Origin of the sequence: Bradyrhizobium yuanmingense (genome assembly GCF_025200905.1) — a bacterium.
GTDB classification, from domain to species: Bacteria; Pseudomonadota; Alphaproteobacteria; order Rhizobiales; family Xanthobacteraceae; genus Bradyrhizobium; species Bradyrhizobium yuanmingense.
This window is the reverse complement of sequence record NZ_CP104173.1, coordinates 340,294-563,990: the sequence shown is the minus strand read 5'-3', so window position 1 is coordinate 563,990 and position 223,697 is coordinate 340,294. Positions and strand designations below refer to the sequence as shown.

223 protein-coding genes, 2 tRNA genes, 2 pseudogenes and 1 riboswitch (1 of these 228 running past the window's edge) are annotated in these 223,697 nt (G+C 64.8%); of the genes and pseudogenes, 98 read left to right on the top strand and 129 right to left on the bottom strand.

Annotated elements, in window-relative coordinates:
• Positions 1-122 precede the first annotated feature (122 nt).
• The gene (locus N2605_RS02695; protein WP_036009398.1) at positions 123-1,076 is read left to right on the top strand and encodes a ribose-phosphate pyrophosphokinase; all 954 of its coding nucleotides are present in this window, start codon (positions 123-125) and stop codon (positions 1,074-1,076) included.
• Positions 1,077-1,200: 124 nt separating this feature from the next.
• Here N2605_RS02695 and N2605_RS02690 read toward each other — a convergent pair whose 3' ends face one another.
• A complete protein-coding gene (locus tag N2605_RS02690) occupies positions 1,201-1,758 on the bottom strand; it encodes a 6,7-dimethyl-8-ribityllumazine synthase (protein WP_036009395.1) in 558 nt (185 codons plus the stop codon).
• 77 nt (positions 1,759-1,835) lie between these two features.
• A riboswitch (FMN riboswitch) is annotated at positions 1,836-1,994 on the bottom strand.
• 432 nt (positions 1,995-2,426) lie between these two features.
• On the opposite strand from N2605_RS02690, the gene N2605_RS02685 reads away from it, so the two are divergent.
• From N2605_RS02685 to N2605_RS02675, 3 genes are all read left to right on the top strand, one after another.
• The gene (locus N2605_RS02685; RefSeq protein ID WP_036009392.1) at positions 2,427-2,927 is read left to right on the top strand and encodes a type III secretion system chaperone family protein; all 501 of its coding nucleotides are present in this window, start codon (positions 2,427-2,429) and stop codon (positions 2,925-2,927) included.
• Between the two features lie 247 nt (positions 2,928-3,174).
• Positions 3,175-3,999 (top strand): pyrroline-5-carboxylate reductase, encoded by an 825-nt coding sequence (proC, locus tag N2605_RS02680; RefSeq protein WP_109145982.1) that lies wholly within the window; start codon positions 3,175-3,177, stop codon positions 3,997-3,999.
• Between the two features lie 67 nt (positions 4,000-4,066).
• A complete protein-coding gene (locus N2605_RS02675; protein ID WP_225174221.1) occupies positions 4,067-5,428 on the top strand; it encodes an NAD(P)H-dependent oxidoreductase in 1,362 nt (453 codons plus the stop codon).
• An 18-nt stretch (positions 5,429-5,446) separates the two neighbouring features.
• Here the strand turns inward: N2605_RS02675 and N2605_RS02670 are convergent, their stop codons facing one another.
• The 5 genes from N2605_RS02670 to N2605_RS02650 form a co-directional block, all read right to left on the bottom strand.
• The gene (locus N2605_RS02670) at positions 5,447-5,839 is read right to left on the bottom strand and encodes a thioesterase family protein (RefSeq protein ID WP_036009365.1); all 393 of its coding nucleotides are present in this window, start codon (positions 5,837-5,839) and stop codon (positions 5,447-5,449) included.
• Between the two features lie 185 nt (positions 5,840-6,024).
• Positions 6,025-6,228 carry a tautomerase family protein gene (locus N2605_RS02665; RefSeq protein ID WP_025033847.1) on the bottom strand — a complete coding sequence of 68 codons (204 nt, stop codon included), beginning with the start codon at positions 6,226-6,228 and terminating at the stop codon, positions 6,025-6,027.
• A gap of 118 nt (positions 6,229-6,346) precedes the next feature.
• On the bottom strand, positions 6,347-7,867 hold the full coding sequence (gene hisS, locus N2605_RS02660) for a histidine--tRNA ligase (RefSeq protein WP_260345724.1): 1,521 nt from the start codon (positions 7,865-7,867) through the stop codon (positions 6,347-6,349).
• Positions 7,868-7,906: 39 nt separating this feature from the next.
• Positions 7,907-8,431, bottom strand: a complete 525-nt coding sequence (locus N2605_RS02655) for a YegJ family protein (RefSeq protein WP_036009354.1) — start codon at positions 8,429-8,431, stop codon at positions 7,907-7,909.
• 305 nt (positions 8,432-8,736) lie between these two features.
• Positions 8,737-9,819 (bottom strand): branched-chain amino acid aminotransferase, encoded by a 1,083-nt coding sequence (locus N2605_RS02650; RefSeq protein ID WP_260345723.1) that lies wholly within the window; start codon positions 9,817-9,819, stop codon positions 8,737-8,739.
• Positions 9,820-10,156: 337 nt separating this feature from the next.
• Here N2605_RS02650 and N2605_RS02645 point away from each other — a divergent pair, with 337 nt between their 5' ends.
• The 3 genes from N2605_RS02645 to N2605_RS02635 are packed head-to-tail and all read left to right on the top strand — an operon-like array spanning position 10,157 to position 12,836.
• Positions 10,157-10,699 (top strand): MarR family winged helix-turn-helix transcriptional regulator, encoded by a 543-nt coding sequence (locus tag N2605_RS02645; protein WP_050991840.1) that lies wholly within the window; start codon positions 10,157-10,159, stop codon positions 10,697-10,699.
• Positions 10,696-11,427 carry a response regulator gene (locus tag N2605_RS02640; RefSeq protein WP_036009315.1) on the top strand — a complete coding sequence of 244 codons (732 nt, stop codon included), beginning with the start codon at positions 10,696-10,698 and terminating at the stop codon, positions 11,425-11,427. Before N2605_RS02645 ends, N2605_RS02640 begins: the two co-directional genes overlap by 4 nt.
• Positions 11,428-11,447: 20 nt before the next feature.
• Entirely contained in the window at positions 11,448-12,836 is a 1,389-nt protein-coding gene (locus N2605_RS02635) for an ATP-binding protein (protein WP_036009312.1), read from the top strand.
• Positions 12,837-13,006: 170 nt separating this feature from the next.
• On the opposite strand, the gene N2605_RS02630 is transcribed toward N2605_RS02635, so the two are convergent.
• Together N2605_RS02630 and N2605_RS02625 are read right to left on the bottom strand one after the other, a co-directional pair.
• On the bottom strand, positions 13,007-13,537 hold the full coding sequence (locus N2605_RS02630) for a DUF3617 domain-containing protein (protein WP_260345722.1): 531 nt from the start codon (positions 13,535-13,537) through the stop codon (positions 13,007-13,009).
• Positions 13,538-13,582: 45 nt separating this feature from the next.
• Positions 13,583-13,882, bottom strand: a complete 300-nt coding sequence (locus N2605_RS02625) for a hypothetical protein (protein ID WP_036027125.1) — start codon at positions 13,880-13,882, stop codon at positions 13,583-13,585.
• Positions 13,883-14,066: 184 nt separating this feature from the next.
• Between N2605_RS02625 and N2605_RS02620 the strand changes: the two genes are divergently transcribed.
• From N2605_RS02620 to N2605_RS02605, 4 genes are all read left to right on the top strand, one after another.
• On the top strand, positions 14,067-14,528 hold the full coding sequence (locus N2605_RS02620; RefSeq protein WP_036027123.1) for a hypothetical protein: 462 nt from the start codon (positions 14,067-14,069) through the stop codon (positions 14,526-14,528).
• 119 nt (positions 14,529-14,647) lie between these two features.
• Entirely contained in the window at positions 14,648-15,340 is a 693-nt protein-coding gene (locus tag N2605_RS02615; RefSeq protein ID WP_225157356.1) for a ribonuclease T2 family protein, read from the top strand.
• A gap of 159 nt (positions 15,341-15,499) precedes the next feature.
• A complete protein-coding gene (locus N2605_RS02610) occupies positions 15,500-16,360 on the top strand; it encodes a 23S rRNA (adenine(2030)-N(6))-methyltransferase RlmJ (RefSeq protein WP_225157355.1) in 861 nt (286 codons plus the stop codon).
• 278 nt (positions 16,361-16,638) lie between these two features.
• The gene (locus N2605_RS02605; protein ID WP_008544396.1) at positions 16,639-16,854 is read left to right on the top strand and encodes a cold-shock protein; all 216 of its coding nucleotides are present in this window, start codon (positions 16,639-16,641) and stop codon (positions 16,852-16,854) included.
• Between the two features lie 70 nt (positions 16,855-16,924).
• Here the strand turns inward: N2605_RS02605 and N2605_RS02600 are convergent, their stop codons facing one another.
• Entirely contained in the window at positions 16,925-17,548 is a 624-nt protein-coding gene (locus N2605_RS02600; protein WP_260345721.1) for an outer membrane protein, read from the bottom strand.
• 250 nt (positions 17,549-17,798) lie between these two features.
• Between N2605_RS02600 and uvrC the strand changes: the two genes are divergently transcribed.
• The 7 genes from uvrC (at position 17,799) to N2605_RS02565 (ending at position 24,065) form a co-directional block, all read left to right on the top strand.
• Positions 17,799-19,865 carry an excinuclease ABC subunit UvrC gene (uvrC, locus tag N2605_RS02595; RefSeq protein WP_260345720.1) on the top strand — a complete coding sequence of 689 codons (2,067 nt, stop codon included), beginning with the start codon at positions 17,799-17,801 and terminating at the stop codon, positions 19,863-19,865.
• 97 nt (positions 19,866-19,962) lie between these two features.
• On the top strand, positions 19,963-20,580 hold the full coding sequence (gene pgsA, locus N2605_RS02590) for a CDP-diacylglycerol--glycerol-3-phosphate 3-phosphatidyltransferase (RefSeq protein WP_036009286.1): 618 nt from the start codon (positions 19,963-19,965) through the stop codon (positions 20,578-20,580).
• Positions 20,577-20,828 carry a molybdopterin converting factor subunit 1 gene (gene moaD / locus N2605_RS02585; RefSeq protein ID WP_036009285.1) on the top strand — a complete coding sequence of 84 codons (252 nt, stop codon included), beginning with the start codon at positions 20,577-20,579 and terminating at the stop codon, positions 20,826-20,828. Before pgsA ends, moaD begins: the two co-directional genes overlap by 4 nt.
• 4 nt (positions 20,829-20,832) lie before the next feature.
• Positions 20,833-21,300 (top strand): molybdenum cofactor biosynthesis protein MoaE, encoded by a 468-nt coding sequence (locus N2605_RS02580; protein WP_260345719.1) that lies wholly within the window; start codon positions 20,833-20,835, stop codon positions 21,298-21,300.
• Positions 21,300-22,259 (top strand): 50S ribosomal protein L3 N(5)-glutamine methyltransferase, encoded by a 960-nt coding sequence (gene prmB / locus N2605_RS02575; RefSeq protein WP_260345718.1) that lies wholly within the window; start codon positions 21,300-21,302, stop codon positions 22,257-22,259. Before N2605_RS02580 ends, prmB begins: the two co-directional genes overlap by 1 nt.
• A gap of 91 nt (positions 22,260-22,350) precedes the next feature.
• On the top strand, positions 22,351-22,935 hold the full coding sequence (locus N2605_RS02570; RefSeq protein ID WP_036009277.1) for a phage holin family protein: 585 nt from the start codon (positions 22,351-22,353) through the stop codon (positions 22,933-22,935).
• Positions 22,935-24,065, top strand: a complete 1,131-nt coding sequence (locus N2605_RS02565) for a YihY/virulence factor BrkB family protein (protein ID WP_036027106.1) — start codon at positions 22,935-22,937, stop codon at positions 24,063-24,065. The genes N2605_RS02570 and N2605_RS02565 overlap by 1 nt, the downstream gene beginning before the upstream one ends.
• A gap of 47 nt (positions 24,066-24,112) precedes the next feature.
• Here N2605_RS02565 and N2605_RS02560 read toward each other — a convergent pair whose 3' ends face one another.
• Positions 24,113-24,952 (bottom strand): class I SAM-dependent methyltransferase, encoded by an 840-nt coding sequence (locus N2605_RS02560; RefSeq protein WP_225114838.1) that lies wholly within the window; start codon positions 24,950-24,952, stop codon positions 24,113-24,115.
• Between the two features lie 295 nt (positions 24,953-25,247).
• Here N2605_RS02560 and N2605_RS02555 point away from each other — a divergent pair, with 295 nt between their 5' ends.
• From N2605_RS02555 to N2605_RS02545, 3 genes are all read left to right on the top strand, one after another.
• A complete protein-coding gene (locus N2605_RS02555; protein WP_109145327.1) occupies positions 25,248-26,726 on the top strand; it encodes an EAL domain-containing protein in 1,479 nt (492 codons plus the stop codon).
• A 15-nt stretch (positions 26,727-26,741) separates the two neighbouring features.
• Positions 26,742-27,596 (top strand): TIGR01459 family HAD-type hydrolase, encoded by an 855-nt coding sequence (locus N2605_RS02550; RefSeq protein ID WP_057027662.1) that lies wholly within the window; start codon positions 26,742-26,744, stop codon positions 27,594-27,596.
• A 280-nt stretch (positions 27,597-27,876) separates the two neighbouring features.
• Positions 27,877-29,031 (top strand): IS4 family transposase, encoded by a 1,155-nt coding sequence (locus N2605_RS02545; RefSeq protein WP_036046927.1) that lies wholly within the window; start codon positions 27,877-27,879, stop codon positions 29,029-29,031.
• Between the two features lie 71 nt (positions 29,032-29,102).
• On the opposite strand, the gene N2605_RS02540 is transcribed toward N2605_RS02545, so the two are convergent.
• Positions 29,103-29,498: a response regulator gene (locus tag N2605_RS02540; RefSeq protein ID WP_008567674.1), complete on the bottom strand. Its 396-nt coding sequence runs from the start codon at positions 29,496-29,498 to the stop codon at positions 29,103-29,105.
• A 230-nt stretch (positions 29,499-29,728) separates the two neighbouring features.
• On the opposite strand from N2605_RS02540, the gene N2605_RS02535 reads away from it, so the two are divergent.
• From N2605_RS02535 to arfB, 7 genes are all read left to right on the top strand, one after another.
• Positions 29,729-30,712: a bifunctional riboflavin kinase/FAD synthetase gene (locus N2605_RS02535; protein ID WP_057027661.1), complete on the top strand. Its 984-nt coding sequence runs from the start codon at positions 29,729-29,731 to the stop codon at positions 30,710-30,712.
• 202 nt (positions 30,713-30,914) lie between these two features.
• Entirely contained in the window at positions 30,915-33,923 is a 3,009-nt protein-coding gene (gene ileS, locus N2605_RS02530) for an isoleucine--tRNA ligase (RefSeq protein ID WP_260345717.1), read from the top strand.
• A 10-nt stretch (positions 33,924-33,933) separates the two neighbouring features.
• Complete coding sequence (lspA, locus tag N2605_RS02525; protein ID WP_036027098.1) at positions 33,934-34,428, top strand: signal peptidase II; 495 nt, start codon at positions 33,934-33,936, stop codon at positions 34,426-34,428.
• Between the two features lie 96 nt (positions 34,429-34,524).
• The gene (locus N2605_RS02520; protein ID WP_057027658.1) at positions 34,525-35,253 is read left to right on the top strand and encodes a hypothetical protein; all 729 of its coding nucleotides are present in this window, start codon (positions 34,525-34,527) and stop codon (positions 35,251-35,253) included.
• A gap of 205 nt (positions 35,254-35,458) precedes the next feature.
• Complete coding sequence (locus tag N2605_RS02515) at positions 35,459-36,853, top strand: M16 family metallopeptidase (RefSeq protein ID WP_370057809.1); 1,395 nt, start codon at positions 35,459-35,461, stop codon at positions 36,851-36,853.
• Entirely contained in the window at positions 36,850-38,217 is a 1,368-nt protein-coding gene (locus N2605_RS02510; protein WP_036009252.1) for a M16 family metallopeptidase, read from the top strand. Before N2605_RS02515 ends, N2605_RS02510 begins: the two co-directional genes overlap by 4 nt.
• Positions 38,218-38,316: 99 nt before the next feature.
• Positions 38,317-38,733, top strand: a complete 417-nt coding sequence (gene arfB / locus N2605_RS02505) for an alternative ribosome rescue aminoacyl-tRNA hydrolase ArfB (RefSeq protein WP_027575820.1) — start codon at positions 38,317-38,319, stop codon at positions 38,731-38,733.
• Positions 38,734-38,789: 56 nt separating this feature from the next.
• Here the strand turns inward: arfB and N2605_RS02500 are convergent, their stop codons facing one another.
• Positions 38,790-39,098, bottom strand: coding sequence for a hypothetical protein (locus N2605_RS02500; protein ID WP_036027161.1), 309 nt, complete (start codon positions 39,096-39,098; stop codon positions 38,790-38,792).
• A gap of 317 nt (positions 39,099-39,415) precedes the next feature.
• On the opposite strand from N2605_RS02500, the gene mutL reads away from it, so the two are divergent.
• Positions 39,416-41,230 carry a DNA mismatch repair endonuclease MutL gene (gene mutL, locus N2605_RS02495; RefSeq protein WP_225147361.1) on the top strand — a complete coding sequence of 605 codons (1,815 nt, stop codon included), beginning with the start codon at positions 39,416-39,418 and terminating at the stop codon, positions 41,228-41,230.
• Between the two features lie 82 nt (positions 41,231-41,312).
• On the opposite strand, the gene rsmD is transcribed toward mutL, so the two are convergent.
• Complete coding sequence (gene rsmD / locus N2605_RS02490) at positions 41,313-41,870, bottom strand: 16S rRNA (guanine(966)-N(2))-methyltransferase RsmD (protein ID WP_225147360.1); 558 nt, start codon at positions 41,868-41,870, stop codon at positions 41,313-41,315.
• Between the two features lie 2 nt (positions 41,871-41,872).
• Entirely contained in the window at positions 41,873-43,867 is a 1,995-nt protein-coding gene (locus tag N2605_RS02485) for a pseudouridine synthase (RefSeq protein ID WP_260345716.1), read from the bottom strand.
• A 117-nt stretch (positions 43,868-43,984) separates the two neighbouring features.
• Here N2605_RS02485 and tadA point away from each other — a divergent pair, with 117 nt between their 5' ends.
• Positions 43,985-44,443, top strand: coding sequence for a tRNA adenosine(34) deaminase TadA (gene tadA, locus N2605_RS02480; protein ID WP_036009245.1), 459 nt, complete (start codon positions 43,985-43,987; stop codon positions 44,441-44,443).
• Between the two features lie 104 nt (positions 44,444-44,547).
• On the opposite strand, the gene N2605_RS02475 is transcribed toward tadA, so the two are convergent.
• The gene (locus N2605_RS02475) at positions 44,548-45,450 is read right to left on the bottom strand and encodes an alpha/beta fold hydrolase (RefSeq protein ID WP_225172178.1); all 903 of its coding nucleotides are present in this window, start codon (positions 45,448-45,450) and stop codon (positions 44,548-44,550) included.
• A gap of 203 nt (positions 45,451-45,653) precedes the next feature.
• Complete coding sequence (gene purD, locus N2605_RS02470; RefSeq protein WP_260345715.1) at positions 45,654-46,937, bottom strand: phosphoribosylamine--glycine ligase; 1,284 nt, start codon at positions 46,935-46,937, stop codon at positions 45,654-45,656.
• 507 nt (positions 46,938-47,444) lie between these two features.
• Between purD and N2605_RS02465 the strand changes: the two genes are divergently transcribed.
• Positions 47,445-48,212: a hypothetical protein gene (locus N2605_RS02465; RefSeq protein WP_260345714.1), complete on the top strand. Its 768-nt coding sequence runs from the start codon at positions 47,445-47,447 to the stop codon at positions 48,210-48,212.
• Positions 48,213-48,441: 229 nt separating this feature from the next.
• Here N2605_RS02465 and N2605_RS02460 read toward each other — a convergent pair whose 3' ends face one another.
• Entirely contained in the window at positions 48,442-48,933 is a 492-nt protein-coding gene (locus tag N2605_RS02460) for a hypothetical protein (protein ID WP_260345713.1), read from the bottom strand.
• A 436-nt stretch (positions 48,934-49,369) separates the two neighbouring features.
• Between N2605_RS02460 and N2605_RS02455 the strand changes: the two genes are divergently transcribed.
• Positions 49,370-49,918 carry a hypothetical protein gene (locus N2605_RS02455; RefSeq protein ID WP_260345712.1) on the top strand — a complete coding sequence of 183 codons (549 nt, stop codon included), beginning with the start codon at positions 49,370-49,372 and terminating at the stop codon, positions 49,916-49,918.
• Positions 49,919-50,105: 187 nt separating this feature from the next.
• On the opposite strand, the gene N2605_RS02450 is transcribed toward N2605_RS02455, so the two are convergent.
• Genes N2605_RS02450 through N2605_RS02435 form a run of 4 tightly spaced genes read right to left on the bottom strand, consistent with a single transcriptional unit; the run spans position 50,106 to position 52,487 of the window.
• Positions 50,106-50,405, bottom strand: coding sequence for a winged helix-turn-helix domain-containing protein (locus N2605_RS02450; protein WP_260345711.1), 300 nt, complete (start codon positions 50,403-50,405; stop codon positions 50,106-50,108).
• 2 nt (positions 50,406-50,407) lie between these two features.
• Entirely contained in the window at positions 50,408-50,959 is a 552-nt protein-coding gene (locus N2605_RS02445) for a hypothetical protein (RefSeq protein ID WP_260345710.1), read from the bottom strand.
• Positions 50,956-51,474: a DUF2306 domain-containing protein gene (locus tag N2605_RS02440; RefSeq protein WP_260345709.1), complete on the bottom strand. Its 519-nt coding sequence runs from the start codon at positions 51,472-51,474 to the stop codon at positions 50,956-50,958. Before N2605_RS02440 ends, N2605_RS02445 begins: the two co-directional genes overlap by 4 nt.
• 2 nt (positions 51,475-51,476) lie before the next feature.
• A complete protein-coding gene (locus N2605_RS02435; RefSeq protein WP_260345708.1) occupies positions 51,477-52,487 on the bottom strand; it encodes an alpha/beta hydrolase in 1,011 nt (336 codons plus the stop codon).
• A 421-nt stretch (positions 52,488-52,908) separates the two neighbouring features.
• On the opposite strand from N2605_RS02435, the gene N2605_RS02430 reads away from it, so the two are divergent.
• The 4 genes from N2605_RS02430 to N2605_RS02415 all read left to right on the top strand — a co-directional run bounded on the left by N2605_RS02430 (position 52,909) and on the right by N2605_RS02415 (position 56,895).
• Positions 52,909-53,673, top strand: coding sequence for an IclR family transcriptional regulator (locus N2605_RS02430; RefSeq protein WP_260345707.1), 765 nt, complete (start codon positions 52,909-52,911; stop codon positions 53,671-53,673).
• Positions 53,674-54,098: 425 nt separating this feature from the next.
• Positions 54,099-55,037: a PhnA-like protein gene (locus N2605_RS02425; RefSeq protein ID WP_260345706.1), complete on the top strand. Its 939-nt coding sequence runs from the start codon at positions 54,099-54,101 to the stop codon at positions 55,035-55,037.
• Positions 55,038-55,472: 435 nt separating this feature from the next.
• Positions 55,473-56,267, top strand: coding sequence for a YsnF/AvaK domain-containing protein (locus N2605_RS02420; protein ID WP_081492964.1), 795 nt, complete (start codon positions 55,473-55,475; stop codon positions 56,265-56,267).
• Between the two features lie 379 nt (positions 56,268-56,646).
• The gene (locus N2605_RS02415) at positions 56,647-56,895 is read left to right on the top strand and encodes a nuclear transport factor 2 family protein (RefSeq protein WP_260345705.1); all 249 of its coding nucleotides are present in this window, start codon (positions 56,647-56,649) and stop codon (positions 56,893-56,895) included.
• Between the two features lie 17 nt (positions 56,896-56,912).
• Here the strand turns inward: N2605_RS02415 and N2605_RS02410 are convergent, their stop codons facing one another.
• From N2605_RS02410 to N2605_RS02400, 3 genes are all read right to left on the bottom strand, one after another.
• Positions 56,913-57,668 (bottom strand): SDR family NAD(P)-dependent oxidoreductase, encoded by a 756-nt coding sequence (locus N2605_RS02410; RefSeq protein WP_260345704.1) that lies wholly within the window; start codon positions 57,666-57,668, stop codon positions 56,913-56,915.
• On the bottom strand, positions 57,665-58,906 hold the full coding sequence (locus N2605_RS02405) for an ABC transporter substrate-binding protein (protein ID WP_425248832.1): 1,242 nt from the start codon (positions 58,904-58,906) through the stop codon (positions 57,665-57,667). Before N2605_RS02405 ends, N2605_RS02410 begins: the two co-directional genes overlap by 4 nt.
• An 84-nt stretch (positions 58,907-58,990) precedes the next feature.
• A complete protein-coding gene (locus tag N2605_RS02400) occupies positions 58,991-59,794 on the bottom strand; it encodes an acetoacetate decarboxylase family protein (RefSeq protein WP_199751045.1) in 804 nt (267 codons plus the stop codon).
• A gap of 169 nt (positions 59,795-59,963) precedes the next feature.
• Here N2605_RS02400 and xseA point away from each other — a divergent pair, with 169 nt between their 5' ends.
• Complete coding sequence (gene xseA / locus N2605_RS02395; RefSeq protein WP_260345703.1) at positions 59,964-61,583, top strand: exodeoxyribonuclease VII large subunit; 1,620 nt, start codon at positions 59,964-59,966, stop codon at positions 61,581-61,583.
• A gap of 130 nt (positions 61,584-61,713) precedes the next feature.
• Here the strand turns inward: xseA and N2605_RS02390 are convergent, their stop codons facing one another.
• Both N2605_RS02390 and N2605_RS02385 read right to left on the bottom strand, forming a co-directional pair.
• The gene (locus N2605_RS02390) at positions 61,714-61,860 is read right to left on the bottom strand and encodes a hypothetical protein (protein WP_197424412.1); all 147 of its coding nucleotides are present in this window, start codon (positions 61,858-61,860) and stop codon (positions 61,714-61,716) included.
• A 64-nt stretch (positions 61,861-61,924) separates the two neighbouring features.
• Entirely contained in the window at positions 61,925-62,719 is a 795-nt protein-coding gene (locus N2605_RS02385; protein ID WP_260345702.1) for a dienelactone hydrolase family protein, read from the bottom strand.
• A gap of 192 nt (positions 62,720-62,911) precedes the next feature.
• Between N2605_RS02385 and N2605_RS02380 the strand changes: the two genes are divergently transcribed.
• From N2605_RS02380 to N2605_RS02360, 5 genes are all read left to right on the top strand, one after another.
• Complete coding sequence (locus tag N2605_RS02380) at positions 62,912-63,136, top strand: DUF2093 domain-containing protein (RefSeq protein ID WP_036009228.1); 225 nt, start codon at positions 62,912-62,914, stop codon at positions 63,134-63,136.
• Between the two features lie 304 nt (positions 63,137-63,440).
• The gene (locus tag N2605_RS02375; RefSeq protein WP_225186179.1) at positions 63,441-64,676 is read left to right on the top strand and encodes a TadE/TadG family type IV pilus assembly protein; all 1,236 of its coding nucleotides are present in this window, start codon (positions 63,441-63,443) and stop codon (positions 64,674-64,676) included.
• A gap of 11 nt (positions 64,677-64,687) precedes the next feature.
• Positions 64,688-65,191 carry a TadE/TadG family type IV pilus assembly protein gene (locus N2605_RS02370; RefSeq protein ID WP_081494560.1) on the top strand — a complete coding sequence of 168 codons (504 nt, stop codon included), beginning with the start codon at positions 64,688-64,690 and terminating at the stop codon, positions 65,189-65,191.
• Positions 65,188-65,565, top strand: coding sequence for a TadE/TadG family type IV pilus assembly protein (locus N2605_RS02365; RefSeq protein WP_036009226.1), 378 nt, complete (start codon positions 65,188-65,190; stop codon positions 65,563-65,565). Before N2605_RS02370 ends, N2605_RS02365 begins: the two co-directional genes overlap by 4 nt.
• A 309-nt stretch (positions 65,566-65,874) precedes the next feature.
• Positions 65,875-66,102, top strand: coding sequence for a hypothetical protein (locus N2605_RS02360; protein ID WP_225113340.1), 228 nt, complete (start codon positions 65,875-65,877; stop codon positions 66,100-66,102).
• Positions 66,103-66,419: 317 nt separating this feature from the next.
• On the opposite strand, the gene lpxK is transcribed toward N2605_RS02360, so the two are convergent.
• The 6 genes from lpxK to N2605_RS02330 form a co-directional block, all read right to left on the bottom strand.
• Complete coding sequence (lpxK, locus tag N2605_RS02355) at positions 66,420-67,436, bottom strand: tetraacyldisaccharide 4'-kinase (RefSeq protein ID WP_260345701.1); 1,017 nt, start codon at positions 67,434-67,436, stop codon at positions 66,420-66,422.
• The gene (locus N2605_RS02350) at positions 67,429-68,745 is read right to left on the bottom strand and encodes a 3-deoxy-D-manno-octulosonic acid transferase (RefSeq protein ID WP_260345700.1); all 1,317 of its coding nucleotides are present in this window, start codon (positions 68,743-68,745) and stop codon (positions 67,429-67,431) included. The genes lpxK and N2605_RS02350 overlap by 8 nt, the downstream gene beginning before the upstream one ends.
• Positions 68,738-69,457, bottom strand: a complete 720-nt coding sequence (locus tag N2605_RS02345; protein ID WP_036039958.1) for a lysophospholipid acyltransferase family protein — start codon at positions 69,455-69,457, stop codon at positions 68,738-68,740. The genes N2605_RS02350 and N2605_RS02345 overlap by 8 nt, the downstream gene beginning before the upstream one ends.
• Entirely contained in the window at positions 69,454-69,696 is a 243-nt protein-coding gene (locus tag N2605_RS02340) for a DUF4170 domain-containing protein (RefSeq protein WP_036039955.1), read from the bottom strand. The genes N2605_RS02345 and N2605_RS02340 overlap by 4 nt, the downstream gene beginning before the upstream one ends.
• 61 nt (positions 69,697-69,757) lie before the next feature.
• Positions 69,758-70,576 carry an inositol monophosphatase family protein gene (locus N2605_RS02335; protein WP_036009209.1) on the bottom strand — a complete coding sequence of 273 codons (819 nt, stop codon included), beginning with the start codon at positions 70,574-70,576 and terminating at the stop codon, positions 69,758-69,760.
• Positions 70,563-71,954 carry a TldD/PmbA family protein gene (locus N2605_RS02330; protein ID WP_036027073.1) on the bottom strand — a complete coding sequence of 464 codons (1,392 nt, stop codon included), beginning with the start codon at positions 71,952-71,954 and terminating at the stop codon, positions 70,563-70,565. The genes N2605_RS02335 and N2605_RS02330 overlap by 14 nt, the downstream gene beginning before the upstream one ends.
• 264 nt (positions 71,955-72,218) lie before the next feature.
• On the opposite strand from N2605_RS02330, the gene N2605_RS02325 reads away from it, so the two are divergent.
• Positions 72,219-72,737 carry a DUF6101 family protein gene (locus N2605_RS02325; protein ID WP_225113345.1) on the top strand — a complete coding sequence of 173 codons (519 nt, stop codon included), beginning with the start codon at positions 72,219-72,221 and terminating at the stop codon, positions 72,735-72,737.
• 108 nt (positions 72,738-72,845) lie between these two features.
• Here the strand turns inward: N2605_RS02325 and ubiA are convergent, their stop codons facing one another.
• Both ubiA and N2605_RS02315 read right to left on the bottom strand, forming a co-directional pair.
• Positions 72,846-73,778 (bottom strand): 4-hydroxybenzoate octaprenyltransferase, encoded by a 933-nt coding sequence (gene ubiA / locus N2605_RS02320; RefSeq protein ID WP_260345699.1) that lies wholly within the window; start codon positions 73,776-73,778, stop codon positions 72,846-72,848.
• Positions 73,775-74,437 carry a hypothetical protein gene (locus N2605_RS02315; RefSeq protein ID WP_225126873.1) on the bottom strand — a complete coding sequence of 221 codons (663 nt, stop codon included), beginning with the start codon at positions 74,435-74,437 and terminating at the stop codon, positions 73,775-73,777. The genes ubiA and N2605_RS02315 overlap by 4 nt, the downstream gene beginning before the upstream one ends.
• A gap of 208 nt (positions 74,438-74,645) precedes the next feature.
• Between N2605_RS02315 and N2605_RS02310 the strand changes: the two genes are divergently transcribed.
• The 6 genes from N2605_RS02310 to N2605_RS02285 all read left to right on the top strand — a co-directional run bounded on the left by N2605_RS02310 (position 74,646) and on the right by N2605_RS02285 (position 80,858).
• The gene (locus N2605_RS02310) at positions 74,646-75,401 is read left to right on the top strand and encodes a 16S rRNA (uracil(1498)-N(3))-methyltransferase (RefSeq protein WP_036014268.1); all 756 of its coding nucleotides are present in this window, start codon (positions 74,646-74,648) and stop codon (positions 75,399-75,401) included.
• Positions 75,402-75,637: 236 nt separating this feature from the next.
• Positions 75,638-76,789, top strand: a complete 1,152-nt coding sequence (locus tag N2605_RS02305) for an ATP phosphoribosyltransferase regulatory subunit (RefSeq protein ID WP_036027068.1) — start codon at positions 75,638-75,640, stop codon at positions 76,787-76,789.
• A 4-nt stretch (positions 76,790-76,793) separates the two neighbouring features.
• The gene (gene hisG / locus N2605_RS02300; protein ID WP_036014272.1) at positions 76,794-77,771 is read left to right on the top strand and encodes an ATP phosphoribosyltransferase; all 978 of its coding nucleotides are present in this window, start codon (positions 76,794-76,796) and stop codon (positions 77,769-77,771) included.
• A gap of 86 nt (positions 77,772-77,857) precedes the next feature.
• On the top strand, positions 77,858-78,895 hold the full coding sequence (locus tag N2605_RS02295) for a glycosyltransferase family 2 protein (RefSeq protein ID WP_036014274.1): 1,038 nt from the start codon (positions 77,858-77,860) through the stop codon (positions 78,893-78,895).
• On the top strand, positions 78,892-79,737 hold the full coding sequence (locus tag N2605_RS02290; RefSeq protein WP_036027067.1) for a ChbG/HpnK family deacetylase: 846 nt from the start codon (positions 78,892-78,894) through the stop codon (positions 79,735-79,737). The genes N2605_RS02295 and N2605_RS02290 overlap by 4 nt, the downstream gene beginning before the upstream one ends.
• Positions 79,738-80,042: 305 nt before the next feature.
• Complete coding sequence (locus N2605_RS02285) at positions 80,043-80,858, top strand: DUF2076 domain-containing protein (protein ID WP_260345698.1); 816 nt, start codon at positions 80,043-80,045, stop codon at positions 80,856-80,858.
• Positions 80,859-81,507: 649 nt separating this feature from the next.
• On the opposite strand, the gene N2605_RS02280 is transcribed toward N2605_RS02285, so the two are convergent.
• Entirely contained in the window at positions 81,508-82,338 is an 831-nt protein-coding gene (locus N2605_RS02280) for a L,D-transpeptidase (protein WP_036027057.1), read from the bottom strand.
• Positions 82,339-82,654: 316 nt separating this feature from the next.
• On the opposite strand from N2605_RS02280, the gene N2605_RS02275 reads away from it, so the two are divergent.
• The gene (locus tag N2605_RS02275; protein ID WP_036014285.1) at positions 82,655-83,440 is read left to right on the top strand and encodes a protein phosphatase CheZ; all 786 of its coding nucleotides are present in this window, start codon (positions 82,655-82,657) and stop codon (positions 83,438-83,440) included.
• 232 nt (positions 83,441-83,672) lie between these two features.
• Here the strand turns inward: N2605_RS02275 and N2605_RS02270 are convergent.
• Positions 83,673-84,193 (bottom strand): annotated as a pseudogene (locus tag N2605_RS02270) (hypothetical protein).
• A 313-nt stretch (positions 84,194-84,506) separates the two neighbouring features.
• Here N2605_RS02270 and N2605_RS02265 point away from each other — a divergent pair.
• From N2605_RS02265 to N2605_RS02255, 3 genes and pseudogenes are all read left to right on the top strand, one after another.
• Entirely contained in the window at positions 84,507-84,803 is a 297-nt protein-coding gene (locus N2605_RS02265) for a co-chaperone GroES (protein WP_008544107.1), read from the top strand.
• A 118-nt stretch (positions 84,804-84,921) separates the two neighbouring features.
• A complete protein-coding gene (gene groL / locus N2605_RS02260) occupies positions 84,922-86,553 on the top strand; it encodes a chaperonin GroEL (RefSeq protein WP_036014289.1) in 1,632 nt (543 codons plus the stop codon).
• 196 nt (positions 86,554-86,749) lie between these two features.
• Positions 86,750-87,954: pseudogene (locus N2605_RS02255) on the top strand (hypothetical protein).
• 125 nt (positions 87,955-88,079) lie between these two features.
• Here the strand turns inward: N2605_RS02255 and N2605_RS02250 are convergent.
• Positions 88,080-88,478: an META domain-containing protein gene (locus N2605_RS02250; RefSeq protein WP_036014293.1), complete on the bottom strand. Its 399-nt coding sequence runs from the start codon at positions 88,476-88,478 to the stop codon at positions 88,080-88,082.
• Positions 88,479-88,865: 387 nt separating this feature from the next.
• Between N2605_RS02250 and N2605_RS02245 the strand changes: the two genes are divergently transcribed.
• Positions 88,866-90,617, top strand: a complete 1,752-nt coding sequence (locus N2605_RS02245; RefSeq protein ID WP_225186172.1) for an ABC transporter ATP-binding protein/permease — start codon at positions 88,866-88,868, stop codon at positions 90,615-90,617.
• Between the two features lie 141 nt (positions 90,618-90,758).
• Here the strand turns inward: N2605_RS02245 and N2605_RS02240 are convergent, their stop codons facing one another.
• From N2605_RS02240 to N2605_RS02225, 4 genes are all read right to left on the bottom strand, one after another.
• Positions 90,759-91,772, bottom strand: coding sequence for a TorF family putative porin (locus N2605_RS02240; protein ID WP_036027050.1), 1,014 nt, complete (start codon positions 91,770-91,772; stop codon positions 90,759-90,761).
• Between the two features lie 437 nt (positions 91,773-92,209).
• A complete protein-coding gene (locus tag N2605_RS02235; protein ID WP_225113355.1) occupies positions 92,210-92,581 on the bottom strand; it encodes a histone in 372 nt (123 codons plus the stop codon).
• Positions 92,582-92,666: 85 nt separating this feature from the next.
• Positions 92,667-93,989, bottom strand: a complete 1,323-nt coding sequence (gene glcF / locus N2605_RS02230) for a glycolate oxidase subunit GlcF (RefSeq protein ID WP_225186171.1) — start codon at positions 93,987-93,989, stop codon at positions 92,667-92,669.
• A complete protein-coding gene (locus tag N2605_RS02225; protein ID WP_225186170.1) occupies positions 93,989-95,230 on the bottom strand; it encodes an FAD-binding protein in 1,242 nt (413 codons plus the stop codon). Before N2605_RS02225 ends, glcF begins: the two co-directional genes overlap by 1 nt.
• A gap of 149 nt (positions 95,231-95,379) precedes the next feature.
• On the opposite strand from N2605_RS02225, the gene N2605_RS02220 reads away from it, so the two are divergent.
• Positions 95,380-95,715, top strand: coding sequence for a putative quinol monooxygenase (locus N2605_RS02220; protein WP_225151899.1), 336 nt, complete (start codon positions 95,380-95,382; stop codon positions 95,713-95,715).
• 78 nt (positions 95,716-95,793) lie between these two features.
• Here the strand turns inward: N2605_RS02220 and N2605_RS02215 are convergent, their stop codons facing one another.
• From N2605_RS02215 to N2605_RS02195, 5 genes are all read right to left on the bottom strand, one after another.
• The gene (locus N2605_RS02215; RefSeq protein WP_260345692.1) at positions 95,794-96,600 is read right to left on the bottom strand and encodes an SDR family NAD(P)-dependent oxidoreductase; all 807 of its coding nucleotides are present in this window, start codon (positions 96,598-96,600) and stop codon (positions 95,794-95,796) included.
• Between the two features lie 93 nt (positions 96,601-96,693).
• On the bottom strand, positions 96,694-97,107 hold the full coding sequence (locus N2605_RS02210) for a DUF1850 domain-containing protein (protein ID WP_225151903.1): 414 nt from the start codon (positions 97,105-97,107) through the stop codon (positions 96,694-96,696).
• Positions 97,068-99,188, bottom strand: a complete 2,121-nt coding sequence (locus N2605_RS02205; RefSeq protein ID WP_260345690.1) for a TRAP transporter permease — start codon at positions 99,186-99,188, stop codon at positions 97,068-97,070. Before N2605_RS02205 ends, N2605_RS02210 begins: the two co-directional genes overlap by 40 nt.
• A 162-nt stretch (positions 99,189-99,350) precedes the next feature.
• The gene (locus tag N2605_RS02200) at positions 99,351-100,298 is read right to left on the bottom strand and encodes a TAXI family TRAP transporter solute-binding subunit (RefSeq protein ID WP_225172157.1); all 948 of its coding nucleotides are present in this window, start codon (positions 100,296-100,298) and stop codon (positions 99,351-99,353) included.
• A gap of 344 nt (positions 100,299-100,642) precedes the next feature.
• Positions 100,643-101,122 carry a hypothetical protein gene (locus N2605_RS02195; protein ID WP_225172156.1) on the bottom strand — a complete coding sequence of 160 codons (480 nt, stop codon included), beginning with the start codon at positions 101,120-101,122 and terminating at the stop codon, positions 100,643-100,645.
• A gap of 193 nt (positions 101,123-101,315) precedes the next feature.
• Between N2605_RS02195 and N2605_RS02190 the strand changes: the two genes are divergently transcribed.
• Positions 101,316-101,621 carry a hypothetical protein gene (locus N2605_RS02190; protein ID WP_036014324.1) on the top strand — a complete coding sequence of 102 codons (306 nt, stop codon included), beginning with the start codon at positions 101,316-101,318 and terminating at the stop codon, positions 101,619-101,621.
• Positions 101,622-101,823: 202 nt separating this feature from the next.
• On the opposite strand, the gene N2605_RS02185 is transcribed toward N2605_RS02190, so the two are convergent.
• Together N2605_RS02185 and N2605_RS02180 are read right to left on the bottom strand one after the other, a co-directional pair.
• Positions 101,824-103,041: a hypothetical protein gene (locus N2605_RS02185; RefSeq protein ID WP_225147328.1), complete on the bottom strand. Its 1,218-nt coding sequence runs from the start codon at positions 103,039-103,041 to the stop codon at positions 101,824-101,826.
• Between the two features lie 56 nt (positions 103,042-103,097).
• Complete coding sequence (locus N2605_RS02180) at positions 103,098-103,724, bottom strand: NUDIX hydrolase (RefSeq protein WP_225172155.1); 627 nt, start codon at positions 103,722-103,724, stop codon at positions 103,098-103,100.
• 70 nt (positions 103,725-103,794) lie between these two features.
• Between N2605_RS02180 and N2605_RS02175 the strand changes: the two genes are divergently transcribed.
• The 5 genes from N2605_RS02175 (at position 103,795) to N2605_RS02155 (ending at position 108,406) form a co-directional block, all read left to right on the top strand.
• Entirely contained in the window at positions 103,795-104,220 is a 426-nt protein-coding gene (locus N2605_RS02175; RefSeq protein WP_036014328.1) for a PaaI family thioesterase, read from the top strand.
• Between the two features lie 297 nt (positions 104,221-104,517).
• Entirely contained in the window at positions 104,518-105,528 is a 1,011-nt protein-coding gene (locus N2605_RS02170) for an aldo/keto reductase (RefSeq protein WP_036027041.1), read from the top strand.
• A 12-nt stretch (positions 105,529-105,540) separates the two neighbouring features.
• Positions 105,541-106,854, top strand: a complete 1,314-nt coding sequence (locus tag N2605_RS02165) for a tetratricopeptide repeat protein (RefSeq protein ID WP_225186166.1) — start codon at positions 105,541-105,543, stop codon at positions 106,852-106,854.
• 229 nt (positions 106,855-107,083) lie between these two features.
• The gene (locus N2605_RS02160) at positions 107,084-107,689 is read left to right on the top strand and encodes a hypothetical protein (protein WP_225140509.1); all 606 of its coding nucleotides are present in this window, start codon (positions 107,084-107,086) and stop codon (positions 107,687-107,689) included.
• Between the two features lie 414 nt (positions 107,690-108,103).
• Positions 108,104-108,406, top strand: a complete 303-nt coding sequence (locus N2605_RS02155; protein WP_193760572.1) for a hypothetical protein — start codon at positions 108,104-108,106, stop codon at positions 108,404-108,406.
• 50 nt (positions 108,407-108,456) lie between these two features.
• Here N2605_RS02155 and N2605_RS02150 read toward each other — a convergent pair whose 3' ends face one another.
• From N2605_RS02150 to N2605_RS02060, 19 genes are all read right to left on the bottom strand, one after another.
• Complete coding sequence (locus tag N2605_RS02150; protein WP_260345687.1) at positions 108,457-109,731, bottom strand: flavin monoamine oxidase family protein; 1,275 nt, start codon at positions 109,729-109,731, stop codon at positions 108,457-108,459.
• 9 nt (positions 109,732-109,740) lie between these two features.
• Positions 109,741-110,448 carry a RibD family protein gene (locus N2605_RS02145; RefSeq protein ID WP_225186164.1) on the bottom strand — a complete coding sequence of 236 codons (708 nt, stop codon included), beginning with the start codon at positions 110,446-110,448 and terminating at the stop codon, positions 109,741-109,743.
• A 19-nt stretch (positions 110,449-110,467) separates the two neighbouring features.
• On the bottom strand, positions 110,468-111,130 hold the full coding sequence (locus tag N2605_RS02140; protein ID WP_036027012.1) for an FABP family protein: 663 nt from the start codon (positions 111,128-111,130) through the stop codon (positions 110,468-110,470).
• 186 nt (positions 111,131-111,316) lie between these two features.
• Positions 111,317-111,565: a hypothetical protein gene (locus N2605_RS02135; RefSeq protein ID WP_225186163.1), complete on the bottom strand. Its 249-nt coding sequence runs from the start codon at positions 111,563-111,565 to the stop codon at positions 111,317-111,319.
• A gap of 173 nt (positions 111,566-111,738) precedes the next feature.
• Complete coding sequence (locus N2605_RS02130) at positions 111,739-114,306, bottom strand: bifunctional diguanylate cyclase/phosphodiesterase (protein WP_260345686.1); 2,568 nt, start codon at positions 114,304-114,306, stop codon at positions 111,739-111,741.
• A gap of 333 nt (positions 114,307-114,639) precedes the next feature.
• Positions 114,640-115,419, bottom strand: a complete 780-nt coding sequence (locus N2605_RS02125) for a DUF2182 domain-containing protein (protein ID WP_036014354.1) — start codon at positions 115,417-115,419, stop codon at positions 114,640-114,642.
• A gap of 60 nt (positions 115,420-115,479) precedes the next feature.
• A complete protein-coding gene (locus tag N2605_RS02120) occupies positions 115,480-116,112 on the bottom strand; it encodes a DUF1326 domain-containing protein (RefSeq protein WP_057027610.1) in 633 nt (210 codons plus the stop codon).
• 249 nt (positions 116,113-116,361) lie between these two features.
• Positions 116,362-116,437 (bottom strand) — tRNA-Phe (locus N2605_RS02115).
• Positions 116,438-116,623: 186 nt separating this feature from the next.
• Positions 116,624-116,806: a DNA gyrase inhibitor YacG gene (gene yacG / locus N2605_RS02110; RefSeq protein WP_036014351.1), complete on the bottom strand. Its 183-nt coding sequence runs from the start codon at positions 116,804-116,806 to the stop codon at positions 116,624-116,626.
• A 166-nt stretch (positions 116,807-116,972) separates the two neighbouring features.
• Complete coding sequence (locus N2605_RS02105; protein ID WP_025032373.1) at positions 116,973-117,602, bottom strand: Maf-like protein; 630 nt, start codon at positions 117,600-117,602, stop codon at positions 116,973-116,975.
• 154 nt (positions 117,603-117,756) lie between these two features.
• Positions 117,757-118,224 carry an arsenate-mycothiol transferase ArsC gene (locus N2605_RS02100; protein WP_036026992.1) on the bottom strand — a complete coding sequence of 156 codons (468 nt, stop codon included), beginning with the start codon at positions 118,222-118,224 and terminating at the stop codon, positions 117,757-117,759.
• A gap of 5 nt (positions 118,225-118,229) precedes the next feature.
• Positions 118,230-118,727: a UPF0262 family protein gene (locus tag N2605_RS02095; protein ID WP_225113371.1), complete on the bottom strand. Its 498-nt coding sequence runs from the start codon at positions 118,725-118,727 to the stop codon at positions 118,230-118,232.
• Entirely contained in the window at positions 118,724-120,019 is a 1,296-nt protein-coding gene (gene hisD, locus N2605_RS02090; protein WP_225113372.1) for a histidinol dehydrogenase, read from the bottom strand. Before hisD ends, N2605_RS02095 begins: the two co-directional genes overlap by 4 nt.
• A gap of 139 nt (positions 120,020-120,158) precedes the next feature.
• Positions 120,159-120,602 (bottom strand): DUF2948 family protein, encoded by a 444-nt coding sequence (locus N2605_RS02085; RefSeq protein ID WP_036014359.1) that lies wholly within the window; start codon positions 120,600-120,602, stop codon positions 120,159-120,161.
• Between the two features lie 142 nt (positions 120,603-120,744).
• The gene (locus N2605_RS02080; RefSeq protein ID WP_128264893.1) at positions 120,745-121,569 is read right to left on the bottom strand and encodes an alpha/beta fold hydrolase; all 825 of its coding nucleotides are present in this window, start codon (positions 121,567-121,569) and stop codon (positions 120,745-120,747) included.
• A 150-nt stretch (positions 121,570-121,719) separates the two neighbouring features.
• Positions 121,720-122,229: a hypothetical protein gene (locus N2605_RS02075; protein ID WP_036014365.1), complete on the bottom strand. Its 510-nt coding sequence runs from the start codon at positions 122,227-122,229 to the stop codon at positions 121,720-121,722.
• Positions 122,230-122,420: 191 nt separating this feature from the next.
• Positions 122,421-122,729, bottom strand: a complete 309-nt coding sequence (locus N2605_RS02070) for an EthD family reductase (protein WP_036014366.1) — start codon at positions 122,727-122,729, stop codon at positions 122,421-122,423.
• Between the two features lie 125 nt (positions 122,730-122,854).
• Positions 122,855-124,561: an FAD-dependent oxidoreductase gene (locus N2605_RS02065; RefSeq protein ID WP_225124446.1), complete on the bottom strand. Its 1,707-nt coding sequence runs from the start codon at positions 124,559-124,561 to the stop codon at positions 122,855-122,857.
• Between the two features lie 39 nt (positions 124,562-124,600).
• Entirely contained in the window at positions 124,601-124,789 is a 189-nt protein-coding gene (locus tag N2605_RS02060) for a hypothetical protein (protein ID WP_036039820.1), read from the bottom strand.
• 317 nt (positions 124,790-125,106) lie between these two features.
• Between N2605_RS02060 and N2605_RS02055 the strand changes: the two genes are divergently transcribed.
• The 3 genes from N2605_RS02055 (at position 125,107) to N2605_RS02045 (ending at position 126,632) form a co-directional block, all read left to right on the top strand.
• Positions 125,107-125,181, top strand: a tRNA-Thr gene (locus N2605_RS02055).
• A gap of 94 nt (positions 125,182-125,275) precedes the next feature.
• Positions 125,276-125,626 carry a RidA family protein gene (locus N2605_RS02050; RefSeq protein ID WP_156446945.1) on the top strand — a complete coding sequence of 117 codons (351 nt, stop codon included), beginning with the start codon at positions 125,276-125,278 and terminating at the stop codon, positions 125,624-125,626.
• An 802-nt stretch (positions 125,627-126,428) separates the two neighbouring features.
• On the top strand, positions 126,429-126,632 hold the full coding sequence (locus N2605_RS02045) for a hypothetical protein (protein ID WP_036026980.1): 204 nt from the start codon (positions 126,429-126,431) through the stop codon (positions 126,630-126,632).
• 126 nt (positions 126,633-126,758) lie between these two features.
• Here the strand turns inward: N2605_RS02045 and N2605_RS02040 are convergent, their stop codons facing one another.
• The 4 genes from N2605_RS02040 to N2605_RS02025 form a co-directional block, all read right to left on the bottom strand.
• Positions 126,759-127,235, bottom strand: a complete 477-nt coding sequence (locus N2605_RS02040) for a cyclic nucleotide-binding domain-containing protein (protein ID WP_225172149.1) — start codon at positions 127,233-127,235, stop codon at positions 126,759-126,761.
• A 273-nt stretch (positions 127,236-127,508) separates the two neighbouring features.
• Positions 127,509-128,297, bottom strand: coding sequence for a class I SAM-dependent methyltransferase (locus N2605_RS02035; protein ID WP_225113375.1), 789 nt, complete (start codon positions 128,295-128,297; stop codon positions 127,509-127,511).
• A 98-nt stretch (positions 128,298-128,395) separates the two neighbouring features.
• The gene (locus N2605_RS02030; RefSeq protein ID WP_225113376.1) at positions 128,396-129,034 is read right to left on the bottom strand and encodes a ferric reductase-like transmembrane domain-containing protein; all 639 of its coding nucleotides are present in this window, start codon (positions 129,032-129,034) and stop codon (positions 128,396-128,398) included.
• Between the two features lie 13 nt (positions 129,035-129,047).
• On the bottom strand, positions 129,048-129,551 hold the full coding sequence (locus N2605_RS02025) for a peptidase associated/transthyretin-like domain-containing protein (RefSeq protein WP_225140537.1): 504 nt from the start codon (positions 129,549-129,551) through the stop codon (positions 129,048-129,050).
• 252 nt (positions 129,552-129,803) lie between these two features.
• On the opposite strand from N2605_RS02025, the gene N2605_RS02020 reads away from it, so the two are divergent.
• Positions 129,804-130,811: an LLM class flavin-dependent oxidoreductase gene (locus N2605_RS02020; protein ID WP_260345683.1), complete on the top strand. Its 1,008-nt coding sequence runs from the start codon at positions 129,804-129,806 to the stop codon at positions 130,809-130,811.
• Between the two features lie 185 nt (positions 130,812-130,996).
• On the opposite strand, the gene N2605_RS02015 is transcribed toward N2605_RS02020, so the two are convergent.
• The 6 genes from N2605_RS02015 to N2605_RS01990 are packed head-to-tail and all read right to left on the bottom strand — an operon-like array spanning position 130,997 to position 135,612.
• Positions 130,997-131,872 (bottom strand): amidohydrolase family protein, encoded by an 876-nt coding sequence (locus N2605_RS02015; RefSeq protein WP_225189549.1) that lies wholly within the window; start codon positions 131,870-131,872, stop codon positions 130,997-130,999.
• A gap of 12 nt (positions 131,873-131,884) precedes the next feature.
• Entirely contained in the window at positions 131,885-132,280 is a 396-nt protein-coding gene (locus N2605_RS02010; RefSeq protein WP_225126910.1) for a RidA family protein, read from the bottom strand.
• 25 nt (positions 132,281-132,305) lie between these two features.
• Positions 132,306-133,109: a 2-oxo-hept-4-ene-1,7-dioate hydratase gene (gene hpaH, locus N2605_RS02005; RefSeq protein ID WP_225126912.1), complete on the bottom strand. Its 804-nt coding sequence runs from the start codon at positions 133,107-133,109 to the stop codon at positions 132,306-132,308.
• A 3-nt stretch (positions 133,110-133,112) separates the two neighbouring features.
• Positions 133,113-133,973, bottom strand: a complete 861-nt coding sequence (locus N2605_RS02000) for a fumarylacetoacetate hydrolase family protein (protein ID WP_260345681.1) — start codon at positions 133,971-133,973, stop codon at positions 133,113-133,115.
• A 52-nt stretch (positions 133,974-134,025) separates the two neighbouring features.
• Positions 134,026-134,643 (bottom strand): flavin reductase family protein, encoded by a 618-nt coding sequence (locus tag N2605_RS01995; protein WP_225144929.1) that lies wholly within the window; start codon positions 134,641-134,643, stop codon positions 134,026-134,028.
• A 3-nt stretch (positions 134,644-134,646) separates the two neighbouring features.
• A complete protein-coding gene (locus N2605_RS01990; protein ID WP_260345680.1) occupies positions 134,647-135,612 on the bottom strand; it encodes a Bug family tripartite tricarboxylate transporter substrate binding protein in 966 nt (321 codons plus the stop codon).
• A 129-nt stretch (positions 135,613-135,741) separates the two neighbouring features.
• Between N2605_RS01990 and N2605_RS01985 the strand changes: the two genes are divergently transcribed.
• The 4 genes from N2605_RS01985 to N2605_RS01970 all read left to right on the top strand — a co-directional run bounded on the left by N2605_RS01985 (position 135,742) and on the right by N2605_RS01970 (position 139,532).
• The gene (locus N2605_RS01985) at positions 135,742-136,542 is read left to right on the top strand and encodes an IclR family transcriptional regulator (RefSeq protein ID WP_036014389.1); all 801 of its coding nucleotides are present in this window, start codon (positions 135,742-135,744) and stop codon (positions 136,540-136,542) included.
• A 276-nt stretch (positions 136,543-136,818) separates the two neighbouring features.
• Entirely contained in the window at positions 136,819-138,114 is a 1,296-nt protein-coding gene (locus N2605_RS01980) for an O-acetylhomoserine aminocarboxypropyltransferase (RefSeq protein ID WP_225113382.1), read from the top strand.
• 4 nt (positions 138,115-138,118) lie between these two features.
• On the top strand, positions 138,119-138,901 hold the full coding sequence (locus tag N2605_RS01975; RefSeq protein WP_036026951.1) for an alpha/beta fold hydrolase: 783 nt from the start codon (positions 138,119-138,121) through the stop codon (positions 138,899-138,901).
• Between the two features lie 127 nt (positions 138,902-139,028).
• Positions 139,029-139,532, top strand: coding sequence for a DUF6496 domain-containing protein (locus N2605_RS01970; RefSeq protein WP_036026948.1), 504 nt, complete (start codon positions 139,029-139,031; stop codon positions 139,530-139,532).
• 194 nt (positions 139,533-139,726) lie between these two features.
• On the opposite strand, the gene N2605_RS01965 is transcribed toward N2605_RS01970, so the two are convergent.
• Genes N2605_RS01965 through phnG form a run of 9 tightly spaced genes read right to left on the bottom strand, consistent with a single transcriptional unit; the run spans position 139,727 to position 146,710 of the window.
• A complete protein-coding gene (locus N2605_RS01965) occupies positions 139,727-140,338 on the bottom strand; it encodes a pyridoxamine 5'-phosphate oxidase family protein (RefSeq protein WP_036014393.1) in 612 nt (203 codons plus the stop codon).
• Positions 140,339-140,366: 28 nt separating this feature from the next.
• A complete protein-coding gene (gene phnN, locus N2605_RS01960) occupies positions 140,367-140,963 on the bottom strand; it encodes a phosphonate metabolism protein/1,5-bisphosphokinase (PRPP-forming) PhnN (RefSeq protein ID WP_225151937.1) in 597 nt (198 codons plus the stop codon).
• Positions 140,960-142,108, bottom strand: a complete 1,149-nt coding sequence (locus N2605_RS01955) for an alpha-D-ribose 1-methylphosphonate 5-triphosphate diphosphatase (RefSeq protein WP_128264913.1) — start codon at positions 142,106-142,108, stop codon at positions 140,960-140,962. The genes phnN and N2605_RS01955 overlap by 4 nt, the downstream gene beginning before the upstream one ends.
• A 12-nt stretch (positions 142,109-142,120) precedes the next feature.
• Positions 142,121-142,819 (bottom strand): phosphonate C-P lyase system protein PhnL, encoded by a 699-nt coding sequence (gene phnL / locus N2605_RS01950; protein ID WP_193760573.1) that lies wholly within the window; start codon positions 142,817-142,819, stop codon positions 142,121-142,123.
• Positions 142,820-142,841: 22 nt separating this feature from the next.
• Positions 142,842-143,639 (bottom strand): phosphonate C-P lyase system protein PhnK, encoded by a 798-nt coding sequence (gene phnK / locus N2605_RS01945; protein ID WP_036014398.1) that lies wholly within the window; start codon positions 143,637-143,639, stop codon positions 142,842-142,844.
• Positions 143,632-144,528 carry an alpha-D-ribose 1-methylphosphonate 5-phosphate C-P-lyase PhnJ gene (locus N2605_RS01940; protein ID WP_260345675.1) on the bottom strand — a complete coding sequence of 299 codons (897 nt, stop codon included), beginning with the start codon at positions 144,526-144,528 and terminating at the stop codon, positions 143,632-143,634. The genes phnK and N2605_RS01940 overlap by 8 nt, the downstream gene beginning before the upstream one ends.
• The gene (locus tag N2605_RS01935) at positions 144,525-145,628 is read right to left on the bottom strand and encodes a carbon-phosphorus lyase complex subunit (RefSeq protein WP_225151939.1); all 1,104 of its coding nucleotides are present in this window, start codon (positions 145,626-145,628) and stop codon (positions 144,525-144,527) included. Before N2605_RS01935 ends, N2605_RS01940 begins: the two co-directional genes overlap by 4 nt.
• 4 nt (positions 145,629-145,632) lie before the next feature.
• On the bottom strand, positions 145,633-146,241 hold the full coding sequence (gene phnH / locus N2605_RS01930) for a phosphonate C-P lyase system protein PhnH (protein WP_260345674.1): 609 nt from the start codon (positions 146,239-146,241) through the stop codon (positions 145,633-145,635).
• 4 nt (positions 146,242-146,245) lie between these two features.
• Positions 146,246-146,710: a phosphonate C-P lyase system protein PhnG gene (gene phnG / locus N2605_RS01925; RefSeq protein WP_225144936.1), complete on the bottom strand. Its 465-nt coding sequence runs from the start codon at positions 146,708-146,710 to the stop codon at positions 146,246-146,248.
• A 119-nt stretch (positions 146,711-146,829) separates the two neighbouring features.
• Here phnG and phnF point away from each other — a divergent pair, with 119 nt between their 5' ends.
• Entirely contained in the window at positions 146,830-147,561 is a 732-nt protein-coding gene (phnF, locus tag N2605_RS01920) for a phosphonate metabolism transcriptional regulator PhnF (RefSeq protein ID WP_225189536.1), read from the top strand.
• A 136-nt stretch (positions 147,562-147,697) separates the two neighbouring features.
• On the opposite strand, the gene phnE (N2605_RS01915) is transcribed toward phnF, so the two are convergent.
• From phnE (N2605_RS01915) to phnC, 4 genes are all read right to left on the bottom strand, one after another.
• Positions 147,698-148,552, bottom strand: a complete 855-nt coding sequence (gene phnE / locus N2605_RS01915; RefSeq protein ID WP_109145403.1) for a phosphonate ABC transporter, permease protein PhnE — start codon at positions 148,550-148,552, stop codon at positions 147,698-147,700.
• Positions 148,549-149,436, bottom strand: a complete 888-nt coding sequence (gene phnE / locus N2605_RS01910) for a phosphonate ABC transporter, permease protein PhnE (RefSeq protein WP_225127160.1) — start codon at positions 149,434-149,436, stop codon at positions 148,549-148,551. Before phnE (N2605_RS01910) ends, phnE (N2605_RS01915) begins: the two co-directional genes overlap by 4 nt.
• A gap of 67 nt (positions 149,437-149,503) precedes the next feature.
• Entirely contained in the window at positions 149,504-150,412 is a 909-nt protein-coding gene (gene phnD, locus N2605_RS01905) for a phosphonate ABC transporter substrate-binding protein (RefSeq protein WP_109145405.1), read from the bottom strand.
• Between the two features lie 74 nt (positions 150,413-150,486).
• Entirely contained in the window at positions 150,487-151,302 is an 816-nt protein-coding gene (gene phnC, locus N2605_RS01900; RefSeq protein WP_225144940.1) for a phosphonate ABC transporter ATP-binding protein, read from the bottom strand.
• 174 nt (positions 151,303-151,476) lie between these two features.
• Here phnC and N2605_RS01895 point away from each other — a divergent pair, with 174 nt between their 5' ends.
• Genes N2605_RS01895 through N2605_RS01885 form a run of 3 tightly spaced genes read left to right on the top strand, consistent with a single transcriptional unit; the run spans position 151,477 to position 154,055 of the window.
• Positions 151,477-152,148 carry an LbetaH domain-containing protein gene (locus N2605_RS01895; protein WP_036014415.1) on the top strand — a complete coding sequence of 224 codons (672 nt, stop codon included), beginning with the start codon at positions 151,477-151,479 and terminating at the stop codon, positions 152,146-152,148.
• Complete coding sequence (locus tag N2605_RS01890) at positions 152,145-153,338, top strand: alpha-D-ribose 1-methylphosphonate 5-triphosphate diphosphatase (RefSeq protein ID WP_260345673.1); 1,194 nt, start codon at positions 152,145-152,147, stop codon at positions 153,336-153,338. Before N2605_RS01895 ends, N2605_RS01890 begins: the two co-directional genes overlap by 4 nt.
• Positions 153,339-153,356: 18 nt before the next feature.
• Entirely contained in the window at positions 153,357-154,055 is a 699-nt protein-coding gene (locus N2605_RS01885) for a DUF1045 domain-containing protein (RefSeq protein WP_225189535.1), read from the top strand.
• A gap of 3 nt (positions 154,056-154,058) precedes the next feature.
• Here N2605_RS01885 and N2605_RS01880 read toward each other — a convergent pair whose 3' ends face one another.
• The 14 genes from N2605_RS01880 to N2605_RS01815 all read right to left on the bottom strand — a co-directional run bounded on the left by N2605_RS01880 (position 154,059) and on the right by N2605_RS01815 (position 172,707).
• Positions 154,059-154,652 carry a hypothetical protein gene (locus tag N2605_RS01880; protein ID WP_260345672.1) on the bottom strand — a complete coding sequence of 198 codons (594 nt, stop codon included), beginning with the start codon at positions 154,650-154,652 and terminating at the stop codon, positions 154,059-154,061.
• Positions 154,653-154,735: 83 nt separating this feature from the next.
• On the bottom strand, positions 154,736-156,136 hold the full coding sequence (locus N2605_RS01875) for a selenium-binding family protein (RefSeq protein ID WP_260345671.1): 1,401 nt from the start codon (positions 156,134-156,136) through the stop codon (positions 154,736-154,738).
• Positions 156,137-156,492: 356 nt separating this feature from the next.
• Positions 156,493-157,431, bottom strand: coding sequence for a dihydrodipicolinate synthase family protein (locus N2605_RS01870; RefSeq protein WP_260345670.1), 939 nt, complete (start codon positions 157,429-157,431; stop codon positions 156,493-156,495).
• 127 nt (positions 157,432-157,558) lie between these two features.
• Positions 157,559-159,640 (bottom strand): methyl-accepting chemotaxis protein, encoded by a 2,082-nt coding sequence (locus N2605_RS01865; RefSeq protein ID WP_260345669.1) that lies wholly within the window; start codon positions 159,638-159,640, stop codon positions 157,559-157,561.
• Positions 159,641-159,750: 110 nt separating this feature from the next.
• A complete protein-coding gene (locus tag N2605_RS01860; protein ID WP_260345668.1) occupies positions 159,751-160,521 on the bottom strand; it encodes an enoyl-CoA hydratase in 771 nt (256 codons plus the stop codon).
• Between the two features lie 14 nt (positions 160,522-160,535).
• The gene (locus N2605_RS01855; protein WP_225147301.1) at positions 160,536-160,985 is read right to left on the bottom strand and encodes a MarR family winged helix-turn-helix transcriptional regulator; all 450 of its coding nucleotides are present in this window, start codon (positions 160,983-160,985) and stop codon (positions 160,536-160,538) included.
• A 49-nt stretch (positions 160,986-161,034) separates the two neighbouring features.
• Complete coding sequence (locus N2605_RS01850) at positions 161,035-162,696, bottom strand: tannase/feruloyl esterase family alpha/beta hydrolase (RefSeq protein ID WP_225147300.1); 1,662 nt, start codon at positions 162,694-162,696, stop codon at positions 161,035-161,037.
• Positions 162,697-162,788: 92 nt separating this feature from the next.
• The gene (locus tag N2605_RS01845) at positions 162,789-164,243 is read right to left on the bottom strand and encodes a GntP family permease (RefSeq protein ID WP_128264933.1); all 1,455 of its coding nucleotides are present in this window, start codon (positions 164,241-164,243) and stop codon (positions 162,789-162,791) included.
• Positions 164,244-164,246: 3 nt separating this feature from the next.
• Positions 164,247-165,266: a patatin-like phospholipase family protein gene (locus N2605_RS01840; protein ID WP_260345667.1), complete on the bottom strand. Its 1,020-nt coding sequence runs from the start codon at positions 165,264-165,266 to the stop codon at positions 164,247-164,249.
• Positions 165,267-165,374: 108 nt separating this feature from the next.
• Complete coding sequence (serA, locus tag N2605_RS01835) at positions 165,375-166,619, bottom strand: phosphoglycerate dehydrogenase (RefSeq protein ID WP_260345666.1); 1,245 nt, start codon at positions 166,617-166,619, stop codon at positions 165,375-165,377.
• Positions 166,620-166,787: 168 nt separating this feature from the next.
• On the bottom strand, positions 166,788-168,020 hold the full coding sequence (locus tag N2605_RS01830) for a rhodanese-like domain-containing protein (RefSeq protein WP_260345665.1): 1,233 nt from the start codon (positions 168,018-168,020) through the stop codon (positions 166,788-166,790).
• 77 nt (positions 168,021-168,097) lie between these two features.
• Positions 168,098-169,294, bottom strand: coding sequence for a PepSY-associated TM helix domain-containing protein (locus tag N2605_RS01825; protein WP_260345664.1), 1,197 nt, complete (start codon positions 169,292-169,294; stop codon positions 168,098-168,100).
• A 2-nt stretch (positions 169,295-169,296) separates the two neighbouring features.
• Entirely contained in the window at positions 169,297-171,630 is a 2,334-nt protein-coding gene (locus N2605_RS01820; RefSeq protein WP_260345663.1) for a TonB-dependent siderophore receptor, read from the bottom strand.
• A 192-nt stretch (positions 171,631-171,822) separates the two neighbouring features.
• Positions 171,823-172,707, bottom strand: coding sequence for a dihydrodipicolinate synthase family protein (locus N2605_RS01815; protein ID WP_225140562.1), 885 nt, complete (start codon positions 172,705-172,707; stop codon positions 171,823-171,825).
• Between the two features lie 165 nt (positions 172,708-172,872).
• Here N2605_RS01815 and N2605_RS01810 point away from each other — a divergent pair, with 165 nt between their 5' ends.
• Together N2605_RS01810 and N2605_RS01805 are read left to right on the top strand one after the other, a co-directional pair.
• Positions 172,873-174,285, top strand: a complete 1,413-nt coding sequence (locus N2605_RS01810; RefSeq protein WP_260345662.1) for an FAD-binding oxidoreductase — start codon at positions 172,873-172,875, stop codon at positions 174,283-174,285.
• 7 nt (positions 174,286-174,292) lie between these two features.
• Positions 174,293-174,958: a GntR family transcriptional regulator gene (locus N2605_RS01805; protein WP_036014455.1), complete on the top strand. Its 666-nt coding sequence runs from the start codon at positions 174,293-174,295 to the stop codon at positions 174,956-174,958.
• Positions 174,959-174,964: 6 nt separating this feature from the next.
• Here N2605_RS01805 and N2605_RS01800 read toward each other — a convergent pair whose 3' ends face one another.
• From N2605_RS01800 to N2605_RS01775, 6 genes are all read right to left on the bottom strand, one after another.
• Positions 174,965-175,102, bottom strand: a complete 138-nt coding sequence (locus N2605_RS01800) for a hypothetical protein (RefSeq protein ID WP_162130853.1) — start codon at positions 175,100-175,102, stop codon at positions 174,965-174,967.
• 160 nt (positions 175,103-175,262) lie between these two features.
• The gene (locus N2605_RS01795) at positions 175,263-176,828 is read right to left on the bottom strand and encodes an ABC transporter substrate-binding protein (RefSeq protein ID WP_225151977.1); all 1,566 of its coding nucleotides are present in this window, start codon (positions 176,826-176,828) and stop codon (positions 175,263-175,265) included.
• A gap of 25 nt (positions 176,829-176,853) precedes the next feature.
• Positions 176,854-177,882: an ABC transporter ATP-binding protein gene (locus N2605_RS01790; RefSeq protein ID WP_225151979.1), complete on the bottom strand. Its 1,029-nt coding sequence runs from the start codon at positions 177,880-177,882 to the stop codon at positions 176,854-176,856.
• The gene (locus N2605_RS01785; protein ID WP_260345659.1) at positions 177,879-178,868 is read right to left on the bottom strand and encodes an ABC transporter ATP-binding protein; all 990 of its coding nucleotides are present in this window, start codon (positions 178,866-178,868) and stop codon (positions 177,879-177,881) included. The genes N2605_RS01790 and N2605_RS01785 overlap by 4 nt, the downstream gene beginning before the upstream one ends.
• The gene (locus N2605_RS01780) at positions 178,865-179,773 is read right to left on the bottom strand and encodes an ABC transporter permease (protein WP_225144957.1); all 909 of its coding nucleotides are present in this window, start codon (positions 179,771-179,773) and stop codon (positions 178,865-178,867) included. Before N2605_RS01780 ends, N2605_RS01785 begins: the two co-directional genes overlap by 4 nt.
• Positions 179,773-180,714: an ABC transporter permease gene (locus tag N2605_RS01775; protein ID WP_036014490.1), complete on the bottom strand. Its 942-nt coding sequence runs from the start codon at positions 180,712-180,714 to the stop codon at positions 179,773-179,775. The genes N2605_RS01780 and N2605_RS01775 overlap by 1 nt, the downstream gene beginning before the upstream one ends.
• A gap of 202 nt (positions 180,715-180,916) precedes the next feature.
• Between N2605_RS01775 and N2605_RS01770 the strand changes: the two genes are divergently transcribed.
• From N2605_RS01770 to N2605_RS01760, 3 genes are all read left to right on the top strand, one after another.
• A complete protein-coding gene (locus N2605_RS01770; RefSeq protein ID WP_162131184.1) occupies positions 180,917-181,951 on the top strand; it encodes a LacI family DNA-binding transcriptional regulator in 1,035 nt (344 codons plus the stop codon).
• A gap of 2 nt (positions 181,952-181,953) precedes the next feature.
• On the top strand, positions 181,954-183,366 hold the full coding sequence (locus tag N2605_RS01765; protein WP_225144958.1) for an amidase: 1,413 nt from the start codon (positions 181,954-181,956) through the stop codon (positions 183,364-183,366).
• Between the two features lie 84 nt (positions 183,367-183,450).
• Positions 183,451-185,472 carry a YgiQ family radical SAM protein gene (locus N2605_RS01760; protein ID WP_260345658.1) on the top strand — a complete coding sequence of 674 codons (2,022 nt, stop codon included), beginning with the start codon at positions 183,451-183,453 and terminating at the stop codon, positions 185,470-185,472.
• Positions 185,473-185,573: 101 nt separating this feature from the next.
• On the opposite strand, the gene N2605_RS01755 is transcribed toward N2605_RS01760, so the two are convergent.
• Positions 185,574-186,047 (bottom strand): hypothetical protein, encoded by a 474-nt coding sequence (locus tag N2605_RS01755; RefSeq protein WP_225144960.1) that lies wholly within the window; start codon positions 186,045-186,047, stop codon positions 185,574-185,576.
• Here N2605_RS01755 and N2605_RS01750 point away from each other — a divergent pair.
• Both N2605_RS01750 and N2605_RS01745 read left to right on the top strand, forming a co-directional pair.
• Positions 186,039-186,371 (top strand): DUF3325 family protein, encoded by a 333-nt coding sequence (locus N2605_RS01750; protein ID WP_051057169.1) that lies wholly within the window; start codon positions 186,039-186,041, stop codon positions 186,369-186,371. The two genes, N2605_RS01755 and N2605_RS01750, sit on opposite strands and share 9 nt — an antisense overlap.
• 304 nt (positions 186,372-186,675) lie before the next feature.
• Positions 186,676-187,629 carry a tetratricopeptide repeat protein gene (locus tag N2605_RS01745; protein ID WP_260345656.1) on the top strand — a complete coding sequence of 318 codons (954 nt, stop codon included), beginning with the start codon at positions 186,676-186,678 and terminating at the stop codon, positions 187,627-187,629.
• Positions 187,630-188,670: 1,041 nt separating this feature from the next.
• Here N2605_RS01745 and N2605_RS01740 read toward each other — a convergent pair.
• Both N2605_RS01740 and N2605_RS01735 read right to left on the bottom strand, forming a co-directional pair.
• On the bottom strand, positions 188,671-189,000 hold the full coding sequence (locus tag N2605_RS01740) for a hypothetical protein (RefSeq protein WP_225174133.1): 330 nt from the start codon (positions 188,998-189,000) through the stop codon (positions 188,671-188,673).
• Positions 189,001-189,481: 481 nt separating this feature from the next.
• Positions 189,482-190,261: a hypothetical protein gene (locus tag N2605_RS01735; protein WP_260345655.1), complete on the bottom strand. Its 780-nt coding sequence runs from the start codon at positions 190,259-190,261 to the stop codon at positions 189,482-189,484.
• Between the two features lie 1,084 nt (positions 190,262-191,345).
• On the opposite strand from N2605_RS01735, the gene N2605_RS01730 reads away from it, so the two are divergent.
• From N2605_RS01730 to N2605_RS01720, 4 genes are all read left to right on the top strand, one after another.
• Entirely contained in the window at positions 191,346-192,341 is a 996-nt protein-coding gene (locus N2605_RS01730) for a methyltransferase (RefSeq protein WP_057028272.1), read from the top strand.
• 320 nt (positions 192,342-192,661) lie between these two features.
• Positions 192,662-193,156 carry a glycosyltransferase family 2 protein gene (locus N2605_RS36345; protein ID WP_311735352.1) on the top strand — a complete coding sequence of 165 codons (495 nt, stop codon included), beginning with the start codon at positions 192,662-192,664 and terminating at the stop codon, positions 193,154-193,156.
• Positions 193,138-193,650, top strand: a complete 513-nt coding sequence (locus N2605_RS36340) for a glycosyltransferase family protein (RefSeq protein WP_311735351.1) — start codon at positions 193,138-193,140, stop codon at positions 193,648-193,650. Before N2605_RS36345 ends, N2605_RS36340 begins: the two co-directional genes overlap by 19 nt.
• Positions 193,651-194,003: 353 nt before the next feature.
• Positions 194,004-195,050 (top strand): lytic transglycosylase domain-containing protein, encoded by a 1,047-nt coding sequence (locus tag N2605_RS01720; RefSeq protein ID WP_260345654.1) that lies wholly within the window; start codon positions 194,004-194,006, stop codon positions 195,048-195,050.
• A 98-nt stretch (positions 195,051-195,148) separates the two neighbouring features.
• Here N2605_RS01720 and N2605_RS01715 read toward each other — a convergent pair whose 3' ends face one another.
• Entirely contained in the window at positions 195,149-195,850 is a 702-nt protein-coding gene (locus N2605_RS01715) for a formylglycine-generating enzyme family protein (protein WP_260345653.1), read from the bottom strand.
• 72 nt (positions 195,851-195,922) lie between these two features.
• Positions 195,923-196,972 (bottom strand): aldo/keto reductase, encoded by a 1,050-nt coding sequence (locus tag N2605_RS01710; protein WP_260345652.1) that lies wholly within the window; start codon positions 196,970-196,972, stop codon positions 195,923-195,925.
• Positions 196,973-197,235: 263 nt separating this feature from the next.
• Here N2605_RS01710 and N2605_RS01705 point away from each other — a divergent pair, with 263 nt between their 5' ends.
• A complete protein-coding gene (locus N2605_RS01705; protein ID WP_260345651.1) occupies positions 197,236-198,111 on the top strand; it encodes an AraC family transcriptional regulator in 876 nt (291 codons plus the stop codon).
• 170 nt (positions 198,112-198,281) lie between these two features.
• Here N2605_RS01705 and N2605_RS01700 read toward each other — a convergent pair whose 3' ends face one another.
• Positions 198,282-198,575, bottom strand: coding sequence for an antibiotic biosynthesis monooxygenase family protein (locus tag N2605_RS01700; RefSeq protein WP_036014479.1), 294 nt, complete (start codon positions 198,573-198,575; stop codon positions 198,282-198,284).
• A 361-nt stretch (positions 198,576-198,936) separates the two neighbouring features.
• Here N2605_RS01700 and N2605_RS01695 point away from each other — a divergent pair, with 361 nt between their 5' ends.
• From N2605_RS01695 to N2605_RS01665, 7 genes are all read left to right on the top strand, one after another.
• Complete coding sequence (locus tag N2605_RS01695) at positions 198,937-201,129, top strand: LuxR C-terminal-related transcriptional regulator (protein WP_260345650.1); 2,193 nt, start codon at positions 198,937-198,939, stop codon at positions 201,127-201,129.
• 188 nt (positions 201,130-201,317) lie between these two features.
• Entirely contained in the window at positions 201,318-202,181 is an 864-nt protein-coding gene (locus N2605_RS01690; protein WP_225126976.1) for a L,D-transpeptidase, read from the top strand.
• Positions 202,182-202,467: 286 nt separating this feature from the next.
• Entirely contained in the window at positions 202,468-202,884 is a 417-nt protein-coding gene (locus N2605_RS01685) for a hypothetical protein (protein WP_225140580.1), read from the top strand.
• Between the two features lie 54 nt (positions 202,885-202,938).
• Complete coding sequence (locus N2605_RS01680; RefSeq protein ID WP_225147283.1) at positions 202,939-203,961, top strand: LLM class flavin-dependent oxidoreductase; 1,023 nt, start codon at positions 202,939-202,941, stop codon at positions 203,959-203,961.
• Positions 203,962-204,136: 175 nt separating this feature from the next.
• Positions 204,137-204,520 carry a DUF2846 domain-containing protein gene (locus tag N2605_RS01675; RefSeq protein WP_260345649.1) on the top strand — a complete coding sequence of 128 codons (384 nt, stop codon included), beginning with the start codon at positions 204,137-204,139 and terminating at the stop codon, positions 204,518-204,520.
• Positions 204,521-204,548: 28 nt separating this feature from the next.
• Positions 204,549-205,622, top strand: coding sequence for a M48 family metallopeptidase (locus N2605_RS01670; protein WP_260345648.1), 1,074 nt, complete (start codon positions 204,549-204,551; stop codon positions 205,620-205,622).
• Between the two features lie 153 nt (positions 205,623-205,775).
• Positions 205,776-206,174, top strand: coding sequence for a VOC family protein (locus tag N2605_RS01665; RefSeq protein ID WP_225147281.1), 399 nt, complete (start codon positions 205,776-205,778; stop codon positions 206,172-206,174).
• A 93-nt stretch (positions 206,175-206,267) separates the two neighbouring features.
• On the opposite strand, the gene N2605_RS01660 is transcribed toward N2605_RS01665, so the two are convergent.
• The 3 genes from N2605_RS01660 to N2605_RS01650 form a co-directional block, all read right to left on the bottom strand.
• Positions 206,268-206,618, bottom strand: coding sequence for a hypothetical protein (locus N2605_RS01660; protein WP_260345647.1), 351 nt, complete (start codon positions 206,616-206,618; stop codon positions 206,268-206,270).
• Positions 206,582-207,106, bottom strand: a complete 525-nt coding sequence (locus tag N2605_RS01655) for a hypothetical protein (RefSeq protein ID WP_260345646.1) — start codon at positions 207,104-207,106, stop codon at positions 206,582-206,584. The genes N2605_RS01660 and N2605_RS01655 overlap by 37 nt, the downstream gene beginning before the upstream one ends.
• A gap of 174 nt (positions 207,107-207,280) precedes the next feature.
• Positions 207,281-208,600, bottom strand: a complete 1,320-nt coding sequence (locus N2605_RS01650; RefSeq protein ID WP_225172107.1) for an aminotransferase class V-fold PLP-dependent enzyme — start codon at positions 208,598-208,600, stop codon at positions 207,281-207,283.
• Positions 208,601-209,091: 491 nt separating this feature from the next.
• Between N2605_RS01650 and N2605_RS01645 the strand changes: the two genes are divergently transcribed.
• The 3 genes from N2605_RS01645 (at position 209,092) to N2605_RS01635 (ending at position 210,608) form a co-directional block, all read left to right on the top strand.
• Positions 209,092-209,436 (top strand): DUF1236 domain-containing protein, encoded by a 345-nt coding sequence (locus N2605_RS01645; protein WP_036026829.1) that lies wholly within the window; start codon positions 209,092-209,094, stop codon positions 209,434-209,436.
• 72 nt (positions 209,437-209,508) lie between these two features.
• Entirely contained in the window at positions 209,509-209,901 is a 393-nt protein-coding gene (locus N2605_RS01640) for a hypothetical protein (RefSeq protein ID WP_225140585.1), read from the top strand.
• A gap of 206 nt (positions 209,902-210,107) precedes the next feature.
• Entirely contained in the window at positions 210,108-210,608 is a 501-nt protein-coding gene (locus N2605_RS01635; RefSeq protein ID WP_225140587.1) for a hypothetical protein, read from the top strand.
• A gap of 112 nt (positions 210,609-210,720) precedes the next feature.
• Here the strand turns inward: N2605_RS01635 and N2605_RS01630 are convergent, their stop codons facing one another.
• Positions 210,721-210,999: a hypothetical protein gene (locus N2605_RS01630; RefSeq protein WP_192893365.1), complete on the bottom strand. Its 279-nt coding sequence runs from the start codon at positions 210,997-210,999 to the stop codon at positions 210,721-210,723.
• 42 nt (positions 211,000-211,041) lie between these two features.
• Between N2605_RS01630 and N2605_RS01625 the strand changes: the two genes are divergently transcribed.
• A complete protein-coding gene (locus N2605_RS01625) occupies positions 211,042-211,470 on the top strand; it encodes a hypothetical protein (RefSeq protein WP_036026530.1) in 429 nt (142 codons plus the stop codon).
• Between the two features lie 87 nt (positions 211,471-211,557).
• Here the strand turns inward: N2605_RS01625 and N2605_RS01620 are convergent, their stop codons facing one another.
• From N2605_RS01620 to N2605_RS01590, 7 genes are all read right to left on the bottom strand, one after another.
• Positions 211,558-212,016, bottom strand: a complete 459-nt coding sequence (locus N2605_RS01620; RefSeq protein WP_225114321.1) for a hypothetical protein — start codon at positions 212,014-212,016, stop codon at positions 211,558-211,560.
• Between the two features lie 10 nt (positions 212,017-212,026).
• A complete protein-coding gene (locus tag N2605_RS01615; protein ID WP_036026528.1) occupies positions 212,027-212,245 on the bottom strand; it encodes a hypothetical protein in 219 nt (72 codons plus the stop codon).
• Between the two features lie 105 nt (positions 212,246-212,350).
• Entirely contained in the window at positions 212,351-213,910 is a 1,560-nt protein-coding gene (locus tag N2605_RS01610) for a hypothetical protein (RefSeq protein WP_225140589.1), read from the bottom strand.
• Positions 213,911-213,966: 56 nt separating this feature from the next.
• The gene (locus N2605_RS01605) at positions 213,967-215,130 is read right to left on the bottom strand and encodes a glycoside hydrolase family 5 protein (RefSeq protein WP_225140591.1); all 1,164 of its coding nucleotides are present in this window, start codon (positions 215,128-215,130) and stop codon (positions 213,967-213,969) included.
• Between the two features lie 2 nt (positions 215,131-215,132).
• Entirely contained in the window at positions 215,133-217,277 is a 2,145-nt protein-coding gene (locus N2605_RS01600) for a GumC family protein (protein WP_260345644.1), read from the bottom strand.
• A gap of 201 nt (positions 217,278-217,478) precedes the next feature.
• The gene (locus N2605_RS01595; RefSeq protein ID WP_260345643.1) at positions 217,479-219,089 is read right to left on the bottom strand and encodes a gamma-glutamyltransferase family protein; all 1,611 of its coding nucleotides are present in this window, start codon (positions 219,087-219,089) and stop codon (positions 217,479-217,481) included.
• 20 nt (positions 219,090-219,109) lie between these two features.
• Positions 219,110-220,420 carry an aspartate aminotransferase family protein gene (locus N2605_RS01590; RefSeq protein ID WP_225140594.1) on the bottom strand — a complete coding sequence of 437 codons (1,311 nt, stop codon included), beginning with the start codon at positions 220,418-220,420 and terminating at the stop codon, positions 219,110-219,112.
• A 101-nt stretch (positions 220,421-220,521) separates the two neighbouring features.
• Between N2605_RS01590 and N2605_RS01585 the strand changes: the two genes are divergently transcribed.
• Positions 220,522-221,385, top strand: coding sequence for a LysR family transcriptional regulator (locus N2605_RS01585; RefSeq protein ID WP_225140655.1), 864 nt, complete (start codon positions 220,522-220,524; stop codon positions 221,383-221,385).
• A gap of 46 nt (positions 221,386-221,431) precedes the next feature.
• Here N2605_RS01585 and N2605_RS01580 read toward each other — a convergent pair whose 3' ends face one another.
• Together N2605_RS01580 and N2605_RS01575 are read right to left on the bottom strand one after the other, a co-directional pair.
• A complete protein-coding gene (locus tag N2605_RS01580) occupies positions 221,432-222,475 on the bottom strand; it encodes a zinc-binding dehydrogenase (protein WP_036014035.1) in 1,044 nt (347 codons plus the stop codon).
• Between the two features lie 15 nt (positions 222,476-222,490).
• The gene (locus N2605_RS01575; protein ID WP_260345640.1) at positions 222,491-223,177 is read right to left on the bottom strand and encodes a class I SAM-dependent methyltransferase; all 687 of its coding nucleotides are present in this window, start codon (positions 223,175-223,177) and stop codon (positions 222,491-222,493) included.
• A 253-nt stretch (positions 223,178-223,430) separates the two neighbouring features.
• Between N2605_RS01575 and N2605_RS01570 the strand changes: the two genes are divergently transcribed.
• On the top strand, positions 223,431-223,697 hold the 5' portion of the coding sequence (locus N2605_RS01570; RefSeq protein WP_036014049.1) for a hypothetical protein. Its footprint extends 60 nt past the window's final position; only the first 267 of its 327 coding nucleotides appear in the window; the start codon lies at positions 223,431-223,433; its stop codon lies beyond the right edge, outside the window.

Sequence of the window (223,697 nt, the reverse complement as noted above, 5' to 3'; positions counted from 1 at the left end):
AGCATCCCGGGTTGCCATCGCGGCCTTCCGCCTGATATTTCCTCGCCCGTCGTAACCGTGCTGCCAGCGGGTATTTTCTGATGTTGAAGGTCGTATCCAGCAAAGCGCGGGAGGAAGCGTCCATGTCGGCCAAAAACGGCTCCATCAAGCTCGTCGCCGGCAACTCCAATCCGGCCCTCGCCCAGGCGATCGCGCAAGGGCTCGACCTGCCGCTGACCAAGGCGGTGGTGCGGCGCTTCGCCGACATGGAGATCTTCGTCGAGATCCAGGAGAACGTCCGCGGCTCGGATGCCTTCGTCATCCAGTCGACCTCGTTCCCCGCCAACGACCATCTGATGGAATTGCTCATCATCACCGACGCGCTGCGCCGCTCCTCGGCGCGCCGCATCACCGCAGTGCTGCCCTATTTTGGCTACGCCAGGCAGGACCGTAAGTCAGGCTCGCGCACGCCGATCTCGGCCAAGCTCGTCGCCAACATGATCACGCAGGCCGGCGTCGACCGCGTCATGACGCTCGACCTGCATGCCGGCCAGATCCAGGGCTTCTTCGACATCCCGACCGACAACCTGTTCGCCGCGCCGCTGATGGTGCGCGACATCAAGGACAAGTTCGACCTGACCAAGACGATGGTGGTCTCGCCCGACGTTGGCGGCGTCGCCCGCGCGCGCGGCCTCGCCAAGCGCATCAACACCCCGCTCGCGATCGTCGACAAGCGCCGCGAGCGGCCGGGCGAGTCCGAGGTCATGAACGTGATCGGCGACGTCTCCGGCCACACCTGCATCCTCGTCGACGACATCGTCGATTCCGGCGGCACACTGGTGAACGCGGCCGATGCGCTGCTCGCCAAGGGTGCCAAGGACGTCTACGCCTACATCACCCACGGCGTGCTCTCCGGCGGCGCCGCCGCCCGCATCGCCGGCTCCAGGCTGAAGGAGCTGGTGATTACCGATTCGATCCTGCCGACCGACGCGGTGACCAAGGCGCCGAACATCCGCACCCTGCCGATCGCCAGCCTGATCTCGGATGCGATCGCGCGCACGGCGGCGGAAGAATCGGTGTCGAGCCTGTTCGACTGATTTGATCTAGCACCGTCATTCCGGGGCGGCGCGTCAGCGCCGAACCCGGAATCCATCTTGCAGCAATCCGTGTCGATCAATGGATTCCGGGCTCGCGCTGCGCGCGCCCCGGAATGACCATTGCCTACCCCACGATCCCCGCCGCGACCTGGCCGCGCAGGCGCTCCAGGCCGTGCAACGTCTCCGCGCAGGCGGTCGCGACTTCGACGCCCTTGATCGCAAAGTGCTTGCGGAAGAAATCGTAGTGCACCTCGGTCTCGTGGAATTGCTGCGGCGTCAGCACGGCCGAGAACACCGGCACCTCCGTCCGCAGCTGCACGTCCATCAGCGCCTTGATCACGGTGTCGGCGACGAATTCGTGGCGGTAGATGCCGCCGTCGACGACGAGACCGGCCGCGACGATCGCGGTGTAGCGCCGCGTCTTGGCGAGGACCTGCGCGTGCAGCGGGATCTCGAACGAGCCCGGCACCTCGAACACGTCGACATGGGTGAGGTGGCGGGCTTCCGCCTCCTTCATGAAGGCGATGCGGGCTTCCGCGACCACGTCGCGGTGCCAACAGGCCTGCACGAAGGCCACCCGCTGCGGCTTGGCGAAACGCGGATGCGCAGGGGCCGGATCCACGGGAACCGGCGGCGGCGTTTGGGACGTTTCGTTTTGGGGGTCTTGCAGCATCTGATTCATGGCTTTCCTCGGTTTAAGGACCAGAATCAGGGCACACGGAACGACAAACAGCCGCACCTTGCGATGCGTCTGCCAGCGACCGTTCTCTTTCATCCGGACTTTAACCGTCGGCTTCGGAGTTGCACCGAATCTGCTGACCCTTCCGTTCGGGATAGCCCTCGCGGAAGGCGCTCGCGGGCTTGGGCTTGTCGGCCCTTACCGCCGGTGGGGACTTTCACCCCGCCCTGAGAACATCGGCCGTCCGGGATGAACGGCCTATCAGGAAATATGCCGCCGCCGGGCAGTCGCGGCAAGCGTGTTCCGCATGGGCCAAGCGCATGGTCCCATGCCCGCACGGCGGTCCGGCCCTCGCCCCACGGAATTTGCGGCGAGCTTTTTTGCCGAATCCGATTCCGGTTTGTTCTCGTCCGTTAAGAATTGTGGCGGAGATGAGCTGTGGACGAACGAGTCCTGGCTTGTGGACGGACTCGCGACCCCGTTGCGCAGATTCCGCAAATCACATCACTTGATCCGCGACAGGCCCGCGCTGATCCGAGGATCGCAACAGCGACTCCGAGGGGATTGCAAAGGCTGATCCGAGGGACGCCGCAGCGACGTTTTAGGGAGTGCGCGCCGGGCCCAACCGCGTGCGTATCAAAGACAACAAGAAGGCAAGAGGTCGAGACGGCATGTCCCTGCTCGAAGGCACTATCGATTCCAGAAACCATCCGCTCGCGGTGGTCGAGGACATCGCCGCCAGCAACAACTGGCCGTTCGAACGCTCCGGCGAGGACGAGCTCACGATTGTCTCCAAGGGACAATGGACCGACTACCAGCTCTCCTTTACCTGGATGGGCGAGATCGAGGCGCTGCATCTGGCCTGCGCCTTCGACATGAAGATTCCGCCCGCGCGCCGCGGCGAGGTGCAGCGGCTCGTCGCCGCCGTCAACGAGCAGCTGTGGGTCGGCCATTTCGACCTGTGGACCACCACCGGCATGGTGATGCACCGCCAGGCCCTGGTGCTGCCGGGCGGCCTTACCGCCTCGCCCGCGCAATGCGAGGTCATGCTCGCCGGCGCCATTCATGCCTGCGAGCGCTACTTCCCGGCGTTCCAGTTCGTGGTGTGGGCCGGCAAGAGCACGGCGGAGGCGATGGACGCGGCGATGTTCGATACGGTGGGGGAGGCGTAGGGCCTTCCCAAGGCGCAAGGGCGGCAGCTCGCTCCCTACGTCATCCCGGACAAGCGCGCCCAAAGCGCGCACGATCCGGGATCCATACCGCGTGATGGCCACTTGTGGCACGCGGCTTGTTGCCGACACCTCGATCCACTAGAACCGCCTGTGGTTATGTGACGAGCAATCGCTCGCGCAGGGATCCCCGCCCCCCGTGCGCAATTGCGCACTAGGCGGGGATGACAGCAAACACGTGGCAACGGCGATGGCAAACAACCCTCTTCAAAACATCACCGGCACCATCCTGCTCGCCGGCGCCGGCAAGATGGGCGGCGCGATGCTGACCGGATGGCTTTCGGGCGGGCTCGATCCGCGCCGCGTCGCGGTGATCGAGCCGCACATTGCGCCCGAGATCTCCGCGCTGGCCGCCAAGGGCGTCGTGCTCAATCCTGATGTGAAGACCGCAGGCGCTGTCGAGACGCTGGTCGTGGCGGTGAAGCCGCAGATGTTCCGCGAGGCCGGCGCCAAGCTGAAGCCGTTCGTCTCGGACAAGACGTCGGTGGTCTCGATCATGGCAGGCACCACGATCGCCTTGCTCCAAGAGGTCTGTGGCGGCGCCGTGGTGCGCGCGATGCCGAACACGCCGGCAGCGATCGGCCGCGGCATCACCGTCGCTGTTGCCGCGAACAACGTCAGCGCCGCGCAGCGCGCGGTGGCGGATGCGCTGCTGCGCGCCACCGGCTCGGTCGAATGGGTCGAGGATGAAGGATTGATGGACGCGGTCACCGCCGTGTCCGGCTCGGGCCCGGCCTATGTGTTCCTGCTCGCCGAAGAGCTCGCCCGCGCCGGCGTCGAAGCGGGATTGCCGGAGGCGCTGGCGACCAAGCTCGCCCGCGAGACCGTCGCCGGCTCCGGCGAGCTGCTGCACCAGTCGGAGCTGCCGTCCAGCGCCCTGCGCCAGAACGTCACCTCGCCCGGCGGCACCACGGCCGCCGCGCTCAGTGTGCTGATGGGCGAGCCGGGCCTGCGCGAACTCATGATCCGCGCCATCGCCGCGGCCACGCAGCGGTCGAAGGAATTGGCGAAGTAGACGGATCAGAGCGCTTCGGCGGCCGAATGCGCGGCGATCCCGGTCGTTGCCGATAGGGAGAGCAATCGTGAACCTCTACGCGAAACTTCTCGAACGACAGGCCGAGCGGCGCCCCATCAAAATCGGACTGATCGGGGCGGGCAAGTTCGGCGCAATGTATCTCCATCAAGTCCTGCGTACGCCGGGCGTCCATCTCGTTGGAATTGCTGACCTGTCCCCATCGCGTGCCCGCGAAAACCTGTACCGGGTGGGGTGGCGCCCGGAGCAGTTCGCCGCGACCTCACTCGGGGATGCTCTCAAGTACGGCACGACCTTCCTGACCGACGACTGGGAAGCGCTTGTGAAGTGCGAAGGCATCGAGGTGATCGCAGAGTGCACCGGCAATCCTGTCGCGGCGGTCGAGCACTGCCTCGGCGCCTTTTCTGCAGGCAAGGCCGTCATCAACGTGACCGTCGAAGCCGACGCCTTCTGCGGACCGATCCTCGCGCAGAGAGCCAGGCAGGCCGGCGTGATCTACAGCCTGGCCTATGGCGATCAGCCGGCTCTCGCTTGCGACCTCGTAGATTGGGCGAGGGCCTGCGGTTTTCCCGTCGTGGCAGCGGGCCGTGGCCACAAATGGCTGCCGCATTACCGGGAATCGACGCCCGAAACGGTCTGGGATCACTGGGGATTGTCTGCAGAGCAAGCTGCGCGCGGGGGCATGAATCCAAAAATGTTCAACGCGTTCCTCGACGGCTCCAAGCCTGCGATTGAATCTGCCGCGATCGCGAACGCAACCGGCCTGGAGGCGCCCTCGCATGGCCTTGCATTCCCACCGGGATCGGTCGACGACATCCCCACGCTGATGCGCCCCAGTTCGGAGGGCGGCATCCTGGAATCCAAGGGCCAGGTCGAGGTCGTATCCTGCCTGACGGCCGAAGGCAGGCCCATCCCCAACGACATCCGCAAGGGCGTGTGGGTCTGTTTCGAAGGCGACAGCGATTACATCCGCAACTGTTTCCAGGAATACAGCGTCGTCACCGATCCGAGCGGTCGTTACATGAGCTCCTACAAGAAGTGGCATCTCATAGGGCTGGAGCTTGGAATTTCAGTTGCCTCGATCGCTCTGCGCAATGAGGCGACAGGCGTCGCCACGACGTTCAACGCCGATGTTGCTGCCACAGCCAAGAAGGACTTGCGCGAGGGAGACATGCTCGACGGAGAAGGCGGCTACACCGTCTTCGGCAAACTGACGCCCGCCAGCACCTCCCTTGAAAAGCGCTATCTGCCACTCGGGCTTGCGCACAATGTGCGATTGACCAAGGCGGTAGCCAAAGACACCTGCATCACCTGGGCGGATGTGGCGATTGACGAGAGGCTGTCTGCCGTGCGTCTCCGCAGGGAGCAGGAAACGTCGTATTCGTCTCCAAAAGCGCGGAAGGTGGATTAGGCGAAATCCACAGCCGCGTTAAGCCCCGAGCCGCTTGTTGAACATCTCGACATTGACGAGCCCGCGGGCGTGGCGGCCTTCGCCGAGCTTGCGCGGGCCCTCGAATGCCTCAACCTCGAAGCGAATGACGCGGCGCTCGACCGCGACCACCTTTGCAGTGGTCCGCACGGTCGCACCGACGAGCGCGGCGGCAAGATGGCGGATGTCGACCTCGGTACCGACAGTGACCCAGCCCGGCTGAAGCGCTGAGCGGATCGCATCACCCGATGCCATCTCCATCTCCAGGATCATCATCGGCGTCGCGTAGACAAAAGGCATGCCTGACACGAAATGCCCGACGGTGCGCTCCACCGGGACCACCAGCGTGCGCTCGGCGCTCATGCCTGTTGTGATGAAGTCGCGTGCGTCCATGGACCCCTTACACTCAGTGTCGTCCCGGACAAGCGCGCCTTAAGCGCGCGCAGATCCGGGACCCATAACCACAGGATCAAGTTTGGCGAAGGCTCGGAGTTACCAGCTGGCCCAATACCACTCCCTGTGGTTATGGGTCCCCGCCTTCGCGGGGACGACAGCGGTGAATGCAGAACCGTCGACCGCTACTTCTTCGCCGCCGCCGCACGCTCCACGAAGGTCTTGCCGCCCTTCATCTTGTGACGGAGCGGGGCTTCGTTGATCTGGATGACGACGGCATCGGCATCGACGCCGAGATTCTTCACCAGCGCCTGGGTGATGTCGCGCATCATGCCGGCCTTCTGCTCGTCGGTACGGCCTTCGGCCATGCTGATGGTGATCTCAGGCATTGTTCTCTCCCTGCTGCTGTCGTCATGGCCGGGCTTGTCCCGGCCATCCACGTTCTCTTCTATCAAACAAGACGTGGATGCCCGGGACAAGCCCGGGCATGACGCGGCCTGCGAATAGCTAGCCCCACTTCACGTCATGGCGGCCCAGGACCTCGCGCACTTTTGCGACGAGATCGGCTTCGCTGCACGAGAACTGCGCCGGCCGGGTCTCGCGCCATTCCTGGTTGGAGGCGATCGCAGCGGCCGCCTTGGCGCCCTCGATCAGGTCCTTGACCTGCACTTCGCCGCGCGCCTTTTCATCCGAGCCCTGGATGATGACGCAAGGTGAGTTGCGGCGATCGGCATATTTGAGCTGGTTGCCCATGTTCTTCGGGTTGCCCAGATAGAGCTCGGCGCGGATGCCCGCGGTACGCAAGCTCGCGACCATCTTCTGGTAGTCGGCCACGCGGTCGCGGTCGAACACGGTGACGACGACCGGGCCGAATTCGGGCCGCGTGTCGAGCTTGCCGAGCAGCGTCAGCGCGGCCTGCAGCCGCGATACGCCAATCGAGAAGCCGGTTGCCGGCACCGGCTCGCCGCGGAAGCGCGAGACGAGGCCGTCATAACGCCCGCCGCCACCGACCGAGCCGAAGCGCACCGGGCGGCCCTTCTCGTCCTTGGTATCGAGCAGGAGTTCGACCTCGTAGACGGGACCGGTGTAATATTCGAGGCCGCGCACGACCGAGGGATCGATCTTGATACGATCCGCACCATAGCCCGAGGCCGTGACCAGTTTTGCAATCTCTTCCAGCTCGCTGACGCCGGCCTGACCGACTTCGCTCTTGGCGAGATAGGTTTCTGCCGCGGCAATTGCTTCTCTCCAATCCTCGCGCGGCTTGGTGATGGCGAGAACAACATCGGCTTCCGCCGCACTCAAATTGGCGCCTTTGGTGAAGTCGCCCTTGCCTTCCTCCCCGCCATCCCAGCGTCCGGGACCGAGCAGCTTGCGCACTTCATCCGCGGAAAACTTGTCGAGCTTGTCGATCGCACGCAGCACGGTCAGTCGGCGCGCCGCATTCTCTTCACCCGCGAGGCCAATGGCTTCCAGAACGCCGTCGAGCACCTTGCGATTGTTCACCTTCACCAGGTACTGGCCGCGCGCGATCCCGAGCGCCTCCATCGTGTCCGCCGCCATCATGCAGATCTCGGCATCCGCCGCCGGCGTCGCCGAGCCGACCGTGTCGGCATCGAACTGCATGAACTGGCGGAAGCGGCCGGGGCCGGGCTTCTCGTTGCGGAAGACGTAGCCAACGCGGTAGCTGCGATAGGGCAGCACCAGACCGTCGGTGCCGTAGCGCTCACCGACGTAGCGGGCCAGCGGCGCAGTGAGATCGTAGCGCAAGCTGATCCATTGCTCGTCGTCGTCCTGGAACGAGAACACGCCCTCGTTCGGACGATCTTGGTCCGGCAGGAATTTGCCGAGCGCGTCGGTATATTCCATCGCCGGCGTCTCCACCGGCTCGAAACCGTAGAGCTCGTAGACGGCGCGGATCTTCTCGACCATCTCGCGCGTCGCCCGGATCGCGGCAGGGTCGCGATCCTCGAGCCCGCGCGGCAGGCGCGCCTTCAGTTTCTGGGGTTTTTTGGGTTTCTCGGCCATGCGGGCGTTTACCAGCCGCGGCGCGGGGCGGCAACTGCCCTACGGCTGCTCCATTCGCGCCCGGAGCGCGTCCGCGTCGGCCTTCGGCAGCGATTTCAGCGTCGGCTTGATGGTCTCGCCGCCGACGATCTTGCCGTTGCGCATGAACATCCAGTCCGAGATGTCGGCCTCCGCGAACTTGACCTTATCGCCGGCTCGCTTGCCCGGCAGATCGCGCGGCTCGTTGGCGAAGACGCCGGTCAAGGTCCCGTCGGGCAGCTTCTTCACCTCACCGATCCAGATGTGCTCCCCGCCCTTGCGGGTCGTAAAGCGCACCTTCAAAGCGTGACCAGACTCGGACGGCTTGGGCGATTCATAGGAGGCCCAGAAGGTCGGCAGCGAGCCGCGGGCGCGAGCGATCGCGGTGTTCATCTCGGGATCGCCGGTGCGCACATCGACGATCGGCGAGCGGTCTTGCGCAGCAACCTCGTGCGTCGGGCCGACGGTCAGGATGCCGAAAACGCAAACGCCGGTGATGGCGGCGAGAACGACCCATTTCATGGGTTGGGAGAGCTTTGTTGCCATGATCGCGATGTCCGGGACGCTTGTTGTGTCCTGGCTTTGTCGCACGTCGGCAGCAGCACGTTCAGTGCGCAATAAGCCACAAACGTTGCGCTTTTTACCCTCCCCTGGAGGGGGCCCGGGACGAGCGTAGCTCGCCCGTGGTCGGCTCGCATCTGGGCGTAGCGAAGATGAGAGACGGGGTGGGGTGAGGGTCTCTCCACATCGAACACTGCCCGTGTTGAGAGATCACCCCACCCCGCTCGCGCTGCGCGCGATCGACCCACGGGCGAGCTACGCTCGTCCCGGACCCCTTCAGGGGAGGGTGATCAAAACACCTTGCGGATCCAGTTGTGGGGATCGTTGGTGCGGCCGTACTGGATGTCGACGAGCTGCTTGCGCAGGCCCATGGCGACGGGGCCGGCGGCGCCGCCCGAGATGTCGAAATCGCCGCTGACCGAGCGCACCTTGCCGATCGGCGAGATCACCGCGGCGGTGCCGCAGGCGAAGGCTTCCTTCAGCCTGCCTGAGGCCGCGTCCTTGCGCCACTGCTCGAGCGTATAGGGTTCTTCGCGCACCGTCTTGCCGGCGTCGCGGGCGAGCGTGATGATGGAGTCGCGGGTGATGCCGGGCAGGATCGTGCCGAGCGGCGGCGTCGACAGCGAGCCGTCCTCAAACACGAAGAATACGTTCATGCCGCCGAGCTCCTCGATGTAGCGGCGCTCGACCGCGTCGAGGAAGACGACCTGGTCGCAGCCGTGCTGGATCGCTTCGGCCTGGGCGCGCAGGCTCGCGGCATAATTGCCGCCGCATTTGACCGCGCCGGTACCGCCGATCGCGGCGCGCGTGTAGTTCTCCGACACCCAGATCGAGACCGGCGCGGGCCCGCCCTTGAAGTAGGAGCCGACCGGCGAGGCGATCACCGCAAAGATGTATTCGGACGATGGCTTGACGCCGAGGAAGGTCTCGCTCGCGATCATGAACGGCCGCAGGTAAAGGCTGCCCTCGCCGCCCGGCATCCAGGCGCGGTCGATGCCCACGACCTGCTCGACCGCCTCGATGAAGACGTCTTCGGGCAGCTGCGCCATCGCCATGCGATCGGCCGAGTCCTTGAAGCGGCGCGCATTGGCGTCGGGACGGAACAGGTTCACCCCGCCGTCGTCGCGCTTGTAGGCCTTCAGGCCTTCGAAGATCTCCTGGGCGTAGTGCAGGACCGCGCCGGCGGGATCGAGCTGGAAGTTGGCGCGCGCCTCGATTTTCGCCTCGTACCAGCCGCCCTTGGCCTGGTTGTAGCGGACGATTGCCATGTGATCGGTGAAGACCCGCCCGAAGCCGGGATCCACCAGCTTGGCGACGCGGTCCTTCTCGGGCGTCGGATTGGATGCGGGCTGGATGTCGAATATCATGCTCATGTCCTTGCCTCCCGCTGCCGGTGGCGGCGCTGTTTCTCGCGCCCGCCTGCCCGTTCGGGCCCGGCTGGCTTGATTGGTTTCTGGCCGGACCGCCGCCAGCCATGTTACGGCCGGTTTCCGCAGCCAGCATGTCATCGAGGACATGCTTTTGCGGAAGGCGGAAGTCCAGTATGTTTTGCCGAAATGCCGCTCGACAATCGCACGGTAGATCTGCTTCGGCCGTCGCCGCCTGTCCGGCTCTCTCCGGCCGTCCTGCTCCGACGCCACCCGGCGCGAAACGATCTAAAATTTCGTGCGGGTCGATCGTTTTGTAACATTGAACCCAAGATACGTCAATATGCCTGACATAAATTTCGCGACTCCTTCTCAAGACGCTGCCGCGCCCCGGCCGGCCGCAGGCGATGGAGGCAATTTGCGCTGGGATATCATCGAGCTGCTGTTCTTCGCCTATCGCGATTTCGTCGGCGATCCCGACCAGGAGCTGGAGGCGTTCGGCTTCGGCCGGGCCCATCACCGGGTCATGCATTTCGTCTACCGCTATCCCGGGCTCAAGGTCGCCGACCTGCTCGACGTCCTGCGCATCACCAAACAGTCGCTCGGCCGGGTGCTGAAGCAGCTCCTGGACGAGGGTTATATCGTGCAGAAGACCGGCGACAACGATCGTCGCCAGCGCCTGCTCTACGCGACGCCGAAGGGCGAGGCGCTGGTGCAGAAGCTCGCCGGGCTGCAGACCACGCGGATCACCAGGGCGCTCGCGGAGATGGGTCCGCAGGACGCCGAGACGGTCAAGCGCTTCCTGCGCGCGATGATCGACCGCGACGATCCGGACAAGGTGCTGGAGACGATCTTCGCTGCCGTCAAACAAGACGCCAAGGAGTGACCGTGCCGCTCGCAGCCACGCTCGCGCGCCCGCCGGTGCAACCGGCCGACGATGCCCCGCATCTCTTGCTGGTCGACGACGACCGCCGCATCCGCGACCTGCTCTCGCGCTTTCTTGCAAGTGAAGGCTACCGCGTCACCACCGCGGCGAGCGCCGGTGATGCGCGCTCGAAGCTGATGGGCCTGCATTTCGATCTCCTGATCCTCGACGTCATGATGCCCGGCGAGACCGGCTTCGACCTCGCCCGCTTCATCCGCACCTCGTCGTCGGTGCCGATCGTGATGCTGACGGCGCGCCACGAGGCGGAAGCCCGCATCGAGGGCCTGCAGATCGGCGCCGACGATTACGTCGCAAAACCGTTCGAGCCGCGCGAGCTGGCGCTGCGCATCAACAACATCCTCAAGCGCGCCGCGCCGCCGCCGCAGGCCACGACGATCGAGAAGATCGCCTTCGGCCCCTATGTCTACCATCTCGAACGCGGCGAATTGCGCCAGGGCGAGGAGGTCATCCACCTCACCGACCGCGAGCGCGAGATGCTGCGGATTCTCGCGGAGACGCCGGGCGAGACCGTGCCGCGCAGCGCACTGACCGGCAATGGCAGCGTCAACGAGCGCGCCGTCGACGTGCAGATCAACCGCCTCCGGCGCAAGATCGAGACCGATCCCGCCAATCCGCTGTTCCTGCAGGCGGTGCGCGGCATCGGCTACCGCCTGGTGGCCTCGCCCTGAACCGCAGTGAAGCGCGCCAGATGAGCACGATCGATACCGGCCTGACGCTTCTGAAGAGCGCCGCCGGCCGCGTCTCCGCCGCGAACGGCTGGATGGGCAACGCGTTCAAGGGCTGGATGCCGACCGGCCTCTACGCCCGCGCGCTCCTCATCATGATCGTACCGATGGTGGTGCTGCAATCGGTCGTCGCTTTCGTGTTCATGGAGCGGCACTGGAACACGGTGACGCGCCGCCTGTCGGCCGCGGTGGTGCAGGACATCGCCGCGCTGATCGACGTCTACAAGGGCTATCCGCAGGACAAGGACCGCACCGAGATCCGCCGCATCGCGCAGCAGCGACTCGGCCTCGTCGTCGATTTCCTGCCTGCCGGTGACATGCCGCCGCCGGGACCAAAACCGTTCTTCTCGCTGCTCGACCAGACGCTGTCGGTGCAGCTCGGCCGCCAGATCGGCCGCTCGTTCTGGATCGACACGGTCGGCCGCTCCAACCTGGTCGAGATCCGCATCCAGCTCGACGACGCCGTGATGCGCGTGTTCGCGCAGCGCAGCGCCGCCTATGCCTCGAACTCGGAGATCTTCCTGTTCTGGATGGTCGGCACGTCCTCGATCCTGTTGATCGTCGCGGTGCTGTTCCTGCGCAACCAGATCAAGCCGATCCTGCGCCTCGCCGATGCCGCCGAGAGTTTCGGCAAGGGCCGCGAGGCCCCGAATTTCCGGCCGCGCGGCGCGCGCGAGGTGCGGCGCGCGGCGGTCGCCTTCCTGGAGATGAAGTCGCGCATCGAGCGCACGATGGAGCAGCGCACCGCGATGCTCGCCGGCGTCAGCCACGATCTGCGCACCATCCTGACCCGCTTCAAGCTCGAGCTGGCACTGATCGGAGACAGTCCCGAGCTCGAAGGCATGCGCAAGGACGTCGACGAAATGTCGATGATGCTGGAGGATTACCTTGCGTTCGCCCGCGGCGATTCCGGCGAGCAGTCGCAGCCGACCGACATGGCGCAGGCGCTCGAGGAGCTGCGCAGCGATGCCGAGCGTCACGGCCATACCGCGACCGTCGCCTTCAACGGCCTGCCCGTGGTGACGGTGAAGCCGGCTTCGTTCAAGCGCTGCCTCGCCAACCTCGTCACCAACGCAGCGCGCTACGGCAAGAACATCGCCATCACCGGCCAACGCGATCACCGTTATTTGACCGTCACCGTCGACGATGACGGCCCCGGCATTCCCGCCCACTTGCGCGAAGAGGTGTTCAAGCCGTTCCTGCGGCTGGACAACGCCCGCAACCAGGACGAAGGCGGCACCGGCCTGGGGCTCGCGATTGCCCGCGACATCGCCCGCTCCCATGGCGGTGACATCACGCTGGGCGACAGCCCGATGGGGGGATTGAGGGCGAGCGTGCGGATACCGGTGTAGGTGCGGTTTTCCCTTCTCCTCTTGCGGGAGAAGGTGGCGCGAAGCGCCGGATGAGGGGTATCTCTCCGCGCGTCCAAGTCTCATTGAATTCGCGGAGAGAAACCCCTCACCCGTCTCGCCGCTTTGCGGCGATCCACCCTCTCCCACAAGGGGAGAGGGAAAGAGCACACCTACTTCGGCAGCAGCGCCTTCAGCTTGTCCATGTCGCGCGTGTTCATCTTGAAGCCGCCGGGCATGACGATGTCACCGGGCTTCTGATCCGGCTTGCAGGCCCCGAGCCACTTGGCTTGCAGCGTCGTGGTGCTGTCGCGCCCCGCCGCACCGGCAACGCCGCCTTTTGCGTGCGAAGTGGTCTTCACCGTGTAGGCCGAGTTGAAGTCGCCGGTGATCTCGGCATGCGAGGTCGTGCTGACGCCGGCGACGCTGCACTCGGAATCGCTGACATAGCCGGTCGCCGTCTTCTTGATCTCCTGCTTGGCGCAGACCTGCTTGGCCATCGGGGAGACGTTGTTGCTCATCTCCTTGTCGACGGTCTCGTCGGTGCAGTGCTGCATGATCATCTCGGGCACGGGCGAGCCTGATGTGACCAGCTTCATCTCCCAAAGACCTGCCTTGCGCAGCGGCAGGTCGTCGGCGCGGGCATTGCCTGCCGACAATGCGAGGCAAAGCATTGAGCCGAGCAAAGCAAGTTTGCGCGTCATGAGGGAAGCTCCCGGCTATAGAGAAGTACGGCCTTGCGACAGCGCTCAGTACAGCGTGCGGATCGGCCGGTCGGCGGCGCCATAAGGCACCCAGCGGCACGAGAACGAGATGTAGCCGCCCTCATAGCCCTGCACGGCCAGGAATTTCGCCACCTTGCCGTAGCGGGCGCAATGATCGACCGCGACCTGGCGCGCATCGACCCGGGTCGCCATCGAATAGGCGATGATGCCGCCGGTGTCGTTGCCCTTGAACGGCGGCACGTAATCGGCGCGCGCCGACTGGCTCGCCATCATGCCTGAGACAACCAGGCTGGCAAGAAGGCCCGCGGCCGCAATGATTCGCATTCCCGTCACTCCAATTGGCTGGCGCCAGTTTACGGTGCCGCGACGCATGTGAAAAGAACCGAACCCCTGTTGGCCGCGACACTTGGTCAAGTCCTTGCGAAGTGTTGCCGCGCTGCACTTGACCTCCTCCAACCTTCGCGGCACCGTCCGGCCTTCGCAAGACCCTTAGCTGCCCGGATTGATCATGCGCGCCCCCTTCGAGAAATCGCTCCGTTTCGCCGCCGTGCTCGGCCTCATGTTCGGAGCATTGTCACTCGGCGAGGCCAGGGCCGCCAATCCGCTGGAGCTGAATTTCTGGCTGAGCGGGCCGCGCTATGACGGCGCCGTCGCCCCTTGCGACTGGGCTCTGCCGAGGATCGTGCACGAATTCGCCGAAAAGGAATCCAAGTTCTGGAATTCTTCGTTGCAGATCACCGGCTTCTCCGCCGTTCGCGAAACCGCGTTCCGGCCCTGGCAGTCCGACAACATTCCGCGCCGCTATTGCACCGGCGAGGCCATGCTCAATGACGGCAAGCCGCGCAAGGTGCATTTCTCGATCATCGAGGATGGCGGCTTCGCCTCCTACGGCAACGGTGTCGAATGGTGCGTCGTCGGCGTCGACCGCAACTGGGCCTACAATCCGGCCTGCCGCGCCGCCAAGCCCTGATCCCAACAGCGGCGGATCCGGGCTGATCAGCCAGCCGACGACTGCCGCCCCAATTTTGTTCTTGAAATGTTCCCATCGCCTGCTAGGCTGTTTGCACAGTCTAGTTGAGGGGCGTCGCCATGTTTTACTCCAGATTGCGTTCGTTGTCCCGTTTGATGATCTCGCTCACTCTTGCTGCGGGGTTGGCTAGCCTCGCCGGCGGTGCGAAGGCACAGGACAAGCGGCAGAACGCCCCGGGCGAGTTCGATTTCTATGTGCTGGCGCTGTCGTGGTCGCCCTCGTTCTGCGAGGAAGCAGCCGAACGCGGCGGCCGGTCCCAGATGCAATGCGGCGGACGGCCCTACGCCTTCGTGGTACATGGGCTGTGGCCGCAATACGAGAACGGTTTTCCGGAGTATTGCCAGCGCCCGGCGCCGCGGCTGAACCGCAACATCGTCTCCTCGATGCTCGATTTGATGCCGGCGCCGGGCCTGATCTTCAACGAATGGAACAAGCACGGCACCTGCTCCGGGCTGGAGGGCCGCGGCTATTTCGAGATGATCCGCAAGGCGCGCGCTGCGATCAAGATCCCGCCCGAATATCTCGATCTGGCGCAGGCCAAGACCGTCGCGCCGGCGGAGGTCGAGGAGGCCTTCATCAAGGCCAATCCGGGTCTCAGCAATGCCGCCGTCTCGGTCACCTGCAACCGGACACGGCTGTCCGAGGTCCGCATCTGCCTCAGCAAGGACCTGCAATTTCGCGCCTGCGACGAGATCGAGCGCCGCGCCTGCCGCCGCGACCAGGTGACGATGCCGCCGATCAGGGGCGGTTGAGGCCGACGTCTCAGATCGTCATTCCGGGACGCGCAAAGCGCGAACCCGGAATCCATCGACCAGCATAGCCCGCGGCGCAATGGATTCCGGGTTCGGTGCTGCGCACCGCCCCGGAATGACAGCAGTTACTTTCGGCGCGCGATGTCGTAACTCTCCGCCATGAACTACCGCCACGCCTTCCACGCCGGCAGCTTCGCCGATGTCATCAAGCACATCGTGCTGGCGCGCATCCTCACTTATCTGCAGGACAAGCCGGCAGCGTTCCGCGTCATCGACACCCACGCCGGCGCCGGCCTCTACGATCTCAACAGCGACGAGGCGCGCCGCGGCGGCGAATGGCTGACCGGCATCGCGCGGCTGCTGCAGGCGCGCCTGTCGAACGAGAGCGCAGCGCTGACGAAGCCTTATCTCGACATCGTCCGCGCCTTCAACCCAAAGGGGGAGCTCAAGGCCTATCCGGGCTCGCCGTTGATCGCGCGCGGCCTGCTCAGGCCGCAGGACCGGCTCGTCGCCTGCGAGCTCGAGCCGAAGGCCCGCAAAGCGCTGATCGATGCGCTGCGCCGCGACGAGCAGGCCCGCGTGGTCGATCTCGACGGCTGGGTGGCGCTGCCGGCCTTCGTGCCGCCGAAGGAGCGGCGTGGCCTCGTGCTGATCGATCCGCCCTTCGAGGCCAAGGACGAGTTCGAGCGGCTCGGCGAAGCCTTCTCGGCAGCGTTCGCGAAATGGCCGACCGGTATCTACGTAATCTGGTATCCCGCCAAGAACCGGCGCGCCACCGACACGCTGGCACAAGCCGTGGCGCGGCTCGCAGCTGCAGCAAAGCCGCCTGGAAAATGCCTGCGCCTCGAATTCAGCGTCGCGCCGCAAGCCGACAGCGCCGCCCTCACCTCCACCGGTCTCCTGATCGTCAACCCGCCCTACACGCTGCACGGCGAGCTCAAGACCATTCTGCCGGAGCTGGAAATACCGCTCGGCCAGGGCGGTGCTGCCAGATTCCGGCTGGAGGTGCCCAAGCCTTAGCGCCAAGCATTGACGCCAAGCCGTAACACTCCGGCATTCTTGGGAAAAATATGCAGGACCGGTAGTCAATCTGCAAAGAACCGTATTATGCTATTTCCGTGACTGGCTTTACGTTCCGCTTCCGCGAATGGTTGCGGCGGAGTGAAGGCCCTAAGAAAGATCCCGCCGGACCGATCAGGTCCGTCCAAGGATGGCCAGCTCCCGGGCTCCGTAAGGCCCGGTCATGTCGCGACGTGAGTCTGCGTCGCGACGGAGGAGCAATGAGGGGGAGTTTCCCGATGGCCATGACGGGAACGGTCAAGTTCTTCAACGGCGAGCGCGGCTACGGCTTCATCAAGCCTGACGACGGCGGTCGCGATGTCTTCGTTCACATCACTGCTGTGGAGCGGGCGGGACTGAAGGACCTTGCCGAAGGACAGCGTATTACTTTCGAAGTCGAACCGGACAAGAAGGGGAAGGGACCGAAGGCGGTCAATCTGGTGATCCTCTCCTAGCAAGCCTGGCGAAAAAAAATCCCGGCCGCGAGCGGCCGGGAGGCTGGTCCGGTATTTTCTTCTTTGAATGTCAGAAGCGATAGTTCACGCCTGCGCGGACAACGTTGGCGCTATAGCCGTTTGACACGCCCGTGATTGCGAACTGGCTGGTCGACAGATCGATGTAGAGATATTCGAGCTTGGCGCTCCAGTTCGGCGCGAGGCCGACTTCTGCACCGGCGCCGATGGTCCAGCCCGCGGTGGTGTGCGACTCCGACCAGCCGAAGGTCTGCGCGCGCAGCTCGCCGAAGGCGAGACCGGCGGTGCCGTAGAACAGCACGTTGTTGAACGCATAGCCGGCGCGGCCGCGCAGGGTGCCGAACCACGGATTGGAGAACTTCCACGGCGCGAACGTGTCGTCGGCGCCGGCGGCTTGGATGTCGCCCTCGACGCCGAACACCCACGGGCCGTTCTGGAAATTGTAGCCGGCCTGCACACCGCCGACGAAGCCGGACGGCTTGGTGGGGTTGTTGTCGACCGAGCCCCATTCATAGCCGATATAGCCGCCGAGATAGGGACCCGCCCAGCTATAGGCATTGAGCGGCTGATTGACGGTATAGGGCGCGCGCTGCCCGTATTGGAGATCGGCGGCCTCTGCCGAAGCTGTCCAGCCGGCCGCAACGAACGCGGCTGCGCCCACAACGAGCCTCTTCATCACTCACTCCAACGCCACTGTCGCAACCCGAGCGATGCCCGCGCCGCCGCGCGAGCAAAACCGCATGGTTACGGAACCAAGAGCTTTTCGCGTAGGATTTATCGAGAGTTTTAAGTTAAAGGGCTGTTAAGCCGGGTTACCGCCCGCTTAACAGACTTAAGGAAGCGTTACCGGGAGCTGCCCGCCATCCTCTGTGCGTGCCGCATGGCCGGAACTTCAAATCAGTCCCCCCAGCGCCTAAATTCGTCCCATGGTTCACGATTCCCCCGACAATCCGGACGACCGCGCGCGCAAGGCGCCGCCGGCTGCGAGCGACACGCCGCCCGAGCGGCTGGCCGGGCCGGACGTAGATCCCGCGGCGGCAGGGGGCGATGACGAGGACGATGTCCTGCTGCCGGACATCCTGGAAGAGAGCGGCGCCGTCGGCGAAGGCCCGCTCGCGACCGGTCACGAGGCGATCGAGCGCGCGGTCCGCCTCGCACCGACCTCGCCTGGCGTCTATCGTATGCTCAATGCGAACGCCGACGTGCTCTATGTCGGCAAGGCCAAGAACGTCAAAAAGCGCCTGTCCAGTTATGCGCGCCAGAGTGCGCCGCTGCCGGCCCGCATCCTGCGCATGATCGCGGCCACCGTCACGGTGGAGATCGTCTCGACCACGACCGAGACCGAGGCGCTGCTGCTGGAAGCCAACCTAATCAAGCAGCTGCGGCCGCGCTTCAACGTGCAGCTTCGCGACGACAAGTCGTTCCCCTACATCCTGATCACCGGCGACCATTGGGCGCCGCAGATCCTGAAACATCGCGGTGCGCAGACCCGGCCCGGGCGCTATTTCGGCCCGTTTGCCTCCGCCGGCGCGGTCAACCGCACCATCACGGCGCTGCAGCGCGCGTTCTTGATCCGCTCCTGCACCGATTCCTTCTTCGAGAGCCGCACCCGGCCCTGCCTGCTCCACCAGATCCGCCGCTGCGCCGGACCCTGCACCCGGGAGATCGATTTCGGCGGCTATTCGACGCTGGTGCGCGAGGCCAGCGACTTCCTCTCCGGCAAGAGCCATGCGGTGAAGCAGGAGCTCGCCGGCGAAATGGAGAAGGCCTCGAACGAGCTCGAATTCGAGCGCGCCGCACTGTACCGCGATCGCCTCGCCGCGCTGTCGGCGATCCAGTCGCAGCAGGGCATCAATCCGCGCACGGTGGAGGAAGCCGACGTGTTCGCCATCCACCAGGAGGGCGGCTTCTCCTGCGTCGAGGTGTTCTTCTTTCGCACCGGACAGAACTGGGGCAACCGCGCCTATTTTCCGCGCGCGGAGAAGAGCTTTACGCCCGAGGAGGTGCTGGGGTCCTTCCTGGCGCAGTTCTACGACGACAAGCCGCCGCCGAGGAACATCCTGCTCTCGCACGATATCGAGGAGAGCGAGCTGCTCGCCAACGCGCTATCGATCAAGGCTGGCCACAAGGTCGAGGTCACCGCGCCCAAGCGCGGCGAGAAGAAGGAGCTGGTCACCCACGCGCTGACCAATGCGCGCGAGGCGCTCGGCCGCAAGCTCGCGGACACCGCGACGCAAAGCCGGTTGCTCGAGGCCATGGCCGCGACGCTGAGCCTGCCGCACGTGCCCAAGCGCATCGAGGTCTACGACAACAGCCACATCCAGGGCACCAACGCGGTCGGCGCCATGATCGTCGCGGGCCCAGATGGCTTCGTGAAGAACCAGTACCGCAAGTTCAACATCAAGTCGGAAGGGATCACGCCCGGCGACGACTTCGCCATGATGCGCGAAGTGCTGGAGCGCCGCTTCAAGCGCCTGATCAATCCGCCCGAGGATGCCGCCAAGGAAGGCAACAAGGCCAAGGACGACGATTTCCCGCAATGGCCCGACCTCGTGATCATCGACGGCGGCCGCGGCCAGCTCAACGCCGTGCGCGAGATCTTCGCCAATCTCGGCCTGACCCAGGTGTCGCTGATGTCGGTCGCCAAGGGACCGGACCGGGATGCCGGCCGCGAGACCCTGTTCATGCCGGAGCGCGAGGCGATCAAGCTGGAGCCGCGCGATCCCGTGCTCTATTTCATCCAGCGCCTGCGTGACGAAGCCCACCGCTTCGTCATCGGCTCGCACCGCAAGCTGCGCAAGAAGGACATCCGCGAGGCTGGTTTGCAGGAGATTCCGGGCATCGGCCCGTCACGCAAACGTGCCTTGCTGCACCATTTCGGAACCCTGAAGGAGATCGAACGGGCCTCGATCGCCGATCTCGGCAAGGTTCCGGGGGTGAGCGCCGAGAGCGCGCGCAGGATTTTCGAGTATTTCCATCCCCAACCGGGATGAACTAAAGGGGGACCGCAGTCATATGATCGTCGTGTCCGCACCTCATTTGGGGCGCGGGACGGTTGACGTTCAGGCAGCAGCGGTATTGGTAGGACGGATGAACATCGCCACCACACGAGGGACGACCAGCCGCGCGATGTCCCTCCCCAACATCCTGACCTATGGCCGGATCGCCGCGATCCCGGTCGTGGTCGGATGCATCTATGCGCAGTCGATTCTGGATCAGCCGCTCTGGCTGCGCTGGCTCGCGGTCGCCCTTTTCATCGCCGCAGGGGTGACGGATTACCTCGACGGCTACTACGCGCGGATCTGGAATCAGCAATCGGCTTTCGGCCGCATGCTCGATCCGATCGCCGACAAGCTGCTGGTCGCCTCCTGCCTGTTGATGCTGGCCGCGGACGGCATCATTCACGGCTGGTCGCTATGGGCCGCCATCGTGATCCTGTGCCGCGAGATCCTGGTCTCGGGCCTGCGCGAATATCTGGCTGCGCTCCGTGTCAGCGTGCCCGTGACCAAGCTTGCGAAGTGGAAAACCACGGTCCAGCTGGTTGCGATCGGCTTCCTGATCGCCGGCCCAGCCGGCGATCAGGTGGTGCCGGTGGTCTCGATGATTGGGCTCGCACTGCTGTGGGCTTCGGCGATCCTCACCATGTACACCGGCTACGACTATTTCCGCGCCGGCATCCATCACCTCATCAAGGAGGACGAGGGATGAAGGTGAAATATTTCGCCTGGGTACGCGAGCGCGTCGGCAAGGCCGAAGAGACGATCGAGCCTCCCGCGAGCGTGCGCACCGTCGAGGAGCTGATCGCCTGGCTCTCCGGTCAAAGCGAAGCCTATGCGTACGCGTTCGAGAAGCCGAAGGTGATCCGCGCCGCGATCGACCGCGCTCACGTCAAGCAGGACGCCGCCATCGCAGGCGCCCGCGAGATCGCGTTCTTCCCGCCCATGACCGGCGGCTAGCCTCATGACCTGCCCCGTCACCATCCGTATCCAGGAAGACGATTTCGACATCGCGCGCGAGATCTCGGTCCTGACGAGCAGCCGGACCGATATCGGCGCTGTGGTGACATTTTCCGGCATCTGCCGCGCCGACGAGGACAGCGCCACGGTCGCCGCGCTGACGCTCGAACATTACCCCGGCATGGCTGAGGAAGAGATCAGGCGCCACGCCGACGAGGCCGTCTCGCGCTGGCCGCTCAACGGCATCACGGTGATTCACCGCGTCGGCCGCTTGATGCCGGGCCAGAACATCGTGCTGGTGGTGACCGTCTCGCAGCACCGACAGGCGGCGTTCCAGGCCGCCGAGTTCCTGATGGACTATCTCAAGACCAGCGCGCCGTTCTGGAAGAAGGAAGAGAGCGCCACCGGCACCGGCTGGGTCGAGGCCCATGTCCGTGACGACGAAGCCGCCGCACGCTGGACCAAATCCTGATGGCCAAGCCAACGAAAAAGACCGCGCGCGGCCGCGCCGCGCCTGACCTCGCGAAGGTGGGACCCGGCGAGCTTCTCACGCTGCTCGACTTCGTCCGCTATGCCGTGAGCCGCTTCGTCGAGGCCAAGCTTTCCTTTGCTCATGGCACGACCGATCCCGTCGCGGAAGCCGCGTTCCTGGTCTGCGAGGCGCTGCATCTCAATCCCGACCAGTTCGAGATCTTCGCCAACGCGCGCGTCAACGCCGCGGAAGGCAAGACCCTCCTTGACCTCATCCATCAGCGCGTCACGACGCGCAAACCGGCCGCCTATCTCGTCAACAAGATCTACATGCGCGGCCTGCCCTTCTATGTCGACGAGCGCGTCATCGTTCCGCGCTCCTTCATCGGCGAGCTCCTGGAGTCGCATTTCGGCGCCCACGGCGAGGCCGGATCGCTGATCGACGACCCGACGGCGGTCGAGCGCGTGCTCGATCTCTGCACGGGCTCGGGATGCCTTGCGATCCTCGCCGCGCATCATTTCCCGAACGCCACCATCGACGCCGTCGACATCTCCAAGGGCGCGCTCGAGGTCGCTGCGCGCAATGTCGGCGAATACGGGCTCGAGGACCGCATCAGCCTGTATCGCGGCGATCTGTTCGCCCCTCTCGGCGGCAATAGATACGACCTGATCATCACCAACCCGCCCTACGTCGACGCCGAGGGCATGGCGGCATTGCCGCCGGAGTGCCGGGCCGAGCCGAAGCTCGCCTTCGATGGTGGCGCCGACGGTCTCGACGTGGTGCGCCGGATCCTGCGCGATGCGCCCGACCACCTGACGGCGGATGGCGGGCTGATTTGCGAGATCGGCCGCGGCCGCGAGCTGGTCGACGAGGCCTTTCCGGAACTGCCGCTGCTCTGGCTGGACACCGAAGATTCCGAGGGCGAGGTGTTCTGGATCGCGGCCGCCGATCTCGGCTGATTCATCGCGGCCGATCACGCTCCGTCGGAACAAGTCAAATATCGCCACGTTCATCCCCCGATGAATTTTCTCGTCTTGGGAGGATGTCCGCATGCTCGCGCCATCGGGCGAATTGCTGCGCGCCGGGATGGCGCTCAAGCTCAATCACGTCAAACGCGCTGCTCAATCCTATCTGCGTGACCAGACCAGCCAGGCCACAGGCAAGGTGACATCCTACGCGGTGGCCGGCGGGCTGTTCGCGGTCGCCGGCCTGTTCGTTGTCGCGGCATTCTTCGTCGGCCTGATCGCCTTGTACCGTTGGGTCGGGATCACCTACGGGCAGTTCTGGGGATTTGGCGCCGTCGCCGCAGTGCTGCTGGTGCTGGCTGCGGTCTGTGCCGGGGTGGCCATGGCCCAGATGAAACGCAAGGCCAAGCCGGTCGTGCCGCTCGCGAGCCGTCTGCGCGTGGCGATCGCCACGCCCCGGATCCCGCGTGGAACGGTCAAGGAGGCGGTGAAGGAGGTCGCAACGACGATTCCCCTCGCGCCGCTCGCACCGGGCGAGCGCGGTGGCATCAAGACCTGGCCGGCTCGCGCCAACCGTCCCGTGCAGCTCGGCCTGATGCTCGCGGCGGTCGGCCTGGTCGGGCTGACGGCCGCCCGGCGGCGACGCAACAGGCATAGTCTGGAGGCGTGATGCTGGCGCGGCGCCCCGAACAGATCGACTCCTGGCTGCTGGTGGCGGCGACGGCCGTGTTCGTGCTGACCGCGGAGCGCTACTTTCAGGATTCCGGCCTGGCGAGGCCCGGGCCTCCGCAACACCACCGCAAGGGCGAAGCGAATTCCCCGGAAACGCACCCGGCCGGTGCGGCGATGCAGCCGGGCCGCGGCCGCCGGGCGAAAAGCCCGTTCGAGATCCCCTGGGCTGGCTGGAAGGACATTTTCTGGCGGACCTATCAACGCATCGACGAGGATCGCCTGCTCGCGACGGCGGGCGGCGTCGTCTTCTTCGGGCTGCTCGCGCTCTTCCCCGCAGTCACCGCGCTCGTCTCCTCTTATGCCCTGTTCGCCGATCCCGCCACGATCAGCGCCAATCTGCACACGCTTGCGACCATGCTGCCGGAGGGCTCGTTCCAGATCGTCGAGGACCAGGTCGCGCGCGTGGTGTCGAACGGCAATGCGACGCTCGGCGTCACCTTCCTGGTCGGCCTGCTGCTTGCGATCTGGAGCGCCAATGCCGGCGTCAAGGCGATCTTCGACGCCCTCAACGTCGCCTATGAGGAACGCGAGAAGCGCAGCTTCATCCGGCTGAACATGGTCTCGCTGGCCTTCACCGTCGGCGGCATCGTGGCGCTGCTGTTGATGGTGGGAGCCGTCGTCGCCTTCCCGCTTGCGCTCAATCATCTCGGCATGGCGCCGGAAAGCAAGCTGATCGTGGCGCTGGCACGATGGCCGCTGCTGTTCATCATCCTGCTGGTCGCACTCGCCATCCTCTATCGCTTCGCGCCGAGCCGCGATGCGCCGCGCTGGCAATGGCTGAGCCTCGGCGCCGTGATTGCCGCGATTCTCTGGATCGCGGGCTCTGCCCTGCTGTCCTGGTATCTCTCGGAATTCGCCAATTACAACGCAACCTACGGCTCGCTGGGCGCGGCGATCGGCCTGATGACGTGGATGTGGATGTCGGCGATCGTCATCATGTTCGGCGCCGAGCTGAATTCGGAGATCGAGCGGCAGACGCTGCGCGATACCACCACCGGGCGGGCGAAGCCGCTCGGCACCCGGGACGCCGTCTCCGCCGACACCGTCGGCGCCACCGCGCCATTTTGATCGGTGGCGGTCGGGCCGAAGCTGGCCCGACCGCATCCCAGGCGCGATCAGCGCTTGGTTATCACGGCTTCCAGATATTCGCTGTGCACCACGATCGTGCCGTCATCGGCGTGGTTGAACTCTTCTAGCAGCGCCAGGAGATCGCGCGCCAGCGCGGCCTGCCCGTTCGCGTCGAGCGCGGCAAACGCCTTCAGCGTGGGGCCATAGAAGGTCTTGAAGATCTCGAGCCAATGGTCCGGCGAACGATAGCGGAACACGAACATGCGCGGCTCGGCGGCGATCTCCGCGGCCACGCCGCCGAACATCTCCTCGAGCCGTGCCGGTGTGCCCCACATGGCGGGCGATTTCACGCCCGCCGGGGGCGGCAAATGCTTGCCGATGGTCTTGAACAGCTGGCCGATGAAGCCTTGCGGCGTCCAGTTGGCAAGGCCGATCTTGCCGCCGGATCTGCAGACCCGCGCGAGCTCGGAGGCCGCCCTGTCCTGATCCGGCGTGAACATCACGCCGAAAGTGGAGAGCACGACGTCGAATGCGGCATCCGCAAACGGCAGCGCCTCGGCATCCGCCTCGCGGAACTCGACGGCGAGGTGTTCGGCCATAGCGCGCTCGCGCCCGCGCTTGAGCAGCGCCGGCACGTAGTCGGTGGATGTGACGTCACACCAGCGCCGCGCCGCCGCCAGCGTCGCATTGCCGTTGCCGGCTGCGACGTCCAGCACCTTGCTGCCGGCGCGCAGGTCGATGGCCTCGCAGAGCTGTTCCCCGACGATCTGCAAGGTGGTGCCGACCACGGCATAATCGCCGGACGACCAGGCGCCGTGCTGGCGCTGCTTGACGGCGGCAAGATCAGGTTGGGGGGCGGCTGGCTTGAGCGCGGCGGATGTCGACATGGCAATCTCCTGCGGTTGAAAACGCCGGGACGATAGGGCGCATGCGGCGCGCTGGCCTTGAGGGCGGCATGATTTTCCGCTGAGAGCGTCTTGATTTCCGCACCTGAGCCGGCAGACGTGTGACGAAACGCTTTGGGCGCGCGGGCCTGAATAGGCTCCGACACAGTCCTATCCCCTCGAATCAACAATGATGTTAGGCTGATCGAAGCTTGGGGGAGCATGAGGCGTGACGAGGTCGAGCGACCCGTGTTTTCCCCGGGTGAGGCAGTCAGCTCTTAAAGGCATAACGCGCGGCATGATTCGCATTTCGACGATCTTCATCGCCATCTGCATGGTCCTGGTCGCGGCCTCGCTCGGGCTCGTGCTCTATTCGGTCGCCGGCATCAGCGGAACGGAATCGGCGATCGTGGCGCTGACCGCGCTGACCTTCCTGATCCTCTACAACGCGGTGTCGATGCGGCTGCGCGACCGCAGCGACGTCGGCGGCCAGATCGCCGATCTCTCGCGCGGCACCGCCGACCTCGCCCGCCAGGTGGCCGAGTTCGGCCGCCGGCTGGCTGCGGTCGAGAGCCGCATCGCCGCGTCCAATTCGACCAATTCCGACCGCATCCAGTCGGTCATCGGCGAGATCAACGAACTTGGCGGATTGGTCAGGCAGCTCGCCACCACCGTGGCGGCCCATGAGGATCTGCTCGCCGGCCACGCGTCGGCTCCCGCACCCGCCCCGGTCTCAAGGCCCGAGCCGGAAACGCCGATCGATCTGGCTGCCCCGTTCGAGGAGAAGCCGCTCGCTCCTCCTCCGCTTCCGCAGCCCCCGCTACGGCCGGCGCCGCCGACGGTGCAGGTCCAGGCCGCCCCCCCGGTTCAGACCGCCAATGGACGCAACCAGACCCAATTGCTGGCGACGCTGCGCAATGCGGTCGACGAGAACCGCATCGATATCTTCCTGCAGCCGATGGTCACGCTGCCGCAGCGCAAGGTGCGGTTCTACGAGGCGGTGACGCGCCTGCGCGACGAGCGCGACCAGCTGATCGCCGCCGAAGAGTTCATCAGCATCGCGGAAGCCTCGGGCCTGATCGGGCGCATCGACAACATGGTGATGCTGCGATGCGTGCAGGTGCTGCGGCGCCTGATGGTGCGCAACAAGGACGTCGGCGTGTTCTGCAACGTCGCGGCGTCCACGCTGGGCAATTCCACCACCTTCGCGCAATGTCTCGATTTCCTGGAAGCCAACCGCGCGCTGGCGCCCTCGCTGGTGCTGGAGTTCAAGCAGTCGACCTTCCGCAATCTCGGCCCCGCCGAGACCGAGAACCTCGCGGCGCTCGCCCAGCGCGGCTTCCGTTTCTCCATCGACCATGTCACGGATTTGCGCATCGAACCGCGCGAGCTGGCCGATCGCGGGGTTCGCTTCATCAAGGTGCCTGCCGCGCTGCTGCTCGATCCCAAGCAGGCCTCCGCCTCCGACATCCACCCGTCCGACCTCTCCGACCTGCTCGGCCGCTTCGGCATCGACCTGATCGCCGAACGGATCGAAGGCGAGCGCGCCGTGGTCGACCTGCTCGACTATGACGTGCGGTTCGGCCAAGGGTTCCTGTTCGCGCCGCCCCGGCCATTGCGGCCCGAGGGGGCATCTGCTACCGGCGGGGCCTCGCCGAACCAGGCGCAGGACATTCAGGGATCCAATGGCTCCGCCACACCCAGCTCAGGCGCGACCTCTTCGGCGCCTCCGCCCCAACGCATCACCGGAAACGCAGCGCTCGCGCGCCGCATCTGATCGGCCGCGCACGTCATGACCGCGCTGCATTTTGCCGAAGGCCTGCGCGAGCTCGTGGGCGGCGTGGAGGTCGTGCTCAGCGATATCTGGGGCGTGGTCCATAACGGGCTGGAATCCTTCCCCGAAGCTTGCGAGGCGCTGCACACCTATCGCAGCCGCGGCGGTACGGTAATCCTGATCACCAACGCACCGCGCCCTGCCGACTCCGTGCAGCGGCAATTGCGCAAGCTCGGCGTCCCCGATGAGACCTATGACGCGATCGTATCTTCAGGCGACCTGACCCGGCTCTACGTCGCCGAGCATCCCGGCCGCAAGATGTTCTGGCTCGGCCCCGAGCGCGACAACTCGATCTATCGCGGCCTCGATGCGGTGACCGCGCCGCTGGAGCAAGCCGATTACATCGTCTGCACCGGCCTCTACGACGACGAGACCGAGACGGCGGAAGACTATCGCGGCATGATGCTGCAGGCGCGCGAGCGCAAGCTGACGCTGGTCTGCGCCAACCCCGACATCGTGGTGGAACGCGGCGACCGGTTGATCTACTGCGCCGGCGCCATCGCCGAGCTCTACCGCGAGCTCGGCGGCGAGGTGATCTTCTACGGCAAGCCGCACCGGCCGATCTACGAGCGCGCCATGGCGCTTGCCGGCGAACGCCAAGGCTACCAGATCGACCGGAAGAAGGTGCTGGCGATCGGCGATTCCGTCCGCACCGACTTAACCGGCGCCCGCGAATTCGGCATCGACTGCCTGTTCGTCACCCGCGGCATCCATGCCGAGGAGTTCGAGGGCCTCGACCAGCTCGACCCGAATTCGGTCATAGAGCTGTTCGGCCACCCGCCGAAGGCGCTGATGCGCGAATTGAAGTGGTGACGGCGGAGCGCGCGCAGCTGCAATGGACTTAGACCAAAGGGCAAGCCTCAGACGCCGTCATGGCCGGGCATAGCCGTCCGAAGGACGGCGTCGCTTGCGCTCGCCTATGACCCGGCCATCCACGTCTTCCTTTTTTTCTTTTTTTGCATCCAAGAACGTGGATGCCCGGGACAAGCCCACGGCTGTCCGGTTTAATTTTCATGGACAGGGCGCATGGCGTGGATTCTTCTACGGTCTTGAGCATCGCCAAATGTTCGAGACACGCCAGGAGAGTCCCGCCATGCGCCACCACAATACAGTATTTCACGGCATTCTGAACTTGGTGCCGTGGGGTGTTCTGGATCGGCTTGTGGACAGGTACCAGGCCAATAAGCGGGTGCGGCGGCTCAGCACACAGGATCAGTTTGTTGCGATGCTGTACGCGCAGCTTTCGGACGCCCAAAGCCTACGATCGATCGAAGCATCCTTCGAGAGCCATGCCGCACGGCTTTACCATCTCGGAACCAAAGAGCTGTCGCGATCGACTTTGGCTGACGCCAACGCCAAGCGGTCCAGCGCGGTGTTTGCCGAACTGTTGGCGGCGCTGATGGGCCGCTGCGAACGTGATCTTGCCGATAAAGTGGCCGAAGCGGTGTATCTGGTCGATTCGACCGGCTTTCGGCTGAACTCTCTGAGTTCCGATTGGGCGCGGTTTTGCTCCGGCGTGCATGGGGTCAAGCTGCATATCGTCTACAATCCGGACAGTGAGCGTCCGAGCTTCGCCGAGCTGACGCCCGCCAATGTCAACGACATCACCGTCGCCAAGGCTATGCCGATCCGCCCCGGGGCCACCTATATCTTCGACCTCGGCTACTACGACTATGGCTGGTGGGCTGAGCTCGACGCTGCGGGATGCCGCCTGGTGACCCGGCTCAAGGTCAACACGCCCCTGAGCGACATAGTTGAGAACAAGCTGCCTGAAGGCTCCTGCGCGCTCTCCGACCGCATAGGTCTGTTGCCTGCACGGCAGGCAAAGTCCCGCAAAAACCCCTTCAGGGATCCGGTGCGCGAGATCACGGTTCGCACCGAGACTGGCAAGATCCTGCGCATCGTGACCAATGATCTCGATGCCCCGGCCGACGAAATTGCTGAACTCTACAAGAGGCGCTGGCAGATCGAGCTGTTCTTCCGCTGGGTCAAGCACACTCTCAAAATCCGTCACTTCTTCGGCACGTCCGAGAATGCCGTGCGCATCCAGATCGCCATCGCGCTGATCGCCTTCCTGCTCTTGCGTTCGGCCCACAAAGCGCAACAAAGCGTCGAGAACCTTCTGATCTTCACCCGTCTGGTCGCTCAAAATCTCATGCAGCGGCGCCGGATCGATCACCTTCTCGACCTACCGCCCCCGATTATCAAAAATGACCGCCAGATGAGCCTAAGACTATGCCAAATTTAAACCGGACAGCCGTGGGACAAGCCCGGGCATGACGTTCCAAATGGAAAATTGTTGTCCGGCGAAGAGCGCCCTTACGCGCTCGCCATGTCCGGGAAGACCGCCTCGATCTTGGTCTTCAGCGTCGCCGCGTTGAACGGCTTGACGATGTAGTTGTTCACGCCGGCCTTCTTGGCCGCGATCACGTTCTCGGTCTTCGATTCCGCGGTGATCATGATGAAGGGCGTGGTGGCGAGGTTCGGATCCGCGCGGACTTCGCGCAGGAGGTCGTAGCCCGTCATCGGCTCCATGTTCCAGTCGGAGATCACGAGCCCGTACTTCTTGCCGCGCATCTTGTTCAGCGCTGCCGAACCGTCGCTGGCATCATCGATGTTCTCGAAGCCAAGCTGCTTCAGCAGATTCCGGATGATACGGATCATGGTGCTGTAGTCATCCACCACCAGAACCGGCATCGACAAATCAACCGCCATCTCGACTCCCCCAACGCAAACCCAGGAATATTACGATCGGACCTGCCAGGCCGGCGCCCGGCAGTTCCACGCCTCAAGGACTAGCACCAAGGCCTTAAACAGCGCGTTAACTGCGGTCAGCTCCGAAGGCTTGAAATCGTGTTCAATGTCTGCCCGCCCCGCCGCTTGACTTCGCGGTGCCGGTCGCGCCACGGTCCGGGCCGGTCCTGCCCGGTTCGAGAATTCCCCTGATGGCTCCGCCTTTTACCGTCATCCGCGATACAACGCCGGATTCCGCGATTCCGAGGGGCGCCGTGGTTGCCATGGGCAATTTCGACGGCGTGCATCTCGGCCATCGCGCCGTCATCGCGGCTGCCCTGGAGATGGGCAGGGCGCATGGCCGGCCTGCGCTGGCCTTGACCTTCGAGCCGCATCCGCGGCGGTTTTTCAGCCCCAACACCCCGCAATTCCGCCTGACAGACGAGCGGGCCAAACTGCGGCTTCTGGCCGGTACCGGGCTTGCCGGCGCCGTGGTCATGACCTTTGACAAGGCCCGTGCCGGAACCAGCGCGCAAGATTTCATTCACCATGACCTGATCGGGCGGCTCGGCGTCAGCGGCATCGCGGTCGGCTACGACTTCCATTTCGGCAAGGGACGGGTCGGCTCCCCGAGCCTCTTGGTCAACGAGGCGCCCCGGCTCGGCATCGAAGTCGACGTCCAGCCGCATGTCGATATCGACGAGCGGCCGGTCTCCTCCAGCGCGATCCGGATCGCCCTCGCCGAGGGCCAGCTCGACGAGGCCACGACCATGCTGGGCGCGCCCTGGTTCATCACCGGCGAGGTCATCCACGGCGAGAAGCGCGGCCGCGAGCTCGGCTATCCCACCGCCAACATCCGCCTGGACGCCAATTGCGGCCTCAAGCACGGCATCTACGCGGTCCGGGTCGGCCGCGGCCAGGGAAAGGCTCAGGTGCGTCTGGATGGCGTGGCCAGCTTCGGCCGTCGCCCGACCTTCGACAATGGCGCCCCGCTGCTCGAAATCTTCCTGTTCGACTTCAAGGGCGACCTCTACGGGCAGGCGCTCGACTGCGCCTTCATCGGCTTCATCCGCGATGAGCTGAAATTCGATGGTCTAGAGGCCCTGATTCACCAGATGGACGACGATTCCGCCCGCGCCCGCGCCATGCTCGCCGCCGCCCCGGACGCGTTTCCGCGCCTGGGCGTGATCGATTGAGAGGCGAAACCGGGCCCCCGGACCTTTGCGCTTCCTCCGCCCCCCTGCTATGGAGAGCCCATGTTTGCGCGGCGCATCATAGGGATTAGCGGCCCGGCTTCCGCCTGAGCCTGAAGGCTCGGCGCAAGACCGGGATTTCGTCGTTTCACCCGCGATTTTGCATCGCCATCCGTTCCCGCGCCCTTCCGAGCCAGTCAGCCTCATGTCCGAAAAGCCGCAAAAGTCCCAAAAGTCTGAAGCCAAGGACTATTCGAAGACCCTGTTCCTGCCGCAGACCGAATTCCCGATGCGCGCCGGGCTGCCGCAGCGCGAGCCGGAGATCCTCAAGCGCTGGTACGAGATCGGCCTCTACGAGAAGCTGCGCCAGAGTGCGAAGGGCCGCGCCAAGTTCGTGTTGCATGACGGCCCGCCCTACGCCAACGGCAACATCCATATCGGCACGGCGCTGAACAAGATCCTGAAGGATCTCGTCACCAAGAGCCAGCAGATGCTCGGCTTCGATTCCAACTACGTGCCGGGCTGGGACTGCCACGGCCTGCCGATCGAGTGGAAGGTCGAGGAGGAGCATTATCGCAAGAAGGGCAAGCAGAAGCCCGACTTCCGCGACAGCGCCGCGATGATCGATTTCCGTCGGGAGTGCCGCGCCTATGCCACGCACTGGCTCGGCGTGCAGCGCGAGGAGTTCAAGCGCCTCGGCGTGATCGGCGATTGGGACCATCCCTACGCCACCATGAGCTATCCGGCCGAAGCCCAGATCGCGCGCGAGCTGATGAAGTTTGCCGCAAACGGCACGCTCTATCGCGGCTCCAAGCCGGTGATGTGGAGCGTGGTCGAGAAGACCGCGCTGGCCGAAGCCGAGGTGGAGTACGAGGACCACACGTCCGATACGGTCTGGGTGAAATTCCCGGTGACCTCGCCCGCGCACGGTGCGCTCGCCTCGGCGAGCGTCGTGATCTGGACCACCACGCCCTGGACGCTGCCGGGCAATCGCGCCATCTCGTTCTCGCCGAAGATCGCTTATGGCCTCTACAAGGTGACGGACGCCCCCGCCGACAATTGGGCCAGGAACGGCGACCTCCTCATCCTCGCCGATGCGCTCGCGCAAGACGTCTTCAAGCAGGCGCGCGTGACGGCTTATGAGAAGGTCCGCGACGTCCCCGGCGACACCATGGACGCGATCGAGTGTGCCCATCCGCTCAAGGGCGTCGGCGGTGGCTACGACTTCATCGTGCCGCTGCTGCCTGGCGACCATGTCACCGACGACACCGGCACCGGCTTCGTGCACACGGCGCCCGGCCATGGCCGCGAGGACTTCGATGTCTGGATGGCAGAGGCGCGCGATCTCGACGCGCGCGGCATCAACACCGCCATCCCCTACACCGTCGACGAGAACGGCGCCTACACCGATCATGCGCCGGGCTTTGCCGGCAAGCGCGTCATCACCGACAAGGGCGAGAAGGGCGATGCCAACGAGGCCGTGATCAAGGCGCTCGTCGAGAAAGGCATGCTGCTCGCCCGCGGCCGGCTGAAGCATCAATATCCGCACTCCTGGCGCTCCAAGAAGCCGGTGATCTTCCGCAACACACCGCAATGGTTCATTGCGATGGACAAGGACATCGCGGTGGGCGGCAAGACGAAGAGCGGCGACACGCTGCGCGCCCGCGCGCTGCAGGCGATCTCGGTGACGCAATGGGTGCCGCCGTCCGGCGAGAACCGCATCAACGGCATGATCGAGGCACGCCCCGACTGGGTGATCTCGCGCCAGCGCGCCTGGGGGGTGCCGATCGCCGTGTTCGTGCGCGAGAAGGGCGACGGCTCCGCCGAGATCCTCCAGGACGAGGCCGTCAATGCGCGCATCGGTGAAGCCTTCGAGAAGGAGGGCGCCGACGCCTGGTACGCGACCGGCGCGCGCGAGCGCTTCCTCGGGCCCCGCGCGAACGAAGACTGGCAGAAGGTCGACGACATTCTCGACGTTTGGTTCGATTCCGGCTCCACCCACGCTTTCGTGCTCGAAGATCCCGTGCAGTTTCCCGGGCTCGCCGGCATCAAGCGCAAGGTCGACGGCGGCGCCGACACGGTGATGTATCTGGAAGGCTCGGACCAGCATCGCGGCTGGTTCCACTCCTCGCTGCTGGAAAGCTGCGGCACGCGTGGCCGCGCGCCTTACGACATCGTGCTGACCCACGGCTTCACCCAGGCCGAGGACGGCCGCAAGATGTCGAAGTCGCTCGGCAACACCATCGAGCCGCAGGCCGTCATCAAGGAATCTGGCGCCGACATCTTAAGGCTCTGGGTCGCGTCGAGCGACTATACCGACGACCAGCGCATCGGCCCCGAGATCCTGAAGAACACCGTCGAGACTTATCGCAAGCTGCGCAACACCGTGCGCTGGATGCTGGGGACGCTACATCATTACAAGCCGGCCGATGCAATCGCGCCGGCCGAGATGCCCGAGCTCGAGCGCTTGATGCTGCACGAGCTCTCAGGTCGCGCCGCCGCGATCGGCAAGGCCTACCGGGAGTTCGACTACAAGACCGTGGTCGCGATCCTGTCGGCCTTCCTGAACAGCGAGCTCTCCGCCTTCTACTTCGACATCCGCAAGGATACGCTGTATTGCGATCCGCCCTCGTCACTGACGCGCAAGGCGGCGCTGACGACCATCGACCTGTTGTGCGCTTCGATCCTGAAATGGCTGGCTCCGATCCTCAGCTTCACTGCGGAGGAGGCGTGGCGCATGTACCGGCCCGACGCCGAACCGTCCGTGCACCTGACGCTGTTCCCGACCGATCTCGAAGCCTTGCGCGACGACAAGCTCGCCGCGAAATGGGAGACGATCCGCAACGTGCGTCGCGTCGTCACCGGCGCACTCGAGCTGGAACGCGCCGCCAAGAACATCGGCTCCTCGCTCGAGGCATCGCCGGTAATCTATGTCGCCGATCGCGCCATGCTGGCGACCTTGTTCGACATCGATCTGGCTGAAGTCTGCATCACCTCGAACTACGAGGTGCGGGAGGGCGAGGCGCCGGCCTCGGCGTTCCGCCTCGATGCCGTCCCCGGCGTCGCGGTCGTGGTGGAGAAGGCGGTCGGCACCAAATGCGCCCGCTCCTGGAAGATCTCGCCGATGGTCGGCGAAGACGCCGAATACCCCGACGTCACCCCGCGCGACGCCAAGGCGCTGCGCGAATGGAAGGCGCTGGGGGTGAGCATCTGATCGGTCCGCCATGACCCCGCTCCGCGCCGGCATCCTCGCGGCCATGGTCACGCTCGTGGCCGACCAGGCCTCGAAGCTCTGGCTGTTGAACGTGTTCGACCTCGCCCGTCGCGGCGCAGTGCGGGTGACGCCGTTCTTCGACCTGGTGCTGGCCTGGAATATCGGCATCAGCTTCGGCTGGCTCCAGAACGACAGCCAGGCCGCGCAGCTCGCGCTGATGGCCGTCAAAGTGATCGCGGTGGTTGCGCTGGCGATCTGGATGGCCCGCTCGCACACCATGCTCGCGACCGTCGCGCTCGGTCTGATCATCGGCGGCGCCATCGGCAACGGCATCGACCGCCTGGCCTATGGCGCGGTGGTGGATTTCGCCCTGTTCCACATCGAGATCGCCGGAAATACCTATAATTGGTATGTGTTTAACCTCGCGGACGTGGCCATCGTTGCTGGGGTGGCAGCGCTATTGTATGATTCCTTCCTGGGGGTACCCGCCGCAAAAGCGCCCTGATCCCGGCCGATACGGACCGGCAGCTGGAACCCGGCTTTTGCAAGGGTCAAGCCGCGTGTGGGCGGCAATCTGCTACAATATGAAACAGGTACGGTGATGCGCAGCTCGAAGACCAGCGGTTCGATGGTTCGGGGCTCCCAATCGGGGGGCTGGCGGGCACTGAAATTGGCCGCCGTCGCGCTCGGCATCGGCCTCGTCATGTCGACCGGTGGCGCCCGTGCTGCCGACGATGACGACGACGACGACATGACCTTCGAAGAGAAGCTCATCGACAACCTGATGACCGGCCTTGGCGCCCGGAGCATGGAAAAACCCGGCATCGAATACCGCGAGCGTTCGCCGCTGGTCGTGCCGCCCAAGCTCGACCTGCCGCCGCCTGCCGCCGCCGAAGCCGCGGCTGCGCCGAACTGGCCGAAGGACCCCGACGAGAAGCGCCGCAAGGAGGCCATCGCCCAGCGGAAGAAGTCCGGTAACAAGGCAACGGAGTACTGGAAGAACGCCCAGCCGCTGTCGCCCGCCGAGTTGAACGCCCATAGGACGGCCGCCGCCGAAAAGACCGGCAATGACCCGGTCCAGCCGGGCACCAACGTGGCCAATCCGACGATGAGCCCTGCCGAACTCGGATATACCGGAGGGCTGTGGAAACTCTTCAAAGGGAACGGGCCCGAGTCCAAGCAGTTTACGTCGGAACCGCCACGCCAATCGCTGGTGGAGCCGCCGCCGGGATATCAGACGCCGTCGCCGAACTACGCCTACGGCGCCGGCCCGGATAATTCGAAGCGGACCTATTTCGACGTCCGATCCGGCAAGGAAAAGGAACAATAGCGTTCCTGTCCTGTCGCGACATTCTGACCCACGCGAAGCGAGGGTCGGGCGGCGCATGTCCGCCCACCTCGTTCAAAATTGCTTATCAGTAACTTGCCTAAGCGTTGAGTTCTCTGCTTCGTGACGCGAAGCCTCAGCCGCACGGTGTAGCCTGCCGTGCCCTCCGAGCCGGAGATCCGGGCTCGGCACCTCACAACCAGGGATCATGATGTCCTCTTACCGATCGGCTGCCTGCCTCCTTGCCGCGCTGCTTTCGACGAGTGTCCTTTCGGCCGGCGCCGCCCTTGCCCAGACCACGGTGACATCGGCTCCGCCCGCCAGCTTCACGCTCGCCAACGGCATGCAGGTCGTGGTGATCCCGGACCGCCGCACCCCCGTTGTCACCGAGATGATCTGGTACAAAGTCGGCTCGGCCGATGAGACGCCCGGCAAGTCCGGCCTCGCGCACTTCCTCGAGCACCTGATGTTCAAGGGCACCGCGAAGCATCCGGCAGGCGAATTCTCCCAGACCGTGCTGCGTGTCGGCGGCAACGAGAACGCTTCGACCTCGGTCGACTACACCAACTACTATCAGCGCGTGCCGAAAGAGCAGCTGCCGACCATGATGGAGTTCGAGGCCGACCGCATGACAGGCCTCGTCCTCAAGGACGAGAACGTGCTGCCCGAGCGCGACGTCGTGCTCGAAGAGTACAACATGCGCGTCGCCAACAATCCGGATGCGCGGTTGAACGAGCAGATCATGGCCGCGCTCTATCTCAACCATCCCTACGGGCGGCCGGTGATCGGCTGGCATCAGGAGATCGAGAAGCTCGATCGCGAGGATGCGCTCGCCTTCTATCGTCGCTTCTACGCGCCGAACAACGCGATCCTGGTGATCGCCGGCGACGTCGACGCCGCCGAAATCCGCCCGCTGGTCGAGCGCAATTTCGGCTCGATCCCCGCGCAGCCCGCGATCCCGGCGCGGCGCGTTCGTCCGCAGGAGCCGGAGCCCGCCGCCCCGCGCACCGTCACGCTGGCCGACCCGCGCGTCGAGCAGCCGAACATGCGGCGCTATTATCTCGTGCCCTCGGCGACCACGGCCGCGGCCGGCGAGAGCGCGGCCCTCGATGTGCTGGCGCAGCTGATCGGCAGCGGCAGCAATTCCTATCTCTACCGTGCCCTCGTGGTCGACAAGCCGCTCGCGGTCTCCGCCAGCGCCAGCTATTCGAGCATCTCGCTCGACCCGACCCAGTTCGCGATCTCGGCTGCACCGAAACCCGGCGTCAGTTTTTCGGAGGTCGAGCAGGCGGTCGACGGGGTCCTCGCCAACGTCGCGCAGAACCCGATCCGCGCCGAGGATCTGGAGCGGGTCAAAACCCAGCTCATTGCCGAAGCGATCTACGCCCAGGACAACCAGGCTGTGCTGGCGCGCTGGTACGGCGGCGCGCTGACCACCGGCCTGTCGATCGAGGACATCAGGAGCTGGCCCGATCGCATCCGCGCCGTCACCGCCGAGCAGGTTCGCGCCGTTGCGCAGAAATGGCTCGAGAAGAAGCGCTCGGTGACGGGCTACCTGATCAAGGACACTGCAACCGCCAAGCGCGAGGAGAAGCGCTCGTGACCTATTCCTTCGTTCGCCGCATTGCATTCTCCGTTGCCGCCGGCGCGGTCCTCGCATTCTCTGCGGTCTCGCCGTCGCAGGCCGCCGCAAAGATCCAGCACCTGATCTCGCCGGGCGGCATCGAAGCCTGGTTCGTGCAGGACGCAACCGTGCCGCTGATTGCCATGGAATATTCCTTCGCCGGGGGCTCGGCGGAGGACCCCAAGGACAAGCCGGGCGTTGCCAATCTGGTCGGCTCTCTCCTCGACGAAGGCTCAGGCGATCTCGATTCCAAGACGTTCCATGAACGGCTCGACCGCCGCGCCATCGAGCTGTCCTTCAACGCCACCCGCGACACCCTCCGGGGCAGCCTTCGCATGCTGCGCGACAACAAGGACGAGGCCTTCGACCTGCTCAGGATGGCGCTGACCTCGCCGCATTTCGACACGGCCGACGTCGAACGCATCCGCTCGCAGGTCATCTCGGGCCTGCGCCGCGAGACCACCAATCCGACCTCGCTGGCGAGCCGCAAGTTTCTGGAGCTCGCGTTCGGCGATCACCCCTACAGCCGGCAGAGCAACGGCAACCTCGACAGCGTGCCGACCATCACAATTGCCGACCTGAGGAATTATGTCGGCCGTGTCCTCGCCAGGGATGGCCTCAAGATTGCGGTCGTCGGCGACGTCGATCCGGCTACGCTCGGAAAGCTGCTCGACCACACCTTCGGCAGCCTGCCCGCCAAAGCCAATCTGACGCCAGTTCCCGACGTCGAGGCTGCAAAGCCGCCGCAACGCGCCTTCGTGACCCTCGACGTGCCGCAGACGGTGATCACCTTCGGCGGACCCGGCGTGAAGCGGAGTGATCCGAGCTTCATGGCGGCCTACGTCGTCAACCACATCCTCGGCGGCGGCGGCCTATCGTCCCGGCTCTATCGCGAGGTGCGCGAGAAGCGCGGACTGGCCTATTCGGTGTACGAGTCGCTGCTCTGGATGCAGCACTCGGCGATTTTCATCGGCAATACCGGCACCCGCGCCGACCGCGCCGGCGACACCATCGAGGCCATCGAACAGGAGGTGCGCCGCATCGCCGAGGAGGGCCCGACGCAGAAGGAGCTCGATGAGGCCAAGTCCTATCTCAAGGGCTCGCAGATGCTGGCGCTCGACACCTCGTCCAAGCTGGCACAGGCGCTGCTGCAATATCAGCAAGACAAGCTGCCGATCGACTATATCGAGAAGCGCAACGCCATCGTCGACGCCGTGACGCTGGACGATGCCAAGGCGGCCGCCAAGCGGCTCTGGGGCCAGGGGCTGCTGACCGTCGTCGTCGGCCGGGCCCCGCAGGCCGCCGTGCAACCGGCGGCTGCACCGGCGACGAAGTCGAACTGATCTCTTTTCTCGACGTTTCCGGCCATTTGCGTTTCACGGCAGCGCCATTGCTGACGACGGATGTCCGCGGTATGTCCTGACATCACGAATGGTGCCAGCATGCTGCGGATATCCCGCGATCTCGTCATCGACGAGGACGACATCGAGATCGGCTTTGTCCGCGCCTCCGGCCCGGGCGGGCAGAACGTCAACAAGGTCGCGACCTCCGCGCAGCTGCGCTTCGACACGCGCAAGCTGACCTTGCCCGAGGACGCGGCGCTGCGCCTTGCCCGCATTGCCGGCCAGCGCATGACCAAGGACGGCGTGATCGTGATCCACGCTCAGCGCTTTCGCACTCAGGAGCGCAACCGTCAGGATGCCATCGACCGTCTCGTCGAGATCCTCAAGGAGGCCATGGTCCGGCCGACGCCTCGCCGTGCGACGCGGCCGACCTTCGCCTCCAAGCAGCGCCGGCTCGAGGGCAAGAAACGCCGCAGCGACATCAAGGCCGGCCGCGGCCGGAGCTTCGACGATTGATGCGAAAAACCTCCGGTCGCGCGAGCGACCGGAGATTTGCCGTTCGCGAGCTGGCGTCAGTAGCGCTTGCCGGCGGCAGCACCGCCGGTCGCCGCATCGTCTGCGGTGCCCTTGCGCGTCGCGCTGCCGGTGGTCCCGACGGACCCCTTCGTGCCTTTGCCCGACTTCATGCCGACCTTCTCGCCGGCTGCGCCCTGCTGTGCACCGAGATCCTCATCCTCGCTGCCTGACGCGCCGCCTTGCATGGGCTTGCTTTGTACGGTGCCGCCAGGCCTCGTCCCAGACGAGGTGCCTTGGGCGAGAACGGGCGTTGCAACGAGGGCCGCGAGAGCGCAAGCGATCGCAGAGGTCTTCACCAACTTCATCCATTTCTCCTGGAATGTCGCGATGAACCGTTCGGCTGCCTTCTGCACCGTTCGCCTGCACCGGACCGGTTCATCGCGAAGAGAGTTCGAACGGCGCGGTGTGATGCAAGCCGCGTCGTGTGGTGATCGTTTAGGGTTTTCGCGGCGCTTTCGCGGAATTGTGCTCCTCATATGCGGCGGCGCGGAACATGCCAAGCATTCCCGACGGACGACGCGCGCCGAAAATGTCCCCCATTTCGGGTGTGGGAAGCTCGACCTGACCCATGCATTTGTCGCTGCGCGGCATTAGACTTGAGAATATTCGCCGAGTGAGCCTCATGCCCGTCCGCCAGCTGCCAGAACAGGTCGTCAACCGCATCGCCGCCGGCGAGGTGGTCGAACGTCCGGCGAGCGTGGTCAAGGAGCTGGTCGAGAACGCTATCGATGCCGGCGCGAGCCGCATCGACGTCTTCACCGACGGCGGCGGGCGGCGGCGAATCGGCATCACCGACGACGGCAGCGGCATGATCGCAAAAGACCTTGCGCTCGCCGTCGAGCGCCATGCCACCTCCAAGCTCGACGACGAGGACCTGCTGCAGATCCGCACCCTCGGGTTTCGCGGCGAGGCCCTGCCCTCAATCGGCTCGGTGGCGCGCCTCTCCATCACCACGCGGCACGCCAGCGAGCCGCACGCCTGGGCGTTGTCGGTCGAGGGCGGCGAGAAGTCCGGGATCATGCCGGCGGCGCTGGCGCATGGCACGCGCGTCGAGGTTGGCGACCTCTTCTACGCGACGCCGGCGCGGCTCAAGTTTCTGAAAACTGACCGCACCGAAGCGGAAGCCATCCGCGAAGTGGTACGGCGCCTCGCGATGGCGCGGCCCGACATCGCCTTCACGCTCGCCGGCGAGGAGCGCGCACCGGTGACCTGGACCGCGGCGCTGCCCGGCGCGGCCGGACGGCTGACTCGGCTTGGCGACATCCTCGGCGCCGAGTTCCGCAGCCACGCCATCGAGGTCCATGCCGAGCGCGAGGGCGTCGTGGTCGCCGGCTATGCTGCGGCTCCCGCGCTGACCAAGGCCAACGCACTCGGCCAATATCTCTTCGTCAACGGCCGGCCGGTGCGCGACAAGCTCATTCTCGGCGCCGTGCGCGCGGCCTATTCCGACTATCTGCCGCGCGACCGCCATCCGGTGCTTGCGCTGTTCGTCACGCTCGATCCGCGCGAGGTCGATGCCAATGTGCATCCGGCCAAGACCGAGGTGCGCTTCCGCAATGCCGGCCTCGTCCGCGCGCTGATCGTGCATGGCTTGAAGGAAGCGCTGGCGCGCGAGGGCCGCCGCACCGCCGCCAATAGCGGCGAGAGCGCGCTGTCCTCGTTCCGCCCAGCCTTCACGCCGCCACGTCCGGCAAGCTGGGACTGGCGCGCCTCGCCAGCCGCCCCGGTGGCGCCGATGCCGTCGTTCGAAGGCGCCGCCGCGCCCGCCTTCGCCGAGCGTGCGCAGGCTGCCTTCGACGTCGGCGCGCCCAGTGCTGACGTGCGGATCGAGAGCCAACCCGCCGGCGATCTCGTCGATCGCCCGCTCGGCGCGGCGCGCACGCAGATCCACGAGACCTACATCGTCTCGCAGACCCGCGACGGCCTGATCATCGTCGACCAGCACGCCGCGCATGAGCGCATCGTCTACGAGCGGCTGAAGGCCTCGCTCGCCGCCAACGGCGTGCAGCGGCAGATCCTGCTGATCCCCGAGATCGTCGAGATGGATGAGGCCACTGTGGAGCGCCTGCTGGAGCGCAGCGAGGAGCTGGCATCGTTCGGCCTTGCCATCGAATCCTTCGGCCCCGGCGCGGTCGCGGTGCGCGAGACGCCGTCGCTGCTCGGCAAGACCAATGCCGGCGGCCTGTTGCGCGATCTTTCCGAGCACATGGCCGAATGGGACGAGGCGCTGCCGCTCGAACGCCGCCTGATGCACGTCGCCGCCACCATGGCCTGCCACGGCTCGGTGCGCGCCGGCCGCCGGCTGCGGCCGGAGGAGATGAACGCGCTGCTCCGCGAGATGGAGGACACGCCGAACTCCGGCCAGTGCAATCACGGCCGGCCGACCTATGTCGAGCTGAAGCTGAGCGACGTGGAGAAGCTGTTCGGGCGGCGGTGACGGTGCCGTAGGGTGGATTAGCCGAAGGCGTAATCCACCTCTTCTGCGTCCGCAGTGAGAGACAGTGGCGGATTACGCTTTGCTAATCCGCCCTACGCAAGAACACAAACTCCGTGTCGTCATAGGCGCGCCGCTCCAGCTCCTCGAAACCTTCAGGCGTCACGAACTGCGCGGCCTTCGCCTCTTCCACCACGAGCAGCGCGCCGGGCGTGAGCCAGCCGCCGTCGCGAAGGCTCGCGAGCGCCTTCTCGGCAAAGCCCTTGCCATAGGGCGGATCGAGGAACACCAGCGAGAACGGCTCGACGGGATGCGCGGGGCCGAGATCGGTCGCATCGCGGCGATACACCTTGGTGACGCCGCCGAGGCCGAGCGCCTCGACATTGTTGCGCAACAGCGCACGCGCCTCCGCGCCGTTGTCCACGAACAGCGTGAACTTCGCCCCGCGCGAGGCCGCCTCGATGCCGAGCGCGCCGGTGCCGGCGAAGAGATCGAGCACGCGCGCATCCGCAATCGGATCGTCATAGGCGTGAACGAGGATGTTGAACACGGACTCGCGCAACCGGTCCGCCGTCGGGCGGATGTCACGCGAAGACGGTGAGGCGAGATTGCGCCCCTTCAAACGACCGCCGACGACGCGCAACGTCAATCCTCCCGCGGCGTCAGGTCACGCTTGCCGTGATAGCCGCGCTTGGGACGGCGCGGCGGGCCGTAGCCGCTCGCCTCCATCTCGTTGCGCTCGCGCGCCTCCTCGCTGCCGGTGCGCTGCACCAGTACGCGGCGACCCTTGCGGTCGCTGATCACCGCGCGCTTGCTGGCGGGCTTCTTCTCGCTGGTCGCGTCGTCGACGCGCGAAGATGACTTCGAGGGCGCGTCGAACTGCGCGCCCGACTTCTCGATCACCTTGTCGCCGAGCTGCTCGCGCAGCACGCGCGCGCGGATCTCCTCGACCTGGCCTTCCGGAATCTCGCCGAGCTGGAACGGGCCGTAGGAGACGCGGATCAGCCGATTCACCTCGAGGCCGAGATGGGCGCAGACATTGCGCACCTCGCGGTTCTTGCCCTCGCGGATCGCGAACACCAGCCAGACATTGGCGCCCTGGTCGCGCTCCAGCGTGGCCTCGATCGGACCATACTTGACGCCCTCGATCTCGATGCCGTTCTTGAGCTGGTCGAGCTGCGCCTGGGTGACGTCGCCATGGGCGCGGACGCGGTAGCGGCGCAGCCAGCCGGTGTCGGGCAGCTCGAGCGTGCGCGCGAGGCCGCCATCGTTGGTGAGCAGCAGCAAGCCCTCGGTGTTGAAGTCGAGCCGGCCGACGCTGATCAGGCGCGGCAGGCCTTCGGGCAGATTGTCGAACACGGTCGGACGGCCCTCGGGGTCGTCATGCGTCGTCATCAGCCCGCGCGGCTTGTGGTAGAGGAAAAGCCGCGTGCGCTCGCGCTCCGGCAACGGCTTGCCGTCGACCATGACGACGTCGTTCTTGGTGACGTCGAGCGCCGGCGAATTGATCACGCGGCCGTTGACGGTGACGCGGCCCTGCGTGACCATCTCCTCGGCATCGCGGCGCGAGGCAAGCCCGGCGCGGGCCAGCACCTTGGCGATGCGCTCGCCGGCCTTCTTCGGCTTCGGCGCGTCGTCGCGGCGCGGCCGGCCCTCGAAATCACGATCGCGCTCGCGATAAGCGCCGCGGCCGCCGAAGGCGGGACGCTTCTCGAAGATCCTGCTGTCGTCCTCGTTGTCGCGGCGCGGACGGTCGCGGAAGCGGCCCTCGTTGCGGGGATGCTCCTGCCAGTCCATGCGGCCTTCGGGGCGCTGGCGTGGGCGATCGAATTTCGGACGGTCACCGCGTTCGCTGTCGCGGTCACGGGGCCGATCGAATTTCGGCCGCTCGCGGAACGGGCGGTCACCGGATGCGCGGTCGTCGCGCGAGCGAGAGAAACGCGGACGTTCATCGTCACGACCGCCCCCACGGCGCTCGTCGCGCTGACGCCAGGGCTTCTCGTCGCCGCGATCGCGGCCGCCGAAATCCTTGTCGAAGCTCTTGCGCGGGCGATCCCCGCGCGGTGCGCGATCACCGCGATCGAAATTCGGGCGGTCGCCGCGCGGCTTGAAGCTGCGTTCGCCACGATCCTCGCGCGGCCCGCGATCCCCACGGTCGCGTTGGCGATCCGGCCCGCCCCGCGAAAATTTCCGTTCGCCGTCGAACTTGCGCTCTGGACGGTCGCCGCGCGGCGCGTAGGGTTTCTTGTCGCCGAACTTCCTGTCGCTGGAGCGGCCGGCCGAGCGTGCATCGTCGCGATCCCTGCGGGGCGGACGATCGCCGCGGCCAAAGGACGGGCGATCGCCGCGCGGCTTGAAGCTGCGCTCGCCGCGGCCTTCACTGCCGCGGTCGTCGCGCTTGAAGCGGGGACGGTCACTGAAATCGCGGCGCGGTGCGTCACCCTCCTCGCGGGGGCGGAATGGGCGGCTGTCGCGGTCGCCACGGGGCGGGCGGCTGTCGCGCTCGCGCTTACCCTCGCCCTTGCCCTCGAAGCCGCGCTTGGCGAATTTCTTCTCTGGCCCGCGCGGCTTGCCGCTACGGCCCTTGGCCGGGCCTCGCCGGCCGCGGGAATCGTTGTCTTTGTCGCTGTCGCGAGGCATGACTAATCTCACTTAAGGGGTGGCGCGAGCATTGTGCGCGCTCGCTGCGAGCCGCATGCTCAGGCAAAATCGGTATCCACTCTTGCTGAAGGCGGAGCTAGTAGCAGGTTTCTGGCGATGATACGAGGCATGAAAGCCCCTTCTTTCATGGATTTGGCGCTTCTGGCGGCCGAAAATGCCGGAAAAGCGGGCGAAGTTCCTGTTGGATGCGTGGTGGTCCGCGATCACGAGGTGATCGCCACCGGCGCCAACCGGACGCTGACCGACCATGATCCGACCGCTCATGCCGAGATCATCGCGCTGCGCGCGGCCGCCGCGAAGATTGGCAGCGAGCGGCTGGTCGACTGCGACCTCTACGTGACGCTGGAGCCCTGCACCATGTGTGCGGGCGCGATCTCGTTTGCAAGGGTGAGACGGCTCTATTACGGCGCGGCCGACCCCAAGGGCGGCGCGGTGGAGTCAGGCGTGCGGTTCTTTGCCTCGCCGACCTGTCACCACGCGCCGGACGTCTATTCCGGCGTCGGCGAGAGCGAGGCGGCGCGGCTGCTGAAGGAGTTCTTTCGGGAGCGGCGGTAGGTCGGAGTCGCGTAGCCCGGATGGAGCGAAGCGCAATCCGGGACAGTGCCGCGGCGAGGAGAGAATCCCGGATTTCGCTGCGCTCCATCCGGGCTACAAGATCGTCAGGCCAAGAAGAACTCGCGCAGCGCCCTCGCTGTCACATCGGGATTCTCCTCCGTGAGGAAGTGGCCGGAATCCACCGGCATGCCGGAGGCGTTCGTGGCCCATTGCTTCCACGTGTCGAGCGGCGTCGCGGCGGCCTGGGCGATGCCGGCATTGCCCCACAGCGCCAGCATCGGAATCGTGATCTTCTTGCCGGCCTCGAAATCGGCCTTGTCGAGGTCGTAGTCGAAATAGGCGCCGGCGCGGTAATCCTCGCACATCGCGTGGATGCGGGCGGGATCGCGGAACGGGGCGAGGTAGTGCTCGAGCGCGCGCGGGTCGATGGCATCGAGCGTCTTCGACCTGGTCTGGCTCGCCATCTTGAAGCGCAGGAAGAACTCGCCTTGGCCTGCGATCAGCGTCTCCGGCAGCGGATAGGGCTGCGCCAGGAAGGTCCAGTGATAGATCTTCAAGGCATAGGCGCGGTTCATCCGCTCCCAGTAATTATAGGTCGGCAGGATATCGAGCACGGCGAGCTTCGACAGCCGGCCGGGATGGTCGAGCGCCAGCCGATACGACACGCGGCCGCCGCGGTCGTGGCCGGCGAGCGCGAAATGCACGTGGCCGAGGCGCTCCATCACCTCGACCATGGCTTTCGCCATGGCGCGCTTAGAGTAGGGGATGTGCAGCGCATCGCTCGCGGGCATGTCGGACCAGCCGTAGCCCGGCAGGTCGGCGATGATCAGCGTGAAGTGCTCGGCGAGTTCAGGCGCCACCTGGTGCCACATCACGTGGGTCTCGGAGAAGCCGTGCAGGAGCAGCAGCGGCGGGCCCTTGCCGCCGACGCGGGCGAAGATGCGGCCGAACGAGGTATCGATCCATTCGGCGGCGAAGCCCGGATAGAGGTCGGCGAGATCGGACATCTTGTTGCATCCTTGTTGGCCGGTGGCGGGGCCGCTCGACAAAAGGTGTCGAAAACAACCCCATGCACAGTACCGGTATTATCGTCGGGGCAACTAACCCCAACTGACGATTGCATATTCTGGAGTGTAGATGTGGCGGCGCGGTGACGCGAACGTCGCGATTCCGGACCGGCGCTTTTGGGGGCGCCGTCCGCAATGACACGCTAATTTTTGGCCTTTTCCGCCTCCACCGCCTGCCAGCCGATGTCGCGGCGGCAGAAGCCGTCCGGCCAGTCGATGCGGTCGACGGCTTGATAGGCGCGCGCCTGCGCTTCCGTCACGGTCGCCCCTAGCGCGCAGACATTGAGCACGCGGCCGCCATTGGCGAGGACCGCGCCGTCCTTGGCCACCGTGCCGGCGTGGAAGATCTCGACATTGTCGACCTTGGCAGCCTCTTCCAGCCCCTGGATGCGCGTGCCCTTCTGGTAGTCGCCGGGATAGCCCTTCGCCGCCATCACCACGGTCAGCGCGGATTCCTTGTGCCAGCGCAGGTCGAAATGCTTCAGCTCCCCGTCGCAGGCGGCGAGCAGCGCCGGCACGATGTCGCTCATCATGCGCAGCATCAAGACCTGGCACTCGGGATCGCCGAAGCGGACGTTGAACTCGAACAGCTTTGGCCCCTGCGTCGTCAGCATGATGCCGGCATAGAGCACGCCGCGGAACGGCGTGCCGCGCTGCTTCATGCCTGCCACAGTCGGCAGGATGATCCTGGCCATGATCGCGTCGTGGATGGCAGGCGTGACCAGCGGCGTCGGCGAATAGGCGCCCATGCCGCCGGTGTTCGGGCCGACGTCGTGGTCGAACACGCGCTTGTGGTCCTGGGCGGAGGCGAGCGGAATCGCCGTCTCACCGTCGCAAAGCGCAAAGAAGCTGATCTCGCGGCCGGGCAAAAACTCCTCGATCACGACCTCGGCGCCGGCCTCGCCGAAGGCGCCCTCGAACATCATGGCGATGGCGTCCTCGGCCTCGCGCACGGTTTTTGCGACGACGACGCCCTTGCCGGCGGCAAGACCGTCGGCCTTGACCACGATCGGCGCGCCCTGGCTCTGCACATAGGCGCGCGCGTCATCGGCACTGGTGAAGCGCTGGTAGGCGCCGGTCGGAATGCCGAACTCGGTGCACAGCGCCTTGGTGAAGCCCTTGGAGCTTTCGAGCTGGGCCGCCACCTTGCTCGGCCCGAACGCCTTGATGCCGGCGGCGGTGAGATCATCGACGATGCCGGCCGCGAGCGGCGTCTCCGGCCCGACCACCACGAGCTCGACCACGTTCTTCTTGCAGAAGTCGATCACCGCGGCATGGTCGGCGACATCGAGCGCCACGCATTCCGCCTCCCTGGCGATGCCGGCATTGCCGGGCGCGCACCAGAATTTGGTCACCAGGGGAGAGGCCGCGATCTTCCACGCCAGGGCATGTTCGCGGCCGCCGGAACCAAGCAGGAGAATGTGCATCGAAGGCTCAGGAATGAGGGGTTTTGCTGGGGGCGGAGGTCGCACGAATCCGGGTGGGGCTCAAGGGGGCGGGCGGCGAACTTTGCGCCGTTCCGAGGCGCGCCTTCCCTTCGGGTGAGAAAAGAACAAGAATCTGATCTAAGATAGCTTAGCGTGCCAAATGAATGGTCGACGGATCATTGTCCATCTTGCGCAGCAGCTTGGTCGCGAGTGGCGATTGAGCACGGGGAGCGGTCTGGCTTTGAAAGGCGCGTCACCATAACTTAGCTGACGGGCAACGGGGAACGCTTTGGTAGCGGGGGTGAGATGCCGAAAGGTTGGGCCTCGGACTGGCTAGCGCAACAACGCAGAAAAACTAAACTATCCCCTGCATCGGTCTGTCCATGTAGTAGCGGGTGGGTCATCGCCTCTTGTTGTTTCGACTCGTCGGATGGGAAACTTCGCAAGAAGATACCACCCATTGAACCGCCGGGACCGAAGACGCACTTTGCGCATGATGGTTGCTATTTGCGAGATACCAACAACTGTTCCTTCGATATTTCGCGCGAGCACTACCTTTCGGCGAACGTGCTTGAGCAGATTGCTGCATCCGAAAAGGCCGTCAAGCTGTCGGGCGCTCCGTTCCTTGCCGAAGGCGAAAGCAAGGCGCTGCCAGTGAAGGCTCTCACAGCCAAGATCCTTTGCCAGAGACACAACACAGCGCTCTCTCCTTTGGATCAGGAAGCAGGTCGTTTCTTTGACATGCTAACCAGCGCAATGTTGCGCAAAGCAACTGGGCCTGGCTCGACCAAGAAAAATCTATGGCTTGCGAGTGGAACTGCGGTCGAGCTTTGGATGCTGAAGGTCGCCTGCGGTTTTTACTTTTCGGGGGTTGGGACGTCCAACCGAAATAGCATCCGTGACACCCATTCCATCGACATGAGGAAGGTGATCGATGCCTTCGCAGGAAAATGGGAGGAACGAGCCGGGTTATATTTCAACGGAAATGTAGGGACACATCTTACGACTGCCTTTCATGTGCAAGTGCAGACGCTTAGTGATGCTGTAAGAATGGGCGGCGTTCGCATCTCTTTGCTCGGCCTTGAATGCGACCTTATCTTTGATACGGCAGGCACACGTGATGGGGTTTGGACCGGCGTCGTGTACCGGCCAAGCGAGCTTGTTTTTGACACTGAGAGCGGTCGCAAGAAGGCTCTTCTTCTCACTTGGCAAAAAGGTGTTCCTGAGAGATCAATCAACTTTGGCACTAGGCCACAGGCGACATCGCAGGGATAGACCGACATATGCAACGTTACGTCAGAACCGGAGACCAGATCAGCCCGTAGGACGGGTTGAGCCTACCGAAACCCATCACACGTGCTTTTCGAAGCACCCGTAAAGCTAGCCGACCGGCGCCACCCGCGGTTTGTCGTCATTTGCAGTCGGATGACAGCCGCGATGACGGAGATGGGTTTCGCATGAGCTCAACCCGTCCTACGAGCTGATGTGGGCATATGTGCTCCAGTTAGGCCCAATGGTGTCCCGTAAAGCTATCCGTATCCAGAATGCGAAGTTGTTGCTTGTCGCGGTGCGTGCGCCAGCGCCCCTCGTACACGACTTCAATGTCGATAATTGCTCCGTGTTTCCAAAAGCCTGTATCGTTGGCCTTTGTCGTGCCAAACGAGCACGTAGTCCGCTCATTGTTGAGCAGAGCAGGGATGACAATATCAAAGCAGGCAAGCCAACCCTTCTTGTTGTCCTGGGTCGCATCGGCGCCAAAGGCAGCAGACAGCGAAATGGGCTCTGCGATCAGTCGGATGTTCTTCGCGGGCATCGTACCCGAATTGAGGACGACCAAGTCATAAAGGATGGCGACATTGCTACCGGCATGTGTCTTGACGGCTACGGCAACTACTGGGCGGGCAGTGCGTCTCCATGCGTCTACCGAAATGAGCAGCGAAAATGCTGAAATGAGCAGCGAGCACGACGAAACCACAAGCGCGACAACAGGTATCATGCCCTAAGAACCTCCCCGAGTTCATCCCCGTAGGATCTACCATGTTAGGCTCAAGCGGCACAGGATTACGGTTACAGTGCACACATTTCCAAAGCAAGGCATCAGTTGAACCCCGTTTAGTGCACTGTCACCGTAATCAAATGTAGTTGTGCAGCCACCGTCCTAATTGAGGAACGCCGAAGCCGTGCAAGAGGAAAAACAACCAGCTCGTCAGTGTCTCTTTGCGACCGCTCCGGGACACAAACCGGCGCGGTCCAGCGGGGAGCATCTCTTTCCGAAATGGATGCGTAAGCATCTCAAGCTTGATCTTCGACAGAACAGCCACGAGCAAGTACTCGGGCGACCGGGACAGCCGGGTTACGAGTTGCGTCGCAGGACCGGCTTAACAATTCATCGAAAAATCAACTGCGCGTGCCGCTCGTGCAACAGCGGATGGATGAACAGGATTGAAAACGAAGCGCAGCCTGTACTTACAGCGCTTATCGCCGGAAAGGAGTTAACCCTTGACGCCACAAAGCAACTAACGATTGCAAAATGGGTTACACTGAAAACCATCATCGGTGATCAGGATCATTTGGAAACTACAGCAATCTCCGCCAGCGAATGCGAGCAGTTTTTCGCAACGGCGATGCCGCTAGACAATTGGCAGATCTTCATTGGGCTTTATGATGGAACGGAATGGAATGCAAGATTTGATCATTTTCCATACGTATTGAACGCGAGCCAGCAGCCTTCGCATGATCGCCGCTACAATACGCAGTCGACCGCCATTTGCTTTGGCAGAGTTTTCGTTCTGTCTTGCAGTTCGATTTTTCCGATGCTATTCGAGATAGAGGGAATGGAACGTTTGTGGCCGCCAACTGCCGGAACGGTTACCCTGTCGACCCCGACTATCAACGACGGAAACGCTCTCGCTGCCGCGAAAATTATCGAAGAGGTGGTGGGAGTTGCTGCATCAAGAAACACTGCCGTGCCGAAGAAATAGGATTGCGGGACTGGGTTACGGTGACAGTGCACCTAATCTCAACCGTCGCCGCGATTCCGTCGTTGCTCTTCCGCTGTCATTCCGGGCGCGCGTAGCGCGAACCCGGAATCCCTCGAGCGGCAGCGTCGGCGGTGGAATGGATCCGGGCTCGCGCCCAAGAGGGCGCGCCCCGGAATGACGGCGGAGGCTAGCCCTGCCTCCCCGCAATAATCTCCTGCAGCGTCGCCACATGCCGCGCGAACGCTCCGCGCCCCGCTGCCGTCGCCGTCACCGTGGTCTGCGGCTTCTTCCCCACGAACGCCTTATCCACCGACACATACCCCGCCTTCGCCAGCGTCTCGATGTGCGCACCGAGATTGCCGTCGGTGGCGCCGGTGAGCTTCTTCAGGCGGACGAATTCCAGCCCCACCTCCGCAGGCAGCGCGTTCAGCGCGGCCATGATCTTCAGGCGCAGCGGCTGATGGATGATGTCGTCGAGCTCGGCCATTGCTAGCTCCGCCGCATCCAGAGCCCGCCGAGGGTCAGCCCGCCGCCATTGACGGCTGCCATCCACAACAGCAGCGATGGGCCGGGGATGTAGAAATAGCCGATCAGCGTCAACGCAACGATGGTGGCGCCGATCACAAGGAAGGCAGTGCCGAACCACACCCCGGCCATCATGTAGAACAGCATGATGTAGATCGGCCAGAATGCCGTCTGCTGGCGCGGCGTGAACTGACCGAAATAGCAGACGAAGATGCCAAAGGCGGCGATCAGCAGAAACGTCAGAAAATAGCGCCCGTCGAACACGCGAATGCGGCTCTTCGCGCGGTGATAGGCGCCGAGCGCGATCAGGCCTACGGCCGACACCCCGTACACGGCGAACCAGATATAGAGCGCGTAGCCCGGCCAGAGCCAGCCCGAAATGTTGCCGACGAACGCCAGCACGCCCCACATCAGCAGGGCGAGGCTGGAGACCTCGTAGATCCGCGACTGCCGCACACGGCGGACGGTGTCCTCGATATCGGTCAGCGCTTCGGAGGCCTGCTTGCTGTCGATCACGATGGCGCTCCGCTCCGCTCGGCCAGGCCGGTGGACATCGCTGGTGCACCCACTGGAGGCTGCTTCCGGATCAGAATATAGGCGACCATCATCGTCACAAGCGACGCGGCGAGTGCGATCAATGCGACCTGCTCCCGCGTCGTCACGGGCAGCAATCGTGACGCGATGTTCGTGATCGCCGCGGACACGGGAGCGACATAGGACCAGGCGATGAAATTATAGTGAGCCCTTCGCCAGTTCGCCGGTCGAGGCGTTCGCAGCAGCGGCACGATGGCCAGGACGATCAGGGTGAAGTTCACGATTGCGGCGACATGGAACGCGTTGAAATGACCGGTGAACCGGTAGACCAGCAAGGTTGCGGCGTCGGAGGCCAGCATCGCGTAGACATAGAAGTATCCGCGCGCGCGATGGCCTGCACCGCGCTTCGGCCGCAGAAACTGAATTAGCCCGGCAACGAGACACATCAGCGCCAGCACCACGTGGATCGCACCGGCGGGGGTCAAATGCGCTATCATGATCAGCTCCCCGCTATGCCGCGCGTTGCGACGTCCTCGGCGATCGCAGTGACCGCCTTCGGGCTCGTCACCATGCCCATGTGGTTGACGCCGGCGATGATCCTGACGTCGATCGATGGCTTCACCGCTTGCACGGTGTCGGCATATTTGTCCGAGATCATCATCTCGTCCTCTGCGCCGCCGAAGATCGTCATCGGGTGCGTTACGCCCGGCAGATCGAGGCGATAGCCGCGCGTTGCGAAATTGCGCATCAGGCGGTCGGAATAGCTCGCCGTCAAAATGCGCTCCGAATTCGGCGGCACCGCGAAGGCCAGCACCGGAAGCTGCGCGCAGCAGTCGATGCCGAGCTTGCGCAGCGCCGCAAGGCCCAGGAGCCGCGGAATGTCGGGATTGGCCCAGCCGCCGGAATTCGGCTTGTTGGTCGGCGCGTCATAGCCGAGATAGGGCGCGACCAGCACGGTGCGCACGAACATGTCCTGCACGATCGGCGTCGCGGCAACGCGCAGCGAGAAGCCGGCGCCGGCGGAATGGCCGACCAGGGTCAGCGGCAGGTCCGGCGCACTTTTGCGGACATGCGCGACGAAATCGATGAGATCGTCCTCGAGCTGGCCGACATAGCCGATATCACCGCGCGTGCCGGAGCCGCCATGGCCGCGGATGTCGAGGGCCCAGGTCTCGACCCCGCGCGTTGCGAACGCTGCGGTCAGCGCGTGATTGACCGTGGCCGAGGAGGCGGAGGAGCCATGGATGAAGATCGCGCCGCGATCGGTGGCGGTCCCCTTCGGCGCGTAGTGCCGGAAACCGAGCCAGGTGCCGTCGCGGGCCTGAAAGCGCTCGAGCGGCGGAAGCGTGGACCAGTCGATGCCCTTGGCGGACTCCGAGACCGAGCGCAGCTCGGCTGGCCGCTGCAGCGGCGTCGCGATCAAGGCGGTCAGAAGCAGCGCCACGGCGCCGACCGCGCAGAGGCCCCATTTCAGCAAGCTCAGCGCACCACGCAGCAATCGCATCGCCATGACCATCTGTTCCAGTCGGACTTCAGAGAACTCTATAATACAGAGTACTCTTTCCGTCAATTCCAGAATTGGCGGCGGTATCGGAGCAAACGCTCCTGGTCAGCAGCCGTGGCTGCCACCGTGTCTGCGGCTTCTTACTGAAGGCTTTCTCGACGGAGACGTAGCCCAGCCCTCGCCGGCGTCTCGATCTGCGCGCGCAGATTGCATCGAAGTCGGAGAATTTCTCCGGGCGAGACCTCACGCCGCTGGCAGCACGGTGAGGGCGGACATGATCTTCAGATGCGGCGGCTGGTGGATGATCTCGTCAGGGTCGGCTAGGCGCTTTGCTGGCGATCGACTTTTCGCCATGCAAGCGATCGGCTACACGGGAATTGCATTTCCCCCGTGTGCTCGCGGGCGCTGTTCCAACAAGGCCCAAAGGATGACTGAGAAGCCGCAACCGGGCGCGCCCGCCCTGGAGAAAGGGCTGGACCTTCTGGAGGCGCTGGCGGGCGCTGCACGCGGGATGAGCCAGAAGCAGCTTGCCGAACGCGTCGGGCGCTCCGTCAGCGAGATCTTCCGGATGCTGGTGGCGCTGGAGCGCCGGGGCTATGTCGCGCGCGACCCCGCGACCGGCGAATACACGTTGACGCTGAAGCTGTTCCGGATCGCCTCGCAATTCCCGCCGACCGAGCGGCTGCTGAAGGCGGCGCTGCCGGTAATGGAGCAGCTCGCCTCGCGCGTCCAACTGTCCTGCCACTTGACGGTGCTGCACGGCGAGCAGTTCATGGTGATCGCCCGGATCGAGCCGGAATGGTTGATGGGCTGGTCGGTCAAGGTCGGCGCGGTGTTTCCGCTCACCCAGCAATACGCGTCGGCGAAGGTTCTGGCGGCCTTTCAGCTCGAGGGCCGGCGCCAGGAGCTGGCGCAGGTCATCGCGACCAATGACCGGATCAGCACCAAGAAGGCGCTTGCGGCGCTCGACCGCATTTCCTCGGAGGGTGGAAACTTCTCCAATGACGATGGCTATACGCGCATCCTTGCCTATAGCTGCCCGATCATCGAAGTCTCCGGCCGGGCAGTGGCCGCGATGACCGTCCCGCTGGTGAGGCAGGATCAAATCCCCGCCGCGGAAGCCAGCGCCATCGCCGCGGAGCTGCGCAGCGCGGCCAGGATCGTATCCGAGAAGATCGGCGGCGTTTCCTAGGACGTGGACGCATAAACGTCGGCTTACCAGTAAAGCGGAAGCTCGGACCTTTGGGCGTGATCGGCAGCTTGTGACCCGATGGCGAAGTTCGGTTTGGTTCAGATATGGTCAGCTGATCGGGGGGACACCGGAAGTGACGCAGGGTCGTTCGAGCCGGCTCTTTTGACCAGAGCGGACATTTGCGCCTGCGTGCTACGGTCGGCTTCGCTCATTGGGAGGTGAATGAAACAGGGCAGTCTTGTGCCTTCACTTCCCCAGTCGGAGAGCCGCTCTGCTCGAACTCGGCGGAGGGACAGTTCGGAGGTGCACGCTAGCGGGCATTTGAGTGGCCGTGCTGCTAGGGCTTGCAGTTGAGGTCTGCGATTTTAGGAACGTCGGACGCAAAAGCAAGTTGCGGCATCAAACAGACTTCAAGGATCAACGTCATGGCCAACTCTCCCGAAATGGTTCATTCAAGCCACCGCACGCCGCCTCAGACGAGCGATGTCGTTCCCGCCGACGAAATTCGCACAATCATGTTGAATCAGGTTGCGTGGGGCGCGGTTTTCTCGGGTGCAGCCATCGCGCTTGTGATGCAGATTATTCTAAACATGATCGGCCTTGGCGTGGGTTTATCCACGGTAGACGTTGGGGAAGGTAGCACGCCCAGCGCAAGCTCGATGTCGGTTGGTGCAGGTATCTGGTTTATAGTTTCCGGCATTCTGGCTGCGGCACTGGGCGGCTACATAGCCGGTCGGCTTTCTGGCAAGGCGTCTGCTTCAACGACGGCTTATCATGGATTAATGTCATGGGCAGTCTCAACGCTGGCGGTGATGTATCTGCTTTCTTCCGCCGCTTCCGGCTTGGCTGGTGGCGCTCTCAGCACAGCATCTTCCGCTTTGGGCGGAGCGGGCAAAGCGCTGGGAGGGTCGGTCCAAACGGCAGTTCAAGCGGCAGCGCCTACGCTGAACAATGTTAGCGACCCGATGGCTGCCATCGAAAGCAAAGTTAAAGGCGCCTCGGGAGGGCAAGATCCCGCCGCGCTTCGTGATGCCGCGGCCACAGCCGTCCGCGCGGCGCTAACGGGTGACGCTTCTCAGCAGGCAGCGGCTAACGACAAGGCGGCCGAGGCTCTAGCCAAGGCTCAGAATATATCTCAAGACGAAGCAAAGGCGCAGATCAGTCAGTACCAACAGCAATATAAGGAAGCGGTAGCCAAGACGAAGGAGCAGGCAAAGCAGGCGGCGGATACAGCTGCCAAGCGCGTCTCACAAGGTGCATTGTTCGCGGCAGTGGCATTGTTACTGGGCGCCTTGGCCGCGTTCTTTGCAGGGCAAGCCGGGGCCGTGAATCCAACAGTGTCGGCGCAAGTCGCCCGTCGATGACAACAACGACCCGAGAAATCGACTTCAGCTCGAACAACCAAGTTCGTCAGCTCACCGAAAGGCGTCGCTTCAGCGCTTTGTCCCTCGTTCGTTGAAGCAGGCGACCTGATCATGCATCATCTCTGGCAGATGATCAGAAGGTGGTCGCGCGCGGACGAGCGGCTCCAAACGATCGTCTTTGTGGCGACCGTGGCTTCATTCGCGGCATGGATGGTTACGCAATCGCTCCGGGTTTTGTCGGACTAAGGACGAGGTGAGTGTTCGATAAGCTGATTTGCAGCCTGTCGCGACAGTATGCTCGCATCGCCGCCGGTCCAAATCTAAGAGCGGTAGCTCCAAGCTCGCGTCGTTGCCCGGCAGCCCCGTCTATAGCGAGCGCTTCGCAAACCTTGCGAAAAAAATTAAGAACGATGCGTTGTCTCTGGCGTTGGGCGCATGTCCATAGAGGAGGCAAACATGCAAGGACAATGCGTGGTAGCAGTATACAACTCTCGTAACGATGCAGAGGAAGCGTACCGTGCTGTGGTCGGTTCAGGCGTTCCAGCAGATCATGTGAGGCTGAGCAATCAGCCATCACAGTCAAGCAGCGAAAGAGCAAGCGAAAGCTCGGATGGAGGAAGTTTCTGGGACTGGCTGTTTGGAAGCGATGTACCGGCAGACGAGCGCCGCCTGTATGAAAGCCACATGGAACGGGGCGGCACCGCATTGTCGGTGCTAGTGGATGCTCCCACCATGGCCGATCTCGAACGCATCGAAGGTGTGCTGCAGGAGTACAATCCGGTCGAGATCCACGAAGAAAATGGGGGCGGCTCGACAGCGGTCGGAAGCGGAGTGTCAGGACCCTCGGTGAGGCAAGAAGGGTATGACTCTCAAGGCCACGAACCCGAGAAGGTTATCCCTCTCCCGGAAGAAGAATTGAAGGTGGGCAAACGGGCCACCGAAACCGTCAAGCATATAAGAACTTACGTAGTCGAGGAGCCTGTACAAAAGGACGTACAACTGCGCGATGAGCGAACTGTCATCGAGCGCCGTCCAGCTACGGGAGCTGCGACAGGGCAACCAACGGAACGGGAGTACGAGGTGCGAGAGCTGCATGAGGAGCCCGTAGTCCAGAAGGAGACTCGAGCCGGTGAAGAACTGGTGGTACGCAAAGAAGCGGCCGAACGTACTGAGAGAGTTGCTGATACGGTGAAGAAAACCAGGGCCGACATCGACAAGACTGAGCGTTGAGCTAGCTGATCAACCGCCGGCATCAAAGATCGGCAGTGGCGAGTGAGGGCGGCTTTGGGCCGCTCTCACTTGCTCGGATATTAAAATAGTCGTGCGTCAGAGCGAAAGCGCCAGCACTTCATCGGCCTCACAGCTGTTGGCTCACATGCACGGTAGATCGGACGCGGGGGCCGTGCTCACTTCGACCGCCGCTTGTGGCCCTTAGGCGAGGTTCAGGCGGCGTACACGTTGGTTGGGACAGAGCGGGAGCGACCGGCCGAGCTTCCAAACGGCGCTGATGACCCGAAGGCGACATCGACCAAACGTCTAATCGGCCCTTCAACTCACCTGTGTGCCCTTATGTTATTGTATCCCTTCCGAGAACTCGATGGAGGGAAGGATGGACATCCGATGGAAATTGACGGCGCCGGGTGAAGCGTTCAACGCGCACGACTTGGATTCCATCATGGAGTTCTTTGCTGACGATTGTATCTTGGAGATGCCGAGGGGAAGCAAGCCTTGGGGCTCCCGCTTCGAAGGCAAACGCAACGTACGAGACGGGCTCGCGACGCGCTTTGAAGGCTTGCCGGATGTTCACTACGGCGACGCCGAGCATTTTGCGGATACGATGGCAAACACGGGCATTTAAAAATGGACGCTCACGCTCTAACCGGCGGTCATGCCGGCATCGACGATCCAGGCCGCGCCGTTCACGTGAGCAGCCTCGTCGGATGCGAGGAAGGCAACGATGTTCGCGACGTCCTGCGGTCGTCCGTGCGCGCTCGCAGCATTTCGACGCATTGTGATGGCGCCCTCGCGGGCCTGGCCTTCCAACTCCCGGATCATGCGCGACTCGACCGGACCGGGCAGAACGGCGTTGACCCTGATCTTCGTTCCGGCGACATCGAGCGCTGCCGTGCGCGTCAGTCCGAGCACGGCGTGCTTGGAGGCGACGTAGCCTGCGAGCCCTGCACGTCCGCGGATCGCGGACGTCGATGCGGTGTTGATGATCGCGCCTGTCCCACGCTGCAACATTCGTGCGATCACGTGCTTGAGGCCGAGAAAAACGCCCTTGACGTTCACCTGCAGCAATTGATCGAACGTTTCGTCGGGATATTCGTGAAGAGGAGCGACGACGCCCTCGATGCCCGCGTTGTTGGCGAAGATGCCGATCGGCCCCAGACGTGCTTCGGTCGCCTCTACGAATGCGATCGTATCCTGAGCGAGGGAGACATCCGCGCGGATGGCGAGCGCCCTTGCCCCGGCCTTCTCGACCAGCTGCGCGGTGGCGCGTGCAGCCGCTTCGTCGCGGTCGACGATCGCGACCGCAGCGCTCATCTGCGCCAACTTTAGCGCAATGGCGCGCCCGATATCGCCCCCGCCGCCCGTGACCAGCGCGACCGGCCGATCAGTGCCACTCACGACTTCAGGAACTCGCAGCCGCCATCCGCCAGCGGCCGCCAGGCCTCGGACGGCGCGATGGTCTTGACCAGCTTGTAATAGTCCCAGGAATATTTGGAATCGCTGGGGGTCTTCACCTCGAACAGATACATGTTGTGCAGCTTGCGACCGTCGGCGCGCACGCTACCCTTGCCGAAAAGAGGATCGTCGGTCGGCAGCTTCTTCATCTGGTCGACCACCGCCTTGCCGTCGCTGGAGGCGCCAAGCGCATCAACGGCCTTCAGATAATGCAGCGTCGTGGCGTAGGCACCCGCATGCAGCGCGGTCGGATAGCGGCCGTTGTTGCGCGGCGCGAATCGCTTGGTCCAGGCACGCGTATCGTCATTCAGATCCCAATAGAAAGCTTCGGTGAACTGCAGCCCCTGCGCAATCTTCAAGCCGAGCGAATGCACGTCGCTGAGATACAGCACGGTCGCCACCACGCGCTGGCCGCCTTGCGGAATCCCGAATTCGACGGCCTGCTTGATGGAGTTGATGGTGTCGCCGCCGGCGTTGATCAATGCGATGATTTCCGCCTTCGAAGACTGCGCCTGCAACAGGAAGGATGAGAAATCCTGCGTGTTGATCGGCGTGCGGACGCCGCCGAGAACCTTGCCGCCGAATTTCTGCACGACGTTCTTGATGTCGCCTTCCATGGCATGACCGAAGGCGTAGTCGGCAGTGAGCAGGAACCAGCTCTTGCCGCCGCTCTCGACGACGGCGCGCGCGACACCCGACGAGAGCGCGTAAGTGTCGTAGGTCCAGTGCACGAGATTGGGCGAGCAGGACTTGCCGGTCAGGTCCGACGACGAGGCGCCGGAGACCAGCAGCGTCTTGTTGTTCTGCTGCACGACGTTGCGCACCGCGAGGGCGACGGCCGAGTTCGGCGCATCGACGATGACATCGACGCCTTGCCGGTCGATCCACTCGCGCGCGATATTGGCGCCGAGATCAGCCTTGTTCATGTGGTCGCCGCTGATGATCTCGATCGGCCGGGTCATCCTGGGAGACGATGCCTGGAAATCCTCGACCGCCATCCTTGCCGCCAGCAGCGAGCCCGGGCCGGTGACATCGGCATAGAGGCTGGACATATCAGTCAGCACGCCGATGCGGAGCGGCTTTGCTTCTTGCGCCCGTGCACCGAGCCCCGTCATGCCCAACGCCAATCCGCCGGCGCCAGCCAGCAGCCGGCGGCGGCTCACTCGAAATCGTGCTGCCATGGGCAGACCCTCCTTTGCCTTATGCGTGTTTCTTCCCAATTTTCGTCGCCCGCATGTACATCGCACGCAGGCTGATCTTGTCGTTCAGGGCGTGAGGCGCTCGACGAGCCTGCGATCCTCGACCTCGAATCCGCCGCCATAGACGTCCGACACCATGAAATGCGCGCCGAGGATTTCCGGTTCGAGCTCGGCAATCGGATCGTACGCGCTGGCGTGCAGCGTCATTGAGGCACGGCCCGGCACTGGCTTGGAGTATTTCAGCGGCGTGCGGCGATAGGCGATGTCCGCATAGGCCGTGCCGAGCCGCTCGGGATGCGGCAGACGGCGCACATGGATCTCGCCGGCCGGCAGCTCGTCGCCGTCGACGATGCGGACGACCGGCGCAGACGGATCCGGCGTGAAGGCGAAATCGGCGAGCGGAATGCCGCGGCGGCGGACCCATCCAGTGATCGATCCATCGGCATGCTCGTCGAACGCGTAATGCGCATCCTTCTTGGTGTAGCCGAACACCTCGCGCCCGGCGCAGATCCCCATGGGATCGCTGCAATACATGAAGATGTGCGTCTCGGTGAACAGCCCCTTGTAGCGCACGGGCACCGAGATCATCAGGTCGAACATCTCGCCCGCGTGCACGGCGAGGGAATGGCCAGGCGAACGCATGAAACGAAAGGCCACGCGGTCGCTGGCGATCTCGAACGGCGTCTCTGCGAGCAAGGTCGCGACCTTGCCGGGCGCGACACGGGTCATGATCTCGACGGTGCGCAAGGTGCAGCCCCACTCCACCGGATAAGCCGGCGAATAGGGCGGATTGACCCCGCTATTCGGCTTGAGCTGGTACTGCCCGAACATGCGTCCGCGCGGGTCGTCGGGATCGGTGACCACAGCCATGGGGCCGCTTCCTCTGATTTATATATGATTTGTAAATTTCATATATGAAATTTAGGTCGAGTCAAGTTGCCTTCCAAGCTGCGGTTCCTTGGGTCTACCGAATCGATTGGCGCTGCGGCGCGAAAATCCTTAACGTCGGGCCTGACCCCGAAATGCCGAATCGTTTGCTATGCCGCCTGCGGAACAACTGCTCAACGCGCCTGAATTCACCGTCTCCGAACTGTCCCTGTCCCTGAAGCGGACGGTCGAGGACGCCTTCGGCCATGTCCGCGTCCGCGGCGAGATCTCCGGCTTCCGCGGGGCGCATTCCTCCGGCCATTGCTATTTCGCGCTCAAGGACGAGAGCGCCAAGATCGAGGCGGTGATCTGGAAGGGCGTGCACAGCCGCATGCGCTTCAAGCCCCAGGAGGGGCTCGAGGTGATCGCCACCGGCAAGCTGACGACCTATCCCGGCTCCTCGAAATACCAGATCGTGATCGAGGCGCTGGAGCCGGCCGGCATCGGCGCGCTGATGGCGCTGATGGAGGAGCGCAAAAAGAAGCTCGCCGCCGAGGGCCTGTTTGACGAGGCGCGCAAGCAGCTCCTGCCGTGGCTGCCGGAGGTGATCGGCGTCGTGACCTCGCCGACCGGCGCCGTCATCCGCGACATCCTGCATCGGCTGGAGGACCGTTTTCCCCGCCGCGTGCTGGTGTGGCCGGTCAAGGTGCAGGGCGACGGCTCGGCCGAGCAGGTCGCGGCCGCGATCCGCGGCTTCAACGCGCTCTCCGAGGGCGGCCGGATTCCGCGGCCCGATGTGCTCATCGTCGCGCGCGGCGGCGGCTCGCTGGAGGACCTCTGGTCGTTCAACGAGGAGATCGTGGTGCGCGCCGCCGCCGAGAGCATGATCCCGCTGATCTCGGCGGTGGGGCACGAGACCGACATCACGCTGATCGATTTCGTCGCCGACAAGCGCGCGCCGACGCCGACGGCGGCGGCCGAGATGGCGGTGCCGGTGCGCAGCGACCTGTTCGTCGAAGTCGGCGATCTCGGGCGCCGCACCCGCGCCTGTTGGCAGCGCGCCCAGGAGAGCCGCCGCAGCGAGCTGCGCGCCGCCGCGCGCGCGCTGCCGGCGGCCGGCGATCTCCTGGCGATCCCGCGGCAGCGACTGGATTCGGCAGGCGCGTCCCTGCCCCGCTGTCTCAAGGCCAACACGCATGCGCATTTCCGCAGGTTCACCGCGGCCAGCGCGAAGCTGACGCTGCGGGTGCTGCACGGCCAGATCTCGCAGGCCGATCATCGCCTCACCGTTTGCGGCGAGCGGCTTGGTCTCTCCACGCGCTCGCTGCTGCGGCAGCGGCGCGACCGCTTTGCGGGCTTGCAGGTGCGGCTGCGGGCCTCAAAGCTTGCGAATGCGCAGGCGCAGCGCAACGCGATTGCCCGCCAGCGCGAGCGCACGCATCGTCTGACTGAGCGGGCGCAGCGTGCGCTCGTCACGCTGCTGCACCGGCTGGAGGCGCGGGTCGAGAACAGCGGCAAGCTGCTCTCCGCGCTGTCCTATCGCAGCGTGCTCGCGCGCGGCTTTGCGCTGGTGCGCGACGAGGCCGGCCATCCCGTGCATGCGGCTGATGCGATCGGCCCCGGCGCGCGGGTCGAGATCGAGTTCGCGGACGGCCGCGTCGGCGCAACGGCGGATGCAGATCGCGCGGCACCTGCGGAGAGGCGCGCACCGGCGCAGCCGAAGCCGGCTGCGGAGACGAAGCCGGCGCCGAGGCGATTGGTCAAGCCGGTGGATCAGGGCAGCTTGTTCTGAGGGAGCGAGCACGGGCTCTATCCGCGTCATTGCGAGCGCAGCGAAGCAATCCAGAGTCTTTCCGCGGAGGGACTCTGGATTGCTTCGTCGCAAGGGCTCCTCGCAATGACGACGAGGAAACAGCGTGCCCCTACCGGCACGACAATCCCGCCTCGATCGTGGTCCAGAAGCCGCAATGGTCCGGCGCGCGGTGGGGGCCGGCGTGGGCTTCGAACAGCAGGATCGCGACGGTGAAGACGATCAGGGCGGAGGCAAAGAGCGTGATGCGGCCATGCATGTGAGATGCGTTTAATCGACATCGTGGTCGAATGATGGCGCGGGCACGTGCTACGGCACCGCCATCACCGCGCCAGCCATTGCGCGACGTCCTTCTGCGAGGCGGCGCGGGCTTCGGCATCTCCGTGCTCGGGCGCGGCGGCTGCGTGCACCGGCGCGCCGGCGCGGTCGAAATCGTGATCGGCGCCGGGATAGACCACGATGCGCGCCAGCGCGCTGCGGCCGCGCGCGCCGTCCACCATCTGGCGGCAGGCCGGCGGCGACGACACCTCGTCATCGGCGCCGATCAAGACCAGCGTCGGCACCCGCGTGCTCCAGCCGAGGCCCGCCGAGATCCGGCAATCCGGATAGAACGCAATCGCGGCGCGGAAGTCCGGACCGTGATCGCGCCCCGCGCTCTGCGGACGCACGGCCCAGAGCAGCGCGCTCGCACCATTGGCCCAGCCGATCAGGCTGACACGGTCCCGCGCCACGAAAGGCTGCTGCATCAGCCAGGCGCGCGCGGCCGCGATATCGGCGACGCGTTCGCGCCGCGCCTTGACGTGCATCTCCTTGACGCGGCATTGCGGGCCGAGCTCGCGCGAGCCGTAGCTGTCGGGCAGCAGCACGGCATTGCCCGCCTTGAGCAGACGCTCGGCCCATTCGCGATAGCGCGGCAGCACGGGATCGGAATGGCTACCCAGCCCGCCGCAGCCGTGCAGCGCGATCACGGCCGGGAACGGCCCCTCGCCCGCGGGCTTGTAGAGCTGCGCATGGAGCACCCCGGAGGCGAGCGGAATTTCGACCGGCTGCGGCGCCGGGGCGGCGTGCGCGGCCGACATCAGCAGCGTCAGGAACAAAGCGGCGAGGCGAAGGCGCATCGGACTCTGCGGCAGGAGCTGCCGGAACCGGCGCCCCTTCGACCGAAGCCTTATCATGCGAAAACGGCGGCAAATCATCACGAACCGGTGGGTTTAACGGGCGGACAAGCCACCCCATCTATGCTACATCCCGTCCAACACATCGTGCCTTCCACGGCGTTCCTGGAGAGGCCCCCACGGAGACTTTCGACCGTGCTGAACAAGTTCGGCCCCTCGGGCCATGGCGAAGCGCAGGTGCAATATCTCGACGGCGATTTCCGCGTGATCTCGCCGGGGACTTTCGTGCGCTGCGCGATCACCGACGTCCGCATCCCGCTCGACGAGCTGAAGTACTGGAGCGTCGATCTGCAGGAGGCCTATGCCACGCCCACCGCGGTGCTGCAGCGGCATTTTCCCGGCGCGCTGAAGCAGCCGTGATCCTTCGGCTCTCGCAACTCTCGTAAGGCGGGTAAAACCGGCAGACCTATAATGCTGGCGGTAACAATTGCAGAGTGCAATTCCATCTGACTTCTCCTGGACGCGGCTTCATTCCATAAGATTGCGGCCATGAATGCCGGCTGAATGTTCGCCGATATTTAAAATTGTCAGGCTTCCATTGGGGCCCATTTAAGCCGGCCCGCACCACATTGCCTCGGGATAAAGTGGCAAGCGGGCAGGAAGCATGGACCTCCGGAGAATTTTCAGCCGTTCGTTCGGTGTACCTTCGAGCGCAAGGGATCATTTGCTCGAACGGTTCATCCGCGACGAGCAGGGCAGCTACGTGCTCATTTCTGCGGTGCTCATGCCGGTCCTGGTCGGCACCGCCGGCCTGGGAACGGAAGTGGGCTGGTGGTACTACAAGCACAAGAACATGCAGAGCGTTGCAGATTCCGGCGCAGTCAGCGCTGCGACGGCTGCCAGTGTCGGCGGCGACCCCTCGTCGGAAGCCAAGGCGGTCGCGGCAAATTATGGTTACACCGACGGCGCGAACGACGTCACTGTCACCGTGAACCAGCCACCGAAAACAGGCAGTCAAGCGTCGAACGCGCAGGCCATCGAAGTCATCGTCAGTCAACCGCAGCGTCGGCTGCTGTCGGCCTTGTTCGGCTCGGATCGCGTACCAATCACCGCGCGCTCGGTCGCGCTGCCCAACTCCGGGACGGGCTGCGTCCTTGCGCTCAACAGGAGCGCAAGCCCCGCCGTCAACGTCAGCGGCGGCAACCAGCTCAACCTGATCAAGTGCAATCTCTACAGCAATTCGAGCGCGAGCCCCTCGCTCAACGTCGCCGGCAGCGCCTCGGTGGCGGCAAACCAGGTCGGCGTGGTCGGCGACGTCTCCGGCGCGAGCAGCATCACGGCGACCAACGGGGTCAAGACGCACATCACGCCTGTCGCCGATCCCTATGCTGACGTCACTCCGCCGACGCGGCCGAGTTGCAGCAATGCCAAGATCACGGTCAACGCCAACGGAAAGACGAACTCGCTCGACCCCGGCTGCTACATGGGCAGCATCACGGTCAACGCCGGCGCAGTCCTGAACCTCAATCCCGGCATCTACTATCTGGACGGCGCCAGCTTGAGCGTCGCCGGAAATGCCACCATCACCGGCAGCGGCGTCACCCTGGTGTTCACGGGCTCCGGCAGCGACTGGGGCACCGCCTCGATCGGCAGCAACGCGAGCGTCGACCTGACCGGCCCGACCAGCGGCCCGACGAAGGGCATCGTCATGTACGGCGACCGCAACATGCCGGCCGGGACCAATTTCAATCTCACCGGCGGTGCTACGCAGAATTTCGGCGGTGCCATCTACCTGCCGAAGGCCAATCTCAGCTTCAGCGGCGGCAACGGCACCAGCACGTCCTGCACCAAGATCATCGCGGATACGCTAACGTTCAGCGGCACGTCGAACCTGCAGGTCAATTGCACCGCGCTCGGCACCGCGACGATCGGTTCGCAGACCGCGCAGCTCGTCGAATGAGGTTTGGAGCGATGCAGATCCAGAATGTCTCATCCAGGTTTGGCCGTCGATGGCTTGGTTATCTGGCGCGGCACGTGCGCAATGCGGCCGGCGATCAACGGGGCGTCGCGGCAGCCGAATTCGCCATCCTGGTTCCCCTGCTGTCCCTGATGGTCGTCTCGGTCACGGACATCGGGCTTGCCCTCTATCGCAAGATGCAGGTCGAAAATGCCGCGCAAGCGGGAGCCCAGTACGCGATTGCGCGCGGCTTCGACACGAGCGGCATCGCGAACGCCGTCGCAAGTGCCACCAGCGCGACGAACATTACCGCTTCACCTCCGCCGGTCCAGTTCTGCGGATGTCCGACGAGTGCGGGCGTGAGCGCCACCAGCTGCGGAACGGTCTGCACCGGCGGTGCGCCGGCCGGAACATATACGACGGTCTCGGCGCAAGCGACGTACTATACGATCATCGACTATCAGATCGTGGCGGCTACCTACACATACACCGCGCAGTCCACCACGAGGCTGCAGTGAAGCTCACCGCATTATGGCGGGACACGCGCGGCACCACAGCGCTGGAATTTGCGCTGACCGCTCCCGTGTTCTTCCTGTTCATATTCGGGATCATCGAATGCGGGCTGCTGTTCTGGACTCAGCTCGGAATCCAGCATGGCAGCGAAATGGCCGCGCGCTGCGCGAGCGTCAACAACACGCTCTGCCCGAGCAGCGGCGCGATCACGACCTACGCTGCCCAGCAGGCCTACGGCCTCACGCTCCCCCCGGGGACATTCACCTTTGCCACGGCCGCATGCGGCAACCAGGTCAGCGCGAGCTATTCATTTGAGTTTCCGCAGATCATCAACCTGTCTCCGATCACGCTGACCGCGCGAGCCTGCTTCCCGAGTTGAGGTCGCCGACAGAAAAATGGATTCTGCCATGCCAATCGCTTGCGTTCTACATTCCTTGCAGCCGTGGGTGAGTCGTTTCGCCCTGTGGTTGGATTCTTTGTTGCAATTCCGCGCCCTAGAGTTGTTTGATGAAGTTCTGCTGAAACAAAGCACTGCTATAGTGCAGGTTAGGTAATTGGCCCTGTTCTTTTTATCGCACAGACGATCAGGTCAACCAAACAGCCATCGAGCGTTGGAATTGGCGCGGTCTGTGAACGGGCTCATATCGAAGAGCCATCTGACGGGCGACGATCACCTTGAAAGTTCGCGGTGGAATATCTGCAAATCGACAATCAAGCGATGGGGGTGATCATGCCCGCCATTTTCGACCTGCTCTATCGTGAATATTGCCGCGCCCGTCTCGCTGAGATGCGCAAACAGCTTCTGATCGCAGCTGAGCGCGCTGAAGCTGTCGCAGCGGATCATTATCCCGCGACGCTGAGTGACGATGAGAGAACGGACCCGCACCGCAAGACCGGTCTTGGCCTGCCGAATTGAAGCGGCTCCAAGACCGGCGATCACTCCCGCGTAGCAGTGACCAAGCAATTGGCAACAGTTTGGGAGACGGCAATGAATACACCCGAATGCTACACCGTCGTCGTCGCCTGCATGTCGTGCCTGACCATCATCGGATTGATGGCCGCCGGCGCGTGGTGAGCATGGCCCGTTGCAGACATGATTCCGACTTCGACATGAGTACAGCCGCCGCGTCGTCCGACGGCGGCGGCTGCGCTTTGGATCCGCAGATCAGCTTCCCGGCGGCGAATACGACACGTTTCGCGACCAGGGCAGAGACGTTGCCTCACGTTGCGCGATCAGCGCGCACTGAACCTTCGCTCGCGCGCTCTGTATAGATGATCGCTGATCAATTGCCGCAGCTTCGCCAGGTCATCGAACTCGAGCTGAACGGCGAACGGCAGGATGCCGTCAGGCACGCCTGCGCTGCCGCGCAAGCGTGCAAGATCCTTTTCCGTGGTCACCAGCGTGAGCTGCTCGCGCTGCGCCTCCGCTGCGAGCGCTGCGATCTCGCCTTCCGAAAACATGTGGTGGTCGGCGAAGGCGCGCGTGCGAACGACGTCGATCCCGCTCGCACGCAGGGTACGGAAGAAACGCTCTGGATCGCCGATGCCGGCGAAGGCGAACACCCGCTTGCCGAGCAGCTGCGCGAGCGAGGCCGCATCCGGCTTCAGGCGCGCGCGCAGCTCGGGCTTGTTCCGCTTGGCGATCTCCGCCGCGACGTCGTTGGCGGCATTGCCGTCGCCGATCAGCACCAGCGCATCGGTGCGCGCGAGCTGCGCCGCGAGCGGTGCGCGCAGGGGCCCTGCGGGAAACACCTCGCCGTTGCCGAGGCCGCGCTCGCCGTCAATCACGATCAACGAGGCATCCTTGAACAGAGCAGGATTCTGGAAGCCGTCATCCATCAGGATCACGGTGGCACCTTGCGACTTCGCCAGCGCGACGCCGTCGAGGCGGTCGCGCGCGACCACGACCGGGACGTCACGCGACATCATCAGGGGCTCATCGCCGACGTCGGCCGCATCGTGACGCTCGCGGTCCACCATCACCGGACCCTTCAGGCGCCCGCCATAGCCGCGGCTGAGCACGACCGGCGTCTCGCCGAGCTCGCGCAAGAGCTTGGTCAAGGCCAGCACGGTCGGGGTCTTGCCGGCACCGCCGACATGGTAGTTGCCGACACAGATCACGGGGATGCCGGCGTCCACGCCCTGGCGCAGCATGCGCCGTGCAGTGAACGCGCCGTAAAGCGCACCGAGCGGCCATAGCGCGTACGATTGAAGGGAGCGTGGCCGGTACCAAAAGGCCGGCTCACGCATTGGCGGCCCCCATCTCGATCCGCAATTGCAGCAGATACGGCTCGAGCGCGGTCATGGTGCGATCGAGCGCACCGCCAAGCTGCTCGACCACGCCCGTGCCTGCGCGCTGCATCTTGTCGCGCATGGTGGGATCGGCCAGCAACTGGCCGAGCTGCTTGACGAGCGCCTCCTGCGTGTCGGCTTGCCGCGCCCCGCCGCTGGTATCGAGCGCTTCATAGACGTCGGCGAAGTTGAACACGTGCGGACCGTGGACGATCGCGGCGCCCAGCTTGATCGCCTCGATCGGGTTCTGCCCGCCATGGTGGATCAGCGATCCGCCCATGAACACGATTCCCGAGAGCCGATAGAACAGGCCGAGCTCGCCCATGGTGTCGGCGACATAGACGTCGGTCGTCGCGGTCGGCAGCTCCTCGCGCGAGCGCAAGCTGGGCTTCAGGCCCGACGCCGTGACGAGGCCTGCGATCGATGAGCCGCGATCCGGGTGCCGCGGCACGATCACGGTGAGAAGCTGCGGGAAGAAGCCGACCAGGCTGCGATGCGCCGCGACCAGCATCTCGTCCTCGCCCGGATGGGTCGAGGCCGCGACGATGATCGGACGCCCGCGCGTCATCGCCATCAGCCGTTCGAGCTTGGCGGGGTCGGCCGGCGGCGCGGGCACGTCGAGCTTGAGATTGCCCGTCGTCGCGACGTCGCGGCCGCCGAGCGCGGCAAAGCGCTCGGCATCTTTCTTCGACTGCGCAAGACAGATGTCGAACCGCGACAACAGCGCCGAGATGGTGCCGTGCATGCGGCGCCAGCGCGGGAAGGAACGCGGCGACATCCGCCCGTTGATCAGCACCATCGGCACCCGGCGCGCCGCGCCGGCGAGGATCAGGTTCGGCCACAAATCGGATTCAATGAACAGCGCCAGCGACGGCTTCCAATGATCGAGGAAGCGCGCGACGTAGCGCGGCGAGTCATACGGCACGTATTGATGGATGACGTCGGGGGGAAAGCGTTTTGCGACGACCGCGGCCGAGGTGACCGTGCCCGAGGTGAGCAGGATGCGCAGATTGAGATCGCGCAGGCGCTCGATCAGGGCGGCCGCCGCCAGGACCTCGCCGACGCTGGCACCATGAATCCAGACCAACGGGCCGTGCGGCCGCACGTCGGCGGACAGGCCGCGCCGCTCGCCGACGCGGGCGGGATCCTCCTTGCCCTGCTTCAGCCGCCGCTTGATCAGCGCAGGCGCGAGTGGCACCAGGCCGGCGGCCAGGCGCCGATACATCCGCAGCGTGATCGGCAGCGCAATGGGCAGCGACTTAGGCATCTTCCGGTCCCGGACGGCCGAGCTGCGCGTAGGCGCGACGGGTCGCCTCGTTCAACGTGTCTTCCAGCTCCTGCCGCAACGTCTCCATCATGGCGGCGTCGGCATCTGCGGGAACGTGGATTTCCTTGATGCCGACCAAAGCGCCCCGCCCGAATGGCAAATTGATGGTGGTGCGATCCCAGTTCTTGAGCCGGACGAAGCGGCTGGTCGCCATCGCGAAAGGCATGATCGGCCGTCCCGATTCCCGTGCCAGCATGATAATGCCGAGCCCGACCACGCGCGAGCGCTTGGGGACATCGGCGGTCAACGCGACATTACAACCGGCCTGGAGCGTCCGCACCATTTCCTTGAAGGCGCCTACGCCACCTTTGCGGTGGAACGCGCCGCCATGGTCGCCGGAACCGCGGATCGTGCCGATCCCGAGCCGCTCGGCGGCGATGGCATTGAACTCGCCGTCGCGGTGCCGGGAGATCAGCACCTTGGCCCGATAGGAGGCCTTGTTCTGGTTCTTGATGAAGGGCGTCAGGAAATGCTGGCCGTGCCAGAACGCGAAGATCGCAGGGAGCTGCGGCTCGACGCGCTCGTAGACGTCGGGCGGATCGAAGGTGAAGGTGTTGGTCCGCCAGACCAGACGCAGATATTCGGCCGCCAGGACCCCGACGGCACGCTGAAACCAGCTGCTTCGCAGCGTATTGCGAAGCAGTTTCTTCAACGCGCCGGTTCTTGATTCGGATCGAGCAGCCGATGCAGGTGGACGATGAAGTAGCGCATCTGCGCGTTGTCGACCGTGCTCTGCGCCTTGGCCCGCCAGGCGGCGTGGGCGCTGGCATAGTTCGGATACAGGCCAACGATGTCGACCTCGTCCAGATTCTTGAAGGTGTTGTGCTCGAGATCGACGAGCTCGCCGCCGATGACGAGGTGGAGCAGTTGTTGCGGGGCGCTATCTGGCATGAGTTCTGTTCCTAAGGGGCTGCCCGGCAAAGCAGTGTTCGAGAAGCACCACGAATGCGCCTTAGGCTATCGGACGGTTGCGAAAATGCGCGACAATGCCCGCATGACGTTCGCGTCCCGCTGCCACCAGCACCCCGTGCGCCACTTCCCGGCGGTTATAGAGGATGGGTTCTCCGGAGAGGTCGCTCATCCTACCATCCGCTTCCTGCACGATCAAATCAGCCGCCGCAAGATCCCAATCATGGCTGTTGCCGCCCGCAAATGCCGCATCCAGCGCGCCATCGGCGACCCGGCACAGCCGCAGCGCCAGCGAGCCGATCCGCCGGTGCAGCTTGATCTCGCCGAGTGACGGCTTCAGCCGCTCGACCAGCGGCTTCGGGCCGGCGACGCGGGCGAAGTCGAGTTCGGATCCGCCTGTCGCGCGCACCGGCTTGTCGTTGAGCGTCGTGCCCTTGCCGCGCACCGCGAAGAAGAATTCGTCGCTGGCCGGGGCGAATACGGCGGCGAGCACCGGCGAAGCGTCCGCCACCAGCGCGACGCTGACGCACCATTCGTCATGGCCGCCGAGATAATTGCGCGTGCCGTCGATGGGATCGACGATCCAGGTCAGCCGCCGCGACAGCCGCGCCGCATCGTCGGCGCTCTCCTCGGACAGCCAGCCATATTCGGGCGTCGCGGCACGCAGGCGCGATTCGAGCAGATCGTTGACGGCGATGTCGGCCTCCGACACCGGCGAGGACGCGCCCTTGGTCCACTTCCTCAGCTCGGTGCGGAACATCGACTGCGCCAGCGCGCCCGCCTCCCGCACCGTGTCCTTCAGCAGCGCCGCGTCGCGGGTCAGGAGGGTGTGGTCGAGAGAATGCGCGTCAGCGTCCGCCAAGCGTCAAACCCTCGATGCGCACCGTCGGCGCATTGATGCCGTAGCGGAATTCGAGATTGTTCGCAGGCTGCATCGACCTGAAGATCTCGAACAGATGGCCGGCGATCGTCACCTCGCTGACGGGATAGGTGATCTCGCCGTTCTCGATCCAGAAGCCGGAGGCGCCGCGGCTGTAATCGCCGGTGACGCCGTTGACGCCGGAGCCGATCAGGTCGGTGACGTAGAAGCCCTGCTTGATGTCGGCGATCAGCTCGGCCGGCGTTGCAGAGCCGGGCTCGAGATGCAGATTGTACGGCCCCGGCGAAGGCGAGGAGGACACGCCGCGATGGGCGTGACCGGTGGTGGTGAGGCCGAGCTCGCGCGCGGTGGCACAGTCGAGCAGCCAAGTCGTCAACACGCCGTCGTCGACCAGCGCGGTCCGCTTCACCGCGACGCCTTCGGCATCGAAGGTCTGCGAGCGCAGCCCGCGCTTGCGCAGGGGATCGTCGATGATGCGGATGTTCTTCGCAAACAGCTGCTGGCCGAGCTTGTCCTTCAGGAAGCTGGTCTTGCGCGCGATCGAGGCGCCGTTGATGGCGCCGACGAGATGGCCGACCAGGGAGCCGGCGACGCGCGGATCGAACACCACCGGGACCTTGCAGGTCTCGACCTTGCGCGGATTGTAGCGCGCCACGGTGCGCTCGCCGGCGGAGCGGCCGACGACCTCCGGCGACAGCAGATCGGCGCCATGCGGCGCCGAGGTGAAGTCGTAGTCGCGCTCCATGCCCGTGCCTTCGCCCGATATGGCGGTGGCGGAGATGCCCTGGCTGGAGCGCAGATAGGAGCCGTGGAAGCCGGTCGAGGTGACGAGCACCATGCCGCCGATGCCGGATGAGGCCGAGGCGCCGCCGGACTTGGTCACGCCCTTGACGCCGAGCGCGGCAGCTTCGGCCGCCAGCGCGCGGCGCTCGAGCTCGGTCGTCGTGGGCACGGCGGGATCGAGTAGGTCGAGATCGGGAAAGTCGCGCGCGAGCAGCGCGGGATCGGCAAGGCCGACATATTTGTCGTCGGGCGCGACGCGCGCCATCGCAACCGCACGCTCGGCGAGCTTGGTGACGGCATCGCCGCTGACGTCGTTGGTGGAGACCACCGCCTGACGCTGACCGACCAGCACGCGCAGACCGACATCGTCGCCCTCGGACCGCTCGGATTCCTCGACGCGTCCGTCGCGGACCTCGACGCCCTGCGAGACGCCGCGCACCGCGACCGCGTCGGCCGCATCCGCGCCGGCGCGCTTGGCCGCCTCGACCAGCCGCTGCGCGAGATCGGAGAGCGCGGACTGATCGAACAGGTCGCGATTGGCGGAAGGCGAAAGCGTCGGGCTTGGTGAAGAGTTCACGAACGAAATCCTGTTGGGGCGGGGTTCGGGACCGGAACCCACAGATGTGCCCTGATAGCGCGGACTTCAAGCATTTTCAGCCCGCCAAAAGCTCAGATTCGCGACGTCGGCGCAACGTCTCGTCAATCATGCACGCCAAGGTCTTGTCAATCATGAGGAGCGAGTGACGGTGGGTTAACCAGCCTTTTTAAGCGGTTTCGGACCGCCCGGCGCTAAGGTCCTCGCATCGACCGGGAACATAATCCTGGCGGGGAGAACGAAGCCGTGAGGCGTCAAACAGCAACATGCGGGGCCCACCCCGCCGGGTCGAGCCGCTCCCTGCGGCTCGACCCTCTTTCCCTTCCGGTCCGCTTCGATGCGCATGATCCGCGCGCCGACGGACATGTCAGGCAGATCGAGCTTCATCGCGAGCGTGTCGTGCTGCGTCGTGCCGTGCGCGGCATGCAGATGGCGATCAACGTGCGCGTCGCCGACTTCACCGGCGTTGCGCTCCGCGGCAATGACGAGACGCAGACGCTCGTCCTCGTGCATCGCGATCCTTCGCTGTCCATCCCGCTACTGATCAGCGCGGACGCGGACGAGATCGCGCAGGCCTGGGCGATCTGGAGCGAGATCTTTGCGCTGCCGCAGCTCGACGAAGGCGCGCGCAAACCCGCACCGCGCCGCCGCCGCGCCAATGCGATCCGCGCCCGCCGTCCGAAATTCTTGATGCGCCGGCGCACCGCAATGGCGCGCGAGCTGCCGGTTCATCAGGGCGAGCGCGAGATCATCGCGAGGAATTGACGGTGCCGTAGGGTGGGTTAGCCCGAAGGGCGTAACCCACCTCTTTGCTTTTCGCGCGGATAGAAGTTGGTGGATTACGCTTCGCTAATCCACCCTACGCATTTCGCGTCACGCCGCCCGCAGTACCGCGTCGGCGAGCAATCCCGCAAACAACAGCAAGCCGGCATCGCGGTTCGACTTGAACAGGCGCAGGCACAGCTCGGGATCATTGATGCGCAGCCGCACGATCTGCCACATCAGATGCGCGGCGAAGGCGGCAAGCCCAAGCCAGGCCGGCCAGCGCGCATCGCCGGATGCCAGCGCGACGCCGATCAGCATCACCGCGAGCCCGTAGAACAGGACCAGCGCCTGGCGCGTATGCGCGCCGAACAGGCGCGCGGTCGACTTGATGCCGATCAACGCGTCGTCCTCAGTGTCCTGATGCGCGTAGATGGTGTCATAGCCGATCACCCAGGAGATCGCGCCGGCATAGAGCACGAGCGCGGTGGCGTCGATGCGGCCGAAGGTGACGGCAAACCCCATCAACGCGCCCCAGGAGAAGGCGAGCCCGAGCACGATCTGCGGCCACCAGGTGATGCGCTTCATGAAGGGATAGATCGCGACGATCAGGAGTGAGGCGATGCCCGTTGCAATCGCGAAGCGGTTGAACTGCAGCAGCACCGCAAGACCGACCAGCGCCTGCGCGACCATGAAGACCAGCGCCTGCCTGGTGGTCACCTGCCCCGACGGCAGCGGCCGCGAGCGCGTGCGCTCGACCTTGCCGTCGAGGTCGCGATCGGTGATGTCGTTCCAGGTGCAGCCGGCCCCGCGCATGACGAAAGCGCCGATGAAGAACAGCACGATGGTGAGCGGCAGGCCGCGAACGTCATGCGCCATGCCGGCGGCCAGCGCCGCCGACCACCAGCATGGCATCAGGAGAAGCCAGGAGCCGATCGGGCGATCGAAGCGGGACAGGCGCAGGTAAGGCCGCGCCCAATGCGGCGCGAGCGTATCGACCCAGTTGCCGGTGGAATCGGCAACGCGGGCGGATGTATCGCTCATCGGGTCAGGACGTTGCCGTTGAGCGTATCGAAGGTGCTGCCACCCTTCCTGCCGGCATTGGCCTCGGGCGCGGAGCCAGAGCCCAGCACCTCGCTCAGCGACGGACCGGCCGGACCGCGCGGCTGGTTCTGCATCTGTTGCGCGACGTTGCAGACCTTCGTCGCCATGGCCTCGGTGTTCTTGTGACCTTCCTTCAGCTGCGCACCGATCTGGGGCGGGATTCCGCATTTGGCGGCATTGGTCTCGATGTACTTGATCATCTTGACTTCAGCCTGGCTGAAATTGCGGATCAGCTTGCAGGCCTCGTCCGGTTGCGCGCGACGATCGCTCGCGGCCTTGATCAGCTTGCCGCGCTTCTCGGCTTCCTCGCGCAGCGGAATGAATGCCTTCATGCAGTCCTCGCCGGGACCGGCCTGCGTCGGGGGAGCCGCGCTGAAGGCGCCGGCGCCACCGATCGGGGCAGCACCGTTCACGGGAAAGGACGATTGCGGCGCCGCACCGAGCGAAGCAGCGGGTGCCGAACCGTTAACCGGAGGAAATGGGGAATTGGCGGCAGGCTGGTTGGGCAGCGGCGCCGGGAACGCGCTTTGCGCAGACGCGCCCGCAGCACCCATGACCACCATGGCGGCAGTGATCGGAACCATCAAATGGCGGATCATCAAGACAGTCTCTCCGGCAGGAGCTTACGGGTTCAGGGCTTCCCAATTGAAGCGCGACCAGCATGTTCGCGTTTTTACGATTCCCGCCGGCGCTTAACAACCCGTGGAATAGGGCGAGAGCGCGGCGCTGGGACGCACCAGTTCGGCAATATTTACCCCCGAAATGGCGCCTTTCGGTTAAGAACGGCCGGTAATCGGATCCCAAGCGATGCCTTCCCACGATTTTCGCGCCCCCCGCCTGTTCGTCGATGCCCCCCTGGCCCAGGACGCCAGGGTGCCGCTCGACCGCGACCAGAGCAACTATCTCGGCAATGTGCTGCGGCTGGCGGCCGGGGCCGAGGTCCTGGCCTTCAACGGCAGGGATGGCGAGTGGCAGGCCGCCATCGAGGGCCGCAAGCGGCCGGACGGCCTCGTGATCCTGCAGCAGACCCGGCCCCAGGACCATCTCGCCGACCTCACTTACGTCTTTGCCCCGCTCAAACATGCCCGGCTGGACTACATGGTGCAGAAGGCCATCGAGATGGGCGCCGCCGCCCTGCAGCCGGTGCTGACCCGGTTCACCCAGGCGTCCCGGGTGAACACCGAGCGGATGCGCGCCAATGTGGTCGAGGCGGCCGAACAATGCGGCATCCTCAGCATCGCCAGCGTGGCCGAGCCGGTGCCGCTGGAGCGCTTCCTGAGCCAGCGGCCCGCCGACCGCCTGCTGATCTTCTGCGACGAGGCGGCGGAGGTCCAGAATCCCATTCAGAACCTGCAAGGCGCGCGCGAGGTCGGACGCGGTATCGACGTGCTGATCGGCCCCGAGGGCGGTTTTGCCGAGGAAGAGCGGGCGCTGTTGCTGCGCCAGCCCAAAATCCTGCGGCTGGCGCTCGGCCCCCGCATCATGCGGGCGGACACCGCCGCGGTCGCCGCCCTGGCGCTGGTGCAAGCGGTGCTGGGGGATTGGAGCGGAAAGGCCAGCTAACTTCGTCAGCGGTGCAAACGCATGGCGTCGTCATGCCCGGGCTTGTCCCGGGCATCCACGTCCTTTGCGCCGGAGGGCAAGGCGTGGACGGCCGGGACAAGCCCGGCCATGACGAATGAGCCACCCGTTAAGCGATTGATCCTTTGGAGGTCGAAACCGCTGTCGGGCCATGCTAAGGGCTGCGCCAATTCGCCTCCCCTTGCCTGCCCGGTTCCGCCGGGCGATGGACCGCAGAGATGACCGCGACTGCCACCTCAAATGCTGCCGGCTCCGCCGCCTGGGCGGATACGCTGCTCTTGTCGTTTGCGCAGGCCGGCTATGTGAGGGCCGAACCCGCCATCCTGCAGCCGGCCGAGCCGTTCCTGGACCTCTCCGGCGAGGACATCCGCAAGAGCCTGTACCTGACCACCGACCTCTCCGGCGAGGAGCTCTGCCTGCGCCCGGACCTGACCATTCCTGTCGCGCGCGACTATCTGGCCTCGGGGCGCGCCGGCCAGCCGGCGGGGTTCAGCTATCTCGGTCCGGTGTTCCGCTACCGTAGCGGCCAGGCCCGTGAATTCCTACAGGCCGGCATCGAATCGTTCGCCCGTCAGGATCGCGCCGCGGCCGATGCCGAGATGCTGGCGCTGGGGCTGGAGGCGACGGCCGCCTTCGGCGTCCGCGACGTCGAGATCCGCACGGGCGATGTCGCCTTGTTCAATGCGCTGCTCGACGCCCTCAATCTCTATCCGGTCTGGCGGCGCCGCCTGGTCAAGGATTTCAACCGCAAGATCAGCCTGGAGCAGGATCTGGAGCGGCTGGCGGCCGCGACCACCGCGACGCGCAGCGAGTATGAGGGCGTGCTGGCGGCCCTTGCCGGCTCCGACCGCAAGGCGGCGCTCGCCTTCGTCACCGATCTGATGTCGATCGCCGGTACCACCAACGTCGGCGGCCGCACCACGGCCGAGATCGCCGATCGCTTCCTTGAGCAATCGACGCTGAAGGGCGGCGCGCTGCCGCGCGAGGCCATTGCCGTGCTCAAGCGCTTCCTGTCGATATCGGGCAATCCAGACGACGCCATCGCCGAGCTGCGCGCACTCACGACGGACGCGAAGCTCGATCTCGCATCTGCTATCGATCAGTTCGAGAGCCGGGTCGGCTTCATGGCCGCGCGCGGCATCAACGTGAGGCAGATTCGTTTCTCGACCGCGTTCGGGCGCGGGCTCGATTATTACACCGGCTTCGAGTTCGAGCTGCATCAAAGCGGCAACGGCACCGAGCCGCTGGTCGCCGGCGGCCGCTACGACGGGCTGATGACCCAGCTCGGATCAGCTGAGCCGATTCCGGCGGTCGGCTTCTCGGTCTGGGTGGAGGCGCTGAACCGGATCGGCCGCAAGGTGGGAGCGTAAAATCATGAGCGCGCCATTCGTTCTGGCCGTTCCCTCCAAGGGCCGCCTGCAGGAGAACACTGAGGCCTTCTTTGCCCGTGCCGGCCTCAAACTGTCGAAGGCCGGCGGCGCCCGCGACTACCGCGGCACCATCGCAGGCCTCGACAATGTCGAGGTCGCCTATCTCTCGGCGAGCGAGATCGCCGCGCAATTGTCGCGCGGCTTCGCGCATCTCGGCGTCACCGGCGAAGACCTGGTGCGCGAGAACATCGCCGATGCCGACAAGCGCGTGTCGCTGATCGACGGGCTCGGCTTCGGCTATGCCGACGTCGTCGTCGCGGTGCCGCAGGCCTGGATCGACGTCCGCACCATGGCCGACCTTGACGACGTCACCACCGGCTTCCGCGAGCAGCATCACATGCGGATGCGGGTCGCGACCAAATTCGTCAACCTCACCCGCGGCTTCTTCCAGGCTCACGGCATCAGCGATTACCGCATCGTCGAGAGCGCGGGCGCCACCGAAGGGGCGCCCGCGGCCGGCAGCGCCGAGCTGATCGTCGACATCACCACGACCGGCGCGACGCTTGCGGCCAACGGCCTGCGGGTGCTCGACGACGGCGTGATCCTGCGCAGCCAGGCCAATCTGGTGGCCGCCAAGGAGGCCGACTGGTCGCCGCAGGCGCGCGAGACGGCGCGTGTCATCCTCGATCACATCGCAGCGCGGGCGCGGGCCAACAAGTACCGCGAAGTCCGCACCCGCTTCCGGCAATGCGATGCCGCCCTGCTCGGGGAAGCCCACAGCCGGTTCGGCGTGGAGGCCCCGTTCGGCGGTCCGACCTCGTCAGGCATGCTGACCCTGCACTGCCCACCGGGGCAGCTCTACGCGCTGGCGAGCTTCCTGCGCGAGCATGGCGCCGAGACCGTCTCGGTGGTGTCGCTCGACTACGTGTTCGACCGCGAGAATCCGCTGTTCGCCAGGCTGGAGGCGTTCCTGCGGCGGTGAGCCCAAGGTTTGTTCAGCTTTGCGACAGCAAACGGCAGCTACCATATGCGGTTGAGAAGACCTAAACACCTCTGGAACCTTGATCGATGACGCTGGGCTCTGACGTATCCGGCATGACGACCACCGCAGCCAGCGCCGCCGCGAAGGGGCTGTCGATCGTCATCCCCGTCTACAACGAGGCGGCTGGCCTTGCCGGCCTGCATCAGCGCATCTGCGAGCTCGCCAAGACCCTGCGGCAGCGCTATCGCCTGTCTTGCGAAGTCGTCTATGTCGACGACGGCAGCAAGGATGCGACGCTGTCGATCGCGCGGTCATTGCCGGCCGACGCCATCGACGTCCAGGTGGTGTCGCTGTCGCGCAATTTCGGCAAGGAGGCCGCGCTGATGGCGGGCCTCGACCATGCCCGCCTCGGCGCGGTGATGTTCATGGACGGCGACGGCCAGCATCCGCCGGCGCTGGTCGAACAGCTGGTGCGGCACTGGATCGATGACGGCTATGACGTCGTCTATACCGCCAAGGCGCATCGCGACAACGAGTCCTTCCTGCGCCGGGTCGCGGTGCACGGCTTCTACGCGCTGATCAATTGGGGCGCCCGTCAGAAGATTCCGGAGGACGCCGGCGATTTCCGCCTGCTGTCGCCGCGCGCGGTCGCGGCGCTGAGGCAGCTGCCGGAACGCAACCGCTTCTTCAAGGGCCTCGCCAGCTGGATCGGTTTCCGCCAGATCCGCGTCGACTACGAGCCCGCAGCGCGTGCCCATGGCGTCACCACTTTCAACGCCGCGAGCCTGCTTGGCCTGTCGATCGAGGGCCTGACGTCCTTTTCAGTGGCGCCCTTGCGCTTCGCCAGCCTGCTCGGCGTCATTCTCGCAGGAGGCGCCTTCCTGTTCGGCCTTTCGATCCTCTGGGAGGTGTTCACGACCGGCAAGCAGGTGCCCGGCTATCCTTCGCTCGTGATCGGACTGATGACGATCGGCGGCGTGCAGCTCATCATGATCGGCATCGTCGGCGAATATATCGGCAAGATCCTCTCCGAGCTGAAGGCGCGGCCGATCTACTTCGTCGCCGAGCACAGTGAGAAGCATTCCGAGGCTGATGATGCCGCGAGCAGGACGGCAGCCGAATGAGCGTGGCCGCGAGCCCGCGGCGGATCTGGCTCTGCGCCGACGATTACGGCATCAGCCCGGGCGTCAACCGCGCCATCCGCGACCTGATCGAACGCGGCCGCCTCAATGCGACCTCGGTGATGATGGTGGGACCCGCGATCGCGCGCGGCGACGTCGAGGCGCTGCAGGCTTCGGCAACGCAAAGCCCGCGATGCGCGATCGGATTGCACGTGACGCTGTCGGCGCCGTTCCGGCCGCTCACCATGCATTTCCGCCCCTTGGACGGCGACATGTTCTTCGCCTTTCCCAAGCTGCTGCGCGCCGGACTGATGCGCCGGCTCGACCGTGAATTCATCCGCAACGAGGTGAAGGCACAGCTGGCCGCCTTCATGGACGCGTTCGGACGCACCCCCGACTTCGTCGACGGTCACCAGCATGTGCAGCTCTTCCCGCAGGTGCGCGACGGCTTTGTCGATGCGGTCAGCGAAGTCGCGCCGAACTCCTGGGTGCGTCAGGGCGGCCGCGACCTGCCGCTGCGGCAGCGGCTGGCCTCCCCCAAGGCCATGGTGCTCGATATCCTCAGCGCGCAATTCCGCCGCCGCGCCGGCAGCGCCGGCCTCAGCTTCAACCCCGGCTTCGCCGGCGCCTATGATTTCACGCGCGCCGCCGATTTCGGCGCGCTGATGCGGCAATTCCTGGAAGGTCTCCCCGACGGCGGCCTCGTGATGTGCCATCCCGGCTTTGTCGATGATGTCCTTACCGGCCTCGATCCGATGACCGACGTCCGCGAGCGCGAGCACGCCTATCTCGCGGGCGATGCCTTCGCGCGCCTGCTGGCCGACAGCAACGTGACATTGGAGTGATATGTTGTCCTCATGGACAATCGAGACCGCCCTTTTCCAGAGCTACCAGGCTGGCGTTTCACGCTGACGGAGACGTCTTTCGGCGTTTACCGGGCCGAAGGCTTCCACGAGGACGGTCGCTCCGTTAGCCGCATGGGTCACGACGTCCCACTTCTGATGAAGGAAACCGCCGAAGACGCGAGGAATCTGCCGAAGCGGCGAGGCAGCTTGTCGCATACCGAAATTTAATCCGGCCGGCACTGTTGGGGCCATAATGGAACCCTACATCTCCTCTCGCGCTTGGTTTGGCGCGAAGGAGACAGATCATGACGCCGCAGGAACGCCAGCTCGTCGACGAGCTTTTTGACCGGCTTTCTAAGCTGGAGAATGCACAGCGCGATCCCGATGCGATCGCCGCGATCTCCGACGGGCTGCGCAAGGCGCCCGGCGCCATCTACGCGCTGGTGCAGACCACGCTGGTCCAGGACGAAGCGCTGAAGCGCGCCAATGCCCGCATCCAGGAGCTGGAAGCGGCCCACGCGCCCGAGCAGGCGCAGTCCGGCGGCTTCCTCGACACCATGCGCGACACATTGTTTGGCGGCGGCCCGTCCCGCGGCTCGGTGCCGAATGTGCCGCAGCGTGAGCAGCGTCCGGCTTGGAACACCGGCCAGGCGATGCCGCAAGGCCAGCCGGGTTACGGCGCGCCGCCTTACGGACAGGCTTACGGCCAAGGTCCGGGTCAGGGCGCTCCGCCGATCGGCGGTGGCGGCGGCTCGTTCCTCGGCACGGCGGCGGCAGCCGCGGCCGGCGTCGTCGGCGGCTCGCTGCTGCTCTCGAGCATCCGCGGCATGATGGGCGGATCGCACCAGCAGGGTTTTGGCGACAGCAACGCGCTCGGCGACCGCAGCGCTGGTGGAAGTCCTTGGGGCGGCGGCGATCAGTCCGGCGGCTCGCTGGCGCGCGAGGCCGGCCTCGATGACATTGGCTCGAACCGGGAATCCCGCCAGGGCTTCTTCGACCAGGCGTCGAACGAGCGCGACAACTACGACCAGAACTACGGCAACGATCACGACGACAGCTTCGACACGGCCGACAACAGCGATTTCGGCGGCGACGACGACGGCGGCAGCGATTACGCGTAGGCCATTCGACCGACAGATGTGGAACGGCCGCCTCCGGGCGGCCGATTTCTGTTCAAGCAGAGCTCAACGCACTTCTGCTCTGCCACCACACGCCATGATGCCATTCGATATAATATGACTAGTGCGTGCGTTGTCGGACAGCACCGTGCAGAACGTCACGAGGTGCGCCTGACTTCACCATGCCGGGCGAAATCGTCCTCCGACACACGCCGCCGTAGACTCCCGGATTTCCAAATTTGGACATGGGTGTTCAATTGGAAGAACACACTGCTTATGCCACACATCGTGGCTGCCTCTCTTGGCTACAGTCGGGGGTTTTAAGAATGAGTTCACTTCAACAGCGCATCGCGACCCTGAGCGACGTCACGACCCATCTCATCACCGAATTGTACGAGTTGGAGGGACTGCACGAGCGCCTCAGGAAGGCAGAGCTGTCGGTGCGGCGGCTGAACCGCTCGGCTCGCGCACCGCATTCGGCTTCATCAGCTCGTCCTCGCCGCGCCGCTGTCCCTCGTCGCGGGTCGAGGCACCGTCAGCGGACGTAGGACTATTCAGGCACACGTTTGGCGGCGGCAGCGTCCCTTCGACGCCGCGCATTTCGAGCCGACGCGGCACCCGGACTTGATCGCTCCATCGAGCGCATGACGCTTCACATCACCACGACCTTGGTGCCGACATTGACGCGGCCGTAGAGGTCGATGACGTCCTCGTTGCGCATGCGGATGCAGCCGGAGGAGACGTTGGTGCCGATGGTCCAGGGCTCGTTGGAGCCGTGGATGCGATAGAGCGTCGATCCCAGATACATCGCACGGGCACCGAGCGGATTTTCTGGGCCGCCTTCCATGTGCCTGGGCAGATCGGGCCGGCGCGCGAGCATTTCCGCCGGCGGCGTCCAGTCCGGCCATTCGCGCTTGGCGGTGATCGATTTCACGCCGGACCAGGTGAAGCCGGGACGGCCGACGCCGATGCCGTAGCGCAATGCCCGGCCGTTGCCCTCGACGAGATAGAGGAACTTGTTCGGCGTATCGACCACGATCGTGCCGGGACTTTCCTTGCCGCTATAGTCAACGAGTTGTTTCTCGAATTTCGGATCGAACGGACGCTGCCGCGGATCGACCGCCTCCTGCTGCAGAGACGCGCCCTGCTGATATCCGCCTTGTTGATACCCACCTTGCATCTGCGGCTCGCCCATCGGCGGCAGGCGCCGCTGGTCGTAATAGCCCGGCTGCTGCTGATACACCGGCCGCTCCGGCGCGTAGGCCGGGCCGCGGCCGGGGCCATCGCCGAACAGGAATTCGATGAAGCCGCCGCCCATGTCGGAATGGGACGCCACGCGCACCGGCGCCGGCGGCACGCGCGGCTGGTACAGCACCGCGGGCGGATCGTTCGGCACGCTGTTGTCGAAGGCGCCCGCGTCGTTCGCGCCGGCCATGAAGGTGCAAGCGCTGCCGAGCAGCGCGACAGACATTTTCTTGAACATCGACGTACTCTGTACTGTTTCGTCTAGATCACATGCGTCGTGGAGAGCCGGTGGCTGATCCGCGCTCTTCGACGTGGTCAATAAAAAGCAAAAGCCGTTTTGTTTGGTAAACGGACAGCGCGTTTGGATTCACCACGTCGCGAGCGCGCCTGCAATTTGGCGATCAGCGTTTATTTTCGATGAACGCCGCGCGGTGATGGTTAATCGCTTCTTTGCGCCGCGTCGCGCGCGGCCGATCAGCAGTTCCTGCTGTGAACTTCGTGTTAAATCGCTTCTGCCTACAAAGACGCGTGAGTGAGGTGGGGGGAGTATCCTGATGGCTGTTCACCGCAAGCGTTTTCGCGTCGAAGATATCGTCGGTGGCGAGATGCCCATTGTAGACGTAACTGAAGAGGCACTCCCGATGCATAGCGAGATCATGGCCGAGCTGCGCGCGATCCGCGCCCAGATGGCGAAGGGCATCGTCGCGGCCCCGCTGTCCGGCAGCGCTGCCATGGCGGCGATCGACGCCTCGACCGCGCACGAGCTTGCCGAAGCGCGCACCATGCTCGATACCTACCGGGCGCAGATCGAGCAGTGCGAGAAGCTGAAGGTCGAGCTCGACCTCATCCACGACGCCATCGACCGCACCAAGCGCGAGATCGCGACGCTGCACGGCAAGAGCTTCGACGGCGGCGAGATGGCCAAGGTCAACGGCGAGCTCGGCGCGGTGGTCGGCGGCACCGAGCAGGCGACCCAGCAGATCCTCGAAGCCGCGGAATCGATCGACCAGGCCGCCAGCGCGATGTCGAAGGTGGACTCGATCGATCAGCAGAAGCGCCTTGCCGACGACATCCAGGAACGCGTCATCTCGATCTTCGAAGCCTGCAACTTCCAGGACCTGACCGGCCAGCGCATCAGCAAGGTCATGGGCACGATGAAGTTCATCGAGCAGCACATCAACGCGATGATGGAGATCTGGGGCGGCGTCGACGCGATCAAGTCCCATGTGCCCGCGCAGGTCGACAACCGCAGCGAGGACGAGAAGCTCCTCAACGGCCCCAAGCTCGCCGGCGACGTCGGCCACGCCTCGCAGGACGACATCGACGCGCTGTTCGACTGAGCGGCGACGACATCGGAATAACAAAACGCCGGCCTTGGGCCGGCGTTTTTTGTTTTGGCCGGTGCAGATCGTGAACTCTTCTTCCCTTCTCCCCTTGTGGGAGAAGGTGGCGCGAAGCGCCGGATGAGGGTTCTCTCGACTCGCAAGACCGTTCGTGAGGAGATAGACCCCTCACCCGTCTCGCCGCTACGCGGCGAGCCACCCTCTCCCAAGGGGAGAGGGTAAGAGACCGTCACGCCCTCGGCGCGCAGCGGACGTAGACCATGTTGCCGTAGCGGGTGCCGGCGTCCTTGTCGATGAAGCGGGTGATCATGACGCGACCGTCGAAGGAGACGATTTCGCGGTCCTGATCGCCGGGGTCGGGCCGGCCGGCCCGATGTAGTTCTTGCCGCTCGGCGAGCCCTTCAGCCGCAGCTCCTGCGGCGTCGCCTGGTCGGCGAGATGCATGATCACGCCACCGGAGGAACCGGCGGTGATCACGTAGGGGTTCCTGCATTGCTCGCGCGCCATCTTCTCGGTGCGGGCGCGATCGGCCGGGTTCTGGAACGAGGCGAGGCCCCAGCGGCCGACGATCTCGTCGGCGCGGATGGTGGCGGGCATTTCCGGAGCGACGCCAGGTTCGGCATCGGGCGGCGGCGGGGACGACGTGAGGGACGGCAGGTTGAAGCCGCCGCCGCAGGCGCCCAGCAGCAGCGCCAGACAAGAGGCGGCCGCCAGATTGGCAACCGTGCGCGCGTGAGCCGAACTGATCATGGCATTCCCCCGAACAAGACCATGGCCGCACCCCTCCCGCAGCCAAGCGCAAAACCGCTGCCGGAGCAATGACGTCGTTCTTTACGCCGACGCCCCGAGCGAGTTTCCAATGCCACCATCCTATATCCGCCTCAACAATCGCTTAACCACCTTTGCTTGACAGGATCGCGGCCAAGCCATATTTCCGGACCCACTATTAGCACTCGGAAAGCCCGATTGCTAAGCGCGCCGTTTGATCCTCGACGAGAGGGGGACGGAAGCGCCGCCCCACCGACCCCACTACTTCCGAAGCGAGCCTCCAAAGGGAAACGTCATGGCTAAATCCAAATTTCGTCCGCTGCATGACCGTGTCGTGGTCAAACGTATCGACGCCGAGGAAAAGACCAAGGGCGGCATCATCATTCCGGACACGGCCAAGGAAAAGCCGTCCCAGGGCGAGATCGTCGCCGTCGGCCCCGGCGGCCGCGACGAGACCGGCAAGCTGATCCCGATCGACCTCAAGGTCGGCGACCGCGTGCTGTTCGGCAAGTGGTCGGGCACCGAGGTCAAGATCGACAACGAAGAGCTCCTGATCATGAAGGAGTCGGACATCATGGGCGTGCTGGCCTAAGGCCGTCCGCCTGAACAGCCGCTGAATGTCATGCCCGGATCCAGGCGATCCGGGCATCCATCGTTCCGCCGCACGGCACAAGACAACACACATCACATAACACGAGGGATTGCAGACCATGGCTGCCAAAGACGTCAAGTTTTCCGGAGACGCGCGCGATCGCATGCTGCGCGGCGTCGACGTTCTCGCCAACGCCGTCAAGGTGACGCTCGGCCCGAAGGGCCGCAACGTCGTCATCGAGAAGAGCTTCGGCGCCCCCCGCATCACCAAGGACGGCGTCACGGTCGCCAAGGAGATCGAGCTCGAGGACAAGTTCGAGAACATGGGCGCCCAGATGGTGCGTGAGGTCGCCTCCAAGACCAACGACCTCGCCGGCGACGGCACCACCACCGCGACCGTGCTGGCCCAGGCCATCGTGCGCGAAGGCGCCAAGGCGGTCGCCGCCGGCATGAACCCGATGGATCTCAAGCGCGGCATCGACACCGCGGTTGCCGCCGTCATCAAGGACATCGAGAAGCGCGCCAAGCCGGTCGCCGCCTCCTCCGAGGTCGCCCAGGTCGGCACCATCTCGGCCAACGGCGATGCCGCCATCGGCAAGATGATCGCCCAGGCGATGCAGAAGGTCGGCAACGAGGGCGTCATCACCGTCGAGGAGAACAAGTCGCTCGAGACCGAGGTTGATATCGTCGAGGGCATGAAGTTCGACCGCGGCTATCTCAGCCCCTACTTCGTCACCAATGCCGAGAAGATGACCGCCGAGCTCGAGGACGCCTACATCCTCCTGCACGAGAAGAAGCTCTCGGGCCTGCAGGCCATGCTGCCGGTGCTGGAAGCCGTGGTGCAGTCGGGCAAGCCGCTCGTCATCATCGCCGAGGACGTCGAGGGCGAGGCGCTGGCCACCCTGGTCGTCAACCGGCTCCGCGGCGGCCTCAAGGTCGCGGCCGTCAAGGCGCCGGGCTTCGGTGACCGCCGCAAGGCCATGCTGGAGGACATCGCGATCCTGACCGGCGGCCAGCTGATCTCCGAGGAGCTCGGCATCAAGCTCGAGAACGTCACGGTGAAGATGCTCGGCCGCGCCAAGAAGGTGGTGATCGACAAGGAGAACACCACGATCGTCAACGGCGCCGGCAAGAAGCCCGACATCGAGGCCCGCGTCGGCCAGATCAAGGCCCAGATCGAGGAGACCACCTCGGATTACGACCGCGAGAAGCTCCAGGAGCGCCTCGCCAAGCTCGCCGGCGGCGTCGCGGTGATCCGCGTCGGCGGCGCCACTGAGATCGAGGTCAAGGAGAAGAAGGACCGCGTCGAGGACGCGCTCAACGCCACCCGCGCCGCGGTTCAGGAAGGCATCGTCCCGGGCGGCGGCGTCGCGCTGCTCCGCGCCAAGAAGGCGGTCGGCCGTCTCACCAACGCCAATGACGACGTCCAGGCCGGCATCAACATCGTGCTGAAGGCGCTGGAAGCCCCGATCCGCCAGATCTCCGAGAACGCCGGCGTGGAAGGCTCGATCGTGGTCGGCAAGATCCTGGAGAACAAGTCCGAGACCTTCGGCTTCGACGCCCAGAACGAGGACTATGTCGACATGGTCGAGAAGGGCATCATCGATCCCGCCAAGGTGGTGCGCACCGCGCTGCAGGACGCCTCTTCCGTGGCCGGCCTCTTGGTGACTACCGAAGCCATGGTCGCCGAGATGCCGAAGAAGGAAGCTCCGCCCGCGATGCCCCCCGGCGGCGGCATGGGCGGCTTCTAAGCCTTCCGTTCCGTGACAGAGTTGCGAAGGCCGCCTCCGGGCGGCCTTTTTTTTTCCGACCCTGCCCGTTTCGCTTTCCGATTCAACCAGCGGCCAAAACCCACTACGGTGGCGCGCCGATTCTGATTGTTTGGGCATGATCCTAGAGACCGCTTCACGCTTTCCGGATCATGGCCGTTGCGCGAGGATGTCATCGATGCGTGCGCTTCTGGTTTGCTCCACGGCCGTTCTGGCCCTGCTCGCCGTTCCGCCGCAGGCCTCCGCCCAGATGAAGCTGTCGCCGAAGGCGACCGCGCCGGGGGAACCGAGACGCGCTATTTCACCGCGATGGACGGGCTGATGGACGGCAATGCCGACGTGATCCTGAAGGAGACGCGCCAGGGCAAGACGCTGACCGCGGCGGTGCTCGACGTCTGCTACCCCATCGCGAAGAACTCCGACCGCAAGGACCGCTTCGTCGTCAACCTCCAGGTCGCCGGCCAGACGCTGACCGGAACGACGCAGAGCATCAGTGAGAAGTCGCCGGTCAGCGTCAAGCTGACGCGCAAGCAGTCCGGCGACATGTTCGAATTCCGCGGCCAGATCGCGGTCGGCCAGGCGGTGACCGAAGTGACCTCGCCGGACAATTCCGATCTCAGCGAAAAGGAATTCCTGGACAGTCAGGCCTCCGACGACGGCATCACGCCGCAGCCGAAGGATTTCACCGACGTCTCGCCGGAAGCGATCGCGGTCAAGGTCAAGCTCGACGCCGCGACCGACTTCCTGAAGAGCCTGAAGGGCCAGGAGGTCGAGGTGACGCTGGCGAGCCTCAATGTCGGCTGCGACGCGCTGCGCGCGGGCGAGCAGACCATCACCATGTCGGTCGATCCCGAGCGCGCCGGCGCGCTGCTGGCGAAGTTCAAGGCAATGCCGGGCGTCACCGCCGCAGGCTGGACCGCGGGCATGACCGAGATGGACCGCACCATCCGCTTCCCTGCGGCCGACTGGCGCGAGGGCGACAAGATCAACAAGGGCAAGCTTGCAACGGCGGTGGCGAGCGTGCTGAGCAGGACGCTCGCGGCAAAGCCGGTCACGCAAAACTTCAACCCGGCCACCGGCAGGCTCAAGCTGGTGTTCAAGCGGCCGAACCAGGACTTCCCGGCGCTCGAGCTCACCGACACGATCGAGGTTGCAGGCCTGGTCTCGCCCGACAAGCCGGGCACCACCGACAAGCTCATGCTCTGGATCGGCAGCCCGGCGACCACGACGGCCGACGAGGGCAGCGGTGCCAGGCTCAATCTGTCCGACGATGCCAGCCTCGACGAAGAAGGCGATCTGCCCGACGACAACGGCTCGATCGAGGCGCTCGTCAAGGAGCTGAAGGGCCAGCGCTGGGACGCCGACAAGTCGGTGTGGAAGTAGGCTGAGACAGCCACCGCTGTCATCGCCCGGCTTGACCGGGCGATCCAGTACTCCGAGACAGCAGCGATGGAATCGATAGGCTGCGGCGTACTGGATTCCCCGCCTTCGCGGGGAATGACAGAGGCCTAATTCCCCGTCGTCCTGAAGCGCAGCGGCTTCGGGCCGATCAGCGTCAGCACGTCGCCCTGGCGCTTCCAGGTCTCGACGCTGCCGAGGGCTGCGACGAGCTCGTCGTCGGCCTGCGCTCTCGCCGGCGGACAGTTGCGGTTCTGGATCTGGCCGGGCACGAAGATCACGGTGTTGCCGGCGACCGAGAACTGGCCCTTGCCGCCCTTGCACCAGAGCTCCAGCACGACCTCGCCATTGTCGCCGATCTCGATGTTGGGAATCCGCTTCGAGCCTGCCTGCGGCAACGCCTCCAGCGTCATCTCGGTGCCGAACGGAAACCCCTCCTGAGCACGCGCGAGTGTGGACATCGCGAACATTGCAACCGCCGCACACACCAATCGCTGGAACGAAACCATGAGACCTCTCGACCGACCTGACTTGCCGCACCTTCTATGAGACGGCGGGGGCGTTGAGAAGGTTCGCGCATGGTCGATGCAGGCGCACCGGCATGGCGAAGCCCGGGGCGCCTTCGAAGACCACGCCGAACGAGAAAGCGATCGGCAGCCAGTTGCAGCCGCGGCGCGAAGTTCTCGCGCATCCGGCGGTTCCCGTCCGCTCACAAGGTCGCGAAATCCCGGAGCACCCTGCCCCGCACCGGCGGGCACCATGCTAGGGTTGCTGGCTGCGACAATCCAACGCAAATTGCAGAACTTGCGACTTTCGTCTAAGCGCGCCCATTTCCGCCATCGCCTCAGCTATTTGGCTCTGGGCATCGTGCACATCCCCTGAGGAGATCCAGCTCTGTGAACAACATCCGCGCCACGCTCGCGATCGTCTGGCGAATCGCCATCCCTTATTTCCGATCAGAGGACAAATGGGCCGGCCGCGGCCTGCTCGGGGCGGTGATCGTGATCGAACTGCTGCTGGTCGCCATCGATGTGCTCGTGAACCAATGGTACAGCCGCTTCTACAACTATCTCCAGGAGCGCGACTGGAACGGCTTCGTCTGGGAGCTGGGCGTCTTCACATTGCTCGCGAGCGCCAGCGTCGCGCTTTCCGTCTACCAGCTCTATCTCAATCAGTGGCTCCAGATTCGCTGGCGGCAATGGCTGACGCGTCACTATCTGGCCGAATGGCTGAATAGCGCGACCCACTATCGGATGCAGCTCAAGGGCGATGCGGCCGACAACCCGGACCAACGCATCACCGACGACGTCCGGAGTTTCGTCGAGCAGACTCTCAATATCGGCATCGGACTGCTCTCCTCGATCGTCACGCTGCTCTCGTTCGTGGTCATTCTGTGGGGGCTGTCGAACGCGGCACCGCTGCATATCTCGGGCCTCGACTTTCCCATTCCCGGCTATTTGGTGTGGGCGGCGCTCGTCTACGCGATCTTCGGCACCGCGCTGACGCACTGGATCGGTTCGCCTCTGGTCAATCTCAATTTCGAGCAGCAGCGCTACGAGGCCGACTTCCGCTTCAACCTCGTCCGCGTGCGCGAGAACTCCGAACAGATCGCACTGCTCAAGGGCGAAGGGGCCGAACGCGAACGACTGCTACTCCGCTACGGCTATGTCGTCGGCAATTGGTACGCGATCATGAGCCGGACCAAGCGTCTGACTGCCTTCACGGCGAGCTATTCCCAAGCCGCCGTAATCTTTCCCTTCATCCTCACCGCGCCTGCCTACTTTGCCGGTAAGATTCAACTTGGAGGGATGGTGCAGACCGGCTCCGCCTTCGGCAGCGTGCAGAAGGCCCTGTCCTTCTTCGTGAGCGCCTACCGATCCCTGGCCGAATGGCGTGCGGTGGTTGCCCGTCTCGATGGCTTCGAGATGTCGGTCGCCTCGGCGGTCAATCTGCCGGCGCATGAGCCTGCCATCGCGCTGGAAGTCGCCGGCCGCCATATCGACCTCGAGCAGCTCTGCGTGAACCTGCCCAACGGCACGCCGCTGGTGGCCGCCAAGGCCTTCACCATTCAGGCCTCGGAGCGCGTGCTGGTGACCGGACCGTCCGGCTCCGGCAAGTCCACGCTGTTCCGGGCCATCGCCGGCATCTGGCCGTTCGGCACCGGCACGGTTGTGGTCCCGGAAAAGGCAAAGCTGATGATGCTGCCGCAGCGGCCCTATTTCTCGGTCGGTGTGTTGCGCGATGCCGTGGTCTATCCGGCAGCGCCGGGCGCGTTCGACGCCGTGCAGGTCCGCGAGGCCCTGATCGCGGTCGGGCTGCCCGATCTCGCCGAGCGGCTGGACGAGGACGGCCACTGGAACAGGATGCTCTCGCTCGGCGAGCAGCAACGTCTCGGGCTAGCGCGCGCGCTGCTGCATGCGCCGGACTATCTGTTCCTGGACGAAGCCACCGCCTCGCTCGACGAGCCGTCGGAAGCCCGGCTCTACCGGCTGCTGGCGGAGAGACTGCCGCAGGCCACCATCGTCTCGATCGGCCACCGCTCGACGCTCGATGCCTTCCACACCCGCAAGGTGGCGCTGGTGAAGGACGGTGCGATCCACGTCGTCGGCGGCGAGCGGACTGCGGCGGAGCCGAGCGCCGCGCGCTGAGGCGAGCGCTGGGTAGCCGCTGATCATCAAGTTCGAGTCGTCACTCCATACACGCGTCAAGCCCGGCCATGACGGCGTGGAGAAAAGCAAAAGGGCGGCAGGTTGCCCTGCCGCCCTCGCGAAGTCGTTTCGGAAAGAAGCTTACTTCAGATTGCTCATCGCCGTCAGGTCGAAAGAGAGCTTGGCCACGCCGGCCGCGCTGCACCAGTTGGAGCCGAAGCCGCCCGGGTTGATGGGGGTGAAGCTTCCGGTGAACTTCGCGGTGTGATCGCTGGTCAAGGCGTTGCAGTCGCCCTTGTTCAGGTCGGTGTCGTGATAACGCAGATCGAGCGTGAACACCTTGTAGGTGAAGCCGACGCCGACGTTCCAGGTGTTATAGCTCGGCTCCTTGATGCCGTTCGCATAAACCGGATCGCCCGCGATGCCGTAGAAGATGTCGGAAGTGCCGAACCACTGCCGGCCGAACTCACCCGACACGTACATGCCGACGCCGCTGGCACCGAAGATTGTGCTCGGGGCGGTCCACTTGGCCGTGATCGAGGCGTAATTGCCCCAGGCGCCGAGGTTCAGGAAGTTCGGCGAGTAGTACTCGTTGAAGCCGACCGTCCACTGGTCGTTGATGACGACGTTCAGCTTGGCGTAGGCTTCGAAGAAGCTGGCGTCCTTCTTGGCGAAGTTGCCGTTGATCGGAAGGCCGATTGCCCCCTGCGAGTAATCGATGTCGCCGCCACAATTGCCCTGAGCCAATGTGTACTGCGAGCCGAAGCATTGTCCGCCCGGATAGAGGTAGCCCCAGAGACCGAAGTCGAAGGCGAACATGCCGAAGGTCGGGCGGATACCGCCGTAGAAGTCGACTTCCGCCGCAGCGCGGTTCGGGAAGGAGATGCTCGAGGCGGACGTACCGACGTAGAGCTGCAAGTCCTTGGTGACGTTGTAGCGAGGCTCGAAATAGGCCGTGACGGCCGGCTTATGGTTCGACTGGGTGATGCCGCGGAAGACGTAATCGCTCATGATGCCGCCGCCGAAGGCGATATCCCAAGGATCGAACGCCGGGGGCGGCGGGGCTTTCAATGCCTTCACGCGCAGATCTGCCGCGAACGCCGAACCCGTCGTCACCATTGCCAGCGCCGTTGCCAACAAAGCCACTTTTTTCATTTCGATCCCCATCTACCCGTTCTTACTTAGCAGTCGCCCCCGGAAGCCCCCCGGGGCATGCGGCCTACCTGCAAAATTGCGTCACTGCGGCAATTTGGATCGATGGACAGGAACCGTGAAGCAAAAAGCACGGGCATCTGCCGACTTTTTAGGCGTTTTGACGAATTCACGAAAGGTTGTCAGGCTGTGTGGCTTCTCGATCACATTATTTGCATTCCAAGGTGCAGTGCAGACCCGTGTAAACCCGGGGATCGCCAGGCGGCGTGACACCTTCGCTACGAATCAGGGTGGGCCCGGAGCGCCTTTGCCAGGGCGGCTTTCCACGATGCAAAAAGGCCGCAGCACCGGGGTGCCGCGGCCTTCTCGTTACAATCCCAAGTAACAATCCCAAGTAACAATCCCGAGTGACAGTCCGAAGGCGCTGAGAGACCGCCTTCCTACCCCTGCCCCTCGGCCGGCGCCGCTTCCGCAGAAGACGAAGGCATCGCCCAGCTTGTCTCGGCGGGCGCGGGGGTCTCCGCCGGTGCCGACGGCTTCGGAGCAGGCGCTGCCTTCGCCTTCTTCGGTGCCGCCTTCTTCGCGGCCTTCTTCGGAGCAGCCTTCTTGGCCGCCGACTTCTTTGCGGTCGTCTTGGCAGCCTTCTTCGGGGCGGCCTTCTTGGCAGATTTCTTGGCAGATTTCTTGGCAGACTTCTTGGCGGTCTTCTTGGCCGCCTTCTTCTTCGTCGCCTTCTTCGCGGACTTCTTCGCCGCTACGGCCTTCTTGGCCTTTTTGGCCTTCTTGCTTTTCTTCTTCTTCGCTTTCGCCATCGTGGTCCTCCTGTTGCCGCCGAACAATGCTTGATCGGGCGTCTTCAGTCGTCACCTCGGGAGGACAGTTCGGGCTCCTGAAAGCTCAAACCTGCGCGTTCAGTGCCGGCCGCGCCCCGCCCGTCGCCCAATCGAGAAGCTCAATCGTGTGTACGACCGGAACTGACGTGCCACTGGCAATCTGCACCATGCAGCCGATATTGCCCGCGGCAATCATGTCCGGCTTGACGCTCGCGATGTTGGCGACCTTGCGATCACGCAACCGACCCGCAAGCTCGGGCTGGAGAATGTTGTAGGTCCCCGCCGAACCGCAACACAAATGGCTCTCGGGCACATCTTTCACCACGAATCCATTCTTGGAAAGCAATTCTTTCGGAAGGCCTGTGATTTTCTGTCCATGCTGCAACGAACACGCGGAGTGATAGGCGACGACGATGTCGTCCGCTCGCGCCGCGGTCGCAAGCTCGAGGCCGGCGACGTATTCGGTGATGTCCTTGGCAAGCGCCGAGACCCTCGCAGCATCGGCCGCGAACGCTGTGTCCTCGCGCAGGAGATAGCCGTAATCCTTGATTACCGTGCCGCAGCCGGAGGTCGTCACCAGGATGGCATCGAGCCCCTCGCCGACCATTTCCTTCCGCCACGCCGCGACGTTGGCGCGAGCCCGCGCCAGCGCATCCTGGTCGTTGCCGAGGTGATGGGTCAGCGCGCCACAGCATTGCTCGTCCTTGACAAGGACGACCTCGATGCCGTGGCGGGTCAGGAGACTTATGGCGGCCTGGTTGATGCGCGGCGCCAGCACCTGCTGGGCGCAGCCCTGGAGCAGTGCCACACGGCCGCGCTTCTTGCCCAGCGCCGCGAACACGCTGCCGGCGGCGGGCCCTGCGGGCGGCAGCCGGTCCGGCGCCAGCGCCAGCATCGCCTTGATGCGCTGGATCAAGCCCGGCGTCGCCGCAGGCCGGGGTGTCGGCAGCAAGACGCCGAGCGGACGGGCGAGCCGCGCCAGCCACATACTGACGCGAAAGCGCTGCGGGTCCGGCAGGACGAAGGCCAGCACCTGGCGCAGCAGCCGCTCGGTCAGCGGCCGCCGATAGCGCTGCTCGATTTGCACCCGGGCCTGATCGACCAGGTGCATGTAGTTCACGCCCGAGGGGCAGGTCGTCATGCAGGCAAGGCACGACAGGCAACGGTCGATATGCTTGACCACGTCGGCGGTCGGCGCCTGGTCCTTCTCCAGCATCTCCTTGATCAGATAGATGCGGCCGCGCGGGCTATCGAGCTCGTCGCCGAGCAGCACATAGGTCGGGCAGGTTGCGGTGCAGAAGCCGCAATGGACGCAGGCGCGCAGGATCTTGTCGGCTTCCGCGATATCGGGGTCGGCGAGCTGCGCGAGTGAGAATTCGGTCTTCATCAGCCAGCGCTCCGCGTGAGCCGCCCCCGGTTGAGAATGATCTTCGGATCGAAGCTGGCGCGCACCCGGTCGCTCAGCGCGGCAACCCCCGGCGCCTGCGGATGGAACACGTCGACCTCGCGCCTGACATCATCAGTCGCCCGGATCAGCGTGGCATGCCCGCCGGCCGCGTTCGCGCGCGCACGCACGGCCGGGGCATGCGCGTCCGGCTTCGGCGGAAGCGCCGCCCAGATCAGCCCGCCGCCCCAATCGTAGATCACATCGCCGCCCGTCTCGCGCGCCAGCTGCGAGCCCAGCGCGGCGCCCGAGGCCGGCGGGCAGACGATCCGCCAGACCGGCCAGGCGCCGAGCGCGCCGCTCGCCGCGAACGGCAGCACGTCGCGGATCGCGCTCCACAACGCCGCGGATGCCACGTCCTCGATCAGCGTCGCGGTTCCAAACGGCGCCAGCAATTGGCGCAGCGAGCCGGCGCGGTGCGCAGCGGACGCGGTGATGCCCTCGAGCCGCAGCACGGTCAGCGCCTCGGCCTCGCCTTGGCCCGCAATGTCGCCCAGCCCCTCGGTCCCGGCCCGGAGTGCGGATTTCGGCAGATGCGCGGCGGCGGAGACGTCGAAGGGCGAGCCCAGCGCCGCAGTCATGGCCTTGTTGGCAGCGGCATCATCTAACCCGCGCAGCAACAGCGTCCGCTCGGCCTCGGGCTTGGGCATCACCTTGAGCGTGACCTCGGTCATCACCGACAGCGTGCCCCAGGACCCCGCCAGCAGCTTGCAGAGATCGTAGCCGGTGACGTTCTTCACCACCTTGCCTCCGGTCTTGAAGCTGTCGCCGAAGCCCGAGACGGCATGCGCGCCGAGCAGGTGGTCGCGCGCCCCGCCCGCCCGGATCCGCCGCGGCCCGGCGAGCCCGGCCGCGATCATGCCGCCGATGGTGCCTGTTGCCGGCGTGCCGAGCAGCGGGGCGGTGTTTACAGGCTCGAAGGCGAATTGCTGATTCTTGGCGTCGATCAGCGCCAGCACGTCGGCCAGCGGCGCGCCGGCCTGGAGCGTGATGATGAGCTCGTTCGGCTCGTAGGCGGTGACGGCATTGAGCGCGGAGACGTCGAGCACGGCGTTGGTCGCCATGGCGTGGCCGATGCCGCGCTTGCCGCCATGGCCGATGATCTCGAGCGGCTGCTCGCTCGCGATCGCCGCGCGCACCACCTCTTCGACGTCTTTGGCGTCTCTGACCTTGAGCGTATCCACGGGAAAAGGCGGTAGCGAAAATCGCGCAGGAAATCAATTCGACCCGCGACGGAACGCTGGGCCGCGGCGACATTCGCACTACGATCTTCATCGAACCATTGCCGCCCAGAGCCGCGCTATCGAATGGAGCATTCTCAAGGAGCTCCATCATGACCGAACAGGCAATGAATCAAGAGGCCGGCCACCCGGCCATCGGCGGCGGACTTCTCGTCGTGGCGCAATGGGAAGCAAAGGCCGAAGAGGCCGACCGCATTGCCGAAATCCTGCGCGGCTTCCTCCCTCAGGCGCAGCGCGAGCCAGGCGTCAAGCTGTTCCTGATCTCGCGCGCCAAGGACAATCCGGCCCAGTTCCTGTTCTACGAGTTGTTCCGCGACGAAGACGCCTTTAGGGCGCACCAGGAGAGCGCGCATTTCAAGAGCTACATCGCGGAACAGGCGCTGCCGCTGCTGACCAGGCGCGAACGCGCGCAATACGCCCTGCTGTGAATGATCTGCTTCCTCCTTGCGAGCCAGGGCGATCGCCTATGACTCGCAGCGGCGGGCTGCGTGCAAGCTGGGGCTGGATCAAGCCCCGGCCTTGCACGTGATCCCGCCGTCGACAACGAGCTCGATGCCCGTCACGTATCTCGACTCGTCCGAGGCCAGGAACAGCGCTGCGTTGGCGACGTCGAATGCATCGCCCATATGGCCCATCGGCACCTGGGCGTCGCGCGCGCGCCACATCGCCTCGACATCGCCCTTGGCGTAGCTGGCGGCGAGGCCGGCGGAGTGCTCGACCATCGGCGTCTTCATCAGGCCGGGCAGGATCGCGTTGACCCGGACGTGATGGCGCGCGAACTCGATCGCTGTGGTGCGCGTCATCTGGTTCATCGCCGCTTTCGAGGCGCCGTAGGTAACGTAGGAGATGCCCATGTGGCGGATCGAGGCGATCGAGGAGATGTTGATGATCGAGCCGCCGCCCTGCTTCACCATAACAGGGATCACGTGCTTCATGGCGAGATAGGCGCTCTTGAGGTTGACGCTGAAGACGCGGTCCCAGCTTTCTTCGCTCACCTCGACGACACTGCCCATCTCGGCGATGCCGACATTGTTGTCGAGCACGTCGATGCGGCCATAGGCCTTGAGGCACGCCGCGACCATCGCCTCGATCTCGCCGGCGCGCGACACGTCGGCCGTGAACGCCGTCGCCTTGCCGCCCTCGCCGCTGATGATCTTCGCGGTCTCCTCGGCCGCGGCACCGTTGCGATCGACGCAGAACACCTGCGCGCCCTCGCGCGCAAAGGTCACCGCGGTCGCCTTGCCGTTACCCCAGCCTGGACCGATCGAGCCGGCCCCCACCACCATCGCAACCTTGCCCTTGAGCCGATCCATCGCGTGTCTCCCGTGTTGTTGTTCTTGTAGCCCGGATGGAGCGCAGCGCAATCCGGGGCAGTGGTCCCGGATTACGCTTCCGCTCCATCCGGGCTACGGTTCTTTGCAGACGCTCAACGTGGTGACGTTAGCACCAATGGGATGCCCGACAATCTCCGACAATGTCCAGCACGTCCCGTCATGGCACAGCCGCCATTCTCCGGCCGCGCCGGAATTGCCGAGCACCAATTCCGGCATCGGCGCACGCTGCGGCCGCCATTGAAACCAGCCGTCGACCAGCCGCGCCTCGGCCGGCGGCTCCATGCCGGGGCCGGTGCCCTTGACGCGGGCTTGCACCAGCTCGAGGCCTGATGGCGTGAGGCGCCAGTCTTCCTGCCATTCGACCTTCGCGATCGAATGCGTCCAGACAAGCGTGAACGCGGACAGCGTCAGCGCTTTCACGCCGCCCGCTGTCGCAAGACAGAGGCTCACACCGCCTCGACCGGCGCCGGCGGACGCTGCCGCCATTGCCACAACACAAGCGCGGCGGCGAGCACGAAGCCCGCAGTATCGCTGAAGGGGAATTCGCCGAGCAGGCAGAACGCGGCGCCGAGCGCGACCAGGCGCTCGATCAGCGTCAGCCGCGTGAACAGGAAGCCGATCGCGGCCATGCCGAACAGGCCGATCGCCACCAGCGCCTTCAAGCTCGCCAGCGCCACCGCGCCGTAGAAGCCGAGCTTGGCCGCCATGGGATCGCCGGCCTGCAGCATCAAGGCCGGCGAATAGACGAAGATGAAGGGAATGACGTAGCCGGCGAGCGCGATGCGCATCGCCTCCCAGCCGATCTTGTCCGGGTTCTCCTTGGCGATTGGCGCGGCCGCAAGCGCGGCGAGCGCCACCGGCGGCGAGAGGTCGGCCATGATGCCGTAATAGAATGCGAACATGTGGCTCGCGATCAAGGGCACGCCGAGCTTGGCCAGCGCGGGAGCTGCGAGCGCGGCAGTGATGATGTAGGTCGGGATGGTCGGGATGCCGGTGCCGAGCAGGATCGACAGCAGCATGGTCATGACCAGCGCCAGGAACAGGCTCTTCTCGCCGAGTCCGATCACCCAGCCGCCGAAGATGGTGCCGACGCCGGTCTGCGACATCATGCCGATGATGACGCCGACGATCGCGCAGGCCATGCCGACGGTGATGGCGGATTTCGCGCTCTCGGCCAGCGCATCGCGGCAGGCCCGCAACGCCGCAAAGCCGCCGCGCACGATCGCCGTGATCACAATCAGGCCGACCACGACGGTCGCGACCGGCACGATCTGGAGGCCGTCGCGCGACAATGCCGCGACGACGAGCGCGAGCCCGACCCAGAAGATGGTGCGGATCACGTTCGAGGAGGCGCCCGTCGTGATGGCGGTGCCGAGGATCAGCGTCACCGTGAGCGCAAGGCCCATGCTGCCGGCATAGAGCGGCGTAAAACCCTCGAACAGCATGTAGACCAGAGCCGCGAGCGGCAGCACGAGGTACCAGCGCGTCACCAGCGCCTTCCAGGCGCTCGGGATCTCCGAGCGCTTCATGCCGACCAGGCCGTGCTTGCCGGCTTCCAAATGCACCATCCAGAACGCGGAGGCGAAATAGAGGATCGCGGGGATCGCGGCGGCCTTGACGATCTCCGAATATTGCACGCCGAGCGTCTCGGCCATGATGAAGGCGACCGCCCCCATCACCGGCGGCATGATCTGGCCGCCCATCGAGGCCGTCGCCTCGACGCCGGCCGCGAAGGCGCGGCGGTAGCCGAACCTGATCATCAAGGGAATCGTGAACTGGCCGACGGTGACGACGTTGGCGACGCCCGAGCCGGAGATGGTCCCCATCATGCCCGAGGCGAACACCGCGACCTTGGCAGGTCCACCGCGGGTGCGGCCGAACAGGCCGAGCGAGACGTCGGTGAACAGCTGGATCATGCCGGCGCGCTCCAGGAACGAGCCGAACAGGATGAACAGGAAGATGTAGGTCGCGGAGACGTAGACCGGCACGCCGTAAAAGCCTTCGGTGCCGAACGACAAATGCGTGACGATCTGGTCGAAATCATAGCCGCGATGGTTGAGCGGCGACGGCAGGTACTGACCGAAGAACCAATAGACGAGACACGCACCGCACATCAGCGGCAGCGCCGCGCCCATCAGCCGCCGCGTGCCCTCGAAGATCAGCACCGCGAGCAGGGTGCCGACGGCGAGATCGAGCCTGGTCGGATCGCCATCGCGCGCGATCAGGTCGGCATAGAAGATCCATTGGTAGAGACCGCAGTAGAAGCCGGCGGCGCCGATCGCCCAGCCCAGCGCACGGCCGAAATTGCTCTTCGCGGTGAAGTTGGCGATCAGGCCGAAGGTCAGCAGCAGCAGGAATCCGACATGGACGCCGCGCACCACCTGGCTCGGCAGATAGTTGAAGGCGGCGACGTAGAGCTGGAAGATCGCGAACGCGATGCCGATCCAGTAGGCGAGCCGGCCCCACCAGCCCGGGCCGAAGCCTTCTGGGAAGCCATGCTCGAAATTGTCGAACTCGACCTTGACCTTGTCGGGCGCGATCTCAGTCCCCTCTGCCTTTTCCAGCATCTCAGCCCATCCCCAATCGTCGAGCGCTTGTAGCATTGGCACGGTATGTCCCGAGCCGTCATGCCCGGGCTTGTCCCGGGCATCCACGAAACTTCCATGCACAGCCGCAGAACGTGGATGGCCGGGACAAGCCCGGCCATGACGTCCGACGACAGGAGCTGATTACTTGATCAGCCCCTTTTCCTTGTAATAGCGGATCGCGCCGGGGTGCAGCGGGACCGGGCTGCCGGTGGCGGCGGTCTCGAGCTTGATCTCCTTGCCGGCCGCGTGCGCAGTGACGAGTTCGGGCAGCGATTCATAGACCAGCTTGGTCATCTGGTAGGCGAGATCGTCCGAGACGGCGGAGCTCGTGACCAGATAATTGATCACGGCCGCAGTCGGCACGTCCTTGTCCTGGCCGGTATAGGTGTTGGCCGGAATGGTCGCAGAGACGAACGGCGGGCCGATCTTGTCGACGGTCTCCTTCGGCACCGACACCACCGTGATCGGGCTCGAGGTCGAAAGGTCCTTCAGCGAGGCGACGCCGAGCCCGGCCGATTGCAGCGTGGCGTTGAGCTGCCGGTTCTTCATGAGATCGACGGATTCGGCAAAGGGCAGATATTCGACCTTGCCGAGCTCCTTGTAGCTCATGCCAGCAGCGGCCAGGATCGCGCGGGAGTTCAGCTCCGTGCCCGATTTCGGCGCACCGACCGACAGGCTCTTGCCCTTGAGGTCGGCGAGCGTCTTGATGCCGCTGTCCGCGGTCGCGACGATCTGGATGTAGTTCGGGTAGATCGCGCCGATGGTGCGCAGCTTGTCGAGCTTGGTCTTGAAGCCCGCCTCCTCCTCGCCCTCCCAGGCGGCTTTCAGCGAGTCGCCCAGCGTGAACGCCAGCTCGCCGCGGCCCTGCTGCAGCAGGATCAGGTTCTCGACCGACGCCTTGGTGGCCTGCACCTGCGTCTTCACGTTCGGAATCTTTTCGCCGTAGATCTTTCCGATCGCGACCCCGAGCGGATAGTAAACGCCGGAGGTGCCGCCGGTCAGCACGTTGATGAAGGATTGCGCCTGGGCGCAAGGTGCCGACGCCGCCAGAGCCAGAGCCGCGGCCGCGCCGAAAATCGTCCGTTTCATGGTTGTTGTTCTCCCCAAACCGGCGGCGAAATTGGCCGGATGAGGGATGCGGGTCAACCCATCCAAAAGGCAAAACAGGACTGCGGCAAAGGGCCGTTCCCGCTGGGTTTTTGGGAACCGGACGGTGCGGCGAGGTGGCGCAGCGGGACTGGAGTCGCGTTAGGTTCGAGTCGGAGCGGCTTGCTCGGTCACCTCTCCCGCTTGCGGGAGAGGTCGCGCCGAAGGCGCGGGTGAGGGTTTTCTCCTCTAGGAGATTGTCCCGATGCGGAGACACCTCTCCCCAGCCCTCCCCCGTAGGCGGGGCAGGGAGCGCACCGTCTACGCAGTGGCTATCGAGCGATCGCTCACTGGAACGTCATGTCCAGGCATTTGGAGATGTCGGAGCCGAGGCCGGAGGAGATGGTGATGCAGCCGCGCACCTTCTGCGCGCCGACGTCGGCGGCCCAGACCGAATAGCCGCCGGGGCCGAAGAACGAATTGGTGTTCGGCGGCTCGGTCTCGGTGGCGTCGAAATCGTACTTGCCGTCGGTCTCGAAAATGCGCGGTTTCTTGGTGCAGCCGCCGTCGGTCTGGACGTTGATGACTTCCTTGTTGTCGCGGGTCAGCGCCAGGGAGACCTGGCAGCGGAAATATTCCGAGGTCCTGGTGTTGAAGAGATAGGTGTAGGACTTGCAGGTCGCCGTGTTCAGCTTGCCCGGGGCAAGGCCGCGGCTGCACGAAATCCGCTGGTTGTGGCTGAGCCGGTAGTCATCGGCTTGGGCGGCCGGCCCCAGCGCCGTGAGCAACAGCGCGGCAGCCGAGCAGGCTTTGACGACAAGGTTCATTCGAATCATCCCCACCAATATTTTTGTCGAGTTGCGTTCTAAACGGAAAGCGGAACATAGTCGCGAGGGGACGGAGGGAAAATCACAAACTGCTGGGCAAGACGTGATGCGCTGCGGCGCTATCGCAAGTTGACCGGGACGCATCGTTCGTGATTTGTTCAATCATGGAATGTCCCGATCTTGGGAGGATGGGATGACGGCATTTTCAATCAAGACATTTGCACTCGCAGCCGCGCTCGGCGCATTGGTAGCGCCCGCATTGGCGCAAACCGCAGCGACGCCCTGGGAGCTGAAGACCGACACCGGCTACGCCTACGACAGGGAGGGCAAGACCTATTCCTACAAGATGGGCACCAGCAACGCCGGCGAGCTCTTGAAGGGCGCCAAGAAGGTACCCAAGGGCACACTGTTCTTCATCGGCCAGAACGGCCAGCTCTACATGCGCACCGGCCCGTATCTGGAGGGTGACGGCAAGTTCAAGTTCGGGCCGGATCAGTAGAAGCTGCGATCACGGTGCGCTCCCTCGCCCCGTTCTTACAGGGCCGCGACGAGCTTCGCTCGCGCTGAGAGGGTTGGGGTGAGGGGCCTCTCTCCACGCATGAGATCGTCGAGGGACCTGTACCCCCTCACCCGGATTGCATCTGACGATGCAATCCGACCTCTCCCCGCAAGCGGGGAGAGGTGAAGAAAGCGCCAGCGTCCTAGAACGCCCCTGCCAATTCCCTTGCGCCGGGTTTGCCGCTGTTCACGTCCATGCGCTCGTCGGTCACGGCCAGCAGCTTCGCCACCGTGTTGTGGCGGATCGCGACTGGGTTGCGCTCATAGCCGCCGCGCTGGAAGAAATTCGAGGTCGGCACCCGCTCGCGCATCGCTTGCGGCATCGTCACCATGTCGAGGCCGGTGCCGTCGCCGGTGAGGTTCATCATCTCGAGCTCGGCCGCCGACAGCGGGCGCGAGTGTCCCTTGGCGCGGGCGAAATGCACCGAAGTCAGCAGCTTGTGGGTCTGCAGCATCGGTCCGATGTCAACGTCGAGCACCATCGCATGCATGGCCCAGCCCTGCGGGGTGGCGCCCATCTTCTCGTGCTCCGACCAGGTATCGGGCACCGACTTCGCGTGCGCCACCATCTTCTTCAGGACAGTGAGCTTGTGCTCGAGCGCATGCCGCGCCGGTCCAGATGTGCGCGTCACCTTCTCGGACAGCGCGCGGATCAGTTCATGGCCCTGCTCGGCGAGCAGCTCGACGCTGTTGGTGGTGAGCAGCTGGTTGTAGCCCATCGCGGTCGAGATCGCGCGCTTGCCGCCATGCTCGATGCCCGCCTGCACGTCGTAACTGCCGGTGCCGCCGGTCTCGAACGAATAGACCCGCACCGCCTGCTCGCGCGTCAGGCCATGGGCCAGAGCGTAGCGCGCATAGGCGCGCTTGAACTCGAGCTCGCTAGACGGGCGTTGCGGCGTGAACTGGTAGAGTTCCTGCGCCGCACGCAGGAAATCGGCGACCACGGGGATCGGTCTTCTCGCGGGGCGATCCGGCGTTTCCTCCGGCTCCGGATTCACCGGCTTCTTCGGCCCGGTATAGAGCGGCGGATGCTCCAGCACGTAGTCATCGAGCGTGATCTGCTGCCCATTGCGCCGCTTGGCGTTGCGGGCCTTCCGCTTCTCCGAGATCTGGCTCCAATAGGCGCCGGCCTCGGCATCGAAGGCGGCGCGCGCGGCCTGATATTCCGCGAGCTTGCGGCGATATTCGAGCACGGCCGGCGAAGCCCCCGCGCCTTGCGCGAAAAACTGCGACAGCAGCTGGGCGTTGGCATTGCGAACGGCGGGCGACAGCGCGTCGGCCTCGGCGCCGCGCGCCGCAGGCGAGATCAGGACGAGCGCGAGCGGAACCAGCGCCAATTTATTTCGAATCGAATGATGCATGCTGCCTTCTTAGCAGGCATCCGGTAACCGTCGCGTTAACGCGCCGTTTACCATCGTCACGTCCAGGCGAATACCGGCTGTTCCAGGTCGGTGACGCGGGTGTGCCGCCCCGCCAGCACCTCGCGGAACTGGTAGATCAGCGCCGCGGTCGGGGCATGGATCAGGCTCATCTGGTGATGGAAGCGGATCACGCGGCGGCTGCTCTCGGGGATCTCAGTGAAATCGAAGGCATCGTCGCGCTCGATCGTGGCCAGCGCGATGCGATGAACGGAGGCGACCTCATCCGGGTTCGGGCGGATCGCAGCACTGTCGGCCGCCCAGACCACGACCGGCGTGATCAGATAGCCCGAGCGCGTCGGATAATCGTCGAGCAGGCCGAGCACCGCATCGGCTGACAGCGCGAGTGCGAGCTCTTCGTCGAGCTCGCGCAGCGCCGCCTCGACCGGCGTCTCGCCGGCATCGCAGCGTCCGCCGGGCAGCGCCCATTGGCCGCGATGGGCGCGCAGGTGCGGGGCGCGCCTGGTGAGCAGGAAGGCGGTGTCGCCACCGTCGTCGGATTCGGTCAGCGCCAGCACGACCGCGGCGCGCTTCAGCGCCGACGGCTCGGCTGTGACGGGCAGCCGCGCGAAGGCCGCGCAGGCCTCTGCGATATTCCGTCTGGTGGCATCGTCGAACGTTCTCATGATGCTTGACTACACCAGGACTGCATCTGATGAAACGAGGAGACATCGCGTTGCAAGGACGAACGACGACATGACCAGCAAGGCCGCCGCAAGGTTGAAATCAGAGGGCTGGAGCATCCTGGAGACCACGGGCTTCCTGCATCTGATCGGCCCGTTGTGGGAGCGCAAGGTCGACGGCCATTACGAGTTCGCGCTCGCGACCGAGGACAAGCACCACAACCGCCGCGGCATGGTCCAGGGCGGCGTGATGATGACGTTCGCCGATCGCACCTGCGGCATGACGGCCCGTTACGTCTCCGGCAAGGAGTACTTGGCGACGGTGCAGCTCGACACCCATTTCGTCGAGGCCGGCCAGATCGGCGACACCCTGATCTCCCGCCCGCGCGTGGTGCGCTCGACCCGCAGCCTGATCTTCATGAGCACCGAGGTGACCGTGGACGACCGCTGCATCGTGATGGCGAACGGCGTGTTCAAGATCTTGAAGGGGCCGGGGTAGCGGGCGATCAGGCCGGCGCTGCTGCGCGCCACACCCGCAGCCGTCATTCCCCGCGAAGGCGGGGAATCCAGTACGTCGCGGCCCCTCGATCGATCACGACTGTCTCGGCGTACTGGATCGCCCGCCTTCGCGGGCGATGACACTGAATGTGAGGCGCAAACGTGCCCCACCGTCATTGCGAGCGCAGCGGAGCAATCCAGCATCCCTCCGCGGACACATCTCTGGATTGCTTCGCTGCGCTCGCAATGACGGACTTTGCTGGCTATGCTGCCGTCCACCAACATCGAGGACTCGCCCATGCAATACCGCCAGCTCGGCCGCAGCGGCCTCAAGGTCTCGCCGATTTGCCTGGGCACCATGATGTTCGGCGGGCCGACCGATGAGGCCACGTCGAAGCGGATCATCGACAAGGCACGCGATTCCGGGATCAATTTCATCGACACAGCGGACGCTTATTCCAAAGGCGCCTCCGAGGAGGTCGTCGGCCGCGCCATCGCGCGCAATCGTGGTGCCTGGGTGCTTGCCACAAAGCTCGCAAACCCCATGGGGGACGATCCCAATCGCGGCGGGCTGTCGCGGCGCTGGGTGTTGCAGGCGGCGGACGAGAGCTTGATGCGGCTCGGCACCGATCACATCGACATCTACTATCTGCACAAGGAAGACCATGCCACGCCGTTGGAGGAGACGGTGCGCGCCATGAGCGACCTGATCCACGCCGGCAAGGTGCGCTATTTCGGCGTCTCCAACTACCGCGCCTGGCGCGTCGCCGAGATCTGCAACATCTGCGACCGGCTCGGCATCGACCGGCCCGCGGTGAGCCAGCCTTATTACAACGCCATGAACCGCATGCCGGAGGTCGAGCACTTTCCGGCCTGCGCCTATTACGGTCTCGGCATCGTGCCCTACAGCCCGCTTGCTCGCGGCGTGCTCACCGGCAAGTACAGGGTGGATGCAGCGCCCGACAAGGAGACGCGCGCGGGGCGCAACGACACCCGCATGATGCAGACCGAATGGCGGCCGGAATCGCTCCAGCTTGCGCAGGAGATCAAGGCTCACGCCGAGACGAAAGGCATCACCGCCGGCCAGTTCGCGGTCGGCTGGGTGCTCAACTCCGCCTTCGTCTCGTCGGTGATCGCCGGTCCCCGCACCGAGGAGCAATGGGACGGCTACATCAGCGCGCTCGATTATCGTTTCACCGCGGAGGACGAGGCGCTGATCGACCGCCTGGTGACGCCAGGCCATCCCTCGACGCCAGGCTACAATGATCCGGCCTATCCGATCGAAGGCCGCCGCGCGCGGACGGCGTGAGGGGGGCCTTCGATGGCGCTTCAAGACCGCTACGGCCTGCCGCTCTCCACCACCTCGCACGAGGCAGCATCCGCCTATCGCGACGGCGTCGACCTCATGCTCGCGGGCTGGACCGGCACGGCGGAGATGCTGGAGCGCGCGATCGCGGCCGACCCTGATTTCGCGCTGGCCCACATCGCCCGCGGCCGCGTTCATGCCTTCTACCAGCAGGGCGATCTCGCGCGGCAAAAGGCGGCACGCGCGCGCGAGCTCGTGGCCGGGCGCGGCAGCGAGCGCGAGCGCTCGCATGTCGAGACGCTGGCGCTCGCGATCGAGGGCCGGCTGCCGGAGGCGATCGCATCGACGCTGAAGCATATCGACGCATGGCCCCGCGACGCATTGGTGCTGTCGCTGCCGCTTGGCGCGTTCGGCCTGTTCGCCTTCTCAGGCATGGCCGATCACGACCGCGCCCGGCACGAGCTCTGCGAACGCGTCGCCCCACATTACGGCGAGGACTGGTGGTTCCTCACCATGTCCGGCTGGGCGATGACGGAGAATGGCGACGTCGCGCGCGGCCGCGCCGTCACCGAGCGCGGCTTCCATCTGCGCCGGGAAAATGCCCACGCCGCGCACGCGGTGCTGCATGCGATGTTCGAGGACGGATCGATCGAGGACGCCGATCGTCTCGTCGACGAATGGCTGCCGGCTTATGACCGCTCCGGAATCCTCCACGGCCATATCCGTTGGCATCAGGCGCTCGGCGCGCTCGAGCATGGCGATGCGGCGCGGGCGCTCGCGATCTATGCCGACGTGCTTCGGCCCACTGCCACGCAGGCGCCGCCGCTCAACGTCATCACCGACAGCGCTTCGCTGCTGTGGCGCCTGTCGATGTACGGTCATGCGGTACCGAAGGCGCTGTGGCAGGAAGCCGACGCCGCCGCGCAAAAACTGTTTCCGAAATCGAGCCTGTCCTTTGCCGACGTCCACATGGCGCTATTCGCAGCCGCGACGCAGAATCGCGAAGCGCTCGCCGCCCGCCTTGCGGCGATCGAGCAGCGGCTTGCCGACGGCAAGCTGCCGGCGGGCCCTGTGGTGCCGGCGATCTTCCGCGCACTCGCGGCTTTCGCCGATGAGGATTACCGGACTTGCGTGCAGATGCTCGCGCCGGTGCTCGGCGAGGTCGTGCGCATCGGCGGCAGCCACGCCCAGCGCGAGCTGATCGAGGACACCTATATCGTCGCGCTCATGCGCAGCGGTGAGCTGCCCCGCGCCCGCGCCGTGCTGGACGCCCGCCTCCACCGCCGCCCCTCCTTCCGCGACACGCGCTGGCAGGCGGCAATGGGTTAGGTTATTGTTTGAGCATGATTTTTTCGGAAAACCGCTACGCACTTTTTCGGATCATGCTCCGCCACGAAAAAAACACCGCCCTGATGGCATGTGGCCGCCGGGACGGATCGGGCGATTTGGACGAATCGCCCTCGGGGTTGACGCGGTGATATTCCAGACGGGATTTGCAGCACAAACGGGATCGCAACCAACTTGCGGCTCGATGGCTATGGTGCGGAACTCTTCCGCCATGGCCCCCTGGCTCATGAGCCCGACAACGCGCCTTCGCCGATTGGTCCTCGCCGCGTTGCTCGTGATCGCGGCAAGTCCTTGTTTTGCCGAGACTTCCAAACCCGTTCCGGTCAACAATCCGCCGGCGCAGCCGAACGCCTTCATCGATCTCCTGGCGCTGATGTCCGGCCACTGCAAGACATTCAGGGTCGCGGGCCGCACCTTCCCGTGCAAGACGGTGGCCTATGCCCATGGCGACACGGGCCGGGTCAATTTCGCCGTCGCGGTCGACGATCCCTCCGATGACAGCCACGTGGTGTCGTTCTCCGGCGAGAACGGCAAGCGCGCCGACGACAATTCCTACGAGCTGCGGATCGACCGCGTGCTGCTCAACTCCAAGAACCGCCCCAAGGTCGACGGCCTGCCCGTGCCCGCCGAGCAGACCTCGACCGGCATCTGCCGGCAGACCGGCAACTTCGCCGCCAGAAAGGTGAACGACGTCACCTGCTCGGCGACCGATAGCGAGGGCCGCAAATACGAGCTGCTGTTCGTCTCCGACGGCACCCCGGTCAGCGTGCGCCGCATCCGTCAGTCGGCCCCGTCGATCCAGGACCCGTTCAAGTAGGTCCGTGTCCGCTGGCGTCAACGTGTACGATCGCGCTGATGCCACGGAGCCCTGGCACTGCGCTCAGCTATCACGGTCGTACATTCATCGCAGACAAGGACGCGATCCTCGCTGCGCTCTCCGAGCGACACCGCTTTCCTAATCCGCATCCGTGACAGTTGCGAAAATCTACATGCGCCACTCTCGTGTCCCGGACTCGCACCGCATCGTCGAAGAGACGCTGCGCTGCGTCCGGGGCACGAGTCGCAAGCCACGGCTCTTCATGCGACGATAGATCGCGCGGCCTTCGCTCGTTCACGAACGTTAACGTACGTTCATCGGGGAACTGAAATCTGCGTCGTTTCGACGCCCGCAGTGGCAGGAACGCGCGGGATGCTCATGTGTTGTCACACGACCTTCAACTGGAGTGATGACATGAAATATCTCATTGCCGCGATCGCCCTCGGTGCTGCGGCGCTGGCCGGTGGATCGGCGAGTGCGGCCGGCAGCGTAAGCGCCAAGCAGACCGCGCAGGAAAGCCAGACCACCGACATCAGCGCGCACCGCAGGCATTACCGCCACCATCATCATTGGCGGCATCATCACGGCTATTACCGGCCGTATTACAGGAGCTACGGCTATTACCCGCGGCACCACGGCTATTACGGCGGCGGGCCCTACGGCTATTACGGCGGAGGCCCCGGCGTGACGTTCAGCTTCGGCGGCGGACGCTGGTAAGATCTGGAGACACACGCGACGAGAGGCCCGCATCAGATGCGGGCCTCTTTTCATTGTCCCCGAAGGATCATGTTCGCCGTCTCCATGCCGCTCGCCAGTGCCGCCTCGACCGTGCCCATGTCGCGGCCGCGATAGAGCGCTTCGCCGGAAAACAGCACCAAGCCGTCGCCACGCGCGAGGATCGCCTGTGCCGCTCGGGTGCGCGGCGTCGCCCACGAATAGGCGCCGCGCGCGAACGGATCATGCGCCCAGTTGGTCGCCGCGGACGCCACCAGCTCGCGCGCGATGTGATCGCGCGGCAGGCCGAAGATTGCGGCGAGCGAGCCGAGCCCGGCATCGATCAATGCTCGCGCGTCGAGGCTTTCCAGCTCCGCCGTGCGCGGGCCGCCGAACCAGCCCGTCAGCACGGGATGCTGGTCCGGATAGCGCGTCCACCAGACCGGGATCGCCTCGTCCGAGAGCAGGAATGTCATGTCCGCAAGGTCTTCCTTGCGCTCGCGCCACCATGGCCGCGCGAAGCGCAGCAGGATCTTGATGACGTTGCCAAAGCCGATGTCGTCGACAGCAGCCAGCTTAGCACGCGCGCCTGCCGGTAGCGCGATCTCGCGCAGCAGCGGCAGCGGCACGGTGAGGATCATGCGGTCGCAGGCGTGCACGTCGCCGCCGGCGCAGCGAACGATCACCGCGCCGCCCTCCTCCGCAATCGCCGACACGACGCTGCCGAGGCGGATGGTGGCGCCGTGCCTGCGGCAGTCGGCCGTCATCATGTCGATCATCGCGCCGTAGCCGCCTTCGATGCGCGCCTGCGGAGCGTGCCCGCCGTCCATCCATTCCGCGCGCAGCGCCAGCGTGGAGGCGCGTTCGGGATCGGCCGCGTCATAGCCTTCGACCATCCGCTCGATCGAATGGCGCATCGGCGCGTAGTCGTCGCCTGCAAAATGCCGGCGCAGGAAGTCGGCGACCGTGAGGTCGTCCTTCAAGTCCGCCAGCTTGGCCTGAAGCTCCGCTTCATGGGGATCGTCACGCGCCTCGCGCGTGAGCTTCGTCCCGTCAAAGCTCCACTGCTCGCCCTCGATCTCCTGAAGCGACAGGCCTGCCTCGCGCAGCAATGTGCGCGTGACCGGCGCCTCGCCATGGACGAACTCGGCGCCGCCGTCGGCGGCATAGCCGAACTCCGAGGCCGGCAGCGAATGAATGCGGCCGCCGCAGCGCTGGCGCGCCTCCAGGATCGTCACCTTGCGCCCCGCACGCGCCAGCTCGCGCGCCGCCATCAGGCCGGCCGCGCCGGCGCCGACGATGACGATGTGCTCGGACGGATCGGACATGGCCGCGCCTTACCGGCTCACGGCTTGCGGGTCGTTCTGGATCAGATAGCGCAGCAGCAGGACGCCGCCGCCGAGCTCGCGCGTGCTCTCCAGCGTCATCGCGGCGATCGGCGCGCGCCGGTCGCTGTCCGCCTCGGTGGAATCGAACACGAACGGGGCGCCCTTTGCGCCGTCGATCGCAGGGCTGAGGATCAGGTTGAATTCGTCGATGAGGCCGGCGCGCAGGAACGCGCCGTTGGCAACGCCGCCGCCCTCGACCAGCAGGCGCTTCACGCCGAGCTCGCGGCTGAGAATGTCCAGCGTCAGTGCGAGGTCGATCTCGGATTTGCCGGCAAAGATGTAGGACACGCCCTCGCCGCGGAGGCCAGCGAGATGCGAATCCGGGACATTCTCGGTCAGCACGACGACGATCGGATCGCCGCCGATCTCCGCGCGCCCCCAGCCGATCTTGCCCTCTGCATCGAGCACGACGCCGTAGGTCTTTGCATCGCGCCGGGCGAACCAGTTTTCGCGCGGAACTTTCGCGTCTGTCGGGGGATAGGGCCTGCCCTTGGCGAACTCCGAACCCGTGACGCGGCCGATCACCCAGGCATCGCCGCCGAGCTCATCATGGATCTTCTCGAACCAGTCCGTGCCCGCGCCCTTCGGACGCCAGCGGCTGGGATGCGTGCGCCCGTCGAGGCTGGAGTGCATCAGGCAGATGACATACGGTTTCATGCAATCCTCAGGGCAGCGCTCAGGCCGCGGGTCCACCGCGAGCGGCACGATCGTTCACGATCGCCGCCAGCGGATTGAGCTTGGGTGGCGCTATGAGCTGGAGCGTGTTGGTGTCGTGGTGATTGAACGGCGCGCCGCGCACGAACAACTCGGTCTGGATCAGATAGGTCCAGCTGCCGTCCTCGTTGAAGGTGATGTCGCAGCGATAAGCATCGGTGCGAAAGGCCTGCTCCAGAAAATCGGTCGAGCAGATCCCGTAGGCGGTGTCGCCGCGCTTGGCAGTGACCGAGATCGTCTTGTCGTCGGGCCCGGCCTTGCCCGAGGCCAGCAGCACCTGCCCGCGCGGGATCGCCAGGGTCTGCATGATCAGCCCGGTCGCCGGCTCCCACAGCCAGTAGCCGACCTGGTCGTGGAAGGTAATGTCTTCCTCGGGCGTGTTGATGTGGATGTGGTACCGCAGCCCGTACAGCAGCTGCGGCCCGTTGGCCTGCGGATCGATCGGATCCATGCGGATGTGCTCGATGAAGGTCCGCCGCTCCGGCCCTTCGGCCTTCGGATTGATGTCGATGCCCTTGTCCGCCTGCCAGGTGCCGGCAAGACGCCGAAGCGGGCCGAGATTGGTCAGGCCGTCGGGCGAGACGTCCTCGGGTTCGGTGAAGATATCGGCGGGAATGGGGAGCATGGCGGCCTCGCGGGGGTGCAGAGACCAGCCATAACACGGGCAGGCGGCGGCCTGAATTCAACTGTTAGCGGCACAGCGCCGAAGGCATTCGAGCCATGCGAGGATGCGCATTGCATCCCGCCCGCCTCTGGCGCTGCAGTCGGCCGGTTGAGGAAGTCGTCGAGGCTGGCGCGCCCCGCGACCGCTTCAGGCCGCTTCCGACACCGATCTCGCACGCTGCTCGAGCACGCCGATTGTCGCGACCAGATTGTCGCGTCGGGCGCGAAGGTTGGCCGCGAGAAGCGGATAGGTCGGCTGAGCCGGGTCGAACACCCCGGCGCGCGCCTCTTCCTCGAGAAGGTCGGTATTAATCAGCCGAACGCGCCACCATAAATCGGCGATCAACGCGTCGAGCCGGAGTTCGTCAACAGCACCAGAACGGGACACTTCCTGCATCACTTGCCTCAACCTGAAACGGCCTCTCCACCGAGGCCCGGGCTTGGGTCAGGACTGAGCAAGGGGAGTGCCAGGACGGGCGGGCGCAGGCTTCCGAACCGGCAATTAAGGAACGCTCTTCGGCCCAAGGGGCTGCAGTGGCGGGCATGATGAAAACGCCTGAGGCATTGACCTCACGCCACCCGCCGTTTCCGGCGCGCCGTGGGGGCTTGCCAGGAGAGGCTTGCAAGCGGCACGGGCTTGCTGAAGTGAAATCCCTGGCCGAGCGGGATGCCGAGTGATTGGAGCCGTCTGACCTGTTCGGAGGACTCGACCCCCTCGGCGACGATCGACAGCTTCAGCGTCTTTGCCAGCTGCACGATGGATTTCAGCACGGCGACGGTCTCGCAGCGATCGATCCTGTCGATGAAGGATTTGTCGATCTTGACCTTGTCGAAAGGAAAGGCCGTCAAATAGGACAACGACGAGTATCCGACACCGAAATCGTCGAGGGCAATGGAGACGCCGAGCGCCTTGAGGCGCTGGAGCGTCCTGAGGTTCTCCTCGGTGTCGGCGAGAAATACGCTTTCGGTGATCTCGAGCTCGAGCCGGGTCTGCGGAAGCCCGCTCTGCGTCAACGCAAAGGTCACGGTGTCGACGAGATTGGCGCTGGCAAATTGCAGGGCGGAGAGATTGACAGCGACCTTGATGTCGCTCGGCATGCTCATCGCATCGCGGCAGGCCCTGGCGAGCACCTGGTGGCCGAGCTCGACGATCAGTCCCCCCGCCTCGGCAACCGCAATGAACTCCGCCGGAGGGACGTAGCCCCTGGTGGCGTGATGCCAGCGCGCCAGGGCCTCGACCGATTTTACCCGACCAGTGCCGAGCTCGATCACAGGCTGATAAAACAGCTCTATCTCCTCGCGCCAGATCGCTTCACGCAGCTCGATCTCGAGCACGTTGCGTTGATCCGCTTCCGCCTTGAGCTCCGGTGAATAGACGTGGAAGCAGTTTCTGCCGGCATTCTTCGACCTGTAGAGCGCAAGATCGGCGTTGCGAAGGATCTCGTCGACCCGCGTGCCGTGCTCGGGCACGAGCGCAAGGCCAATGCTACAGCCGCTCACGACGGGGTGGCCATCGATGTGAAAGGGTTCGGCAATGGCCTCGACCAGCCGCGCGGCCAGGCTTTCAGCGCCCTCGCGCATCGCGGCCCCGCCGGGTGCCACGATGACGGCAAATTCGTCGCCGCCGATTCGCGCCGCCGTATCGGCATCACGGATCTGCGCCTTGATCCGGTCGGCAACCTGCTTCAGCAACGCGTCGCCGCATTGGTGGCCGAGCGCATCATTGACCGACTTGAACTTGTCGAGATCGAGCAGGAGTACGGCGAACGCGGGCTCCGGCCGGCGCGGGCGGGCCAGCGCCTCGTCGATGCGCTCCTTGAACAGGTTGCGATTGGCAAGGCCGGTCAGGCTGTCGTAATGCGCGAGCCGCTCGATGCGGTCCGCCGACGCCTTGCGCTCGGTGATGTCCTCATGCGTGGCAACCCAGCCGCCGTCCTCGCGCCGGCCATAGGAGATGTAGACGACCCGGCCGTCCGGAAACTGCACGGTGTTCGAGATCTGCTCCGACTGGGCGAGCCGGTTCTTCAAATCGACGAGGTACGCCTCGACGTCGAGCACGGCGGTCTGCTTCGCGAACACCTCCCGGAAGTCCATGCCGATCCGGATGTCTTCCGGCACGAGGTCGTAAAGTTCGAGCCATTGCCGGTTGAACGCGATCAGGCGGTCACGGCCATCGAACATGCTCAAGCCCTGGGGGAGGTTCCTGAGCGCATCCTCGAACTTGCTGGCGAAGTCGCGCCGCTCGCGGTGGGCGCGATCCAGCGCCTGCTGCCGTCGCCAATGAAATGTCGTCGCGGCGAGGATGATGAACGTGAGCAGCACCGCGCCGCCGAGATAGACCTTCTGCCTGAAGGCGGAGCGGGAATAGATCTCCTGCTCCGAAATGCCGACGGTGAAGATGAGCGGAAACGCACGCGACCTGCGCGCCGTGATCAGTCGGTCGCTGCGGTCCGGTCGGTTCTCGTTCCAATATTGCGCATAGAAGCCGTCGCCCAGTTCGCCCGCGACGCGGCTCGGCGCGCTTTGTCCCAGCACTGACCCCTGGTCCACGCCCCGGGCGGCGAGCACCACGTGGCTCGCATTCCTGAGCACCAGCGTTCCCCCGACGCCGAGCTTTGCGGTGTCGTAGAACCTGCCGACGACGTCGACGCTGATCGAGCCGACAACCACGCCGACCCGATTGCCGGCGAGATCGAACAGCTTTCTCGCGAGCTGTATCGTCCACTTTTTGGACGCGCGGCCCAGCACCGGCTTCGCCACGTAAAGGCGATCGTCGACCTGCGACATGGTATGAATGAAGTGCTCGCGATCACCGAGATAAAGTGGCGGACCGGAATAGCCCGCCGTCGTCTCGGTCATGTATCCGTCCGATCCGATCAGAGCGAACTGGACCACGTCGCCGGTGGCGAGGCGGGCCTTGTCGGACCAGAACTTCAGGCTGAAGGCCTGCGGATCCTGGGCGTAGAGTGCCTGTACCACCAGCAACGACTGATCCACGCGCTCGAAGATGCGCTCGGTGTTCTCCTCGAACAATTCGGCGACGCTGTTGCCGTGCGACCGCGCTTGCTGGATCGCATCCATCCGCTCGGAGGCGGTAATTGCGAAATAGCCGATCCAGACCAAGGGGAGAAAGAACAATGCGATCTGCAGCGGAGCATTCCGCAGGATCGCTCTTCCGGCTTTGCGAACTGCCCCTGCGGGAATCACGACGCGCACTCCCGCTTCGGCCGCCAGGGCAGAACTGCGCTCGCCCGCAGTATTGGCATCGCCTTGTCTCCGCCTCGACTGCACAGGGACACCCGCGCGGGTGCCGTTCATAGCGCGAAGGTAGCCGAAACAGCCTTAAGTTTTTGTTTGGAGGAAGCTCAATTCTTCAGCTCAAAGCCTCCGTATCATCACGGAGGTCGGCTGGTATTGGGCAATCAGGCACATCGCCATGTCGCACCATTTTAACCGTCTTTGGACCGTTTTTCACATCGCGCGCGCAAGGACGATCGTGCCGGACAGGATGAGGAGCGCGCCTGCCGCATAACTCAACCGTTGGCCGAACGGCAGCAGCTTCTCGGCGGCGACATAGAGCGCGATGCCGATGATCCAGGCCAGGTTCATCACGCCGCCGACGAACAGCAATACCATCAGAAACCAGCAGCAGCCGACGCAGTAGCTGCCGTGGCGAAGTCCCATCCGGAATGCGCCGCGCGTGCCGGGCCGCCAATATCGACTGAGAAACAACAGCGGACTGTCGCAGTAGCGCAGGCAGGCCTGTTTGAGCGGCGTGAACTGATAGAGCCCTGCTGCAATCAGCACGCCGCCGCCCAGAATCGCGCTGGTGCTTGCCATCGCCATCGACAACAACCCGAAGCGTTCGAATGCTCCTTGCACCAGGACCGCAGCGAGACTGAACCCGGCCCACGTCACGAGATAACCGGCGAGAAAGATCCAGCTATCGATTGCGGCGCGGGAGGCAGCCTCCTGCCTTCGCTTGACGGTCGCATACAGGAGAACGGTGGGCACCGCGCTCGGCGCCATCATCGCGACCATCATCACCCACCACATCACGAACAGCAGCGCGCCATAGAACGGCGTCCACGGCATCGGCGCCATGTCCGGCATGTCGGCCATCATCTCGGTGTCCATGCCGGCGCCCGCAGCGAGATAGGCCCAGGCGAGCGCGACCACTGCGGCGGTCCCGATCGCGACGATCAGCCGGTCGCGGTGGAGCAAGTGTTCGAGTATCGAGCGCTCCTGCATCGACTTGTCCATGGCGACGAGGAGCTGACACCGAGATCTTGTGTCGGTGTCAGCGCCGCATCATGCCGCAACGCCCTTAGGCGTCTGCACGACATTGGCGAGCGAGCTATGCGTAGCGCGGGTCTCGAACCGGATCGCGCCGGTCGAGCGGATGTCGGCGGATGCGACCTCGGCCGCCCGATGTTCGAACCCTTCGGGCATGACCACCTGGATGCGGTGCGGATCACCGGTCACCGGATTCTTGATCGGCTCGACATCGGTCTCGAGCACGCCCTTGGCGACGAGTCTTGCGACGCGTCCGTCCTTGTCGAAGGAGAACTCGAACGGCACAAACACGGGATCATGGATCTTGGTGACGATCATGCTGACGATCTGGAACAGCGTGCCTTCGGCCGAATGCTTACCGGAGAAGATATCGAACAACGCCTGTCGCTGCTCCGCCGTGGCGCGTTCGTCGATGATGGGCTGGATTGTCCCGTTGCCCTCATGCAGCGGCCCGGGGAAATCGACCGTGATCGCAAAGCAGAGACCATCGAGCCTGGTCCCTTCGAAATGTCCCTTGGCGATCCGCATGGCGACCAATCCCTTGCAATAGCCTTGGGTCGGCCGTGCGTTGAAATCGCAGGGGCAGCCGAACGCACAGGTGCAGTTCTTCATCCATTCGCCTTCGAGACGCCAGTCCGATGCAGTCATGGCACATCTCCTGATGTGAGCGGGGACGCGGCAGCCGTTGACGAATTTGTTCAGCGTTCTTGTCGAAGCAATGCGAAATGGCGCGAGCGGGATCGAGGTCCGATCAGAAGGCCGGCATCGCAGAAAAGTATGGTGGCGAGCTGCCGTTTACCGTCGGAGGATCATATCAGCGGCCGCCGGCTACGTATAGCGGACGAGGGTAGTGGCTCGGGGGCAGCCACATCTCGGGGATATTCGATGTCAGGGAAATGGTGCCCAGGGGCGGAATCGAACCACCGACACTGCGATTTTCAGTCGCATGCTCTACCAACTGAGCTACCTGGGCGTGCTCCAAGAGAGGGGCCAAAGCCCATCGAGCGGGCGGTTTATAGTGGGCTCGGAGCGGCCTGTCCACCCGGCTTCGCCAAGTGGCTGCGCCGGGCGCGGCCCTTCTGTGCACAAGATCGGGCGGGGTTGCTGCGGCTGCTGCTCGGCGCTTCAGCGAGGCAATTAAAGCTTTGATACAGCTCGATTATTCGACGTCGTCGGTTTCGTCGTCGCGGCCGGGGATGACGTAGGAGCCCTTCAGCCAGCGGTTCAGGTCGACGTCGCGACAGCGCGAGGAGCAGAACGGACGGGTGGCCTGCGACTGCGGCTTGCCGCAGATCGGGCAGGTCTTGAGCGGGCGGGTGGGCTTGGTGACCTGGTCGTCCATGGATGTCGGCAGCTTACACGCGGTGACGGGGTTCAAGTACCTGCCGGGAAGCGGGTTCCCGGTGCAGCCGCGCATGCGCCGCGGCGCGGACCCGGCAGGGCCATTCTACTGTGCATGGGGTTGTTTTCGAGGTTTTTGTCGGCGCGGCCCTTGGGCTCACTTGGGCTCACACCGCGGTGGTATTGAGCCAGCCGAAGCGGATCGGAAAGCCCTCGCCGCCGAGCAGCGTCGTGGTCTCGTACAGCGGCAGGCCGACGACGTTGGTGTAGGACCCCACCATCTTGACCACGAAGGATCCGGCGATGCCCTGCACGGCGTAGCCGCCGGCTTTGCCGCGCCATTCGCCGGAGCCGATATAGGCCTGGATGTCGTCCTCGGACAGGCGCTTGAAGCGCACGCGCGTCTCGACCAGACGCTGGCGGAAAGCCTCGCGCGGCGTGACCAGGCAGATCGCGGTGTAGACGCGGTGGTTGCGGCCCGACAGCAGCCGCAGGCACTGCGCGGCCTCGTCGACCAGATTGGCCTTCGGCAGGATGCGGCGGCCGACCGCCACCACCGTGTCGGCGGCGAGGATGAAGGCGCCGCGCAGCTCGTCGTCGAGCTGCACCGACTTCAGCGCAGCGTCGGCCTTGGCTCTGGCCAGCCGGTTGGCACAGGCGCGCGGCAGCTCGCCCCGCCTCGGCGTCTCGTCGACGTCGGCCGGCCGGAGCGCATCCGGCTCGATGCCGGCCTGGTTGAGCAGCGACAGCCGACGCGGCGAGCCGGAGGCAAGTACGAATTTGGGGCGGCCAAGCATCAGGTGATTTGGAAGATGAGGCAGGGGTGAATTGCGCGCGGAACCTATCGGAAGGGGGCTGATTTCACAACCCGGGAACCGGAGTTTGGTGATTCGATGTATCCGCCACGGCTGTGCCTGCTCTCTGTGACGCGGGTGTTACGGCGGGCTGATGCTACCCGCTCGCCGCGCCGACCTTGGCGAAGCGCCGCCGGATGCGCATCAGGAGCTGATCGCAGACCTCGCGATAGGCAGCTAACTTCTGGTCGCGGCTGCCTTCGATGGTGGTGGGATCCTGCGTCGGCCAGTATTCGACCTCGGCCGCGAGCGTTCGCGTCAGCTCCAGCGCCTTGTGATGCGCTTCGGGCGAGAGCGTGATGATGAGGTCGAAATTCAGTCCCTCCCAATCCTCCAGCTCCTCGAAGGTCTGCGGCTTGTGGCCGGAGATGTCCTGGCCGAGCTCGCCCATCACGGCGACGGCGAAGGGATCGAGCTCGCCCTTCTTGGTGCCGGCCGACTTCACATAGAGCCCTTGCGGAAACATGTGCTGCAACAGGCTCGCGGCCATCGGCGAGCGCACGCTGTTCATCGCACAGGCGAACAGCACCGACTGAGGATCGCGTGCGCGTGGCGGATCCGCCATCGCGCTCAGCCCTTCCAGTGCAGGACTGTAATGAGCGTGAACAGCCGGCGCGAGGTCTCGAAGTCGACCCGCACCTTGCCTTTCAGCCGCTCCTGCAGCGTGCGCGATCCTTCGTCGTGGATGCCGCGGCGGCCCATGTCGATGGCCTCGATCTTGTCGGGGGTCGCGGTGCGGATCGCCTGGTAATAGCTGTCGCAGATCATGAAATAGTCCTTCACGATCCGCCGGAACGGCGTCAGCGAGAGCAGATGCGCGACCACGGGCGTGCCGTCCTCGCGGCGAATGTCGAACATCAGCCGGTTGCCGGTGATGCCGATATGCAGCGTGAACGGGCCCTTGCCCTCCGCACCCTCGGGCGCAAACAGGTTCTGCTCGATCAGATCGTAGATCGCGATCGCCCGCTCGTGCTCGATGTCGGGCCCGGAACGGCCGATCGATTCCTCGTCGAGCGAGACGCCGACGATGCGATTGGTCGAGTCGTCCTGTGCGGGCGGCTTTGTCATGACAGATTGAGGCGCAATCCAATCGAGCGGGAATGGGCATCCAGCCCCTCCGCCTTGCCGAGCGTCATCGCGGCCGGACCCAGCGCACGCAATTGATCCGGTCCGCATTTCAGGATCGAGGTGCGCTTCATGAAGTCGTGCACCGAGAGCCCGGAGGAAAACCGCGCCGAGCGCGCCGTCGGCAGCACGTGGTTGGAGCCGCCGACATAATCGCCGATCGCTTCGGGCGTGTGCGGTCCGAGGAACACCGCGCCGGCATTGCGGATCTTCGCCGCGAGCGCGTCGGGATCGACGGTCATGATCTCGAGATGCTCGGCCGCGATGGCGTCGGCAAGCGGGACGGCGTCGCCCAGGTTCTTCACCATGATAACGGCGCCGAAATCGGCCCAGGACGCGCTGGCGATCGCGGCGCGTGGCAGCGTCTTCAGCTGCGCCTCGACCGCCTTTTCGACGTCGGCGGCAAGGCGCGCCGAGTCCGTGATCAGGATCGACTGCGCGCTGGAATCGTGCTCGGCCTGCGCCAAGAGGTCAGCGGCGATCCAATCGGCGTTGCCGGTGTCGTCGGCAATGACGAGCACCTCCGAGGGGCCGGCGATCATGTCGATGCCGACCTTGCCGAACACCAGCCGTTTCGCGGCAGCGACATAGGCATTGCCCGGGCCGACAATCTTGGCGACCGGCGCGATGGTCGCGGTGCCATGCGCCAGCGCGGCCACCGCCTGCGCACCGCCGACACGGTAGATCTCGGTGACGCCGCCGAGATGGGCGGCCGCCAGGACCAGCGGATTGAGCTTGCCGTCCGGCGAGGGCACCACCATCACGAGGCGCGACACGCCGGCGACTTTCGCCGGCACGGCATTCATCAGCACCGAGGACGGATAGGCCGCCGTGCCGCCGGGGACGTAGAGGCCGGCGGATTCGATCGCGGTGTAGCGCCAACCAAGCTCGACGCCGAGCGGGTCGGTGAAGCGCTCGTCTTTCGGTAGTTGGCGGCGGTGATAGGTCTCGATGCGGTCGCGCGCGAGCTTGAGTGCATCCAGCGTCGCAGGCTCGCAGGCCTTCACGGCGGCCTCGATCTCGGCGGCGGAGACGCGCAAGGAGGATGCGTCCAGCCTCAAGCGGTCGAACTTGGCCGTCGCCTCGAGCAGGGCGGCGTCGCCACGCTTGGCCACGTCGTCGACGATCGCGCGCGCGGCGGCCTCGACATCGGCCGAAGCCTCGCGCTTGGCGGCGAGGAAGGCTGCGAATCGCTGGTCGAAATCGGCGCTGCTGCGGTCGAGGCGAACGGGCATGTTTCGCTTGGCTTCCGGCTGGTCTTGAGGGGCGGATCGGCGCACCAGGTCCCCTGCTCAATGGCGCGGCGGGGAAGCTGCGTCAACCCTCGGCAGATGCCATCCCAGCCAGGGCCCATTCGGCTGGTATACGGCCTCTTCAGCCCTCCCCCTGGACTCCAGTGCCCAGCGTGTCAGCCCCGAGGTCGGTCAGCTCGCATTCCAGACACTCGACGTCCAGGCGGATGGCGCCGCCCTGGGCGAACAAAAGCAGGGCGCTGCCGCCGGGCTCCTCGGCGCGGCCGTCCCGGGGGTGAAATTCAATGCCGACGAGATCCAGGATCTTGTCCGGCGCGGCGAGGTCAATGTTGCGCGACTTGCAGGCGAGCACACGGTCGAAACGGAGCGCTGCGACCAGCCGGCGCGGCTCGGTCTCGCCCTCCAAGGTCTGCTCCCAGTCCAGCCGGCTCATTCCGACCACAAGCCGTTTCTCGCCCTGCCGCCAAATGATATCGGAAGCCTGGACGCGGGCGTCCTGGACATGGGTCGAGATCACGGCGAGGTCGTCGGCGTCGAGAGCGATCAGTTTGAGCTGGGGCGACATCGCCGCGCCTCTCCTGGAGTGGACGGGGCTCAACGCGCACGAGCCCCGAAATTTCCACACACAAGTTAAGCCCTCGTCCGGCTCGCCGCTACGCGGCGAGCCACCCATTCCCACAACAAGGGAGGGTGAGAGTCGTGAAACCTCACTCCCTGAAGAACGCCAGGAGATCCGCGTTGATCGTCTCGGCATGCGTGGTCGGCATGCCGTGGGGGAATCCCTTGTAGGTCTTCAGGATGCCTTTCTTGAGCAGCTTGGCCGAGAGCGGCGCCGAGTCCGCGTATGGCACGATCTGGTCGTCGTCGCCATGCATCACCAGCACCGGGACGTTGATCTTCTTCAGATCCTCAGTGAAATCGGTTTGCGAGAACGCGACGATGCCGTCGTAATGCGCTTTCGCGCCACCCATCATGCCCTGGCGCCACCAGTTCTCGATCACCGCTTCCAGCGGTTTTGCGCCGGGGCGGTTGTAGCCGTAGAACGGGCCGGCGGCGATGTCGCGGTAGAAGGCCGAGCGGCCGGCGGCAAGCTGGGCCTGGAAATCGTCGAACACGCTCTTCGGCAGGCCGCCGGGATTGGCTGCGGTCTGCACCATCAGCGGCGGCACCGCGGAGAGGATCGCGGCCTTCGCGACGCGACTCTCGCCGTGACGGGCGATGTAGTGCACGACCTCGCCGCCGCCGGTGGAATGGCCGACATGGAGGGCGTTCTTGAGGTCGAGATGCGCGGTGAGCGCGGCGAGATCGTCGGCATAATGATCCATGTCGTGGCCGTCGGCGACCTGCGCCGAGCGGCCGTGGCCGCGGCGGTCATGGGCGATGACGCGATAGCCGCGCGTGACGAAGTACATCATCTGCGCGTCCCAATCGTCCGAGGACAGCGGCCAGCCATGGCTGAACACGATCGGCTGGCCCGAGCCCCAGTCCTTGTAGAAGATCTCGACGCCGTCTTTGGTGGTGATGGTGGGCATGGTGGGGCTCCTTTCAATGAGAGACGTCATTCCGGGACGCGCGTCAGCGCGAACCCGGAATCTGGAGATTGATAAATCGGGATTCTCTGGTGCGCGATTGCGCACCAGAGTTTATCGCTGTGCGATGGCCGGAATGACGAGAGGGGCCAATCAGGCAAACGCCAGGGGCTTGTAGCGGCGCCAGGCGCCGATGGTCAGCACGACGAAGAACACCAGCACGATGCCCTGCACCACGGCGAAGACCGGCCCCGATGGCGGCGCCGGGGGCACGGCGGGCGCGAGCGCGGCAAGTGCGGGCACCTTGAGGAACGACTGGATCACCAGCACGAAGACGTTGAAATAGAGCGAGATCATCGCGGTGACGATGTAGACCGGGCGCCAGACGCCGCCGAGCTTCATGCCGTAGAGCGCGAAACAGGCAATCGCGAGCAGCACCAGCGAGATGATGCCGATGATGTGCGAGGGCAGCAGCTCCTTGAATGGAAACAGGAAACCAGTCGCGCTGGTGAGAATGGTGAACAGCAGGAAGATCGCAGTCAGGCCCGGCATCGACTTCGAGCCAAGCAGGCCGAACATCACGACAAGCCCGGCGACGATGGCAATCAGGCTGATGATGACATGGATCAGCGTAAGGGCGGGCAGGCTTAGGCCAAGCACCATGACATCTCTCCTACTCTCGGCGTTGAGGTGACGAGAATAGTATTACGGTCCTCATCGGATTACCACCTGCGTTGTCGTCACATGCATGAGCGCAGCCATGCGTCATCGTGCGAAATCGAAAAACGCATGGCTGAACTTTTTGCAGCGCTGTCACAAACGACGGCAGGCTTTCGACGAAAGTTGAATCGAACTCACACGTTCTTGGTATCGAAGATCAGGATGTCGGCACCGCCGCTGGCGAATTTCGGCACGTCGGCGCCGGTCGCCTTGCCTTCCGGGCTGGCAAAGGCGGCCTGAACGTCGGCCACGCTGTCGAAGGTGAGGATGGCGACGAGATGGATTCCGGAAGGGCCTGCGGGAGATGCGACCGGCCCTTTACTGACGGCGTAGTTCTTCAGGCCGGGAAGTTTCTTGGCGAGTGGAATGTGCGTCTCGGCATAGTACTTGTCGAAGGCGGCAGCATCCTTGGGTGTCTTGTAGAGCACGACGACTTCAGCCATTTGGTCCTCCCGTTGAATCGTTGTTTTTTCCGCGCGCGATTGCCTCGCGACGAGGGGATAGTCACGCATTGCGCAGCAAGATGACAAGCCGGATTTGGCTTGCCATTGCCTTGCCTTGTCCTTGACTAAAGCGCCGGTTTTGCGGCGTCGCCGAGATAGCCATGCAGGGAGGCAACGACCTGCGCGCCCTCGCCGATGGCGCCGCCGACGCGCTTGACCGAGCCGGAGCGGACGTCGCCGACGGCGTAGACGCCGGGCACGGAGGTCTCCAGCGGCGCCACCAGCTTGCCCTGGTTCTGCTCCGACTGCGCGCCCGTGACCACGAAGCCGCCGCGATCGAGCGTCACGCCGCAACCGTCGAGCCAGGACGTGGCGGGATCGGCGCCGACGAACAGGAAGAGATTGCGGATGTCGGCGGAATCCTCGTCATCCGAGAGCCGGCTCTTCCAGCGGATGCGCCGCAGCAGCGAGGCCTCGTCGCCCTCGAGCGCGGTGATCTCGGTGTTGAACATCAGTTCGATGTTCGGGGTCGCTTCGATGCGCTCGATGAGATAGCGCGACATGCTGGCGCCAAGGCCGCCGCCGCGGATGATCATCAACACGCGTTTGGCATGGCCCGACAGGAACACGGCCGCCTGGCCAGCCGAATTACCGGCGCCGACCAGAGCCACCTCCTCGCCGGCGCAGAGTCGCGCCTCCACGGGCGATGCCCAGTACCAGACGCCGCGGCCCTCGAACTTGTCGAGGTTGGCGATATGGGGACGGCGGTAGCGCGCGCCGCTGGCGACCACCACCGAACGGGAGCGCAAGGTCTCGCCGCAATCCAGCGCCAGCGCGAAGGTGCCGTTGGCGCGCGAGCAATCCAGCGAGCTCACCGACATCGGAATCATGATGTCGGCGCCGAACTTCTGCGCCTGGGTGAAGGCGCGGCCCGCCAGCGCCTGGCCGGAGATGCCGGTCGGGAAGCCCAGATAGTTCTCGATGCGCGCGCTGGCGCCGGCTTGGCCGCCAAAGGCGCGGGTGTCGACGACCGCGACCGAGAGACCTTCGGACGCCGCATAGACCGCGGTCGCGAGCCCCGCCGGCCCGCAGCCGACGATGGCGACATCGTAGATGCGGTTGTCCTTGGCCCCGCCGATCATGCCGATGGCGCGGCCGAGCTCGGTCTCGCTGGGATTGCGCAGCACCGTGCCGCCGGCCGTGACGACGAGCGGCCAATCCTCCGGCTTCGGCGAATAGCGCGCGATCAGTTCGGCGGCGTCATGCTCGCTCTCGGGATCGAGCAGATGATGCGGCTGGCCATTGCGGGTGAGAAAGCCCTGCAGGCGCACCACGCCCGCGGAGTTCGAGGGCCCGATCAGCACGGGGCCGCCGATGCCGCCCTGGATCAGATTGACCCGGCGCAGGATCAGCGCGCGCATGATGCGCTCGCCAAGCTCGGCTTCGGCCACCAGCAGCGCGCGCAGCCGGTCCGGCGGGACGAGCAGCACCTCGACATTGCCTTCGGCGCGGCCGTCGACCAGCGCCGGCCTGCCCGAGAGCTGGCCAAGCTCGGCCAGGAATTGCCCCGGCCCCTGATCGATCACGGGCGTGACGTGGCCGAGACCATCGCGCTGGGTGATGGCGACGTGGCCCGCCAGCACCACGAACATGCCGGGCCCGGGCTTGCCGGTCTCGAACAGCAATTCGCCGTCCGCGTAGGTGCGGATTTCGCCGAAGTGCCTGATCCGTTCGATCTCGGCGGGCGTCAGCGCCGGAAAGGTCTGCTCGGGGCGCGTGAACCGCAACAGCTGCGCATCACGGTCGGTTCGTTGTGTTTCGTCCTGCCCCATGGCCACTGCATGCACTCCAAAATCTCCAGCCGCCGGCGTTCAACGAGAGGTCTTGCCGGCGGCCCCCTCATTTAGGGAACCATCGTCGTTCTGCGAGGGGTCGGTGCTTGCGGCGCGTTCGCGCGCCTGCAACTTCCGCCGCTTCAGGTTTTCGCGCAGCGCCGATTTCAGCCGGTCGTCCCGGGACGCCCTCGCCTGCCTCGCGCTCTTGTCAGTCTCGTCGCCCATCGCGGCTCCATCACAGCAATCGGCCACAGGATGCCATCGAAGTGTGGCAGCTCAAGAGGGTGAGGCGATAGGACCCTTGCGAAACGCGAGATGGATCGAATCCGGCTCCCCGGCCAACTGACCAGTTGGGCAGGGATATCAGACCGTGAATCGGCGTGAACTCGGTCGTTTCGCGCGAAAACGGGCATTTTGACGCCGATATCGGGCCGATTTTCTCGTTTTGGCGGGGCTAGCAAGCTTGCGCAGGAGGGGGGCTTGTGGCAGATATCGGCCCGCTTGGTAGGCCCCTCGGGCGGCCGATTCTTGTCCCAGCACATGCTGCCGTAGCTCAGTGGTAGAGCACTCCATTGGTAATGGAGAGGTCGACAGTTCAATCCTGTCTGGCAGCACCAGCTTTCCTCACGGACGCGAGCCGTGTTGAACCAAGCCTTGTTGAACCAAGCCTTGTGCCTGGCCAGCGCGCCCGCAACACCCATGGATGCGATCGTGATCACACGCTCCCTGCCCTATGAAGGACTGCTCCACGAGATCGTCGAGCACAATGGCGTGCTCTATCTCGGCGGCATCGTCCCTGAAGATGCCCGGCTCGACATGGCGGGCCAGGCCGACGATGTGCTGCGCCAGTTGAGGACCCTGCTCGAGGGAGCCGGCTCCGATCTCTCCTGCGTTCTGCAGGTGACGATCTTCGTGGCCGACCTCACTGAGAAGGCCGCGTTCAACCAGGTGTGGAAGCGCTATTTCACCGCGGAGCATCTGCCGGCGCGTGCCGCGATCGGCGTTGCGGATCTCGGCCCGGGCGTCAAGCTGGAGCTGACGGCGATCGCCGCGCGCCGCTGATCCTCACGGGCGAGAAGAGCAAGCTCGGTCGTTTCGTCAGTCTTCCACACATGGCTTGGCATTCTCGCGGCCCGAAACGCCCGAGTTTTGCTCGTTTCCTTGTCCCTCTTCTATGAAGAGGGCGCAGGGAAGGCCGGGTGCCGGCTGGCACGCACGGTCCGCTGTGCGACAGCACACGCAGAAAACTGCACAGCGGCATACAGGTGAAGCCCAACACACGGCCTTCCCTGCGCGGTGGTTTGACGGCTTATGCCTGCTCTCCCCGGAGCCGAGTTCCTTCTGGCCTCCGTCACCTCGCGAATTGACGATGCCTCAAGGCCCGGTTGAGCCCAGATGCATCTCCGCAAGGCTTGACCGTAGCAACGACGGTCAGGACCACACGGTTTTGCCGTACGCAGCTTCCGGCTCCGCCAAGAGGCTTCGCCGGATGTTGGCGCCGTCCGTTCCGCACGCTGTGAGACCTCACGAGGTTCATCTCGCCCTGGTCCCGCCCCGCGTGCCCGACGCAGCCGCGTCCACCGCACCCTGGCCCTCGTTCGTGACGACGTACGATCGCCCCTCTCCCTGGGCCGGGATGAGCGAAGGATACTGCAATTCCGAATTTCGGTAAAGTGGAATATATTTGCGGGAAGGGATTGACGGGGGCTGCGCGGGAGAGGCGGTGTTTTGCCCGACGGGCCAGAAGCGTTGCGCTCGGTGTCCTTCCGGTTGCGCCTCTTCGAAAGGTTGCGGCCACACGGCACGTTGACCCCTCGTTTCATGGTGCTAGTCTTTTCGCTCGCGACCTGTCCGGGAGGACACGATGGGATGGTTCGACCGCCTGTTTGGAAGGATGTCGGAGCCGACGATTCCTCTTCTTGCGAGATTTCGGCGGAAATCAAAAGCACCGACCGATCCTGATCTTTTGAAAATCGCCAAGGACCGGAAGGGACATGTTTCCCGCAGAGCCGTCAGGGACGAGTATAATCGGCTGGTCCTGGAGAAGTACGCGCACGACAAGTCGTGATGCGCGTCGAGGATCTCAGTAGCCCGTAGGATGGGTAGAGCGAAGCGAAACCCATCTGCTCCTTGTCGAGCCACGAAACATGATGGGTTTCGCAAGGGCTCTACCCATCCTACGCACTGCGCACCATCAATGGTCGCCATTCATTTGCAGTGCTGCGAAGCGGTCGTCCGAACGGCGCAACCGCCGGCATAGCTCGCGATTGATGTTCTGCAGAACGATCACGTAGGCGCGGATGTCGGCCTTGTAGCAGGCATAGAGCTTTTGGGCCGTCAGCTCGTACAGCACGGTCGGCGCCTCCGCGATAACAGTGGCGGAGCGGTTCTGCATTTCGATCAGCGTCATCTCGCCGAAGAAATCGCCAGGCTCCAAACGCGATATCGGGATGACCCTGCCCGCATGCGTGCGTTTGCTCACCGCCAGCCGGCCGGACTTGACGATGAACATCGAACGTCCCGGCTCGCCCTCGGCCACAACGGTCGCGTCGGCCTCGAAGCGGCGCTCGACTAGCATCGAGATCAAGAGGTCGAGGCCTGCCTCCGAAAGCCCGCCGAAGAACGGCGTCGCCAGCAGGAACGCTTTCAGATCGGGGGACGTGACGAGCATTGCGCGAGGTTACGCCCGGTCGAAGGCTGCGGCAAGCTAAGCGGTGCAGCCAGGTTCCGTCATTGCGAGCGTAGCGAAGCAATCCAGGAATGTGTCCGCGGAAACAGTCTGGATTGCTTCGTCGCAAGGGCTCCTCGCAATGACGCGGCGAGAGATTTCACCTCTCGATTCTGGACCACTGCCGCGCGCAGCGAAACCCATCAGACTCGTGCGGTGGCGAAGATGATGGGTTTCGCAAGTGCTCTATCCATCCTACGGGCCGCACAGTGCGAGCTATTTGGGCCGGCGCCCCCTGATCGCGTGCGCGCGCGCAGTGCAGGTGATGCGGCCGTCCGCATGCGCCGGCAGGCCCGCACGCACCCGCGCGATGAGGGTCTCGACGTCCGCGGGCCTCATGGCGGCAACGGAAGGCCGGAGCGCGGGGGACTTCAGACTGATTGCCCAGAAATCATCGAAACCTGAAAACGTCCGTTGCACCGTAATCTCTCGCGTTTGCACGTCCTCGAGACCTGCTCCTCGCCACAGGTCCCGCAACGCTTCCATGCGAGAGGCATCCATCCGTGGCGGGCGCGTTGCCGGAATGCCCATTGCCTTCATCTCGTCATAGATCGGGTCGAGCGGAAAGCCGCCACCCAACATGTCCCACATATACGTCATGACCGCACCGCCGGGGACAACGACCCGCACCATTTCGCTGACGCCCCTCGCAGGGTCCGGAACGAACACCAGAACCAACGCCATCACAGCCGCATCGAAGCTGGCGTCGGCGAAAGGAAGTGCCATCGCATCGCCCTGGTGAAACTTTGCCACGCGCGCCGCAGGTCGTGTGCGCGCAAAAGCAAGCTGCTCGGCCGAGGGGTCAATGCCCTGGACCTCGGCGGGGTTGCAGCGCTCGACCAGGAGTTCAGTGAAGGCGCCGTTGCCGCAACCGATGTCGATCCACCGCAAGCCTGCAGGAGGTGCCAGCCAATCAAGGAATATCTCGCCTGCGAACCGGCTCCAGATTCCCATCATCTGCTCGTAGGCGGCACCATCGTCGAAGCGAATGGTCTGCTCTGCCATTTCGAGATCCTCCCGGCCCGATGACGATGCTTGGCGCGCGCCATTCTGCGCACAAGAGATGGGACTGGGGAAGTGCCGGAGCTGACCTGATCCGCGGATTATTGCCGCGCGACATTCTCCCCGCGCGGCGTCCTTCGCTTCCGCCACACCTGCAGGTCAATCATGACTTTCACGGCCGCCGCGAGGACGAGCGCACAGAGTGCCACCTTGGAGATCGTCTCCATCGTCCCCTCGATCAGCAGGCAATGGACCACGCTGCCTGCGACGATGACGATGGCGAGGGGAATATGGATGATGCGCCAGGTTCGCGGCCGCAATCCCAACCGCCTTCGCAGCAGAGCCAGGAACGCAACCGCGAAGATGGCCCACATCGCGATCACGCCGAAGGGAGAGAACGGCGTCGGCGATGAGAAGGTCAGTGCGTCCACCATGTCGGGCGGGCTGGTGATCCAGAGGCCGGCGACGTGAATCAGAATCGCGAGAGCAAGCGCGCCGCCGATCCAGTGATGGGCGCGCCTGCCGCGATAGGCCGACAATCGCGGCAGGTAGCCGCCGATCAGCAAGGGCTGCACGAGCACGAGACCGAGGGCGATGATGCCGGCGAAGCCGGCGATAACGTAGACAGGATCGCGCCATGCCAGCTGCTCGCTGGCCGCAGCAAGCGCAACCGGCACGCCGATCGCCAAGCCAAGGGCGACCCAGATCAGGGGCGCCCGGGCCGATCTCCATCGCGTCATCTGCAAGTGGGGTTCAAGCCGGCTGCAGCACGAAGTGCGCCTCGAGGCTGGTCTCCTTGGCGCTCCGCATCACCGGCCGCAGGAAGACGGTCTTGAACTCGCCGCTGTCATAGGCGAGGTGGCCGTGCGGCTGGCCGAAGATCGGAATGATCTGCGGCATCTCCAGCCGGAACCTGCCGTCCTTGTCGGTGAGCGTTGCGCCGTGGCTCTGCGGCTCGTGCTCCCGCCCTTCGACGGTGTGCGCCCAGATCTGGATGCGCTGCCCGGCCAGCGGAGCCCCGTCGCCGGCGCGGCGCACGGTGCCGCTCATCCAGAAACCGCCCTTGCCGATCCGCTCCACGATCGCCGCACCCTTGCGGTAATTGTTCGCGCCGCCCGACATCGACTCGGTCGGTGCGAGGCCCGCCGCACGGGCGGGCAGCAGGACGCCGGAATCGCCGGTTGCCAGAAGGCCCGTTGCGAGGACGGAGCCGCCGGCAGCGAGGAGGTTGCGGCGGGTGAAGACGACCGTGGTCATGTCAGTTCCTCCTGGCAGCAGCGCAGCTGCTTCCCGCAAGCTACAATACCAGGTGTAAAACGCCCAGTTGGCGCGAGGGGCGCCAGGGCCTGCAATAACAGTGTTGTGAACGGCCGTCTTCGCGGCGTGCATCTCTCAGATGAGCTGACAAGAGGGGCCCGCAAGTGCTCTAACTATTCTGCGCGCTGCCACTACATGTGTGTCCTGCAAGCGCGCACCGTCACGCGGCCCCTCCACACCGGCAGCCCTCCCATGATCCCCTTCTCCGTGCTCGACCTCGCACCCATCTGCCAGGGCGGCGACGCGTCGCAGGCGTTCCGCAATTCGCTCGATCTGGCCCGGCATGCCGAGACGTGGGGCTTCAAGCGGTTCTGGCTGGCCGAGCATCACAACATGACGGGCATCGCGAGCGCGGCGACGTCGGTAGTGATCGGCCACATCGCGGGCGGAACGAAAACGATCCGCGTCGGCTCCGGCGGGATCATGCTGCCGAACCACTCGCCGCTCGTCATCGCCGAGCAGTTCGGCACGCTGGAATCGCTCTATCCCGGGCGGATCGATCTCGGGCTCGGCCGGGCGCCGGGCACCGACCAGTTCACCGCGCGGGCGCTGCGGCGCGACCTTGCCACCACGTCCGAGAACTTTCCGCATGACGTGCTGGAGCTGCAGGCGCTGCTCGGCGACGTGCAGCCGAACCAGGCGATCCGCGCCGTGCCCGGCATGGGGACCAAGGTGCCGCTGTGGATCTTGGGATCGAGCACCTTTGGCGCGCAGCTGGCGGCAATGCTCGGCCTGCCCTTCGCGTTCGCCTCGCATTTCGCGCCGCAGATGATGATGCCGGCGCTGCGCGAATATCGTGCGCGCTTCGAGCCCTCGGCGCAGCTCGACAAGCCCTATGCGATGATCGGCGTCAACGTGTTCGCGGCCGACAGCGATGAAGAGGCACAGCGGATGTTCTCCTCGCTGCAGCAGCAATTCATCAACCTGCGCCGCGGCACGCCGGGGCCGCTGCCGCCGCCGGTGGAGGACATGGACGCGTTGTGGTCGCCGGCCGAGAAGGCCGGCGTTGCGCAAGCGCTGTCGTGCTCAGCGGTCGGGTCGCCCGATGTGGTCGAAGCGAAGCTGAAGGCGCTGATCACTGAAACCGGCGCGGACGAATTGATGACGACGGGGCAGATCTACGACCACACGGCACGGCTGCGCTCGTTCGAGATCGCCGCGGAGGTGCGGGATAGGCTCGCGAAGCAGCCGGTGGAGTGAGGGCCCGATTGTCGCGGCGATGAAGGTGCGCTCCCTCCCCCGCTTGCGGGGGAGGGTTGGGGAGAGGGTGTCTCCGCAATGGGACAATCCCCTAGAGGAAAGAGCCCTCACCCCGACCCTCTCCCGCACGCGGGAGAGGGAGCGCACCGCGCGTGGCGAGCTGCTCAGCCCAATCCTCTCATGCCCTAATCCGCAAAGCCGAACAGCTTGGCCGGATTGTGCACCAGGATCTTCTCCAGCTCCGCCTGGTCGGGCGCGTAACGGTACATCAGCTCTAACAGATCGGCATCGTTCGGCGGCTGCTTCACCGAGACCGGATGCGGCCAGTCGCTGGCCCAGACGCAGCGATCGGGAGCGGCCTCGATATAGGCGCGCGCGATCGGGATCACGTCGTCGTAAGGCGCGCCGGTTTTCGAGGTCTTCTCGCCGAGCGAGAGCATCACCCAGAAATTGCCCTTGGCGAGCAGCTCCAGCATCTTGCGCAGATTCGGATCGTTCCTGCCGGCGTCGGGGTCGGGGCGCGCCATGTGGTCGATCAGCACGGGCACGTCGAGATCTTCGTATTTGGCGACGCTCGACATGATGCCGTCCTTCTCGGGCTGGATCTTGGCGTACCAGCCGAGCTCGCGGATGCGGGCGATGGCGCGGGCGAAATCGGCATCCGACAGCACGGCGCCGAGCTCCTGGCGGAAGCTGAAGCGCGCGCCGCGCACGCCGGCATCATGCAGCTTGGCCAGATAGGCGTCGTTCGCTTCCGCGAACACCAGCGCATTAGCGCAGCCGCGGTAGTTCGGGCCCATCGCGGCGAGGCCGTCGAGCACGACGGCGTGGTCGGCGCCGTAGGTCGTGGTCTGCACGATGATGCCGCGCTCGATGCCGAGCGTCTTGTGCATGCGCAGCGCCGCTTCCCAGGTCGCGGTCGGCATCCGATAGGCGGCGCCGGGACGCTCAGGATATTTCTCGATCGGCCCCAGCACGTGGAACTGGCTGTCGATGGTCTTCGGCGGCGGCGTCTTGCTTGGACGGCGCGGGTTGGGGTCGAACGGCAGATACATCGGCATGCAAGCGCTCCCTCAGTCGATCACGGCGGTGAAGTCGCACTGCACCAGCGCGCCGCCATCCATGTTGTCCATCGGCAGCGCGTGGCGCGCGGGGCGCGAATGCTCGTCCGGAAACATCTTCAACCACTCGACATTCACAGGGCCGCGCTGCGAGCGGTCCTTCAGCCACACCGTCATCTTGATGATGTCGGAGGTCGAGCCGCCGGCGGCCTCCACCGTCGCCTTCATATGGGCGAACATGTTGGCGCATTGGGCCTCCAGGCTTTCGGGCATCGCATTGGTCGCGGGATCGCGGCCGAGGATGACGCCGGACATCACGAGATTGCCGATGCGGCAGGCGTTCGGAATCGGGTTGACGTGCTTGAAGCCGCCGATGTGGATGCTCCTGCGCCGCGTTTGACCACTCATGGTGCGCTCCCTGCTTGTTATTGCTTCAGACGAACTGGCATGACACCGAGCCGAAGGCGCCGTAATCGGCATGGAAGGTGTCGCCGCGGCGGATGTCGACGGGACGCGTGAACGATCCCGCCAGCACGACCTCGCCGGCTTGGAGATGCTCGTCATGCGGTGCGAGGCGGTTGGCGAGCCAGGCGATGCCGTTGGCGGGGTGATTGAGCACGCCGGCGGCAAGGCCGGTCTCCTCGACCTCGCCGTTGCGGAATAGCAATGCGCCGATCCAGCGCAGATCCGCATCCATCGGGCGGATCGGCCGGCCGCCGAGCACCAGCGCGGCATTGGCCGCGTTGTCCGAGATCGTGTCCATGACCTTGCGGGTCCTGCCCGTCTCGGGGTCGACGCGGTGCATGCGCGTCTCCAGAATCTCGAGCGCAGGCGTGACGTAGTCGGTGGCGTTGAGCACGTCGAAAATGGTGCAATCCGGCCCGCGCAGAGGGGCCTTCAGCACGAAGGCGAGCTCGACCTCGATGCGCGGCGCGTGGAAGCGGTCGAACGGAACAGGCGTGGCATCGGGGTAAAACATGTCGGCGAACAGCACGCCGTAATCGGGCTCGTTGATGCCGACCGCGTTCTGCATCGCCTTCGAGGTCAGGCCGATTTTGTGGCCCTTGATGATTCGGCCGCGGCCGAGCTGGAGTTTCGTCCAGGCGCGCTGGACCGCGTAGGCATCCTCGATGCTGAACTCCGGATAGTCCTTGGTGAACATCGGGATCAGCGTCTTGGTGCGCTCGGCTTCATCGAGACGTGCGGCGAGGCGTTCGATCGTGGCGGAATCCAGCATCGTTTACTGCTCCGCCGCCACGGTGTTGCGCAGCACGCCGATGCGGCTGGACTCGACCTCGACGACGTCGCCGTCCCTCAGCCAGCGTGGCGGATCGAACCGCGCACCCGCGCCGGTCGGCGTGCCTGTCACGATCATGTCGCCGGGCTTGAGGGTGGCGAAGGTCGAGAGATAGGAGATCAGGAAGTCGAACGGGAACATCAACCGCTCGGTGGTGTCCTGCTGCCGCACTTCGCCGTTCACGCGTGTGACGATGTCGTGAGGCCCGCGCGGGTCGAGCTCGTCAGACGTCACAATCCACGGGCCGATGCTGCCGGAGCGATCAAAATTCTTGCCCTGCGTGACGTTGAACTTGCCGTGGCGCAGCCAGTCGCGGATCGTGCCCTCATTGCACAGCGTCATGCCGAAGATGTGCGACCACGCTTTTTCGCGCGGAATGTGGCGGCCGCCCTGCCCGACCACGATGACGAGCTCGCCTTCATAGTCGAGCTGGTCCGAAACCCTGGGCTTCTCGATCGGCTGACCGGAGCCGGTCATCGAGGACATGCTGCGCACGAACAGGCTGGGATATTTGGGAAGGTCCGAATTGTCTTTATACTCCGCATTGCGCTCGGCGTAATTGACGCCGATGCACCAGAGCTTCTCCGGTGCCAGCACCGGCGGCAGCAGAACGAGCTGGTCCAACGCATGGTCCGGCTTCTGGCCCGCGACGGCTTCCTGCGCTTCAGCGAGCGCATTGGCCGCGATCAGCGCCTTGACGTCCGAATAGTCGCGGCCGATGCGCCTGGTCAGATCGACCACGCCGCCGTCCACGGCCGCGCCGTAGCGCGCCTCGCCGTCCAGCAGATAGCTCAGCAGTCGCATTGTATGTCCTCCGATGATCTTGGGGCGGCGGCCGGCGATGAGGCCCGCGCGCTCAGTCTTTCGACTTGGGAGTCTGGAACACGCTGCCCAGCGTCACGATCTCGCCGAGGCGGGCGTAGCGCGGCCCGCCGATACGCGCGATCGGGTCGAGCGCCCTGGTCTCGACCTTGCCGTCGTTGACGAGACCGTCGCGCAAATGGAGCAGCACGACCTCGCCGACAATGAGCCGGCTCTTGGCGTCACCGAACTCGAGGCACTGCCGGAAACGGCACTCCATCGCGACCGGCGCGGCGGCAAGCCGCGGCACCTTGATGCGCTCGCTCGCGAGCGTCTCCAGGCCGAGATGCTCCACTTCGCTGATTTCAGGCGGATGCTCGACCGATGAGTCGTGCACGGCATTCATCAGCGGCGTATCCGCGATGTGGATCACATATTCCTCGGTATCGAGGATGTTGTGCGCGGTGTCCTTGTAGTCGGCGCCCTTGCGGCCCACGCTGATGGCGAGCATCGGCGGCTTCTGCGAGACGAAGGTGAAGGCGCTGAACGGAGCGAGATTGAGCACGCCCGTAGCTGACAAGCTCGTCACCCAGGCGATCGGGCGCGGCACCACGATGCCGGTCATCAGGCGGTAGATGCGCTCGGCGCCGAGCTCGGTCGGATCGATCCGCATCGATCAATCCGCCCTGATATTGGCCTTGCGCACCACCGGAATCCACTTGGCGTCCTCGCGCTCGAGATAGGCCCTGAATTCGGCCGGCGTCATCGGCGTGGCTTCGCCGCCGAGCTTCTCGAACTTGTCCGCAATGGCAGGGTCCTTGAGGATCACGACCAGCGTCTCGTGCAGCTTCTCGACGATGGGCGCAGGCGTGCCAGCGGGCGCGAACAGGCCGGTGAAGGTCTGGCCGTCGAAGTCCTTGTAGCCGAGCTCGGCGAAGGTCGGCACGTCGGGCAGCGATTTCAATCGATGCGGTGAGGTGACGGCGAGCGCGCGGAACAGGCCGGCCTTGATGTGCTGGAGGCTGACCGTGAGCTGGTCGAAGGCGAACTGCACCTGACCGCCCAGGAGATCGTTGATGGCCGGCGCATTGCCGCGATAATGCGCCGTGACCCATTGCAGGCCGAGATTCGACTGCATCAGCTCGCTGAGCAGATGGTTGGTGGTGCCGGGACCGGGCGAGGCCATGGTCAGCTTGCCGGGCTCGCGCTTGGCGAGGTCGAGAAACTCCTTGAGCGTGGTCGCCTGCACCGAGGGATGAACCTCGAGCACCAGCGGCGTCATCGAGATCGTCGAGATCGGGAGAAAGTCCTTCTTCCAATTGTAGGCGTCGCGCTTGTTGATCTCGGTCGCGAACAGCACCGGGCCGTTGGCGCCGACGAACAGCGTGTAGCCGTCGGGCGCCGATTTCGCGAAGGCTTCGCCCGCGATCATGCCGCCGGCGCCGGCCTTGTTCTCGATGACGAAGGGTTGGCCGAGCTTTTCCTGGAGCTTGTCGGCGACGATGCGCGCGGCGCTGTCGACATTGCCGCCGGCGGGATAGGGCACGATCAGCTTGACGTTGCGCGCCGGCCATTGCTGGCCGGAGGCGGGTCCCGCCAACATTGCGGCTGCTGCAGCGATGGCAATCCAGATTAATCTCATGTTAACCTCCCGGCGGCGCTTCCAATTCCATATCGGGCGCAGACTTTCGTGCATGGCATCCCGATCGGAGCGCAATCTCCAGATGCGCGCTTGCCCTGTCGAGCGAATTGTGGCGTTCTTGTCCATATTATGGACAAACGACGCGCAACGAAATCCACCCGCAGCGCCGTGGAGCCGCGACATGGCGCGCAGGCGATCCGGCGCGCGCTCGCGGTGCTGCGCATCCTGGCCGCAGGGCGCGAGGACGGTGTGCCATTGGCCGAGGTGGTCCGCACGACCGGGCTCACCCGCCCCACCGTGCATCGCATCGTCCACGTGCTGATCGAGGAAGGCATCGTCGAGCGGCACGGCCGGAGCGGCCGCTACGCGATCGGCAACCAGGTACCGGAACTGGCGCTGGCGCGTCCGCGGCCATCGCGGCTCTTGGTCGCCGCAAATCCGTCGCTGCAGCGCGCGTCCGCCGCGATCGGCGACACGCTGTTCCTGACGGTGCGCACCGGCAACGACACGCTCTGCGTCGATCGCCGGATCGGCGTCTACCCGATCCAGGTGCTGTCGATCGAGGTCGGCGCGCGCCGGCCGCTCGGCGTCTCCAGCGCCGGCGTTGCCATTCTCGCCGCAATGCCGGCGCAGGAGGCGCGAAAGATCGTCGCGGCGAACGAGAAGCGGTTCGAGGCCTACCGGACCGACGTCGCGACCGTGCTCGGCGAGGTCACCGCCGCCAGGCGCCTGGGATATGGCATGAGAGAGATCGGACTGGTGCAGGGGACGAAATCGATCTCGACCTGGATCAAGACGCCGGACGGGCAACCGGCTGCAGCGATGACGGTCTCCGCCGTTCGCACGAGGCTCGGGCCAAGGCGCGAGCAGGAGGTCGCGGAGATCCTGCTGCGGGAGGCGCGGGTGATCGAGCAGGCGATCGGGGGGTGAAGCGCGGACGGCGCCTCTTCGCCTCTCCCGCTTGCGGGGAGAGGCCGGAAATTTGCGCAGCAAATTCCGGGTGAGGGGGAGCCTCCGCGAGTCCAGCTGCCATCATCTTCGTGGAGAGAGCCCCTCACCCCAACCCTCTCCCCGTAAGAACGGGGCGAGGGAGCGCACCGCCGGCGCGGCTGGAGCTCGCTTCAAACCCAGCGCTGTCAATGGGCTGACGTACCGCTCCGTTTTATGGCACAACGCTGCATCGCCGACCGACCAACGAGGCCACGCATGCCCGCGCCGAAACCGCCTGCCTTCGACACCCTGAGCCTGCATGCGGGCCAGCATCCGGATCCCACGACCGGCGCCCGGGCGGTGCCGATCTACCAGACCACGTCCTACGTGTTCCAGGATTCCGATCACGCCGCCGCGCTGTTCAATCTGGAGCGTGCCGGCCACATCTATACGCGCATCTCCAATCCGACCACCGGCGTGCTGGAGGAGCGGCTTGCGGCGCTGGAAGGCGGGGTCGGCGCGATCTGCACGGCAAGCGGCATGGCGGCGCTGCACCTCGCCATCGCCACGCTGCTCAATGCCGGCGACCACATCGTGGCGTCGAGCTCGCTCTATGGCGGCACCATCAACCTCTTGGCGCACACGCTGCCCCGCTTCGGCATCACCACCACCTTCGTCAAGCCGCGCGATCTCGACGCGTTCCGCACAGCGATCAAGCCGAACACGAAGCTCGTGATCGGCGAGACCATCGGCAACCCTGGCCTCGAGGTGCTCGACATCCCGAAGGTTGCGGCGATCGCGCATGAGGCCAAGATTCCGCTTCTGATCGACAACACCTTCGCCACGCCCTATCTCAGCCGCCCGATCGAGCTCGGTGCCGACATCGTGATGCATTCGGCAACCAAATGGATCGGCGGCCACGGCATTGCGATCGGCGGCGCTATCGTGGACGGCGGCCGCTTCGACTGGCGCTCCTCCGGCAAGTTCGGCGTGCTGACTGAGCCCTATGGCGGCTATCACGGCATCGTCTTCGACGAGCAGTTCGGCACCGCCGCGTTCATCATGCGCGCCCGCACGGAAGGCCTGCGCGATTTCGGCGCCTGCCTGTCGCCGACCAATGCGTTCCAGCTGCTCCAGGGCGTCGAGACGCTCGGCGTGCGCATGGACCGGCATATGCAGAACACGCATCTGGTGCTGGAGGCGCTGAAGTCCAACAAGGCCGTGGACTGGGTGCTGCACCCGTCGCTCGAGGACCATACGGACTACCAGCTTGCCAAGACGCTGCTGCCGCGCGGTGCCGGCTCGATCGTCTCCTTCGGCATCAAGGGCGGCCGGCCTGCCGGACGCAAGTTCATCGAGAGCTTACGCATGATCAGCCATCTCGCCAATGTCGGCGACGCCAAGACGCTGGTGATCCATCCGGCCTCGACCACGCATCAGCAGATGGACGCCGAGCAGCTCAAGGCGGCCGGCATCGGCGAAGAGCTGGTGCGGCTCTCGGTCGGCATCGAGACCGCAAGCGACATCATCGACGACCTCAACCAAGCGCTGCGCATCTCGCAAAAGGCCTGACACCATGAAGCTCTCCGTCAACGGCACCGATGTGTTTGTCGCAACCGGTGGCCGCGACTTCGACAAGTCCCTGCCCGCGGTCGTCTTCATCCACGGCGCCGGCTTCGACCATTCGACCTGGGCGTTGCATACGCGCTGGTTCGCCCATCACGGCTTTGCCGTGCTGGCGCCCGACCTGCCCGGCCACGGCCGCTCTACTGGGCCTTCGCTCGGCAGCATCGCCGAGATGGCCGACTGGACGGCGGCGCTGCTCGATGCGGCGGGCGCCGCAAAGGCGCATCTGATCGGTCACTCCATGGGCTCGCTGATCTCGCTGGAGACCGCCGCGCGACATCCCGACAAGGTGTCAGCGCTGAGCCTGATCGGCACCGCCGCGACCATGACGGTGGGTCCGGATCTGTTGAAAGCCGCCGAAGCCAACTCGCAGGATGCCAACGACATGGTCTCGATCTGGGGCCTCGGCTTCAACGCGGAGCTCGGCGGCAGCCTGGCGCCGGGCCTGTGGATGCATGGCGGCGCGCAGGCGGTGCTCAGGGCATGCGAGCCGGGCGTGCTGTTCAGGGATCTGTCGGCCTGCAACTCCTATACGAATGCGCTTGCCGCTGCGGCGACCGTGAAGGTGCCGACGACGCTCATCCTCGGCGAGCGGGACATGATGACGCCGGCGAAGGCCGGCAAGGCGCTCGCCGCGGCGATCCCGCATGCAAAGACCGTTGTGGTGCCCGGCGCCGGCCACATGATCATGGCCGAGCGGCCGGACGAGCTGCTGGCGGCGCTGAGGAACTAAAGTTGTCTACGCATGATCTTTCCGGAAAACCGCTTCGCACTTTTCCGGATCATGCTTTAGGCGGATCAATCTTCCGTCTTGCGCGTTGCGGTCAGACATCCCTCTCACTCAAGAAGGGAACTGGACCATGCCGAGACAGGAAGTCATTCGCAAAGCCAGGCAAGACAAGCGCGCCGGCAAGTCGGCCAGCACGCAGGCCGGCGAATTCGTCAAGGACGAGATCGACAGGATCCGGAAAGGCAAGCACGGCGCACGCTCGACCAAGCAGGCCATCGCGATCGGCCTCTCCGAAGCGCGTCGCGCCGGTGTCGATCTGCCGCCACCGCGCAAGGGAAGCACTAAGAAGTCGACGCGCCGTAGTGCCAAGTACGCTTACGAGGTCGGCCAGGGCAAACGCACGCCGAAGCGGAGGCCAAAAGTATCGCGCGCCGCCACGAACGCTCTGAAGAAGGAACCGCGATCGACCGCATCGCGCAGTGCGCTGTCGAAACAGGCCAAGCGAGCCGCAAGCCGCCGAACCGCAGCGTCCCGTTCAGCCGCCGCGCGCAAGGCAAGCCACACCAAGGGTGCCAAGGTGCGCTCCGCCGCCGCGAAGAAGGCGGCGCGCACCAGGGCGCGCCGCCAGAGCTGATCAGCTCAGGCGACGTCAGGCGGATTCATCTGGCGCGGTCAGAAGTGGTCGGCACCACATCGCGGGCGTCTGTGGGGTGGGCAAAGCGAGGCGTGCCCTCGATTTCTTCGCCGCGTTGGGCAGGTCTTGGGCACGGCGCAAATGCGCCTTTGCCCACCCTACGATTCCGTCGATCGTGGAAAGAGACGGCTCACTCACCACATCGTCGCGGCGGCGCGCTCCGGCCAGATGCGGTCGTATTCCGCGCCGCCGACTTTGTTGTCGCTCATCTCCGCAAGAATCTGCCCCGGTGTCGGCAGCGTCTTCGGATCGACGCGCTTGTCGGGATTCCAGAGGTCGGAGCGAACGATGGCGCGGGCGCACTGGAAGTAGATTTCGTCAACGTTCATCACCATGACGCTGCGCGGCGCCTTGCCCTCGACCTTGAACGAGGCCAGCAGCTCCGGATCGATCGACAGATGCGCGCGGCCGTTGGCCCGCACCGCATTGCCCGAGCCGGGGATCAGGAACATCAGCGACACGCGCGGGTCGCGCACGATATTGCGCAAGGAATCGACCCGGTTGTTGCCACGGCGGTCGGGCAGCATCAGCGTCTTGGGGTCGTGGATGCGGACAAAGCCGGGCAGATCGCCGCGCGGCGAGCAGTCGATGCCTTCGGGCCCGATGGTGGCGAGCGCGGCGAACGGCGCCTTCTCGATGAAGATGCGGTAGAGCGGGGTGACGTGGTCGGCAACTTTGACGGTCGAGGCATCGTTCGTGACGCCGTAGATGGCCTCCAGCTGCTCGACCGTTTCAATCACCGTCATTCCACTCTCTCCGTGTTATTGCCCGCAACTAATCTTGCCAGCCTTGCTTCCTGATCACGCGCACGAGCTGGCGGCTGTGATAGTCGGCGCTGCCGGCATTGAGGATGGTGACATCGGCGTGTGCCGAGGCGTCATCGACGCTGCGCGACAGCCGCTCGGCGATGTCGCCATCGCTTTTCCGGGCGCGCGCGGCAAGCCGCTGCGCCAATACGTCCGGCGGCGCCGTGATCGCGACCACCACGACGTTGGCATAGGCCCGGCGCAAGGCAGCGATCACGGTGCGTGAGACGTTGGCAACGATGGTGCGGCCCGCGCGGACGTCGTCGTTGATCTCGAGCGGCAGTGCATAGGAATGCCCATGCGCCTCCCAGTGCACGGCAAAGTCGCCGTGCTCGCACGCGCGGCGGAATTCGTCGGGACTGACCGCGATATTGTCTTCATCGACCGAGGACGCACGCGTCACGATGCGGCGCGGGAAGACGATGTCGGGATCGTCGCTGCAAGCCGCCTGGGCCAGCCGCAGCAAGGTATCCTTGCCGGCGCCGCTGGGGCCGACCACGAGCACGAGCCGGCCGGGGCCGATCGCACCCGTCTCGCCTTCGCCCGTGGCCGCCATCTCGCTCATGCGACGCGGTGTCCTTCGCGCCAGACGCTGCGGACCACGGGAACGTGGCCTGCGACATGGACGCGGATCAGATCGGCGCGCTTGCCAGTCGCGACCTCGCCGCGGTCGGTGAGGCCGACCGCTTCGGCGGGCGCTTTCGTCACGGTGCGGACCGCGGCCGGAAGGCTGATCGCGGGCACATGCTCGGGCAATTGCAACGCGGCCATCAAAAGGCTCGACGGGATGTAGTCCGACGACAGGATGTCGAGCAGGCCCTCGCGGGCGAGATCGACCGCGGCGATGTTGCCGGAGTGCGAGCCGCCGCGCACCACGTTCGGCGCGCCCATCAGGATGTCGATGCCGGCCTGGTGCAGGCCGCGCGCGGCCTCAAGCGTGGTCGGGAATTCCGCGACGGAGACGCGGTCGCGCACGGCGTCCGCGACGTTCTCCTCGGTGGTGTCGTCGTGGCTCGCCAGCGGAATGTTGTACTCATGCGCCAGCGCCACGATCTCGCGCATGTTGGCCGCGGCATAGAGCCTTTGATATTCGAACCGCTTTGCGAACAGCTCGTCGAGCTCGGCATCGGTCTTGCCGCCGCCCTTGCCGCGATAATAGTCGCGCAGCTTGACCTCGTCGCGAAACTGGCGCTGGCCCGGCGTGTGGTCCATCAGCGACATCAGCTTGACGTCGGGACGGTCGATCAGCTCCTTGGCCTCCTCGACCACGCTTGGCATCGGGATCTCGCAGCGCAGATGCAGGAAGTGATCGGCGCGCAGCAGGTTGGCCTCGCGCGCGGTCGTGATCGCGGCGGCGAGCACGCCGGCGCGGCCATCGACCTCCTCGGCGCCGTCCTCGCGCCAGACCCGGAGCGAATCGAACACGGTGGTGATGCCCGAGGTCGCAAGCTGGCCGTCATAGGAGATGACGGCGGCGACAGGATTCCAGAACACCTTTGGCCGCGGCACGTAATGCGCCTCGAGATGGTCGGTGTGGAGTTCGATCAGGCCGGGCATGATCAGATCGCCGCCGGCATCCTCGGCACCCGCGGGCGCAGTCCCCTCGCCGATCTCCGCAATGCGGCCGTCGGCAAGCGCGAGCCAGCCCTGTTCGATCACCCGGTCAGCCAGCACGATCCTGGCGTTGGCGATCACGGATTCCTTCTTCATTTCCCCATTCCTTCAGGCCGCGGCGGCAAAGCCGGTGACGTCGACGATGCGGTCGGCAATCAAATGACGGATTTCGTCGTCATGGACAATGGCAACCATGGCGACGCCCTGACGTTTCTTTTCAGCGACCAGCTCGACCACCACGGCGCGATTGGCCGCATCGAGCGAGGCGGTCGGCTCGTCCAGCAGCAGGATCGGCAGCTCCGAGATGAAGCCACGGGCGATGTTCACGCGCTGCTGCTCGCCGCCGGAGAAGGTCGCGGGGGGAAGCTGCCAGAGCCGCTCGGGGATGTTGAGACGATGCAGCAGCTCGCCGGCGCGCGCCTGTGCCTCAGTCCGGCTCATGCCATTCGCGATCAGCGGCTCCGCGACGACGTCGATGGTGGCGACGCGCGGCACCGCGCGCAGGAACTGGCTGACATAGCCGATGGTGGAGCGGCGGATGTTGAGCACCTGGCGTGGCTCGGCGGTGGCAAGATCGACCACTTTGCCGCGATGGCGGATGCCGATGCAGCCGCTATCGCAGCGATAATTGCCGAAGATCATCTTCAGGATCGACGACTTGCCGGCGCCCGACGGCCCCGACAGCACGACGCACTCGCCTGGATTGACCTGGAAGGTCACGCCGCGCACGACAGGCAGCTCGATGCCGCCCTGCAGGTGCATCGTAAAGGTCTTGCCGGCGTCAGTGATGTCGATCATGGCGGTCATTGGAAAGCTCATATCGTAAAGTTCATGGCGGCAGGATCGAGGAGACGAGGAGCTGGGTATAGGGCTCGCGCGGGTCGTCGAGCACCTGGTCCGTGAGACCGGTCTCGATGACGCGGCCGCCTTTCATCACCATCACGCGGTGCGACAAGAGGCGCGCCACCGCGAGATCGTGGGTGACGATGATGACGGCGAGGTTCAGCTCGGCGACGAGGCTGCGCAAGAGATCGAGCAGGCGCGCCTGCACCGATACGTCAAGGCCGCCGGTCGGCTCGTCCATGAACACGAGCCGCGGCTCGGTAACGAGGTTGCGGGCGATCTGGAGGCGCTGGCGCATGCCGCCGGAATAGGTGCGCGGCGCATCGTCGATGCGCGCGACGTCGATCTCGACGCGCGTCAGCCAATCCGACGCGGTCTCACGGATGCGGCCGTAGTGATTCCACCCCACCGCCATCAGCCGCTCGCCGACATTGGCGCCGGCAGAGACCGCCATGCGCAGGCCCTGCGCGGGGTCTTGATGCACAAAGCCCCAATCGGTGCGGAACAGGAAGCGGCGCTCGGCCTCGCCGAGCGTCGTGAGATCGCGGGTGACGCCATCACGCATCCGATAGGACACATGGCCTGCACTCGGCGCGAGCTGGCCCGACAGCATTTGCAGCAGCGTCGACTTGCCCGAGCCGGATTCGCCGACGATCGCCAGCACCTCGCCGGGATAGAGCGAGAACGACACGTCGCGACAGGCATTGATGCGGCCGAACGACTTGCTGAGGGATTTTGCGACCAGCAGCGGCTCGTCGTTCTCGACCAGATTCTGATCAGCCATTCGCGGCCTCCTGCGCCTTATCCTTGTACGGCGCGGCACTGAGGCTGCCGTGATGGCCGGCGCCCTGGCGGCCCTCGCAATAATCGGTGTCCGAGCAGACGAACATGCGGCCGCCCTTGTCGTCGGTCACGATCTCGTCGAGATAGGAATTCTCCGCGCCACACAGCGCGCAGGGCGCGTTGAAGCGGTAGGGCTCGAACGGGTGATCCTCGAAATCGAGCGACACCACTTGCGTGTAGGGCGGGATCGCGTAGATGCGCTTCTCGCGGCCGGCGCCGAACAATTGCAGCGCCGGGGAATTGTCCATCTTGGGATTGTCGAATTTCGGTGTCGGCGACGGGTCCATCACATAGCGCGCGTTGACCTTCACCGGGTAGGCATAGGCCGTGGCGATGTGGCCGAAGCGTGCGATGTCCTCGTAGAGCTTCACATGCATCAGGCCGTATTCGGCGAGCGCGTGCATGCGCCGCGTCTCGGTCTCGCGCGGCTCGAGGAAGCGCAACGGCTCGGGGATCGGCACCTGATAGACCAGCACCTGGTTCTCGTTCAGCGCCGTCTCGGGGATGCGGTGACGGGTCTGGATCACGGTAGCCTCGTCCGTCGCCGTCGTGGTCGCAACGCCCGCGGTCTTGGCGAAGAATTTGCGGATCGAGATCGCGTTGGTGGTGTCGTCCGAGCCCTGGTCGATCACCTTCAGCACGTCCTGCGGCCCCAGGATCGCGGCCGTGACCTGCACGCCGCCGGTGCCCCAGCCATAGGGCATCGGCATTTCCCGGCTGGCGAACGGCACCTGATAGCCGGGGATGGCGATCGCCTTCAGGATCGCGCGGCGGATCATGCGCTTGGTCTGCTCGTCGAGATAGGCGAAATTGTAGGCGGGCGCGTTCATTCCGCGGCCTCCTTCATGGCATCGGGCGCATTGGCATCGGCGAACTCCTGACGCAGCTTTCGGAGCAGGCCGAGCTCGGACTGGAAGTCGACATAGTGCGGCAGCTTCAGGTGCTCGACGAAGCCGGTCGCCTGGACGTTGTCCGAATGCGACATCACGAACTCCTCGTCCTGCGCCGGTGCGAGCGCCTCCTCGCCGAGCTCACGGGCGCGCAATGCGCGGTCGACCAGCGCCATCGACATGGTCTTGCGTTCGCTCTGGCCGAAGGCGAGGCCATAGCCGCGGGTGAAGCACGGCGCCTCGGTCGCCGAGCCCTTGAACTGGTTGACCATCTGGCACTCGGTGAGCTCGATCGCACCGAGCGGCACGGCGAAGCCGACGTCTTCCGCGACGAATTCGACCTCGACCTCGCCGAAGCGGATCTCGCCGACGAAGGGATGGTTGCGGCCGTAGCCGCGCTGGGTGGAATAGCCCATCGCGAGCAGAAAGCCTTCGTCACCGCGCGCGAGGTTTTGCAGGCGCAAATCACGGTCCGCGGGGAAATTCAGCGGCTCGCGGGTGAGATCGCCGACGCTGGCGCCGTCCTCGGCTTCCGGCGATGATTCGATCAGCCCGTCGCGCCCGAGAATGTCTGTCACGCGCGGCGTCGGCGCGGTGGAGGCTTCGGCCGCAGCCGGCCTCTCCGGCACAAAACCTTGGGCGAGCGATGGATCGAGCAGGCGGTGCGTGTAGTCGAAGGTCGGCCCCAGGATCTGGCCGCCGGGAATGTCCTTGAAGGTCGCCGACACCCGCCGCTGCACCCGCATGGTGCCGGTGTCGACCGGCTCGCTGGCACCGAAGCGCGGCAGCGTGGCGCGGAAGGCGCGAACCAGGAAGATCGCCTCGATTAAATCGCCGCGCGCCTGCTTGATCGCAAGCGACGCGAGCTCGCGGTCATAGAGCGAGCCTTCGCTCATGACGCGATCGACGGCCAGGCCGAGCTGCTCCGAGATCTGGTCGAGCGTGATTTCCGCAACGCTCTGGTCGCCGCGCCGCTTATGCGCGAGCAGGCGATGGGCGTTCTCGATGGCGCGTTCGCCGCCTTTGACTGCGACATACATGCTTCTAGCTTCCCTTGCTCACTATTCGCGTGGTGCGGGGGATCGCGACCACAGCGTCATCGGCGACCAGCACCACATCGATGCCGCGCGGAAACAGCGCCTCGTTGATATGCAGGCGCTCGAACAGGTCGAAAGGCTTGATCGACGCCTGCAGCGTGGCGACACCGTCAATGCCGGGGCCGCGCAGTTCGAAGCTGCGCCCGGCGGCGAGGCTGTCGACCTGGATGACCACCGTGGTCGAACGGTCCGGATACTCGCTGGTGCCGAACGCGAAGCGCTCGAGCGCAGGCAAGGCGCCGCCGTCACTGATGAGCGCGAAGGAAGCGATCGACGAATCCTGCACGACCGGCGCGCCGGTGTGGAACTTCAGCCACTTCGTCACGTCCGAGCTTTCCGCCATCCGCGCATCGAGCCAGAGCGGCGTGTCGTGATCGAACAGCGTCAGCGCGATCGCTGCGGTGCCGCGCATCATCGGCCCTGGCGCGCCCGCCATCGGCACGATGCGCTGGACCGAGCCCGGCCGCGCCATGGCGTCCATGACCGAGCGAAAGGTCGATTGCGCCGACAGCACCTTGTCGGCGAAACCCGGCGGCAGTTCCGCAATCGTGGTCATGATCTCACCCCTCACCGCGCACCATGGTGTAGAAATCAACCTTCGTTGCGGCGGCCGCTGCCGCCGCCTGCTTGCGCCTGACCATAAGCTGCTCGCGCAACGGCGCGATAACGTCGCGCTCCACCGCGCCGCCGAAATCGCGGGACTGCACCAGCGCATCGCACAGCGCGATCAGCCGCGCCTTCTCACGGTCGCGGCCGAGCGTGTAGCCGAACCCGACCTCGCCGCTCGCAAGCCGCACCGCGGCGCGCGACACCGTGGCTTCGCCGAGATTGAACGGCGCGCCGTCGCCGCCGACCCGGCCGCGCAGCATGACGAGGCCGTTCTCCGGCGTGCGCAGATCGTGGTGATCCGGGAGAGACAAGTTGCGGAGGCGAGCGGCGATCTCGCCCGCCTCCGCGTGCGCCAGCACCGCCATTGCGGCCTTGCGCTGGGCTTGCTGGTCGTTGTGCTGGGTCACCTGGTCCACCGAGCTTTTTGACAGAACTTGCCGCGTCGAAGTTGTCTATGATAATAGACAACTTCATACGGACGCGCCATGACTGTTTCGTGACAATGCTGTGATTTCTGGAGTAGGTTTCCCGCGACATGAGCATGCAGGACACAGCCTCCTCGGGCGTCGCGCTATGGCGCCTCGTGGCCGATGGCATCGAGCGCGGCATCGCCGACGGCCGCTTTGCGGCCGGCGACAAATTGCCGGGCGAGATGGAGATCGCCGAAACCTATCGCGTCAACCGCCACACCGTGCGGCGCGCGTTGGCAGCCCTCGCCGAGCGCGGCCTGGTGCGCGCCGAGCGCGGCAGCGGAACCTATGTCGAGGCGCAAAAGCTCGCTTATCCCTTGCGCTCGCGCACGCGCTTCTCCGAGATCGTCGGCGCCGATGGCCGCGAACCGCATGGCCGGCTGATCGAGGCGACCGATGACGTTGCGACGCGCGAGCTCGCACGAGAGCTGGGATTGAAGACCGGCGCGCCGCTGGTGCGGATCGAGGCGATTCGCCTCGCCGACCGCACGCCGATCTGTGTTTCCACCACCTGGCTATCGGCGGAGCGGTTTCCGGAGGCGGGCGCCGTGTTCGCGGCAACGCGCTCGATGACGAAGCTGCTGGAGCATTTTGGCGTGCGCGACTATCGCCGCGGTGCGACGCGAATCACCGCGGGGATCGTCGACGCGAGCGACGCCGCACGGCTCGACCTGGCGCTGGGGCGGCCGATCCTGGTGGTCGACGCCACCGACCATGATCTCATGGGCAAGCCGCTGGTGACGAAGCACTCGCGCTTTGCGGCAGAGCGGGTGGAGTTTTTGGTGGAGAACGCTTAGATCAGAGCGTTTTCCAGCGAAGCCTGCCCTCGGACTTGATCCGGGGTGGAAACGATTTGCGTCGAGAAAACGCGTCAAAACAAAAATCAGAGCTCCGTTCCGATCCAATCGGAACGGATAAGACTGCAGCACGACGTTAGGCGACCGTCCGCTTGCCGATGATCGCGAAGCGCAGCTTGCCGGAAATCCAGTCGATCGACGATACAGTTACCAGGATCAGCAGGATCAGAAACGATACCTTCTGCCATTCCAGCACCCGGATCTGTTCGGCAAGCTGAAGGCCAATGCCGCCAGCGCCAACGATTCCGATGATCGTCGCCGATCGCGTATTCGACTCGAAATAGTAGAGCACCTGGCTCAGCAAGACCGGGAATACCTGCGGCAGCAATCCGAAGCGGACGCTGTGGAGATGGTTGCCGCCCGATGACCGAACGCCTTCCGCGGGGTTCTTGTCGGCGACCTCGATCGCTTCCGAGAACAGCTTGCCGAACGTTCCGAAATCGCTGCAGATCACGGCCAGGATGCCGGCAAACGGCCCCAGCCCCACGACGCCGACCCAGATCAGTGCCCAGATCAAAGTGTCGACCCCCCGGATGGTATCGAGGCCACGACGCGTCAATAGGCGGATGATCCGGTTTGCAACCACGTTGCGCGCCGCCAGCAGGGATACCGGCAGCGCGAGCAGCGCGCCGCCAAGGGTGCCGAGAAACGCGATCGACACCGTCTCTCCGAGCGCATGCAGATATTTCAGAACCTCCGCCCAAGAACCCGGGCTGGGCGGCAACATGAGCTGGACGAATTCGCCCAGCCTGACCATGCCCTGGGAGAGCCGATTAAAGGGAATATCGAGCTGGACGATCCCGAACAGGAACAGCCCGACCGTCCCGCCGACGAGTATTGCGATCCTTCCCCGCTGCCACCAATCGGTCCGGAAGACGTCGGGATACCGTTCGGCAATGCCGGTCCGGTTTTCAAAACTGAAGGAGCTCATCGGGTGCTTCCCTCCAGCCCGAGCAGGCGGTGTCGCAACCGTTCCGTCAGGAAGTCGATCAACATGACGGTAAGGACGATGAGCAGCAGGATGGCGCTGACGTCGGTGAAGTAGAACTTGCGAACCGCCTCGATCAGATCCTGGCCGATCCCGCCGGCGCCGACGAAGCCCATCACGGCCGCGCCACGCACGTTGATCTCGAACCTGAGCAAGGCATAGCTCACGAAGTTCGAGAGGACCTGAGGCAACGCGCCGAACCGAACAACCTGAACCCAGCTGCCCCCGCTTGCCGCCACCCCTTCGACCGGCTTGCTGTCGATGTTCTCGACAACCTCGGCGAATTGCTTGCCCAACGCTCCGGCGGTATGGATTGCAATCGCCAGAACGCCCGGCAGCGGCCCGAGACCAAAGGCCAGCACGAAGATCAGGGCAAACACGATCTCCGGCACGGTCCTGAAAAACTCCAGAACGCGCCGGGTGACGAAAACAGTCGTTCCTGATTTCACGAGATTGGCCGAGGCGAGGAAGCAAAGCGCAAAACCGCACAGCGCACCCGAGAGGGTGCCCATATAGGCTATCAGCAACGTATCCCCGAGAAGCCGTGCCCAGCGCGGCAATCCCCACAGCCACTCCGCCAAATCGCTCCATGCGGTCGCGAACGAAAATTTGGGTGCGATGCTGAGGAAATAGGCCGGGAAGCGCCAGAAATTCTCGACAAAATTTCCGAGACTGACCTCGCCCATCCAGCCCGCGGCAATGGCAACGGCGATCAGGACGGCGGCACCGAGCCATACGCGGCGGCGCTTGGCGGCAATTGCGGCCGCATAGCGATCGCCAAGCTCACGCAGCCTGGCTTCCGGAAATTCGGGAACTGCTGTTCGCATGGGATGTTCGCGAGAGCCGACGGGCAGATCTTGCGATCTGCCCGACTTGTCCAACCCTTCGTTTCCCTCAGGATTTCTGCTTGCGAATGCTGTCGACAAACTTGGTCAGTTCGATCACGGCGTCATACGCCTTGTGGTCGACCTCGACGTAGGGCAATTGCTTCCCCTCGTAAATCTTGTCGAAAGCCGCCTTGTCCTTCACCGCAATTTCCAGCACTGCTTTCTTAATCGCCGCCTTGAGGTCGTCAGGCAGGCTGCTGAGATAGGCCATCGGCGAGTTCACGATCTGCTCGGACTTCATGATGATCTTGAAATCCGCGGCCTTCGCCATGCCCTTCCGTTCCATCCGGAGCAGGTTCGATTCCTTCTCGTCGTTCCACCAGTTGAACGCCGCGTCGCAGGTGCCCTGGGAAAGCCCGATCACCGCGTTTTCATGGCTCCCCGAGTAGACCACCTTGGCGAAGAACTTCTCCGGGTCTATGCCCATCTTGTTCATCGCGAAACGCGGCACGTTGTTGCCGGAAGTCGAGTTGGGATCGACGAGGCAGAGGTTCTTGCCTTGCAGGTCCTTGATGTCCTTGTAGCTCGAATCGCTTTTGACATAGAGAACCGAGTAATAGCCTTTGGTGCCGTCGCCGTTCACCTCGATCGCGAACGGTTCGACCTTCGCGCCAATGATGTAGGCACGCGCGTAGGACGCCGGGCCGTACATCGCGATGTGAATGTTTCCTGCACGCTGACCTTCGATCACCGCGGCGTAGTCATTGGCGATGCGCAGCGTGACCTTCGTTCCAAGCTCGCGGGACAGGTACTCCGTCAAAGGCGTCCAGCGGTTGGTGGTGCCGGAGGCATTCTCGTCGGGGACTTTTGCGAAGATCAACTCAGGATATTTCGCCTTCCAGTCCTGCGCCGCAGCGGCTGAAACTGAAAATGCCAGGGCCGCCGCAGCGGCAACGATCGTACGACGGTCTATCATGACGTCTCCCATTTCAAGGTTATGAAACTGTCGAGTTCCGGCTCTGCGCTAGGCTCGATTTAAAGAAGCAGCGATCAGGCCACGGCAACCGTGCGGAGGGCAGGAACTGCTGTGCCGACCGATGCATCCGCGGGCGCAACATCCATGACTTCATTCGCCTCGAGATCGTACAGCTCGCGCGCGATATGATCGGTCAAGGCCGCCGGCGCGCCGTCGAACACCACGCGTCCGGCCGCCATGCCGATCAGGCGGTCGCAATAGCTGCGGGCGAGATCGAGCGAATGCAGGTTGCAGAGCACGGTGATACCGAAATGCTTGTTGATGCGCAGAAGCGCATCCATCACGATCTTGGTGTTGCGGGGATCGAGCGAGGCGATCGGCTCGTCGGCAAGGATAATGTCGGGCTGCTGAACCAGCGCCCGCGCGATCGCCACGCGCTGCTGCTGACCGCCCGAGAGTTGGTCGGCGCGCTGGGCCGCGATGGCAGCCATGTCGAACTGCTCGAGCGCCGACATCGCGATGGCCTTGTCTTCTTCGGGCCAAAGCTGCAGCAGCGACCGCCATGTCGGCACCGTCGACAGCCGCCCCATCAGCACATTGGTGAGGACGTCGAGCCGGCCGACGAGGTTGAACTGCTGAAAAATCATCGCCGACCGCGCACGCCACTGCCGCAGCTCCTTGCCGCGCAGCGCGGTGACGTCGACGCCTTCGAACAGGATGCGGCCTTCGGAGGGCTCGATGAGGCGGTTGATGGACCGCAGCAATGTCGACTTGCCGGCGCCGGATCGCCCGATCACCCCGACGAAGCCGCCAGGGGAAACTTGAAACGAAGCATCGTCCACAGCGGCCTTCGCGCCGAAGCGACACGTCAGACCTTCAACCACCAGCATCGAGGGGCTCCAGAGTAGCTGGAGCCAACCGCTAACGCCCGTGGTTAACACTTGTGTGACAAGGCTGCTGCAGTGCGGCCATCCTACGCACGTCATCCCCTGTCATCTCATTGTCACGACACCGTCATCCGGCCGCTCGAAGAAAGACTCCCGCCCTCGCACTTCGGATGCAACATGGCCGCCAAAGCTCTTTCGGTTCAGCCGACCGTCGATCCCTCGGCCAAGCTGCATGAGACCAGGCTCGGCGCCTACACCGAAGTCGGCGCGCGCACGATCCTGCATGAAGTGGCGATGGGCGATTATTCCTATGTCGTGAACGATGCGCAGATCACCTACGCCACCATCGGAAAGTTCTGCTCGATCGCGGCGATGACTCGCATCAATCCCGGCAACCATCCGATGCATCGCGCCACTCAGGCGCATTTCACTTACCGATCCAGCGCCTATTTCGAAGGTGAGAGCGACGATCTCGAGTTCTTCGACTGGCGCCGCCGGCATCACGTTCATATCGGCCATGACGTCTGGATCGGCCATGGCGCGATCGTGCTGCCGGGCCGCAACATCGGCACCGGCGCGGTGATCGCCGCCGGCGCGATCGTCACCAAGGACGTGCCGGCCTACAGCATCGTCGCCGGCAATCCGGCCCGCATCGTGCGGCGGCGATTCTCGGAGGAGATCGCCGGACGGCTCGCAAGGCTTGCTTGGTGGGACTGGGATCACGACAAGTTGCGCGAGGCGCTGCCCAATTTCCGCAAGCTCGGGATTGAAGATTTCCTCTCGGCATACGAAGCAAAAGCGAGCTCACTCGCCAATTCTCCTGCCAGCAAACGAAGCGCGGTCGCGTGACAGACATATTCATCGAAGGCGGCCGGGCCCTGATCGGCGCCGAGCTCGTCGAAACCTCCCTTCTCGTCTCCGGAACAGACATTGCAGAGGTCGATGCTTCTCGCGGCCGGGCGCGGCTGGCACTGGATGCCCGTGACCTGCTGGTGCTGCCCGGCATCGTCGATCTGCATGGCGATGCCTTCGAGCGGCAGATGATGCCGCGCGCCGGCGTCGACTTTCCGATCGACGTCGCGCTCGCCGACAGCGACCGCCAGGCGATCAGCAACGGCATCACCACCGTGTTTCACGCCACGACCTGCTCGTGGGAGCCGGGCCTGCGAAGCGCCGACAATGCGCGCGGCCTGATGGAGGCGATCGAGCGGCAGCGTCCGCAGTTCGCTGCCGACACCCGCTTCCACCTGCGGCACGAGACCTTCAATCTCGATGCCGAAGCGGAGATCGCACAGTGGCTCAGCGAGGGCCGCGTCGACCTGTTCGCCTTCAACGATCATATGGACGGCGTCGTTGCCGACATCTCCAACCCACGCAAGCGCAACCGCATGGTGGAGCGCACCGGTCTGTCGAGTGAAGAATTCGACCGGCTGGTCGAGCGCGTGGTCTCGCGCGCCGACGAGGTGCCCGCCTCGGTGTCACGCCTGGCCGCTGCGGCCCGCGGGGCCGAGGTGCGGATGCTCTCGCACGACGATTCGAGCCCGGCGATGCGCCGGGACTTTCGCGAGCTCGGCGCCTTGATCGCGGAGTTTCCGATCAACGAGGAGACGGCGCGCGCAGCGGCCAGCCACGGCGATGCCATCGTCTACGGCGCGCCGAACGTCGTGCGCGGCGGCAGCCACACCGGCTGGACCAGGGCCTCCGACATGATCGCAAAGGGGCTCTGCTCGGTGCTGGCGTCGGACTATTATTATCCCGCGCAGCTGCTCGCCGCGTTCCGCCTGGCCGCCGATGGCGTGATGCCTCTGGCTCAGGCCTGGGATTTGGTCTCCGCCGGCCCGGCGCGGGCAACCGGCCTCACCGATCGCGGCCTGCTCGCGGAGGGACGCCGCGCCGACATTCTCCTCGTCGACGACAGCGTGGAGCTGCGGCCGCGGCTGATCGCGGTGATCTCAGGCGGCAGGCTCGTGCATCTCACCGACGCGACGCGGCTGCTCACCGCAATGGCGGCGCCGCGCGAGACTGTCGTCGCGGCGTAAATTGGTTATGCTGAGGCAATGACAGGTTTCCCCCGCTACGCGATCTATTATGCCGCAGGCCGCGACAGCGCCCTCTCCCGCTTCGGCGCCGAGCTGCTCGGCTATGACGCCTACAGCGGCGGCGAGATTTCGTTTCCAGAGCAGGCGCTGCACGCCGCGCCCGACTGGCGCGAGGTCAGCGCCGATCCCCGCAAGTACGGCTTTCACGCCACGCTGAAGGCGCCGATGGCGCTGGCGCCCGGCAAGACCGAAGCCGAGCTGATGGCCGCCTGCGCGGCCTTCGCGGGCAAGACACGGCCAATCCCGGCAATCCGACCGATGGTCGATGCCATCAGCGGCTTCATTGCCGTTATTCCGGCCGAGCCGATGGAAGCGCTCCAGCAACTTGCCGCTGATTGCGTTCGCGAGTTCGACCCGTTTCGCGCCGCGCTGACGGCGGAAGATCGCGCTCGGCGCAAGCCGGAGAAGCTCAGCGAGCGGCAGCGCGATTATCTCGACCGCTGGGGCTATCCTTACGTGATGGAAGAATTCCGCTTCCACATGACGCTGACGGGGCGGCTGGATGCGGAGCGGCGCGGGCCGATCCTTCAGATGCTGCGAACACGGTTTGCGGCGCTGGGGATCGAGACGCTCGCGATCGATCGCATTGCGCTGTTCAGGCAGGATGATGCCAAGGCGCGGTTTCGCATCATCGGCGAGTGGGCTTTGGTGCGGTAGACCTCAGCGCGAGGCCGCAAGATTGAAAGCGAGCGCCACTGCGCCAACCAGAACGAGGCTGGTCGCCCAGACTGCATCCAGGTTGAACCAGCTTCGCGAGACGAACCTCAGTCCCAGATGGCGGTAGACCAGCCACGCCAGACATCCGCCGGCGCCGACCATGGCGGCAACGTGCACCAGCGACACCAGCACCGCCATCCCGAGATTTGCCGTCATCAGCGCGCCCGCCGCCTGATGGCCGGCATCGAGCTCGAAGGCCTGACAGAGCCCGAGATAGATCGGCACGAGCATCAGGGCAGCGCCGTGAGCGATGGCGACGGCAAATGACCAGAGCACCAATTGCGTCGGCGGAATTCGTGCCAGCGCCCGCGGATGACGCCGGTCGATCAGCCGGTAGACGCCAAAGCCGATGACGAAAAGACTCGCGACGATCTGGATTGGACGCTGCCATTCGGCCAGTACGAGCAGGAAGGCGAACGGCAGCAGCACGAGAAGTGTTGCCAGGAGGTGCCCGGCCGCCAGAGCCCACAATGCACGGAAGAGCGCGAGGGGGCTCTTGTCCATGAGCCCGGCCGAAACGGCGAGCGGCCATCCCATTCCCGGATTGACCCCGTGGTAGAGACCGCTCGCAACAAGCGCGAGCCACAGCCAGCCAAGGGCCGGGCTCGCCTGCGTGCCATCTAGACCGACGGGTAGCAAAATGAGTCCGTCGAACAGTCGCCGCCCTCGAGCCTGATCTGGTGCGCACGATATCCGTCGGGGAAGCTCACGAAATAGTCCTTGTCGAGCTCGAGGCCGCCGTTGCGACCGACATTGGCCATGACTTCCACGCCCGGAACCCCGTCGGGATAGAACTGGTCGTCCCAGGTGGAATAAAGCGAATTGGTCCAGTACACGCGCCGGCCGTCGCGGCTGATCTCGACCATCTGCGGACCCGCCGCAAAGGGCTTGCCGTTCGGATGGGGCGTGCGGCGCGCGATGCCGCCGATGTGGACTGAGCCCGCAAGCTTCGGCTTTCTGGGATCGCTGACGTCGTACTGGCGCATCTCACCCGTGCCCCAGCACGAGACATAGAGAAACCGGTCGTCCATCGACAGGTCGATGTCCGTCACCAGCGGCGGCACGGCGCCAAATCCCTGCAGCAGCGGGGGCAGCTTCTCCTTGGGCGCGGGTTCGGGAGGGATCGTCGCCGTCTTCTCGGCATGGAATCTTCCGTCCTCGCGCCACCAGGTCCAGATCGACGCTTCGAGGTTGGTGGTGTCGACCACGACACCGACGAAGCCGTACTCGCGAACCGGATCGTGCGCGGGGCGCACCTCCAGCGCCATCTGATGATTGGCGCCGAGGTCGATGGTCTGGACGTTGCGACGGGCGCGAAGGTCCCAGAAGTGGAGACGATGGCCATATTTGTTCGCAAGCAGATCTTCCGGGACGATCCCGTTCTCGAACTGCGGCGGTAACGCCCATTCGCTCGTCACCATGTAATCGCGCGGCAGATTCCACCAGAAATCATAATGCAGCGTCTGCGGGCCACGGTCGATCTCCCATCGTCCAAGAACTTCGAACGTCTCGCAATCCATGATGAAGACGCCCGGAGATCCGTTGGTGCCGTCCTTGCCACCGCCACCCAGCGTGCTCACGTAAATGCCGTCTGGCCCGCAATGGATCGTGTGCGGCCGCGAGTAGCCGGTTTTCTTGAAGACCTCCTCTGGCTCGATGATCTTGTGAATCTTGGCCTTCGTCGGATCGGGCTTGGTATCGATCACGTAGATCCGCGACGAGCGCAGCCCGGGGATAATGAGATAGCGCCGCTCGATGAAGGCGTGTCCGGCGAGCGGCGACAGGGCGGAGGAGCAAGCATTCCAGCCGAAATGGTGAAACTCATCACCCTTGTTGGGCATCGTTACGGTGTGGACGATCTGGCTATAGGTCGGCGATCCCGGCTTGACGTCGATGACCGCGAGAGCATCCGGCTTTGAGAAATCCGGACTGAGCAGCAAGGTGTAAGCAAAGTTCTCCGCAGGCGCTTCCATCGCAAGCTTGGGCGAGGCGTGAAAGGTGGGATCCGGCCTCATCGTCATGGCACTGCCTCCCTGTTCTGTCGGTTTGCACCAACCTGGCTCGGGATAGTGGCAAAAGAAGAGCTGTTGCGAGATGTCCTGGGAATCTCCGCAAGGCGCCGGTTGGCGCGCGTACATTATGCCATCGCGGGGCTATGGGGAACGGCCCGGCACGCGCTAATTCGACGCCTTCAGGCGAAATGGGCATCCCTCGTTCATTTCGAGCGAGGGCGCACAAGTCGCTCCTCGCAGCCTTCGTAGGGTGGGCAAAGGCGCAAACCGCCGTGCCCACCGCTCTTCCCGCGGGCGCGCAAGTTGGTGGGCACGCTTCGCTTTGCCCACCCTACGACAGCTTCACGCAATGACGGGGGAGAGAATTACTTCCCCCACCTGAGCGCCAACGCGTCGCGCTCCTTGGCGAGCTCCAATAGCCCGGCGCGCGTCGCCGGATGCAGCGGCTGCAGCGGATGGCGCACCGCCTCCGACTTGATCACGCCGCCGGCCTGCATCATGACCTTGCAGGCGATCAGGCCGCATTGGCGGTTCTCGTAGTTGATCAGCGGCAGCCAGCGCTCATAGGCGGCCTTCGCCTTTTCGCGATCGCCCGCGAAATAGGGATCGATGATCTGGCGGATGCCGTCGGGATAGCCGCCGCCGGTCATGGCGCCGGTGGCGCCGGCGTCGAGATCGGCGAGCAGCGTGATCGCCTCCTCGCCGTCCCAGGGGCCCTCGATGTCCTTGCCGCCCGCCTCGATCAGGCTGCGGAGCTTCGAGGCCGCGCCCGGCACCTCGATCTTGAAATAGCGGATGTTGGAAAACTCGCGCGACAGCCGCGCGAGCAACTCGACCGACAGCGGCGTGCCGGCAACCGGCGCGTCCTGGATCATGATCGGGATGTTGATCGCGCCGGAGAGCACCTTGAAGAATTCGACGATGCCTTTCTCGGGGACGCGGAAGGTCGCGCCGTGATAGGGCGGCATCACCATCACCATGGCGGCGCCGGCCGCCTCCGCCTGCTTGCTGCGCGCGGCGCATACGGCCGAGCTGAAATGGGTGGTGGTGACGATCACGGGAACCCGGCCGGCCACATGGTCCAGCACCGCATGCATCACCGTGTCGCGCTCGGCATCGGTGAGCACGAACTGCTCGGAGAAATTGGCGAGGATGCAAATGCCGTGCGAGCCGGCATCGATCATGAAATCGATGCAGCGGCGCTGACCATCGAGGTCGAGCTCGCCGCGCTCGTCGAAGATGGTGGGCGCGACCGGGAACACGCCGCGATAGGGGCGTTGGGCCTTGTGTGGGGTGACCGGCATCGAACTCTCCATCCCTGATGTGTCTTGCGTCTGCCGCCGCGCCCGTGGGAGCGAGGCGGCACAGATGTACCCGCAGTGCCGAGCTGCGGCAATGCCCGCGCGACGTCCGATGGAAAGAGTACGAAAATCAGGCGCTCTTCACGGCGCCCAGGAAACCCTCGACCGCGACGCGAAGACGATCGGCATCCGCCGACATCTTCTTGACGGACTCCGACAGCACCGTGCCGGCATTGCCGGTCTCCTGGTTGAGCCTGGCGACGCTGCCGATGGTATCGGTGACCTCGCGGGTGCCCTGGGCCGCCTGTTGGAAGTTGCGCGAGATCTCCGTCGTGGCCGCGCGCTGCTGTTCGACCGCGGCGGCAATCGCCGTCATCTTCTCGTCGATGCCGCCGATGGCGCCGCCGATCAACCGGATCGCGGCGACCGCCTGGCCGGTCGCGCCTTGGATCTCCTCGACCTGGCGCGAGATCTCTTCCGTCGCCGTCGCGGTCTGCGCCGCAAGGCTCTTGACCTCGCCTGCAACCACCGCGAAGCCGCGGCCGGCCTCGCCGGCGCGCGCGGCCTCGATGGTGGCGTTCAACGCCAGCAGATTGGTCTGGGCCGCGATCGCGTTGATCATCTTCACGACCTCGCCGATGCGGCTTGCCGTCTGATCGAGGATCTCGACCGTCGCATTGGTCTGCTCGGCCTGGGCTACGGCCTCGCGGGCCTCGCGCGCGCTCGACTGCACCTGCGCGGAGATCTCGCCCACGGATGCGGAGAGCTCCTCGGTCGCGGCGGCGATGGTCTCGAGATTGTTGGTGGCCTGCTCGGCCGAGGAGGAGACCGCGGCGGTCTGGCTGCTCGATTCCGTGACCAGCGAGCGCACGCCGCTTGCGGTAGCGTCGAGCTCCCGCGTCGAGGACGCAACGCTCTGGATCACCGCCTGCACCGTGTCGTCGAAGGTGCGGCAGGCGGCATCGACGGTGCCGGAGCGGGCGAGCTGCAGCGCCTGCTGCGATTCGCGTTCCTTACCCAGCCGCTCCGCGGTCGCCGCGCTCTCGCGCAGGCTTTCGAGCGCAGCCGCCATGGTGCCGAACTCGTCGGGATGCCGCGATTGCGGCACCGGCGTCGCATAGTCGCGGGCGCTGATGCGGGCGATGGCGTCGAGGATGGCGCGCACCGGGCGCATCAGCCGGTTGCGCACCACAAACACGCCCGCGACAGTCACGGCCAGTGCAAGCAGGAAGCCGAAGGATTGCACGATGAGATTGGTGAGGGCTTTCGCCTGAACTGCCTCCGCGTGCGCGATCGACAGGTCGAGCGCCTTGCTCGCGACCGCGACGATGGAGGCGAACGGAGCCTGGCACAACGCGTTCCATTCCGAAGCGGGCATCGCGGGACGGCCGCTGCCATCCAAGCCCTTGGTGAGCTCGCCGATCTGCTTGAGAGCGCCGTCGGTCTTGGCCTTCGCCTCCTTGGCCGTGTTGACGAGGTCGGCCGGCACGTCAGGCGCAGCCAGCAGCTCCTCCATGCCGGTCCAGCCGGCGGTGACGACGCCATTCCATCCGGCCACGGTCTGCTTCTGGGCATCGTCGAGCGGCTTGCTGGCGTTGACGTTCGGCCGCAGGGTCGAGCACTGGATGCCGTAGCGGTCGCGCACCTGCCAGGCGAGGCGGCGGGCCTGGATCATGCGGGCGATGTAAGGATCGTTCATCCAGGCGCGGTTCGACACCGCGGTGGACGCGAGATTGGCGGTCTCGATCACCTTGGTGACCGCATCGTACCAGGGCGCGGTCCGCTCCAGCTTGCGCTCGGCGCGCGGCAGCTTGGCCTCGTCGTAGAACAACTGGAATTTTGGCGCGGCCTCGCTCCAGCGCTGCTTCAGCGTGCTGGCGAGCTCGTCGCGGCGGGCGAATTCGACGGTAGAGAGCGCCGCGCTGATGGCATCGAAGCCGGCCTGTTCCGCCTTCTCGGCAACGCCGAGCTTGGCGCGCGGATCGTCCTCACCGAGCAGGGCGCTCTGGGCATCGCCACGATTGCTGCGCAGGGCAACCACGCCATGGAAGATCGACTTGTCGGCATTCGCGAGCCGCTCGGTCTCCAGACTGTCGCTGTAGCGGCCGAAAGCCCCGACCATCTGGATGGCCGTGCTGGTCAGCGCGCCGGCCGCCAGCAGCGTCATCAGGACCAGGAGAAGCGTGCTTACCGATTTCTTAAAAATGGACATGGGTCAAGGGGCCTAACTCTCCGGAGAGGCCACCTTGCACCGCCACGTGCCAATGTTGCGTTAAGGTTTGAGTTGAATCGAAACGATCCAACCTGCACGCATTCGGAATACTATCCTATTCTGGTGAAATCCGGCGGGCGGCGCTCCGCAAACGCCGTAAACGCCTCACGCGCTTCGGCGGTGCGCAGGCGCTGCGCGAACTGCTCGCCTTCGGCCTGCATCTGCGCGACCAGCGCCTCGCCGTTGCGCATCAGCCGCTTGGTCGCGACGAGGGCCCCGGCCGGCTGGCGGGCGAGACGCTGCGCCAGCGCAAGCGCTTCGGCATCGAGCCTATCGAGCGGCACCACACGGTTGGCGAGTCCCCATTCCAGCGCCGACCTGGCCGGCACGGTTTCGCCAAGCGCGAACATCTCGTAGGCGCGGGCATAGCCGATGCGCGCCGGCATCAACAGGCTGGAGGCGGCTTCAGGCACCAGCGCGAGGCTGACGAACGGCGTCGACAATTGCGCGTTGTCGGCGAGCACGACGAGGTCGCAATGCAGCAGCATCGTGGTGCCGACGCCGACGGCACGGCCCTGCACGGCCGCGACCAGCGGCCGGGTGCAACGCGCCAGCGACTGGATGAAGCGCACCACGTTGCGGCTGCCTTCGGACTTGCCGGCCGCGACGGCCGCGAACTCGCCGACGTCGTTGCCGGCGGTGAACATGTCGCCCTCGCCGCGGATCAGGATCACGCGGGCGGATGGGTCGAACTCGGCGGATTCGATCGCATCGGCGAGCTTGCCGTACATCGCATCCGTCAGCGCGTTCTTCTTGTCGGGACGTGCCAGCGTGAGGGTGAGGACTCCGCCGCTATTCTCGATCCGGACGTGCTCGGTCATTGGTCTGCTCCGTGTTATTCGTCTGAACGTCTTGGAAACTTGTCCTGAATGCTCGTCAGCCAGCGTGCGACGATGTCGATTTCCGCGGCCGTGAAACCTTCCGTCAGCGCCGCATTGACCTCCGCCGCGCTGGTCTTGGCCTGCGCCAGCGCGGTGCGCCCCTTCGGCGTCAGCCAGATGCGAAAGGCGCGGCCGTCCTCGCGATCGGCCCGCCGCTCGACCAGTTTCGCAGCCACCGTCCGGTCGACGAGACCCGAAATGCCGGCCGGTCCCATGTCGAGCGCCGCCCCAGCCTCGCCCATCAGGACGCCATCCTGCTTGCCAAGGATGAACAGTAGCCCCGCCTGCGCCGGCGTCACCGCGCTCTCGGGCCGCGCCGCCATCCAGCGCTGCAGCCGGCGCTGGGCGACACTCAGCAAGTAGATCAGCCGGGGATGCCGAGCGACGGCGCTGTTATTTCGCATGCGAAATAGATAGCGGAACGCAGGCGCGTTGTCAAACGGGCCCTCTTGGTTATGGCGCGCAGGTGAAGCTCGCCGCTTCCGTCACCGGGCCGCTCTTGTAGTGCGGCCAGGCCGGCCAGCGGCACAGCGGCAGCGAGCGCGTCGCGGCAAACGACGGCGCCTCGACCTTCTGCTCCCTGACCTCTAAGTCGCCGGGCGCTTTGCCATTCTCGACCCAGTCGACCAGCACGCTCAGCATGTCGACATTGGCGGGCGCGCCGGAGCCGACATGGTCGACGCCGGGCGCGGTGTAGAGGCGCGCGAACTCCGCGGTCTCGGCCTTGCCCATCTTGCGCTCGACGCTCTCGAAGTAGCGGATGCCGGCATAGGGGCTCTGGGCGTAGTCGGCCATGTGCTCGAGCACGATCAGCCGGCCGCCCCGCGCCCGGAACCGACTGAGATCGGGATCGGTGGAATCCATCAGGCTGGACACCTCGAGCAGCCGCGCCTTGTGCTCTTCCACCTTGTAGGTGGTGACGTCGAGCTTCGGATCGCGCGCGAAGACATATTGGATGCCGCCGGCGCCGTAGATCCAGGCGATGCCGTTGTTCGGCGCGGGCGGCTGCGCCGGCGGCGCGGTGCCGAGCCACCAGGAGACCCAGCCGCCGGTCGGCCCGACCGCGGGGATGTCCTCGCCGGAGACGCCCCAGCCCGGATAATCGTCGAGACCATTGGCGAGCGCGAAGGGGAATTTGTAGGTGGCGTGCAGCGTGTTCACCGCCTTGATCTGTGCATCGGTGAGACACTGGTCGCCGCTCTGCCCGGCCGCGCAGCGCAGCGTCTCGACCTTGAACGCCGCCTTGCAGCCGACGGGATCCTGCACCAGCGCATCGTCGGAGCCGTCGGCCTTGTCGCAAGCCGCGCGCACGGCCTCGCCTACGAGCTTGACCTGCGCCGGGTTGATCCAGCCCTCGCCCATGGTGACGAGACCCGAGCGCGTGCCGGCATGCTGCAGCCCGACCCAGTTGATCACGGGCACACGGGCGAAGATGCCGTCGAAATCGTCGGGATAGCGCTGCGCCATGGCGAGGCCTTCGCGGCCGCCCTCTGACGAGCCCATGAAGTACAGCTTCTCCGGCTTCCTGCCGTAGGCACGCTGCATCAGCCCGACCGCAGCGTCGCGCACCTTCTTGTAGGCGCGATGGGCGAAATTCTCGAACGCTTCGTCGTTCAGCGCAAAGACCTGCGGCGGCTCGCCCTGCTTGGTCTCGTGGCCGGAGTCGGTGCCGTAGGTGACGAAGCCGCGCGCCAGCGGCGAGGGCCTGTCGAAGGGATAGGCCGGCGGCAGGGCAAGGCCCGTGATCAGCACACCGTTGAAGCCGCCGCCGCCATATTGCAGCGAGCGCCCGTTCCATTCGACGGGGAGGTTGACCTGGAATTTGATCGGGGGCGCCTTGGGATCGGTGGGATCGATATGGCCGAGCACCTTGCAGAAGCGCGGATTGGCCGGCGTGATGCGTGCTGACGGCGTCGGCCCGCGCTCGGCCACGGCCAATTGCGACGGCGCCTGCAGGGTCGCGGAATTGATCTTCACGGCGTCAGCGCCGCCGACGAGGCCTTTGCAGACGGTCTCGGCGTCTTCGGCCAGCGTTGCCGCTGAGGCACCACTCGCGCTCATTGCGGCCGCAGTGCCCACCAGCCATGCACACAGCTTCGCTCTGTTGCGCTTCATCGTTTCCACCCGGCTTGTCCTGTTGCGTTCGGCACTTGGCCGCATTCAATGCAACCTTCGCCCGTCCGTCAATCGCTGACGCCGGCTTTCCGTCAGAACGAGCCCAGCGCAGTGCCCAGGGCGATCACCGCCAGCAGCGCCAGGAGCGAGGTCACGATACCGACCATGACGATATCGAAATAGCTGTCGCGATGGGTCAGGCCGCAGATCGCGAGCAGGCTGACCACCGCACCGTTATGCGGCAGGATGTCCAGCGTTCCCGCGCCGATCACCGCCACGCGATGCATCAGCGCAAGGTCGATGCCGTGGCGCGCGGCAAGTTCGACATAGGTCGGGCCGAGAGCATCGAGGGCGATGGTCAGGCCGCCCGACGCCGAACCGGTCAGCGCGGCCAGGATGTTGGTCGCGACGGCGAGCGAGACCAGCGGTCCCCCTTCGATCGCCAGCACCCAGTCGCGCACGATCGTGAACGCCGGCAGCGAGGCCACGACGGCGCCGAAGCCGACGAGGCTGGCGACGCTGAACGCAGGCAGGACCGACGCATTGGCCCCGGCGTCCATGGTCCGGCGCAGCACCGGCAGGCGCGCCCAGTTCAGCGCGATGGTCGTGACGATGGCGGCAGCCAGCGCCACCGCGACCGACCACACGCCTGCGACCGCCGCAAGCGTCGTGTCGCCAAAGCGCGGCTCGGCGAGATAGCTGACATCGAGCCGCGGCAGCACCACCAGCGACATCAACAGGTTGACGGTCACGACAACGACGAGCGGCGCCATGGCGTTCAGCACGGGCGACGGCCGCTCGCTGCGATGACCGTGCTGTAGCTCCGCCGGATCGAACTCGCGGGCAGTCGTCGCGCGCTCGCGCACGAGCTCGTCAGCAGCGGCCTGCTCGATCGCGCCCTCGGCGTCGTCGCCATAGCCTTCCCCGGCGCGGCGCGCCGCAGCTTCGGCGCGATGCAGCCACCACAATCCCGCGCCGAGCATGATGAGCGAGCCGACGATGCCGAGGCCCGGCGCGGCAAACGGCGTCGTGCCGAAGAACGGCATCGGAATCGCATTCTGGATCGACGGCGTGCCAGGTAGGGCCGACATGGTGAAGGTCGACGTTCCCAGCACGATCGCGGCCGGGATCAGACGACGCGGAATCGAAGCGGCACGAAACAGCGAGCGGGCCATTGGAACGATGACGAAGAACGCAACGAACAGGCTGACACCACCATAGGTGACCAGCGCGCCGGCGAGCACGACCGCCGGGATCACGCGGCGTTCGCCGAGGCGCTCCGCCATGAAGCCGGCGACCGACGTCACCGCGCCACTGTCGTCCATCAACTTGCCGAAGACGGCACCAAGCAGAAAGATCGGAAAGAACTGCGCCAGAAATCCCGCCGCGTTCACCATGAACACCTGGGTCAGGTTCGCGAGCAGCGGCTCACCGCCGAACAACGCAGCAATGAGTGCGGCGAACGGCGCGAGCAGCAGGACGCTCCAACCGCGGAAGGCGAATAGGACGAGCAGACCGAGTCCGACGAGGAGGCCGAGGAGACCCATGCCTCAGCACTCCGACAGCAGGACATCGAGATCGGCGGTCGAGCGGCGGCCGATCTCCGCGCCGTGCTCGGCGAGGAAGTTGTCCGCGGCCATGCGTCCCTCGGCGCGCAGCATCGAGACGAACTCCCACTCCGCGTTGAGCTTCGAGGAGGCCCCGAACTTCGCCAGCATGTCGCTCTTGATCCGGTGCGTGCGCATCTTCGCCCAGCGCGCGCCCTCGCCGCTGCCCGGATCGGCCGCCTGGCGCAGCAGCGCGATCATGCGCAGCTCCTTCATCAGCGGCGAGTTGAAGGAGATTTCGTTGAGACGGTTGAGGATCTCCGCAGCCGTCCGCGGTTGCTCCGGCCGCTCGGTCGGATTGATCTGGACGAGAATGGTGTCATGCGCGTCGCTCTCGCGGACCAGCGGCGTGATGGTCGGGTTGCCAGCATAGCCGCCGTCCCAATAGGGCTCGCCGTCGATCTCGATCGCGCGGAACATGGTTGGAAGACAGGCCGATGCCAGCAGCACGTCGGCCGTGATCTCCGCGTTGCGGAAGATACGTCCGCGCCCGGTGCGTACCCGGGTCGCGGTGATGAATAGCTGGATCGGCGAGCGCACGAGCCGTTCGAAATCGATGCTCTCGGCCAGCACCGCGCGCAGCGGATTGTAACCGGTAGGATTGAGGTCGTAGGGCGAGAGCACACGCGACATCAAATCGGTGAGGATGTAGAACGGCGACGTATCGAGGGTCCAGCGCCCCATCAAGCGGTCGAGCAGAGAGCGCTGTAGCGGGCTGAAGGCCGCGGCCTTCGAGATACGACGCCAGTATCGGTCGAGCGCCTCACGCGCCCCCTCGGCGCCGCCCGCCGTCCACCCGTCCGCCAGGACCGCCGCATTCATCGCGCCTGCGGAGGTTCCGGAGATCGCGGCGATCTCCAGCCATTTCTCTTCCAGAAGACGGTCGAGCACACCCCAGGAGAAGGCGCCATGCGAACCGCCGCCCTGCAGCGCGAGATCAATCAGTACGGCGTCCCGTTCCATGGCGGACACTCACGCAACTGAAGCTCAAATTCGACGTGATTGGAACACGTCGAATTCGACCGCAGTGTGGGAGCACCGGCCGCAAGATGCAACCGGAACGTGGGCGGTTTAGTGCTCAAATACCAGCCGCGCCCCGACCGTTCCCTCGAGGCCGCGGATCTGCCGCAGCAGCTCGCCGGAATCCTGACCGCCGAGATCGGCGTCGAGCACGACGTAGCCGAGGTCGCCGGCGGTCTCCAGATATTGCGCGGCGATGTTGATGTCGCGCTGGAGGAAGACCTCGTTCAGCCGCCGCAACATGCCGGGCACGTTGCGATGGACATGGCTGAAGCGTGCACCGGAGGGACGAAGATGCAGCTGCACCTCCGGGAAGTTGACCGCGCCCATCGTCGAGCCGGTAATGAAATAGTCGACCAGTTTTCGCGCGACCTCGCCGCCGATGCGCTCCTGCGCCTCCTCAGTCGACCCACCGATATGGGGGGTGAGGATGACGTTCTCGATGCCCTGAATGGGACTATTGAAACGATCGGCATTCGACGAAGGCTCGATGGGAAAGACGTCGACGGCCGCACCGGCGAGATGACCGTCGCGCAAGGCACGCGCCAGCGCATCGAGATCGACCACGGTGCCGCGGCTGTTGTTGATCAGGAACGAGCCCGGCTTCATCGCCCGCAGCTCCCTCTCGCCGATCATGCCCGCGGTCTCCGGCGTCTCCGGCACGTGCAGGCTGACGACGTCGCTCTGCGCCAGCAGCTCTTCCAGCTTCTCGACCGGCTCGGTGTTGCCGTGGCGAAGCTTGTCGGTGCGGTCGAAATAGATCACGCGCATGCCCATGGCTTCGGCCAAGGTGGAAAGCTGCGAGCCGATATTGCCGTAGCCGACGATGCCGAGCGTGCGGCCGCGCACCTCGCGGCTGCCCGCCGCCGATTTGTCCCAGCCCCCGGCATGGGCCGACACCGAGCGCGGAAAGATCCGCCGCAGCAGCATCACGATCTCGCCGATGACGAGCTCGGCGACGCTGCGCGTGTTGGAGAACGGGGCGTTGAAGACGGGAATACCGCGCTTGCGCGCCGCCGAAAGATCGACCTGGTTGGTGCCGACGCTGAAGCAGCCGACCGCGAGAAGCTGGCCGGCCGCCCCCAGCACCTCATTGGTGATCTGCGTGCGCGAACGGATGCCGAGCAGCGACACGCCCTCGAGCGCGTGCCGCAGATCCGCGCCGTCCAGCGCCTTGGTCAGCCGTTCGACATTGGTGAAGCCGGCGCTCGCGAACAGGTCGACAGCGCTATCATTGACGCCTTCGAGCAGCAGCGCCTTGGCGCTTCGCTCAGGGCTTTGGCCTGGGGCGGACATGGCATCTCCGTAGATGGCAGCTTTGCCTTCGCACATAGACCGCGGGCGGTGCGCAGCACAATAGGGAACGGATACGGGGAGAAGATGGTGCGAGCGGTGGATGTGCCTTGGTGTACCAGGCCCGTCATCCTGAGAGGGTGACGGAGGCGGGCTCGCCTCCTTGGCGCGTCAAATCACATAGAACCCGTGCGTGCCGTCGCGGCGGAGCTGCTCGACGAGGCCGTATTCCCAATCGAGATAGGCCTGCATCGCAGCTTCGGCCACATCGGTGCCTTCATAGGGCCGCCGGTAGCGGTGGGCTGGGTCGGGCTTGGGCAAGGCGGGCGGCGGGCCGACCTTGAGCGCGCCGTCATAGCCGCCCTCGAGCACATAGACTTCCCAGCCCATCTGCGCCAGCCACGACGCCGTCATGTCGGCGCGGACGCTTTTGTCGTCGGTCAGGACGATGCGTGCGCCGCGCACGGGCGCGGCCATATCGGTTTCCTGCACGAGCTGGCCGCCGGGATAATGGCGGAAGCCGGGAAGATGCCCGGCCGCATAGTCCTCGGCACCGCGTACGTCGAAGCGATACAGCGTGCGATGGGTTTCTGCGACCAGCGCCGCCATCTCGTTCGCTCCGATATGGCGGACACCGGCGCGATAGGCGACGTCGCGGGCATTGGCTGGACCGCCCTCGAACGGGCCGATCGCGCCGCGCCTGTCGGCGCCGTGATTGAGCCCGTGCCGCGCCAGGGTCCAGCCGATGGTGCCGTTGCGCAGCGCCCGCACCTTGTTGGGCACGCCGGCATTGATCAGCGATTGCGTGCCGATGATAGAGCGGGTGCGGCCGGCGCAATTGACGATGATGGTGGTTTCAGGATCGGGCGCGGCCTGGCCTGCCCGCAGCACCAGCTCCGCGCCGGGCACGCTGACCGAGCCCGGGATGTTCATGGTCGCATATTCGTCGAAGCGGCGGACGTCAAGGATGGCGATGTTGGCCTTGTCGGCGATCAGCTTTGCCACCTCATCGGCACTCAGCGAGGGCGTGTGGCGACGCGACTCGACCAGCTCACCGAAGGCCTTGGAATAGGAATTGACGTCCTCGAAAACCTCGAAGCCTGCATCGCGCCACGCCTTCAGCCCGCCGTCGAGTGCGCTGACATTGCTGTAGCCGAGTGCAGCCAGACCCTCGGCGCCGGACGCGATGAGCCCCTCGCCGTCATCATAGAGCACGATCGCCACGTCCTTGCGCGGCAGCCGCACCTCGGCCTCGATCGCGATCCGGTCGGCGGCCATGTTGGCGGCGAACAGCGGATGGCCGGTGGCAAAGGCGGCCTCGTATCTGAGATCGAGCAGCGCGATCTCTTCGCGCAGGAGCAGGGCGCGGCGGATGTCGGCGGGGGTGACGGTCGGAAGCTTCATGGCGAAAACCTGACAAGGACGTGCCCACGGGCTTTTGAACGATTGTCGAGGTGTTGGCTAGCCTCTTCGGCTGCAACTCACTCGCCCGGAACGAGCCGCCCAAGCGGCGGCTGCGCCGGGCGCCGCAGCTTGCGGCGCGACAGATAGAGCAAAATGCCGGTGACCGAGAACAGCGGCATCAGGGCCGCGGCAATCATGAAGGCGAGCTTGCCGGGCCAGCCCAGGACCGCGCCGCGATGGATATCGAGCATGTTGGCGATGATCTTCTCGCCGAACGTCTTGTCGGCGTAACGTTCCGTGGAGGCGACCTGACCGGTGACGGCATCGATGCGGAATTCATCGCGCTTGGTGTCGAGCGTCGACTCCTTCCCCCACGACCGGATCCGTATCACCGTGCCGGGGCTGGGCGGCAGCGTCAGCCAAGCCCTGGCGAAGCGGTCGCCCTCCTCACGCCGGAACGTCGTCCACGCCAGGTCGAACCCGATCGGCTGGGCCGGCTCGGAACGGGCCGCCGCACGCGGCGCCTTCGCGGACATTTTTGGCTGCATTTTCGCGGCAGAGACTTCTGGACGCGACAGCAGCCAGACGACGCCGTCCTTGTACCAGTCGAACGAGTACCACAGGCCCGTGAGCGTCATCACCAGATAGACCGGAAGAACCCAGGTGCCGATCACCGCATGCAGCGAGCGATGCAGCCCGCGTCCGCCGAGACCGAGATTGGGCTTGAGCCACATCTTCACGCTGCGCACGCGGCGGGGCCAGCGCAGCACGAGGCCCGAGACCAGCATGACGATCAGGCCGAGCGCGGCCACACCGGTGATCTGGCGTCCCCAGCCCTTGGCATCGCCAGGGATCAGCAGCCAGCGATGCAGCTTCCGAACCGTCGCGAAGAACGCCTCGCCGCGCGGCGCACCCAGCACGCGCGCATCATAGGGGTCGACATAGAGCGAATTCGGCCGCTCGCCCTGCTCGTCGCGCGCGAAGCGGACCCGCACGGCCGCAGTCGGATCGCTCGACAACATGACGGCCGAGACCTGACCGAAATTTTGCCCCGCCCCCAGCCGCGCGACCAGCTCGTCCGGCATCAGCGCCGGCATCTCGCGTGGCACGACATGCATGATGCCGGCGTTGAGATGATCGACGATCTCGTCCTCGAAACTCATGATCGCGCCGGTCAGCGCGATCAAGGCTAGCAGCAGCGCGAGCACCAGGCCTGCGATGGAATGGACCTGGAGCAGGACAGTTTTGATCATGTGCCCGGGCCGCGCGGCCATGGCTAGAACTTCACCGTCGCCGAGAGAGACACCCGGCGCGCGTCGCCGATAGCGACGTTTAAATTATTCACGGCTGAGGGATAGTAGACCGTGTCGAACAGGTTCTTGACGTTCACCTGGTACACCACCGGAAACTGCTCGTGTTTCGTCTCGTAAGTCGCAAAGAGGTCTGCGACGACATAGGACGGCAGGAAGAAGCTGTTGATCGAATCGCCGGGGCGGTCGCCAACATAGCGCGCCCCGCCGCCGAGACGGAGCTGGCCGGGCAATGCGGTGCCGAAGTCGTAGACCAGATAGAGCGAAGCGGTGTTCAAGGCGACGTTTTGCAGCTTCTTGCCGAGCAACGTCAGATCCTCGGAGGCCGTCACGCGGGCGTCGGTATAGCCATAGCTCCCAATCAATGCCCAACTCTCGGTGAGCCTGCCGGTGACGTCGATTTCGAGGCCGCGCGAATGAGCGCGGCCGACGGTGTGAAGCTCCACCACGCCCGCGCTGTTCGTCTTCGTCGTTTGCACATTCTTCTTGTCGAGGTCGTAGAATGCGACGGTCCCGGAGATGCGCTGGTTGATGTCGAACTTCACGCCGGTCTCGTACGACACACCCTCCTCGGGCGCGACCCTGGAGTCGATCACCACGCCGATCGGCGCAATCGTCGAGTTCGGCTTCAGCGATTCGGTGTAGCTCGCATAAAGCGAGATCTGGTCGGTCAGCTTGAAAATCGCGCCGCCAAGCGGGAGCACCTTGTCTTGCGACACGTTTGTGTTGGTGTTGAACGGCTTTCCGCGTCCGGCGATCTGATCGTAGTCCATATAGCGCACACCACCGACCAGTGCGAACCGCTCGGTCAGATGCAGCGTGTCCTGGAAGAACAGCGACCACTGGCCAAGCTTGTCGGTCTGGGCGCTGTCGGGGTTCGACACCCTGGTTCCAGGCCCGATCAGCCCATAGACAGGATCGTAGACGTTGAAGGCGGGAGTTGTCTGCCGGATCAAGACGTCGCGATAGATCGTGCGATACTGACCGTCGCCGCCGAATAGCACCTCGTTGCGCATGTCGCCGAGCCAGAAGCCGCCCGAGACATAGGATGTCCCATAGCTGACATTGCTCAGCGAGCTTCCCGTGCCGTCGTTGCTGCGCGTCTCGACGCCGGTCGTGAAATTGATGCCGGTGATGCGGAGCTGGTTGGCGCTGAAGGTTTCGGTGTTGTAGCTGTAGCCTGCGTAGAGCTTCCAATCCTGGTTGAAGCGGTGCTCGACCGAAGCCTGGATCAGATCGGACGTGCCCCAGGTGTTGTTGAAAGGCTCATCCAGTCGGCGCGTAGCGGGCACGGCCAGCGGCGCCTTCGTCACCGGATTGAACGCGGTGCCGCGGTCGAACGGATAGATGAACTCGCGGTGCTCGTAGTTCAGCTGCACCGTGGTGTCCTGGCCGTACCACGCGAGCGAGGGCGCAACCAGCATCTCACGGTGGCGACCGAAATTCCGCCAATAATCCTCGCTGACGCCGTAGCCGATGAAACGATAGGCGAGCCCCTGGTCGCCGATCGGACCGGTGACGTCGAGCAGGCCGTCGGCACCGGTCTTGGAGGCACTGAAGGCCGAGCCGAGCAGCGTGACCGAGCCGTGCTGATAGAGCTCGGGCCGCTTGCTGATGGTGTTGACGATGCCGCCGGGATCCATGATGCCGTAGAGCAGCGAGGCCGGGCCTTTCAGCACCTCGACGCTTTCGACCGCAGGATTGAGACTGCGGCCCTGCACCAGCGGCATGCCGTTGCGCATGATCGAGCCGTCGCGGTTGTCGCCGAAGCCACGGCGGATCACCGCGTCCTGGCTGCCGGCGAGCGTGTTGGTCTGGGTGACGCCGGAGACGTTGATCAGCGCGTCGTCGATGTTGCGCGGGAGCTGGTCCTTCAGCACCTGCGCGGGCACGACGTTGACGGCCTGCGAGGTGTCGAGCGGCGAGGCGCCGCTGCGCAGCGTGGTCGCGCTCGGCATCGCGCGGTAGCCGAGCTTTGCGGCTTCCTGTGCGGCGGCTACGGCAGCGGCGCGCTCCGACAGCGTCGGCGCCGCGGGTGCGGGATTGCGGCTGGGCTGGCGGCGCGCCGCCGTTTGCGCGCGGCGTGACGACTGCTCCGATGCACGTGCCGGCTTCGGTCGTGGCGCCGGCGCCTCCACCGTCACCGGCGGCAGAGCCGATTGCGCCTGTGCGCTCGTCGTGATGGAGGGATATTCGATGAGCAGCACCGCTGCTCCCATGAGAAGACCTGCACGGCTCTTGCCGGCACGAGTTCGATGGCCGTTGTCACGTTGGCCATCCACGAAGGCACGCACTTTCATTCCACTTCAAGTCAGGAGCATTGAAGTGTGCGCCTGTAACAGCCGCCGCGATCAAGGAGAACCGTAGCCGGGCTTGAATCGCTCTAGTGTTGAATTGTTCTAAGAGGAGGCGGATGCTGAACAGCAATCATGAATTGCCGGTGCACCGCGCATGACACGCTGCACGCGAAATCGTGGCCCGATATTTCACGATCACGCGATGGCGGGAGCGATCAACTCGTCGAGCTTCCGCTTGAACGCACTGCCGTCCGACAAAGCGCGGAGCGGCGGACGCACGCGCAACCAACCTGCATCGCCGGTCTGCGCCGCAAGGATCGCCTTCAGCGTTGCGACAAGGGAGGGCGTCTTCAGCACGACGTCGACCGCCGCCTGCATGCGCGCTTCGACGTTCTTGCCGTCAACCATCGCCTTGACCAGCTCCGGCGCAATGTTGGCCATGCCGCAGATGGTGCCGGCGCCGCCCGCAGCGATCGCGCGGGCGATGTCGGGTTCGTTGCCGACGGTGATGGCGAGCTCGGGCGCGGCGGCACGGAATGCCTGGAACTGCTTGAAGTCGCCGCTGGAGTCCTTCAGACCGGCAACCACTTGGCCGTAGCGCTTGCGCAGGCTTGCGGCGACTGTCGTCGGGATCGCAACGCCCGAGACTTGCGGAATGTGGTAGAGCGAGGCGCGCAGGCGATCGTCGGCAACACCGTCGATGACGGCCGCAAAGGCGTCCTCGATGCCTTCATGCGTGACACTCCGATCGAAATAGGGCGGCAGCAGCAACACGTGGCGCAGGCCGAGGCCGAGCACGGCGCGCGTCAGCGCAATGCTGTCGGTGATGGCCGGAAAGCCGCCGCCGATTCCGATGCGCTCCGCCGCGACCCCGGCCTTGAGCATCGCTTCGATCGTCGCAATCCGTTCGGCGGCGTTGAATGAGGTCCCCTCGCCGGTGGTGCCGAACAGCACGACGCCGTCGACGCCCTTGCCGAAGAGGTGCTTGGCGTGAGAGGCGAGCTTGGCGGCGTCGACACTGCCGTCCGTCGCCAGCGGCGTCGCCGACGCCACCCAGAACCCGCAAATTGCCTCGGCCATCACACCACCCTTTGCTGCCGCACCCGGCCAAGCCGCTGATATCCAACGATCTTTCGCGCTTGCCGAGACCTTGTTTTCACTTTACTTTTGCTCTTGTACCTTACATACAACGTTCATGCAAATCCTCCGCGCCATGTGCGCGGCCAGATCTTGAGGAGGTCTCGCATGGACATGGTGACCCCCACCGGACGCCCCGACCAATTGCTCGGCGCGTTGCGCGACAGGCTCGGCGCGCTGGCAGTGCTTGTTGGCACAGATGTGCCGGCGCGCAATTGCAACGACTGGAGCGCGAGCCTGCCGCAGACGCCACGCGCGGTGATCCGCCCCGTCGATGCGCAGGGCGTTGCCGACGCGATTACGACTTGCCGGCAGGCGCATCTGCCGTTCGTGCCGCAGGGCGGACTGACCGGACTGTGCCGCGGCGCTTCGCCCGAAGCGGGCTGGGTCGCGATCTCGCTGGAGCGCATGACCGGCATCGAGGAGATCGATCGCGCCTCGATGACGATGACGGTGAAAGCCGGCACGCCGCTGGAGACGATCCAGAAGGCGGCCGACGAAGCCGGCTTCTTCTTTCCGCTCGATCTCGGCTCGCGCGGCTCCTGCGCGATCGGCGGCAATCTCTCGACCAACGCCGGCGGCAACCGCGTGATCCGTTACGGCATGACGCGCGAGCTGGTGCTTGGTCTCGAAGTGGTGCTGCCGGACGGCACCATCATCACCAGCCTCAACAAGCTGATGAAGAACAATGCAGGCTATGACCTGAAGCATCTGTTCATCGGCTCGGAAGGCACCCTCGGCATCATCACCCGCGTGGTGCTAAAACTGTTCCCGAAGCCGCGCTCGACCATGGCCGCGCTGTGCGCGCTGAAGGATTATGCCGCGGTGATCGCGCTGCTCGACGCCGCGCGCTCAGGGCTCGGCCCGCTGCTGTCCGCCTTCGAGGTGATGTGGCCGGATTATTGGGACGTGATCACGAATCGCGCCGGCGTGAAGCCGCCGGTCGCCCCAGGCCACGGTCTCTACGTGCTGGTGGAAGCGCAGGGCACCGACGAGAGCATGGATGCGCCGCGTTTCCAGAGCTGGCTCGAGGAGCTGATGGAGCGCGGGCTGCTGGCGGATGCCGCTGTCGCGCAATCGCTGGCGCAGACGCAGAGCTTCTGGCGCGTGCGCGACATCTGCGCTGAATTCGGTCAGGTGCTGGGGCCGCATATCTCCTACGACATCGGCCTTGCGGTGGCACGGATGGACGAGTTCGTCACGCGCTGCAAGGCCGCGCTCGCCGCGGGCATCAAGGGCTGCGAGAGCGTCTATTACGGCCATATCGGCGACGGCAATCTGCATCTCGTCTCCTGGGTCACCGGCCTTTCCGTCGCGCAGCAGCCGAAGGAGGAGATGGACGCGATCATCTATGGTCTCGTCCGCGAGCTCGGCGGCAGCGTATCCGCCGAGCACGGCATCGGCACGTTGAAGAAGCAATGGCTGGGCCATGCGAGGAGCGAGGCCGAGATCGCGCTGATGCGCGCGCTCAAGGCGGCGCTCGACCCCGATCACCTGCTCAATCCCGGCAAGGTGATCTGAACGCACGATGCGATCGCTCAAGCTCGATACGCCGAAATCGCTGTCGCAGCGGGTGATGCTGCGGCTGCGCCAGGCCATCATCGACGGCGAGTTCGCGTTAGGCGCTGCCATCTCCGAGGAGATGGTGGCCAATTCCTTCGGCGTCAGCCGCACACCGGTGCGCGAGGCCATGGGCCAGCTGCAGGCGCAGGGACTCGTGGTGATCCGACCCCAGGTCGGCAGCTTCGTCTTCACGCCGAGTGCGGACGACATCCATGCGCTCTGCACCTTCCGCATTGCGCTCGAGCCCAAGGCCGCCGAGCTCGCCTTCCGCAATGACCGCGACGGCGCGATTGCGTCCATGAGCGCGGCGATCGCGGCGATGGAGCCGGCCGTCGCGGCAAAGGACAACATCGCCTATGGCCGCGCCGACACCGCTTTTCACGAGGCGCTGTTCGCCCATTGCGGCAACCGCTATCTCGCCGAATCCTATCAGCTCGTCTCCGGCCGCGTCGCCGCGCTGCGCACCAATCTGACCTCGCCGATCGACGTGCGCACCCGCACGTCCTTCGACGAGCACCGCAAGCTGCTCGATCTGTTCGCGCGCGGCGAGTTCGCCGCCTTCGAAGGCCTGATGACGACGCACATCACGAATTCGGGAATGGTCTATGCCACGGCGCTGAAGGTGGATTGAGCGCGTCTACCGCTCCTCCTTCGATCCCGGCCTGTCCAGAAAATCCAGCGCGGTGTTGATCTGCTCGAGCTGGTGCTCGATTCGGTCGCGATCCTCCACCGATGGCGCCTGTTCGAGCTGTTCCACCAGCTTCTGCTTCCGCATCAGCAAGTTCTCTATGACCGTACCCACGATTCCCCCATCGCCAGAGGCGACGTCACGGACGCCGAGACGATGGAGGCGCGCGCAACCCGGGCCCGCGTCGAACCCTCCATTTGAATGTTGCTGGGAGCGATTGGTTCCTCCGGCGCCGTGCCGGATCGCACTACTTCTTGGTGATGTTCCAGTAGACCGGGACCGCTCCCTTTACGAGGCCGTCAACGTTGCTGCGTACCGCCCGCACCAGATAGAGCTGTGCAGCCGGCCAATACGGCACATAGTCGACGGCGCGGAGCTGGAGGTCGGCTGCGATCTTCTTTTTCTGCTCGGGATCTGTCGCCAACGCGAATTCGTTGCGCAGCTTTTCGATCTGCTCGTCGCAAGGCCAGCCGAACCAGGCCTTGTCGCAGTTTGCGCGCAGCCCAAGGTGGCCGACCGGCTCGAACATGTCGGCGCCCGTCGGTCCCGACATGAACAGTGACCAGCCGCCCTTGTCGACGGTTTCCTTGGACGCGCGCCGTCCGACCAACGTGCCCCAGTCCATCGCCTGCGGCTCGACCTTGAGGCCGATCTGACGCATCAACTGCTCGGCAACGAGGCTGAACGTATTCGTGGGCCCGCTTTCGGTCGCATGCAGCACCACGACCGGCGTACCGTCATAACCGCTCTCGGCAATCAGCTTCTTGGCTTTTTCGATATCGGGCTTGGTCCAGCCGGCGGCCGTGAAATAGGGTGACGAGCACATGTAGAAGCTCGGGCAGCTCTTGTAGAGCTTGGGGTCGCTGACATAGGCTCGCGCGAACTTGTCCTGGTCGATCATGTAGCTGATCGCCTGCCGGACCTTTGGATTGTTGAACGGCGGGACCGAAATGTTCATGCGGAACACCATCTGCATGCCGAGCGTGTCCTGCGGCATCGTCTTGATGTCGGGATTGCCGGCAAGCGTCGGCAGGAAGTCCGGCGGCACCTCCTCGAAAATGTCGATCTCGCCGGCCTGGAGTGCATTGAGCGCGGTCTGCGCATCCGGGATGTAATGCCATTCGACCCGGTCGACCTTGGCGAGCTTACCGCCGGCAAGCCCGTTCGCCGGCTCCGCGCGCGACTTGTAGGACGGGCTCTTGACGTAAACGACCTTGGAGCCCGGAACCCACTCGTCCTTCTTCATGATGAAGGGACCCGAGCCGGTCGCATCCGTGATGGCGGTGTCCGCCGGCGTCGCAGCGATCCCCTTCGGCATGATGAAGGGCACATTGGAGCTCGGCTTGGAGAGCGCCTCGATCACCAGCCCCCACGGGCGCTTGAGCTTCAGTTCGAAGGATTTTTCGTCCTTGACCGTCAGGCTGTCGCTGACGGAGGCAAGCTGTTGGCCAAGGCCATCGCGCTGCCACCAGCGCTTCAGCGATACGACCGCATCCTCCGCGGTGACCGGCTGGCCGTTGCTGAAGGTCAGGCCGCCGCGCAGCGTGAAGGTGTAGGTGAGTTGATCGCTGCCGACCGCAAAGGACTCCAGCATCTGCGGCTGCGCGACGAGCTTCTCGTCCAGTGAGAACAGCGTGTCGTACACCATATAGCCGTGGTTACGAACCATATAGTCGGACGTGATCACGGGATCGATCTGCTTGAGATCGCCGAAGGGGCGGATCTTGAGCACCGTCTCCGCAACGGCAGGCGATATTGCACCCAGCCAGCCTGCCGCCATCATGACCGCAAATATTCCGTTCGGCGATCTCATTTGATACTCCTCCCGTTTTCTGTTTCTAGGCAACTGCGTCGGGGGCTACGGCCCGGCCCGGACCCGGCGCGTCGAAGCGTGGCAGCGATCCTGCGTGATGACAGGCGACGGCATGGCCGGGCGTGACTTCAGTCATCGCCGGCGCCGCTTGCGCGCAAATGTCCGTCGCGAACGGACAGCGCGTGCGAAAGCGGCATCCGGACGGCAGCGAAGCGGCACTCGGCACCTCGCCTTCGAGAGCCGCGCGGCGGCGCCGGTTGCGCGGGTGGACCGCAGGGACGGAATCGATCAACGCCCGCGTATACGGATGCGCCGGTGCAGCGAATACGGCCTTCGCCGGCCCCTGCTCGACGATGGCGCCGAGATACATCACCGCCACGTCGTCCGCGAGATAGCGCACCACGGCGAGATCATGCGAGATGAACAGATAGGAGATCCCGATCTCGCGCTGGACATCCTTCAGGAGATTCAGGATCTGGGAGCGGATCGACACGTCCAGCGCCGCGACCGCCTCGTCCGCGACGATCAGCGCGGGATCCGCGGCGAGCGCCCGCGCGATGCCGAGGCGCTGCCGCTGTCCGCCCGACAAATGATGCGGCAGACGTGCGCGAAAATGTTGGGGCAGTCCGACCTGGTCGAACAGACGCGCGACCTTCCGCCGTCGCGACACCGCATCGCCGATGCCGAAATTCTGCAAGGGCTCTTCGACGATCTCCGCCGCGGTCATGCGCGAGTTGAGGCAGGCGAAGGGATCCTGGAACACCATCTGCACCTGCTGGCGCTTCCTGCGCAGCGTCTCGCCGGAGAGATTGCCGAAGTCCTCGCCATTGATGTGGACCGAGCCGGCCGTCGGCCGCAACAGGCGCACGACCATGCGGCCGATCGTGGTCTTGCCGCAGCCGCTTTCACCAACGAGGCAGAAGGTACGTCCGTGCGCGACGACGAAGCTGACGTCGTCGACGGCGCGAAGATCGCGCCGGCCGAACAATCCGAACGGCCCCTGCCGTGAGGTGAAGATCTGGGTCAGACCTGAGACCTCGAGGACGGCGCTCATGCCGGCACCATCGCGCCGGCCTTGCCCAGCCAGCATGCCGTCAGGTGCTCGTCAGCGCCCGACAACAACGGCGGCTCCGAGTGACACACCGGCATCGCCGCGCCGCAGCGCTGGCGAAAGGCGCAGCCCGTGCCGAGCGAGACCGGGCTCGGCACGCTGCCGGGAATCTCGGCGAGACGATCGCGGGTGCCGCTGTTGAGCTGGCCGATCGCCCCAAGCAGGCCGCGCGTATAGGGATGGGCCGCGGCATCGAAGATGCCGTTGACGCCGGCCTGCTCCACGATGCTGCCGGCGTAGAGCACGACGACCCGGTCGGCCATTTCCGCGACCACCCCGAGATCGTGCGTGATCAGGAGCACGGACGTGCCGAACTCGCGACGCAGATCGTCGATCAGGGTCAAGACCTGGGCCTGGATGGTGACGTCGAGCGCGGTGGTCGGCTCGTCGGCGATCAGCAATGCAGGGCGCAGGGCGAGCGCCATCGCGATCATCACGCGCTGCCGCATGCCACCGGAAAGCTGGTGCGGAAATTCGGAGGCCCGTCGCCGCGCATCCGGAATGCGGACGAGATCGAGCAATCCGACCGCCTGCCGCCGCGCGTCCGCCTCGGACACGCCACGATGCTCGACGATCACCTCCGCGATCTGCTCGCCGACCCGCAGCAGCGGATTGAGCGACGTCATCGGCTCCTGAAACACCATGGCGAGACGGTCGCCCCGGAGCTTGCGCAGTTCCTCGGCGCCGAGCGTGACGAGATCGCGCCCCTCGAAGAGGATGCGGCCGGAAGCGACCTGCATGACGCTTTGGTCGAGCAGGCCGATGATGGAGAGCGCGGTCAGGCTCTTGCCACAGCCGCTCTCGCCGACGAGGCACAGCGTTTCACCCGGGTCGATTGCAAACGAGACGTTGCGGACGAGCGGGACCGGGGCGCCCCGCGTGTTGAGCGTGATGGAAAGGTTCTCGACGGAGAGCAGCGGCGCGCTCATCGCATCTCGCCTCCCACAAAGCTCGGATCGAGCAGGTCGCGAAGCACATCTCCGAGCAGGTTGGCGGCGAGCACCGTCATCGCCAGCATCAAGGCTGGGAAGCCGAGAATCCACGGCGCGATCTGCAGGAACTGCCGTCCCTCCGACATCATGTTGCCCCAGCTCGGCACGTCGGGCGGCGTGCCTGCACCGAGAAACGACAGGATCGATTCCAGGATCATCGCGGAGGCAAAGACGTAGGTCGACTGCACCATGATCGGCCCGGCAGCGCCGGGCAGGATGTGACGATGCAGGATGGTCACGGTACGCCCGCCACAAGTGATGGCGGCCTCGACATAGACGCGTTCGCGCAAGCTGAGAACGCTGGCGCGCACCACGCGCGCCATGCGGGGAATTTCCGGGAGGCTGATCGCCGTGACGATCACGATGGGCGAAGCGCCAATCAGCGCCACGAGTGCGATCGCGAGCAGGATCGCGGGGATCGCCATCACCGCATCCATCGCGCGCATTACGATCTTGTCGACGCTGCGGAAATAACCGGCGATGACACCGATGCACACGCCGATCAGCGTGGTGAGAACAGCAACGGCAATGCCGACCGACAGCGAAACCCGCGTTCCCACCAGCGCGCGGGCAAACACGGAACGTCCGACTTGATCGGTGCCGAAGGGCTCCGCCGGCGACGGCGGTTGAAGCCGGTTCAGCGGATCCAGCGCAGCGGGATCCGCGGTGATCCACGGGCTCACGACGGCCGTCACGCCAAAGGCGAGCAGCAGAACGCAACTCAGAGCCAGTATGGGCTGGCGAACCGGCAGGCTCGCGATCTGCGCAAACCGGTTGACACCGATGTCCGGCGCATCGAGCCCTTCTGCTGCGTGGGTCATCGCCATCGGCTCGTCCTGCATCAGTACCGGATCCGCGGATCGACGACGGCGTAGAGAATGTCGACCACGAGATTGACGACGACATAGACGAAGGCGAACAGCAGGATCAGGGCTTGCACCACCGGATAGTCGCGCCGGAGAATGGAGTCTGCGGTCAGCCGGCCGAGGCCGGGAATGGAAAACACGGTCTCGGTAACGACGACGCCGCCAAGCAGCGCGGCAAATCCGATGCCGACGACCGTGATGATCGGGACTGCGGCATTGCTGAGCACGTGCCGTACGATGATTTTGCGGGCCGCGAGCCCCTTGGCATGGGCGGTGCGGACATAATCTTCGCGCAGCACCTCCAACACCGCAGCGCGCGTCACCCTCGCGATCAAGGCGATATAGAGGAAGCTCAGCGAGATCGCGGGCAGCACGAGCGAATGCAGGCAGGCCAGCACGCCCTGCGACAGCGGCTTATAGCCCTGCACCGGAAACCAGTGCAGGCCGAGTGCGAGCGTATAGACAAGCGCGAAAGCGACGACGAAGACCGGCAATGAGAAGCCGAGCACCGCCCCCGCCATGGTCAGGCGCGCGACGAGCCCCCTCGGACGATAGGCGGCGACGAGGCCGAGCGGCACGGCGACGACGACCGCGATCGTGATCGTCATGAGAGAGAGAAGCAGCGTCGGCTCGATCCGCTGGGCGACGAGCTGCGAGACCGGGATGCGGCTGAACAGCGACAGCCCGAAATCGCCGCTCAGGATGCGGCCGGCCCATGCGAGGAAACGCGGCAGCAGCGGCAGATTGAGTCCGAGCGCCTGGCGCACCGCCTCCACCTGTGGCGGCGAGGCGAAGTCACCGGCGATCAGCACGGCGGGATCACCCGGCACGAGGCTGAGCAGCAGAAAGACGAATACCGCGACGGCGAGCAGCACGGGGATGGCCGCGAACAGCCGACCGACCACATAGCCGGTCATGCCGAGCGCCTGCAAATGCAGACCGGCGATCGCCGGACGCCATCCAGCCCACACACCATTGCCTCCCTGGTTTCAGTTAAACGTTTTTCTAATGAAGCACGGAAGCTGGTCTATCGCAACGGTATTGTACACTTCTCATGCTCTTTTGGCTTGCCTCCAGTCAATCCAACCAATACAAAAACGTTTAACAGGAGAATGGTTGATGCCGGCAGGGCCATTGCCCACTATCCACGAGGTCGCCCGGCTCGCCGGTGTCTCCGTGGCCACCGTGTCGAAGACGCTCAACCGGTCGGGCAAGGTCAGCGAGCTCCTCCAGGCGCGCGTCAATGCGGCAGCACGCAAGCTCGGCTATGCACCGCATGCCAGCGCCCGCAGCCTGCGCAGCGGCGCCACGCGCATCCTCGGGCTGCTCGTGGCGGATCTCGCCAATCCCTATTTCCTGAAGCTGGTCGAGAGCATTGAGCGGTTATCGAGCGCCGCGGGCTATTCCGTCATTCTCTGCAACAGTGCCGAAGACCCCGGGCGCGAGGAGCGGCATCTTGCCATGCTGCTGTCGCAGCGCGCCGACGGCGTCATCGTCATCCCGACCCGGCGCGGCTGGAGCGGACGCCAGGCCGCGCTGGCGGACTTGCCGATGCCGGGCATTCTGGTGGACCGACGCATCGAGGGGCTCGACCTCGATTCGGTCACGACCGACAACGTTGCGCTGGGACGGCTCGCGGCCGAACATCTCGACGATCTCGGCCATCGCCGCATCGCCGTGATCATGGGATCGCCCGAGCATCAGATCGCGCGCCACCGCCTCGATGGCCTCCGAAGCGGCCTGGCCTCGCGCGGCACCACCCTCGACGAACGGCTGATCGAGAAGGACAATTTCTCCGAGGCCGCCGGCCATGCCGCCGCAATGCGGCTCCTGCGGCATGCGCAGCGACCGACCGCGATCTTCGCCACCAACAATCATCTTTCGCTCGGACTGCTTCGTGCCATTGCCGAGAGCGGGCTCACCATTCCCGACGACCTCTCCGTCATCGCGGTTGACGAGCCTCCGTGGGCCGGCCTGGTGCGGCCGGGCATGACCATCGTGACGCAGCCGTCCGAGGCGATTGCCCAAACCACGGTCTCGACCCTGCTGTCGCGAGTTTCGGAGGGACGTTCCGGCGTCGAGGGAGAGGCGAGATCGATCCAGCTTCAGCCGGCGCTGGTGGTGCGCGGGTCCACCGCCGCGATCCGGACATAGAGATGAGTGATGCGCCCAGCCTTGCGCCTTCCACCGGCATTCTTGCGCTGTCCGCCGTCGACGCCATTGCCGAGATTCGCAAAGGCCATCTGTCGCCGCTCGACGTGGTCGATGCCGCGATCGACAGGATCGAAGCGACGGATGCGGGAATCAACGCGATTCCGGTTCGCTGCTTCGAGGCCGCACGGGGTGAAGCACGGCGGCTTATGGAGAAAAAGGCGGCCGGTGAGGACTGGCCCCTGCTCTGCGGGCTTCCGCTCGCGGTCAAGGACAACACCGATGTCGCAGGCGTGCCGACCAGCGGCGGCAGCGCGCTGACGGCCCGCGGCGCCCCCGAGATATCGAATCCCGCGATCGATCGTCTCCAGCGCAATGGCGCCATCGTCGTGGGCAAGAGCAATCTGTCGGAGCTCGGCGGCGCCAACACCACCAACGCGCTGTTCGGCGCGACGCGCAATCCGTTCTTTCCTGCGCTGACCGCGGGCGGCTCCTCCGGCGGATCGGCAGCGGCGCTGGCCGCGCATCAGGTCTATCTCGCCCATGGCAACGATGTCGGCGGCAGCCTGCGCACGCCGGCCGCATTTTGCGGTGTTGCGGGGCTGAGGCCCACACCGGGCCTCGTGCCGAGAAAGCCGCTCTCCGATCCATTCGACACCGTTTTCGTCGAGGGACCGATGGCGCGGACGATTCCCGATCTTGCCTTGATGCTGGATGCGATGGCCGGCTTCCATCCGCCCGATCTGTTGTCGCGCAAGCATCCCGCATCGTTCCGCAACGCCGCCGCACGACCCGGATGGGCGGAGCGAATAGCGGTGTCCGAGGATCTCGGCCTGCTGCCGGTCGATCACGACATCCGTTCCGCCTTCCGCGGCGCGATCGACCGGCTTCAACCCGCCGGCTGCAGGATGAGCGAGACCGCCCCTGATCTCGCCGGGCTGCCGCGCGTGATCCGCGCGCTGCGTGGTCTCGCCTATCTCGCCACCTGGGGCAGGCTTTGGCCGCAATCGCGCGAACGCTTCACGCCTGAGGTCGCCGGCGACATCGCCCATGGCGAAAGCCTGTCCGCGAGAGACATCGCGGCCGCGATGGAGCAGCGGGCGGCGATCTATCGACGCATGCAGACCTTCTTCAGGGAGTTCGACATCCTGATCTGCCCGACCGCGCAGGTCGCGCCCTTTCCGGTCGAGATCATGTGGCCGACCGAGATCGAGGGGACCGCATCGAAGATCTACATCGACTGGATCATGATCACCTATGTCTGGTCGATCCTCGGCTGCCCTGCGCTGGCGGTGCCCGCCGGCCGCGATGGGGCCGGCATGCCGGTCTCCTTGCAGGTCGTCGGCCCACCGCACAGCGAGGAGCGCCTGATCTCCTTCGCGGCGCGGATCGAGCAGGCGTTTTCCTCGCCATCCTGAGGGAAAGGCGATGTCCCGCGGAACCTGATCTTTCACGCGCCCGTCGGTTGAATTCATGGCCTCGGAGCCCTATGCGTAGGCGCCATGGACACCCAGATGATTGCCGCCGAAAAGCCGCTGATGGCCCAGGCGCGCCCGCGCAAGCCGGCGCCGTTCCTCCCGATGAGCCGCGCCGAGATGAACGCGCTCGGCTGGGACGCCTGCGACATCGTGCTGGTGACCGGGGATGCCTATGTCGACCATCCGAGCTTCGGCATGGCGATCATCGGCCGCCTGCTGGAGGCGCAAGGGTTCCGCGTCGGCATCATCGCGCAGCCCGACTGGCATTCGGCCGAGCCGTTCAAGGCGCTCGGCAAGCCAAAGGTGTTCTTCGGCGTCACCGGCGGCAACATGGATTCCATGGTGAACCGCTACACCGCGGACCGTCGCATCCGCAGCGACGATGCCTATACGGCGGGCGGCGAAGGCGGCAAGCGGCCGGACCGCTGCACCATCGTCTATGCCCAGCGCTGCCGCGAGGCGTTCAAGGACACCCCGATCGTGCTCGGCGGCATCGAGGCCTCGCTGCGCCGGATCGCGCATTACGATTACTGGTCCGACAAGGTGCGCCGCTCGGTGCTGGCGGACGCCAAGGCGGACTTGCTGCTCTACGGCAACGCCGAGCGTGCCGTGGTCGAAGTGGCGCACCGGCTCGCGGCTGGCGAAGCGCCGCGCGAGCTCGACGACATCAGGGGCGTGGCGCTGTTCCGAAAGGTGCCGGACGATTACACCGAGCTGCACGCCGACGATCTCGAGTCCGCCGACGAGGGCGCATCGCGCCAGAAGGGCTCAACCGTGATCCGCCTGCCGGCGCTGGAGCAGGTCGAGCAGGACAAGGAAGCCTATGCGCGCGCCTCGCGCGTGCTGCACCGGGAGAGCAATCCCGGCAATGCGCGGCCGCTGGTGCAGCGCCATGGCGACCGCGACCTCTGGCTCAATCCGCCGCCGATCCCACTCACGACGGAAGAGATGGACGCGGTCTACGATCTGCCTTACGCGCGCGCGCCGCACCCGTCCTATGGCGATGCCCGCATCCCCGCCTGGGAGATGATCAAGTTCTCGGTGACGATCATGCGCGGCTGCTTCGGCGGCTGCACCTTCTGCTCGATCACCGAGCATGAGGGCCGCATCATCCAGAACCGCTCGGAGGGATCGATCCTGCGCGAGATCGAGCGCATCCGCGACAAGACGCCGGGCTTCACCGGCGTCATCTCCGACATCGGCGGCCCCACCGCCAACATGTACCGGATGGCGTGCAAGGACCCGAAGGTCGAGGCGGCGTGCCGCCGTCCTTCCTGCGTCTTCCCCGAGATCTGCCCGAACCTCAACACCTCGCATGACGATCTGATCCGGCTCTATCGCAAGGTGCGCGAGACCAAAGGCATCAAGAAGGTGATGGTCGCCTCCGGCGTGCGCTACGACCTCGCGGTCGAGAGCCCCGAATACATCAAGGAGCTCGTCACCCACCACGTCGGCGGTTACTTGAAGATCGCGCCTGAACATACCGAGCGCGGCCCGCTCGACAAGATGATGAAGCCGGGCATCGGCGCCTACAACAAGTTCAAGCGCATGTTCGACGAGGCGGCCGAACGCGCCGGCAAGAAATATTACCTGATCCCCTACTTCATCGCGGCGCATCCGGGCACGACCGACGAGGACATGATGAACCTCGCGCTGTGGCTGAAGAAGAACCGCTACCGCGCCGACCAGGTGCAGACCTTCCTGCCCTCGCCGATGGCGACCGCGACCGCGATGTACCACACGGGCGTCAACCCCTTGCGCGGCGTGCGCCACGGCGGCAGCGACAAGGTCGAGGCGATCAAGGGCCTGCGCCAGCGGCGCCTGCACAAGGCATTCCTGCGCTACCACGACCCCGACAATTGGCCGCTGCTGCGCGAAGCCTTGATCGAGATGGGCCGCCGCGACCTGATCGGCTCGCAGCCGCATCAGCTCGTGCCAGCACATCAGCCGCCCGGCACCGGCAAGGCCGCCGGCACCAAGCGGCCAATGCGGCCCGGCGGCAAGACGCAGCGGTTCACGACCAAGGGCCTGCGGGTGATGAAGTAGCGGGCGTGAGCCGGATCTGGCACGGTTTGGTGTGGCGTCTTCGCGTCGGCAAGACGAAAGCTCGAAAACAACCCCATGCACAGTAGCCGGGGGCAGCAAGATCAACGGCTTACGAGCGCGATGAGATCGGCGCGAACATCGACCGCAAATCGAGGCATGATCGGCCCGGGGAAACGGTCAATTTCCGTTTTTGCGAAATTCGCTTGATCGTCGGGCAAAACAGGCGTATGATGCCACCATCGCGGAACGTGGATGAGACGAACCCGTCCTGCTGCTCCGTATCGATAGCTTGAGCTCACCGCGCCGCGCCCGAATTTCTCCGGCTTGGCTTGCAGGTTCGCGACGAGCGCCCTGTTGCCCGTCCTCAACGCGCTGACGACGCAGCGGCCGCTGTGGCACAGCCTGACGCAAGGCGACTGGGTGTTCGCCGGCATCGACGTGACGTGCTGGGCACTCGCACTGCTCCATGTTGTTCTGGCTGTTCGCACCGCCCGGAACCGATCAATTGTGCAATCGAAGCGCATGCCGCAGGTGCCGGTCGCCATTGCTTCCAGCGGTGCGGCGGAATGATCCATCTACTTGCCCTTGGGCTGTGTCTGGCGGGCTTTGCTGCGCTGGCTTTCGCCACGCACCGCCAGCAGCGCGATATTTTCGGCAAGGCGCTGCCGCGGGTGACGACCTATGGACTTCGGGCTGCCGGTGCAGGGGTGCTGCTGCTGGCGCTCGGCATCCTCGTGGCCGCAAAGAGCTGGAGTGTGGGCCTCGTGATGTTCAGTGGTCACACCACGATGGCTGCCGCCATCGTGTTTTGTGCGCTGATCGGGTGGGGAAGACTGGCTGCCCGCACGGCGCGACGTCGACAGAATGATGCTCGCGTCCGCTCCGTCACTCGACGTTGAAGGTATTCGTTTCGTGATCAAGCTGGCCAGAAACGGTCGTGGATGCGGCAAATAGATGGTCGTGACTTTGTCTGCTTCTGGTCCAAAGCTGACCTTGCCGCGCTGCCTGCCTAGCGTCAGCTTTTGACCCGAAGCGGACATCCGCATCGCCCTGTATCATGCTCTTCTTTACCGGCACACGAGCGAAAGCGTAATTTCCTAGCGGCTTGCGCATTCATTGAGTGTCCCCGCTTTGGGGATTCATCGTTAATCAACCCGAAAGTGTCGCTTGCTTGTTTACCGGTCGCGATTAGACTTTTCCGCCATGACGCCCCGCCGCTGGATCATTGTCATCGCTGCGTTCATTCTCATGATGGTGATATCTGCGGGCATTCTGCGTACTGCCCTGCATTTTTGGCATCAGTGGCAACTCGCAAGCCTCGTGAATGGACCTCCGCCTAGCGACGAGGTCCTGACGACTGACGATTCGCTGACGGCCCTTAACAAGCGCGCCAGTCAGGCCGAGCGCTCACATGACTACCAGCGTGCGGTTGACCTTTACACTCAAGGATTGGAGGAGAGCTCGTATGGCGCCGACGCTCGCCGCGCCCTGCTGCGCCAGCGGGCCTTCGCCTATGAGAATTTGAAACAGTACGACCGCGCTGAGGCCGACTACAACGCGTCCTTGCAGATCGAGCCGCTTGATCCCTCCTTCTATGCCAAGCGCGGCTTCTATCTTATCAGGCGCGGACGTTACGACGATGCGCTAGCCGATTTCCGCAAGGGTGGGGAACTTGTTCCTAGCGACGGCACCTTCCCGTTCGGCGAAGGCGAAGTCTATGCAAAGCTCGGGCAGCATGAAAAATCGGCCGAACGGTACAGCGAAGCGATACGATGGACACCTCAAGCCGGGCGCTATTATCGCGAGCGCGGAAGTGCCTACAACCGTCTCGGCAAGTTCAAGGAGGCCAAGACCGACTATGACAAGGCTCTGGCTCTCGCTCGCGGCTATATCCAGCGCGAAGCTGCCGACTCCAATCTTGGACGCGGCTACGCGTCGTTGCGTCTCGGTCACTATCAAGACGCGATCGCCGATTTCGACGCGGTGTTGAGGGTCATGCCGCGATCGAGCGCTGCGCTGGCGTGGCGCGGTACAGCTTACCAGAGCCTTGGCAAGAGCAATGAAGCGGTTGCCGACTTCAAGGCGGCGCTGGCGATTGATCCAAAGAACGCGAATGCAATGGACGGACTCAAGTCGTTCGGCGTGCCGGCGCCCTAGGCTTCATATCGGCGCCGGTTTGGCTCGCTCTCGTCGGACATATGTCCGGCTTTGGCCCGTAGCCGTCCTCCCGAGCGTCGCCCTCCGAGGACCGCTTTTGACCCGGAGCGGAAGTCGGCCCTCTTGGCCTATTCAATGGCATAAGGGTTGAGCTTCGGAACGCCCTGCTTCCAATTCACCCATTCTTCCGCGTCACGGAGGGACACAAAGTCGGCAACACGTCTCCTTGTGGCCCATCGGCGAAGATGCGCGTCGGCCCACGGAGGTCCGCTCGTTGCGGCAGAGCGGACGAGATTTGCTGAACTTCAGTTCTTCATGTTTCGGCCCGAAGCGGAAGGTAGCGAGCGGTCGCCAATGGCGTGGCATTCCCCGAACTTGTCGTCCTTACTGTCCATCAGGTCCCGGCCTGGAATCTTCTATCCGGGCCTTGAGCGGAAAGAAACTCTCGGCCAGGATCCTGTTTTCCGCCGTCTGCAGTCCTTGATTGAGGTAGGACATATGATCCTCGCCCTCGAGCGATTTCGGATCGCTGGTAAATCCCCGCGCGTGGGGACGCGCGAGAGCCGGCGGACGCATGACTTATTATCACCAAGCTTTGGCGTGCTCGCGGAGACTGGGTCTTGTTCTCCAAGGAATTGGGAGCGAAGTCAGCTTGCAGTGAGACCGATAGCTCGGCCTGAAGATAAGGCTCGGCGTTCTCCTGCCGAGCCTTCTTCCTATTTGTCTATCCGTCGATTCCGCTCTCGAAAACGGACAAGACGATCTTTACTTATTTAGCGGCTATCACACGGCAAACGGCCCGTGTTTCTCGGTCGTAGTGACCCGGCTGTTTCAGGACAGCTGCACAGCGCCGCAACACCCGCTGCTGCTCTGCGACCTCCAATGTCGCGAAGGCTGTGCCGACGTTGGCAGGATTGAGGCCTGCCAATCCAGAGCTGTTGTTTGCATTGGCAACGCCATTATTTGAAATGCCCACGGCTCCCGCGGCACCAGGACCAATGCCAACAGTGCCAAGCCCGCCGGTGCCGATCCCCCCAGTACCTACGCTGCCAGAACCGACACCAACTCCCGCACCTGCCCCACCAACTCCTGCAACACTCGCACCTGCGCCAGCTCCCGCCGCGCCTCCGCCGACACCCACGCCCCCCGTAGCGCCAATTCCGCCAACTCCGGCGCCCGCTCCAGCACCGACGCCAGCACTGCCCACTCCGACGCCAGCACCCGCGCCGACACCACCAACTCCGGCGCCAACGCCGGCACCCACGCCACCATCGCCCACTCCGGCGCCGGCACCCGCGCCAACGCCGCCAACCCCGGCACCAACACCGGCGCCGACGCCACCGCTACCCACTCCCGCACCAGCACCTGCACCGACACCTCCAACACCGGCGCCAACACCCGCGCCCACCTGGGCTTGCACGAGTGGTGCTGCTGCGGACAATGCAACGCAGAGCGTGGCCGCATAGAAAAGCTTCATTCGCATACACGCCTCCATGAATTCCCGGCGCCCGCAAAGGGACGCCTGCAACAAGATTCTTGTCCAGGAGGAAGCGATGATTTGTCGGTCCGTTCCTCAACCGGCTCCAAGTAGGTTAACGGGACGAAAAGAGCATTCTGAGAATTTTGCGATTGCGGAATCAGCGCGCAGTCGCGAGGCTATCGAGTTCGCAATTCATCTCGTCGCTTGTGGGGAAGCGTTCGGTGGCTTACGCGCGGTTTCGTAAGCTCCGCTTTATGGCCCGTGTTAGACCACAGCTCGGGCGCCGCGAGGTCAGCTGTCGGGCGTTGACCCGCCAAAGTTATGACCGGTCAAGGCAGCCTTTGACCCAAAGCGGACGTAGCGTTGACCGCGCTAACAGCGCGTCAGATAACGGCACACCACTTCACGAACGAACCGCAGGCGGCGATTGGCATAGGCGCGGCCCCCGTTCAGGCGGAAGTCGACGAAGCTAACGCGTGCGACCACGCCCTCGGTGATCGACATCATATACTTGCATAGAAATACGGGATGGAGCCTCCCTTCACACTGCACCGAAAAGAATTCGTCTGCAGGCTCCCCCATATAGTTGGAATAGCTTGCGACGCCCTTGTAATGAGCTAATCCCTCGAAATCATCGTTCTGACGCTTCGGGGCGGATCGCAACACGTTGGCGCGGGTTGCATCCGCATAGGCTGCTGTAGGCATCTGGCTCGGATGGATCTGAACTATAGTCTCTTCGGCACGCATGCGCTGGCCAGCGGTCGCGCGGTCAAGGCCGTCGCGCCGTGATCGCTCCGCCACCGCGACGCTCCACGGCTCACCGCTGCCATCGACGAACACGAGTTCGACTTCATTCGAACTGAGTTGCGAGGGCAGCGGCCCCTTACTGCTCGGCGGCGCCCTGTTGACGAAAACCACAAATGCCCGGGGCACGATAAGATCCGGAAAATTGGCCTTTCCGACAACATCATTGACAAGGCTGATCCGCATCGGAGTCATGTCGAGCGAGAAGTGCATGTAATCTGCCGGGACCTGATTGGGCACGTCGTCCGCGCGGGCGAAATCGAGGCCGTAGCTCGCCAACACGATTGCAGCCGCTAGGATGCCGCGTTCGATCCGTCTCTTGGTAGTTACGTTTTCTATTGTCAACATTGAGGAACCCAGTCATCGCGCCTCGATTATGTCGATCACAACTTAAGCGCTAACCGCTCACACCGCACGTGAGGCGCACCCTCACGATTAATAGAATGTTGCTTGGGACCTATTGGCGGCGGACGTCCGGAACTGGCCCTAAGCGGCGGTTGAAAGATGTCTGCTAGTCCGCCGCTGTCGGGATACAAGCGGACATCTCAAGTCCGGGCCGAAAATGGTGCGATTGACCCGAAGCCGACTCTTCGTGATCATCGCCTCCAGTTCGCTTGGAAATGCCTGCGTCATTCGATCGATACATTTTGAATGGAAGCGGTTAGCCTTTACGAGATCTGGCATCGCGTATAGGTTGTGCAAATCCAACATTTAGCGGGATTCGGATGTGCGTGCCTTATGGTCTTTGGCTTTGATGGCACTGATTGTCGCAGAAATTCTTCTTTTCGCAGCCCAGCCCGATTGCGGCGACGGGCATGTGCCCGTGCCTGGATTGTCGGGATGGCATTGTAGGCTGAAAGGCGATGGTCCGAGACCCTGAGGTCGTGAGCCACCTGGTCTCCCAAAGGCGGACCGAACGTCCGCAACGGCGGTCGACTTCGTTAGGCTTTGACCCAAAGCGCTCTCGGTCGAGAGGTGGATAACCACCTTACGCAACCACATAAGTCACACATCCGCAGCGCGAGACCAGATGCCGAAAGGTAAGAAGAAGTTCTGACCATGCACATGCACCTGCGCTTTTCGTCAGCAACTGAATTGCATCAGGTTCAAATTGGGCGAATGCGACCAGAAGCGATTCCGGGGACATTTACTGACCCTAACGCCAGATTTGGACATATCAGGCGCCCATTGCCCGTAGCGAAAAAGAAGCCGCCGCGCACTCAGGACGACGATCCAGCCTGGGTGATCTCTGCCCGATAGAGGATTACCCGAGTCGATTATTGACCCGAACCGGACATCGACCTGAGCGGGATGTCTACATCGAACGACAAACACTGCACCCTCGGCTAAATTATCATCCCTTACCGGCACTTCAGGTCGTGATATTGAGACCACGGGCGCCGTGAGGCGGCGGCTGTTTGAAAGGAAAGCTATGTATAGTCCTTCTCAACAACTCATTCACCTGGGCCTTGGCTTCATGGTCTCCCAAGCCTTGCGCGTTGCGACAGATCTCAACGTTGCGGATCGCTTGGTCGCCGGAGAGCGGAGCGTCGACGATCTGGCGGAGGAAACGCATTGTCACTGCGATGCGCTCTATAGGATTATGCGGCTTCTCGCCGCCGAGGGGGTCTTTAGCGAAACCTCGGCCCGCCGTTTCCAACTCACCGAATTGGGCGCAGCCTTGCTTTCCGACGCGCCCTCAAGTCCCCGCGACCTGATCCGAATGATGAACAGGGAGCCCTATCTCGCCTTCGCTCAGCTCACTCATTCAGTGCAAACGGGTTTGCCGACGTTCGAAACCGTATTTGGAAAGCCCAGGTTCGATTGGCTGGCGGACCATCCGGACGCGGCTTCGCTATTCCAGCAGGCGATGATCGCGCTTAGCCAAGGCGCCAATGAAGCTGTAGCAGAGGCGTGTGATTTTGGTGCGTTTTCTCAGATTGTCGATGTCGGCGGCGGCCATGGACAGCTGCTTTCGGAGATCCTAAAGAGACACCCTCACCTTTCCGGCATATTGTTTGACCTACCGGCGGGGGTTGAGGCAGCGCGGGCTGATGCGGCAAGTTTCCCGCCACAGACCTCGTTCGTGGCCGGCAATTTCTTCAACGCCGTTCCCGCCGGTGCGGACGTCTATATCATGAAAAAGGTCATTCACGATTGGAATGACGAGCAAGCGGTACGCATCCTGCGCAATTGCCGAGAGGTAATGAAACCCCACGGACGAGTGTTAATTGCGGAGACTATTATTCCCCCGGGAAACGAACGAAATACGATCAAGCTAATCGATGCGAACATGCTTGTCGTTACGGGGGGCGTCGAGCGAACCGAGAGCGAATTTGCCGCTTTGCTTGCCGCCGCAGGTCTGCGGCTTGAGCGGGTCATTTCGACCGCCCGGGCTATCTCAGTTCTTGAGGCAAGCCGAGCCTGAAGTCTTCGAAAAAGCATCGGGTCATACATGCGCAACGAACCTTTAGATCGTCGAAACCTCTGCATGTCAGCTTTTGCCCCATCGCTGCGGCATCCCGCGACCGAGGATATGTCGGCTGTCAGGGGTAGACCGGGCCTAACCTAAGCCGGGCCAGATCGCCGCGATTGACCCATCGCGGCCTCCGTGTTGCCAAGGAGGGGATTTGCCATCGGCAGCGTTGGAGCAGATGAGCTGGCCGGTGCCAGCCGGCCCGGAACCCTTTCAATAGTATTTTCTTGAACAGATGGCGAGGCTCGATCGTCGGTGGAATCCGACAAAAAATGAGCTCCGTAGACGTCGTTGTTCCCTGCTTCAGGTATGGGCACTTCCTGCGAGAGTGCGTCGAGAGCGTTTTGACGCAATCCGGTCCCGAATTGCGCGTGCTCATCATCGATGATGCGTCACCTGACAATACCGCGGAAGTTGCGCAAGAGTTACGGTCCGATTCCCGCGTCGATTACCGCAGGCACATCTCGAATCAAGGTCTCATCGCGACCGCCAACGAAGGCATTGCCTGGGCGAGCGCCGACTATATGCTTCTGCTGTCTGCGGACGACTACCTGCTGCCCGGTGCCCTGTCGAGATCGGTCGATCTGATGGACAATCACCCTTCTGTCGCTTTCACCTTCGGAGGCGCGGTTGTTCTAGACCAGCGCGGGGATCATCCATTCTACAGAAGCTATTATGGAACGGAAGTGGATCTCCGAACGCGCATCTTGTCCGGACTCGAGTTCATCACTCTTGGTCTTGTATTGTGGTGTCACCGACCGTCGTAGTTCGCACGAGCCTGCAGAAAAAACTGGGCGGGTATCTAGCAGACTTGCCCTACGCCTCCGACATGGAAATGTGGTTGCGGCTCGCCGCACATGGCGACGTCGGATTCATTGGTGCGGACCAGGCCGTGTATCGATACCACTCACTCAACATGTCGAGTGAGCCTTCACCGGAGCTAAACCTGCTCCAACGCAAGGCGGCTATCGAACATTTCCTGAATGGCGGCGCCGCGATGCTGACAAACGATCTCAGGAACTGGTTGACCCGCCAATTGGCACTTGACGCGATCGTCCGCGCAAGCATTGCCTTCAACGAAGGAGCGATAGACACCTCAGCACGCCTTGCCGAACTTGCGTTGAGTATTGACCCAAGCGTTCAACATTCACGTCGTTGGTGGTTTCTTGCCTGCAAGAAGGTGCTTGGATTGCGAGGATGGCAGCTGGTGCGGCCTTCAGTTGAGTTGTTCAGATCCATCTTCCGGAACGAGCGGCGCTGAGTAGCCGAGCTCGCCGCGACGCATAGGCTGCCCGCTAGAGCCATTGGCGCATCATTTCCGCTTCTGGCCCGTAGCCGAAGGTTCCGGTGGCTGTCGGCGCGTCGGTTGCGGGGTGTAGCGCGGAAGCCGCTGAGATCGGATCCCATTGCCAGCATGTGCGCCCATGGCCGACCCACGAGCGTCCTCCGCCAGGAGCCGCTTGTGGCCCAAGAGGGACATATCGGGTTGCGAAGCAGAATGCCTGCTCTCGTTCACCACATTTAAACCTTAAGATTGTACGAAGAGTGCTCACCCACAGGCTGCAGGAACATGCGAACAGCCCTCGTACGGAAGCCAGCATTGGACTTCGGGCAATGAAGGCCTGGCAGACCAGCTGCATCGTGGCTGTTCTCGCATCCGTGGGACTCTTTCTGGCCGCCGCTAACAGACCGGCCGCGACGGTGCCCGATGTCATGTCGCAAGCGGCAGCGAGCATACCGGCTGCAGCGAGCATGGCGGCTCCCACGAACGTGGTGACGCCGGCCGCCTACGCAGAGGCATCCGCCAGACTTGCGGCAGCGCTTCGGGAAGAAAGAGCAGAGCCGCGCGCGGTGATGTCGGCAGGTTCGGCACCGCTACGCACCGAAGCCGAGATCGTCGATCAACCCGTCGCGCCGAAATTGGCCTCGTTGGGACAGGATGTCGTCCAATCGCTGCCGCCGGAACGCGATGCGTCCAACGGAGCTCCGAAAGCGGCGTCGACGCGGGATTTCCGTCATCTGGCCTACTACGTCTGGTCCGAACTGCCGCCCGCCGAGAAACCGGCGGAGATCGTCTTGCGTGCGTTCAGGGACATTCCGCTGGGAACGCCGACCGAAGAAATCAAGCGCGCTGCCGACGCGTTTGGTCTCGATTTCAATTTCATGATGGCGGTTGCCAAGATCGAATCCGGTTTCAACCCCAATCAACGCACCGGGTCCTATATCGGGCTGTTTCAGCTGAGCTATTATGAGTTCGGAAAGTTCGGCTTCGGGCAAATTCGCAGTCCGCGGGATAACGCCGTCGCCGCCGCCTACAAGATCATTACCGAGGGCGTCCTGTTCGAGTGGATCACCCACCGTAAGCCGGACATGAGCGATCTCTACCTGATTCATCAGCAGGGCTGGGAAGGCGCCGCCGAGCACATCAGCCGGCCCGCTCGCGCCGCGTGGAAATCGATGTGCGCCACCAGCGAAGGCAAGGAGAAGGGTGAGCGGTGGTGCAAACGCGCGATTTGGGGCAATGCACTTCCGGCCTTCAAGCGCACCTGGAAATCGGTCGACAACGTGACGTCAGAAGCGTTCGTCGGCATGTGGCGCGGCCGGGTCGCCGAATTCTACACGAAATATGTGGCGACTGCTGCGGCGGCGGCAAACCAATAAGTCGGTCGTCGGCAGCGCCGCGCATGCTTGCTTGTCTTTAGCGCAACTCGCCGGCCGTCGGCCTTTACCCAGGGTGTGTTGGCCCTCACCTGAACGGGCTATTGAGCCGTGTAAACGCAACGAAACCCGATATAGACCGCGTGAAAGTCGGCCGATTTCCACTGTACGGCTGACGCTTTTGTCTTGTCCGCACCGTACCACCACGACCCGCCGGCCGTCAGTGCCTCATCGCCCCGCCGATCCGCGAGCCATTCCCAGACATTGCCACCCATGTCGTACAGACCGTTGACACCCCGCTTGGTGGTACCCACGGCTGCATGCCGCGGCCAGCGATCTCTATCGGATGTGTTCATGCCGTCAGGTCTATGGCCGACAGGATAAGGATAGGTGCGTCCATTTACGAAATCGTCGGTAGGATTCGCACGCGCTTCGGTATAGGCGGCTCTTTCCCATTCTTCCAGGGTCGGCAAGCGTCCGCCCACGGCTAAGCAGTAGTCACGAGCTTCGTTCCACGACACATGCACCGCCGGCTCATCGTCGCTGCCCGGTTCTCCGAAAGGCGTCGCCCATGTCCAGCCGCGGCGACGGATCCAGCCGCCCGCGAATTCGTGTCCGCCTCCTTCCTGTTCGGCCGCGGTCTTCAGAGCTTTGTCAGCCGCGAAATTGCGAAACTGGCCGATCGTGACCTCGGTCCGGTCGATGGCAAACTTGCCCAGATTCTCGCGTTGGGCAGGATCGGCGAATGCAACGCCGGTAACGGCCATCAAGCCACATCGCAAAGCAATCGAGCGCCATTTCATGTATGAACTTCTCCTGTATTGCTTCCAGGTGAGAAGGGCAGGCGTCGACCCTGCGCGCCTGCCATTCATCGATCAACTCATGCGCTGACGCAATGCCGCCTGCGAACGGCGGATGACGCCCTGGTACATGCTCTGCTTGTCAGGATACCATTGCATCGACGCGAGATTGGCGAAGCCGGGAATGCTTTCCATATGCCGTGCCATCCGCTGCCGCATGGATTGATCCGGCTGAGGACCGCGCAGCGCGCCGACATTCTCGGCCGCGTGATCCGGGTTCGATGTCGCGGCAAGAACGGTCGTCACCGCCGGATGGCCCATGACCCATTTGATGAAGAACTGCGACCAGTTCTCCGCAGCGATATCGCGGGCAAAATCGGGCAGCGGCCGGCCCTCGACGATCTTGTGCAAGCGGCCTTTTTCGAGCGGCATATTTGTGAGCACGCCGACGCCCTTGTCGCTCGCCGCGCGAAGGACGCGCTCCTCGGCGTGACGATTGAAGATCGAATAGTTGACCTGGATGATGTCCACCAGATCCTTGTCGATCAATCCTGCGAGAATGTTGTGATAGTCATTCTCGTGGACCGAGGCGCCGACATAACGAATCCTGCCCTCTCTCTTCCATACGCGCAGCAGTGGCACGATCGCGTCGACATTGACCAGGCTGTGGCAGTGGAGCACGTCGATCTTGTCGCGCCACAGCCGCAGCCTCGATTGCTCCATGCTGGCCAAGGCGTGGCTTTCGTCGGCCAGGTAGTCGCCGGTCGACCAGATCTTGTTGCTGATGAACATCTGGTCCGTCACGCCCATGGCGCTGAGAAATCCACCGACGCTGACCTCGCCGGTACCGTAGAGGGGCGATGTATCGATCACCCGGACGCCGGCATCTATATATTTCCTGGTGACCTCTCGCAGCGCGTCGCGATTGCTGCCGGGCAGCAGGTCAAAAGTCAGAAACGTTCCCAGTCCGAGCGCGGGCAGACTTTCGTTGGTGCGGCCGATCGTTCGGGTGAGTACCGGCCCCGCCGCAGCCGCACGCGATGCAGTGCCGGCTGGCGCTTGCGCACTGGCGCTCGAAACGCCGACCGCAGTTGCGTGAACAGCCGTCGCCGCGATGGCGCCCATCGCGGTGGCGGCGCCGAGAAACTGGCGGCGATCGGTCGCCGTCGGCCAATCCTGTGGTGTCTTATCCATTGCAAATCTCCGTGATTTCGCCTGCGGCACTTGTCGCCTGCCAATAGAAAGGATCGACCTCTCGCTTTGTCGCGCGGGATTCTGACCAAATCACTCGGATCCTGATGCGACGATGCTCCCCTTCCGGCCTGCAAGGAATTGCGGTTCCAAGCTTGAATGTGTATTCAGGCGACGTCGCTGCGCAGGAAGTCGCGATGCAACGTGTCATTGAGAATGCGTCGACAATCGATCGCTTGAGCTCCCGGCCGGATGGCTGGCGGCGCACCCAATGGGCGAACGGCGCATTCGAAACGGCGTACCGGCCGATGACCTCCATCGTCGAAGGACGCATCCTGTCGCCAAATCACCTCATCATGGCGACCCTGTCCGGCGGCGCCGAGCGACATGAAATCTCGGCCGATGGCGGGCATCGCTATGACGGGCCCGATTTGCCGTCGACCGTTTCATTTCTCCCGGCTGGCTGCGAACGACGGCTTCGGCTTCACAATGTGGGTTGGCGATGGGCAGCGATCGCCCTCGACCCCGCCAGGATTTCAGCAATCGCCGGTGCATCGATCGAAGGACTCGGCCCCCTGTCGGGCTCGGAAGACAGCTTCGTCTGGAACATGCTCGCGGAGTTCGAACGAGTTGACGCGCTGGAGGGAGGTCTCGACGCGATCTATTGCGACACGATGAGCCTTGCTCTCGTTGTATACCTTGCACGCCGATACGGTGGTGCAAGAGTGAAGGATACATCGATCAAGCTGCCGGCGTGGAGGCTACGGCGCGTCACCGAATTCATCGACGCGCATTTAAGCGCGACAATTCGGATTGCCGATCTCGCTGATCTTGCGCAGCTCTCGGAAGGCCATTTCCATCGCGCATTCAGGGCAGCGACGGGGCAGACGCCGCTGGCATTCGTCCATGCGCGGCGAGTCGCAATGGCAAAACAACTGCTGGCGAGCAGCAAGCTTTCGGTCGCGCAGATGGCGCTACGCGTCGGTTTTCTCAGTCCCGCGCATTTTGCCCGCGTCTTCCGGTCAATGACCGGCCAGAGCCCATCCCAATATCGACGCTCATTCCATCTTTGACGGGGGAAGTAGCGCCTGACTGCCAATGGCGGACAACGGCAGTCGGCAAATAGCTGACGACACGCCTCAACCCTGCGTCATGTTCCGACGAGCCCGTGGCCCCGGCGTCAAGACGCAGCGGTTCACGACCAAGGACCCCTGCGGGTGATGACGTCGCGGCGCTGCCCGCGCTACAGCGCGAGCACGACCTCGCCCGACACCGCGTCCGTCACGCCGCGTCCGTTGCCCTGGTCCTCGAGCACCGGCCTGAAACTGTCGAGGGTCTTGATCATCGCCGAGCGTGCCGCCACCAGCGCGTCCTGGCTGGACCACGTGCCGATGAGGCAGAAGGTCTGATCGCCGGTCCTGATGATGACGCCGTGCTCCAGTCCCGGCCATTTGGCCTTGCCGTCTCGGTGCGCATCGAGAAAGGCGCCTTCCTGGCCCGGCTTCACCTTGAACTTGACGACGTTGTAAACCTGCATGACGCGCCTCCGGAAAATGATTGGATGAAAATGCGAGCGCCGTACCAGATCGGGTTCGGACCGATATCTTTGCACCCCCGCAACAAAAAGTCGAAAACAACCCCACGCACGGTAGGCGCGGGCAACAAAATCAGCGACTTAGAGCGCGGCGAGCCGGGATAGATCTCCGCGGCGGACCAGGCTGCTTCAGCAAGCACGATCTTTCGAATGACCGCAGCGCACTCTGCTCATTTTACGAAAGCGTTGCACCGTCGGGCAAAACAGGAACAGGATGGCGCATCGGAAGAATCAAGATGGGCCGACCCCATCCGCTGCTCCGTACTGACATCCCTGGGCTTCACACCTCGTGGAACCAACGAGCGTGTCGCGCGTTGCTGCGCTGCTCTTGAAGGTGACGCGGCTGAAGCCGGGTCGCATTTCTGGGCCAATCAAGACGGGAAAGCCGGGCGAGCCAAACCAGATGCGTCGTATCCGACTCGTGATCGCAGATCGCCGTCCGATCGTCTTGCAGGGTTTTGCCACGCTATTTGCGACCGAACGTGACTTCGAGATCGTTGCGTCCTGCATCAATGGAGCCGATTGCCTCGAAGCCGTCCGGACGTTGGCGCCGGACGTCGCGCTTGTCGAGGATGGATTTCCCGATCTGACGGCCTCGGCCATGCTGACCGCCGTCAACACCGAACGCCTTCCCACACGGCTGGTCTTCTACACCGCATCGATCGCGCGCGGCGATCTCGCTGCCGCCGTCGCAGCGGGTGCCTGCACCGCCATACCGATGCGCGAGGAGCCCGAAAACCTGTTGCAGTCGCTGCGGCTGGTGGCGCCGGCTGCGGACCGCAAGACCGGCAGTCGCGCCTTTGGCGAAAATAGCCTGGCAGCACTGACGGACCAGGAGCACAAGATTATCCGCCTGGCCGCCAGCGGCATGTCGAACAAGGAGATTGCGCGCCAGATCAAGGTCGCCCCAGCCAGAGTTGAGGCGCGAATCGAACAGATATCTGCGCAGCTTGGCATCAAAAACCGAACGGAGCTCGCAAGGTTCGCCCTGTCGCGGCTTTACGGCGGGGTCGGCGCGCTTGCAGCTCTGATCTGGGCCGTGCTCGACGACCTTCAATCCGCGAACGCGGCCGCGGCCGATCATGCGGGTGCCGATAACGTCACGGTCATGACCGCGGATGGCACCGGTGCGGTCGTGACGATCAAGATCACCTCCGCAAAAACGACTCCTGCTCCGGGCAAGATGGCCAGAGCCGTCCGTATCGAGAGCTCCCCGACGGACATGCCGACGCGGGCCGCCAAGCTCATCGAATCCCGAGCCGATATTGCTGGCAGCACGATCACAGTGCCGCCACTCAACCCTGCAAGGCCGGGCTTGAGCAGCGCCGGCACGTTCATGATGACGGCAGTCGGAGTCTCGCTCCTGAGCAGTCACGCCCAGGCGTTCACTGCTTGGGAAAGACCGAGCGATGTCTTTGCGTGGGCTGACGCGAACGCCCCCCGCGAGTTGGTCGCCCTCGATAGTCCCGGCAGGCCCGATCTCGACGGCTTCGACAAGCTGCCCTGGCTCGATCCCGACACACACCATGAATCATTCGCGTTGGAAGCTGCCCGAGGCGACGCCATGGCCAGAGCCGACGAGGTTCAGATCATCGATGCGGCCGCGCGCGAGGACGGCTTCGGCGACAACGGCAACCCTCATATCGGATCCGGCGCCATCGACGCTCTGAGTGATCATGGCGGCTTGGAACAGGCGGCCGCAACGGGCGCGAGGAATGCCGAACGCGGCACGACACAGGCAGCGGCGATCGACGCACGCGATCATGGACAAGCGCAGCGCGATTTGCACGCTTCGGAAGACGGCGCAGCAGCCGGCAAGCCGGAGACCGAGCACGGGCCACCCGACCACGCATCAAGCCAGGGAAAATCGCACGCTTCGGAGAAGGATGCAGCAGCCGGCAACAAGCATGCCGAGCTCGGCCCGCCGGAGGGCGATTTCGCTCGTGGACAATCGCAGCGTGATTTGCATGGTTCGGAAAACGGTGCAGCGGCCGGAAAGCATCAGGACAAGCAGGGCTCGACCGGGCACGACTCCCATCATGGACAATCGGATCACGCTTCGGAACCCGGTTCCGCAGCTGCCAAGCAGCTTGCCGACGATGACGGACCCGCAAGCCATGCCAATTCCGGCGAATCGCAGCGTGACTTGCACCAGGCGCATCCAAACGCTTCTCAAAATCCGCATGCAGAGCCGGGCCAAAAGGCTGACGGCCACGACCCGGCGAACCACGGCGCCGGTGCAGCACAAGCGGCTGCCGCGCCCGGGCCCGGAGATTCCTTTCATTTCAGGAACGATATGCCATCGGCCAAGGGTTCGGATCATCGCGAGAGTGGCTATGGCACCGACACGGCAGAACACGGCCCGCACCGTGCCGGACATCCCGAACTGTCGCTGATCCCAGATGCAGATCTGATTGGCCATTCGCACGCGGAGCAAAGCGCCGTTGATCACGCGAGGGGCGTTGAGCATCATCCAGTGCATGATTGGTTTGTGTAGCTGACCAAGCAGAAGCTGCCAAAGCAAGAGGACGAATGACGCCGCTTCGCTCGACGGTCTCCCGCGCGGCCGCCGCGGGCTCAGCCGGCGTTAACCATGGTCGACGGTTCCGGTCCCAGCGAAATCGCTTCGAAGTTTCTTAAATCTTGCTGGGTACTCCTCCTGGGCGTGGCGACCTGGGAGAAGACATGAGCAAGCGGGCCAAACGCCGGAAGGTCGAGACGATCGCACTGCCGATGGCAGCGAGAGTCGGAATTGGCGCCGTGGCCATCGCAGCATTGGGGTATGGCCTGCTGGCTCGCCCGGGAAACGTGCAACCGGTGCGGAAGCCGTCCGCGCCCCAGGCCATGGCATCGTCAACGCCGGTCTACGTGGCACCGCAGGTTCACGCAGCAGCGCCCGCGCCGCCCCCGGTTCCTACTCCGGCGCCGCTGGTCGAACCGCCCAAAGCCGACGCCGAAATTCCCGGAGCCTTGGTCCGGCAGGTGGTCGACTATGCCAGCCGCCAGACGCCGGGCACCGTGATCATCGATACCAACAACACGTTCCTCTATCTCGTCCTGAGCGACACGCAGGCGATGCGCTACGGCATCGGTGTGGGCCGCGAAGGTTTTGCGTGGTCCGGTGAGCAAACCGTGGCGCGCAAGGCAGAATGGCCGGATTGGCGCCCGCCTGCGGAGATGGTCTCGCGTCAGCCTTATCTGCCGCGGTTCATGGCGGGCGGCCCCGGCAATCCGCTCGGCGCCCGGGCGATGTATCTCGGCGAGACCGAATATCGCATTCACGGCACCAACAAGCCCGAGACGATCGGCAAGCGGGTGTCGTCCGGCTGCATCCGCCTGACCAACGAGGACGTCGTCGACCTCTATGAGCGGGTGAAAGTCGGCGCGAAGGTGATCGTGCTTCCGACGAATGCGGCCCGTCGACCGTCCCAGGGTACGCCGCCCGATGCCGCATCCCGATCTCCGGACCCGGCCTCGCCGTCGAACCGGCCGTCGGCAACGAGCGCACAGGTGCCATCACCCGGACCGAAGATCGCCGAGGTGCAGTAGTTCGGTCCTTCCTCCTGGCTCTGCCCCGAGGACAAAGAGCAATTCAAGTCGTCACTTCACGTCGATAGCCACGGCCGAACAGACCATCTTGCGCGACCAAAGCCGGTCTGCGTTGGCAAGATGCGGCACCGAATTAACCCTATCGACAAATGATTGCCGTTGGGCGGCGGCCGCCGGCAAAGTTGCCTCATTGACGCGCAGAATTTTCAGCGGCGCTAACCTGGGTCAGAGGCGCGTTATGCTGAGAATGGCGTTGTTGGGCCTCCTCATCCTGTTGAGTGTGGGAATGCTGTCGGCCATGGAGCTGAGCGCTCCACCGCGTCGCATCGCCGCCACGGTCCAGCCGCCTGCCGAGCAGAACGCAAGCATCCCCGCTTCGCACGATGCGCTGGCGAAGGCCGATCGCCTCGAGGTTGCCGCTGAGAGCCGCGCGATGCCGACACAGACCGCTTCGATGGATAACCCGGTTGCTCCGCAGGACGTGCATGTCCGTTCATTCGCGCCGACGCCGATCGTCCGTCCGCGAAGCAAACCGAAACGGATCGCGACCGCTGAACCTCCCAAGCCGAAGCCAAAGGCATTTGTCGTCAAACGAGCCGCCACTGTTCAGCGCGAAAAGGCGGCCAACGAGACCGAGCAGTGTCGCCTCAAGGCGTTCGGCGGCCTGCTCAAGGCTTTGAACTTGACCGGCTGCGAAATCTGAGGCCGCCTCCAGGAACGTCTCGCAAACTCTTCCGATCAGCCATATGTTGCCCGCATGAAAAAGATCGGATTTCTCTCCTTCGGGCACTGGACGCCCTCGCCGCAATCCCGGACGCGCTCGGCGGCGGATACGCTGCTGCAATCGATCGAGCTGGCGGTCGCGGCCGAACAGCTCGGGGCCGACGGCGCCTATTTCCGCGTGCATCATTTCGCGCGGCAGCTGGCCTCGCCGTTTCCGCTGCTCGCGGCCGTCGGCGCCAAGACCAGCCGAATCGAGATCGGCACGGCCGTGATCGACATGCGCTACGAGAACCCGCTCTACATGGTGGAGGACGCCGGCAGCGCCGATCTCATCGCTGGCGGACGGCTTCAGCTCGGCATCAGCCGCGGCTCGCCCGAGCAGGTGATCGACGGCTGGCGCTATTTCGGCTATCGGCCGGCCGAAGGCCAGAGCGACGCCGACATGGGGCGGCGCCATGCGGAGGTCTTCCTCGACCTGCTGCGCGGCGAAGGATTCGCCGAGCCCAATCCGCAGCCGATGTTTCCCAACCCGCCGGGGCTGCTGCGCCTGGAGCCGCATGCGCCCGGCCTGCGCGAACGGATCTGGTGGGGCGCCGGCTCGAACGCCACCGCGGTGTGGGCGGCGAAGCTCGGCATGAACCTGCAGAGCTCGACGCTGAAGAACGACGAGACCGGCGAGGCCTTTCACGTGCAGCAGGCGGCGCAGATCCGTGCCTATCGCGCGGCGTGGAAGGAAGCAGGCCACAGCCGCGAGCCCCGCGTCTCCGTCAGCCGCAGCATCTTCGCGCTGATGGACGATCGCGACCGCGCCTATTTCGGCGGCGAGCGCGGCAGCGAAGACGAGATCGGCTTCATCGACCCGCGCACGCGCGCGATCTTCGGGCGGAGTTATGCGGCCGAGCCCGACGTGCTGATCGAACAGCTGCGCCAGGACGAGGCGATCACCGAAGCCGATACGCTGCTGCTGACGATCCCGAACCAGCTCGGCGTGGATTATTGCGCGCATGCGATCGAGGCGATCCTGATGCATGTCGCGCCGGCGCTGGGGTGGCGGTGACCTGAAAGGCGTGACACGACCGCAAGTCGTGATTGACTTCATGCACCACCGACGCCAATGATCCCTCGGGGCATTGTTGGACTGATCGGGGGGTTGAATGGGCTTGCGTCCAGGAATTTTCGTTGCAGCATTCTTGCTAGCGGGGTGTGCGTCAGGGCCGATGGGCAGCTCGGCGGTGACAGAGAACGTCAAGGCCAACACTGCGCGGCTTGTCATCTATCGCTCGTCCGCCCTCGGTTTTGCGATCCAGCCAAATTATGCGGTCGATGGAAACGTCGTTGGAGGCAGCCAGGCTGCAGGGTTCGTCGCCTGCGAGCTGCCTCCGGGCCGCCACGAGGTTGCGGTCAACAATCTTCCACTGAGTACCAACCTGTTCGGGCAGGGAAGCGAGAAAGTGAGCCTCGATCTGCGCGCCGGCAGCACCACCTACCTCTCCGCCCAGCCACAGGTGGGAATCATCACGCCCGGTGCGATCACGTTGGTTCAGGTCACGGAAAGCCAGGGTCGTGCCGACGTCGCCAGCTTGCATCAGAGCAACAGCTCATGTGGCAAGGCGTGATCTGAGGCTCTCCGCGGCCGAAACGCGGATGAAACGCCTTATTCTGCAAATCGTCTTGCGCCTTGGTCGCTATGCGGTGCTTCCCGTCGTCGCGCTGGCATGCACGATTCTCGCCATCTGGCTGATGATCATGGACCGCTACACGATTGCGGCGCTGGCCACGGCACCGATTGTGTTCACAAGCTCCATGGCCACCATAGCACTCGCAATTGGGCTCCTGTTCCTGCCTTCGCGCAAGCATGGCGGTTTCGAAGCCGACGAACAGACCGCCCCGGGGCTTTGGGCCGCATGGAGGGAGCTCGATCGCAGTTTTGTCAGATCGAACCGCACTCTGCTGGTCGACACCGATTTCAACGCTTCGATCTCGGAAGAAAGCCGGTATGCGGGCGTGTTCGGACAGCATGTCACGATGACCATTGGTCTGCCATTGTTGATGATCCTGGACCAGCGATCGGTTCGTGCCGTTATCGCTCATGAAGTGGCGCACGCCCGGCTTCGGCACACTTCGGGAGGCACCAACCTCGCCGATTTCATGGCGGCCGCGGAGAACGTTTTCTTCTACGCCGATCCGGAGCACACGATTACCGGATACATTGCTCGCATCCTACTCCATTCCCTGCTCGAAAGGCTGGAGAAGGAATACAAGGCATTGTCACGGGAGAACGAGCTTGCCCCCGATCTGGAAGCGGCCGAGCAGGTTGGACGCGAGGAGATGGCACGCGCGCTGGTGATGATGGAGGTTTGTGGAGCACGTCTGGCCGATCTCGTCTTCGCTCCCCTGCAGAAGGAGGTGCTCGGCGCAATCAAGGCGCCATCGCCGCCATTCGCGCGAATCTTAGATCAGATTCCAGCTATAAGAGCGCCGGGATTCATGACCGCCGCCGTCGCCAGTCTGAGCCGCCAGCACGATCCCGATTCGACACATCCGCCTTTTGGCCAGCGGTTGGCCAGCCTCGGATACATCGACGTACCTGACGTTGGCGAGATAAAAATGTCCGCGGTTGACCAACTTCTCTCACCGGACGCTGCCAACCAACTCACCTTACGATTCGATGAGGAATGGCGGAAGAAGGTCCAGGAGTGGGTCAGCGTCGGCAGATGAACGTGCGGGCTCTGGCCGAGCGAACAATTGCTCGACGATCTTCGTGTGTCCGTGCTAGCTCTTGGGACCGGCGGCAGGATCACGCGAGCTGGACAGTGTTATGCTATCCTGTCTCCTCCACAGCGAGCTTGCCGCCATTCGCCGGGTCGCGCGATGAATCAGCGTCTGTCACTCGTCAGTCTCGTGGTCGCCGACTATGATGAAGCGATCGCCTTCTTCACGCGCGCTCTGGATTTCGAGCTTTGCGAGGACACGCCGCTCGGCGGCGGCAAGCGCTGGGTGGTGGTGCGGCCGCGGGGCAATCCTGGTTCTGGCCTGCTCCTGGCGCGAGCAGACGGGCCGGCGCAGACGGCGCGCATCGGCGACCAGACCGGCGGGCGCGTCTTCCTCTTCCTGGAAACGGATGATTTCGAGCGCGATCATGCGCGCATGGTTGCCGCCGGCGTGCGTTTCGTCCGGCCGCCGCGGCACGAGGCCTATGGCGTCGTCCCGGTTTTCGAGGACCTATGCGGCAACCGCTGGGATCTCATCCAATCGACCAGCCGCAGTTGATGCCCGACGCCGCCGGTTCCGCCTGCCTCGCGCTTATCTCGACCTTGAGGCGCATCGTCGATTGGGGCGTATCACGTCTCGCAGCCGAGGTGCTCAGACCATAGAAGCGACTTTCGGAAAGAGCTGGCTGAGCGCATCGGCATTGACGCCATCCGCGCCGCGCCACCAGATGACCGGGTAGGCCCAATCATTGGTGTGATCGGGAGGCCGGTCCCGGAACTCATCCGGCGTAAAGGCCTGCAGGAAGCCGCTGCGGCGCGCCGGCTTCAGGACGCCGCAATAACCGAGAATCTGGATGAGAACGCACCGCTCGGCTCGGTTCGACTTGAGCACTTTGCCGATGCGCTTCTCCAGCTCATTCGGCCTTGCGTCCGGAGGGAGGCCAGAGGCGATGCCGACGATCTCCGTCAGAATCGAGCAATCTTCCTCCGTCGGCTCGACCAAATCAGCTTTTTCGAACTGCGCGAGATCGAACCAGCAGTACAGGGGGTCGACGTGACGAACGCCGCCCATTTCCATCTCTCGAAGCTCAGCACGTTGAGATCCTCTTGCGCCGGGCTCCCGTCACCGTAGCGCCCGCAGATGCGGCAGGGCAGCCGGCGGCCGAGCGCTCGAGAGGCCTGTTCCCGAAGCCCATGAAGAGGGAAATATGCGGCACAGGAGAAGCTGCCCAGCGCCGAGCGCAAATCGAGCCGGCGGGTGCTGAGACTGGCAAGGAAGGCGTTGGCGGCCCGTTCCAGATTCACCCGGGGACGGATAGAGACGAGCCGCGCGACGATGTCGTCATGCGTCACGGCGACGGGATCGAACATGTAACCGGCTTGACGGGCATACTCGAAATCCGCCTGATCAGTCGCCGAACTTTGCTTCCAGCCCTTTGGCGACCAATAGGCATTGAAAAGGATCTGAAGGGCTTTCCTGTCGTGAGGCACGAGCCGTCTCCTACCCATGCCGTCGCGGCTCAGTCGCATCGGCGACCGTTGGATCGCCTGCGCTTGTAACCCACTCACCGCCCCCGTCGGAACAGAATTGCGAAGCCGTGCACGGCCGAGCCCGCCCGACCGGCGTGCGACCTCTGGCGATCGAGCGGCCGTGTCATACCAGCCTTACCCCGTCTTCGTCCCCGTGATGACGGCCAGCGCCTCGACGAGGCGGCCGAGATCGGCCTCGTCGGTGAAGAGCGCCGGCGTCACACGGATGCACTGGCCTTTGGCGACGCCGGCGCGGCGCACCGTCATGATCCTGTAGCTGTCCCGAAGCTTCGCAACGATGGCCTCGTTGTCGGCCTTGCCGGTCTTGCCGGCGAGGCGGAACGACGTGATCGCGCCATATGAGCCGGCTTCATCCGGCGTCAGGATCTCGATGTCCTTGAAGCCGCGGACGCGGCTCACCCAATAGTCGCGCAGATGGCGCAGACGCGCTTGCTTGGCCGCGCCGCCGATCTGCTGATGCAGCGCCAGCGCCGTCGGCACCGTCAGCATCGTGGCGAAATTGACCGTGCCGGTATGCACCCGCGAGCGGATGTCGCTTTCCGGAAAATCCTCGTCGCACATGTTGCGGTCGATGGCCGCGAGGCGATCCTTCCTGATGTAGAGGAAGCCGACGCCGAGCGGCGCGCCGATCCATTTGTGCAGATTGAAGCCGACGAAATCGGCCTCGAGCTCGCTCACCCGGAAGTCGAGCTGCCCCCAGGAATGGGCGGCATCGACGATGGTGTCGATGCCCTTGGCCTTGGCCATGCGGGCGATCTCGGCGACCGGCATGACGAAGCCGGTGCGGTGGCTGACATGGGTCAGGAGCAAAAGCCTCGTTTTCGGGTTCGCCTCGATGGCGCGGGCATAGGCGTCGAGCACAGCCTGGCGGGTGGCGGGCTCCGGCACGTCGAACTTGACCACTTCGACGCCACGGCGCGCCTTCAGCGCGTTCATCGCATATTGCATCGAATCATAGTCGAGATCGGCATAGAGCACGCCGTCGCCCGGCTTCAGCCTGTTGTAGCCGCCGATGAGGAGCTGAAGCGCCTCGGTGGCGCCGCGGGTGAGCGCGATCTCAGCTGGAAGCGCGCCGACAGCCTCCGCCACCTTGGTGCGCACGGCCTCGAAATCCGCACCCGCACGCAGCCGCGCGTAATAGGTGTTCTGATAATTGACCATGTCGGACTGGCGGATGAACTCGCGCCGCACGGGCTCGGCCATGATGCCCCAATAGCCGTTCTCGAAATTGACGATGTCCGGCGTCACGGCATAGAGCCCCTTCACGGCCGCCCAATAGGACTTGTCGGTGGCGATGGCAGCCACTGAGCCGGTCGGCTGCGGCGGAAGTCCCTCGGCGGCAAAGGCCGGCCCCGCAAGCGGCGCCACGGCTGCTGCCGCGAGGCCCTTGAGCATCGCGCGGCGGTCCGCTGAAAACGTCCTGATCAGTTGCATGTCAGCTCTCCCCAGAGCGTTTTCGAGCGAAGCGGCGTCGGGATCGCATCGCGAAAACGCCAAACGACGATCCAGAGCTCCGTTCCGACGTCACCGGACGAAGCAGGCTCTGGCGCGCGGGACAAGAGCAACGGACGATGCAGCGGAGATGACCGGAGCGTGACAATGCGATGATCGGAAGCCGATGGCGACGGCGCGGCCGGAGCACCGGCCTCGACGCGCGCGAGCGGATGTGGGGTCCGGTTTCTTCCTTTGTCCGGAAACCGGAACCTTCACATTCATTGCAGGTAGCCGATGAGATAGATGCCGCCGCCCAGGACGATGAGCGCGGGCACCGCCCAAAGAATCAACACAGGCATTTTCCTCTCCTCCAGTTGAGTGCTCCCGGTGAGAGAACGGGAAAAAACGGCAAACGTTCCGGGTTTTGCCGGAACGGCGCAGCTGATGGCGAGTTCATTGCAGCGCCGCATGCAGCGGCGAGGGAGAACGCAATGAAGAAGCTCATGTTGATTTCGGCCGCCGCTCTGCTCGTGTCGACGGGCGCGATGGCACAAACCACCGTCACCACCACGACCGGAGCCGGGCACGGCGCGGCCGTGCAGATCGAACCGGAGTACCGCACCAAGATCCGGTCCTACGTCACCGAGCGCAAGATCCGTCCGGTCGAAACGCGCGAAAAGATCGTCGTCGGTTCGCCCGTGCCGAGCGACGTCGAGCTCGCAGCCGTGCCGAGTGACTGGGGTCCCTCGCTCACCAAGTACCGCTACGTCTACTCGGGCAACCGCGTGATGTTGGTCGATCCCGGCAGCCGCATGGTCGTCCAGGAGATTGACTAAACCGCCGCACGGCGGGTCGTCGAGGCGGCCCGCCCGTGCATTCTTTCGACAGCTCGTTTGCGGTAGCGCCTGATGCCGATCGTTCGATATTTCGTGTTTGCAAGCAGTTTCGTCGTGGCGCTGCTCTTGTTGCTGGATCGCTCTCTGCCGGAGCCCGCGGAGCGTGCTGCCGGCCCGGAGGCCGCTCGGGCCACCATTCGCATCCACTCCGCACGGGCGCTGCCTGAAAAAATCATCTTCGACACATCCACTCGGATCGCCGCCACCGTCTCCACTCCCCTGCTCGCCGCCGACGCGCCTGATCGCGGTACGAGCGGCGCATTGACGATGCTTGAAACGCGAACGCCGGACGTCGCGGCATCTCGGCGCGACACGGCGCGCGCAGCCGGTCTGCATTCGAATCGGAATGGCCGCGCGGCTTCCTCTCGCCTCTCCACGCGTCAGGTGACGGCCGGAGCATTCTGAGAGCCGGCGATCGTAGCGAACGCGACTCCATGGCCGCAGCACCAGATGAACGCTGAATGAATAAAAGCTGTGCGCTTCGCGTCGCGGAACTGTCTCAGGCTGAATCGAAGCGTCAACGTGTCCGACACAAGGAACGTTTCCGCGATTGCCAATTTATCCCGGGCCTGATTGGCGATTTGATTTTTGGAAACCTGGAGGAAATGCACATGAGGATCCTGAAGCTCTCTGCGGCTGCGGCCGCGCTGCTGGCCGGCACGGCGCTCGCCGTTGCGCAATCGAGCTCGACGGTCGGCACCGGCGGTTCATCGGCCGGCGGCGGCACCAGCTCTTCGACGGTGGGCACCGGTGGCTCTTCGGCTGGCGGCAGCGGGTCAGGCTCTGCTTCGACACTCGGCACCGGCGGCTCTTCGGCCGGCGGCGGCACCAGCTCTTCGACCGTCGGCACCGGCGGATCGGCGGCCGGCAGTGGCTCGGGCAGCGGCTCGGCCTCGACGCTCGGCACCGGTGGTTCATCGGCGGGCGATGGCAAGAGCTCATCCAGCGTCGGCACTGGCGGCTCGGCTGCGGGCGGCTCGACCGTTGGCCAGTCCGGTTCGTCGAAATCGCCCGGCATGGGCGACGGCAAGTCCGGTAGCCACGCCAGCGACATGGGCCTCGAAAAGGGCAAGGGCCATAACAAGGACGAGTGGAAGAAGGACAGGAACTAGTGCCTTGACCAGGAGCGGCAGCGATGCCGCTCCTTCGTCTTTGTTGGAGGAGAACTCGCATGAACAGATCAATCATTGCGATCGCAGCGTTGGCACTGACGTTTAGCGCAGCTCAGGCGGCTACCATGGAAAAGACCGGCAAGACGGCGTCGGGCGAGACGTGCAAGGTGACGGTGGTGAAGCATGCGGACGGCAGCATCACGGCCGCGGGCGCATCGGGTTCAGGCACGACGGGCTCGACCGCATCGAGCGGCTCGCTGTCGAGCTCGAGCTCTGCCGGCGGATCGTCGGTCAATGTGCAAGCGGGCGGCGGCCACGTCTCGAGCTCCTCGTCGACGGCGGGTGGGCCCGGCTCCACCAGCGCCAGCACCATCACCGTCAACGGCTGCACAATCTCGACCTCGTCGCCTTAGGGTACAGAAAGGATTGAATCATGAGAACGCTCGTTACGACCTCGGCGGTCGCGCTTCTGCTTGCCGCCACTTCACCATTGCTGGCGCAGACCAGCATCACCGGCGGCAGCGGCGGCTCGGCTGCAGCAGGCGGCACCTCCGCCTCCACCGTCGGCACCGGCGGAACGTCCACCTCGGCGACGGGCCGCACCGGCTCTTCGATCGCGGCCGGCGGAAGCGCCGCTACCGTCGACGGCAAGACCAAGACCGGCGTCAGCATGAACAAGGGCAACGGTCCGGTACTGAACTCCAACGCCCGCGCGCAAGCCCATGATGGCGGCACGTTCAGCCGCTCGCACACCCGCACCAAGGTCAAGGCCGGCGAGCAGGTCGGCTCGACCACCAAGACGATGTCGCATGTGCCGGGCTCGAAGCCGACAATGTCGAGGACGACGACGACGGCGCGCTAGAATCGCGCGGCTCTATTCCTCACCACCTGCTGCCCGGCTTGGCCCGGGCAGCTTTTCCGTTTGCGACTTTCCGTCTTGCGAGCCGGCTCAGCCACCACGCAGGCTGTGGCTGATCCGGGTGACGACGGCATCCCATCGCCGCTTCTGGGCGGCCGGATAATTGATCAGAACGCAGTGCACGTAGCCGCGCGCGAAATTGCAGCGGTTGTACCAGATCTTGTCGCGCTTGATGCTCGAGACCACGAAGAAGTTCGAGCTGATCCGTTTGTAGATGATCCCCGTCGGCGGATTCTTGCTGGCGAGGAATTCGGCCGGCGACAGACCTTGCCGGTTCTCGACGGCCTGAACGGTGAAGTCGGCATTGCCGTCGGAGCTGCGGAAATGCTGCCCATATCCGTCAGGCTTGCCGGCCGGTTCGGTGAAGATCGCGGCGGGAATGTCGACCGACGTTCCGGATTCCGGGATGCGGTAAGTCCTCCAGCCGCTTGCCGAGGCGATCGAGGATGTCGCACAGAGCGCGATGATTGCGGCAAGCAATGTCTTCATGTCCGCCTCGTCATTTGCGCGGCGCCAGTTGCAGCTCCATCAAGGCCATCCTTTGCAGGTTGGAGACGTCCCGCTCGCCAGCGCCGGCGGTGCGCAGGATGGATTCGGCGAGCGCGTTGACATGCGAGGAATGCACAGGATCCGGCAGGGTCGCAACCGCAGCTTCCAGCGCGGTCGTCATGATCTCGATCACCTCGGGAGAAAATTCGGCGTTGGAAAAATTCTTCATCGCGTGCGTCGGCCGCTTGTGCGGGTCGTGTTCAACGCCGGGAAAAACCGGAAGTTCCTGGATGGGCACGGTCCCGAGTACTGGGACCGTCGGCAGGTCGGCAGCTCACGCAGCCGGCTGGTAGCCGGTGAGCCGAGCGGGCTCGGCATGCTCGTTTGCAACGCTCTGCACCCTCGCATGGCTGCCGATGACGAGACCGGCGAGCGAGAGCATCAGGCCCAGCGCGAGCGGCGCGAACAGGGCCTCTTCCTGAAATAATCCGTTGAGCAGAACGACCAGGATTCCGAAGCTGGCGAGGCCCTGCGTCAGATATCCCGACGACGCGTACAGGCGCCAGGCCTTGAGCGCCATCGCGAAATAGAAGGCCAGCGGCACGAAGGCCGCAATGCCCATCTGGTACAAGAGGACGCCGATCGCGCTTTCGACCGCGCCGTCGATCGTGCCGGCCGCCTGCGCGGCGCTCCAATCGATCGAAAAATAGCTATCCGACAAATTGCCGCCGATGCCGAGGCCCCGGCCGTAAGGTCTCTGCACGAATCCGTCGAGGCCGCCCATCAGGCCGATGACGTGATAGTCGCCGATCTGCAGGCCGATGCGGATCGCCAGGATCGCAAAGGCGATCATGCCGGCGAACCCCAGCAACAATGTCGCTACGGCACCGATGAGGCGGGTCCCGATCCAGCCCGCAGCCACGAAGATGACGGTGATGAGCGCTCCCTTCACGCTGCAGAAGACCAGCAGCGGCAGGGCTGCCAGGGCGAGCAGCGGGCGTCCGACCGAGAACAGGAACAGGGCGAGAAAGCCGATCCCGTAGGCGAAGCTGATCGGGTGCATGTTCGGGCCGTGAATGCGCAGCATCTTCGACAGGCCGAAGCCTTCGAGCAAGGGCGTGTTCAGGAAATCGAAGCTGAAACGATCCTTGAGTGTGACGGGCACGTTGCCGGTCTGCCGCATCTGGGTTTCCCAGACGCCGGAATGGGTCGCCTTGAGCTCGTCGAAGCCCCAGAACGTATGGCCGTTGGTGACGGCCAGCCAGACATCGCGCAAGACGAGCTCGACATAGCCGCACAGCATGAGGATGACCGCTAGCGCGACCAGGAACGGCGTGATGCGCACCTCAAAGGTTGCCGCGGTCAGGAGCGACAGCTGAAACAGAAACAGCGGCAGAACGATGTTGCGCAAATAGACCGCCGCCGGCTGTCCGTCCTGAACGAAGCCGATCGCGAAATAGAGCGAGACGACGGCGAGGGTGACGACGCCCCAGCGCATGATCTGATTGATTTCCCTCGACTGACTCCTCTGGCCCAGCACGTAGAGCGCAAACGTCGCCAGCCACATCACGGAGCAAATCAGGAAATTGTAGCCCTTGATGAAATCGAGATCGGAGGGGAGCGGGACCAGCGGCGACAGGATGGAGACGAACAGGTTCTGGAAGAACAGGACGAAGATCGCGACCGCCGGGGCCCAGGTCGGGACCGCAACGACGATGGCGATACCGATCAGGACCTCGATGATGATGGCCAGCGCGGGATTGGCGAGATGCAGAACCGGCGCAGAGCTGATCGTCGCGATGGCGATGCAGAAGGTCGCGGCCAGCTCGCGCCAGGCCGGAGGCGACGGCGCGGCCTGCACGCTCTGGCCTTGCGGTGAGTACCCGGCGCTCATCAATCGTCCTTTGCCATCGCGCCGGACACGATAGCCGCGCGAGGGGTAAGGATCCGTTAACGATCGCGGCGCACAGCGGGAGCCCGTTCAGGCCGGCCGGGCGCGCCGAGCAGCGCCCGCATCACGTCGGGATCGGGCTTGCCGGTTGCGGCATCGACGAGGCCAAAGCCTTGCTCCAGTTCCCAATGCGCCCAGCCCCAGCAATGCGCGCGAGCATAGGCAGTGACCTCCGCCAGCCAGCGCAACCGGCTCTGCCGGGGGGCGCCGGCTTTCAACACGCCGAACTCATTGACGACGATCGGCCGCGAAAATTGCTGCTGCCATGCGAGCGCGGGCGCGAGCCAGCGATCGGCTCCCGGCTTCTCCTTGGTGGCGGCAATCGCGGTATCGAGCATGGCGAGCGCCTTGACAGCGGCCCTAGCCTGCAAATCCTGCCGAAGCGCCTGAACCTTGGGATCGCCGGCATTGATCGGATAAGGCAGATCCATGATGTCGTGCAGCGGATCGCGCGCGTCCCAGTGGCCCTGGTGGGTGAACACCATCGGATCGTAGAAATGGATGGCGTAGATGACGTCAGGGTCCGCCAGGGGGCGAAACCGCGGCAGCGAGTCCGCGCGCTGCCAGTTGACAGGGCCGACGATGAGGGTGGTTGCGGGCAGCAACCGGCGAACGAAGGCGGCGAGCGCCTCGACCTCTCTTTGCCATCTGTCCGCTTCGATATCGGGCTCGTTGAGCAGCTCGGCGAAGACTAGATCGGCAGGATAGGATCGAATGACCCCTGCAAGCGCGCGCCAGGCCTCCTGCATCTCGCCCATCGCCGCATCCGGATCATCCTTGTGCAGGCGATTGAAGCGCTCGCCCGGATGAAGGTCGACGGAGCTGGAATAGCCGAGCGAGGTCAGCTGCTTCAGCGCGCTGTCGAGCACGCGCAGCGTCGCCTGGCGCTCGTCCTTTGCGGCAAAGCGCGGCATCACGCGTTCCGCCGGCACCGGCAGGCGGACATGGCTCATGCCCGCCTTGCGCAGCTGCTGCAGCAGCGCGCGGCTCGGTGGCGCACCGTTGATCCAACCGTCGGCGTTGAAGCCGCGCGAGAGGGCGGCCAGCCGCCCGGGCGAAACCGTCGACGGCAGTGGCACGCAATCCTCGGCGAATACCGGACGGCCGACCGCGATCGACAACAGCATCGCCGCAGCCAGCAGACGGCGGCGCAAGACTGTCATCGTCACACCGCAAGGCCCAAAGCGCCACCGTCGGGCTGAGGCGCCATCGAATCGGCGGGCACGTGATTGACGACGAGGCCGGTCGGCACCGCCGCGTATCTCGCCAGCGCCGCGGTCACCCTGCGCATCGCCGACGAACCAAGCTCGCCGGCGCGCGCCACCAGGACGATCAGGTCGGCATGCGCGGCGAGCGCAATGGCGTCGGGCTGCAAGGCGAGATTACCGGCGTGGACGACGATCAGGTCGAACTCCGAGCGGATATCGTCCTCGGGCCGAGCATCGGGCTTGCGGCCGGCACTCAGCAACTCGTCGATCGACTGAAGTCCCGCCGTGGTCGAGCCGTCCTGCCATTCGGTCACCGGCGGCTGGGAGCCTGCAAATTCCGGCTGGAGCCGGATCAGCACGCTCATCATGCCGCGGTTGACGGCGGCGCGATTGAGGGAGCGCGCCACCGTGTTGCCGCCGGCGCTCTTACCGACCGACAAGACCAGCGCGACCTTGCAGCCGCGCACCGGCACGCGGTCGATGCGTTCGAGCAGCGGCCGTAAGTGGGGGCCGAGATCGAGCTCGGCCGACGCGCTGACCGGTCTTTGCCAGACCGTGTTGATCCCGCCTCCTGGCGCCAGCTCGGGGATGCGAGCCCAGACAGGAAGGCGGGGCATCGCCTCGGCTGGGCGCGCGGCGGCGGCAGGAGGGGAAACTTGCCGGTTGGGCGTCTCCTCCGCTTCACGTGAGACAGGCGCCTCAACGGATTCGGGCTTGTCGGCGGACAGGCTGGTCGTCACCGCAACGGCGGCGGTCGACGTCAGCAGCGAGCCGATCGCCAGCGCCGCGAGCAGCAAGGCGAGCGGCGGACGCGTCGAGCGCAACGGCGGAATGGCAACGGATGCGATCTTGGTCTGGGACGCCTGCAGCTGACGCTGCTCATTGGTGGTCTTGAACCGCGACAGGAACTGCTCGTAGATGTTGCGGTTGGCATCGGCGTCGCGCTGCAGCTCCTGCAGCTTCACCAGCGCCTGGCCGTCGCGCAGCATCTTGGTCTCGACCGCCTTGAGCTGCTTTTCCAGCGCGTTCTGCTGCTCCAGCTGAGCCTCATATTCGGACTTGGCCGTATCGATGTTCTTCTTCCGCTCGATCTCGATCTGCCGGTTGATATCCGCCAGCTGGCTGTAGGAGATCGCAAGGTCGGGATGGCGGTCGCCATAAACCGCCTTCTTCTGCGCGATCTGGTCGTTCAGCGCCGAGCGCTGCGCGCGCAGCATGCTGAGGAGATCCTGCTTCACCGGCCCTTCGACATTGGCCTTGACGTCGCGCTGCACCTGCTCGTAGCGCGCCTTGGCCTCCTCGGTGCGGGCGCGGGCGGCGGAGACCTGCTGGGTCAGGTCGGTCACCCGCAATTGCTGCGTGGTGGATTCCTTGCCGGCATTGACGATGTTGTGCTCGAGCCGGAAGGCGGCGACGGCGTCTTCCGACGCGCGCAGGCGCTCGCTCAGCGTCTTCAGCCGGTCCTGGAGCCAGCCGGCCGCCTCGTCCGTCGCCTCGGTGCGGACGCGGCCCTGGCTGGCGACGAAGGCCTCGGCGATGGCATTGGCGTAGTAGGCGGCGCGATCCGGCCGGTTGGAGGTGAAGGAAATCGCGATGACGTAGGTCAGCCCGCGCCGGGTGATCTCGAGGCGGTTGCGGAATCTTTCGAGCAGGCGCGTCATGTCGGTATAACCGCCCGCGATGTCTTCGTCGTCCGCGATCTTGAGCTGCTCGATCAGGGGGCGGAGGAAGCCGTCGGATTTGGCGATCTCGATCTGGCTCTGCAGCGCCGCGGCATCCTGGCCGATGCCGGGCAGCACGTCCTGCTCCGAGGTCACGCGCAGCTCGCGCGGATCGAGCACGACCAGGGCCGTCGCGGCATAGCGGACCGGAAGCACCATCAGGGCGACGACGCCGAGGGCGAACAGCGCCAGCGCCAGCGTCAGAATGCGCCGGCCGTTCTCGCGCAGAAAGGACAGCGTCCCGGAGACGGTCAGCGATCCCTTGGTCAGTCCCGGCGAGGCGCCGTCAGGCTTCGCCTTCGCAGCGCGCGGCGCTTCCCACGAAGCCGCTTGCTCCGTCGGGGCGATGCTTCGCGGAGATGCGCGGCTACCGAACGCCATGGGTTGGACTCGAAATCAACTGACAGTCATAGCTCTGAGGCTTGCTACACCGTAAATATCCATGGTTAACCGGCGGTTACGGCTGGGCCGGGCTGGGATGGTCTTGGGCGGTGAACGATTCGTTAACGCGACGCGGCCAGCCATTCAGGCGCGGCGCACATCGGCGGCGCCTGCCTGCGCTCGCCTCGATGTGCAGACCGCTCACAAGGCGATGACATACCCGTCCCGCCTCGGATCGGCGGCACCCGTCATCACGCCGGTTACCGGATCGAGCGCGACGGCCTGCATGCCGCCGCAGAGCATGGTCCATTCGGTGTCCAGGATCTCGATCTCGTGGCCGCGGCGCTTCAGTTCGGCGATGGTCTCCGGCGCGATGCGGTTCTCCGCCTGAATGAAGCGGCCGTCCCACAGCCGTGAACGCGGCGCCTCGATCGCCTGCTGCAGCGGAAGGCCGAACTCGATGTGCTGCACATAAGCCTGGGCCTGGGTTTGCGGGATGCCGTAGCTGCCGGGCGTCCCCAGCGCGAGCACCGGGCGGCTACCGCGCGTCGCAATCGACGGTGCCAGCGTCACCGGCAACGCATCGCCCGGCTTGGCGAGGTTCGGGCTTCCCGGCTGCACGTCGGCCCAATGCAGATGATTGTTGAGGCAAACGCCAGTCCCCGGCACCACGACGCCGCTGCCGAACGGGCTGCCGAGACTTTGCGTCATGCAGACCAGATTGCCTTCGGTGTCGGCGATTGAGAACGAGGTGGTGTGGCCGGGATCGGCACGATCCTGCGGCATCCATTGCTCTGTCGGGCCCGTGATCGGGCGGCCGTCGCTCACACGCTGGCGAAGCCGCGCGATCGTCGCCTCGGACATTGCTCCAGCGGCTTGATCCGGTCCCAGATTGCCATGGGCGATGCGCTCGCCGGCGGCGAGACGGATCGCGCGATAGACCGTGTCGAGATGATCGGCGCCGTCCTTCGGCAGACGCCCGAGGTCAAAGCCTTCAAGGATCTTGAGGGTCAGGGCGAACTGGAAGCCGCCGCATTGCTGCGCCGGGACGTGAAGCTCGAGCCCCCGATAGGACACGGTCAGGGGATCGAACCAATGCGGCTTGACGGCGATGACATCGTCCAGCGTCAGGCTGCCGCCGAGCGTGGCGAGATAGTCCACGATCCGCCGGCCGAGCTTGCCGCCATACAGATGCTCGGGCCCCAAGTCGGAGATCTCGGCAAGAGTCTGCGCAAGATCAGGCTGCGCGACGATGCTGCCGAGCTTCACCGGCATTCCATCCGGGAGATAGTTCCTGACCAGTGCGGCGTGCAGGTCCGGCCAGGGTTCGAGCAGCGGCACCTGCTCGTTGATCTCATCAACACCGAAGTCCGAGAGCGCAAAGCCGCCCTGCGCCAGCGTGATCGCCGGCGCAAAGACGTCTGGAAGCGATTTGCGTCCATAGCGCGAGAGCAGCTCGCACCAGCCCGCGAGATTGCCGGGCGTCGAGGCCGCCTGCGCACCGCGCTCGAGCTCGAATCTGCTGGTGTATCTGCCGACCGGGAAGCTTGCGGGCATCGGCGGCGCGAAGTCGAGCACGCGAATGCGCTGCTCGATCGCCACCCAGATCGTGGCCAGTCCAAACCCGGCAAGCCCCGACATGAACGGCTCGACCACGTTGAGGGCGGCCGCCGTGGCGACGGCCGCATCGAACGCATTGCCGCCCTGCATCAGGATTCGTGCACCGGCCTGTGCCGCGAGCGGATGCGCGGCGGCGACCATGCCGTGCCGGGAGAACAGCGTCGGACGCCCATATGTCCTGGCGAGTTGCATCCGGAAAAGGCCTTTCCCGATCAGTGCGTCGTCGCAGCAGCCTGGATCGCCTCCGACATGATCTCGAGACCGCGATCGATTTCGGCCTCGGACACCGTGAGCGGCGGCGCGATGCGGAATACGCCGCCCATGCTGGGCAACTTGACGATGTTCATGCTGAGACCGCGACGCATGGTCTCCTCCATGATCCGCGCGCCGAGTTCAAACCCCGGCGTCTTGGACTGCCGGTCGACGACGATTTCAAGACCAAGCAGAAGCCCGCGGCCCCTGACGTCACCGACGCATTCGAACTTTTGCTGCAGCGACAGCAATCCATCCCGGAGCCTGTTGCCCCTGGCGGTTGCCTGCGCCACCAACCCGTCGCGCGCGACAACGTCGAGCACCGTGACGCCGATCGCGGCGGGCAAGGGATCGGAGACATGCGTGGTGTAGAACAGGAAGCCGCGCTCGAACGCGGTCTGCTCGATGGCCTTTGTCGTCATGACCGCGGCGAGCGGCAGACCGGCGCCGAGCGTCTTCGACAGCGTGAGAATATCAGGCACCACGCCGTCACGCTCGAAGGCAAACATGTGCCCGGTGCGGCCGATTCCGGTCTGAGCTTCGTCGAGGATCAGCAGCATGCCGCGCTGTTCGCATTTTTGCTTCAAGGCCGCGAGATAGCCGAGCGGCAGTTCCAGAATGCCGCCGCTGGAGAGGATCGGCTCGGCGATGAAGGCCGCCAGACTACCGGTCGACTGGCTGTCGATCAGTGCGAACGCATCGTCCAGCTCGGTCTGCCAGTCGTTGCTGCCGTCAACGTTCCTGAAGCGCGGCCGATAGGCGTTCGGCGCGGGAATGACGAACGATCCGACCGCGGCCGGCCCATAACCGCGCCGGCCCGCGCTGTAGGTCGCCGACGCCGCCGCGCCGGTCATGCCGTGCCAGCTTTGCGCGAAGGCGACGATTTCGTGCCGGCCGGTGACGAGCTTGGCCATCCGGATCGCCGCTTCATTGGCTTCCGCGCCTGTCGTCAGCAGCTGCACGCGGTCGAGACCGGGCGCAAGCGCAGCGAGACGCTCGGCCAACGTCACCACCGGACGCGAGAGCATGCCGCTGAAGAGATGAGCGACCGCACCCATTTGCCGTGCGACCGTGGCGACGATGTCGGGATGCGTGTGCCCCAGCACGGCGCTCATCTGACCCGAGGTGAAGTCGAGGATGGCGCGCCCGTCGGCGTCGTAGACGAAACTGCCGGCCGCACGATCGATGATGACGGGTTCGAAACTCGGCCCATAGCGGGTCAGATGCGTGTTGGCGGAGGCCCAGAAATCGGGATCGGCATTCAAGGTCATGACAGCCACCTCTCGCTTGGGGGACGTCCGACCTCTAGTCAAGAATTTGACTTCAGGCTAATTGATATAATTCAATCTGGATATCAATCTTCTTGATGTCGATGCTGGATCTCAACCTTCTGAGGAATTTCGTCGTCGTGGCCCGCACCGGCTCGATCAGCCTGGCGGCCTTGCAGATTGGCCGGACACAGTCCGCGCTCAGCATGCAGATGCAACGGCTGGAACAGACGATCACGCAGCCGCTGTTTCACCGCAGCGGATCCGGCATGAGGCTGACCGCGGCCGGCGAGAAACTGCTCGCCCACGCCGAGACGCTGCTGGCGCAGCACGACGAGATTCTCGCCGACATGAGCGGCGAGAGTCTCAAGGGGACGCTGAGCCTCGGCTGCCCGGAGGACTATTCGATCGCTTTCCTGCCGGCGCTGCTGAAGGGGTTCTGCGCGCTGCATCCCAATGTCGAGCTGCGCATGGTCTGCGCACCGACCTCCGAGCTGCGCCCGATGCTAGCGCGGCGCCAGATCGAGATGGCGCTGGTCTCGCTGTCCGATGCCGGAGCGCGCGAGGTGATCCGAGAGGAGCGCTTCGTCTGGGTCGCGAACGAGGCCGAACCGAAAATACTGACGCAGGATGTGCTGCCGCTGGCGCTGGCGGCGCCGATGAGCCTGGACTACCGCGCCGCCTGCGCCGCGATGGACGCGGTCAATCGGCGCTACAGGGTCGCCTACGCGAGCAACAGCCTCGCCGGCCTGATCGCGATCGCGCGGTCCGGTCATGCGATCAGCGTCCTGACACGAACCGCCGTTCCGTTCGATCTTCATGTCGTCTCGGCCGGACTGCCCCTGCTTCCAACCATCGGCATCGCGCTCGAATTCTCGGAGGCGAGGCCCTCGCTGCTGGCGACGACGCTGGCCGAGCACGTCCGCACCGTGTTGCCCGGACTGAAGACCAAGGCGGAGATCGATTAGTGACCTATTGCACTCGATGTTCGCGCGTGCGCGGCGAGCATAGCGCTCAGCTGATGTTCAGGAGGATCCGTCCCGATGTGCCGCTGCGCATCAGATCCAGGGCGTCGTTGATGTCGTCGAGCGCGAACTCGTGGGTGACGATGCCGCGGTAGCTCACCTTGCCGGCGTCGCTGAGTCGCACCAGGCGCGGGATATCGCGCGCGGGCTGGCATTGCCCGCCTTCCGAGCCCTTCAGCACCTTCTCGAAGTGCAACGGCAGGGTATAGATCTCGGCCTTCTCGCGGGGCACGCCGACGAGGATGCAGCGGCCTTTCTTGGCGGTGATCTCGTAGGCGAGCTCGATCAGGTTCTTGACGCCGGTGGTCTCGACGACCTTGTCGGGTCCGTCGGACCCCGTGATGCACCGGACCTCGGCGGCCACATCCTTCACCGTCTCGGAATTGATGATGTGGGTGGCGCCGAAATCCTTCGCCATGGCCAGCTTGTTGTCGAGGCGGTCGATCGCAATGACCGGCCAGGCGCCGACCATCGCGGCGAATTGCACGATGTTCAATCCGACGCCGCCGACACCGAATACGACGACCGCTTCGCCGATGGCGATCTGCGCATCGTTGTTGACGACGCCGAGCGCGGTCGTCACCGCGCAGCCGAGCAGCGGCGCACTGGTGCGGTCGATCGTATCAGGAACGGGCGTGACGCGATTTTCCGACACCACGGCATATTCGTTGAAGGTGGTGACCCAGCCCGCATTGAGGCGCTTGCCGCGCCAGGAATAGACCGGCGTGTTGGACTGGATGCCCTTGCCCGGCCGCCAATGCATGACGACGGTGTCGCCCTGCTTGCAGGAGACGACGCCGGGTCCGGTTTCGACGATGGTCGCCAGCGCCTCGTGCCCCAACAGGTGCGGCAGGAACTTGTCGACGCCCTTGACGGCGTCGATCTCGTTGATCTGCGCGCCGCAAATGCTCGACGTGTGCACATGGGCGAGCACCTGACCGTGCTCGAGCCTGTCGGGCAGATTGAACTCGTCGACGATCAGCGGCTTGCCGGATTCGACGAGGATCGCGGCCTTTGCAGTCTTGATGTCCATGGGTCGCGCGCCCGGTCACTCGAAATAGATGAATTCGTAATCGCCGGTGTAGCCAAGCTTGCCGTAGAGCCAGATCCATTCCGAGGTGTGCAGGATGGATTCTGCCGTCAGCGCCCAGCATTCGAGGTTGTGCAGCTCGGTGACGTTCCGGTAGCCCTCGACCATGACGTATTTGTTCTTGCCGACCCGCTCGATCTCCTTGAGCGCGGCCTCGAGCTCGTAGAGCCTGAGATTGTGCAGGGTGCCCAGCGAGATGACGAGGTCGAAGCTGTCGTCGCCACAGGGATAGACGTCCTGGGCGCGATAGTTGAACAGATACGGCTTCACCTGCTCGTGTGCATTGGCAAGACCATGCTTGGAAATGTCGAAGCCGGTGACCTTCAGACCCGGCAGGATCTTCTGCATCTCGTACAACAGAAAACCCTTGCCGCAGCCGACGTCGAGCACGCTCGACCCGTCCTTCAGGCCATAGGTCTCGATCAGCGCCTTGGCGACCGGGGCCCAGCGCCCCTCGATGAAGCGGTAGCCGCCATAACCGAAACGGCGATCGCCGTCCCAGTAATCGGCCTCGTACTCCCGCGCCTTCAGCGAGCAGCCGATCTTGTCGTCGTTCATGCGGCCCATGTAGTCGCGCTTGGTCGCAGTGTGCAGCGGCGTTACGATATTCAGCAGTCGTCCCATTGAGCCCTCGGATTTCATCACGCGCGGAGATTGTCTTGACCGGCCTGGGGAGCCTCGCACGTGACCTGCGACAGGCCCTAGCATTTGTCGCGAAGACCATCATTGTTTCAGATCAATGATGTGGAAATGCTGCCGCGGCGCCGGTCAAGATCCGGCCGATGAATCGCCAGTGCCGACCAAGCGCCAGGTTCCAGCCGCGGCTGCCGGCGGCCGTGACATGGCGACGCTGGAACGAGATGCGCCGCACGGCGTTCGGCAGCGAGGAGAATCTGCCATGCCGACCAAGCCGACCATCGCCCGCGTCTGGCGCGGCCGTACCCGCCGCGACCTCGCCGACGCCTACCAGGCCTATCTGCAAGCCGAGGGCATCCCGCCGCTGCGAAAGACCGCGCTCGGTGTGCAGCAATTGCGGGAGGACCGCGACGAGGAGACGTGGTTCACCACCATTTCCTATTGGGCGGACATCGCAGCCATGACGGCTTTCACCAAGGGCGAGCCGACCAAGGTCCATCATCTCGCGCGCGACGCGGAGTTCCTGATC

What these genes read in the sequence shown, in the direction of transcription:
- N2605_RS02695 (WP_036009398.1), top strand. Translation starts at nt 123, where the DNA reads ATGTCGGCCAAAAACGGCTCCATCAAGCTCGTCGCCGGCAACTCCAAT.
- N2605_RS02690 (WP_036009395.1), bottom strand. Translation starts at nt 1,758, where the DNA reads ATGAATCAGATGCTGCAAGACCCCCAAAACGAAACGTCCCAAACGCCG.
- N2605_RS02685 (WP_036009392.1), top strand. Translation starts at nt 2,427, where the DNA reads ATGTCCCTGCTCGAAGGCACTATCGATTCCAGAAACCATCCGCTCGCG.
- proC (WP_109145982.1), top strand. Translation starts at nt 3,175, where the DNA reads ATGGCAAACAACCCTCTTCAAAACATCACCGGCACCATCCTGCTCGCC.
- N2605_RS02670 (WP_036009365.1), bottom strand. Translation starts at nt 5,839, where the DNA reads ATGGACGCACGCGACTTCATCACAACAGGCATGAGCGCCGAGCGCACG.
- N2605_RS02665 (WP_025033847.1), bottom strand. Translation starts at nt 6,228, where the DNA reads ATGCCTGAGATCACCATCAGCATGGCCGAAGGCCGTACCGACGAGCAG.
- hisS (WP_260345724.1), bottom strand. Translation starts at nt 7,867, where the DNA reads ATGGCCGAGAAACCCAAAAAACCCCAGAAACTGAAGGCGCGCCTGCCG.
- N2605_RS02655 (WP_036009354.1), bottom strand. Translation starts at nt 8,431, where the DNA reads ATGGCAACAAAGCTCTCCCAACCCATGAAATGGGTCGTTCTCGCCGCC.
- N2605_RS02650 (WP_260345723.1), bottom strand. Translation starts at nt 9,819, where the DNA reads ATGAGCATGATATTCGACATCCAGCCCGCATCCAATCCGACGCCCGAG.
- N2605_RS02645 (WP_050991840.1), top strand. Translation starts at nt 10,157, where the DNA reads ATGCCTGACATAAATTTCGCGACTCCTTCTCAAGACGCTGCCGCGCCC.
- N2605_RS02635 (WP_036009312.1), top strand. Translation starts at nt 11,448, where the DNA reads ATGAGCACGATCGATACCGGCCTGACGCTTCTGAAGAGCGCCGCCGGC.
- N2605_RS02630 (WP_260345722.1), bottom strand. Translation starts at nt 13,537, where the DNA reads ATGACGCGCAAACTTGCTTTGCTCGGCTCAATGCTTTGCCTCGCATTG.
- N2605_RS02625 (WP_036027125.1), bottom strand. Translation starts at nt 13,882, where the DNA reads ATGCGAATCATTGCGGCCGCGGGCCTTCTTGCCAGCCTGGTTGTCTCA.
- N2605_RS02620 (WP_036027123.1), top strand. Translation starts at nt 14,067, where the DNA reads ATGCGCGCCCCCTTCGAGAAATCGCTCCGTTTCGCCGCCGTGCTCGGC.
- N2605_RS02615 (WP_225157356.1), top strand. Translation starts at nt 14,648, where the DNA reads ATGTTTTACTCCAGATTGCGTTCGTTGTCCCGTTTGATGATCTCGCTC.
- N2605_RS02610 (WP_225157355.1), top strand. Translation starts at nt 15,500, where the DNA reads ATGAACTACCGCCACGCCTTCCACGCCGGCAGCTTCGCCGATGTCATC.
- N2605_RS02605 (WP_008544396.1), top strand. Translation starts at nt 16,639, where the DNA reads ATGGCCATGACGGGAACGGTCAAGTTCTTCAACGGCGAGCGCGGCTAC.
- N2605_RS02600 (WP_260345721.1), bottom strand. Translation starts at nt 17,548, where the DNA reads ATGAAGAGGCTCGTTGTGGGCGCAGCCGCGTTCGTTGCGGCCGGCTGG.
- uvrC (WP_260345720.1), top strand. Translation starts at nt 17,799, where the DNA reads ATGGTTCACGATTCCCCCGACAATCCGGACGACCGCGCGCGCAAGGCG.
- pgsA (WP_036009286.1), top strand. Translation starts at nt 19,963, where the DNA reads ATGAACATCGCCACCACACGAGGGACGACCAGCCGCGCGATGTCCCTC.
- moaD (WP_036009285.1), top strand. Translation starts at nt 20,577, where the DNA reads ATGAAGGTGAAATATTTCGCCTGGGTACGCGAGCGCGTCGGCAAGGCC.
- N2605_RS02580 (WP_260345719.1), top strand. Translation starts at nt 20,833, where the DNA reads ATGACCTGCCCCGTCACCATCCGTATCCAGGAAGACGATTTCGACATC.
- prmB (WP_260345718.1), top strand. Translation starts at nt 21,300, where the DNA reads ATGGCCAAGCCAACGAAAAAGACCGCGCGCGGCCGCGCCGCGCCTGAC.
- N2605_RS02570 (WP_036009277.1), top strand. Translation starts at nt 22,351, where the DNA reads ATGCTCGCGCCATCGGGCGAATTGCTGCGCGCCGGGATGGCGCTCAAG.
- N2605_RS02565 (WP_036027106.1), top strand. Translation starts at nt 22,935, where the DNA reads ATGCTGGCGCGGCGCCCCGAACAGATCGACTCCTGGCTGCTGGTGGCG.
- N2605_RS02560 (WP_225114838.1), bottom strand. Translation starts at nt 24,952, where the DNA reads ATGTCGACATCCGCCGCGCTCAAGCCAGCCGCCCCCCAACCTGATCTT.
- N2605_RS02555 (WP_109145327.1), top strand. Translation starts at nt 25,248, where the DNA reads ATGATTCGCATTTCGACGATCTTCATCGCCATCTGCATGGTCCTGGTC.
- N2605_RS02550 (WP_057027662.1), top strand. Translation starts at nt 26,742, where the DNA reads ATGACCGCGCTGCATTTTGCCGAAGGCCTGCGCGAGCTCGTGGGCGGC.
- N2605_RS02545 (WP_036046927.1), top strand. Translation starts at nt 27,877, where the DNA reads ATGCGCCACCACAATACAGTATTTCACGGCATTCTGAACTTGGTGCCG.
- N2605_RS02540 (WP_008567674.1), bottom strand. Translation starts at nt 29,498, where the DNA reads ATGGCGGTTGATTTGTCGATGCCGGTTCTGGTGGTGGATGACTACAGC.
- N2605_RS02535 (WP_057027661.1), top strand. Translation starts at nt 29,729, where the DNA reads ATGGCTCCGCCTTTTACCGTCATCCGCGATACAACGCCGGATTCCGCG.
- ileS (WP_260345717.1), top strand. Translation starts at nt 30,915, where the DNA reads ATGTCCGAAAAGCCGCAAAAGTCCCAAAAGTCTGAAGCCAAGGACTAT.
- lspA (WP_036027098.1), top strand. Translation starts at nt 33,934, where the DNA reads ATGACCCCGCTCCGCGCCGGCATCCTCGCGGCCATGGTCACGCTCGTG.
- N2605_RS02520 (WP_057027658.1), top strand. Translation starts at nt 34,525, where the DNA reads ATGCGCAGCTCGAAGACCAGCGGTTCGATGGTTCGGGGCTCCCAATCG.
- N2605_RS02515 (WP_370057809.1), top strand. Translation starts at nt 35,459, where the DNA reads ATGATGTCCTCTTACCGATCGGCTGCCTGCCTCCTTGCCGCGCTGCTT.
- arfB (WP_027575820.1), top strand. Translation starts at nt 38,317, where the DNA reads ATGCTGCGGATATCCCGCGATCTCGTCATCGACGAGGACGACATCGAG.
- N2605_RS02500 (WP_036027161.1), bottom strand. Translation starts at nt 39,098, where the DNA reads ATGAAGTTGGTGAAGACCTCTGCGATCGCTTGCGCTCTCGCGGCCCTC.
- mutL (WP_225147361.1), top strand. Translation starts at nt 39,416, where the DNA reads ATGCCCGTCCGCCAGCTGCCAGAACAGGTCGTCAACCGCATCGCCGCC.
- N2605_RS02485 (WP_260345716.1), bottom strand. Translation starts at nt 43,867, where the DNA reads ATGCCTCGCGACAGCGACAAAGACAACGATTCCCGCGGCCGGCGAGGC.
- tadA (WP_036009245.1), top strand. Translation starts at nt 43,985, where the DNA reads ATGATACGAGGCATGAAAGCCCCTTCTTTCATGGATTTGGCGCTTCTG.
- N2605_RS02475 (WP_225172178.1), bottom strand. Translation starts at nt 45,450, where the DNA reads ATGTCCGATCTCGCCGACCTCTATCCGGGCTTCGCCGCCGAATGGATC.
- purD (WP_260345715.1), bottom strand. Translation starts at nt 46,937, where the DNA reads ATGCACATTCTCCTGCTTGGTTCCGGCGGCCGCGAACATGCCCTGGCG.
- N2605_RS02460 (WP_260345713.1), bottom strand. Translation starts at nt 48,933, where the DNA reads ATGATACCTGTTGTCGCGCTTGTGGTTTCGTCGTGCTCGCTGCTCATT.
- N2605_RS02455 (WP_260345712.1), top strand. Translation starts at nt 49,370, where the DNA reads ATGAACAGGATTGAAAACGAAGCGCAGCCTGTACTTACAGCGCTTATC.
- N2605_RS02450 (WP_260345711.1), bottom strand. Translation starts at nt 50,405, where the DNA reads ATGGCCGAGCTCGACGACATCATCCATCAGCCGCTGCGCCTGAAGATC.
- N2605_RS02440 (WP_260345709.1), bottom strand. Translation starts at nt 51,474, where the DNA reads ATGATAGCGCATTTGACCCCCGCCGGTGCGATCCACGTGGTGCTGGCG.
- N2605_RS02435 (WP_260345708.1), bottom strand. Translation starts at nt 52,487, where the DNA reads ATGGCGATGCGATTGCTGCGTGGTGCGCTGAGCTTGCTGAAATGGGGC.
- N2605_RS02430 (WP_260345707.1), top strand. Translation starts at nt 52,909, where the DNA reads ATGACTGAGAAGCCGCAACCGGGCGCGCCCGCCCTGGAGAAAGGGCTG.
- N2605_RS02425 (WP_260345706.1), top strand. Translation starts at nt 54,099, where the DNA reads ATGGCCAACTCTCCCGAAATGGTTCATTCAAGCCACCGCACGCCGCCT.
- N2605_RS02420 (WP_081492964.1), top strand. Translation starts at nt 55,473, where the DNA reads ATGTCCATAGAGGAGGCAAACATGCAAGGACAATGCGTGGTAGCAGTA.
- N2605_RS02415 (WP_260345705.1), top strand. Translation starts at nt 56,647, where the DNA reads ATGGACATCCGATGGAAATTGACGGCGCCGGGTGAAGCGTTCAACGCG.
- N2605_RS02405 (WP_425248832.1), bottom strand. Translation starts at nt 58,906, where the DNA reads ATGGCAGCACGATTTCGAGTGAGCCGCCGCCGGCTGCTGGCTGGCGCC.
- N2605_RS02400 (WP_199751045.1), bottom strand. Translation starts at nt 59,794, where the DNA reads ATGGCTGTGGTCACCGATCCCGACGACCCGCGCGGACGCATGTTCGGG.
- xseA (WP_260345703.1), top strand. Translation starts at nt 59,964, where the DNA reads ATGCCGCCTGCGGAACAACTGCTCAACGCGCCTGAATTCACCGTCTCC.
- N2605_RS02390 (WP_197424412.1), bottom strand. Translation starts at nt 61,860, where the DNA reads ATGCATGGCCGCATCACGCTCTTTGCCTCCGCCCTGATCGTCTTCACC.
- N2605_RS02385 (WP_260345702.1), bottom strand. Translation starts at nt 62,719, where the DNA reads ATGCGCCTTCGCCTCGCCGCTTTGTTCCTGACGCTGCTGATGTCGGCC.
- N2605_RS02370 (WP_081494560.1), top strand. Translation starts at nt 64,688, where the DNA reads ATGCAGATCCAGAATGTCTCATCCAGGTTTGGCCGTCGATGGCTTGGT.
- lpxK (WP_260345701.1), bottom strand. Translation starts at nt 67,436, where the DNA reads ATGCGTGAGCCGGCCTTTTGGTACCGGCCACGCTCCCTTCAATCGTAC.
- N2605_RS02350 (WP_260345700.1), bottom strand. Translation starts at nt 68,745, where the DNA reads ATGCCTAAGTCGCTGCCCATTGCGCTGCCGATCACGCTGCGGATGTAT.
- N2605_RS02340 (WP_036039955.1), bottom strand. Translation starts at nt 69,696, where the DNA reads ATGCCAGATAGCGCCCCGCAACAACTGCTCCACCTCGTCATCGGCGGC.
- ubiA (WP_260345699.1), bottom strand. Translation starts at nt 73,778, where the DNA reads ATGAGCGATACATCCGCCCGCGTTGCCGATTCCACCGGCAACTGGGTC.
- N2605_RS02315 (WP_225126873.1), bottom strand. Translation starts at nt 74,437, where the DNA reads ATGATCCGCCATTTGATGGTTCCGATCACTGCCGCCATGGTGGTCATG.
- N2605_RS02310 (WP_036014268.1), top strand. Translation starts at nt 74,646, where the DNA reads ATGCCTTCCCACGATTTTCGCGCCCCCCGCCTGTTCGTCGATGCCCCC.
- N2605_RS02305 (WP_036027068.1), top strand. Translation starts at nt 75,638, where the DNA reads ATGACCGCGACTGCCACCTCAAATGCTGCCGGCTCCGCCGCCTGGGCG.
- hisG (WP_036014272.1), top strand. Translation starts at nt 76,794, where the DNA reads ATGAGCGCGCCATTCGTTCTGGCCGTTCCCTCCAAGGGCCGCCTGCAG.
- N2605_RS02295 (WP_036014274.1), top strand. Translation starts at nt 77,858, where the DNA reads ATGACGCTGGGCTCTGACGTATCCGGCATGACGACCACCGCAGCCAGC.
- N2605_RS02290 (WP_036027067.1), top strand. Translation starts at nt 78,892, where the DNA reads ATGAGCGTGGCCGCGAGCCCGCGGCGGATCTGGCTCTGCGCCGACGAT.
- N2605_RS02285 (WP_260345698.1), top strand. Translation starts at nt 80,043, where the DNA reads ATGACGCCGCAGGAACGCCAGCTCGTCGACGAGCTTTTTGACCGGCTT.
- N2605_RS02280 (WP_036027057.1), bottom strand. Translation starts at nt 82,338, where the DNA reads ATGTTCAAGAAAATGTCTGTCGCGCTGCTCGGCAGCGCTTGCACCTTC.
- N2605_RS02275 (WP_036014285.1), top strand. Translation starts at nt 82,655, where the DNA reads ATGGCTGTTCACCGCAAGCGTTTTCGCGTCGAAGATATCGTCGGTGGC.
- N2605_RS02265 (WP_008544107.1), top strand. Translation starts at nt 84,507, where the DNA reads ATGGCTAAATCCAAATTTCGTCCGCTGCATGACCGTGTCGTGGTCAAA.
- groL (WP_036014289.1), top strand. Translation starts at nt 84,922, where the DNA reads ATGGCTGCCAAAGACGTCAAGTTTTCCGGAGACGCGCGCGATCGCATG.
- N2605_RS02250 (WP_036014293.1), bottom strand. Translation starts at nt 88,478, where the DNA reads ATGGTTTCGTTCCAGCGATTGGTGTGTGCGGCGGTTGCAATGTTCGCG.
- N2605_RS02240 (WP_036027050.1), bottom strand. Translation starts at nt 91,772, where the DNA reads ATGAAAAAAGTGGCTTTGTTGGCAACGGCGCTGGCAATGGTGACGACG.
- N2605_RS02235 (WP_225113355.1), bottom strand. Translation starts at nt 92,581, where the DNA reads ATGGCGAAAGCGAAGAAGAAGAAAAGCAAGAAGGCCAAAAAGGCCAAG.
- glcF (WP_225186171.1), bottom strand. Translation starts at nt 93,989, where the DNA reads ATGAAGACCGAATTCTCACTCGCGCAGCTCGCCGACCCCGATATCGCG.
- N2605_RS02220 (WP_225151899.1), top strand. Translation starts at nt 95,380, where the DNA reads ATGACCGAACAGGCAATGAATCAAGAGGCCGGCCACCCGGCCATCGGC.
- N2605_RS02215 (WP_260345692.1), bottom strand. Translation starts at nt 96,600, where the DNA reads ATGGATCGGCTCAAGGGCAAGGTTGCGATGGTGGTGGGGGCCGGCTCG.
- N2605_RS02210 (WP_225151903.1), bottom strand. Translation starts at nt 97,107, where the DNA reads ATGGCGGCAGCGTCCGCCGGCGCCGGTCGAGGCGGTGTGAGCCTCTGT.
- N2605_RS02205 (WP_260345690.1), bottom strand. Translation starts at nt 99,188, where the DNA reads ATGCTGGAAAAGGCAGAGGGGACTGAGATCGCGCCCGACAAGGTCAAG.
- N2605_RS02200 (WP_225172157.1), bottom strand. Translation starts at nt 100,298, where the DNA reads ATGAAACGGACGATTTTCGGCGCGGCCGCGGCTCTGGCTCTGGCGGCG.
- N2605_RS02195 (WP_225172156.1), bottom strand. Translation starts at nt 101,122, where the DNA reads ATGAACCTTGTCGTCAAAGCCTGCTCGGCTGCCGCGCTGTTGCTCACG.
- N2605_RS02190 (WP_036014324.1), top strand. Translation starts at nt 101,316, where the DNA reads ATGACGGCATTTTCAATCAAGACATTTGCACTCGCAGCCGCGCTCGGC.
- N2605_RS02185 (WP_225147328.1), bottom strand. Translation starts at nt 103,041, where the DNA reads ATGCATCATTCGATTCGAAATAAATTGGCGCTGGTTCCGCTCGCGCTC.
- N2605_RS02180 (WP_225172155.1), bottom strand. Translation starts at nt 103,724, where the DNA reads ATGAGAACGTTCGACGATGCCACCAGACGGAATATCGCAGAGGCCTGC.
- N2605_RS02175 (WP_036014328.1), top strand. Translation starts at nt 103,795, where the DNA reads ATGACCAGCAAGGCCGCCGCAAGGTTGAAATCAGAGGGCTGGAGCATC.
- N2605_RS02170 (WP_036027041.1), top strand. Translation starts at nt 104,518, where the DNA reads ATGCAATACCGCCAGCTCGGCCGCAGCGGCCTCAAGGTCTCGCCGATT.
- N2605_RS02165 (WP_225186166.1), top strand. Translation starts at nt 105,541, where the DNA reads ATGGCGCTTCAAGACCGCTACGGCCTGCCGCTCTCCACCACCTCGCAC.
- N2605_RS02160 (WP_225140509.1), top strand. Translation starts at nt 107,084, where the DNA reads ATGGCCCCCTGGCTCATGAGCCCGACAACGCGCCTTCGCCGATTGGTC.
- N2605_RS02155 (WP_193760572.1), top strand. Translation starts at nt 108,104, where the DNA reads ATGAAATATCTCATTGCCGCGATCGCCCTCGGTGCTGCGGCGCTGGCC.
- N2605_RS02150 (WP_260345687.1), bottom strand. Translation starts at nt 109,731, where the DNA reads ATGTCCGATCCGTCCGAGCACATCGTCATCGTCGGCGCCGGCGCGGCC.
- N2605_RS02145 (WP_225186164.1), bottom strand. Translation starts at nt 110,448, where the DNA reads ATGAAACCGTATGTCATCTGCCTGATGCACTCCAGCCTCGACGGGCGC.
- N2605_RS02140 (WP_036027012.1), bottom strand. Translation starts at nt 111,130, where the DNA reads ATGCTCCCCATTCCCGCCGATATCTTCACCGAACCCGAGGACGTCTCG.
- N2605_RS02135 (WP_225186163.1), bottom strand. Translation starts at nt 111,565, where the DNA reads ATGCAGGAAGTGTCCCGTTCTGGTGCTGTTGACGAACTCCGGCTCGAC.
- N2605_RS02125 (WP_036014354.1), bottom strand. Translation starts at nt 115,419, where the DNA reads ATGCAGGAGCGCTCGATACTCGAACACTTGCTCCACCGCGACCGGCTG.
- N2605_RS02120 (WP_057027610.1), bottom strand. Translation starts at nt 116,112, where the DNA reads ATGACTGCATCGGACTGGCGTCTCGAAGGCGAATGGATGAAGAACTGC.
- yacG (WP_036014351.1), bottom strand. Translation starts at nt 116,806, where the DNA reads ATGGACGACCAGGTCACCAAGCCCACCCGCCCGCTCAAGACCTGCCCG.
- N2605_RS02105 (WP_025032373.1), bottom strand. Translation starts at nt 117,602, where the DNA reads ATGCTTGGCCGCCCCAAATTCGTACTTGCCTCCGGCTCGCCGCGTCGG.
- N2605_RS02100 (WP_036026992.1), bottom strand. Translation starts at nt 118,224, where the DNA reads ATGGCGGATCCGCCACGCGCACGCGATCCTCAGTCGGTGCTGTTCGCC.
- N2605_RS02095 (WP_225113371.1), bottom strand. Translation starts at nt 118,727, where the DNA reads ATGACAAAGCCGCCCGCACAGGACGACTCGACCAATCGCATCGTCGGC.
- hisD (WP_225113372.1), bottom strand. Translation starts at nt 120,019, where the DNA reads ATGCCCGTTCGCCTCGACCGCAGCAGCGCCGATTTCGACCAGCGATTC.
- N2605_RS02085 (WP_036014359.1), bottom strand. Translation starts at nt 120,602, where the DNA reads ATGTCGCCCCAGCTCAAACTGATCGCTCTCGACGCCGACGACCTCGCC.
- N2605_RS02080 (WP_128264893.1), bottom strand. Translation starts at nt 121,569, where the DNA reads ATGCCCACCATCACCACCAAAGACGGCGTCGAGATCTTCTACAAGGAC.
- N2605_RS02075 (WP_036014365.1), bottom strand. Translation starts at nt 122,229, where the DNA reads ATGGTGCTTGGCCTAAGCCTGCCCGCCCTTACGCTGATCCATGTCATC.
- N2605_RS02070 (WP_036014366.1), bottom strand. Translation starts at nt 122,729, where the DNA reads ATGGCTGAAGTCGTCGTGCTCTACAAGACACCCAAGGATGCTGCCGCC.
- N2605_RS02065 (WP_225124446.1), bottom strand. Translation starts at nt 124,561, where the DNA reads ATGGGGCAGGACGAAACACAACGAACCGACCGTGATGCGCAGCTGTTG.
- N2605_RS02060 (WP_036039820.1), bottom strand. Translation starts at nt 124,789, where the DNA reads ATGGGCGACGAGACTGACAAGAGCGCGAGGCAGGCGAGGGCGTCCCGG.
- N2605_RS02045 (WP_036026980.1), top strand. Translation starts at nt 126,429, where the DNA reads ATGGGATGGTTCGACCGCCTGTTTGGAAGGATGTCGGAGCCGACGATT.
- N2605_RS02040 (WP_225172149.1), bottom strand. Translation starts at nt 127,235, where the DNA reads ATGCTCGTCACGTCCCCCGATCTGAAAGCGTTCCTGCTGGCGACGCCG.
- N2605_RS02035 (WP_225113375.1), bottom strand. Translation starts at nt 128,297, where the DNA reads ATGGCAGAGCAGACCATTCGCTTCGACGATGGTGCCGCCTACGAGCAG.
- N2605_RS02030 (WP_225113376.1), bottom strand. Translation starts at nt 129,034, where the DNA reads ATGACGCGATGGAGATCGGCCCGGGCGCCCCTGATCTGGGTCGCCCTT.
- N2605_RS02025 (WP_225140537.1), bottom strand. Translation starts at nt 129,551, where the DNA reads ATGACCACGGTCGTCTTCACCCGCCGCAACCTCCTCGCTGCCGGCGGC.
- N2605_RS02020 (WP_260345683.1), top strand. Translation starts at nt 129,804, where the DNA reads ATGATCCCCTTCTCCGTGCTCGACCTCGCACCCATCTGCCAGGGCGGC.
- N2605_RS02015 (WP_225189549.1), bottom strand. Translation starts at nt 131,872, where the DNA reads ATGCCGATGTATCTGCCGTTCGACCCCAACCCGCGCCGTCCAAGCAAG.
- N2605_RS02010 (WP_225126910.1), bottom strand. Translation starts at nt 132,280, where the DNA reads ATGAGTGGTCAAACGCGGCGCAGGAGCATCCACATCGGCGGCTTCAAG.
- hpaH (WP_225126912.1), bottom strand. Translation starts at nt 133,109, where the DNA reads ATGCTGGATTCCGCCACGATCGAACGCCTCGCCGCACGTCTCGATGAA.
- N2605_RS02000 (WP_260345681.1), bottom strand. Translation starts at nt 133,973, where the DNA reads ATGCGACTGCTGAGCTATCTGCTGGACGGCGAGGCGCGCTACGGCGCG.
- N2605_RS01995 (WP_225144929.1), bottom strand. Translation starts at nt 134,643, where the DNA reads ATGCGGATCGATCCGACCGAGCTCGGCGCCGAGCGCATCTACCGCCTG.
- N2605_RS01990 (WP_260345680.1), bottom strand. Translation starts at nt 135,612, where the DNA reads ATGAGATTAATCTGGATTGCCATCGCTGCAGCAGCCGCAATGTTGGCG.
- N2605_RS01985 (WP_036014389.1), top strand. Translation starts at nt 135,742, where the DNA reads ATGGACAAACGACGCGCAACGAAATCCACCCGCAGCGCCGTGGAGCCG.
- N2605_RS01980 (WP_225113382.1), top strand. Translation starts at nt 136,819, where the DNA reads ATGCCCGCGCCGAAACCGCCTGCCTTCGACACCCTGAGCCTGCATGCG.
- N2605_RS01975 (WP_036026951.1), top strand. Translation starts at nt 138,119, where the DNA reads ATGAAGCTCTCCGTCAACGGCACCGATGTGTTTGTCGCAACCGGTGGC.
- N2605_RS01970 (WP_036026948.1), top strand. Translation starts at nt 139,029, where the DNA reads ATGCCGAGACAGGAAGTCATTCGCAAAGCCAGGCAAGACAAGCGCGCC.
- N2605_RS01965 (WP_036014393.1), bottom strand. Translation starts at nt 140,338, where the DNA reads ATGACGGTGATTGAAACGGTCGAGCAGCTGGAGGCCATCTACGGCGTC.
- phnN (WP_225151937.1), bottom strand. Translation starts at nt 140,963, where the DNA reads ATGAGCGAGATGGCGGCCACGGGCGAAGGCGAGACGGGTGCGATCGGC.
- N2605_RS01955 (WP_128264913.1), bottom strand. Translation starts at nt 142,108, where the DNA reads ATGAAGAAGGAATCCGTGATCGCCAACGCCAGGATCGTGCTGGCTGAC.
- phnL (WP_193760573.1), bottom strand. Translation starts at nt 142,819, where the DNA reads ATGACCGCCATGATCGACATCACTGACGCCGGCAAGACCTTTACGATG.
- phnK (WP_036014398.1), bottom strand. Translation starts at nt 143,639, where the DNA reads ATGGCTGATCAGAATCTGGTCGAGAACGACGAGCCGCTGCTGGTCGCA.
- N2605_RS01940 (WP_260345675.1), bottom strand. Translation starts at nt 144,528, where the DNA reads ATGAACGCGCCCGCCTACAATTTCGCCTATCTCGACGAGCAGACCAAG.
- N2605_RS01935 (WP_225151939.1), bottom strand. Translation starts at nt 145,628, where the DNA reads ATGTATGTCGCAGTCAAAGGCGGCGAACGCGCCATCGAGAACGCCCAT.
- phnH (WP_260345674.1), bottom strand. Translation starts at nt 146,241, where the DNA reads ATGACCACGATTGCGGAACTGCCGCCGGGTTTCGCCGACAAGGTGCTG.
- phnF (WP_225189536.1), top strand. Translation starts at nt 146,830, where the DNA reads ATGAGCATGCAGGACACAGCCTCCTCGGGCGTCGCGCTATGGCGCCTC.
- phnE (WP_109145403.1), bottom strand. Translation starts at nt 148,552, where the DNA reads ATGAGCTCCTTCAGTTTTGAAAACCGGACCGGCATTGCCGAACGGTAT.
- phnE (WP_225127160.1), bottom strand. Translation starts at nt 149,436, where the DNA reads ATGCGAACAGCAGTTCCCGAATTTCCGGAAGCCAGGCTGCGTGAGCTT.
- phnD (WP_109145405.1), bottom strand. Translation starts at nt 150,412, where the DNA reads ATGATAGACCGTCGTACGATCGTTGCCGCTGCGGCGGCCCTGGCATTT.
- phnC (WP_225144940.1), bottom strand. Translation starts at nt 151,302, where the DNA reads ATGCTGGTGGTTGAAGGTCTGACGTGTCGCTTCGGCGCGAAGGCCGCT.
- N2605_RS01895 (WP_036014415.1), top strand. Translation starts at nt 151,477, where the DNA reads ATGGCCGCCAAAGCTCTTTCGGTTCAGCCGACCGTCGATCCCTCGGCC.
- N2605_RS01885 (WP_225189535.1), top strand. Translation starts at nt 153,357, where the DNA reads ATGACAGGTTTCCCCCGCTACGCGATCTATTATGCCGCAGGCCGCGAC.
- N2605_RS01880 (WP_260345672.1), bottom strand. Translation starts at nt 154,652, where the DNA reads ATGGGATGGCCGCTCGCCGTTTCGGCCGGGCTCATGGACAAGAGCCCC.
- N2605_RS01875 (WP_260345671.1), bottom strand. Translation starts at nt 156,136, where the DNA reads ATGACGATGAGGCCGGATCCCACCTTTCACGCCTCGCCCAAGCTTGCG.
- N2605_RS01870 (WP_260345670.1), bottom strand. Translation starts at nt 157,431, where the DNA reads ATGCCGGTCACCCCACACAAGGCCCAACGCCCCTATCGCGGCGTGTTC.
- N2605_RS01865 (WP_260345669.1), bottom strand. Translation starts at nt 159,640, where the DNA reads ATGTCCATTTTTAAGAAATCGGTAAGCACGCTTCTCCTGGTCCTGATG.
- N2605_RS01860 (WP_260345668.1), bottom strand. Translation starts at nt 160,521, where the DNA reads ATGACCGAGCACGTCCGGATCGAGAATAGCGGCGGAGTCCTCACCCTC.
- N2605_RS01855 (WP_225147301.1), bottom strand. Translation starts at nt 160,985, where the DNA reads ATGCGAAATAACAGCGCCGTCGCTCGGCATCCCCGGCTGATCTACTTG.
- N2605_RS01850 (WP_225147300.1), bottom strand. Translation starts at nt 162,696, where the DNA reads ATGAAGCGCAACAGAGCGAAGCTGTGTGCATGGCTGGTGGGCACTGCG.
- N2605_RS01845 (WP_128264933.1), bottom strand. Translation starts at nt 164,243, where the DNA reads ATGGGTCTCCTCGGCCTCCTCGTCGGACTCGGTCTGCTCGTCCTATTC.
- N2605_RS01840 (WP_260345667.1), bottom strand. Translation starts at nt 165,266, where the DNA reads ATGGAACGGGACGCCGTACTGATTGATCTCGCGCTGCAGGGCGGCGGT.
- serA (WP_260345666.1), bottom strand. Translation starts at nt 166,619, where the DNA reads ATGTCCGCCCCAGGCCAAAGCCCTGAGCGAAGCGCCAAGGCGCTGCTG.
- N2605_RS01830 (WP_260345665.1), bottom strand. Translation starts at nt 168,020, where the DNA reads ATGAAGCTTCCGACCGTCACCCCCGCCGACATCCGCCGCGCCCTGCTC.
- N2605_RS01825 (WP_260345664.1), bottom strand. Translation starts at nt 169,294, where the DNA reads ATGGCCGCGCGGCCCGGGCACATGATCAAAACTGTCCTGCTCCAGGTC.
- N2605_RS01820 (WP_260345663.1), bottom strand. Translation starts at nt 171,630, where the DNA reads ATGAAAGTGCGTGCCTTCGTGGATGGCCAACGTGACAACGGCCATCGA.
- N2605_RS01815 (WP_225140562.1), bottom strand. Translation starts at nt 172,707, where the DNA reads ATGGCCGAGGCAATTTGCGGGTTCTGGGTGGCGTCGGCGACGCCGCTG.
- N2605_RS01810 (WP_260345662.1), top strand. Translation starts at nt 172,873, where the DNA reads ATGGACATGGTGACCCCCACCGGACGCCCCGACCAATTGCTCGGCGCG.
- N2605_RS01805 (WP_036014455.1), top strand. Translation starts at nt 174,293, where the DNA reads ATGCGATCGCTCAAGCTCGATACGCCGAAATCGCTGTCGCAGCGGGTG.
- N2605_RS01800 (WP_162130853.1), bottom strand. Translation starts at nt 175,102, where the DNA reads ATGCGGAAGCAGAAGCTGGTGGAACAGCTCGAACAGGCGCCATCGGTG.
- N2605_RS01795 (WP_225151977.1), bottom strand. Translation starts at nt 176,828, where the DNA reads ATGAGATCGCCGAACGGAATATTTGCGGTCATGATGGCGGCAGGCTGG.
- N2605_RS01790 (WP_225151979.1), bottom strand. Translation starts at nt 177,882, where the DNA reads ATGAGCGCCGTCCTCGAGGTCTCAGGTCTGACCCAGATCTTCACCTCA.
- N2605_RS01785 (WP_260345659.1), bottom strand. Translation starts at nt 178,868, where the DNA reads ATGAGCGCGCCGCTGCTCTCCGTCGAGAACCTTTCCATCACGCTCAAC.
- N2605_RS01780 (WP_225144957.1), bottom strand. Translation starts at nt 179,773, where the DNA reads ATGCAGGACGAGCCGATGGCGATGACCCACGCAGCAGAAGGGCTCGAT.
- N2605_RS01775 (WP_036014490.1), bottom strand. Translation starts at nt 180,714, where the DNA reads ATGACCGGCTATGTGGTCGGTCGGCTGTTCGCGGCCATCCCCGTGCTG.
- N2605_RS01770 (WP_162131184.1), top strand. Translation starts at nt 180,917, where the DNA reads ATGCCGGCAGGGCCATTGCCCACTATCCACGAGGTCGCCCGGCTCGCC.
- N2605_RS01765 (WP_225144958.1), top strand. Translation starts at nt 181,954, where the DNA reads ATGAGTGATGCGCCCAGCCTTGCGCCTTCCACCGGCATTCTTGCGCTG.
- N2605_RS01760 (WP_260345658.1), top strand. Translation starts at nt 183,451, where the DNA reads ATGGACACCCAGATGATTGCCGCCGAAAAGCCGCTGATGGCCCAGGCG.
- N2605_RS01750 (WP_051057169.1), top strand. Translation starts at nt 186,039, where the DNA reads ATGATCCATCTACTTGCCCTTGGGCTGTGTCTGGCGGGCTTTGCTGCG.
- N2605_RS01755 (WP_225144960.1), bottom strand. Translation starts at nt 186,047, where the DNA reads ATGGATCATTCCGCCGCACCGCTGGAAGCAATGGCGACCGGCACCTGC.
- N2605_RS01745 (WP_260345656.1), top strand. Translation starts at nt 186,676, where the DNA reads ATGACGCCCCGCCGCTGGATCATTGTCATCGCTGCGTTCATTCTCATG.
- N2605_RS01735 (WP_260345655.1), bottom strand. Translation starts at nt 190,261, where the DNA reads ATGTTGACAATAGAAAACGTAACTACCAAGAGACGGATCGAACGCGGC.
- N2605_RS01730 (WP_057028272.1), top strand. Translation starts at nt 191,346, where the DNA reads ATGTATAGTCCTTCTCAACAACTCATTCACCTGGGCCTTGGCTTCATG.
- N2605_RS36345 (WP_311735352.1), top strand. Translation starts at nt 192,662, where the DNA reads ATGAGCTCCGTAGACGTCGTTGTTCCCTGCTTCAGGTATGGGCACTTC.
- N2605_RS01720 (WP_260345654.1), top strand. Translation starts at nt 194,004, where the DNA reads ATGAAGGCCTGGCAGACCAGCTGCATCGTGGCTGTTCTCGCATCCGTG.
- N2605_RS01715 (WP_260345653.1), bottom strand. Translation starts at nt 195,850, where the DNA reads ATGAAATGGCGCTCGATTGCTTTGCGATGTGGCTTGATGGCCGTTACC.
- N2605_RS01710 (WP_260345652.1), bottom strand. Translation starts at nt 196,972, where the DNA reads ATGGGCGCCATCGCGGCGACGGCTGTTCACGCAACTGCGGTCGGCGTT.
- N2605_RS01705 (WP_260345651.1), top strand. Translation starts at nt 197,236, where the DNA reads ATGCAACGTGTCATTGAGAATGCGTCGACAATCGATCGCTTGAGCTCC.
- N2605_RS01700 (WP_036014479.1), bottom strand. Translation starts at nt 198,575, where the DNA reads ATGCAGGTTTACAACGTCGTCAAGTTCAAGGTGAAGCCGGGCCAGGAA.
- N2605_RS01690 (WP_225126976.1), top strand. Translation starts at nt 201,318, where the DNA reads ATGAGCAAGCGGGCCAAACGCCGGAAGGTCGAGACGATCGCACTGCCG.
- N2605_RS01685 (WP_225140580.1), top strand. Translation starts at nt 202,468, where the DNA reads ATGCTGTCGGCCATGGAGCTGAGCGCTCCACCGCGTCGCATCGCCGCC.
- N2605_RS01680 (WP_225147283.1), top strand. Translation starts at nt 202,939, where the DNA reads ATGAAAAAGATCGGATTTCTCTCCTTCGGGCACTGGACGCCCTCGCCG.
- N2605_RS01670 (WP_260345648.1), top strand. Translation starts at nt 204,549, where the DNA reads ATGAAACGCCTTATTCTGCAAATCGTCTTGCGCCTTGGTCGCTATGCG.
- N2605_RS01665 (WP_225147281.1), top strand. Translation starts at nt 205,776, where the DNA reads ATGAATCAGCGTCTGTCACTCGTCAGTCTCGTGGTCGCCGACTATGAT.
- N2605_RS01650 (WP_225172107.1), bottom strand. Translation starts at nt 208,600, where the DNA reads ATGCAACTGATCAGGACGTTTTCAGCGGACCGCCGCGCGATGCTCAAG.
- N2605_RS01645 (WP_036026829.1), top strand. Translation starts at nt 209,092, where the DNA reads ATGAAGAAGCTCATGTTGATTTCGGCCGCCGCTCTGCTCGTGTCGACG.
- N2605_RS01640 (WP_225140585.1), top strand. Translation starts at nt 209,509, where the DNA reads ATGCCGATCGTTCGATATTTCGTGTTTGCAAGCAGTTTCGTCGTGGCG.
- N2605_RS01635 (WP_225140587.1), top strand. Translation starts at nt 210,108, where the DNA reads ATGAGGATCCTGAAGCTCTCTGCGGCTGCGGCCGCGCTGCTGGCCGGC.
- N2605_RS01625 (WP_036026530.1), top strand. Translation starts at nt 211,042, where the DNA reads ATGAGAACGCTCGTTACGACCTCGGCGGTCGCGCTTCTGCTTGCCGCC.
- N2605_RS01620 (WP_225114321.1), bottom strand. Translation starts at nt 212,016, where the DNA reads ATGAAGACATTGCTTGCCGCAATCATCGCGCTCTGTGCGACATCCTCG.
- N2605_RS01615 (WP_036026528.1), bottom strand. Translation starts at nt 212,245, where the DNA reads ATGAAGAATTTTTCCAACGCCGAATTTTCTCCCGAGGTGATCGAGATC.
- N2605_RS01610 (WP_225140589.1), bottom strand. Translation starts at nt 213,910, where the DNA reads ATGAGCGCCGGGTACTCACCGCAAGGCCAGAGCGTGCAGGCCGCGCCG.
- N2605_RS01605 (WP_225140591.1), bottom strand. Translation starts at nt 215,130, where the DNA reads ATGACAGTCTTGCGCCGCCGTCTGCTGGCTGCGGCGATGCTGTTGTCG.
- N2605_RS01600 (WP_260345644.1), bottom strand. Translation starts at nt 217,277, where the DNA reads ATGGCGTTCGGTAGCCGCGCATCTCCGCGAAGCATCGCCCCGACGGAG.
- N2605_RS01595 (WP_260345643.1), bottom strand. Translation starts at nt 219,089, where the DNA reads ATGCAACTCGCCAGGACATATGGGCGTCCGACGCTGTTCTCCCGGCAC.
- N2605_RS01590 (WP_225140594.1), bottom strand. Translation starts at nt 220,420, where the DNA reads ATGACCTTGAATGCCGATCCCGATTTCTGGGCCTCCGCCAACACGCAT.
- N2605_RS01585 (WP_225140655.1), top strand. Translation starts at nt 220,522, where the DNA reads ATGCTGGATCTCAACCTTCTGAGGAATTTCGTCGTCGTGGCCCGCACC.
- N2605_RS01580 (WP_036014035.1), bottom strand. Translation starts at nt 222,475, where the DNA reads ATGGACATCAAGACTGCAAAGGCCGCGATCCTCGTCGAATCCGGCAAG.